The sequence below is a fragment of the Fluoribacter dumoffii NY 23 genome (assembly GCF_000236165.1).
Lineage (GTDB): Bacteria > Pseudomonadota > Gammaproteobacteria > Legionellales > Legionellaceae > Legionella > Legionella dumoffii.
This window is the reverse complement of sequence record NZ_CM001373.1, coordinates 2831397-3000725: the sequence shown is the minus strand read 5'-3', so window position 1 is coordinate 3000725 and position 169329 is coordinate 2831397. Positions and strand designations below refer to the sequence as shown.

Below are 169329 nucleotides of genomic sequence, written 5' to 3'. Positions count from 1 at the left end.
TCATCTGCATGCTCCTATTGCGATGGACGAAGGTTTACGTTTCGCAATTCGGGAAGGTGGCCGTACAGTTGGGGCCGGTGTTGTCGCTAAAATTATCGAGTAATTACAATGAGTAGCAATCAAAACATTAAAATAAGATTAAAATCCTTTGATCATCGGTTGATTGACTTATCAACTCGTGAAATTGTAGAGACAGCAAAACGTACTGGCGCACAAGTTCGTGGGCCAATACCCTTGCCCGTCCGTAAGGAAAAATTTACTGTATTGACTTCACCGCATGTTAATAAAGATGCTCGAGATCAATATGAATTACGTACTCACAAACGCCTGGTCGTTATTGTACATCCAACTGAAAAAACAGTTGATGCACTGATGAAGCTGGATCTGGCTGCTGGGGTTGACGTTCAGATAAGCCTTGATGACTAATATTAGGGTGAAGGATATTAAAGAGGTGTTAGAATGATGATCGGTTTATTAGGCCGTAAAATCGGTATGACGCGGGTCTTCATGGCAGACGGAGTTTCAGTTCCTGTTTCTGTTGTTGAAGTTCACCCTAATAGAGTTTCGCAAGTGAAAACTAAAGAAACTGATGGCTACTCTGCTGTTCAATTAACAGGCGGTGTTAAAAAAGCGAGCAAAGTTAATAAGGCTTTAACTGGCCACTTTGCTAAAGCTGAGATTGAAGCAGGCGATATGCTGGTTGAGTTTTTAGTGGACTCTGAAGATGCATTCAAAGCAGGACAAGTTATATCAGTAGCTGATGTATTTACTGCTGGTCAATTTGTTGATGTTGCTGGAACTACTAAAGGTAAAGGTTTTGCTGGTACAGTAAAACGATACAATTTTAGAACACAAGATGCGACTCATGGTAACTCCAGATCGCACCGTGTACCTGGTTCAATTGGACAAAACCAAACTCCAGGACGCGTGTTCAAAGGTAAGAAAATGGCTGGTCACATGGGTAATGTACGTTGTACTGTTCAAAGCCTTGAACTGGTGCGTGTAGATGCAGAAAGAAATTTACTTCTTATCAAAGGTGCTATACCTGGTGCTCCCGGCTCACGTGTTGAAATTAAGCCTGCAGTTAAAAAGCAAGTACGAGGTGAGTGATGGAAATTACTACTATAGATACAAATGCAAAATTAACACTGAATCAAGAAGTATTTGCATATGGTTATAATGAAGGCTTAATTCATCAAGCTGTAGTAACTTATATGAATAATGCGCGCAGCGGTAACAGTGCACAAAAAACACGTTCTGAAGTAAGTGGCGGTGGAAAAAAGCCTTGGAACCAAAAAGGTACCGGTCGTGCTCGTGCTGGAACCATACGAAGTCCACTATGGAGAAGCGGTGGTGTTACATTTGCTTCTAAAAAAAGAGATTATTCACAAAAGATTAATAAAAAAATGTACAAACGTGCATTACGTAGTATAATCTCCGAACTTTGCCGCACTGGTAACCTCGTAGTTGTTAGTGATTTCCAATGCGAAAGCAAAAAAACCAAAGACTTCGTTAATAAAATGAACCAATTGAACATTAAAAATGCTCTAATTGTAATGAGCGAAGTTGGTGAAAATGAATACTTTGGTTCAAGAAACTTAATTGATTATGACATCTGCGACGTTACAACTATAGATCCTGTTTCTTTACTCAAATTTGAGAAGGTTGTTGTTACAGAAGCTGCAATTAAAAAAATTGAGGAACAGTTACAATGAACGCTGAAAGATTGTTGATGGTTCTCCGTGAACCACATACTTCTGAAAAATCTACTGTCATAGCAGATAAGCTGAAACAGTTCACATTCAAAGTATTGAAAACTGCAACTAAAACTGAAATTAAAATGGCGGTTGAAAGTATATTTAACGTTAAAGTTAAAAATGTATCTGTTGTCAATGTGAAGGGAAAAACAAAACGTTTTAAACAAATGAGTGGAAAGCGTAGTGATTGGAAAAAAGCATTTGTAACTCTTCATGCTGATCAAGATATTGACTTTACAGCTACCGAATAAGGCAGATTAAGATGGCACTATTAAAATCTAAACCTACATCGCCAGGAAAACGGGGCGAATTACGCGTGGTGCACCACCATATTCATAAAGGAAAACCACATGCTGCTTTAGTTGAAAAACTGAAGAAGACCGGTGGACGAAATAACCAAGGTAGGATCACTGTAAGACATATCGGTGGTGGTCAACGTAATCAATATCGACTCATCGATTTTAAACGTAATAAAGACGGAATCGAGGCTCGTGTTGAACGTATCGAATACGATCCAAACCGTACTGCACTTATTGCACTGATTGTTTATAAAGATGGTGAAAGAAGATATATTATTGCACCAAATAACTTAAATGTTGGTGATACTGTGGTTAGTGGTGCTGACTCACCTATCAGTATAGGTAACTGTCTTCCACTAAAAAATATCCCTGTTGGAACCACAATTCATTGCGTTGAAATGAAACCAGGGAAAGGCGCTCAAGTCTTGAGAAGTGCTGGAGCAAGCGGCCAGATTGTTGCAAAAGAAGGTATTTATGCAACATTAAGACTGCGTTCTGGCGAAATGCGTAAAATTCATGTTCTTTGCAGAGCAGTAATTGGTGAAGTAAGCAATAGTGAGCATAGTTTACGTGCATTAGGTAAAGCAGGAGCAAAACGTTGGAGAGGTATTCGACCAACAGTACGCGGGGTAGCAATGAACCCAGTTGACCATCCACATGGTGGTGGTGAAGGTCGTACTTCTGGTGGACGTCATCCAGTGTCGCCATGGGGCGTACCTACTAAAGGTTACAAAACTAGAAGTAATAAGCGTACTGATGATTTTATTGTCAGAAGACGTAAAAAGAAATAATTATTGTGAGGATATCAAGTGGCTCGTTCTATTAGAAAAGGTCCTTTTGTTGACCATCATTTGATTGCTAAAGTGGAAGCTGCAATTGAATCAAAATCTAAAAAACCAATTAAAACCTGGTCAAGACGATCAACAATCGTTCCTGAAATGATTGACTTAACAATTGCTGTTCATAACGGCAAAGATCATATCCCTGTTTACATTACAGATAATATGGTCGGTCATAAATTAGGTGAGTTTGCCATGACTCGAACTTTTAAAGGTCATTCTGGTGACAGAAAGGCTAAAGGCAAATAAGAGGATATGATGGAAGTTACAGCAAAGTTGAAAGGTGCTCCCTTATCCGCTCAAAAGGGCAGATTGGTAGCAGATATGATACGAAATATGAATGTATCTGGTGCACTTGATGTCCTCAAGTTTACACCAAAAAAAGGTGCTCAATTAATGCTTAAATTATTAGAATCAGCTATTGCTAATGCTGAAAATAATAATGGAGCAGATATTGATGATTTAAAAGTAGGTATGGTCTGTGTTGATGAAGCTATGACTTTAAAACGCATTAGTCCCAGAGCTAAAGGGCGTGCAAATAGAATTTGTAAACGTACCTGCCATATCACGATTAAAGTGTCTGACGAGGAATAGCAATGGGACAAAAAGTTAACCCTATAGGCATACGCCTTGGTATTATTAAAGACTGGAATTCTAAATGGTTCGCTGGTAAAAAATATGCTGAATTTTTGATTCAGGATATCAAATTACGTACTGAACTTAAAAAGAAACTAATGGCAGCTGCTGTAAGTAAAATTCTTATCGAGCGTCCTGCCAATAATGCTGTGGTAACAATACAAACTGCAAGACCTGGTGTAATCATCGGTAAAAAAGGTGGCGGTATTGAAACACTGCGTAGTGAAATTTCTAACAAATTAGGTGTACCAGTTCACCTTAACATTGAAGAAATTAAAAAGCCTGAGCTGGATGCAACATTGGTTGCTGAAGGAATTGCGCAACAGTTAGAACAACGTGTCATGTTCCGACGAGCTATGAAGCGTGCTGTAACTGCTGCTCTTAAAGCAGGTGCTAAAGGAATTAAAATTTGTGTAAGTGGAAGACTTGGCGGTGCTGAAATTGCTCGCAGTGAATGGTATAGAGAAGGTCGTGTACCTTTGCATACTTTCCGAGCTGATATTGATTACGGTACAGCTGAATCTAAAACTACCTACGGTATTATTGGTGTTAAAGTCTGGATCTTCAAGGGCGAAATTCTCCCACAAAAGAAAAGATCATCTGACGTTGCCCAGTGAGTGAGGATTAAGAATCATGTTACAACCTAAACGTACAAAATACCGAAAACAGATGAAAGGCCGTAACAGAGGTTTAGCCTTACGCGGCAGCAACATCAGTTTTGGTGAATTTGGTTTGAAAGCTCTTGAGCGCGGTCGTTTAACAGCAAGACAAATCGAAGCAGCTCGTAGAGCGATGACACGTCATATCAAACGTGGTGGTAAAATTTGGATTAGAGTATTCCCAGATAAACCTATTACACAAAAACCCTTGGAAGTAAGACAGGGTAAAGGTAAGGGTAGCGTTGAATATTGGGTTGCTCAAATACAACCTGGTAAGGTTCTATTTGAAATGGAAGGTGTATCCAGAGAGCTTGCAATGGAAGCTTTTGATCTGGCTAAAGCAAAACTTCCTTTCAAAGTTATATTTGAAGAAAGGAAGGTGATGTAATGAAAAAGATTGATGAATTACGCGGTTTATCAGTAGAAGAACTGCAAAACGAATTGCTTTCATTGCGTAAAGAACAATTAAGTTTACGAATGAAAAAAGCAAGTGGCTCACTAGATAAAACACATCTCATCACCATGGTGCGTAAGTCAGTGGCAAGAGTTAAAACAATGTTGACTGAAAAGGCAGGTAAGTGACATGTCTAATAGTGAATCAAACGCCAGAACAATGGTTGGAAAAGTAGTTAGTGACAAAATGGATAAAACCATAGTTGTGATGATTGAACGTTCTGTTAAACATCCCAAGTATGGTAAAATTATGAAGCGTAGAACTAAATTACATGCGCATGATGAAAATCAAGTATGTAAAATTGGTAATATTGTAAAGATCCGTGAGTCAAGACCACTCTCTAAAACAAAAAGCTGGGTATTAGTCGAAGTAATTTCTTAATCAACCCTGTTGATTTACTTTTAAAACCCTAAAAGGCCTGATATAATCAGCAACCTTTTTCTGGTCGAAATCAGAGCTGGAGTAAAAAATGATCCAAATGCAGACAGTGCTCGAAGTGGCTGACAATAGCGGAGCACGTAAGGTTATGTGTATTAAAGTGCTTGGCGGGTCGCACCGTAGATATGCACGTGTAGGTGATGTAATCAAAGTTAGTATTAAAGATGCAATCCCTAGAAGTAAAGTTAAAAAAGGTGCTGTAATGAAAGCTGTCGTTGTACGTACAGCACAAGGTGTTCGTAGAGATGATGGATCTTTGATCCGTTTCGATGGCAATGCTGCAGTACTCTTAAATAACCAAAACGAGCCAATTGGTACTCGTATATTTGGCCCTGTTACTCGCGAGCTACGAGAGAGATTTATGAAAATAATATCTCTGGCTGCAGAAGTTTTGTGAGAAGGATTTAGATATGAAACGTATTCAAAAAGGCGATGATGTAATTATAATTGCCGGTAAAAGTAAAGGTCATAGAGGTAAAGTCCTGCGCGTAACTGATAATGGCGTTGTTGTTGAAGGTGGAAACATAATTAAGAAACACGTTAAACCCAATCCACAAAAGCCAGAAAACAAGGGTGGAATCGTTACCCTTGAAGCACCAGTACACGTTTCAAACGTTGCTCATTATAATCCCAATACCAAAAAAGCAGATAAAGTAGGATTTAAACTCATAGAGAGTAACGGTGTAAGTAAAAAAGTTAGATATTTCAAATCTGACAATGAAATAATTGACCGTGTTTAATTAGGTGATTCAAATGGCAAGACTTAATGAATTTTATAAAAAAGAAATCATCCCCATGATGATGAAACGGTTCAACTATTCCAGCGTTATGGAAGTTCCAAAGTTGCTTAAAATCACCTTAAATATGGGTGTTGGCGAAGCTGTTGGTGATAAAAAGGTAATGAACCATGCCGTTGAAGATATGACTTTGATTGCTGGGCAAAAACCTGTTGTTACTAAAGCAAGAAAATCTATTGCTGGTTTTAAAATTAGGGAAGGATGGCCTATAGGCTGTAAAGTAACACTAAGACGTCAACGTATGTATGAGTTTTTAGACCGATTGATTTCCGTAACTTTACCGCGTGTAAGAGATTTTCGTGGTTTAAATCCTAAATCTTTTGATGGAACTGGTAATTACAGTATGGGAATACATGAGCAAATCGTATTTCCAGAAATCGATTACGATAAAACTGATGGTATTAGAGGCTTAGACATTTGTATTACAACAACTGCTAAAACAAATGAAGAAGCTAAAGCTTTGTTAGAAGCCTTTAATCTTCCATTGAAAGATAGAGATAAAAAATAAGGGTGAAATTGTGGCTAAAAAATCAATGCTTATGAGAGAGTTAAAGCGTAACAAGCTGGTTAATAAATACAGCAAACGCAGAAACGAATTGAAACAATTGATTAAATCATCTGATGATTTTCAGGTAATTATGGATAGTCAATTAAAATTAGCTAAATTACCTGTTAATTCAAATCCTGTTCGTTTTAAAACACGATGTCAACAATGTGGTCGTCCACATGGTGTTTATCGTAAATTTGCTCTTTGCAGAATTTGCTTAAGACAACAACTAATGGTTGGTAATATACCAGGTGGAAGAAAATCTAGCTGGTAATTTTTTAATTGGAGAACGATTGTGAGTATGCATGATCCAGTTGCTGATATGCTGACCCGAATTAGAAATGGTCAACAAGCAAAACATCAGCAGATAACATTAACATCTTCTAAATTGAAAGAAGAGATTGCACGTGTTTTAAAGGAAGAAGGATACATTGAAGACTTCTTTGTAGAATCACTAGATAATAATCTTAAATTGATGACAATTAAGCTGAAATACTATCACGGCCGACCTGTTATCGAACTCATTAAGAGAATTAGCAGACCTGGATTGCGAGTATATAAATCTTATAGAGATTTGAGCTCTATTCCTGGTTTTGGTGTCGCTATATTGTCTACATCACAGGGTATAATGACCCATATATCTGCAAAGATGAAAGGCGTTGGTGGCGAAGTCATTTGTGAAGTGGCTTAATACTTGCGGGGAATAATATGTCTAGAGTAGCAAAAGCCCCAGTAGTTCAACCATCAAATGTTGAGATAACAATAGGTGATGGTGAAATTACTGTAAAAGGGCCTAAAGGAACACTAACCCAAAAAATTAACCGGTTAGTAAAGATAACTAAAAATAAAGATTCTAATCATGTTGAGTTTGCTCCAGCAGCGAATGATCCTAAAGCTTGGGCTCAAGCTGGAACAGCAAGAGCTTTAGTCAATAATATGGTTAAGGGTGTAACTGAAGGTTTTGTTGTTACCTTGGAATTGGTTGGTGTAGGTTATAGAGCACAATCTAAAGATAAATCAATCACCTTATCTTTAGGATATTCTCATCCTATTGAATACCAACTGCCGCAAGGAGTTGTGGTTGAAACACCAAGTAATACAGTGATATTACTTAAAGGCGTTGATAAACAAATTTTGGGTCAAGTAGCTTCTGAAATAAGAGCATTTAGACCACCAGAGCCTTATAAAGGTAAAGGGGTTAAACTTGCTGGTGAGTATATTGCTCGTAAAGAAGCGAAAAAGAAATAAGGTTTAAGTTATGAATAAACAAAACTCACGTAACCGACGCGGATTAAAAGCTAAAGCATTGATTCGTAAATCGGGAAGAGCAAGACTGGTTGTTTATAGAAGTGGTTTGCACATATATTCGCAAATCATCCAGGCTGATAAGCTTGGTGATAAAGTTTTGGTAGCATGTTCAACTAATGACAAAGAAATTAAAGCGAGCTTGACTGGAAAATGTAAAGTAGAGCAAGCTAACCTAGTTGGCAAATTGCTTGGTAAGCGTGCTAGTGAGCGTGGCATTACTCAAGTTGCATTTGATCGTGCTGGTTACAAATATCATGGCCGAGTGAAAGCCCTTGCTGAAGGTGCGCGCGAAGCTGGATTAGATTTTTAAGGAACGATTATGGCATTCGATGAATCATCACCCAAATCAGATGGCTACCAAGAAAAGCTAGTATCAGTAAATCGTACGGCTAAGGTTGTAAAGGGAGGCCGTGTTTTTGGTTTTGCAGTACTTGTTGTTGTTGGTGACGGCAAGGGTAAAGTTGGCTTCGGTAGAGGTAAAGCGCGCGAAGTGCCAATTGCAATTCAAAAAGCTATGGAACAAGCAAAGAAAAATATGGTTTATATTCCACTTTCTGGATCAACTATATTCCACGAAATTACTTGGAACTATGGTGCTTCTAAGGTATTTATGAAACCTGCGAGTGAAGGTACTGGAATTATTGCTGGCGGCGCGATGCGAGCTGTTTTAGAAGTTCTAGGCGTACAAAATATATTAGCTAAGAGTATTGGTTCTACTAATCCAAGTAATATTGTAAGAGCTACAATCGCTGCTTTAACTAATATCGGTACTCCAGATTATGTTGCGGCCAAGCGTGGTAAAACTGTTGAAGAAGTTATGGCGGGCTAATTATGGAAAAGAAAATTAAAATAACTTTGGTAAAAAGTACTATAGGTAGAAAACCAAAGCATATTTCTATCGTGAAGCAATTAGGTCTAGGTAAAACTAATTCAAGTGTATCACATAATGATACTCCAGCAATCCGTGGACTTATTAATATTGTTGATTACTTATTGCTGGTTGAGGAGAGTGTATAATGAATTTAAATTCACTATCACCAGATCCTGGTTCAAGACGTCCTAAAAAACGCTTAGGGCGTGGTATAGGTTCAGGATTAGGTAAAACAAGTGGTAAGGGACATAAAGGTCAAAAAGCAAGAGCTGGTGGTTTCCATAAAATTAACTTTGAGGGCGGTCAAATGCCTATTCAAAGAAGACTGCCAAAAATGGGATTTAAGTCACGTGTTGGTCGATCTGTAGATCAAATATGTCTTAGCGAACTTGCAAAGTTATCCGCTGATGTAATTGATATGAACGTTTTACGTGAAGCGGGTTTAATCAATAGTTCTATTAAAGATGTAAAAGTTATTTTATCCGGTGAATTAACTACTGCCATCAAACTTAAAGGTTTAAGGGTCACTAAAGGAGCTCGTTTAGCCATTGAAGGTTTAGGCGGCAGCATAGAAGAGTGACTATGAAAAACCAAAAACATAATGCAAGCCAATCACGTGGGGGATTGGCTGAACTAAAATCAAGATTATTGTTTGTTGTTCTCGGCATTTTAGTTTATCGATTGGGTGCTCATATTCCTGTTCCAGGTCTGGACCCAGCACGATTAGCTAATTTCTTTAATGAGCAACAGAATACAATATTTGGCTTATTCAATATGTTTTCTGGTGGCGCATTATCGCGTGTTACAGTTTTTGCAATAGGGATTATGCCCTATATTTCTGCGTCAATTATTCTCCAACTATTTACAGTTGTTTCACCTAAACTGGAACAACTAAAAAAGGAAGGAGAGTCCGGACGGAGAAAAATAAACCAATACACCCGATACTTAACTTTAGTGCTTTCTATATTTCAATCATTAGGAATGGCACGCTGGTTAGCTGGACAACAAATTGCACTTCAAGCTGACTTTTCATTTTACTTTACTGCAGTTGTAACTTTGGTTACTGGAACTATGTTCTTGATGTGGCTAGGTGAACAAATTACTGAGAAAGGCGTCGGTAATGGAATCTCCCTAATTATATTTTCGGGAATTGTATCCAGCATGCCTACTGCGATTGCTTCAGTTCTTCAACAAGTTAAAGAAGGACAGATGCAAGCTCTCACTTTGATCATCATTGCAGTGGTTGTGGTAGTAGTTACAGGCTTTGTAGTATTTATGGAGCGTGCGCAGCGGCGTATAAGGGTGAATTATGCCCAAAGGACTCAAGGTAGAAAGGTATATGCTGCCCAAACAAGTCATTTACCTTTAAAGATCAATATGTCTGGTGTAATACCGCCTATCTTTGCATCCAGTATTATATTGTTACCTGCAACCTTGGCACAATTTTTCTCCCATACCAAAGGTTTGGGATGGCTTGCTGATGTAGGGATGGCTTTATCCCCAGGGCAACCTTTATATTTGATTGTGTATGCAGTAGCTATTATATTCTTTGCGTTCTTTTATGCAGCTCTGGTGTTTAATCCCAAAGATACTGCTGATAATTTGAAAAAATCTGGTGCATACATACCCGGAATTAGACCAGGTGAACAAACAACTAAGTATATCGATGGTGTAATGACCCGTTTGACCCTAGTTGGTGCAATCTATTTGGTTCTGGTCTGTCTTTTGCCTCAGATCTTGATGTATACATGGCACGTCCCTTTTTATTTCGGAGGAACATCGTTGCTGATTATCGTTGTTGTTATTATGGATTTTGTAGCACAAGTACAAGCACATTTAATGACGCAGCAATATGATTCTTTAATGAAAAAGGCTAATTTTAAAGGTACAAAATTACCTGGTCTTTTATGATTTTTATCGGAGTTAGGAATGAAAGTAAGAGCATCTGTAAAGCGAATTTGTCGCAATTGCAAGATTATTAAAAGAGGTGGCACTGTACGGGTTATATGTAAAGATGCCAGACATAAACAAAAGCAGGGTTAATCCGCTTGATTTAATTTTATAAAAATAGTATTCTTCTGTCCCTTTCGACAGAACAAAATAACGTTCGGAGAAGTTAATGGCTCGTATTGCAGGAGTAAATATACCTGATCACAAACATGTTGTGATTGCTTTGACAGCAATATATGGTATTGGTAAAACTACATCCTTAAAACTATGTTCTACAGTTGGTATTGAACCTTCCAAAAAGGTTTCAGAATTAACAGATGCTCAACTTGAGTCTTTGAGAACAGAAATAGCAAAAATAACGGTGGAAGGTGATTTGCGTCGTGTTGTGACGATGAACATTAAACGCCTTATGGATCTGGGATGTTATCGTGGTCTAAGACACAGAAGAGGGTTGCCATTGCGCGGACAACGTACGAAAACTAATGCTCGTACACGTAAAGGCCGCAGAAAAGGCACTACCGTTTGATTTTTTATGTAGGAATGTAAGATGGCAATAACTAAGTCAAAACAACAAAAAGTACGCAAAAAAGCGAAGCGTGTCGTGTCTGATGGTATCGTACACGTGCATGCATCTTTTAATAATACCATAGTCACCTTTACTGATAGACAAGGTAATGCACTATGTTGGGCAACATCTGGTGGTTCAGGATTTAGAGGCTCTAGAAAAAGTACACCTTATGCTGCGCAAGTTGCTACCGAGCGTGCTGCTGCTGTTGCAAAAGAATACGGTATGAAATCTGTGGCTGTATTTGTTCACGGTCCCGGCCCTGGCAGAGAATCCACTATTCGTGAATTAATTTCACAGGATTTTAAAATTGTTGAAATTACCGATGTTACTGGTATACCTCATAATGGGTGTAAACCACCTAAAAAACGTCGTGTATAAGACTCAGGAGTAATTAATGGCTAGATATCTTGGTCCAAAATGTAAGTTATCACGTCGTGAAGGTTGTGATTTATTGCTTAAAAGTGGTGTCCGTGATCATAAGTCCAAATGTAAATCAGAAAAATTACCTGGACAACATGGTGATAAAAAACCACGCCTGAATAGTTATGGAATTCAGCTTAGAGAGAAACAAAAAATCAGAAGATTATATGGTATTCTTGAAAAGCAATTCCGTGGTTATTACAAAATGGCTGCTCGCATGAAAGGTGCAACAGGTGAAAATCTGATGTCTCTGCTCGAGCGACGTTTAGACAATGTTGTCTATCGTATGGGTTTTGCAAGTACACGTGCTGAAGCGCGTCAATTAGTAACGCATAAAGCAATACTTGTTAATGATAAAGTAGTTAACGTTCCATCATTCTTAGTTAAGCCAGGTGATGTTATATCTGTTCGCCAAAAAGCAAGAGCTCAAGGTCGTATTCAGGCTGCATTAGCTTTATCTGAACAAAGAGCTGCATGTGATTGGATAACTGTAGATACTTCTTCTTTTAAAGGAACATTCTCTACAGCCCCAACGTTAACTGACTTATCTTCAGACTACAACGTAAACTTAGTTGTAGAACTTTACTCTAAGTAAGCTCGGAGAAATAGCTGAATGTATACTGAAATCAATGAAATGTTGACACCTAATGTTCTTAAGGTCCAGGCAGAATCGCCCTATAAAGCTAGAATAGTTTTAGAGCCTTTGGAGCGTGGCTTTGGTCATACTCTCGGCAATGCTTTGAGACGTATTTTACTATCATCAATGCCTGGAAGTGCGATTACTGAAGTTTCAATTGACGGTGTTCTACATGAATACAGCACAATTGAGGGAGTGCAGGAAGATGTCGTTGACATTTTGCTGAACCTTAAGTTAGTTGCTACTAAAATGTCAGTCGGTGAAGAAGCTATTTTAACACTGAACAAGCAAGGCCCTTGTCAAGTTACAGCTGGAGACATTCAATTAACTCATGGAGTGGAAGTTATCAATCCTGAGTTAGTCATTGCTAATTTGAATGAAAAAGGCAAATTAAATATGACGTTGAAAGTTGAGCGAGGAATTGGTTTCCACAGTACTGATTCATTCATTAGACATTTCGATGATGAAGTAGAAAGAAAATCCGTTGGGAAACTTAAAATTGATAACAGTTTCTCTCCAGTTAAAAAAGTGGCTTATTATGTTGATAGTGCTCGTGTGGAAAACCGAACTGACCTTGATAAGTTAACTATTGAATTAGAAACTAACGGAACTATTGATGCTGAAGAATCAATAAGAATTTCTGCTAGTATTCTTCAAAGACAATTGCATGCTTTTGTGGACATGAAATTTGAAGAATCTCGTTCTGATCATAAAGAGCGCAATGATTTTGATCCTATTCTATTACGTTCTGTCGATGATTTAGAGTTAACCGTTCGATCTGCAAATTGTTTGAAAGCAGAAAATATTCATTATATTGGCGATTTGGTTCAAAGAACTGAAAATGAACTCTTAAAAACTCCTAATTTAGGTAAGAAATCTTTAACCGAAATTAAGGATGTTTTAGCTTCACGTTCATTATCGCTGGGTATGAAACTTGAGAATTGGCCGCCAGCAAATCTTGGCGAATAAAGTTTAGGAGTTTTGGTTATGCGTCACCGTAATTCTGGCCGTAGTTTTGGCCGTACAAGTAGCCACAGAAAGGCTATGTTTGCAAACATGTGTTGTTCTTTAATTGAGCATGAGTTGATAAAAACAACTTTGCCCAAGGCTAAAGACTTACGACGTTACATTGAGCCTTTAATTACTGTTTCCAAAGTTGATTCAGTAGCTACACGTCGTCATGCATTTGATATCTTAAGATCTAAATCTGCTGTTGGTAAGTTATTCAAAGATTTAGGTCCTCGTTTCGTAGAGCGTCCTGGTGGCTACGTACGTATTATCAAGTGTGGCTTCAGAGATGGCGATAATGCACCTATGGCGATTGTGGAACTGTTAGACAGACCTGTTGCCAGTGATGATACTGAAGAGTAATTTGCTCTCGACATTTTCTATTAACCCGCTTTATGCGGGTTTTTTTATACACAAAGTTTCTACATCTTGTTTCATCAGCTGGCTTTGCTGATACCAGGTTTTTCTCTTCTCCCCTATTTATATCCTGATGAGTAGATCTTTACCCTTTTTGAAACGCTTGCTAAAGCCCTCTTTGAGGCCTATTTTTGCTTATAGCTGACATGGTTTGTACGCTCAAACTGCGTATTTTCTCCCAATTCAATGAAAAGGTAATTTATATTGAAGGCACATTACTTATCTCGTCTAGCATTTTATCGAACTTAAATCCTGATGCTTGTCTTCACAGCAACAGATTGTTCTCTGTTGTGCATAAGCAAATGCCATTCATCAAGAAAATTATAATTACTATTTTTTTCAGCAATCATACCCGCGGTTTCACCTTGTTTGTTAGGAGTGTGAAAATCTATATTTCCAAAATGCTCATTGATTGAGTGCAGTAAGTTAATATCCCCTGCTTTAGCACAGTAGTGCACAAGCGGTTCACAGAATATAGCGGCTATATGGTTAAAAATATTATAATTCTCCCGTAAATGGTCAACTACTATATGCCAGACTTTAAAAAGTGCTTGGATATTGATTTCTAATAAACGAGTAGAACATTGGGGTTTATCTAATCGCATCAATTTTTGGCAAAAAAATGCCTCAAAGTCTTTTACCAGATTATCTGCTTCTGTTGGTAGCGCGCATTTAGCCAGCTGAGCGAGCTGATTCATCACCGATTCAAAGTTTTCCTTATTGTTAGGTTGTAAAAAAGGTAGTTTGTCATGGGTGAGCGCTTTTTCAATGGTATTATCCCCAGAGACACCTACAATATCAGTGGCATTTGCAATCAAAATGTCGTAATCCGCATCGTTCAAATTAAAATCGGTTAAAATAGAAACAGTTTTTGGGGGATTGCAAGATGTTTCAGGGTAACAATTGATCCTGCGAACAGTACCATTAATATTAATTTCAATAGCAGAAATATTTGCGTTTACAGCAAGCATGGGGCCAAAGATCAAATTATAATCCATAAATGGCAGAAACTGTTTGTCTTGTTTGTTAAGGATTAAATGGTCTAATTGATGCTCCTTGAGGTACATAATTTTCCCCGCACTGAGCAAACAATAGGGAGTGTTACTAAACAGAGGAGTTTCTCCTCTATATTTAGGATTATTTAAATAGATCACCAAACGCTCCTGCTCTGCTCCTTGGAATCTTTGAAAGCAAAATGACATAAAACGGGTAATACTATCCCAGTCTTGTAGATAAGCAGGGACTAATTGTGTTTTATTCGCCCAGTTTAACATTTCTTCGGAACAAGTTGACCCAGAATCATTAATCCCGGTTAAATGTTTAAAAAAATCTCTATTCTCCAATGCCATTACATTTTCAAGGTAAGTGCGCTTAATCTTTAACCCATATTGATAAGGAACTTTTTGGAGGCCAAGGCAGCGGGTATTGATGTTTTTAGCTTGTAAATCCCTGGGTGTTAGTTGATCTCTTGGATCGATATAACTGATAGGTAAATTTAAGGCAGAAGTACGCAGACCAGAGATTTCGGGAATAATGACCACAGGTATTTCGCATGGAGACAATTTCAAGATAATATCTTTTTGTGCTTTAGCCATTGATGTAGAGATTTGAAAAATACAGCAAGTAGTACTTAATTCTTCACGTAATTCCTTATTGTTGTGAATGAAGTGAGAAAATTGTTCAATTGCATTATCCCCAGAGTTTTCTCCCAGCTCCAGGACATGTGCTTTAACTGTTGGCAATGAGGTTTTTAAGCGTTGCTCAACGAGTTCTTTCCTGTTTCCGGTGCTTACGACAAAAAGAATAAGTTTTACCCGCAATTTTTCAGCTAGAGGGGTGAATTCTCTCGAAAAATCTATTAGATGATTGAAATCACCTATCCCATCATAATGAATGTAATTGAATAAAAGTACATGCTTGGAATTTACGGTGCCGGGAAAGAATCCGTTTTTTGTGAACATAAAATATAAATAGTAGCTCTATAATTTGCTAAATTATATTTGAACAAGCAGATAGTCGATATTCTAATCTTAAATAATTTCCATTATTTTTTCGAGCTTAGAAGAGGTCTGGTTATTTTAGTACTCCTGGGTTTCGCGGCGCTGTACCCAGGCTACCAATATTTAAGACTTCTATGTACATTAGAATGGTACATCATCATCCAATTGATCAAAGGCATCTTGGGGCACTGGGGCTGGTTGCGGGCGCGCAGCGCTTTGATTGCTGGGTGCAAATTGTGTTTGTTGCAGGTCATCGAAGCTGGATGAAGCAGATCCTTTATTGTCTAACATTTGGATGTCATTTGCTACAATCTCGGTAGTATATCTGTCTTGACCTTGTTGATCTTGCCACTTTCTGGTTCTTAAACTGCCTTCAACGTAGAGCTTGGAGCCTTTGCGGACGTATTCGCCAGCTATTTCACCCAGGCGATTAAAACATACTACACGATGCCACTCAGTCCGCTCCTGTTTTTCCCCAGTCGCTTTATCCTTCCATGCCTCACTGGTTGCAATTGAAAGCGTCGTGACCGCATTGCCATTGGGTAAATACCGTACGTCAGGATCAACCCCAACATTCCCAATTAAGATGACTTTATTTATACCACGTGCCATTTTTAATCTCCTATATGCGAAAGTTAGGAGAAGAGTATACCTAATTTATATAGCCCTTGCACGGATGAGTTGAAGTGAACAGCTAATTGCTTTTAGCATCCCTGTATATTCACCCATCTTCATCCAAGCATCACTTCTCTTATGGGGTTTCTTCCCTGTTGCGGCGTAAAGTTTGTGAATATCACTCAATCGAAAAGTGTTTTGTCTGAACTGTAGACCAGTTCATACAGCCGGGTAATTTGTTTTGAGGTGACCCGAGGTGTAGATAGTGGCGGTAAATGAGCTGGATCAAAAAAATCGATTTCAGCGATTTCGAGATTTTCTTGGGCTTCCCCTGACATAATTTCACAATGAAAGAAACACTTATAGGTATGAGGCCACTGTAAGGGGTGCTCATGTTTTTGTTTATCCCATAAAGCAAGAAGCCTGATTACGGAAACATCAAACCCGGTTTCTTCTTTTGCTTCTCTGATTACTGATTCTGCTGCTGACTCATTGGTCTCAGCCCAGCCTCCCGGCAAGGTCCATAGGCCGTCGGCACGCTCTTTAACCAAGAGTAATTTATTATTTTGGAGAATAAAGGCGCGAACATCAATTTTAGGGGTCGCATATCCTTTTTCTATTGAAAATATTTCTTTTATCTCAGCAAGCGAGGAGTCTGAATAGTAAGCCATACATTCTGCCGCTATCTCTCGCAACCTTAGATAACGTTCTTTATCAAATTCATTGGTCGAATAGGTCAGCCCATTTTGGGCAATAGCCTGGATTTCAGTAATATATTTTAACCAACTAAAGTCATTTTTAGACATATTTCTTGTTCCTTAAGTGTTATTTTCCTTGACTCTAACGTTACGTGATAGTTTAAAATCAACTTTCTGGAGAAAAGTTGATGAAATATTACCAAATTAGAGAAATTAGCCAAATGACGTCGTTAACGACTCGCTCATTACACTATTATGATGAATTGGCCTATTAAAACCTACAAAACGCTCAGAGAGTGGATATCGACTTTATTCTGACATGGATTTAGTGCGATTGCAGCAGATTACCAGTCTCAAGTTTTTGGGATTTACTTTGTCCGCAATCAAAAAAATTATGGAACGCCCTGGTTTTGATGTAATGACTTCTATCGGTATACAAGCGCGGGAGTTAACGGAAAAAGCAGCTCAAATAAAGGAAGCTGCATCATTGCTTACTTATATTTCCAGCCAATTAGAAATGAATCAACCCGTAAATTGGAAAAGCACAGCAAAAATAATTGAAATATTGGAGTTAAATACCATGAATGATCAAATTTTACAAAAATACCAATCGGAGGCTGAAAAATCAGAGCTTGGCAAAAAATCTGCTTATGATGAACGTTATAATCCCAATCGTTTATATCCTATCCCCAGGGCAGGTAAACGCCAGGAAATTGGAGTGGATCCAAATCAATTACCATTTCATGGCTTTGATTGCTGGAATCATTATGAAGTTTCCTGGCTTAATGCTAAAGGTAAGCCCATGGTGGCAATCGCGGAATTGTTTTATGATTGCAAATCTCCTTATTTAATTGAATCAAAATCTTTAAAGCTCTATTTTAATTCATTTAATAACACGCGTATTGGAAGCATTAGTGAATTAGAAAATACCATTAAACAGGACTTGCAAGAGCGAGTCGGAGCTGAAGTTTGGGTCGCCATTCATCCTTTAGACTCAGCCAACCCGTTCTCTATTCAAACTTCATGGGAGGGGGATTGTCTTGATCATCTTGATGTGGAGTGCTCGGTTTATCTTGTTGAACCCTCCTTTCTTTCTGTAGGTGAAGAAGAGGTCGAGGAACTGTTACATTCAAACTTGCTGAAATCAAATTGTTTGGTTACAAACCAGCCGGATTGGGGCAGCGTACAAATTGCTTATAAAGGTAAAAAAATCAACCGCGAAGGTTTATTGAAGTATCTTGTATCCTATCGAAATCATAACGAGTTTCATGAGCAATGTATTGAAAGGATTTTTGTTGATATTTTGAACTATTGCAAACCAGAAAAGTTAACGGTATATGGTCGCTATACAAGACGAGGAGGGTTGGATATTAATCCATACCGCTCTACAGAGAAAAGCCCATTCGAGGGTAAAAATTTGCGGTTGATTCGCCAATAACCTCTCTAAAAAGAGGAAATTGCAGGCAACAAGAGTATATGGCAAATCCTGATTGGAGTTGTTGTTTCGCCTGCAATTTCTAAAGAAATTACTCGGTACTACTCGTGTTAATTGATATTTTTTAATATCTTTTCTGCACTACCTTCAAGATAGTTTTGTTTATCAATTCGTAAATAAATAACCCCTTCCTCTTTCGCAAATGCCACTTCGATGATTCCTTTAACTTTTAATAATGCCTGAATAACGGTTTCATCTTTTTGCAATTGAGAATAGGGCAAAATAAGGGTTGCGATGGCGGCATTTGTTTTCATGGAAGAGGAGATCAATAACCATATAACGCCCAAGACTGCATTAGTGATAAAAATACCCTCGCTACTAAACCACTGATATAAAACCCCGGCCAGTGCCCCACCAATGAAGAGTCCCAAAAATTGGCTGGTTGAATAAATCCCCATAGCAGTCCCTTTGCTGTTGGGATTTGCCTGCTTGGATACCAGCGAGGGCAATGCGGCTTCAAGAATATTAAAGGCAATAAAATAAATGAGCATGAGAAAACACAGGCTGTACCAGTTTTGAAAGGTGTAGGCTAATAATAATTGAGCTATGGTCATGACGAGTACAGAGGATACAAAAACAGATTTCATCTGTTTTTTCTTTTCAGCAAGGACAATAAAAGGGATCATGAGAATGAATGAAATGACCATAAGGGGCAGATAAAAATGCCATTGCTGGGATAAATGACCTAGTTCAACCTGTTTTCTCAAGATAAAAGGAATCGCAAAAAAAGTAGCAGTGAGAATAAAATGCTGACAAAAAATCCCTAAATTCAGGCGTTGCAATTGCATGTTTGAAATAACTTGCTTCAGTAAGGCCGGATTGGTTTCACTGTCTATATGAAAACGTTCGTGAACTGGCTTTGGAATAACCCAGTGAAGTAATACAATCCCGGCTATTGCTAACATGGTAGTTAGATAAAAGATACCGGCCAGACCAAAATGATGGGTAAGGATGGGGCTAACAACCATGGCCAGGCTAAAAGAGGTTCCAATGGTCATACCAATCACCGCCATGGCTTTAGTGCGTTGTTCATCAGGAGTTAAATCAGCGAGCAAGGCAATTAAAACACTACCTACGGCACCGGTGCCTTGGAGTAATCTGGCCACGATCATTCCATAAATCGAATGGGTTAGGGCTCCAAGCAAACTACCCAATGCAAAAAGAAGCAAACCTGCAGTGATCATAGGTTTTCTTCCTATTTTATCGGAAAGCATTCCAAAAGGCATTTGCAGCAGGCCTTGAGCAAGTCCATAAATTCCCAAGGCAAAGCCTACTAATGCAGGAGTTGCACTTTGCAAATTTTCTGCATAAATACTAAAAACAGGTATAAGTAAAAACAAGCCTAACATGCGAAAAGAGAAAATCGCTGCTATGGGAAATACAGTTTTAAACCAGGAATGCTTCATTCATTAATATATATTTATCTTTATCGTGTGCGGATAGTACAAAGTTAGCTCTCGGGAAACAAGATATTTAAAAATTTAATGCTTTAAACATTGCTTTATCGCTCAATACAAAAGAAAATGTAGCTTTTGTAACTTTTAGTCCAAAAGTGTATCAATATTTGAGGCGCTGGAGGTTAGAAATTAAGGCCAGTGAAATTGAGTCGATCTGGGTTTTTCCATGATCTATTCTGGTTCGCGTCATGTATCCGGCCTATTTGCTCAACTGGAAAGGTGATTTCTTATTAATTCCAGGTCTACAGCAAAAGTTGCATGTTTTAATAATTGAAGTTGGTGAGGAAAATTTCATGAGTTTGGTTTTTGCAGGTAAGGTTGGATTAATTACTGGCGGTGCCCGGGGCATCGGAAAGGCTACTGCATTAAAGTTAGCTCAGGCAGGAAGTGATATTGCCATAGTTTATTACAACAGTTCTGACGAAGCCCAATCTTTGGTCGAGGAAATCAAGGCTATGGGCCGTAAAGCAATTGCCTTACAAGCGAACGTAGCAGATCATCAGTCTGTAAAAGAAATGTTTGCTCAATTCCGAGAGCATTTTAATCGCCTTGATTTTCTAATTAGTAATGCTGCTAGCGGTGTTTTAAAATCAGCTCTCAAAATGTCAACCAAACACTGGCGCTGGTGTTTGGAAACCAATGCTTTAGCATTAAATCATCTGGCTATTGAAGCACGCTCAATAATGCCTAAAGGAAGCCGAATCATTGCCTTATCAAGTCTTGGTGCGTCTAGAGCAATTCCTAATTATGCCTTTATTGGTGCCTCTAAGGCAGCTCTCGAAGCTTTGGTTCGTTCGTTGAGTCTTGAGTTGGCACCCGACGGAATTACGGTAAATACTGTTTCTGCTGGAGTAGTTGATACTGATGCATTGAAGCATTTCCCTAACAGAGAACAGTTACTTGATGAGTATCAGGCACACTCTTTAACAGACAGACCATTGACCCCACAAGATGTGGCTGATGCCATTTACCTTTTGTGTTTGCCGGAAGCGGCGATGATTAATGCGCATACTTTATTTGTTGATGCAGGGTATAGCCGGGTTGGTTAAACCTTATCTTTCTTAATTTTATACCTTTAAAAAAATCTATGGTATAATTTCCGGCTTTGTAAATTAGCTATCTCTGAGGAAGAAATATGAATGTAGCAGACGTTTATCCTAAAGTTAGGGAAATTGTTGCTGATGTGCTAGTAATTGATGTAGAAGAAGTCTCTCTTAACAGTCGGTTGATAGCAGATCTGGGCGCAGAATCTATAGATTTTCTTGATTTGGTTTTCCAGCTGGAGAAAGAATTCAAAATTAAGATCCCGCGCGGCCAATTGGAAAAAAATGCACGCGGTGCCTTGGCAGAAGATGAATTCGAGAAAGGTGGCGTCATCACCGAAGAAGGTTTGAAAGCATTGCAAAACTATTTAAGCGAAGTTCCTGCTGAGCAATTCAAACCCAATATGAAAGTAAATGAAATACCCATGCTGTTTACTATTGAAACATTTTGCAAGCTGGTTGTTGCAGCAATTCAAGAGCAACAAACTGCTGGATCTGAGGCATAATTAGGGTGTTTCTAATATCAAGATTAATAAGGTTTTATAAAATCTGATGAGATTCTTATTTGTTGATCGTATAGTGGAGTCATCTCCTGGTCAGTTGATCCGGGGAATCAAACATATTACCCCCAATGATCCGTTTCTCACAGTTGATGAGCAGGGACGGCCCTGTTTTATCCCTTCATTAATCGGAGAAACCCTAGGGCAGTTGGCTGCCTGGAATGTAATGTCACTGCAAGAATTTACCTGCAGGCCTGTAGCCGGTATCGTTGCTAGTGCCTCCATGCATCGACCGGCTTATGTCGGGGAGACTTTGTTACTTGAGTCGTTTATTGAGCATCAGGATAATTCAGCAATGCAATACTATAGCGAAGCAAGGGTGGGTAATGAACGTGTCTTCAGCATCGAAGGCGCCCTGGGCCCTATGCTGCCTATGGACAATTTCATTGATTTGAACGAAGTAAAACAGCAATATAATGAAATTAATCGTCCTGGTGATTGGTTAACTGTATGTGCAGAAAGTACGCCAATAGCGAATGACGAACCCATTATCAATTTGCAATTGCCTGTAGTACCGATGACCTTTGACCGAATTCGTTCCTGTCAGCCGGGCGTGAGCTTAACGGCAGAAAAACGTATAACACGCGCAGCTCCTTATTTTGCCGATCATTTTCCTAAAAAACCCGTATTACCTATGACGGTATTGTTGGAATGCAAGTTAAATTTGGCATATGAATTTATTCGGCGCGCAGGGTATCCGGTAGACTATAAAGTGAGCGCATTTCGCAAAATAAAAATGAACGAGTTCGTATATCCTGGTGATATTCTGCAATGTTTGCTAACAGTCAAAAAGCAAACGGAAGAGGAATTGATTCTTTCTTATCGTAGCGAAGTTGCAGGTAAACGCGTTTGTGTTGTAGATGTAGTGCTAATTCCCAGAGGTAAATAAAAGTGAAAAAGAGACGAGTGGCTATTACAGGTTTGGGAGCAGTTTCTCCGTTAGGACTTGATGTTGAGTCTACATGGTCAAATTTATTGGATGGCCGCTCCGGAATTGGAGTAATCAATCAATTTGATGCCAGTGCTTTTCCAACTTATATCGCTGCCGAAGTAAAAAATTTTTCCCTTGATCCTAAATTAACCACAAAACGCAGTCGATTTTCTGTGCCGTTTACCCGCTATGCGCTTGAAGCCGCCCAGCAAGCTTTCGATGATGCAGGCATTTTGCCTACAGAACACACTGCAGCCCAATGGGGCGTAGTTACCGGTAGTGGCATGATGACTGCCGAATTTGACTATTTGTCCCGTTTTCAACAAATAGGTGCTCAAGATGGCGAAGCAGATTGGGGACGCTTGCTGGCCAATACCCAAGAATTTTATAAGCTGTCTGATTTCGGTAAAACCACACCCAATTCAGGACTTTCTTTATTAATTCAGCAATTTGGTATCAGAGGTTATGCTTCCTCGGTTCATACAGCATGTGCATCAGGCGGTCAGGCTTTAGGGCTGGCAATGCAAGTAATTCGCCGGGGGGAAGCGGATTTTATATTGGCTGGAGGATTTGATTCCATGATTAACCCTCTAGGCTTGTCCAGCTTTTGTTTACTGGGTGCTTTATCTACGTATAACAGTACACCCGAAACAGCGAGTAGACCTTTTGATGGAACCCGGAATGGTTTTGTTTTAGGAGAAGGTGCTGCATTTTTAATTTTGGAAGAATGGGAAAAGGCAAAGGCGCGGGGAGCGCGGATTTACGCAGAATTAGCTGGCGAAGGCAATTCGTTAAGCTCTTACCGAATTACTGATTCACATCCAAATGGTGATGGTGCGATACAAGCTATAGAGCGCGCACTTTATGATGCCGGAGTTAAAGCTTCCGATGTGGATTACATTAATGCTCATGGCACCTCAACCAAAATGAATGACTTAAGTGAAACAAATGCGATTAAGGCAGTTTTTGGAGAGTCTGTTGCAAACTTGCCTGTAAGTTCTACTAAAGGCCAAACCGGACATTTGATTGCTGCGGCAGGGGCGCTTGAAGCCGTATTATCCGTTAAATCCATAGAGCAGGCAGTTATACCCAAGACAGCCAATTTAACCACTCCCGATCCGGAATGTGATTTGGATTACGTGGTTGATGGTCCCCGTGAGCGTTCTTTAGGGGTGGTTCTTTCCAATTCTTTTGGGTTTGGTGGCTCTAATAGTTGCCTGTTATTTAAACATCCTGAGTTTGAAGGAGCGGGTTTATGAGTCAAGGCAATAGAGTATTTATAACAGGACGAAGCGCACTTACTGCGGCAGGTGCTACTGCTGATGCAACCTGGGATGCGATTTTGCAAGGGAAAAATGGTATTGCTGAAATAACCCAGTGGGACTTATCGCAATGGTCTCATCGTCTGGGAGGAGAGTTAAAAGAATTTAATCCTGCAAAAATGTTGCCTGATCGCAAATTAATGAAAGTCATTTCACGACAAGATGTAATGGGAATTAATGCCGCAGTACAAGCAATTGAACACAGCGAGATGATCGCTTATCGGGATAGTCTTGCAAACCCTGCTTCGTTTAATGAACAAACTGCTGTTTTTGTCGGCTCCCCGGGAAATAAGTATTTTCAACAATATGATTTTTTGCCTTTGCTTGCCAAGACTCAAGGCAATATGCAGCAATTTGCGCAACATTTATTTGAAACAGTTCATCCCATGTGGTTATTACGTATATTGCCCAATAATGTTCTTGCCTATACTGGAATAACCTATGAATTTAAGGGACCCAATCATAATATAACAAATCATGCCGCCGGCGGCACTCAAGCCCTATTGGAAGCTTATCATGCCATTAGCAGTGGCCAGGCAGAACGCGCTGTTGTTGTTGCCTATGATATGGCTGTTGAACCTCAAGCTTTGTTTTACTATGAGCAATTAGGCGTCTTAAGTAGTCAACATTTAAAACCTTTTGATGAAGCCCATGATGGAACCATTTTAGCTGAAGGTGCTGCTGCTTTGGTTTTAGAAAGTGAAGCCAGTATGCGTTCACGTTCAGCAAAATGTTATGGGGAGATAATTGGCGGATTATCGACCACTGAAGCAGAGGGACTATTTTCTCTGGATACAAGTGGTCTGCAACTTGCCGAGTTGATACAGCGTACCCTCGATGTAGTAGAGTTAAATACCAAGGATATCGGTTGTATTGTTGCGCATGGAAATGGTAATAGTAAATCAGACTATAGTGAATCGCAGGCAATTCAAAATGTGTTTGCCCAGCAGCAGGTCCCCGTAACCGCATTTAAATGGTCTATGGGACATACTATATGCGCGTCTGGATTGATTGACACGGTGATGACAACCTATGCGCTTTCATCCCGATGCGTACCCGGTATAGCGAATTTGCAAAATATTGCACCCAGTTGTACAGGTTTATCTGTAAGTGCGGATCATCAGTCTCTAACGCGAGGTCCTTATGCCTTGACGATCAACCGCGGGTTTGCCAGTATGAATGCGTGTTTGGTGATCAAAGCTTGTGACTGAACTTGAACAAAAAATCAATGACTTGCCTGTGAGCGTTTTTGGGCGATTCGTTTATAAATTTTTGCCTTACAAGCGCCAGGTGATAATGGCGAATATTGATCGTGTTTTCGGGGATCAATTGAATGGCGACCAAAAAAAACGCTTGGCCATTTCATACTATTCGCATTTACTTAAATCGTTTAAAGAAGCGATTCAATTGCGTTTTATGTCGGAAGAGGATTTAAGTAATTTAGTTGAAGTGCGTGGCCATGAAAATATGTTGGCAGTTGTAGCGCAACAAAAAGGAGTATTGGTTCTGACCGGACATTTTGGCAATTGGGAAGTTGCACCAATTGGGGGTGTTCTCAATTTCAAGGAATTTCAAGGACAGTTTCATTTTATTCGCCGAACCCTCTCCATTAAATTTATTGAACGAAGCTTATTTAAGCAATACTACCAAGTCGGGTTGAATGTCATCCCTAAAAAGAATTCTCTGGATAAGGTTTGTGCTGCCTTAGAAAAAAATCATGCAGTAATTTTTGTTCTCGACCAACATGCCTCATTGGTTAACCGCGATGGCATCGCGGTTGAGTTTTTTGGTGTAAAAGCAGGAACCTACCGTAGTCTGGCCACCCTGTCTCGCTATACAGGAGTTCCGGTAATCCCCGCTGCAGGCTATAGACTGCCGAATGGAAAACATGTTTTAGAGTTTTATGAGCCCATTCCCTGGAAGGATTATGATAATGCTCAAGATTCCCTCTATTATAATACCCTGGCGTATAATCAAGCTTTAGAGCGTATTATCTTGGCTCACCCTGAACAATGGAACTGGATGCATAAACGCTGGAAACTTAAATTGTAACGGTTCAATTTTCCCTGATCATTGAATTGAACGAGTCAATGTGTTCTACCTCAAAATCATCCTCCTCTTCATGCACCGGTTTTTTAATTTTGGAAAAAAAACCTTCGGCCCAATGCAATGCACTTTGGGCATATTCAGTTGCTCCGTAAACATAGCCAGAGAGCACTTTAGCGGTACTCTCCACAAAATCTGGTTTTTCTGAGTTGTTTGAAGGCATTGTCCTAGGTTTGATTACCAGTTCTGGCATAAGACTGTTCAACTCTTCCGAAATATACTGTAGATTGTCGGAATCTTCGTTGATTTGCAAAAGTAATAAATTTATTTCATCCCGTGACCTTTCTTTCAGCATTAACTCCAAAAGCCGAAACTGATTGACGATGAACGGATTTTGATTGTCTTTTAGCCAATGATAAAGTTTCCTATTATCTTCTTTATGCTGCAAAATATAGTGAAACAATTGATGAAGATTGAAGCGGGTAATCAGTTCGTTTGTAGGTACCGGCTGGAGCGAATACCAATCTAATGCTTTGATAATGTCCTCGACTTTTTCCTGAGTTAAGGGGAGAGTAATATTGTTTAGCAAAGAGTGAAGATCCTGTGTTTCTGCAGTTGAGGTGGAGTCTTGTATCGATACAGGGAGTTGTTGTGTTTCTTCCGCGGCCCAATTTTCCGATAGGACATAAGTGGGCAAGTTTGGTTTGAAAAAACCAGTCCATCCGTAAGCCCAACAGCGTTGAATCCATTTGATAACACTGGATAAAAATCCCTGGCGATTAGAAAAAATTAATTCCTGGCGTGCTTCTGAGAGTGCTTGTTGAGCAATCTGAATGAGTTCCCCGTTTTTTTCAGAATTAAGGTTTTTTAGAGCGAGCGTACACAAATTGATCACCCGCTGATAATTCTCTTTGCCGCCTTGAAGTCCAAAATAGCGAATAATTCGTTTTGCATCAAATAAAAACAGTTGATAACTCACTTGCTCATCAAACAAGAGAGGGTGATTTAAGAAGGCTGTAAAAAGTGCTTCTTTTACAGTTATATCCAGTTCAGGGCGCTTTAGCATAAACCCCAAGTGGTGTATCGCTTTATTTCGGGATCGCGCATTCTCACATTGCTCATAAAACATCATATAATCATTGAGTAACTTGAAAATGGGATCAAAGTTGCCTTTATAATGAAATAAAAAATATTCAAAGCAATTAATAGATTTATCGTGTTTCAGCAGCGCTTCTATAAAAGAACTTTCTTCAGGAATGCTTGCTGGTCTTTGCTCTGATGAAGCTTCTAAAATATGCGGCTTTAAATGAATATTTTGGAGGGTTCTTTGAATATTGATTTGCCCGCTTTGATAAAACAATGCCACTTTTCCTTCAAATGCATTATTTCGTAAATAACAGTTAGTGTAGTAAGCAGTTTTTTTGGCCAATTCTTTAAATGCAAGTTTATCATTTAAACAAAAAAGTAGTTCTATTGCTTCTAATGAAAACGCATGATTTTTATCAAGTAATTTTAGAGTTAATTGATTTATAAACGCAGCATTAGCTTGATTATAATGACCATTGAGATAAAGACGAATTGCCAAAATCAAATGTGACTCTTTGTTGGCATGCTCGAGGAATTTGTTTGGCAGTTTATGAAAGCAACCTAAATGTTCAATAATGTTAATTACTACAGCCTCTTTTTGATTTGGCTCCATTTTGCTTAGTTCCTGGATAACATTCGGACCCGCAATATTCATGAAGTGAGCCAGGAGGTAATGAGCGTTAGGCATCGAAACAAAATGGTTCATCCAATAACTAAGAACCTTGTGGCGTTCATAAAGAGGGAATCTTTCAATGAGGGCTTGTAATTGAATCCGCGTTAACTGATGAAAATGAGGGACAGAGCAAATAATACTTAGTGCTGCTTCGGGATCCAGTTTCTCAATCATTTGAGGTGAGAGTATTTGTAAATCCAATTGATGAATCAGGGCATTAAGTCGTGAAGGGAGATGGTAGTCCTGAGTCGATAATCTGTTTAACAGGGAGTCACCCTTTAAACAGGACAAATACTCATTTTGGCTTAAAAGGTGAATGATTAATAGAGACTTAACCTGGGGATTTCTGGTGATTTGAATGGACTCAAGCAGTTTCGGGAGAGTCAGCTTTCCCTCTTCAAGGGTCGTTAAAAACTTGGCTTGGCTGACTCCATCCTTGTTAATTTCTGTCAAATACTCGGTGTTTCCCATAGCTGCTTTGAATAAATCAAAACTTTGAATTTTACTTCCTGTCATGGCACTCTCCTTTGAGACAAGCACCAATTTCCAAAATGGACTTTCTCCAAACTTCACTGCAGCTGCAAATTATTTCATCCATGCGGTGCTCGCATCCTCAAGACTCTGATTCTACGCTCCGTTTCTACTTCAACTTTGCTCACTGCATCAAGTATTTTAAGAAGTCTGATATTGAATTTTGGAAAGGCGCAAGTGTGAGGCGTTCTTTCAGGATAACTCTTTGTAAAGAAATTTCAATACTTGTGTTAATTTTGCATAGGAAATATTGGTATTGAATTAAGAGATTAAGAAAAAAAAGAGTAAAAAGCTTAAAACAAAATTCCTTCATAAACAAAAACAGCGGGTCCAGTTAAAATTATCGATTTATCGAACGCTGGCCATTCAATAAATAAATTACCACCGGGTAATTCAACCTCAATTTTCTGGTCTAACTGATAATACAATCTTCCAATAACAGCCGCTGCAACAGCACCGCTTCCACAGGCTAGTGTTTCCCCGCAGCCACGTTCATATACTCTTAATTTAATAGAATGCGGTGTTTCAACTTGCATGAATCCCACATTAACCTGAGCAGGAAAGCGTGGATGTAGGCTGATTTCCTTCCCTAAAGATTCAACCGGGGCTGTATTTATATTTTCCACGACCAAGACTGCATGCGGATTTCCCACGCTTACAGCATGAATGTTTATATTTTTATTTTGGAGGAGAGCTAAAGAATATTCAGCGGACTGCTCATCTGCAATGAATGGGATATCAGCAGGAGACAATAGAGGAATGCCCATATCGACGCTCACGCTCGAATCCTCATTAATATGTAATTTCATTTGGGTAGTGCGGGTAGCTACAGTTAAATGATTTTTATCCGTGAGTCTGTAATATTTTGCAAATAAAGCGAGGCAGCGTGCACCATTACCACATTGACCCACTTCCTGACCATCGGCATTAAAGATGCGATAGTTAAAATCAATACCCTTTTGGCTACTCGCCTCAAGAAGTAAACATTGGTCAAAACCTATGCCCGTATGCCGCTGAGCCAGGGCGGTTATTTGTTGAGGGCTGAGGTTTATATTTTGATTTATTCCATCAATAACGATGAAGTCATTACCCAAGCCATGCATTTTAGTAAATTTAATTTTCATACCGTTGTGTTGGAGCAAATAATGTTAATGTGCGCATTCCTATAACTGTTTTCTGTTTTTGCAAGGAATACGTCCTTTTCTTAGTATAAAAGGTAAATTATTTTTTACCGAATTAGTGTTATTTGCTTGAGGTGTTTTTTTGGGGGGCTGGCAAATAAAGAGGGCCTTTTTGCCCACACCCCACTATAAAGACAACGATGCAAATCGTAAGTAAAAAATAAAGTTTTTTCATTGGAATTACATTTTAAAAGATATAAACCGTAACTATCCATTGATTTGGCGAAAAATTCAAGTAAGAGGCAAGATTTCCCGGCCGGATGGGCAAATCAAACCGGCAGGGATTCATTCAGTTTAGCTTTTAAGGGTTAAGTGCTTCATTATTAATGTCCTCAATGTCAGCATCTTTCCTATGCTGGTTCAGTGAAGACACTGCATTTTGTCCGGAAGTGTGCCAAAATAAAGGCGATTTTACGGAGGTTTTGCCTATTTGAGAATAAATTGCAAGTACAATCAATCCAGGAACGATGCCGCTTAAAAGGATTCCTGCAGCAATGAGTGCATTTCTTCTATAACACACCCAATCAGGATCATGTTCTTGTACTAATGTTTTTTCATGCTTATCCAGTTTAGTGTAAAATAAACGCAAACGATCTTTGGGATGTGGAATACTCACGTTATCAGTCAAAATTTTATGTAATTTGGTTACTTTCGCAATGTCGGCTTTTATTTTTTCATCTTTGGCTTTAATCTCATCGTCGAGTTCGAGCTCTGGAGGCCTATGAGATAATTCTCCTTCCAAAAAAGACAGGTATTCTTCGGTTAAGGGGACAAGTTTTTTATTAATGAGGAGTAAATACTCCGCTTCTTTTTCATCATTCAATGCTGAATGATATTCATTTTTTTTGGCTTTCTCTGCCTCTAAAGAGGCGTTTAGTTCCCGTTCAGCTTGCTCCTTTTCCGCTATTTGGTGTTCCATCAAGTGGATATTGGCACTTAATTGTGCCTTTTGAATTTCCAAGAGTGCCTTTTGTTGTTTAAGCCTATCTACTACTCCATATTTATTAATGGCATGTCGTTCGACTAATTCTTTAAAGCTGCCTTTTTCTGCGGGTTCAGGTAATGCATTCGGTCTGTCATGGTAAAATTTTTGTGCGGCGACATCGATTAAGGCCTGGGCTTCTTTGCGAAGGGTAAGTTCATGCTTATTAAAGACGTTTTCCTGCTTTACAAATCGCTCGCTTAAGGCAGAGATGTCATTAATAAAGACTTCTATTTGAGAATATAATTTTTCAAATTCACTGAAGCTGTCCCCATATTGCTCCTCAAATCGCGCCGCAAGCTGGTCAACCAGGTTTGAATCTTCCTTTTGAGGCAATTGATCTTTTAATTGTTCACACAGGTATTCAATTTTGCTTCTTACTGGGTAATTGGCTAATTCTGAAAATTCAGGACTTTCAAATATGGTGAGAAGGAGCGGATTAATTTCAGATCCTGAATTACTTTCATCATTATTGATTCGCATTAATAAAGTATTAAAAAAGTATTTCAGTTTGGTGTCAGTTGGTGTTTGAAGATGATGCAGTTCTTCTTCGAGATTTTTATGTTGTTGATCTACCGTTTCTATTATTCCCTTCATACTCAAATCAAGGAGCGCTGTCACAAATTCATTGATGGTTGGATTGTCTATTTGCAATAATTCTTCGAATTCAGAAAATACAGTAATTATGGCGCTAAAAAGTTCCTTTTTTTCCTCTTGCTTGCTTTCTGTGCTCCAATCATCAGTCAGATATTGTTGACTCACCCTTTGAATTAATGTACCAAAAGTACTCAAAACATCTTTACGGGCATCTTCACTATCAAGTATTGCTGTTGCAGTAATTGAATGTTCTGTAAGCGAAGATGAAAGATTGGTTATGCGTTTAATGTTTTTGGTTAATACGGTTTGCGCTGACTTTATCAATCCTGTCAGACTTTGCTGTTCACTTGAATGGACTTGCAGTATTTTAAAGAAATATTCTTTCATCAAAAAACTGTGTTCTTCGTTAACATATCCTTTGTTTTTCGGGAAAACTTCGGTTAATAGCCCATATTTATGGTTGGTGCGCAACACTTTTCGTTGAGGGGCAACTCCCATTAAAGTATAGTGGGTTGCATTAAAAGCTTCATAGGCAGCTCTGTTTTCATAAATTCTGTCGTAAAGTTTGCGGAATATGGCAGGGAAATCCAGGTGGGCTACCTCAATACCCGCCTCTCCCAATCCTTCCAGGAACGTAATGTATTTTTTACCCAGACCGGTATGTTCGCGAAAAATCTCCTGGGCATCCTTAAATTCAACCCCATGCTCCGTTAAAAATTTGAGTAATTTAAAAATCATCAATTTTTGGACATGGGTCGATTTGGTTTTTTCGGGAGAAACGACTACATTTTGTTGTGATGCATTAGTACCGGCAGAGCCTGTTCCATGATGTCCCGGTAAGGTATTGCGAATAATTACTTGATTTTCGGGATTAGAAGCTTCGGGATAAATAGGTGTAAAGCCCCAATCTGAATGTTCATTTTCGTAGTAAACAAATTCTGCATATTTGACAATAGGCGGAATAGTAAAGAATCTTGAGTCGTACCATGTTATAGGCCAACACACATCACCAGGGACAGGGTCAATGATAAATAGGTTCATTGACACGTTAGGGATATTGGCTTTTAATGCATTAAACCATTGGTCTCGGGCTTCTTTTCCTTTAGGAAGTTGGGTCAATAAGGGAATAATGATATCAGGCGTGTTATTAACGGCTTGTCCTTTAGGGGGGGCTTTTTGCCGCTCTGTTTGCAGGCTAGTAAGTCTGCCTATTAACTGCTCAAAGTTTTCACAAGAAGCAATTATTTCTTTCACCGAATTGATTTCATGAGCAATCAGGATGGATTCAACCCCGCCTCGGCTATGGGCAATTTCATTGAGTTCGGTCTGCCCGCGAACAAGTGCATTTAAGGCAAGACCAAGTCCAATGCCGATTTTTTCGCCGACATTGCTTCCTTCAGTCCTGGGGCCATTGACAATAGCAACCTCTGAAGATTGATATGGAGCAAGTTGTTTGTGATCAATAACAGGGGCTTCATTTGTTTTAATTAATGTGGAAACTATACTTAGAGTTTCACCCTTGGGGTAATATTCCGTTACTGTAGCTCCTCTGTTTACACGGACTTTTTTCTTGTTTTTTAAGGTTGGGGTATATACAGTATCTGTGCCCAACATTGTAAGGGTATATGATTTTGATTCTATTTTACGAAACATATTTTTGCCGCTTATTAATGCACTGTAGCGCACTATAAAACATGTTGAGTAATAATGGAATAGGATAAGCGATTTTTTTGTGCCATTATTGGTCGAGTTGGCATTTATTTGATTTCTTTTTGGCGGATTTATCATCAAATATAAGGTTGGTATAACTTGCACTGTGCTGGTGCATTAGCGATAATTTCTCTTTTTGTCTGTGTGGGGATTTGTTTTGAATGTATTTATAAATGAGTCACAGGCTCAAGCCCAAGGATGCGTGATTTGGATGCATGGATTAGGCGCAGATTCTTCCGATATGATGGGTTTGGCCGATCAATTAAAGGGGGTTGATGTTGCATTACGCCATGTGTTTATTAATGCTCCTCAACGCCCGGTTACCCTAAATGGCGGGATGATCATGCCTGCCTGGTATGATATTTTCGGTATGAAACTCATTGATCGGGAGGATAAAGAAGGGATTGAACAATCTGAGCGGGTTATACGTAAGGTCATGGACGAACAATTAAATGATGGTTTTACCTACGAACAGATTTTTTTAGCAGGGTTTTCGCAAGGCGGGGCAATGGCGCTCCACACCGCTCTTCATACAACCGCTCGCTTGGGGGGAGTGATTGCTTTGTCCGCTTACCTGCCTTTAGCAGCACATACCAGACCAACACTGGACAAGAGTACTTCTTTTTTTATGGGGTCAGGACAATTTGACTCTCTGGTTTTACCTCAATGGACTGAATCCAGTAAGGATTGGCTCTTGGACAAAGGATATGAAAACATTTCTTATTTTAAGTATCCTATGGAACATTCCGTTTGTTTTGAAGAAATAGAAGATTTGAGTCTGTGGTTTAGAGATAGAATTCGGGGAGAAGCATAATGCCCATAGTGAAGAAGTCACGTACTGTTAATTATACCTGCGAGCAAATGTTTTCATTAGTGAATGAAGTAGAACGTTATGCGGAATTTTTACCGTATTGCACAGAAAGCTTGGTTCATCATCGCGATGAAGATGAAGTGCAGGCAACTCTTGTTATTGGTGCTGCAGGTATGAGTAAATCATTTACTACACGCAACAGATTGCAAATTAATAAAATGATAGAAATTCGCCTTGTTGATGGTCCATTTAGTCATTTAGAAGGTTTCTGGCGCTTTGACGAAGTAGCGGAAGGATGTAAAGTTTCTTTTGATCTGGAATTTGAATTTGCAGGGCGCATGTTTTCCATGCTTCTTGGGCCTGTTTTTGAACAAGTAACAGATAAAATGGTTGATTCATTTTGTGAACGAGCAAAGGCTATTTATGGTTAAGGTGGAGTTGGTTTACATCACTGTCGACAAGAATGTAATACAGAGAACTCTAGATCTTCGATCTGGAGCAACCGTCCTGGATGCACTCAAGTTATCCGGTATTTACACCATGCATCCAGAAACTCGAGATATGGCTGTGGGAATTTTTGCAAAGCAAGTTTCTTTAGATCATGTTTTGCACGAAGGAGACAGGGTGGAAATATATCGGCCTTTGGTCCTGGATCCTAAAGAGAAGCGACGTCTCAAAGCAACTCGTTCCCGTCAAGAGAGATAACTTGATTGTTGTTTAGCCCGGATGGATCCGCTTAATCCGGGAAATGAAACCTGAATTCAGAATCTTTTTTCGCCAGCCTTCATTTGTATTTGAGATGACAGGCGCTTCCATGCGCCTCCTCTGGAATGGTTATTCTTCATTAATATCTGGTTCAGTGAGGCCAACTCCAGGCTTGAATTTATCGCGCTCCATACGGGTTAATCTGTCGTTATGAAAATACAAGCTTATTGAGGAGATGGTCATCGGGCCATGACCTCTACGCCATGTGTATGCATAATCCCAGCGATCGTTGTTAAAAGTAGGGCTTAACAAGCTGGTACCCAATAATATGGCAACGTCATTCTTGCTCATGCCAATTTTAAGTCGGTCAATTCGAGCTTGCGATAATAAGTTTCCTTGCTGTACTACTCGACGAGATAGATCAAAGGATGCACATTGTGTCAGGGTTAGGGTAAATACAATTCCAAGTAGAAAAATTATTATTCTCATTTTTTTGCCTATCGTGAAAAATTTCGCCATAATAACACGTCATTTACTGAAAGACACCTGCAAGAGAATACAAGTTTTTTACAGCGAAAGGGGAGCATTAATGGAAGAAAGCAAGCAGCTTAAGAATGCTGGATTAAAAATTACTTTACCACGTTTAAAAGTATTGCAAATATTGGAGCAATCTCCCAACCATCATTTAAGTGCAGAGGGTGTTTATAAAGCATTGTTGGAAACGGGAGAGGATATTGGACTTGCTACCGTTTACCGGGTATTGACGCAATTTGAAGCTGCCGGATTGGTGACCCGCCATAATTTTGAAGGGGGCCATTCGGTATTTGAATTAAGCCAGGGAGATCATCACGACCATCTCGTTTGTATCAAATGTGGCCGCGTTGAGGAATTTGTTGATGAAGTTATCGAACAAAGACAAAGAGCAATAGCGGAACGGGCTAATTTTCAGATGACAGATCATGCTTTAAACATCTATGGAATATGCTCCCGGTGTCATGCCTAAATAATACTTTGTGATTATTTCTCTTTTTTTCCTAGCAGGAAATAGGTTTTGACCTCGCCAATCCCTTTCATTTTCAGAACGTCTCGTGGCTCCACAATGAACTCATCTGCAAGCATAAAAGCCATTTTTTCAGAGATGTGGATTTTGTTAGGAAGTGAGGTTTCCTCCAATCGACTGGCCAGGTTTACTACATTTCCCCAAATATCATAAACAAATTTTTTATGGCCAATTATTCCAGCAATTACCGTACCGTAAGTGATGCCAATGCGAAACTGGAGATTCATCTGATTTTCTTTATTAAAAGCCATCATTTTATCCAGGACAGCCAAGGCATAGTTAGCAATATTGATTGCATGGCGAGTGGTTTGTTCAGGGACACCGGATACAGCCATGTAATTGTCGCCAATCGTTTTAACTTTCTCTACATGATATTTTTCTGTAAGCTTGTCTAGCTCGGCAAATAACCGATTTAAAATGCCCACCGTTTTTTTTGCGCCTAATTGTTCAGTCAACTGGGTAAAATTAATAATATCCGCAAACATCACACTGGCTTGGGAAAATTCATCCGCAATCTCTTCCTCTCCCATTTTTAGGCGTGAGGCGATGGATTCAGGCAGGATATTCAAGAGTAATAAATCATTCTCCTCATTAACCTTGGATAAGGTGTTTAATGCGTGAATAATAAAAAAGAGCATAAGTATTGTGGACAGAATTGAAAGGGCGAGTGCCAGGGCAATAATTTTTGACATCTCCAAATCAATCTTTTCATTTTTTAAGAAAGTCCGATTGTTTACAAGGGTAAAAAATTCCTGCAAAGGTTTCATCACCTGTAATTTTTTCTTCAAATAATCTTCACCAAAAACCATTTGTTGCGCTAATTGAGGATCTGGTTTGCCGATAATCGAATAATTTCCTGATTTATCTTGATATTTGCCTTCCACAAGATTCATGGCTTGAGTTTCAGTTTCTGCAAGCTTGTTGCTTTGATTTTCGGCTTCATTCAGTAAGGAAAATTCTTTAAGAGTAAACTGGTGCTCTAACATCATCGCTGCTAATGATTTTGCCGGCTTGAATGTATGGGGAGGTTTATTACCCATAACAAAATCCCAGTACAATTCATCGTAATCGGAGGGAAGGGGGGCGCTCCCATTACGTATTGATAAGGTCTCATTGTAATAGTCGCGATACTTTTTCTCCCCTGTTATTACATACAGGCGTGCCAACTCAGTCAAATCATCAGAGCTCTGACGAAGTTTATTTGCTAATACATACAATTGATAACGTTCATTTCCATCAATAACTTCCTGGATGGCGATATGTTTCAATACAAACAAACAAGAGATTAGACTCACAAGAGCAATGGCTAGAAAAAAGAAAAAAAAGTATAAAAGACCTTTGTTTTTAATATTGAGCTTGGTTAACACATTCGACTCATAATTCTTATCGACCCTAAATGAAGAATAGCTCATTTATAATAGTCGAGCTATTTCTAATAACCAATTTTAAATGCTATTCTTAGGAGGAAGATGTTTGTTTTTGTAAGGAATTTTAGGACGAGCCTTAACTTAGTTCAGGGATCAATTAATGAAACTCTTATTTTTAGGAGCAGGTAGCGGGATAGGAACGGATTTTGGAAATTTTCAATCAAATATGCTGCTGTTCACCGATAGTGGTAAGAAGCTATTGATCGATTGCGGTACTGATATTCGTTTTTCATTAACCCGGGCTGGATATCTTCCTCAAGAAATTGATGCGGTCTACATTAGCCACTTGCATGCCGATCACATAGGCGGGATGGAATGGTTCGCTTTTCAACGTAAATTCGTTTCGCAAAATGGCTTATCTACCTTAATTATCCATGAGAATCTGGTTCAGCCACTGTGGGAACATAGCTTAAGTGGAGGCCTGAGAACACTTGAGGAGAAAGAAGCCACCCTAAATGATTATTTTTCGGTTCGAATGATTAAGGAAGGACAAGCTTTTCATTGGGAAGGCTTGCAGTTAAATTTGGTACAAACAGTCCATATTTTTTCAAATGGAGAGTTGATGCCTAGCTATGGTTTGACTATTCGTCATAAAGGAAAATCATTTTTCATCACTACAGACGCCCAATTTACCCCTGATCGTTTTGAGAAACATTATCGGGAAGCCACCTTAATTTTTCATGATTGTGAAACTCTTGAGGTTCCAAGTGGAGTACATACTCACTTTAAGCAGCTGGATACATTGGATCCCAAAATCAAAGCAAAGCTTTGGTTATATCATTACAATGATGGGGAATTACCGAATGCAAAATCTCATGGGTTTGCAGGTTTTGTTCAGTGTGGGCAAGAGTTTGACCTCAGTTAATCATAATCCCGGCAGTGCCTTAACTACTCATTGAAATAACAACCCCAGTTATGGGAATTTACCTTGTCAATTAATATAAAAACTTGCGAGTTCTTAATTTTTAATTGATTTCATTGATATAATGAATACCTTTTCCAAATTGAATACGGATATTTATGTGGATTGTATGGATTGCACTTTCGCGACCTTACACCTTCATTGTAATGGCCCTAATGCTTCTTATAATTGGGCCTTTGGCAATAATGCGTACGCCTACAGATATTTTTCCTGACATCAATATCCCGGTTGTGAGTGTTGTATGGAATTATACTGGCTTGCCTCCCGATGAAATGGGTAATCGTATCACCAGTGTATTCGAACGGGCTGTAACTACTACCGTAAATGATATCGAGCATATTGAATCGGAGTCGCTGATTGGCGTTAGTGTAGTTAAATTATTCTTTCAACATGGAGTAAATGTCGATGTCGCACTCAGTCAGGTCACGGCAATTGCCCAAACCATGTTACGCAATTTACCGCCAGGTACTTTGCCGCCATTAATTTTGAGCTATAAAGCGTCCACGGTACCCGTTTTGCAACTTGTATTATCAAGTGCAACCATTCCCGAACAAAAGCTCAATGACTTGGGAAATAATTTTCTTCGCACTCAACTTGCAACCGTACAAGGAGCGGCTTTACCTTATCCTTATGGAGGTAAAATTAGACAAATACAAGTGGATTTAGATCTTCAAGCCATGCAAACCTATGGGATCTCTGCCCAGGATATCAATAACGCAATTTTAGCCCAAAACTTGATTATCCCTTCGGGAACCCAAAAAATTGGTGAGTATGAGTATATTGTCAAATTAAATGGCAGTCCGCTTTCAGCGGTTGAGTTGAATGATGCACCCGTTAAGTCCACGCCGGGTCGAGTTTTATATATTCGTGACGTTGCACATGTGCGTGATGGATTTGCACCTCAAACGAACATCGTCCGCGTGGATGGACATCGGGCAGTAATGATGTCGATTCAAAAAACCGGAAATGCCTCCACCCTTGATATTGTGAAACGGGTAAAAAACCTATTACCTAAAGTTAAGGACATGCTCCCTGAAGGACTCAACTTATCCAATTTTGCCGATCAATCGATTTTTGTCACTGCGGCAATTCGGGGCGTAATTATTGAGGGAGTTATCGCTGCGGCATTGACAGGGCTTATGATTTTACTCTTTTTAGGAAGTTTGCGTAGTACCCTAATTATTACCTTGTCGATACCTCTATCCATCATAGCCTCAATTACTATTCTCTCTGCATTGGGCGAGACTATCAATATTATGACTTTAGGTGGTTTAGCACTTGCTGTAGGTATTTTAGTAGATGATGCTACGGTAGCGATTGAGAATATTAACTGGAATTTAGAGCAGGGCAAAGAAGTGGAGCAGGCTATTCTTGATGGCGCAAAACAAATTGCTATTCCTGCTCTCGTATCCACCTTATGTATTTGCATTGTCTTTGTCCCCATGTTCTATTTGGGAGGTGTCGCTCAATTTTTATTCGTTCCATTAGCTGAGGCAGTAATTTTTGCGATGCTGATGTCTTATATTTTATCACGCACCCTGGTAGCCACCTTGGCAAAATATTGGCTGCACAAACATGAATTGTTGGCTGAAGATAAAAATAAAGGTCGACTGAGACGGCTTCATGAACTGTTTGAAAGCAGATTTTTCCAATTACGCACCCGCTATTCTGAATCATTATCCTGGGTATTAACCCATGCCAATTTTTTTATTTTATGTTTTACGGGTTTTGTGGGGATCTCGATATTTTTACTTTGGCCTTGGCTCGGCTCAAATTTTTTCCCCAATGTAGATGCAGGGCAAATTAAATTACATATCAGTGCCCCAACTGGGACGCGAGTAGAGGAAACGGCACGCATTGTTGATAATATCGATGGGGTAATCCGCCAGGTAATTCCTCCCCGAGACCTGGATAGCATCGTAGATAATATAGGGCTGCCTATTAGTGGAATTAATTTATCTTACAGTAATTCTGCTACAAATGGGCCGGAAGATGCTGATATTCTGATTTCTTTGAAGAAGGGACATAGGCCCAGCCGGGATTATATTCACCAGTTAAGATCCATTTTAAGAGAACATTTTCCAGAAGTCACATTTGCATTTTTGCCCGCAGATATCGTCAATCAAATTATTAATTTTGGTTTGCCTTCCCCAATTAACATTCAAGTTATAGGCCTGAAAAAGAAGGAAAATGCTGATTATGCCAATATGCTGATGAGGGAGTTAAAACGAATTCCTGGTCTAACTGATGTGCGCATAAGACAGGCCAATAACTATCCTGAATTTTTTGTTGATGTGGATAGGAGTTTGGCGAAAGAACTTGGATTTACTCAATTCAATGTGGCTACTGACTTGTTAATTACCCTATCTGGTAGTTTTCAAACCACACCTACTTTTTGGCTGGATCCCAACAGTGGAGTTTCTTATCCCATTGTGACTCAAGCTCCACAATATATAATGACATCCTTAAATGATTTGCTTAATATCCCAATAGGAAATGTAACTACGCCTAACCCAGCCCAAATTTTAGGTGCTTTCGCCAAATTGAAACGTACTTGGACTTCAGTAGTTGAATCCCATTATAATGTTCAACCGGTGATTGATATTTTTGCTTCGATACAAGACAGAGATTTAGGATCGGTGGCAGAGGATATCAAGAAAATAATACACGATACCAAAAAAGATGTTCCTAAAGGCTCATCTGTGGCTATTCGCGGACAAATTGAAACAAAAGAACATGCCTTTAACGGGTTGTATTGGGGGTTGGCCTTTTCCATTTTACTGGTTTATCTGTTAATTGTGATTAACTTTCAATCCTGGACGGATCCCTTTATCATTATTACCGCCTTACCTGCTGCTCTTGCTGGCATTTCCTGGATGTTATTCATCACGCATACTGCATTAAGTGTTCCTGCTTTAACGGGGGCGATAATGTGCATGGGGGTTGCCACTGCAAACAGTATTCTTATTATCAGTTTTGCACGCGATCATCTGGCGATGGAAAATGACCCAATGAAAGCAGCTCTTGAGGCAGGACAGACACGGCTAAGACCCGTAATGATGACAGCACTAGCCATGATCATTGGGATGTTCCCTATGGCATTAGGCATGGGGGATGGCGGTGAACAGAATGCTCCTTTAGGACGGGCGGTAATTGGCGGTTTATCCTTTGCAACGATAGCCACCCTCTTTTTCGTGCCTTCTGTGTTTTACGTCATTCATGATCGCAAATTGAAGAAGAAGCAAAGGAAGAAACATGCTTAAAACAATTCAGCCGTATTTACATAACCAGCGCCCTAGCCGACTTATTATTTGGGGTGGTGTTTTTTTGTTCCTTCTTCTCATAATAATTGTTTTCCGCGTGTATGCAGCGATCACTTTGCGTAAGGAAACACTTGCCGATGCCATTACTGTGGTACGAGTCATGAAAGCAGAACAAGAGAAGGGCGTCGATAAGATTATTTTACCTGGTAACGTACAGGCCTGGCATGAGTCGCCTGTTTTTGCTCGTACTAATGGTTATGTTAAAAAATGGTATGTTGATATTGGCAGCCGGGTAAAAAAAGGCGATTTGCTTGCTGTTATTGAAACTCCAGAGCTTGATGCGCAGGAGCGCCAGGCAAAGGCAGATTTAAAAACCGCAATTGCGAACAATAAACTGGCGCAGATTACCGCAAAACGGTGGCTCAATTTAGTAAAAACGGAATCGGTTTCCCAGCAGGAAACAGATGAAAAGGTGAGTACCGCTGCTGCTCTTGATGCTGCGGTGCTATCAGCTAAAGCCAATTTGCAACGCTTACAAGAATTAGTGGGATTTGAGCGAGTGATTGCACCTTTTGATGGAGTGATCACAGATCGTGCGACAGATATTGGTGATTTAATTGATGCCGGAAGCAGTACCACTGCGCGACCTTTATTCCGTATTGCCCAAACCCATCCTTTGCGAATATACGTCAAGATTCCTCAATATTATTCTTCGCGTATTAAACCTGCTATGACGGTAAACCTTCATTTTGCGGAGCATCCTAAACAAATTTTTCCGGCTAAATTATTTGAAACTGCGCATGCAATTGATCCTCAAACTCGGACTTTACTCGCCCAGTTTACTTCCGAGAATAAAGAGGGTGAATTATTACCCGGTGGTTACACTGAGGTTTGGTTTACTTTACCTATTCCTCCCAAGACAGTAATTTTGCCTGTGAATACCTTACTTTTTCGTGCCCAGGGCTTACAGGTGGCTGCACTGGATAAAAGCAATAAGGTAACCTTGAAATCAGTAACTATTCGGCGTGACTTTGGTTCAAAGGTGGAGATTGCCACAGGAGTATCACCAGGCGATCGCATCGTAGTAAATCCCCCTGATGCAATTAGGGATGGCGAAGCGGTACGAGTTGTTTTATGAGAAAAGTAATCGCGGCAGGGGTTCTTGTTTTTGCATTGGGAGGATGTTCCCTTGCGCCCCACTATCATCGTCCTGCCATACCTATCCCTGAACATTTCAAGGAGCCTGGGAAATGGGTGGAAATTAAATCATTGCCTCGAATTATTCCTCCAAACGGGTGGTGGATGGCTTTCCATGATCCGGTATTGAACGATTTGGAATACCAGTTGAATGCTGCAAACCAGAATTTGCAGGTAGCGTATGCTCGTTTTCAGGAGGCACTTTCCCTGGTTCAGGTAGCTCGTTCCTATTTTTTCCCCTCCATTCAAGGGTTATTTAATGCGGATCGGCAGCAAAATTCACGAACTGTTGCCAATCCTGTATCCCCCCCAGTATTTAATCAATTTTTGTTAGGTGGTTTTCTTTCTTATGAGCTCGATGTTTGGGGTAGCATCCGTAATTCAGTAATTGCTAATGAAAGTAATGCCAAGGCCAGCGCCGCCGATATAGCTTCGATTCGACTGAGTTTGCAAGCGGCGCTTGCTAATAATTATTTTGCACTCAGGGGAAGCGATGAGGCGCAGCAAATTTTGGATACAACCGTAGTGGCTTATCAAAAAGCCCTTTATTTAACAAAAAAACGCTATCAGGGTGGTGCAGCGCCTATATCGGATGTGGATGAAGCTCAAGCTCAGCTGGAAAATGCCAGAACAATGGCTGCCGACATGCGATTACAAAGGGCCCAACTGGAACATGCTATTGCGGTATTAGTTGGGGAAATACCAAGTAATTTTTCGTTAACTCCTGCCAAATCACCAAGGGTTTTTCTGGCTATATCTCCAAGTCTACCTTCTACTATTTTAGATAGAAGACCGGATATCATCGCTGCCGAAGCGCGGGTTCAGGCGGCTAATGCAACTATTGGGGTAGCGCGGGCAGCGTTTTTTCCTGTGATTGATTTAACTGGAAGTGCCGGTTTTCAAAGTCGGAGTCTTGCTAATCTCATTTCCAAACCTAGCCTTTTTTGGTCACTTGGGCCGCTGAGTTTGTTAACTTTAACCCAACCTCTGGCAGAGGTAACAGTTTTTGATGGGGGGCGCTTGCGGGGTTTATTAAACCAGGCAAAGGCTCAATATTTTGAAACCGTTGCTGCTTATCGACAAGTCGTTTTAACCGCTTTTCAAGAGGTTGAAGACAGTTTGATTGCGATTCACCAGCTTGATAGGGAATACCGCAGTCAAAAAGCGGCGGCTCGTGCAGCAAAACGTGCATGGCAGCAAGAATTGTATCGGTACCAAGGTGGTCTGGTTACATTTTTGCAGGTAGTGGTTGTTGAAAATACAGCATTGCAATCAGAACTCTCATTAGTAAATATCCGCACTCGTCGTCAGATAGCAAGCATTCAATTAATTAAGGCGCTAGGTGGGGGATGGTCTTTGAATATGGGGAAAATGGATAAAGGCAAAAAATAATCCGGTTGCAACAACCTGCAGGAGTCTCCATGCCTTTATCCTATCTCAAGGGTCAGGATCAATCGAGATTGATTGTATAAGAATAGCTACCCATACCATCATAAACTGTATCGATGTAACGAATTCCATTACAAGAAGCGCTAACAGTTGGGTGATTCATCAAGGGACCATCTTTAATGTCCAGAACACACCAGTTTTCGGAATCATAAGCAACGGTAACATGTGCATAACCGCTACGGCATTGGAATGTATCCAGGATTTCAAAACTACGGGGGCCAATAACGTGAAGAAGTACATCAGCATCACTATAACCACTCACTACGTAAATTCCTGGATGGGAAGTATCGCTCAAACGAAAATAATCTTTATAGCCACACCAAGATTTATCTGCATGAGCATTCATCATCATCAAACTGGTTGTCACCAATACTAGCCATTTTTTCATTTCAAAACCCCTATTATTATTATTAGATCCGCGAGCGATTATAGGGAAGTATTGCTTACGAAACAATCACTCTGCTGCAATGCCTCCAGAGGAACGTGCATAGGTAGGTTTGGCTAGCCAAATCATGGCCAATAAGACCATGAATATCCAGGCAGAAAGTTTGAAAATATCGTTAGTAGCAAGCATATAGGACTGATTAATGATGCTTGCATAAATAACCCCAAAACTCTTCAGTCCTGCGATCCCCAAGGAATGTAACTGCTCTAGTGTTTTCTGTACCAAGGGGTTATACACGGTTATTTGTTCTACAAGATGACTTTGATGAAATGCTTCTCTGTCACTCCATAAAGTGACACTGATTGAGGTGCCAAAACTGCCGCCTAAAATTCGGCAAAAATTGGCAAGGCCAAGAGCACTGGCTAACCGTTCAGGAGGCAGGTCTGCCAGAATTAGTGCGATTAATGGGGTAAAGAAGAAAGCAAGGCCAAGTCCCTGAACAAAACGAGGTTTAATAAGTTGCATAAATCCTACCTCGGTATAGAAGTTGGATTGCCACAGGCAGGTGAGGATGAACACAATAAATCCAATACTGACGATGACCCGCAAATCAAATTTCCCCATATAATTGCCCACAATAGGGGTTAAGAAAAAGGGAAGAATTCCAACGGGAGCAACTGCAAGTCCTGCCCATGTTGGTGTGTATCCCATTTGGGTTTGCAACCATAATGGGAAAATAACTACAGTAGCAAAATAAACCATAAAACCAAAAGTAAGACTGATAGTCCCTACCGAAAAATTTCGATCAGCAAATAAATACAGATCAATAATGGGATGAGCCTGGGTCAATAGCCAAACGATTAAAAAACTTAAGGTAACCGTAGAGATGATTGCCAATGCTTGAATGAATCCAGAGTGGAACCAATCAAGATCATGGCCTTTATCCAATAAGACCTGTAGACAGCCAATGCCGATTGATAATAAAGCCAGACCTATATAATCGACGGGTAATTTGGTAATGGGTGTTTCTCTGCCGCTAAGGGTAACTGCAGTGAAAATCACAGAAAAAATTCCGACAGGGACATTGATATAAAAAATCCATGGCCAAGTATAATTATCGGTAATAACCCCACCCATGATTGGACCAAATATTGGGCCCACTACAGCGGTCATTGCCCATATCCCCGTGGCAAGTCCTCGTTTTTCAGGAGGATAATTGGCAAGAAGAATACTTTGCGATAATGGAATCATAGGACCTGAAACAGCGCCTTGAATGATGCGGAAAAAAACCAGCATTTCCAGATTTGCGGACAATCCGCAAAGCACTGAAGCAAGTGTAAATAAAGCAGTTGAGAAAAGAAATAATCGCACTTCGCCAAATCGCTTCGCCAACCATCCTGTAAGAGGCAGCATAATGGCCTGGCTTACAGCAAAAGAGGTAATAACCCAAGTTCCATTATCAGGACTTACACCCAAATCCCCGGCAATAGTAGGAATTGCCACATTAGCAATAGACACATCAAGGACATTCATAAAAATGGCCAATGATAAAGAAATGGTCATTAGAGCCAATCTACCGCCAGTTAGGGGAGGGCGTTCAGCCATTATTATTTTTCCTCGGTAAGTACATATCAGGGGAGTTCGCGTGCAAAATTTTCTCGATAATTGATTCAACTTCCGCGAGCTGCTTCCTATAAACTTTTGTCTGATAGCTAAATTTGGGTTCTGTTTTTTGAGGGATACGGTTCCCTTTCAGGTTATGGATATCGATGGTCACCCGCATTGATAAGCCCAACTGCAACGGTATTTTTTTCAATTCTTCCGGATTTAAACTGATGCGTACTGGAAGTCTTTGGACGATTTTAATCCAGTTCCCCGTAGCATTTTGAGGGGGAAGTAAGGCAAAAGCTGAGCCTGTTCCTGCATTTAAGCCCACAACGCGACCATGATAGGTCATTCCCGGATAAGCATCGGCATATAAGGTAACAGGTTGGCCAATGCGTATATCATTTAGCCCTGACTCTTTGTAATTTGCATCGACCCAGGTGTCACTTAGCGGCACAATCGCCATCATAGCAGAATTCATAGAGACTTGTTGTCCGGGTTGAACACTTCGCTTTGCCACATAACCGGTAATGGGTGCAACAATCGTGGTCCTTTTAAAATTCAAATAAGCCGTTTTTAAATTTGCTTTGGCTGTTTCAACGAGAGGATGAGTATAAAGATGGGAATTTTCAACAAGTGCCAGAGCGGCATCCAATTGATGTTGTGACAGATCATAAGTTGCTTTTGCTGACTCAAATGCTGTTTTGTAATGCTGCATTTCTTCGCGGGATACTGCCCGATTTCCTACCAAACCTTTACGTCGTTGCAAATCGAGTTGGGCTTTAACCAGGTTTGCTTTATTTACAATCACATTTTGCTGGGCCTGCGCGGCATTTTCAAAATACTGGCGAACTTGGCGTACGGTTTGGGCTAAATCGGCCTTGGCTCTTTGTAATGCTACTTTATAATCGGTGGGGTCCAGTTTAATCAAAATTTGACCTTCCATCACGAGTTGGGTGTCATCAGCATTGATGCTAATCACAGTACCTGGGATTTGCGGCATGAGTTGAACCATATTTCCAGTCACATAAGCATCGTCAGTGTAGAGTTCAAAACGTCCCCAAATAAGCCAATAAAGAAACCACAACAGGGCGGCAAATAAAAAAATACCCCCTAAAAGGAACATGGCAATTTTGCGTTTATGCAGGGTTTGAGGTGATACACCCTTTTCTTGAGATTTGGAATCAGTTTCTTTATTTTCTGCCATAATTTTATAGCTCTCCACCTAAGGCTGCCACTAAGGCCACAAAAGCTTGTTTTTGCTGCGTTTGCAAATGGTACAAAATAGCTTTTTGTTGAATTAATAGTTGTTTTATTTCAAGGATTTGCGTGTAATCAATAATTCCCTGATTATATCGTGCGCGAAATAGTCTGTAATTGTATTCTGTATTATTTAATGCTTTATTTTGTGCTGAAATTTGTGCCTCAAGAGCTTTTAAAGCCGATAATTGATCGCCGATTTGCTGTAATGAATTTAAAATGGTCTGATTATATTGATTTACCGAAAGTTCGTATTGGGCGTAATTCACTCCCAGGTTTGCCCTACGTGCACCGGCATCAAAAATCGGTAACTCAAAAGCTGCTGCGGCATTATCATTCTGCAGCCAGATATTAAAAGCTTTACTAAAATACAAGCTTTGCAAGCTTAAGAGGCCTTTTAAATTAATGTTTGGAAAAAAGGCAGTTTTGGCCACATTGACTTGATGGGCGGCTGCTTCCGCCAAAGCCCGAGCCGAAGCTACATCAGGCCTTTGTGCAAGTACATCCGCATGGATGACCTCAGGTAATAACAGCTCTTTTTTGTGATATGCAAAGGCAGCGACATCAATTTGCGTATTCAAGGGATTTTTACCCATTAATACCGCCAGTTGATGCCTTGATTGCATTTCAGCACGTCGGTAATCCTCTACAGCTAAAATAGCAGCTTGGGCATTAGCCAATGCAGTATTTACCGGAATATTCGATTCAATTCCCTGATGTTCGCGATCAACGACGATATCAGCCAATTGCTTTAAGACGCGCGCGTTTTCTCGGGCAAAACCTTGTTGCACTCTGTTATTTTGCACATCGAAATACGCGGTAGCAACTGCGGTGCTTAAAATGAGACGGGTTTGGGCTAAATCCATTTGGGCGGCGAATGCTTCGCTGACTTTGCTTGCCAGGTTTTCCCTGTTTTTACCCCAAAAATCCAGTTCATAATTAAATTTTAAACCTATATTTGCGATAGATGCCTGATTCACCTTAAAGGAGTTGATAGGAGGAGGGACTGTGCCATGGATGGGGAAGTAAGCTTTTTCCAGGTAACCGCTGGAGTCAATGAATGGCCAAAGTGAAGAATAGGCAATTTTTGCAAGTTGTTGGGAGCGGTTAATCCGTGCTTTAGCACTATGTATATCGGGTGCATCTTCAAGGGCAACAGAAATGAGTTGGGTTAATTGCGAATCATTAAAACGGATAAAACTATGGCCAGAGTTAATTTTTTTAGGGCGTTTATAAACGTGTTTTACTGCTAAATCCCTTGCATTAAGAGGTTCGGTATTCGTGTGGACTTCACCAAAAAGCGAGCACCCCGTCACTGTCACCAGAGATAAAACACAAGTTATAACCAATGATCGCAAAATTTATTTCCCTTTTATTGCAAGAAATTAAGTACTGTAGCAATATTTTTTGAGAAAATACATCAAGGATCACTTCCGCTCTAACTGTTATCTATTTTTTTAACTTTATGAGAATTTGGTCTAAAATAATGAATAAGAAAAATTTTAAAAATAAAAAGGGGAATTATTATGAATATACTGAAAAAAATAATTATGGTTAGTGTTTGTTTCACTACATTGGCAGCATTAACTGCTTGTGGAACTGTTCATGGGTTTGGAAAAGATGTTTCCACAGTGGGTAAAGACATTCAAAGAGCCTCCAGATAATTATTGCCACCCCCTTAGTCAATAAATACTAGGGGGGATTCACAACCCATATGTGCAAACGGGTATGAGCCACTATAAATTTACATTACAAGACAAATTTTAGAATTTGCATTTTTATCATTTCCCTCTTTCTCCAATCCGTTTTTGAAGTTAAATAATTTCCAGCGATCTGCAGGGCGTTGGGGAATAAAAGGATTAGTTGAACCATCCCAGGGAATAAATTGCTCCATAGTATGAAAAAAACATAATTCCGGTGGAGATAAAGTAATGGGTTGCTCGTATTTGTGGCAAATGGTGAGTAGTTCACCTATTTTATTTTTGATTTCCTTGAAGCTGTCTTCATCTTCAATTTCGTTATATCCATAAGCCAGGGTAATGTGGAATTCTGCAGGTATTTTATTTTCCAAACCAAACTCGCTTGCAACCCGTTGAATAATCATCCTTTGCTCAGGAGGGATGGTAATCACTAACTGCAATGCCGGAAAAAAATAGATATTTTCAATCGCAATGGTTGGGGTAAATTTCAATTCAGACAGTTTGCGATTAAGTTTTTGGAACAACTGCAAATTTTGCGATATAAAATGAATCCAGTCACCAGCGGTGTCTTCTTTTGTATACAAATCACAGGTAGTCATGTGATAACTTTGATAAGGCAAAGGAGAGAAATAATTACGAAGGGCGGGAGTATTTTGAAGGAAGCGATGAATCTTTTGCCATAGATTAAGGTTTGCTTGTCCTACGTGGGCAACGATGCTAACTCCGGGAAACTCCAGGTAATTTCCTTGATCATCAATTTTATTCAAATTAGGCATAAATTATAAGGATTAAGGGAATCAATATTTTAACTTGATTATTCATTGAACACAACTCAGCTTTTTCCCAATACTATATTACTTTCAATAATAACCTGGGAGTTTATTAATTTATAAACGTTCTGGAGTGCCACGAGTTCAGGTTTATTAGTGGAATAAAAATTTTTGAGTGTTTTTATAGTGTCTTCAATAATGGACTTTGCTTCCTGATCGTTTCCTTTGCTTAGTTCTATGATTGCGTTATTCAGATTTTTATTGAAAACTTCTTGCCTTAGGGCACCTTGTCGGAAAAAGGAAAAATATTCTGCATCAACCCGGATGTCGTTTTTTATCATGAGCTGTTGCAGTTTTTCCACTAGTCTAAAACAATCCGCTGCATGATGTAGGTCTTTTTGTGCAAGTTCCAAAAGATTTGCTTTTACGTCCTTGCTCAGTTGTGAGGCATTAATTAGCCCAGGTATTACTCTTTCATCAGTTGCTGTTTTTAAACTACTTATTTCTTCATTGACTGCCTTCTTTTTAAGAATTTGCTCGTTGTATGCTATGGCTTTATTCAAGGCCTTATCAAATGCTTCTTGATTTGTATTTAAAAATAACTCTTCCAGATCCAAGGTTTCAAAACCTTCAATATCAGAAAATTCTTCTTGAACCTTGGCTAAACCGATCGGGGAAACAAATTCATGTAAACTATGCCCCCCCGCGTTGAACAAGAGAGCAGAAACATAAATTTTTAAAAAAGTACCCAATTTTTCTTTTGATGCCAAAAGGCTTTCGTCTACCCTTCTTTTTACTGCCTCAATTGTTTCTTTCGATATTTTACCTTCTTTCACGAGTTCATCAGCCTGCTCTAGCACCTCACTGGTTACTTTACCGTAACCGGGTTTCATTATATACAGCACCAGATCCCGCTCCATTTGTTTATGGGTTTCATCAATGGGGTGGCTTTGTTCTGCTGATTCGCTCGCCGGTTTTCCCTGTGCCTCCATATAATCTACTAATTTTTTAAGCTCCTTTATTTTGGCCAAAGCACGCAATTGGCAAAGCATGGTACCTGAAATAGAGTTAGAGAACGGATGAACCAGGCGGGAAAAGTTATCCTGTACCCATTGAGCATTGGGGTCATAGGTTGATTGTTCTGAAGGTTTCAAAAAATCTTGGGTTTTGGCCATACGTGCAGGATCATTCAAGGGAACAGGATCGGCGCTTTGTAAAATGCCAAGCGCACTGGTCGTGGTTTTCCGCTGATTTCGTTTAGGTTCTTTCCCTCTGTCCAGGAAAATCCCTTCTCCATAAATATCTAAAGGCAACAAATCCTGGCTTTGAGAAGCAATGATCATTGCTACAAACGCAGAGGAAACTACATCAACAATTTTTTGTCTTTGCTCGTCATTAAATTGGCTGAATATTTCTTTTTCTTTAAGTTTGTTTAAATAATCGGCATATTCATGTTCTGTATCATCTGAAGGAGTGTATTCTCCTTGTAAAACCTCCTCGTAAAGACTTGCATAAGAACTATAAGCTGTCCCTTTAATAGCCTCTAAATGTTGGTGCATTTCCTCAAGGGTAAAATTCTCCAGCTCACTACTTAAGGTTTCATAAGCTAAATGGGTTTCAAAGTAGCGGCGGGAGCTATCACGGTTAATGTCTTTGGGGGCTTTGGAAATTTCGTAGTCTTCCAGGGCAGGATCCTGCAGGTAAGCATCAATTGCTGCACGGGTTTCCTCGTCTTTTGCACCCGCCAAATATAAATGCTTAAGTTGATTGTATTTATCTCCATTATCCCGGTTCTTTGCAAGAAGAATTAATAATGCTTGTCCTACAGATATTTTCATGATGCAGCCAGTAATAAAAAACACGCCTACTGCCTTTAATTAAAGCACATTTTTTAATTTAAAACCAAATTGTATTTGTTTGGAAAAGATATAATTTTACTTGGAAATATCAAGTAGAGTGGATTCTTTTGCATTCCGCACCTTTTACTTTTTTTATAAAAGATTGTCATTCCCACAAAGGTCTATCGAAATTTTGCACCAAGGCGGAGGGACGGAGAGTTGATTGTTAATAGATCCCAGCACTGATAATCGCATCCATGTCTGTTAAGTGACTAGTTGCTTGTGTCATCAGTAGCGCTGTCTTTTTGCACTCATTTCAAGAAAAATGCCCTTTATTACAAGTTGTGAGTATTTGGTGTGCAATTACAGAGCATCAAAATCCTTCTAATAAAAATAAAACCCCCCACGCATAAACTGTTAACCCATCTCAATCCGTGATAAATTAACATTCTAAATAAATGATTCACAAGGAATTGTGGTTAGTGTTTGATTTTAAACAATGTATAAGAGTATTTCTTCTGATTTTGCCGAGCACAATTCTGCAAACCTCTTGTATGGTTGGCCCTAACTTTCATTCACCCACCCCGCCAAAAGTTAAAAGGTTTACCGAAACGCCATTACCTAAAAAAACAGCCAGCGCCCCCAGTTCTGGTGGCCAGTCGCAAACTTTTATTACAGACAAAGACATTCCTTTATTATGGTGGGAACTTTTTCATTCGCCGGAAATTAATCAACTCATCCGGACCGGTTTAACTCATAGTCCCAATTTAGCTGCAGCTTCAGCAGCTTTACGGCAAGCTCAGGAAAATTTGAAAGTGCAAATCGGCAATTCGATGTTTCCTTCAATTGATGTTACCGATATGATGCAAACGCAACGTTATTCAGGAGCGCAGATAGGGAGCCCAAATGAAAGCCTTATCTTTACCCTCTATTATACCTCCTTTAATTTATCTTATACTTTGGATGTTTTTGGAGGCGCCCGGCGTCAAATCGAAGCATTGCGAGCGCAGGTTGATTATCAGCAATTCCAGGTCATTGCGGCTTATTTGACCCTTACTTCCAATATCGTTACCTCAGCCATAGCAGTGGCTTCTTACCAGGCACAAATTGAGGCGACCCAGGAGCTTATTCAAGCCCAGCAAGGTCTCCTGAATGTGTTAAACAACCAGTTCCGCTTGGGGGCTGTTTCCAAAGAAAATGTGTTGACGCAACAAACCTTACTTGAGCAGTCAAAAGCGACCTTACCCCCATTGCAAAAGAGCTTATCCCAGGCAAAACATACCTTAACTACTCTTATAGGTACATATCCTGAAGCCCCTTTACCGGTTATTCGTTTAGACCGTTTAAAATTACCTGGAGCGTTACCTGTTAGTTTACCTTCAAATCTTGTGCGCCAACGCCCTGATGTGCGTGCCTCTGAAGCATTACTTCATCAGGCATGTGCCCAAGTTGGAGTTGCAACAGCAAATTTATTTCCGCAATTTACCATAAATGCCAATGAAGGTTGGCTGGGTACCACCTTTTCTGGGCTTTACACGGCAAAAAATAATGTTTGGTCTGTTTCGAACCAACTAATGCAACCTTTATTTCATGGAGGGGCCTTATGGGCACAACGACGCGCGGCCATAGCAGCCTATCAGCAAACTGCTGCTCAGTACAAACAAACTGTTCTGCAAGCTTTTCAAAATGTGGCGGATGTTTTAAAAGGGATAGAATTTGATGCACGAACGTTGCAAGCGCAGACTCTCGCTGAAAATTCGGCACGTAACTCCTTAAACCTTACGCTAAAACAGTATCGTTTAGGTGGGGTGAGTTATATCAATTTATTAAATGCACAACAACAGTACCAACAGGCTCGAATTAACCGTATCCAGGCACAGGCTGCCCGCTACAGTGATACAGCTGCTTTGTTTCAAGCCCTGGGCGGAGGCTGGTGGCATAAACCTTGGTGTGTCAAGGAGTGTCTATGAAAGAAATATTTTTAAAAAAACAAATGATTATTATGCTGATTGCTGTTGGAGTCCTCTTTGCTCTGATTTTTGGCTGGAAAGCGATTGGTAATTATATGATGCAACAATATTTTCTCAAGATGAAATCGCCTCCGGTAACCGTTTCGACAATGAAAGTAGAAGCTTCATTATGGCAGCCTACTTTAAGAGCGGTGGGCAATATGCGAGCACGCCTTGGTGTGAATGTCACAACCGAACTTGCGGGGATGGTCCAGACAATCTATTTCACGCCCGGTACACCTGTTAAAAAGGGGACTGTTCTCGTGCAATTAAATGCCGATACTGAATTGGGGCAATTACATTCATTACAGGCACAGGTTGAATTGGCAAAAATTACTTATAACCGTGATAAGGCACAATATGCGGTGCGGGCAGTCAGTAAACAAACCGTGGACGCTGATGAGTGGAACCTAAAGAATTTACAGGCTCAAGTGGCACAACAAACTGCCACCGTTGAAAAAAAGACTATTCGCGCTCCTTTTACAGGTCAATTAGGAATTAACAACATTAATCCTGGACAGTATCTTAATGTAGGAGACACAGTCACCACCCTACAAGCATTGGATCCCATTTACGTTGATTTTTATTTGCCCCAGCAAGAGTTGGCCAAATTAGAGTTGGGACAAAATGTAAGGGTGGTTGCTGATACATACCCTGATAAAATATTTCAGGGGAAAATTACTACAATTGAACCTATTGTAGACAGTGCTACCCGTAATGTGGAAGTAGAAGCTACGCTTCCTAATCCCGATTTTAAATTGAAGCCCGGTATGTTTACTCAGGTGGAAGTTGAAACGGGAGCAAAGAAAAATTATCTGACCCTACCGCAATCGGCGATTAGTTTTAATCCTTATGGGGATATTGTTTATTTAGTTAAAGAGAACGGTCAAAAAGACCAAAATAATAAACCCATTCTGGTAGTTAAACAGGTTTTTGTAACGGTTGGAGATACCCGAGGGGATCAAATCGCTGTTTTAAAAGGGTTACACGCCGGTGATATCGTGGTGACCAGTGGACAATTGAAGCTCAAGAATGGCAGTCAGGTTCTGATTAATAATACAATTCAACCCAGTAATGAAGCATCACCCAAAGTGGTGGAAAAATAGGCGATCGCGGAATATGCTGGGAGTCCAGGTAATCAGGCCACAGGTTACATTGCAACGAAACAAGTCGTTTAGATAGATCAAGGATTAGATAATGCGGTTTACTGATATTTTTATTAGAAGACCTGTACTGGCTACAGTAATTAGCTTGATGCTTTTAGCCATGGGCTTACGCTCCATTGGATCTTTACCTGTAATGCAATATCCATTTACAGAAAATGCCATCGTCACTGTAACCACGGCTTATACAGGGGCTGACCCTGATGTCATTGCAGGTTTTATCACTACCCCATTAGAAAATTCAATCGCCCAAGCTAATGGGATTGACTACATGACGTCCATCAGTTCACCTAGTACAAGTACGATTACTGTAAACCTTCTTCTCAATTATGATCCTTTAAAGGCATTGTCCGATATTACCACCAAAGTAAATGCCGTTTTGAACCAGCTTCCCAAAAATTCGCAGCAACCGGTTATCACCGTTTCAGTGGGGCAAACGATTGATTCCATGTATATTGGTTTTTATAGCGATGAATTACCGATTAATAAAATTACAGATTATTTAATTCGGGTCGTACAGCCAAAATTACAAGCGGTCAATGGGGTACAAAATGCACAAATTTTAGGAAATCAAACCTTTGCCCTAAGAGCATGGCTTGATCCGGTTAAACTTGCGGGGTATGGGATTTCTGCAGCAGAAATTGGCGCGGCTCTGGCAAATAATGATTTTATTTCTGCTGTAGGTCGTACTGATGGCCAGATGTTTATTCAGAATCTTACCGCTGGTACGGACTTAACGAATGTTAACCAGTTTAAGAAAATGATCATTAAAGCGCAAAACGGGGCAATAATTCGTTTGGAAGATGTGGCAACTGTGGATTTGGGTGCACAAAATTATAATTCTTCAGTAAGTTTTGATGGACGCACCGCGGTATATATAGGGATAGTTGTCGCACCTTCAGCCAATCTTTTAACTGTAATCGATGAGATTAAAAAAATATTTCCCACCATTCAGGAACAATTACCACAAGGCCTGGAAGGCAAAATTGTATATGATGCCAGTTTATTTGTTGATTCTTCGATTCATGAAGTGGTTGTTTCTTTATTAGAGGCATTTTTAATTGTAACTGTTGTCATTTTTATCTTTCTTGGCTCCATCCGCTCAGTTGTCATTCCAATTATTGCAATCCCCTTGTCTCTGATTGGGGCCTTTTGGATCATGCTCATTTTAGGATATTCCATTAACTTGCTTACTTTATTGGCTTTAGTGCTCGCCATAGGTCTGGTAGTGGATGATGCAATTATTGTGGTTGAAAACGTGCAGCGCCACATCGAGGAGGGGAAAACACGCTTTAAAGCCGCTTTATTGGGGGCGCGTGAATTGGCGAACCCTATTATTGCCATCACTGTAGTTTTGATTGCTGTCTATTTACCTATTGGATTTATGGGCGGCTTAACAGGGGCATTGTTTACCGAGTTTGCCTTTTCCCTTGCCGGTGCAGTAACAGTCTCGGCTGTAATTGCCTTAACTTTGTCCCCTATGATGTGTTCCAAATTCCTTAAATTGGGTGATGGATCTATTAAAGGGCGATTTATGACCTATGTTGATAATTCATTCACAAAACTTGAGAAATCTTATGAACGGATTTTATCCTCAACCTTGAAACATTTGCCGGTTGTAGTTGTTTTTGCCATCATCATTCTCTTAAGTAATTATTTTCTTTTTATTACTTCATCAACAGAATTGGCCCCTCAAGAAGATATGGGGATTGTTATCGCTCAGGTAACTGCACCAGCAAACGCTTCTTTAGCCCAAACACAACTTTATGCTAATGAAGTAAATAAAATATTTAAAAAATTTCCCGAAATGGATCATATTTTCCAGGTCGATGGATCTCAAGGTTTGAATACTTCTATCATTGGAATGGTATTAAAACCTTGGGAGGAACGTACACGAACCTCCAATGATTTAGTGCCCATAATTCAAAAGGAGCTCAATAAAATTGCAGGGGCTAAAGTGGCAGCATTTCAGTTACCTTCATTACCCGGAGGCGGGAGCGGTCTCCCCATCCAATTTGTTATCACTACGACGGAGACTTTTGATAAATTAAATGATGTATTACAACGTATTTTAGATAAAGCTTATGAGTCTGGTATTTTTGCATTTATTGATCCTGATCTCAAAATTGATCAAATACAGACGAAAATTAAGCTGGATCGCGATAAAATATCCCAGTTTGGCTTGACCATGCAGGATTTAGGTAATTTATTTGGATCTGCCTTGAGTGAAGGGTATATCAACTATTTCAATTATGCTGGTCGCTCTTACCAGGTAATCCCTCAAGTGAAGAGGGAGACACGACTGAACCCCGAACAAGTATTAAACTATTACATTAAGACCTCTTCGGGAGCCTCCATACCCCTATCTACTGTAGCCAGTTTACAAAAGCAGATTGTTCCTGAATCATTAAATCATTTTCAACAGCTCAATTCTGCTACGATTTCGGCTGTAGCCTTTCCTGGGGTATCTATGGGAAAAGCATTGGACACTTTTGCTGACATTGCCAAACAGGAGTTACCTCAAGGCTATTACATTGATTACGCCTCTCAATCCCGTCAGTATATTCAAGAAGGCTCCAGTTTAATTGTCACTTTTTTCTTTGCTTTAATTATCATCTTTTTATCATTGGCTGCTTTATTTGAAAGTTTCCGCGACCCTCTCATAGTTTTGATTAGTGTGCCTATGTCCATTTGCGGTGCCATGATTTTTATCAGTTTAGGCATTGGTCATGCTACGCTTAATATTTATAGTGAGGTAGGTCTGGTGACGCTGATTGGCCTTATTAGTAAACACGGTATTTTGATTGTGCAATTTGCTAATGATTTACAGCTTAGTGGCCAAGGAAAATTTGATGCGATAAAAGCCGCTGCCGCAATTCGTTTACGTCCGATTTTAATGACTACTGCGGCAATGGTATTAGGAGTAATACCCCTAATTTTTGCTACAGGGGCGGGTGCTGAAAGCCGTTTTAACATTGGTTTGGTCATCGCCATGGGAATTTCGATTGGTACTTTGTTTACCCTTTTTGTTGTTCCTTCAATGTATCTCTTATTGGCAGCAGATCATACGAAAATTGCTGCAGCAGAACATTTAGAAAGCGAAGAGTCTCTCGGTTAAAAAAATTGGATGAATTTTAATTTTAAATGCAGTTTTCTACTTAAGATTATTAGGGATTAGAATCCAAGACGGGCAGAATAGGGGCCTCATATCTTTTGGTTTCCAGATCATTATCGGGTTTATTGGTGGCAAATAGACCCAAACGTTTGGTTAGCTCACTCATTTTGGGTTGGTTTGTTACAGCAGCATTGATTTGACCAAGAAGTATTTTTCTTGTTGGGGTAAATAAATTCAATGCCTCAAGCAAGGAGAAAAAACATATTTTCAGGTAAGTGAAACTAAATGTATCCATTTGTTTATGGGCCATGATAATTCTTCCGAAATTGGGGTCTTTAATTTTTTTCTCAATTTCCTGCAAACGATCATGAACCTCCATGGATTGATTATTAGCAATGGCTTCTAATTCTTTGATTCGTTCAGATTTCATATCTAAAGTTTTATCGCTTTCAAAGAGGGCTTTATGATTGTGAATAGCAAGTCTGGAAGAGCTGAAATAAATTTTAAATTGTTCCAAGGCTGCACGTACTGTAAAAAGATGATAATAATCTGCGTAGTATTTTTTTTCGAATTTCCTGGTTTCTATTTCTAAAAGTTTTTTAATACTCCGATCAATATTCCGGGAGTTTTTGGATTTAGCAATGATTTCCTTTTGGAGGTTTTGTAGGTATGCATGCAGTTCATCCCTATATTCTTTATCAGTATTATACTGCAAATATTGTAAAGCTTTTGAACTATTGCAGGTTGTTTCCAGATGTTTTTTGAATGAATCGGTAGTATATTGTTCAACAAAAAGCTGTTTTTCTTGTGCCTCTATTGGCTCCAAATCCGTCAGATAGTCCAATTTTTCCTGTACCGTATTCAGACGCATTTGATGAGTTGCTTTTAAGCCGAGATAATAATGATGGCTTGCCACAATCAACGCTTCGATTTCAGTAAAATGCGGATCATAAGATTTAAGCCCAGAATTACATAATTCATCCAGCTTATGATCTTCTGCATACATACTGGGAGGGATTTCAACTTTTTTACTTTGTTTTAGCTGTGCCAGTTTGGGCAATGCTTTCTTGTAAGCTGCACAGAGCTCAGTTTTTGCTTTATCGAGTGGCACTCTTTGGATGGGAACAGAAAAATCCAATACATCAATAGGTGTGGTGACTTCAAGATACCAATGATATAGATGTTCAATATCCTGGAAGTCTTTATCTATTTTTTTTATATATTTTTGGTTTCTGTTGATTTGCTTCCTGGTCAAACTGGTTCTTTTTTCCAGCTGTTTTTTATCATAAATTAACCCTATTCGCGTTTTGGAATCCAAGTCCAGCGGGTGCAATAATCCTTTGAAAAATTCATTGGTAATTTGCCTTAATGGACCTGATAATATCCCAGGAGAGAGTCCTAATCGGTTTTCCCAATGATCTGCTTCAAGAAGCATAGGAGTCAATATTTCCGACTGTATCTTCTCAATATTATCCATGACCGCATCATGGGACGTACTCGTAAATTCGTTAAGTTTGGCTGTGAGTTCCTGGTATAAATAAATCATATTGGGCGTTTGCAGGAACAATTTAAAATAGGAATTAGAGTTATTAATCAATCCCTCGATAAATGATGTTGATTTTTTGGCTTTAAAATGTAATTCATTAAGCTCTGCAGTGGTCAGGTAATTCGTATTTTTAAACGCTCTGATGTGCTTAGGGGTAATATAAAAGGCATTAAGGACATACCAAAGGGCATTGTATTGAACTTGCGCTGGTCCGAAGGAGATTTGCTCGGGCCCAACTTGATATGCATCAGAATGCTCCTGGAAGGTTGCATAAATAGTTTGTGCCTTATCAAGTAAATCTCGGGCCAGGAAGCCCAAATGCGGATCTGCAGCCAAACGTTTTGCAGATTTTATGATTTCATTAAGATGTCCATAAGCTTGTAATAAATAGTATACGTATCGACTTTTGATGCTTTTATTATTTAAATTTTCTAACTCGAGGACAATTCCTTCCAAATGGAACAAACTGTTATAAATATCTTTTAAGGCACAGACTTGCCTGCTTTGCGCCAACCTTTTGTTATTATCCTCCATTTCAGGGAAAGGTGCTTTAGATGGGGGCAATACAGTCTGCCATGCCTGAATAAATAATCCTTCGGCGGAAAGATCTGACCCTGGTACGGGCTGAGTTGACAGGTTAGGAGTTAATTCAGCTTGCATGGACTGATTAAATAGTTTTGTTATCTCAAATAAAGACTGCCTAAACTCATGGATGCACTTGGAATAATTGGTGTGTTGGATTACAAAGTGCTCTCGGCCAGTTGTAGGATCGGGCTTAAGTGCTGTTGAATTGTTTTCGAGAATAAATTTTTCTTGAGCTAAATTAAAAAAACGTTCAGTTCTTCGATTCCATTCCGAATTGAAGCGAATAAAAACATCTTGAAAATAACTTTTCAAATCCAGAAATATTTCAATTGGTGGTGCATCTTCGCTAAAGAATTGTGTAGTAGATAAACTGTCGACTAAAAATTCATCGAAACTTAGGGCGTCTTCCTTATGTTCGGACGGTACTGCATTAATTAAATAAGGCTGGAAAATACTGTATAAATTCCGCAGTTGAGCTTTTATCCCAGGACGAATTTGATTGAGGAGCGATATGTTTTCCTGAATTTCAGGTTTTGCTTTTATTTCTTTATCAAGCAACTTGAGAAATTGAGTATAAGCATTATGGACTACTAAAAATTTGTTATGCTTATTTCGGTACCATTGATAAATTTCGAGAGTTTGATCTGCTGTTAATTGCTCATAATTTTGCAGTAATTTATCACCCTCTACCGTTTTAAAATGCAGTTTTGCATCTTCTTCCCGCTTGACATCCAGCGCCTTTGACTCTTTTTCATCAAGAAATTTACCTTTCGCAAAATCATAATAAGTTTGACTTTTATCCTTCCATTCGGCAAAGAAATCCTGAATAGGTTTATCCAGTTTTAAAAATAGGGAAACAGGCGGCGCCTCAAGTAACTCAACAGGCTTATTAGTAAGAAATGCAGTGAGATACTTTTCAAAATTAAGTGCAGAGGCTTGAAGATCACGTGGAATTGCTAATTTAAAATAGGGTTGGAAGATTTGGAATAACTGATAGCACTTTTGTTTTGTCCCTTCATCAAGACTTGTTAAAACCAGGTTATTTCCATAATGCTGAGGTTGTTCCTCGATCTGTTTCTTTATTATTTGGGAAAATTGACTGTAGGCGTTTAATATTTTTTGAAATTCGTTTTTATCGAACCACTGAAAATTGATGAAATCAAAAAAATTACGGACATTATTATCAAGATTTAAAAAAAACTCTTTAGATGGAGTTTTTAGATTTTCTTTTTCTGCAAATAAACCTACTAAGTAAAGTTCAAAATTTTTTGCTGAATCTTTAAACTCGGGGGCGACAATAGAGTTTAGATAGGGTTGAAATATCTTAAATAATTGGTGGCATTCATTCCTCTCTTTTTCTCCGAGATTATTTAGCGCCAAATTTTTATTATAGAGATCAGGGTTTGCGGCAATTTGTTCTTTTATGATCTGGACAAAGTGCAAATAAGCCATTTGCACCAATTCAAACTCTTTCTTTTTAAGTCTTGATTTTTTATCTTTAACTTGCTCGACATGTAACGGTATTGATTCATCAACTGCATACACACTTGTTTTTTCATTACCTCGGTAGGGAAATAAAACTAAATTTGCTTTTTTGTGTACTGAGTCAATTAAATCTTTGTTAAGGTTAATATGAAAGATCTTACTGTTTTCATCTTTAGTTATTAAATTATTTAGTGCGCTTTCTTTTGCCAATACAAAGCTTATATGGTCTGCAGGCAATTGTTTTTTAACCCAGCGTAGGGGCGTTCCAATATAAGAATACCAATCTTCTTTTGCCGGACCAGTCAATCTCGAGATGATTAGAGAATTTAAATCAATGTCGAGTTGGGCCATGTAAGGTTTGAGAAGCTTATAGTTTTTTACAAGCTCTTCCTTCACCTCGTCAGGAAGCTGATATAAGCGCAGTTTACTGTACTGGGGATCTTTTAAGATGGTAAAAAAACGTCTGCATGCGGCGTTTGCTTTTTGAATTTTATATAATGCTTTATTGGCTTTATCGATCCGTCTGTAGGTCATTTCCAATCTTAATTCGATAAAGTGTGGGTCTTCTATTTCAAGTAAATTTGCACCTTTCTTTTTAAAATCAATGGCTTTTTGGGGAAGATAAAGTATTTTTTCATATAAAACTTTGACTTTTTCCATCAAGGGGACAGACAAAGTACCGGGCTTAAGCATGGCATTATCTTCGATTTTATCCACCAAGCCGAATAAAGTAGGCAGAACAATATACTTAAGCTGCCCCAGTTTATCACGAACCAGGTCCTGAGAAGATTCACTGAGCTCTCCAATTTGCTCCAAAGTACTCATGGATAAGGTGATGATATTGCTAATTATGTGGATATAGTTCAAAAATTTGACGGAAACAAAAACGCTATTTCCTTTAATATTTTCTATATCATTCAATAGATTGAGTGCGGCATTTTGTAATTCAGCCAGCTTTTTTTGATTGAGCTTTGGTTCTGATTCTTTAATCTGTGAAGAAAATTGTTCGATATAGTGGGTTAACTTATCTATATAACTTGGTAAAACAGCACTGAATTGGGTGAGGAAATTAAAATCAACGTCATCATTGGGGCGTAATTGATCTATGGTAATTCCCGCTATTTCTCCAGCTTTATACGCGAGCGGTTTGGGTTCAAGGGCTTGGACAATTCCTTTTTTATTTTCAAAGTGCTTTTGTGCAAAGGATTGGATTTGACCAAATAAAGGCAAAATAAGAGCGAGTTCTTCATCAAACATGTCTTTTAGATCGACATCTAAATGAGTCAACAAATAGCTGGCCTCATAAGCCAAATCAATTGTTTTACCATAGAGTAATCTCAGATCAGTATAGCTGCGTTTAATATTTCTAACATCCACATTCTCCAAATCTAAAAAAGTAAGACGTGCGTAATAAAGTGCATTAATCAGTTTTTTAATTTGGGAAATATTATCGGGATCGAGATCATAATTTTTAAAAGGAGCCCACTGCGTATGGCCTCTTCTCGAGGCGGCGGATAATATCCGTGCTTTAAACGCATCCAATGTAAAAGGAAGAGAATGATTCTTTTTGGATGCAATGTTTGTAATTTCCGGTAAGAAGGGTTCCAGATCTTTAGGTGTAAAATCTGAAGCTAAATTTATGTTTAATTCTTGTTTTTTTATTACATCAGTTATTAATTTGCCTTGAGGGTCGATAACGGTATATTCAAGACCGGTCTCAAGTTTACGTACGTAAAATGTGCCTTTTTTCGGGTTAATACCCTCAGTCGTCAATTTAATTTTGTATTTAAAAGGGGCAGGGGCATCAAGATCTTCTAAAATGACATCCTTAACCGTTTCATTTTGCGGGGTAATTACCGAATAGGCTATTTTTCCGTTGAGTTCCCTAACATATAATTTTCCGGGTTCCAATTGGGTATCATCGGCCATGAAACACAGTTCATAGTGAGGGAAATAGGTTGCAATACGGGGACTGACATGTTTGCTGTAGAGTATATCAAAAATCTTAGTGTCAATTCGTTCCAGAATTTTTGATATCTGGTTTTGCTTGAATGACTCTAATAATTTTATATATTCTTCAAATATCATTACAGATTGCCTAATGTATTCATAATTTTTTTATGGGGCATTATTTATTCGGAATTAATAATACCTCAATCTGGCAATATTTTCGACTGTAATTAGTGATAAATCAATCAAACTTTTATCTGTAGCTCTGGTTAGGAGATTCAATTAGGAGCGTATTTTGACGGATAGGTCCAAAACAAATTCGGCAACCAATTCAGTAAGGCCAGGATAATCAGTATAAGCTCTGATCTGAATGGGTTGAGTCACGCGCTCTCTGGTTTTTTGAGACTCCTCCAGCATCGCTTTGACTTTTGTGCCTTCTTGGCAAATGAAATAAACATCTGCTTCAGGACGGCGTAAAAATTGCGCTTGAAAGGATTTGAATACAAGTGAAAATTTAAGTTGTTTTTGTGCGGCATGATAAAAGCCATGTAATCCCCCTGCTAAATCAGCACCTACACAAAGTGCTCCAAAATACATGGAATTTAAATGATTGCGGCTGCGTCTGGTTAAAGGAAGTTTTACCACAATTTCTGTATCCGTAAGTTTGATTAGCTTTGGTTTTAGATAACCGAGCATAGGGACTTTAAAATGGCTGAATTTCCAAAGAAAAAATTTAAAACGAGTTAGCATATTCATGAGTTTTCCTTTTTTAGCATATTGATGCTTTGAATGAGAAAGTGCCCATATGGGGAGGGATTTGTTTTAATAATCAATAGTGAAAATGCAATTGTGAGATTTAATTCAGGAAGCGACACTACTTCATCAACTCGCCAATAGGTGATTCCCGAAACAATTCCCTGTTCAGAAATCTCAGGGTCTTTAATAAATTTAGGATGAAGCGTTAGGTGCTGTTCTTTGATAACTTCTACATAACTGCCTAAAAAACTGGAGAGAGCATTCCATGCATTCAAACTGTAGTTTTTTTTTAATTCCGCAGCATTTGCAGGTTCATAAGTGTAATCTACAGATAAGGTGGTAGTTAAAATCTGTTTTACCCACTGACACACGTCAGTTTCATCCTGGGCATAAAGAGTTAAAGGAGAGATAAGAAGCATAAACCACAGCAAAGTCCCTTGCCAAAGAGGTTTCATAATAAAATCCTTTTTTTAATGATTAAAAAGAAGAACTTAAATATTTTATTCTAGTATAATCCTTTCCATAAAATATATATCCAGAGGATTTAATTTTTTAGGTCAAAAAATATGCTAAAATAAAAAAATTATTTTGTAGCTAGGGGCAAAGTGAATATACTTGTTTGAGCGATACAGGCCATCATTTTCGTATAATGTTATAGCCACAAATTTATAGACCCTAACTAATTCAGTATTAAACCTATTATCGAACTTTATGCATACTATCTCTATACGTGGTGCAAGAACCCACAACCTTAAAAATCTTGATTTGGATTTACCGCGCGATCAATTAATCGTCATTACAGGCTTATCCGGTTCTGGAAAATCTTCTTTAGCCTTCGATACCTTGTATGCTGAGGGCCAGCGTCGCTATGTTGAATCACTGTCTGCTTATGCGCGGCAATTTCTATCGATGATGGAGAAACCGGATGTTGATTCCATAGAGGGTTTATCACCGGCAATTTCCATTGAGCAGAAAGCTACTTCCCACAACCCGCGCTCAACAGTGGGGACTATTACCGAAATTTATGATTATTTAAGGTTACTCTATGCTCGCGTAGGAGAACCCCGTTGCCCTACGCACCATGTCAATTTGCATGCGCAAACCGTAAGCCAAATGGTGGATCAAGTAATGGCATTGCCTGCTGAAACTAAAGTGATGATTTTGGCTCCGGTTGTGCGTGAACGAAAAGGGGAGCAGGTTCAGCTTTTACAGCAGCTACAAGCTCAGGGTTATGTCCGGGCCCGGATTGATGGAGAACTATACGAGTTGGATTCACCTCCAAAGTTGGGCTTGCGTACCAAGCATACCATAGAAGTAGTGGTGGACAGGTTTAAGGTAAGGCCGGATATTGCTCAACGACTTAGTGAATCGTTTGAAAATGCTTTAAATTTGGCAGAAGGGCTTGCCATAGTGGCTTCTATGGATAATCAATTTGAGGAGCTGGTTTTTTCTTCCAAATTTGCATGTCCTGAATGTGGGTATAGCCTTAGTGAATTAGAGCCCAGGCTGTTTTCATTTAACAATCCAGTGGGGGCTTGTCCTTCTTGCGATGGATTGGGAGTGGATCAGTTTTTCGATCCTGATCGTGTAGTCCATGATCAAACTGCCAGCCTGGCTGAAGGGGCAATTCGGGGTTGGGATAAAAAAACCACCTATTATTTCTCAATGCTGGAATCACTTGCCCAATATTATGGTTTTGATACCCAAACTGCATTTTGTGATTTACCTGAAAAAGTACGTGAAATCGTTTTATACGGAAGTGGACGTGATGTCATAGACTTTCATTACCACAGGCCCAATGGCGGTTACATGGTTAAACGTCACCCTTTTGAAGGAATCATTCCTAATATGCAACGACGCTATCGAGAATCCGATTCAGGAATGATACGCGAGGAACTTGCTAAATATTTATCATCACGCCCTTGTCAAAGTTGTCACGGAACCCGTTTACGTGAAGAAGCACGGCATGTATTTATTGATGATAAAAATTTACCGGAGGTTACAGCCTATTCGATAGAGAAAGCCTATTTATTTTTTAAAAATTTGCGGATGAGTGGGAATAAAGGCGAAATTGCTGCAAAAATTAATAAAGAAATTGTGGAGCGGTTAGGATTTTTGGTTAATGTAGGATTGGATTATCTCTCCTTAACCCGCAGTGCTGAAACTTTATCTGGAGGAGAGGCTCAACGTATTCGTCTGGCAAGTCAAATAGGCTCTGGGCTGGTTGGCGTGATGTACATTCTGGATGAACCCTCCATTGGTTTGCATCAAAGGGATAATGATCGTTTGTTAAAAACATTGATGCACTTAAAAAATCTGGGAAATACAGTCATCGTAGTAGAGCATGATGAAGATGCAATTCGCAGTGCTGACTTTGTTTTGGATATAGGTCCTGGGGCAGGAGTCCATGGAGGGGAAATTGTGGCACGCGGTACCCCAAAGGAAATAATGCAATCGCAAGCTTCCTTGACTGGCCAATATCTGTCAGGAAAACTGTCTATTGCCATTCCAGAGGCTCGTACGCCTGTTAACCCGGAAAAGATGATTCATTTAAAAGGAGTCGTTTGCAATAATTTAGATAATGTTGACGTAAGTATTCCTGTGGGGTTGCTGACTTGCGTTACCGGGGTCTCCGGTTCCGGTAAATCCAGCTTGATTAATGATACTTTATATCCAAGCGCCGCTAATCTGCTCAACAGGGCAAGCTTGTTTACTCCAGGAGCAGTTAAAGAAATTGCCGGCCTGGATTTGTGTGATAAGGTCATTGATATTGACCAGAGTCCCATTGGCAGAACTCCCCGTTCAAATCCAGCTACATATACAGGTATATTCACTCACATCCGGGAATTATTTGCAGCAACCCCCGAATCTCGGGCACGTGGGTACCAGCCGGGGCGTTTTAGCTTTAATGTGCGTGGCGGGCGTTGTGAAGCATGTCAGGGTGATGGGCTTATTAAAGTTGAAATGCATTTTTTGCCCGATATTTATGTCTCCTGTGATGTATGTAAAGGAAAACGCTACAATCGGGAAACTCTTGATATTCAATATAAAGGTAAAAATATTCATGAAGTGTTAGAAATGACTGTTGAAGATGCGAGTCATTTTTTCGCAGCGATTCCTGCCTTGGCGAGAAAATGCCAGACCTTGATGGATGTTGGCCTGTCTTATATCAAGTTAGGACAAAGTGCCACCACCCTTTCAGGAGGAGAGGCCCAGAGAATCAAGTTGTCTCGTGAATTGTCCAAGCGGGATACAGGAAGTACTTTATATATTCTTGATGAACCGACAACAGGATTACATTTCCATGACACTAAACAGTTATTGGATGTATTATTTCGCTTGCGGAAGCAAGGCAATACAGTGGTGATTATTGAACACAACCTGGATGTGATTAAAACCGCAGACTGGATTATTGATATGGGCCCAGAGGGAGGAAGTAAGGGGGGACGTATCGTGGTAACCGGTACTCCAGAGCAAGTTGCTGAATGTGAACATTCATATACAGGCCTATTTTTAAAACCTATTTTAAAAGGGTGATGGCACTTGCTGATATTTAAACGACAGATTTATGCATTTATCCTGTGCGTTTTCTTTAAATAGTTATATACGTAAAAACTAAAGGGTAAGACCAGGGCCCAGGTAATACCCACAGAAAGATAGAATGGGTAGCTTTTTTGAATCACTACTATATTGCAAGCGGCACCAATTTTATAAGCAAAGGGCATCAAGAAGAGGATAAGTAGAAACCAGATGAAATAGTAACGGGTGAATTGTTCATTAAGAATAATAAGATTTAATCCGAAGCTTAACCAAATACAAATCATCCAGGGGGCTGTAAAATAGGAGCTAAAAGGATTTGCCTTAAAATAAATATAGTTCTGATGCAGCCAAAATGTATCGGTAAGGGAACCAACAAAAGCAATAAGAAGAGCAAAAGATAAAGCATTTAGATAAGGCAAACGGTTAACCCATTGCCAGATGATTTGCACTGCTATAAAGACAAAACCAATGATTGTTCCAAGGTATACTTTATCCTGTGCGGCAAAATAGAAACACGCTATCCAGCACAAATAATATGATAAAAAATGGATGGACCATCCTATTTGCCGTTTATTCATAAGCACCACTCTTCTGGTATCTGCACCAAGAAAATCCTCAACTATTTCACTGTTATTTTTATCATTTTCGATCTATAACTAAATTGTAGGAAATTTTGCATAGGAAAAAAAATGGGTACTTTTTTTATAGTTCTTATCATTATTGTAGTACTTTTATTTATATGGGCTATTGGTATATACAATACCTTAATTCACTTAATCGAAGCGATAAATAACGACAAAAAACAAATCGATATTCAACTGGATCGCCGTTTTAAAGTATTTGAGTCATTGATTGAAGCCGTAAAAAAATATATGGATTACGAGCAAACTACATTAAAAGATGTGGTTGCCCTGCGTAATCAGGCGCAAGCAGCTAAAGCCGCAGGAGATGACGAAGGACGTATTGCTGCAGAAAATCAAATATCCCAGATTGCATCCGGACTTAATGTGGTATTTGAACAATATCCCGACTTGAAGGCCAGTCAAAATGTCATGCAATTACAGGAAGAAATCATTAACACTGAAAATAAACTCGCTTATTCCAAACAAGCATATAACGATGATATTGAGCGTTATAATGCCAAAAAGAAATCATTCTTTGAATCTATGGTAGTGTCTTTATTTGCTTCTGCGTTAGATAAAGAGTTTGTTTACTGGGGACTTCCAGAAGAGCAAATCCAGGCGAAAGAAAACTATACCGTAAAATTTTGAGTTTAGTATATGGGACTTGAAGAGTACCATGGCAGCGTAAGTAATTGGCGCGAGCAAATACAGCGAAATAAACGTAAGACTCAGGCAGTCATTGCCTTTTTTATTGCGATTTTTTTTGCTGTAGGCCTGCTTGCTGATCTTTTTATTTTGCATGCAACCTACCCTCAAGTTACCCTGCAGCAAGCTTTTCTTGCTCTGATTCAACTGCAAGTCATACCCTATGCAACAATTCTTATGGTTGGTATTGCCGTAGTGTCCTTACTTACCACCTATGCTTTTTATGACCGGATTATGTTATTAGGCACGGAATATCATGAAATTACCCCTCAAACTGCGCAAAATTTGCAGGAACAACAATTATATAATGTGGTAGAAGAAATGAAGGTTGCTGCCGGTTTGCAGTATATGCCCAAAGTTTTTATTATCGAAGCCGATTATATGAATGCATTTGCAAGTGGCTACAGCGAAAAATCAGCCATGGTTGCTATTACTCGAGGTTTGATAGAAAAACTGGACCGGGCAGAATTGCAGGCGGTTATGGCGCATGAATTAAGCCATATACGCCACTACGATATTAAATTAACTTTAATGGTAGCAGTTTTAAGTAATATTCTCTTAATTGTAATCGATATTTTGTTTTATTCTGCTCTCTACAAGCGTGATGACAAACGAGGAGATAACCGCTTGTTACTGGTTATTATTGTCCTTAGGTATGTTTTGCCTTTAATTACCGTTTTATTAACTTTGTTCTTAAGCCGAACCCGGGAATATATGGCTGATGCCGGGTGCGTGCAATTAATGCGCAACAATGAACCCTTAGCACGTGCCTTACTTAAAATAAGTGACGATCATAACCAGAATGCTGAGCGTTATACACAAGAATATGGAAATACTCCTCATGAGCAGGTCAGGCAAGCATCGTATCTCTTTGACCCTTCTGATATTGATCCGGTAAAATCGTTAAGCAGCGCCTTTGCAACCCATCCTTCAATTGAGGATCGTTTACGTGCCTTAGGGTTCGACCGTAAGTAAAAACACTTGAATTCACTCGCTAAAACACTTTTCTTAATCTCATTCTTTCTCTGTTCTTGTGCAAACTTATATTTTAAGTTTATGATGTTAGCCTTAAAATAATACCTTCTCTAAAAAGGAATTTAGATGTGATGAAAATACAATCCTTAATTTTATCGACTTTTTTGATACTTAATGGATCCGGTCTCAATGCAAATACTTTGGCAAAAGACGACACTGAAACTCCACCCAAAAATGTTTTTTTTAAAAACATAACTCCTGAATTCCTTTATGGGTATACCGATTTTAAATTTGACTCTACTTCGGGGGCAAATTTTAACCGATATAATGGCCATTCCAATCTCTATTCTGCAGGGGCCGATCACATCGCTCTGGGACAAACCACGATGTTAGGAATCTACTATTTTGGAGTGGATACCGAACTTACCTCTCAGTTTTTGCTTAATCCAGGTTTCGTAACCACTTCCGATCAGACGATTCACAATAATACAATTTTTGCTCATGTGTTTCAGATTTTTACCCCCGAAATCTATGGAGACTTGTCAGCAGGTTATGGTTTTAACAAATTCCACACTACAACCGATATCGCTTCCGATCCTACTCCATTAGTTGCTCAAGCAAACAATAACAATGACAACTGGTTTTTCAGCATGAATGCGATTTACAGGAAGGCATGGAAGCAGTTACAGGTAAGGGCTAATGTGGGTGTGTTGTACAGTCAAATTGATACTGGAGAATATAATTATTTTTTTCCCACTACTGATGTATTTCAAGTGGTTGAACCCTTGACGAACAAAGCAACCTTGATTCTGGAAAATATAGAATTGGGTTACTACATTAAACCCAAGGTAATGCCTTTCCTTAGTGCGGGATTAATTCAAGTGGCACAATTTTCAAACAGTAGGCCGCTCCTGGATCCTGCAAGCGTAATCAATGGTTCACTTCCTCAATTGAATATGGATCAAAGCGGCTTTCGGGTAGGTGGGGGTATCGCATTTACCTATAAAAATGCGACCGTCCGTGTCGAAGAAAAATACTATAATGCTGGCGGAGTTTTTCAAAGTTATCAAACTTTAGCTGCGTTAGAATATCAATTTGGTTAGCGCTGCTTGCAAGGTCTGGTTTTTTTGTACTCCGGGATGCATGCTTGACTGCATGCAACGCCGCTCTGGTTCCCGGCGAAGAATAACTCTGCCGTTGTTCGCTTCCAGGGACTTTTGGGAAAAGGGATTTAGGGACGATATTTTGTGAAGAAGGATTACTATTTTTCGCCAAAAACAGTGAAAGCCAAATGGACACAAATCCTTTTAGGTCTATTCTGGGTGGCGGTTATTTTTCTTGCAGACATAATTAATATCCCTCTTCTAAGTTCATTTATAACCCAATTAGACTATCGAACCTATGATCAAATTGTCCAATTAAACTGGCGTCCCCATCAAACAATTCCGCGAGTTATTATTATTGATATTGATAATAAATCCGTTCAGCAGGAAGGACGATGGCCCTGGCCCAGAAGAAAAGTTGCGGATTTAATTAAAAAATTAAAAGAAAACGGTGTGGTTACCATTGCCACAGATATTGTTATGGCTGAGCCTGAAGAAAATTATGCATTTGGTTTAAAAGAAGAATTAACTAAACTGCTTCCCCAATTATCTTCCGAACAACAACAATTGTCTGAATTGCTCGAACAAGTAGCTCCTAAAGTAGATAATGATCGTATTTTGGCACAAGAGCTAATGGATCATAATGTGGTGCTGGGCTATTTATTCCATAATGACACGCAAATCCGGAAAGGAGTGTTGCCGTCACCGTTAACTACTCCAGAAAATAAAATCATAGGTAGGGGTAATCTGCCGCTGCATCAATTTTCCGGTTACAACGGGTGTTTGCCCTTATTCCTGAACGCATCCACCCAGGCTGGTGCGGTAACCAATGTGCCGGATCTGGATGGAACGGTTCGTCATGGTTTGATGCTGGCAAGTTATGGCAACAAGTTATACGCGACACTGGCTTTAGCGACAGCGATGAATTATCTGATGGTCCAGCATGTTTCCCTTAAAACTTATGATAACCATTTATATGGGATTCAAATGGGAAATACATTCATTCCTACCAACTCCCATGGACAAATTCTCATTCCTTTCTGGGGGGAAATTGGAATGCTTAATTATTATTCTGCCACAGATATCATCAACGGAAAAATTAATCCCGAGCAGTTGCAAGGAGCAATTGCTATCATTGGTTCCACCATTATACTTTTGGCGGATCTGCACCAATCTCCGGTTGCGCAATCCTTTCCTGGGGTGGAAATGGTCGGAAATATGGTCCAGGGTATTGTGGGCCAGCAATTGGTATCTGAATTTGACTGGACGACGAATCAAGGAAAATTTTATTTAATAGTAACCGGATTACTTTTTACCCTGGCCATTTCTTTTTTAAGTGTTTCAAGAATGTTGATTCTTGCAGTGGTTAGCATCGTCGGCATTCGAGTTTTATCAATTTATTTATTTGTCTCCAAGAGTTTTTATGTTCCTATAGCTCTGTTGTTAACCCTGGTTTTTCTGACAACGCTTACAAATTATGCTTATTTATTTATCCTTGAAAGAAGACAAAAAAGAAAAATAAATCAGTTATTCGGGCAATATGTGCCCGAAGCGTATGTCAAAGAGCTCATCGAGTCTACTGAGCACTACAGCATGGAAGGTCAGGAGCGCAATATGACCGTTTTGTTCAGTGACATACGAAATTTTACTGGATTGAGTGAAGCTTTGGATGCCTCTCATGTCAAAAGATTATTAAATGCATTTTTTACCCCAATAACCGAGATCATTTTTAGCTTTAGAGGAACGATTGATAAATATGTTGGCGATATGATTGTTGCATTTTGGGGGGCGCCCATAAATGATGAAGAACATGCATTTCATGCCATCAGTTGTTCTTTAACTATCGCCAAGCAATTACCGGAAATTAATGCAAAATTGCAGGAAAAAGATTTGCCTGCAGTTAATATAGGTATTGGATTAGCAACAGGGCTGATGAATGTTGGCGACATGGGTTCAGAGTTCCGTCGTGCCTATACAGTCATAGGGGATACAGTGAACCTTGCTTCCCGGTTACAAGATTTAACTAAATTTTATCAGGTGACTATCCTGGTAAGTGACGGCACCCGGGCAAAACAAGAGCAATTTGTCTGGAGGACTATTGATAAAATTACGGTTAAGGGACGTAAAAGCGGATTGGTTATTTATCAGCCCTTGGGCGCGGTGGGCGAAGTTACAGAGGCGACTCTAGCTGAATTGGCGGCATATCATAAAGCATTAGATGAGTATGCTGCACAGAACTGGTCGTCTGCGGAAAAAAAATTTGCTATGCTAAAAACCAATTTCCCTGACGTTTATTTATATCAGATGTATCATGAACGCATTAAAATATTCATGAAAACCCCTCCTCCTGAAAATTGGGATGGAATTTATATGCACCAGCATAAATAATTGTTTTCAAAGGCTAAGGATGGACTGATGAAAGAATCTGCTAAACCCAAAAGTATAAATACCCGTTGTTTTATATTGCCCTATTTTCAGTACTTATAACTCCTTTTAATTAAAAATTGTATGGGAATCTATATGAAAAAAGTAATAGCTACAGGATTAATAATGTTGGCCAGCCAGGTTTTTGCCCAATCTGCCGCCACTGTTTTATTCACGCAAAAAAAGGTCGTGGCCCAGCATAAGGGGGGCGAGCGTGCCATTACTCGAGGTTCTGCTGTTGAGGTGGGCGAGGAGGTGATTACCGGCGATTCCGCTGCAGCAAACCTGCAATATTCCAATGGAGCATTGGTGAGTATAGGAGAAAATTCGAATTATAAAATTCTTGCCTATGCACCTAAAGAATCGGTACAAATCAAGGCAGAATTGAGTAAGGGCAAGATTGAGATAAAAACGCCGGAAAAAATTAAGGAATCGCTTAAAACGCCCATTTTATCGCTTGCAATACTTGGCACAGATGTTCGAGTGTATGTGGCTTCTCCTAAAATGACTTACGTCCAGGTAATTGAAGGACTTGTTTTGGCAAGAAATGAATTTCTTCGCCCAGGGGCAAGTGTTCGTGTTACGGCAGATAAAATAGTTAATGCTCCATTCCCTAAAGAAGGGGAGGTGGCAACAAGTACCGGGGATGTGGTTTCAATGACTACGGAGGCGGGAAAGACTGTTACGAATGATAGCGGCAGTGGTGTAGACAGTATTACCTATCTTTCCACAGCACAAGTCACCGCAACATCTACTTCTGTTTCAACCCAAGCTGCGCAAGCTGCTACTATAGCTGATATTTCTTTAATTTGTCAGATTTTTGGTACCGTCTAGCATCTGTATCTTATCCTGGGTGAAGCGCAGCCCTCACCCAGGAGTTTTTCTGGTTATTCGCGAAAACCTACACCTTTTTTTAATAAAATCATATTAAGAAGGGTAAGTAAGACCAGCATGAGTACAATGATCCCCATTGCCAACGTGATATTGACTTCACTTTGACCTATCATGGCTTTTCTCAGCGCATTTACCATGTATAAAATAGGATTAAGAGATGATACTTTCTGCCAGAATTCAGGGAGCATATTAATGCTGTAGAATACCCCTCCCAGGTAGGTAAGTGGGGTGAGTACAAAGGTTGGAATAATCATAATATCATCAAAATTCCGCGCAACCATGGCATTTGTGAAGCCTGCCAAGGAAAATACAGCAGATACCAGCAACACAACAAGTAACGTCATCGGCAAATGACTGAGTTCAACCGTCAGAAAAAAACTGGCAATAATATATACCAAAGCAGCTACGATTAAGCCTCTAAATACTCCTCCTAAAACATATCCCAAAAGCAATAGACTGTTATGCATAGGGCTGACAAGCATTTCCTCGATGCTTTTTTGAAAGCGAACGCTATACAGAGAGGAGGATACATTGCCGTAGGAGTTCACTATAACCGACATCATGATTAACCCCGGAGCAATGAACATGGGATAGCTCACTCCTTCAATCGAGCCGATTCGGGGACCTATTAAACTCCCGAAGATGAGAAAATAAAGGGTAGTGGTAATCACTGGAGGTAAAAAGACTTGACTGGCAATGCGAAACATGCGCACCAACTCACGTCGTACCAAAGTATATAAAGCGACTGCTTGTTTTTTAATGGCCATTTTTTATAAGATCCAAAAAGAGTTCTTCCAAGCGATTGGTTTTATTGCGCATACTATGAATTTTTATCCCGTGTTGGGTCAAAAGCGCAAAAGCATCATTTAAGTTTAAATTGTTATCAACCCGTAGTTCTATCGTGGTGCTATCAATCAGAGTCGGCTTAAATGGATGTAAATCGGGCAGAGATTCGATGCGATTTTCTGTATTGAAAATAAAAGTTTGATGGCGCAATGTTTGCAACAAAGCTTTCATCGATGAATTTTTGATAATTTCCCCTTTATCGATAATTGCAATGTTTTTGCACAATTGTTCTGCTTCCTCTAGATAATGGGTGGTGAGAATAATTGTAGTGCCTTCTGCATTGGTGCGGGTAAGAAATTCCCACATGCTATGCCGGATTTCGATATCGACGCCTGCTGTGGGTTCATCAAGGATTAAAACTTTGGGTTGATGAATTAACGCTCTGGCGATCATCAGGCGGCGTTTCATTCCACCTGATAAATGGCGGGCTATGGAGTCTCTTTTTTCCCAAAGACCTAATTGTTGCAAAAGTGATTCAACTCGGGGTTGGGCCTGCTTTCGGGAGATTCCGTAGTATCCTGCCTGATTTAGAAGAATTTGTTCACTCGTTTCAAAAATATTAAGATTAATTTCCTGGGGAACCAGTCCTAAACAGGATTTGGCTTTCTCAGGTTCTTTATCCAAGTCATAGCCGTGAATGCTGATACTGCCAGAGGTCTTATTAAGTAGGGTAGTAATTAAACCGATAGTAGTCGACTTTCCTGCGCCATTCGCACCTAATAAGGCGAAAAAGTCCCCTGTATCTATGGTTAAATCGATACCTTTTAGTGCCTGTACACCATTGGCATAGGTTTTATATAACTGTTTGATGTCTAAGGCATGCATATGGGATGTAATGAATTAAAATTTCATTATACACAATAATTACGGTATTCCGCGAGCAAGTCATGTAGATTCTGTTGCATTACAATTTGCTTGCCTATTTGAGAACTCGCTTCTGTTTAATAAAAAATGTGAATGGGTTTTCATCCACCCGGTAATACTGTATCGAGGCTGATGGGTAACGCAAACTTCATGGGGTAATTCACTATTAAAACAAATGAAACGATTTTCCAGGGGGTGTACCTCCTTGATCAATTTCTCTTCCTTAGTGTAGAGCTTTAATTCCCCTCCATACTCTGGATTCCAGTTCTTATTTAAATAATACACACAAGAAATCTTTCGGGTTTTTTGCGCCGCAAATTGGTCCACATGTTTTTTATAAAAAGTTCCGGGCTGATAGGCAGCGAAATGGGTTTCGAATTCATGCAAACCCAAAAAGAGGGACTCATTCAATATGCGGGCTAATTGCTTTATTTTTTCCAAAAAGATTTGTATCGCGGGATTGGTTTCATTTTCGTTTAGCCAGAATATTTCATCAGAACGAATAATATCATTCTTGTGCGACTCGAGTTTAAGACCGATTTTAGCCCTGCGAAATAACCCCTGTTCATAGGATTTTCGGGCTGTATCAAGCAAAGAGTGACATTCACTGAGATCTAAAAAGTCATCGATAATATAAAAACCCTGGGTACAAAGGTTGTGAATAAGTTGTTCTGATTCAATCACAGCACACGTCCTTCAAGTTGGTATTCAAATTCTCGCCACTGGGGCATAAATTGGCTCATTAACTGATAAAATCTTTTATTATGACTGGGTTCTAGCAAATGGATCAATTCATGGACAAGAACATACTCCAAACACGTCGCGGGTTTTTTTATGAGATTAAGATTCAACCAAATCCTCGCGGCTTTGGTATTACAGGAACCCCAGCGGGTCTTCATTTTTCTTATTCCCCATTCAACTACTTTAACTCCTATAATTCTTTCCCAATGTTCAATCAGATCAGGTAAAAGTATCTGCATTTGATTTTTGTACCAGCGCTCAATAATGGCTTGTATCAGGTGGGGGGAACTATCAGGCGGACTGTAACAGCGCATGATCGCATCATTAATCCTGATTTGTGTTGGCCCATTATGCTCTTCAATGATTAATAAATATTTTTTTCCTAAGAAGGGTACTGTAGAGCCCGTTGCAAATGTGCACTCCTCGCCTGCAGAACGGTTACGAATACGCTCTCTTTGTTGATGAATCCATGTGCTTTTAGAGGCAAGGCTTTGCCTTATAAGCTGCTCACTCAATCTCTGAGGCGCACTTACCTTCACTAATCCATCAGGAGGATAAATGCGTAAGTGCATATTTTTAATTTTTTTTCTTAATATTTCTATGGGAATACCATCGATTTCAATGATCATCTCATTAGTCTTACTTGTATCCTGGTTGCAACGCAGCGGCCCCGGGAAAACTCAACTTCAAAATCCCGGATGCCGCTATGCCGCACCCAGGCTAGGATATTTCCCAAATATATAAATTAATAGGGATAGATTGGCGGTGATTGTACTATCTTTGCGCGCCGATACAAGGACTGTCTATGTATTCACCATTAATATTCAATACCATGTTCACATTGGCTCGTTGATAACGCGCCAATATGTCGTACTCTTGTTTGGTGATGTAGCCATAAGAATTGCCACAATATACAAGTGACGTGGCTCCGGGTTTGGGTTTGACTTGAACGGGCAAATCACACTCCCAACGAAATTGGGTTAAATCACAATTTGCGAACGCCAGATTCAAAGGTAAAAGAGATAAAGCAATAGTTACATACCACTTCCTGTTCATAGTGTGCACCACTTGCATGTTTTTGTTTTTTAAGTATAGGATAAAATTCTAAAAAAGCAGTCAAGGATCGTCATGCTTTCATCCAGTTCTGAATACATCAATGCTCTGCGGGAAGGACATTACCTTCTTTTTTTGCAATGGGTCGATTTTATTACGAAGAAATATGAGACTAAAGGCGCAGACGACTTAGTAAATGTGTTGATTTTTGAATGGTTAAGCCATAGTTATTCTGAGGAAGATGCAAAAAAACTAGCGATCTTGCAGGCTGTATTTGAGATGGAGTCCAAGCCTTTACAAGGAAAATTGGACTATTCGCTTAAAATAATTAGCCAAGCCTTATTTCTATGTATGGTTTTTCAGAAATCTGCAATGGATATACAAAGATTATCACAGAACCAGATTACAGGACGGACAATAGATAAATTAATTGGTGAAAAACTTGCCCAGCTAAATCCATTTACTTATGAAAAGAGATTAGAAGATGCGCAAATGCAGTTTTATGAGTGGGTAGAAAGCGCCGATGAAAAAGAAGTGGTGGATGCATTTGCAAAAATCAATGCGGTTACTGCGCCCAGATATCTTCTTGAAGATTATATTTTGCACCTGGAACGCATCAAAATAAAAGACGATGAACTTTATAGTGCACGATTAAGTATGGCAAAACGTTTTCTTGGCTATTTGTATAAACAAACTGAAATGTCTCCGAAAGTAGCTCATGTAATTACTACATACGTGAACTCACTGCGGGAATTGCATCCCAGCAAGAGCGAATTGGAATGTTTGAATAATATATCTCCTCCTTCTGCCCGGGAATATGCCTGGCGTTGGGCAACAGGAATAGGAATAAGTTTTTTTAGCATCGTGTTACGTGAAAAATCACTAGGGGATTTAATTTCCGGGACAAACTTGTCTTCAAATGACGCAGTAAATTTTGATCTAAAAAAGTAAGGTATTTTCAGAAAAAGAAAACATTATTGCCTCATTCCAACTTTTGCACTTCCATACCTGTATTCTATTTTTATTCTTTACGTACGGATGCCAATTTCAGTGCCACTAATTTTTGGATATAAAACCACCCTAAATCGAATTCATCTTTTCTATGGGAAAAATTGGCGCTTGCAGGATTGGCATGATGATTATTATGTAACTCTTCCCCACATCCAAGGACACCGAGTCTACAAATATTTTTTGAGTTGTCATTCGTATTATAACTCCTATATCCGACAGTATGCGCCATGCCATTAATATAAAAGGTTGTAATAATTGATACTAATATAATTTGTATACTCCAAAGAGGTACCGCCCAAATTCCCAGGGCAAGAACTTCTAAACATAATAAAAGAATTGGACCTTTTTCAGCGTGTTTTTCATACAAATTCTTTTCCAAAAAATCATAATCATGAATTTCAAACGTACGGACGCTATCACTTTTTTTTGCTTCATGAACCACTTCAAGGCCATAAAGCAACATTTTAAAAAGGCCGTTAATCACTGGTGAATGAGGATCTTTTGGTGTATCCGTATACTTGTGATGAAGGTGATGGATTGCAACCCACTCCCTTCGTTTTGCTCCAATAAATAGCCATAGCCAAAATCTAAACAAATGGGTTAGCAAAGGATGAAATTTTACCGCCCTATGGGTTTCAGAACGATGTAAATAAATGGTTTGGAGGGTTAAGGTTATATGAAGGGTAATTAGTAAAAATATTGAAATATACCACCAGTTAACTCCTAAAATTCCTTCTCTAAGGGTTGGGGATAAAAGAGCTATAATCCAGGTACCTAAAATAATGCTGATTCCAGTTAAAACTATACCACTATCAATCCAACTGATTTTCCAAAAAGAGAAATTAAACTTGTTCACCGTAACACCTATAAATCTTTTGGTGAATAAAGGCTCCCGCATTAAAAAAACAGAGTTGTAGATACTATGAACTGACTACGCCTTGTCTTGAAAAAGGTTACCACTTTTACACCAAATTAATTTAAATCCTAATTCAATGTCCTTTTTTCCAAATGAATTGTTCCAGAACGCCCGTGCTTTATTATTTCTATGCAAGGATATACTCAGTATAGAACATTTATAACCCAACAAGAGTAAATAAATAGCAAAAAATATTTGAAGAGTTGGTTAATAAAGAATACGTAATGAGGAACTAATTTTGGCTATAGTTCATCAAGCAGGGGACTTTCGGTTCCACCAGCCGCCTCCCAAAGCCTGAAACAGCATGGCTGTATCGGTGTAACGGGCGGCTTCTGCTTGAATTACATTTAAATGGTTTTTTAAGTATGCTGATTTTGCGTGCAGGACTGCCAAATAATTCACTTTACCCAGGTGATACTGGGTTTTGATTAAATTAAGTTGATGAAGGGAATTTTTTTCTGAATTAGCCTGGGCCTGTAACAATTCCGCGTCATATTCGAGGCTATGGAGGACATTTGCTACGTCCACAAACGCATCAATCATTATTTTTCTATATTGGGCCAGGGCATATTCATATTCGGCAATGGCCATTTTTCGTTGTGCACGTAAAGCGCCGCCTTTTAACAAAGTCTGGGCCACTTGTCCGGCATAACTCCATACATTATTCATAGGATTAAAAAGGGTACTTAATGTTGTTGAAAACCAACCGTAGTTGCCTATGATATTAAATTTTGGGAATAAATTGGCTGTTGCAACACCTATCTCGGCACTGGATTTATGTAATATTGATTCTGCACTTCGTACATCTGGCCGTTGTTTTATTAATTCAGAAGGCAAACTAAGCGGGAGCTCAGATGGCAGGTGTAAATTGCTCAGTTTAAAATGAGGAAGATTGCTTGCATTCGGTGGGGAGCCAATAAGCACTGCGAGAGCATTATATTGTTTTGCCAAACTGTTCCTAATGGGGGGCAAATTAGCTAAAGTTTCTTTTAGACGGTTCTCGCTTTCCAGTACATTAAGACGCGAAACATGTCCTAAGTGATAGTTATTTTTAGTTAGTTTTAATGCGTGCTTTTGACATGCGATCAAGTCCTCCATGGTTTTTAATTGATCGTGCAATGAAGCAATGATGATGCTGGTTGTTACTATGTTTCCGGTTAATGCCAGGTAGGATGCTTCCAGTTCAAAGCGCTCATAATCTATTGCTGCTCGTAACGCTTCTAATTGACGCCGGGTTCCCCCAAATATATCTAAGTTATAAGAAACACTAATTCCGGCGCCATAGAGATCAAATTGATTTCTGAACCTAAATGGAAGCTGTTGTTGTCCTGGAAGCGGAGTAATATTGATTCCAGTTGCAATTAATGTATTTCGTTCCCGGCTCGCCAAAAATTGAGTGCTTGCTACAGGAAACAATTCAGGGCCGACTACAGCAAGTAGATTGGCCTGTGCTTTACGTAACCTGGCTTTACTCATTTCTACGGTTGGATTATGGTGTAAGCCTTGAGCAATGAGTGCATTTAATTCCTTGGAATGAAAAATTTTCCACCAGGAGCTGGAGATATCCTGGTTGTAATTCAAATGCTGGGATGTACCTGCTGAGCTGGGAGCGCTAACTGTTTTATTGGTGTGATTATAACGAATGTTTTTGGGTGTTTCAGGTAAACGGAAATTAGGTCCCACCTTGCAACCGGAAAGAGTCCACAAGGACAAAAACAAAAAAATTATTTGCATTTGCTTCCCCATTTATCTATCCATTCCCATTGAAGTTAATCGTAACTGGTTGCCCGGGGTGTAAATGCCTAAATGCTGTTTTGATGGGTTTTGCTTCAATGCGATAAACGAATTTTGTTCTTGAACTCTCACTAAAGATGTAGGGCGGGGTATATTCTGTTTTTGATGAGATGTAGTTTACTGTTGCAGAATAATTTTTCTCACAGCCATCACAACTGATGGTTATCTTATCTTTCAACTTCAATTTGGGTAACAAAGGTTCGGGAAGATAAAAAATAATCTTAAGGTTTTCGGGGGCCACTAGCGAAAGAACTGGGCGTTCTTTTGCTACAAGCTCACCTACAGTAAAATAGGTATCGTAAATATAACCAGAAATAGAAGAATATATTTTTTTATTTGATTCATTCCATTGTGCCTCGGAAATTTCTGCTTTAAAAGATTCGACTGCTGCCTCTTGAACAACTAAAGCTTCTTTAGCACTGAGATAATGATTCTTTACTTCTTCAAGTTGTTCTCGGCTTACCCCTCCAGAGCGTGCCAGTTTTCGATAGCGTAGGAGCAGATCATAATGATACTGCAATTGTTCTTGTTTAATCTTTGTTTGTGCCAGGGCTTTGTTAAGATTTGCTTTGGCTTTTTGGAGTTGAGCTTTTTGGGGTTCTACGTCTAAAGTAAATAATAAATCTCCTTTTTGAACTTTATTTCCCTTGGCGACATCCAAGCTCATGAGATTACCGGAAAAGTTACTTGATATATAGGTATAATCTGCATCAACATATCCTTGCAATGAATTGTTTTCTTTATTACAAGCAATGCTAGTAATGCATAAAGTAAAAATAAACAACCATTTTGAGGAGGGTTTTCGCATATTTATTATTTTTATGAGAACTAAATCAATCAGGTAAAAATAAAAATTACCACCAATTGATATAGGTTTACAATACTGGATTGAAGCAGCGTGTCATTTCAAGCAAGCAAGTTTTAAGGTGATATAGATTGCCAGTCTCGTAAATCTTAAGATAGGATGTTGCTTTTATTCTTTCAGCTATGCCTTTTCAAAGTCGACTTTCAAGGAAAGAAAATGACAAAAACTGAATTTCTTCGTATTTGGTCTATTGCTAAAAAAGAATTTATTCAGATCAAGCGAGACTTCTTGATTTTTTTGTGGTTAATTTTTATTCCAGTAATACAAATCCTTTTATTTGGCTATATAATAAATACCGATCCCAAACATTTACCTACAGTGGTTATTACTACTGAAAATACTTCTTTTACCCGAAGTTTATTGGAAGGATTAAAGAATACCAATTATTTTTCCATTGAAACGGTAACTCAAAATGAAAAAACAGCGGAACGACTATTACTTAGTGGACGAGTTTTATTTGTAATCAATATCCCACCCAATTTTACACGTGATCTCATTCGAGGAAAGACCCCTCATGTGCTGATAGAGGCTGATGCCTCTGACCCTGTAGCTGTTGCCAATGCATTTCGGGCTGTTTCTGAGTTACCCGCTAAAGTTTTTGAACACCAACTTCAAGGTTCACTAAATTACCTTTCCCCGACACAACCTCCATTTGTTTTTGATATTCATGCAAAATATAACCCTGAGTATATCTCCCAATTCAATACAATACCTGGATTAATTGCTTTATTAATTTTTTCAACCCTTGCTGTTTTAACGGCGGTTTCTATTAATTCCGAGGTCGAGAGGGGAACCTTTGAGACTTTATTAATTACTCCTCTAACACCAGCCAATATAATTTTGGGAAAAGTTATACCTTATTTTATTTTTGGGTATGTACTTTTGTTTATATTATTAGCAATTGCCTACTTTATTTTCTCTATTCCATTTCAAGGCAGCCTTTTTCTTTACCTATTGCTTGTAGCTCCTTATTCTTTATCGAGCCTGGGTACTGGTCTTGCTATTTCCGCGGTTACCAAAACACAATTTGCAGCGTTAGGCTTATTTAATGCCTATTTGATTATTGCAACAATTATCTCTGGATTTTTGTTCCCTTTCAGTGGAATACCTTATTGGGCACAATACATTAGCCAATTACTCCCTTTGACTCACTTTGTGCGCGTAACAAGAAACAGCATGTTAAAAGGAGCAGGGTGGGATATATTATGGCCAGACATGTGGCCTATAATTATTTTTACTCTAATTATTATTTTATTAGGTGTTTTACTTTTCAGAAGAACGTTAGACTAGAGAGAAATAGCATGTTCAAAGAACATTTGGACTTTGAATGTATGGATATTCTGATTATGAATAAAAACTCAGAAAATTATGAGAATCTTATTTTAAAGCATCCTCTCTTTTGTCTTTTGGATTCTCAAAGCGCCCAACAATTGCTTATGTACTGCCAATCCGAATATGTTGATGCAGAGCAAAATATTGTGATTGAAGGGGAAGCAATTGATTGCATTTATTTTATTGTTTCTGGCCTAGCAGAAGTCACCAGAAAAATACATACCTTGGAAAAACACCAGGTCATGCGTATTGCCGAATTAAAAAAAGGGGATATTATCGGTTTAACCTCAGAAGGATTTGCCTCCCAGACAGGCCTACAAACCGCTACGGTAAAAGCAATAAGTCCCACGCACCTTCTTAAAGTCAGTCTTTATGATTTTCTTCAATTTTTAAAACAGCCGCAAGTAAAATATCCCAATTTAAAAAAACTAAGTGAAGAATTTCTTTTAATTCAATATATTCGTTCCCATCATCTCTTTAAGAACTTTACCCATGAAAAAATTCAAGTCATGGTCAGGGCTGCACAAAATATAAAAATTCCTTCAGGGACTTGTTTGTATCAAGAAGGAGACGTTGCCCATGCTTGTTATTATCTGCTTAAAGGTGAAATTGTTCTGTTGAATTACAAGCAAAATTCTTCGACCCTAATCAAAATTAATCAAATGTTTGGTGATGTTGAATTTATGTCAGAGACGAGGAGAATTGACAGTGCTTATGTGCGAAGTGATAGTGAACTATTAATTATAGAAATGGACATGGTCAAAAAATTTATAAGTAGTGAACCTCCCTCGCTATTTCAGAAGATCATTTCTAAGTTGATGAGAAATTAATATGATTAAATAGGTTGCCATTCTTATCTTAAGATAAAATTTATTGGGTATTTTATGGATAAAAGCAATTATATAATTGATGTAAGACACTTAACTAAAACTTTCGAAAAAAAACAGGTAGTTAATAATCTTGAGCTCAAAGTAAAATATGGAGAAATATTTGGCTTTATTGGTCCAAATGGAGCAGGAAAAACTACATCTATAAGGATGTTGTGTGGTCTTATCACCCCTGATTCAGGTACAGGGGAATGTGTGGGTTTTGATATCTTAACCCAATCTCGCCAGATTAAAACACTTGTTGGATACATGTCCCAGAACTTTGGCTTATACAAAGATCTTACTGTCTATGAAAACATGCTTTTTTTTGCTGAAGTATATGGTGTGATTAATAAAATGGAACAGATAGATAAATATTTGCATAAATTTGATCTGGATCAGTACAAACATCAGATTGCAGGCACATTATCTGGGGGGTGGAAACAACGCTTATCTCTTGCTGTTTCTCTCTTGCATGATCCCTTGTTGTTATTATTGGATGAACCCACGGCTAATATTGATCCCAAAGCCAGACGTGAATTTTGGGAGATGATGCATCAACTTTCAAGAGAGGGAATTACCATTTTATTAAGCTCACACAATTTGGATGAGGTCGATAAGTGCGACAAAATTGCCTACATGTATTATGGAAGCACTCTGATGTCTGGAACTATAGAGGAAATATTAAACTCCGTTAATCTTACTACCTGGAGAATCAAAGGAAAAAATATAGCAATGTTGGCACATCAACTGGAGGCAACTGAAGGAGTGGATCAGGTTTTGAGGTTCCATAATGCATTACATGCAAGCGGAAAAGACGCGGAGGAATTATCCAAGGCGATACAACCTTACATTTCAAATGATTTTTTTCAGGGAAAAATAATTGAGACCACATTGGAAGATGTATTTGTTTGGCTCTCTACCTATGGTGAGCAGAGAATCTAATGATAAAAAGTGAATTTTGGCGGGTTCTTACCGTAGCTAAAAAAGAATGGATTCAAATTAAACGTAATATTTCTACTTTTTTATTTTTATTTTTTATCCCAGTCCTCCAAATACTTCTATTTGGATTCGTGATTAATACAAATCCCAAGTTTTTGCCAACCACAGTGCTCTCTGCAGAGGAGACTTCATTCTCTCGTTCCTTGTTGGCAAGTCTAAAACATACAGAATACTTTTTACTCGATTCCAGGGCTCAAACCGAAAAAGAGGCTGAGAATTTATTACTTAGTGGCAAGGGGTTATTTGTTATTAACATTCCTCCTAATTATTCCCGAGATTTATTAAGGGGAAATAATCCGCACATCTTAATTGAAGCAGATGCTTCTGATCCGGTGGCTGTGGCAAATGCTTTTCGAGCGGTTTCAGTTTTATCTGAAAAAGTATTTGAGCATGAGTTGAAGGGCTCACTAAGCTACCTTTCCTCGCAGAAGACACCCTTTGTTTTTGATGTCCAACCCAAATTCAATCCTGAAAGCATTTCCCAGTATTACATGGTTCCAGGGCTAATTTCGGTTTTGATATTTACCACACTTACTCTCCTCACCGCGATGTCAATTACAGCAGAGTATGAATCTGGAACTTTTGAGACATTGCTCACCACACCGCTTAGTGCACTAAATATTATTTTTGGTAAGGTAATTCCACATTTTATAGTGGGATACCTTATCTTATTTATATTATTATTTATTTCCTTTACCGTTTTTGCAGTGCCGTTCTACGGTAGTTTAGCGCTTTATCTTTTAATTATGGCACCATACTCCATAAGCAATTTGTCTATGGGGCTGGCGATTTCTGTATTTGCAAAAACTAAATTGCAAGCAGTCGCCTCAACGAATGCGTATATACTTGTAGCATTTATGATATCGGGGTTTTTATTTCCATATAGCGGCATGCCCGCCTGGGCTCAACACATCGCTCAAATCCTGCCGCTGACGCATTTTCTCAAGATTACTCGGAATATCATGTTAAAGGGTGCGGATTTTAGCATTCTTTGGCCTGATATCTGGCCAATTTTATTGTTTATGACGCTTATCGTTATTTTGAGTGCGTTGTTATTTAGGAAAACACTGGATTAGAAATGAGAGAAACTTGTAACTAAAACTCAGCTCCTCCTGAAAAGTTGCCATGTTTGCGGTATTTATTTCAGGAGAGCGGAGTTCATTGTTGATCGATTATTTAATCTTTTTTCCCTGCCAACTTTTCTTTGATGCGTGCAGCACGACCAGCCAGATTTCGGAGATAATATAGCTTGGCGCGACGTACATCACCACGTCTTTTTACGGTAATGCTATCAACAATCGGACTAAAAGTCTGGAATACACGCTCAACGCCAACACCGTGAGAAATTTTACGGACAGTGAATGCAGAATTCAAACCACGATTACGTTTGGCTATGACAATACCTTCAAAAGCTTGTAAACGTTCACGGTTACCTTCAATTACTTTCACTTGAACCAAAACAGTATCACCTGGGTTGAACTCAGGGATTTCTTTCCCTTGCATTTGTTCCGCATTTAATTGGTCAATAATATTAGTCATGGACTACTCCTCAAATTGGTTCATCCTTTAGGAATCACCGTGTTCATACTTAAACCTAGCAAGCAATTGCTTGTCTGTTTCACTTAACTGTATTTTTTCAAGTAAATCTGGACGTTTAAGCCAGGTTTTACCCAGAGATTGCTTTCTTCGCCACAGTTCTATTTCTCTGTGATTGCCACCTAGTAAAACCGGAGGCACCTCTAGCCCGTCAACGGTTGCTGGTCGAGTATAATGAGGGCAATCCAGTAAACCATTCATGAATGAATCTTGTTCTGCCGAACCAAGATGCCCCAAACTTCCCGGTATTAAACGAATAATTGCATCGATAAATACCATGGCGGCCAGCTCACCACCACTTAAAACAAAATCACCAAGAGACCATTCCTCATCCACATACTGGTGAAGAATACGCTCGTCAATTCCTTCATATCGCCCGGCAATAAAAAGCAGGGGTTGTTTATCTTGTGCCACCTGGTTTAAATCATTTTGTCGAATTACCTTACCTTGGGGGCTTAGGTAAATCGTTTTACAGTGACTCGGCATTTGCCTGCGCGCCTGCAAAATCGCCCCTTTTAAGGGCTCATACATCATAACCATTCCCGGACCGCCACCATAAGGCTTATCATCAACTTGCCTGTAGGGCCTGGAAGACCAATCTCTTGGATTCCAGAAATCAATCTTGACTAATTCCTGCTCAATTGCTCTGCCCGTAATACCAAAATTCAGGGAATTAAGTATTTCGGGTATTAAGCTAATTACTCCGAGATGAAGCACCACTTAAAAATCCACATCCCAATCAACGGTAATTATTTGTCGATTGCTATCAATATCCAATATAAATTGGCCGGGTAAATAAGGTATTAAATGTCTTTTATTACCTTCTATAACCAACACATCATTTGCACCTGTAGGGATTATCTCTGTGACATTTCCAAAAAGTTCGCCTTGTTGGTTTATCACTTTCATCCCTATAAGTTGATGCCAGTAATATTCACCAGGTTTCAGTGTTTCCAGTTGTTCCTGTTGAACTGCAATTTCTATATTAGTAAGACAAGCTACTGATTCGCGTTCAGGGTAACCTTCAACTTGGACTATAATGGATTTATTTTGTACTTCAGCATGGGTTAATTTTATTGGCTGCCATTTATTATTAATAAAGGCATGCCAATTTGCATACTTCAGGACATTATCACGAGGCTCTGTGAAGGAGTGAACCGTAACAAAACCTTTAATACCATGTGGTCGCCCAAAACGGGCAATTACTATCCAGTTCGCCTGACTATTCACTTTATTAAGCAGCTTCGCCTTTTTCTTTCTTATTAAATTCTTTGACCAAAGCACTTACGCGATCAGACAATTGTGCACCCACTTTTTGCCAGTGGCTTAATTTTTCTGCATCAATGTGGAGGCGTACTTCTTGTCCACGAGCTACAGGGTTAAAATAACCGATACGCTCGATGTAGCTGCCATCGCGACGCTTGCGGCTATCAGTAACGACCATATGATAAAACGGACGCTTTTTAGCGCCACCTCTTGATAAACGTATAACGACCATTGTTTTCCTCTACTTTAGAGTGGTTACGTAAAAATGCCGTGTATTGTACGAAAATTAATTCAGCATGTGAAGTAATTCTTGCGAATTATTTAAAATCATCGGGTAATATACCTTTTAAACCCGCCATTCCACCAATTCCACGCATCATTTTTTGCATTCCACCAGGTTTGGTAAATTTTTTCATCATTTTTTGCATTTGTTCAAATTGCTTTAATAACTTATTCACATCCTGTATCTGTGTTCCTGAGCCCAAAGCAATGCGTTTTTTCCTTGAACCTACGATAAGCTTGGGTATCCGGCGTTCTTTAGGGGTCATCGAATTAATAATGGCGATAGTTTGTGCCATAGCTTTGTCGCTGACTTGTTTCATAGCTTGCTGAGGCATCATCTGATTTATCCCGGGCAATTTGCTCATCATGCCGGCCAGGCCACCCATATTATTCATTTGCAGAAGCTGCTGTTTAAAATCCTCCAAATCAAAGCTTTTGCCTTTTTTTAGTTTTTTAGCGAGTTTCTCACTGGCTTGCTTGTCCGCTTTGCGCTCAACTTCTTCAATAAGTGTGAGAATGTCTCCCATACCCAGAATTCTTGAGGCAATTCGTTCAGGATGAAAGGGCTCCAAAGCATCTACTTTTTCCCCGCTTCCAATAAATTTGATGGGTTGTCCAGTTATTTGTTTTACCGAAAGAGCGGCACCACCTCGAGCATCCCCATCTGTTTTAGTGAGTATAACCCCGGTCAATGGCAGGGCTTCATGAAAAGCTTTCGCAGTATTCGCCGCATCTTGTCCGGTCATACCGTCAACAACGAACAGAGTTTCGATAGGATGAATTTCTTTGTGTAAGGCTTTTATTTCATCCATCATATCAGAATCGATATGCAATCGGCCTGCAGTATCAATCAGCAATACATCCATATATTGTTTTTTGGCGGTGTCAACTGCTTTTTTTGCAATGGCCAGAGGTTGTTCATTTGCTTCTGATGGGAAGAATGCTACACCAATTTGATCTGCTAATACTTTAAGCTGCTGTATTGCCGCGGGTCGGTACACGTCGACGCTCGTTACCATAACCTTTTTATTCTCAGTTTCTTTTAAGTAACGCGCCAGCTTTGCAGTACTGGTTGTTTTACCAGACCCCTGAAGTCCCGCCATTAAAAATATTGCGGGAGGCTGGGTTTTAAAATTAAGTTCAACACGTTCATTGCCCATAATATGAATCAATTCATCATGGACGATTTTAACAAAAGCTTGATCAGGATTGAGTTCAGTTAACACTTCCTGTCCCAGAGCTTTTTGCTTTACTTGTTCAACAAATTCTTTAATAACAGGTAAGGCAACATCTGCTTCTAGCAGTGAAAGCCTGACCTCACGCAAAGCGTGTTGTACATTCTCTTCAGTTAATCGACCTTGCCCCCTTAAATTTTTAAAGGTGCGGGTCAAACGTTCGGTTAAGGTTTCAAACATAATGTGTTGCCCGAAAAAAAATAGAAACTATAGCACAGAGAGCCCATGATATGAAACTCCAGGCTCTCGTAATCCAGGAAGCTGCATTCATCACTCAGATCCCTGAACATTATTATAGTGAAAATTAGCAAAAGAGTTGCTGCAAATAATCTGCAAAATGATTGGTTTCGCTGTTTTGCTCTTGGGGTTTTTCTCTTAGAGGGAGTGCAAATTTATTCTTTTATCAAAACAAATACGAGATTGCCTAGCCCTCTTGCATGGGCGAGTGATTTTGAGCAAAAAGACAGGAAAAAAGGCAGAGATTTTCTAACTAAATCATGCTATTTTACAGTGCATGCTAAAAACCTAGGGTTGTCAAACAAAATTAAGGAACATTTTGTTTAATTATTGCCCGATTATTAAGGGTTTCTTAAGCTAATGTCTATATAATATAGCTTCTGCAAGCCCCAAAACTGCACTGAAGGAATGCGATGATCGATAAAAAACATTCACTGACAATTTTCAGTTTGACTATGATAACTGTTGGTTCTGTAGACAGTATACGCAATTTACCTGCTACAGCTCTATTTGGTAGTCAATTAATTTTTTATTTTATTTTAGGTGCCTTATTCTTCTTAATCCCCACAGCATTGGTCTCAGCAGAATTAGCTTCAGGATGGGCACGCCAGGGGGGGATTTACATATGGGTAAAACAGGCTTTTGGGAAAAAAATGGGTTTTTTAGCCATATGGCTGCAATGGATTGAAAACGTAATTTGGTACCCCACCATTTTATCTTTTGTTGCAGGAACCATTGGCTATTTAATTAATCCTGCACTTACTAGCAATCCCTATTTCCTGTGGGCGGTAATCGTCAGTTCATTTTGGGGGGCTACACTATTAAACTTGCGGGGAATGAAGTCATCTGCCGCATTCAGTAACCTCTGTTCTCTTGCTGGTCTGTTGCTGCCCATGTCCCTCATTATTGGCCTTGGGGCAGTGTGGGTTACTCAAGGAAATCCCTTGCAAATTCAATTTGATATTCCGAGTATTGTGCCGCATGTATCGGATAAATCCATGTGGGTATCCCTAACGGCAATTATCATGTCTTTTTGTGGTATAGAAATCGCAACGGTTCATGCTAATGATGTAAACAACCCGCAGCATGCTTTTCCAAAAGTTCTAATCTATTCCGTTGGCATTATTCTAAGTACTCTAATTCTTGGCTCTTTAGCCATCGCGATTGTCTTACCTGGGAAAGATATCAATTTAGTAGCGGGCATTATGCAAGCTTTTGAGGCGTTTTTCTCCAGCTATCATTTGTACTGGATGATGCCTGTTGTTGCGGTAATGCTGGTTCTTGGCGGACTTGGCGGAGTGAGTAACTGGATAATTGCTCCCACAAAAGGGTTATTGGTTGCTGCAGAAGATGGGAATTTACCCGATTTTTTTCAACGGACGAATAAAAAAGGGGCTCCAGTGGTAATGCTTTATACGCAGGCGAGTATCGTCACTGTCTTATCTGGTTTATTTTTGTTTATGCCCAGTGTTAATGGATCTTATTGGTTGCTGACTGCGTTAGCCGCTCAATTGTATATGTTGATGTATTTCATCATGTTTGCCGCAGCAATTAAATTGCGGTTTACAGAACCTCACCACCCTCGACCTTTTGCAATCCCTGGCGGCATCATGGGAATGCTGTTTGTTGCCGGTATTGGAATGATTGGTGTTTGTGCTACTTTGGCCGTAAGTTTTATTCCTCCAGAGGGAATCAATGTAGGGAGCATGGCCCGTTATGAGTTAACCCTGATTATCGGTCTAATTTTAATGTGTTTACCACCATTTATAAGTACTTCTCAGGAAAAAACAGCAGTGCTGGAAAATGCTGTTCCCGAGTAAGACATCTGCCTAGCCTCCTTATTTATGTGTAAGAAGGATAAAAGCATGACCGATTTATTTGTAGAATCGACTGAATTACTAAGCCAGTTAATGGCAAGATTACCCGAGCTGGAATGGAAAATAAGCGAGCTCGGGTCTTTTTTTTCGGGTCAGCGCTTACCAAGAGGTTTATTTCATATTGAAGGGGAGGTAAGTGGTGCTGCATGTATTGCAGAAATCAAAGCTGATATTCGCACTTTGTCCAACCAACAAAACGAACGATGTGCATTTTATTTGGCAGAGCGGATCAGACAAAAAATTAATGTTCTGGTTGTTTTATGCCAAATGCATCAGGGAAAGAATAAGCCCGAGGCAAAACTTTCTTTTGGCATTAAGATGCTAAGTACACGCCAGCAATGGATAAATAGTCTTGAGTTGGAAATTCAAACCTTGGAAGAACAACAAAAAGCAATGGCCAGGGCTTTGCATCATTTACGGCATAATGATAATTCCAGTGCCATTTTGCAAGTAAAATCAGAATTGGGCGAAGTGGAACGACGCTTAACCCTGGCGAAAGAAAGACTAAATCGCGCTATTTCTTGATCAATTTTCTTTTTCTAAATAAAGTAATGCGGTGCCAACTTGGCATAATTAACTTGAAAATAATTACTCAAACCTTTCCCTTAACCTAGGATTCATAGTAGGGGGAGAGCATGAGTAGTTACAAAAGGAGCTTTCTAAATGTCAGAAAAATTTTCTCAGATTACTAAAGACATCAGCACTCAATTAGCTAAAATGCGTAAGGAAATGCCTGAAGTAATGTCCGGATTTTCAACCCTTGCCCAAGCAGCAACCAAAGAGGGTGCACTCGATAAAAAAACTAAAGAATTAATTGCTATGGCTTTGGCTGTTGCAAAACAATGCCCAGGATGTATCGGGTTTCATTCCCAGGCTTTAATTAAATTGGAAACAACTCGTGAAGAGCTTTTGGAAGTTTTAGGCATGGCTGTATACATGGGAGGTGGCCCCTCTTTAATGTATGCTGCTGAAGCTCTGGAAGCATTTGAGGAATTTTCTCAATAAGTGAAGCGGGTTGCGGACAAACGCTGACACCATCACACTGAGGCTTGGGTGAGAACATAACCGTCACCCAGGCAACTGCAGGAGCGGTTCATAATTCCTGCATCCAAATTTAAAAAACAGGATGCCCTTCTTGAGGTTGCAGATTTAAGGTTTTACTGCTGAGGGTTGCCCTAACGCTGCCGAAACATGAACCATCTCATTTTTAGCAGCAGTATTTTGTTGACAGGGATAGCGTTTACTTGCCCCTAACCAGGCTACTTGTGAGACGGTCATGGAATCCTTGTCACTTTGCTGGCTCGAAATTTCCTTGTAAGTCTGCTGAATCAGTTCGCAAAGAGTAAATGCATTCAGTTGTACATTAGGGGGGAGGCAAAAAACAGGGGTACCTTGATTTTTTGCGATTTCATTCGCCTGGATCATGGTTTCGGCAATACTTTCGCAAGTTATTGTTAACACATGACGGGCCGAGCGAGCCCAGGCTTGTGCTTGCGGATCTGCTTTAATTTCCATCTGGGGAATATTATCAGCAATATTCATATAGTTCTTTATAGTGTCAGCATGGAGGCAATGACATAAAAATAGACAACTAAGTAACAAGATACGCATCATAGTCTATCCCTTAGATTAAATGCCATGGGGCTTAATTAAACCCAGTTTAAAAGCAATTAATAAAAATATAAATAAACTTACTGAAATACTTATTCTTATTGTCAGGGCTTTAATGGTCCGTTTGGAGTTCCCTGAATCCCGGATAAGAAAAATAAGTCCGCTTGCTAAAGAGCCTGCAATGATAATCATGGCAAAGATGATGATAATTTTGGTGATCATTTGTTATACTCCTGCAATTGCCGTCTGATTATGACTAACATTTGAACAATTAGATAATGATGCCTAGTTTAACCTGTTTTAAATTTCGTTTCACCCCAAGCTGGCCGATGATGCTTCTTGCTCTTTTATTTTTTTCGTTGTTTGTACGCCTTGGTTTTTGGCAAATTTCTCGAGCAGATGAAAAAACAAAAATGATTCTTGCACAAAAGACGCAAGAAAAGCAAAGCCCCGTCCGCTGGACTTCAAAGGAAAAATTGCCCTTACAATATGAACGCATTGTTTTAAAAGGAAAATATTTATCCCAAATTTTTTTATTAGACAATCAGCATCATAAACATCAGTTTGGTTACGATATATTATCTCCGTTGGAGTTGGATGACGGTACAATTATTATAGTGGACAGGGGCTGGGTTCCTGGAGAGTTAACCCGTCGAGTTCTTCCCAATATTCAAATTCCCAAAGGGACTGTAGAATTACAGGGCTCAGCGTACTTTCCAAGCAAAAATCAATGGGTTTTAGGACCGGCTTTGGAAGAGAAAGGGAATAAAATGATCATTTTGGAACGCGTGGATGATCAATTGATGAGTCAAATTTTGCAAAAATCAGTCTCTCCGTTTATTATTCGCCTCGACAAGCAAGACACACATGGATTTGTGCGGGAATGGGAGACAGTATCCATGCCTCCGCAGCGGCATTTAGCTTATGCTTTGCAGTGGTTTGCGATGGCCTTGGTAATACTAATTATATTTGTAGCATTAAATCTGAAGAAAGAAAAATGAGAAAGCAAACCAGTAAATATTATATTTTATTGTTGTTGATCGTAGTATTTGTCGCACCCGGGGTAGCTGCTTATCTGTTTTATCAGCATCCTTCCTGGTTGGGATCGTCACGGATCAATAAAGGAACTTTGTTAAATCCGCCGGTACTCTTGAATACTCTTGAAGGAAAATCCAAATGGCGGATTATTTTTTGGAGTCCTGAGGCTTGTGAGCAGCAATGCATGAAACAGCTTGATGTTTTGGCTCGAATCCGCCTGGCGCTTGGACGTAAATTATATCAGGTCGACCAGTGGCTTATTCTGGGTAATAAGGCGCCTTCTTTATCGCAAGAACAACAAGCCTTTTTAAAGGATATCGATTTTAAAGTGGCAACATTATCTGAGACTGAACTGATAGGGGAAAATCCTTTGTTTTCAGAAAATAAAGTATTTTTAGCTGATCCAGGGAATTATCTGATTCTTAGTTATGCATCTCAAGTCAATCCCAATGATGTATATAAAGATTTGAAGGTGTTGCTGAATGCAACAGAAAACAAGAGTGAATAATCTGATGCAGAATAAATTATTACGATATGTAGTATCATGTGCTGTACTTTTATCTTTATTTGTAGTGATGCTCGGCGCCTATACCCGCTTGACGGATGCGGGCCTGGGTTGTCCTGACTGGCCTGGGTGTTATGGACAGATTGTCCTTCCAAGCGCCAAGGAAAAATTGCAGGCTGCCCAGACTCAATATCCCACCATTCCTATTGAATCAAGAAAGGCATGGACTGAAATGGCTCATCGCTATGTTGCAGGGACTTTGGCTTTATTGATCTTTTTCATCAGTTTTTATGCATTACGAAAACGTTTAAAAGGTGATTCTGCAATGCCCTGGCATTTGCCTGCTGCTTTATTTATTCTGGTTTTATTTCAAGCGGCCTTGGGGATGTGGACTGTAACCTTGAAGTTACTGCCTGTGGTCGTCATGGGGCATCTTTTGGGTGGAATGCTGATCGTGGCGTGTTTAAGCCGTTTTCGATTGCAAATCAGTTCCCTTAAAGGGCAGGATTTTCCCCTCTGGCGTCCCTGGTTGCGTGTAGGTGTACTCATCGTTTTCCTGCAAGTAGCTTTGGGTGGGTGGGTCAGTTCGAATTATGCAGGAATCTCTTGCATCGGATTTCCTCAGTGTAATGGGGTATGGCTGCCCGATTTGCATTTCGCCCAAGGTTTTAATTTATTTTCGCCAGTAGGAGCTAATTATCAGGGTGGTTTATTGGATCATGATGTGCGGGTGACGATCCAGTTTATTCATCGAATAGGGGCTGTAATTACCGCAGCGTACATCCTCATTCTTTCTTTATTGATTTGGTGCCGCAGTAATTCCAATTATTTGAAAGGAGCGGCTGCAGTGATGTTCCTGCTTATCCTGGTTCAATTTACATTAGGCATTTTGAATGTAATTTATCTGCTGCCAATTAGTGTGGCTGTAGCTCATAATGGGGTTGCTGCTGTTTTATTGGCAACGGTTTTCAGTACACTTCATTTTACGCGTAAGGGGCTAAATAATGCACATTGATCATGTTCGCCCCTCCTCAACTGCCTGGCGGGATTATCTCGAACTCTGCAAGCCTCGGGTAGTATTGCTCATGTTGTTGACAGTAGTTGTTGGCATGTATTTAGCCACACCTGGCTGGGTTAATTTATCATTATTAATTTATTCTTTATTAGGCATTGGATTATGTGCAGGAAGTGCTGCTGCAATTAATCATTTGGTAGATAAAAGAATCGATGCCATCATGGCCAGAACTAAAAAAAGACCTGTTGCCAGTGGCCAGGTTTCGGTGCGTCAGGCTCTAACTTTCGCATTAACCATGGGAAGTATTGGTCTTACTATTCTTGTGATTTTCGTTAATCCATTAACCGCATTGCTAACTTTTGCAACATTGATTGGGTATGCAGGTATTTATACAGGTTATTTAAAAAGGGCAACACCACAAAACATCGTAATAGGTGGGTTAGCCGGAGCTGCTCCTCCTTTACTTGGCTGGACTGCTGTAACAAATCAGCTGGATCCTCAAGCTTTATTGTTGGTGTTAATTATCTTTATCTGGACCCCTCCTCATTTTTGGGCGTTGGCAATCTATCGCTATGAAGAGTACCAGCATGCACAAATCCCTATGCTACCGGTAACTCATGGAATTGAATTTACTAAATTAAATGTTTATTTATATACCATTTTGTTACTCGTAGTGAGCATCCTGCCTTTTGTTGTCGGTATGAGCGGCCTCTTTTATTTACTGGGTGCCTTAGTGCTTGGAGGACGATTTTTATTTTGGTCCCACAAGCTGTATCGTACAGATAAACCGGTAGTTGCCATGCAAACGTTTAGATTCTCAATAGTCTATTTGATGTTATTGTTTGTTTTTTTATTGTTAGATCATTATTTATAGCGAATGTGTACGAAATAAGTCCCCTACCATTTCTTAAGTATTTTTTTGAGAAACGGGTTGTGAGACTTATTTCCTGTACGTTCCTCTAAGGGGGTAATATGAGTTTAAAGGCGAGAAGTGTTACTTTTACCGTAGTTGTAGTCTTGGCACTTGCCGGATTGTTTTCTGGAATTTTTGTAGGCCAACATTTTCATTTTAAGAAAAAAATCGATGTAACAACCTTCCATGGAACATACCTTGAGAATCCACGGCCGGTGAATCGGTTCAGTTTAACCGGAACCGATGAGAAATCATTTGATAATAAAAGCTTGAAAGACAAATGGACGTTAATGTTTTTTGGCTTTACGAATTGTGGTTATGTTTGTCCAACTACCATGGCAGAATTGTCCAAGATGTATCGTATCCTTGAAGAAAAAGGGGTAAAAAATCTACCTCATATCGTCATGGTTTCCATTGATCCGGAACGTGACAGCCCTGAAAAATTGCGTAGTTATGTCACTTCATTCCATCCTGATTTTTATGGGGCTCGTGGAGATGAAAACTCCATTAAAGCGATGACTCGGGAAATGGGTATTGCTTATGCGAAGATCATTGAAAAGGGTAGTGATGACTCAAAAAATTATGATATTCAGCATAGCGGTGCTTTAATGCTGTTCAATCCTCAGGGGGAACTTAATGCATTTTTTACTACCCCGCATCATGCAGATTTATTGGCAAAAGATTATTTATTACTGGTTTCCTAATGGAGGGTATTTTTGTAAATTTATTTTTTAACGTCGCGTGATTTTATAATTTTTTAGACTAGGCTTTATTTATAAGAGCCTGTTGTAACATATTTTTAAATATGAATTTTTTTATAATAAAAATAAAAAGTTGAGGAAAGCGTTTTTCATGAAAATTGCAATATTGGCCACTAATCCCCATTTGTACTCTCACAAGCGTCTTAAAGCAGAGGGAGAAGCTGCTGGTCATGAAATTAGTATTATTAATCCCTTATATTGTTACATGAATGTCGCTGCTTCTTGTCCTAAAGTTCATTATAGAGGCGGCTCGCCGTTGCCTCATTTTGACGCAGTCATTCCCAGAATTGGTGCATCGAATACATATTATGGGACCGCAGTGTTACGTCATATGGAAACGATGGGCATGTATACTTTAAATGAATCTTTAGCTATTTCACGATCTCGTGATAAGTTCCGCTCATTACAATTACTGGCGCGTAAAGGTATTCCTATGCCCTTAACCAGTTTTGCCCAATCACCTGATGACACTGAGGATTTAGTGCGCATGGTTGGTGGCGCCCCTTTAGTTATTAAATTATTAGAGGGAACCCAGGGCAAAGGAGTAATCCTTGCCGATAGCCATCAATCGGCGGTGAGTATTATCAATGCTTTTAAAGAAATGCATGCCAATATTTTGGTGCAGGAGTTTATTGAGGAATCCCGCGGGGTTGATATTCGTTGCTTTGTGGTAGGTGAGAAGGTCGTTGCTGCTGTGAAGCGGCAAGCAAAGGATGGCGAGTTTCGTGCGAATGTTCATCAGGGTGGAAAAGCTGTAAAGGTAAAATTGTCCCCGCAAGAACGATCTATTGCCGTGAGTGCAGCTAAAACAATGGGTTTAAAAGTTGCAGGTGTTGATTTAATTCGTTCGAACCATGGGCCTTTAGTTTTAGAAATTAATTCTTCCCCAGGCCTTGAGGGTGTGGAAATAGCTACAGGTATCAATATTGCCGGAAAAATAATTGAATATATTGAAAAACATGCCAAACCAATCAGTGCAAACGATCGGTTTCACGGTTAATTTTATCTCAGTGCAGCATGGATGCACCTTAAACTATTCACGTTAACCCTTTAGCTTTTTGCACTGTCTAGTGCATTTATTTTCATTTTGTTTCCTGCCTTTCTGCTTCGACAAATAACTGTGAATGCGATAAGAGAAGAGATAAGCAAAAATGTCATCACTCCGGTAAACCCCTTCATAAAAATTGTGTTAAAGAGTTGATGGGTTGAACTGTGCTCTGATAGTTGTAATGAATGAACAGGGTTTGCTATGAAATCTTTTAAACTGGAAATCTGTGATTCATCGATTCCATTTGCATTGGAAACGGTAAGGGAATAGAGATAATGATGAGTTACAAAATTATAAATAACAATAGCAAGGGTTAAACCTATAGACCCACCGATATTAAATAAAGTGACCAAAGATCCTGTGGCAACGCTTGCACGCTCAGGGCCTACAGCTTTTTGTGCGGCAATCATTGAGGCCGTATTACCCATCGCCCACATGCATCCAAGACAAATAAATGCAAAAATGATGTAGATTATGGAGGTGCCTCCTGCAAAAAATACTTGTAACAGGATAGAGAAACAAGCCAAAAACAAGCCTACCATGATTGTATGCAACAAGCCCACGCATTGAATCAGTTTTCCTACAAAAAATGCCATTAAGAAAACGGAGACTGGAATGGCAAACAAAATGAATCCTGATAATTTTGCTGACTGACTTTTTATAATTTGTAAATATTGGGGGTCAAAAAATAAAGTGACAGCACTCAATATGCCGGCTAAAAGACAAAGAATAGCTCCCGCTAAGAAAAGCAGATTGGAGTAATCTTTAAAATCAATGAGAGGGTTAGAATGTTTATTCTCAGTTTTAACCAAAAAAATACCTGTAACCACAGCTACCGCAAAGCAGGTCAAGGTAATTGGTGCGGCCCATCCATAATTTTGGGTATAAATCAAACCGAGTACAAGTCCGGCCATACTGAAAGCAAGAAGGAACATTCCCTTTATATCTAAAGAAACTTTTTGGCTATTTTTAGGCGATTCTGAAACGGATTTGAAACAAAATGCATATCCGAGCAGACATATAGGAATGTTGATGAAGAAGATCCATTTCCATCCAAAATAAGTAACAATAAGCCCACCTAAAAGCGGACCCAACGCCAAACCTATTCCCCCTATGCTGCCAAACCAAGCTAAGGCTTTTCCCTGTTCTTCCTCAGGAAAAAATTGGGGTAATAAGGAAAGGCCTAAAGGAAATATAATTGCAGCCCCTACTCCTTGAAATAAGCGTCCTAAAATTAACCAATGGATTTGGGTGGCCATGCCGGCAATAATAGAGGCAATTATGAAAATTCCACCACCCAGATACAAACATCGACGCCTTCCATATAAATCACCAAGTCCTCCCATTACTGTAGCCAACACACATAAAGCCAGAAAATAAATATTCATTACCCATTGAATTGAAACCAGGCTTGCATGTAATTCTTCTTGTATGGTGGGTAACGCCACATTCACGACTGTATAATCAAGATAGCAACCGAAAGAGAGCAAAGCGATTCCAATAAAGGCATTCCATTTATTTTGGTAATTATCGACTTGGGTTATAGACACGCGGTATTCCCATGATTTTGTTTAAAAAATGGCTGCAAAATATAGTTTTTAGCCAAACTATGAGGAAAAATTGTAAATTATTATCTATTTTAAAACAAATAAAATTTTCGATGAAGGTAAAACAACCTCCTTGTTGTATTAATCTACACTACCAGAAAAAAGGGCATGGAGGACTGTTTAAGAGGGGGTAAAGGGGCTGGTTTGCTCTTCCCCATGTTCATCCAGATTTTCGAATTTATTTAAAGCTTCATTATATTTTTTCTTAAAAAACATTGTATATTCACGATCATCATAGAAAGTGGGGCTGTTTTGGAGTTCTTTGTTTGCCTTATCCAGTGTTTCTAAAAATTCATTGACGGCGTTCATTGTTTTTCTGCTGAGAATTTTTTTCGCATTATGATCCCTGCTTAAGGTAAGAAGTTGATCTTCAATTTGTATTTTTATATTCCTGATATCATGCCAATTATCTAAATTATGCAAAGAAAAGCTTGCAAGACCTTCCAGGAAAGCTTGTCTTGTTTTAAGACACCTAACTTTTTCTTCATTAGCGGGATTTTTGGCTGTTAATTTAGTAATTTTCTCTTTGCACGCCTCAACTCGATGTTCCACATGTTTTTGAGCTATGAGGAAATCTATTTGCGGAGATGTGGTAATTAAGGTTTTGGAGTTTGCATTGCAATAAGCAATAAGCTCGGGCCTATCATTATCAGGTAATGCCTTCCACTGTTTATAGGGCCCTGCGGAGATTAAACGGGCGCCTTCATCATTTCTTTTTCCAGGAATCCAATTGCCAGGTTGCGCAGGATCAGGTTTTACAATAATGAGGTCATTAGTAATGCGCATATAGAGTTTATTTTTATCTTTTTCTCTAAATTCTTTTTCTGCCCTTTCTGAAAAAAGTTTTCCCCAAAAAAATCCATTTTTACCGTATGCTTTTGATTCGCATAAGCCAGTTTTATTTAAATCTAAAGGTTCTGGATTAAAGTCTTTTGTTTTCCAAGCCCTTCTTGAACCCATAAAAGCCACAACTTTTTGAAAAATGGTATCGTTTTGGCCGACTACCCGTGTAAAGATATTCTTGGTATCGGGTAATTCGCCAATTCGTTTCAGCAGACTTTTTCCTTTTGTAAAGGTTTCTGGAATTACAACCCCGATTCCAGGGGTTAAAAATGCGGCTTCGCGGACATGGTCTTTTATCACATCCATAATCTTGTTTGATTCGCCATGTAAATTCTTAATACCTGTATATCCTTGATTATTAGCTAATTGAATAACGAGTTTACGCATTTGGGATACTTCACGGACAATCCCGCCATCTGCCGCAACAACATTATTTCCGCTCATATCGCTATAATCTGCTGCCAAAAATTCCTTAGCCTTTTCTACTGCAGCTTGAGCTGCATAGGATTTTCCTGAGGCTGAAGGGCCTCCAACGATCACCACAGGGCGTTCCAACCATCTTGCTCCATCAAAATGTGTGGTCGATTTGATTACTACCGCATCTCTAAATTCTCTACTGTTCATTTCTTCGGCGAGAGCGCGCTTATATAAATAGGCGCCTTGTTCATCAAGAAGGTCTTCCATATTAATGGTCGCTTGCTCGGGATTGGTTTTGCGTTTTTCGGGATCGCCGGCATATACAGGAAAAGAATGATTCTGGATGTATTCTAAAAATTGTTTTCTAAAAAATTGAGGGTCGGAAGAGTCCTGGGGATCAATATGCAAATGAAATTTATCTATATAGGTTTTAGCTAAGTCAAAGCGAGTTTGTTCATATTCCTCAATGTCTCGGTATAATTCTTGTTCACCTTCAGGACTAATACAAAACTCACCCTTATTTTGATAGTGACCGATTTGTTGCTTTAGAGAAGGTATAATTGATGCATCTATACGTGTTCGCATAATACAGATATCCCACAACTTTAACTATTTTGTTTTAATTATAGCCAATATATATATTATGCGAGTAGAAAATAAAAAAAAATTAATGAGATGAGTCACTTTTACCCACCAGCCAATCAGCACTTACTTCAAATTCTTGTGCTAAAGCATTAAGTATTTTTTCATCTGGGTTTGTGGCGCCGTTCAGTAATGCTTCGGCTTTAAATTTTGGAATCTTAACCAGCTTTGATAATACTTCAATACGTTCTGCACTGGACTCGGGAGCACCAATATTATCAAGTTCTTTATTTAGTCTTTCTGAAAATCTCTTATTAAGCATCTGCTTCTCCTAATAATGATTTAGGTTAAGGTAAATACTCCAACTACTCATCTAAGTCATCGCTCCAAAGCTAAGCCATAGGATGTCCGGCAGAAGCGAACAGCTACCTTATTTATTTCATATAGCATAAAAATGAGCTTTTGCAATAATTTACCCAGAAAACAGCACCTTAACCCGTTTTATTCAAAAGGCAACTGCTTTTCAGGAGAATTTTGATTTAGGTTGATTTGGGGAATCTTTCAATTTAGTATTGAACCTCCAAAAAGAACCTGTTTAGGACAAACATGATCGGAGAAGTAGCTGCTAAGTATCCTTGTGATTTAATAATATTAGGTGCCTTGGGGGATCTGTCTTGTCGTAAGTTATTTCCCGCATTGTATCAACTAGAACGCGCTAATTTGCTTCATGCTGATACACGCATTATAGGTTGTGCACGCGATTCATTCACTTTAAACGATTTCATTGGTTTAATGAAAACCAAAATCCAGACTTTTTTAGGTGAAGCGCTTGATGAAAAGATTTGGTCCTGTCTTGTTGACAGATTGGCCTATTGTCAAATCGATTTAACGCAAACTGAAGATTTTGCAAAAATAACGGACTATGTAAGCCCTGAAAAACGAATCCCTATTTCCTATTTTGCCATCCCTCCATCGCTTTATGCGCAAACATGCAAGGGTCTCTCCAGTATTGGTTTGACAAAGCAGCCCTCGCGGGTAGTTTTAGAAAAACCCATTGGCCATGATTTGCCTTCATCTATTGCCATTAATAATGAAGTGGCTCACTTTTTTGCGGAAAGCCAGATATACCGGATCGATCATTATTTAGGTAAAGAAACGGTGCTAAACCTTCTGGTACTCCGTTTTGCTAATGCCATTTTTTCCTCAAACTGGGATCACCAGGCCATTGATAAAGTGGAAATTACCGTGGCTGAAGAGGTGGGGGTTGAAGGCCGGTGGGCTTACTATGATAAATCAGGCCAAGTACGGGATATGCTGCAAAACCATTTATTACAGATACTGTCACTTTTGGCAATGGAACCGCCAATGAGCCTTGACGCTGAATGTATCCGCAGCGAAAAATTAAAAGTATTAAAGTCATTACGTCCTATTTCCGACGCGCAGGTGCATGGACATACAGTGCGGGCCCAATATGTGGGCAACGTCCGTAAAGGGCAACAAATTCCCGGTTATCTCGATGAAGAAGGGGCACGTAAAGATTCAAACACTGAGACCTTTGTCGCAATTAAGGCATATATTGATAACTGGCGCTGGTCGGGAGTTCCTTTTTATTTGTTAACCGGTAAACGATTGTCAAAAAAACAAAGTGAAGTGGTGATTTACTTTAAGCCGCAACCCTATAATATTTTCAAACGATTCAAGCAGGATCTTTCTGCGAATCAACTGATTATTCGCCTACAACCTGATGAGGGTGTGGAATTGCGTATGATGAACAAAATTCCTGGACTAAGTGAATGCATGCAATTAAGAGACAGCAAGTTGGACTTAAATTTCAACCATCTTTTTAACTCGCAAAGAATTGCTGATGCCTATGAGCGCTTGTTATTGGAAGTGATGTTAGGTAATCAATATCTGTTTGTCAGCCGGGAAGAGGTCGAGCAAGCCTGGCAATGGATTGATGAAATCAAGCAAGCCTGGGAAAGACAAGATACTCCCCTTTATACTTATCCATCAGGAACTTGGGGGCCTTTGGAGGTAATACGTTTATACAATGGCAAAGCACATGTATGGGGTGAGCAAAATGCAGTTACATAGTTTTAGTGAAGCATCGTTATTAACTGAAGATTTGATTGAGCAGCTGAAAAATGTTCTTTGTGATGCAATCAACAAGCGTGGCCATGCATATTTGGTTCTCTCGGGGGGAAAAACTCCTATTAATTTATTCAAGGGTTTGGCAAATACAGATCTTCCCTGGGATAAAGTGACAATCACTTTAGCCGATGAGCGTTGTGTCGCAATTGATGACTCTGAGCGAAATGAACATTTAGTCCGCCAGTTTTTACTTCAAAATCATGCATCCAGGGCTCACTTTGTCAGTTTATTGAATGAAGAATGTTCTATCGAACAAACAGAACGCATTATTGCTTCTTTGCCTACTTTTGATGCTGTTGTTTTGGGTATGGGGGAAGATGGACATACAGCTTCTTTATTCCCTTGCTCTGATGAGCTTCTTCAGGGTCTTGATGATAATGCGGGGGCAGTACTTCGCGTCAGCCCTAAAAAAGCCCCTTATCAACGAATAAGCTTGTCCAAAAAAAGATTATTAAACAGTCGGGTAATTTTTTTCCATTTGGTGGGTCCCAAAAAATTGTCTGTATTGCATCAAGCAATGGCAGAGCACGATCCTACGATAATGCCGGTAAGTGCCTTTTTAAATAATAGAGATGCCAATGTTCAGGTGTTGTATGCACCTTAAGGAAAGAAAAATGCACCCTGTGGTCGCGGAAGTTACTGATCGTATTCGTGAACGAAGTACACACAGCAGAGATTTATATCTAGAAAATATAGAAAAATCCCGTATTAAAGGTCCTCAACGCGGTGTGCTCCATTGTGGTAATCTGGCCCATGGCTTTGCTGCCTGCGCGAAGCAGGATAAGCTCAATCTAAGCGGCATGACTAAAGCAAATATTGCCATAATATCTGCCTATAACGATATGCTTTCAGCACATCAACCTTATCTGCATTATCCTTCTTTAATTAAAGAAGCGATTTCTGCTGCAGGAGGTATAGCCCAATTTGCGGCAGGTGTTCCCGCAATGTGTGATGGGATAACCCAAGGCCAGCCAGGAATGGAGCTCAGTTTATTAAGCCGGGATGTAATCGCCATGTCAACAGCTATCGGTTTGTCACACAATATGTTTGACGGCGGGCTTTTGTTGGGAATTTGCGATAAAATTGTTCCCGGTTTATTAATGGCTGCATTGAGTTTTGGTCATTTACCTTTCATATTTATTCCAGCAGGACCTATGCCTTCTGGAATATCAAATCAGGAAAAAGCACGTATCCGTCAATTGTATGCCGAGGGAAAGGCTGACCGCAGTGCCTTGCTTAAGGCAGAAGCCGCTTCTTATCATTCTCCCGGTACCTGTACTTTTTATGGCACGGCGAATTCCAATCAACTTGTTATTGAGACTATGGGATTGCAGCTTCCAGGCTCCTCGTTCATCAACCCGAACACTCCATTACGTGATGCATTAACTCGTTATGCGGCACAACAGGTTCTGGCCTTGACCGATTTGAGCGAAGGCTATATGCCCATAGGGCAGCTGCTTGATGTAAAAAATCTGGTTAATGGTATTGTGGCGTTATTAGCATCCGGCGGTTCAACCAATCACACCATGCATCTCGTTGCGATTGCAACCCTAGCAGGGTATTCAATCAACTGGGATGATTTTGCTCAATTATCGGCAGTCACTCCCCTAATTGCCAAAATTTATCCCAACGGCGATGCCGACATTAATCATTTCCAGCAGGCAGGGGGGATGGCTTATTTCATTAATACTCTACTGGAGGCCCGTTTATTACATGAAGATGTAGATACAGTAATGGGGCACGGTCTACAACGCTATACCCAACAGCCCCTATTGGATAATGAACAACTGGTATGGGTTTCTGGGCCCTCCAATTCCACTAATGAGCGGGTATTAACTTCTGCTAAAGCTCCTTTTAAAACTCAGGGAGGATTGCAAGTAGTGAGTGGAAATATAGGGAGGGCTGTGATTAAAACTTCCGGATTACCCGCAGGAAGGAGCAAGATTAAGGCTCCCGCCATTGTTTGTTCCAGTCAGGAAGAGTTCGAGCAGATGTTCCAAAAGGGGATGTTGGATAAAGATTGTATTGTGGTGGTGCGCTTTCAAGGTCCTAAAGCCTGTGGGATGCCCGAATTGCATCAATTAACTCCCAAGCTTGGGGTGCTAATGGATAAAGGTTACCAAGTTGCATTGGTAACTGACGGACGTATGTCCGGAGCCTCTGGTAAAGTGCCAGCGGCAATTCATGTTACTCCTGAAGCGCTCGATAATGAAGTCCTTTCGCGCATTGAAAACGGGGATATGATTTTGATTGATGCGGAAGAAGGCCTATTGCAATTATTTGTCGCTGAAGAAGAGTTGAAGTTAAGAGCAAAAGCTGCTTTGCCTGCAACAGGATTCCATTTCGGTACAGGCCGGGAATTGTTTACCAGTTTAAGAGTGCAGTTTACCGGGGCTGAGCAAGGGGCGTGCAGTTTGTTTCAGGGAAAAGAGTCCTGTTATGAGTAATGAGGGTTTAAAATCGTATGCAATCGTTGCTGACATTGGCGGGACTTTTGCACGCTTTAGCCGAGTCAATTTAGAAAATTTGGTGATGGATAAAATTGAAATTTATTCATGCGCCGCCTATAACACCCTGGAATCGGTATTATTAGCTTATAAAGAGCAACACAAATTGGAAGAAATCAGGCAAGTTGCGCTCGCAATTGCTTGTCCAATTCTTGGTGATGTGGTCTGTATGACCAATGCCCATTGGCGTTTTTCCATCAGCGAATTAAAACACAGGCTGGGTCTGACAAAGCTGCAGATTTTGAATGATTTTAATGCCATTGCAATGAGCCTCCCCGTTTTATCGGAACAGCAAGTGGTACACATTGGAAGAGGATATGCCGACCCTAATGGGACAAGAGTGGTTTTAGGCGCTGGAACAGGGTTAGGAGTTGCATTTCTTTTCGCCAATCACAAAGAATACTCAGCTCATGCCGGAGAAGGGGGACACATCAGTTGGGGAGCAAAAACAGAGCAGGAATGGTTTATTTATTGTTATTTGAAAAAAAAATATGCTCATGTATCCTATGAACGCTTGTTATCAGGTCATGGTCTGGAAAATTTATATCAAGCCCTGGCAGCTTTACATGAACAAGAAAAGCCTCCCATTCCCGCCTCAGAAATTATTACCTTGGCTTTATCACAGCAATGCACTATTGCGAAAGCAGCGGTGGCACAATTTTTTGCTATTTTAGGTTCTTATGCCGGGGATTTGGCATTAATGGTAGCGGCTTTTGGAGGTGTTTATATTGCCGGTGGTATTGTGCCACGATTAATGTCATTGTTACCTGAAAGTGAGTTCCGATCTCGTTTTGAAGATAAAGGTCGTTTTAGTGATTTTAATGCAGAAATTCCGACCTATGTCATCACTGCCGAACAACCAGGTATGTTGGGCGCTGCGGTTTATTTAAAACAATCCTGGACTGAGTAAATAGATAGGTTAAATAGGGGAGCTCTTTTCTTTGTGGATTAAAGAGTTCTCTAAAATGAAAGTTACTTTGGGTGCATTGTCTTTTGATCCCAAGTTAACTGTTGCTTTATTATAGACTAAAGTCGACTAAGGAGAGGCTCATGTCGTTTCCAAATTGGAAGGTGCAACCGGAGATAATATTCTGTACATCACCAGTAATCCCGGTGGTTGTAATTAAAGAAATAGATCATGCTGTGCCTTTAGCTACAGCTTTATTTGCGGGCGGTATTCATATCATTGAAGTTGCATTGCGAACACCAGTCGCTTTAGATGCGATTAAGTTACTTGCAGATACCTTCCCTGAAGCTTTAATTGGTGCTGGTACAGTAATCACACCCCAACAATTAAAACAGGTAGAGAGTTTGGGTGCAAAATTCGCGCTAAGCCCTGGAAAAACCCAGGACTTATTACTTGCCGGATGCGATTCCAGTATTCCACTGATCCCGGGCATATCAAGTATTTCCGAATTAATGGATGGATTGGTTTTGGGATACACCCATTTTAAGTTTTTCCCCGCCACAGTTGCTGGAGGGAGTAATATGTTGCGGGCGATTTATGGTCCATTCCCACAAGCAAGGTTTTGTCCTACAGGTGGAATTAATGAGGGAAATTTTGGAGAATACCTGGCACTGCCTAACGTGTCATGCGTTGGCGGTTCCTGGATAGTTCCTGAAGAAGCAACTAAAAAAGGCAATTGGTCCTTAATCACTGATTTATCTTTTGCTGCACGCCAAAGCGTTAGAGGATGGGATTAGCCTGTTTCGAATAAGAAAGTTCGTTTTGGCCGAATTTGAGCGTCATCAATTCAAGGAGTGAAATATGACATGGGTTGTTGCAATTATTGGTTCGGTTGCGGGATTTTTGTTTGGTTATGATGAGGGAATCATCGCCGGCTCATTAGAGTTGGTTAAAAATCATTTTGGATTAAACGCAACGCATATTGGTGTTATGGCTTCGGCCCTACCCTTTGGTGCCTTATTTGGTTCTATGCTGATTGGTGCAATTACGGCATCAAAAGGGGTTAAACGTTTTGGTCGCCGTACCTTGTTATCTTTTGCCGGTTTGTTGTTCTTTTGGGGTGCATTGGGGGCAGGATTTGCGGACTCTATTTCCGTTCTTATTATCTCACGATTAATTTTGGGTTTGGCAATCGGAATGGCTTCTGTAATGGCGCCTTTATACCTGGCTGAAACAGCAACTTATGAGACAAGAGGGGCAGTAGTCGCCATTTATCAACTAGCGATGACTGTAGGCATTGTTTGTTCCTATTCAGTCAATTACCTGTTTCTTGAAAATCATGACTGGCGTGCCATGTTTGCATCCAGTGCCTTTCCAGCCTTGGTGTTGTGCATCGGAATTTTACTTATGCCCGAATCTCCGAGATGGTTATGCAGTGTGGGGCGCCGTGATGCAGCAGCCAACGCCTTGAAAAAATTGCGTAAAAATTCCTCTATTGAGCATGAGTTAACAGCTATCGAAATGACATTAGCCAATGAGCCTCAAAAGGGAAGTTGGTTGTTGTTATTTAAAAGTCCACTACTGCCTGTTTTGTTGTTAGGGACCATGCTTTTTTGTTTACAGCAATTGAGCGGAATTAACGTGGTAATCTATTTTGCGCCTGAAATTTTTAAAAATTTGGGTATGAATAGCATAACCGGTCAAATATTGGCGACCATTGGGATTGGTTTGGTTAATTTACTGGTTACCATCATTGCGATGCTTACCGTTGATAAAATAGGTCGCCGCAAACTGCTGTTATTTGGTTTTACAGGCATGTGTGTCAGTTTGCTCGCTTTATGCTTCTTTTCCGTCAATCAGGTTATTTGGCTGCCTTTTTTGTCAGTTGCCTGCCTTATTCTTTATATTATTTCCTTTGCAGTGAGTGTAGGGCCAATACCTCATATTGCGATGGCAGAAATATTCCCTTTACATGTGCGCGGCGCGGGTATGGGTTTTTCTGCCATGAGTAATTGGACTTTTAATACCCTGGTCATTTTTAGTTTTCCTCTTTTGGAAAAAATGATGGGGATTGAATATACCTTTGTATTGTATGCAGGGATTTGTATTTTAGGGCTAATTTATACCTACTTTTATATGCCTGAAACCAAAAATATCAGTTTGGAACAAATTGAAAACTATATCGTTTCAGGTAAGCCCTTACGCTTGCTAGGACGTAAAGTGATAGCTTCCCCAGAAGAGATTGGGAAAAAAGAACCCTCTTATCTCCCTTCTGCCTAAACGGGTTTTTTAAGGTGAATTGATTCGCGGGAAAAGCTTTTTTAAAGAGCTAGCCAGAAGTAAACTACAAGCTGGCTAGCGCTCATGGATTATCAAGCGGCTACTTCCAGCTGTTGGAATTTGCTTGTTAGTTTTTCTCTTAACTCAATAGCGCGTAAAACAGCTACATAACTCCAGGTAAGTGATGGAGCTCCTTGTTGAATGCCGGTATTTAAATTAATTTGTTCACTTAGTTTCATGTTAGGAGCATATTTTTTTATAAGCTTCAGGTAATTATCTCCACTTTGTATGTGTTTGGCGATTTCTGTGTGTTTTGCCCAAGGCAAATTATCGGCAAGCGTATAATAATATTCAGCCATTGTGGCGGTTAAAATAAACCAGGGGTTTCCTATGCTGTTCGTTTGATGGCCATCGTAAGTGTCCCCGGGATATCGCCCAAATAAAATTTCACCAACATGGTTCTTATTAATGGGAAACATTGAATTGAATTGCTCATATAAAGCCTGGACAGTGTTTTTGACATAAAAGCTGCTTGGGGAGAAATCGCCATCTGCTTGTAAGTTCAATAAAACACCCAAAATAATGGATGAATCAAGTTCTAAAGTTTTCCGGGGTCCAGGATGGGGTAAAAGGGTTGCCTGAATTGTTTTATGAGCGGAATCCAAATGCTGGTTTAGTCGGGTTTTGATTAACTTGGCTTGCTGTTCATAATATATGGCAGCTTCGTTGTCATTAAGTCTGCGGGCAAGGGCTGCACCCTCCTGGAGCGCTTTTTGTTGTACCATGGCAGTGAAGAAGTGATGCCCGAGTACCTCCTCCCAAAGATCATAGTTTTTATCAGACCAGTGATGGGCGGTGTATTCCAAATCCATTTTAATCACACCCATTGAATCCGGATCCAGATTTTTATCATAGAGATTAGAGCGCACATACTCCACTTCATTTTCATCCAATAACAGTTGTGCAAAACGAATCAATACCGATGCCCTTAAAGCAGGACCGTCATTTTGAGGTCTACCCCAAGGCCCCTCAAAAGGATAGCCATCAATATAAAACTTCGGCTCTCCTAAAATATCTTGTCCGGGTATGGAATCATATTGATGTTGAAGCTTTCGAGTCCAAGAAACGTAAGTCAATAATCGTTCTTTGTAGGTAAATGCATGGGAGTGTTCGTACCAGCTCTCAATTAACCCCATCGCAATTGCCGAGTCACGAATCCAATCATAATAATAATCTGGATTTTGTTTGGAGGGAGCAGCAACTATGGCTCCATTGGTGTGAATGTTGGCAAAAAAATTCTGTCTCAGTTTTTGGACGTCTTCGGTGCTAAACACAGAACCTGTAGCTTGAGAAACCAAAAAAATCATTAAAAAACATATCCTTTTCAACATAATCTCCTTTAAAAAGCCGAACGGTTTTCATAGTACATTAAATTAACCGAGCAAGTATAGGGAAATTCAAGAGCCCATTAATCGGTTAACAGGTGCGGCTGTTGCGGTGTGAGGTTATGCCCTGATTTGCAGGCAAGAGGAGCTATTTGGATTAATGGCCAGTCTTTTTTACTAGTTTGGAGATCAGGAAATAAACAGTCGGAAGTACAAATAAAGTAAATAAGGTACCGATGCACAAGCCGCCGATAAGTACTGTCCCTATGGCTTGTCGAGCCTCGGCCCCAGCATCATGGGAGAGGACTAAGGGGATAGCGCCAAAAACCATAGCTCCTGTAGTCATTAAGATAGGACGTAGTCTTAACGAGCATGATTTTTTGATCGCGTCTATTAAAGGGAAGCCTTCTTTTTGCAGTTGATTGGCGAACTCTACAATTAAGATGCCGTGTTTACTAATCAACCCTACTAAAGTGACCAGTCCTATTTGAGTAAATATGTTTAGAGATTGCCCCGATAAATAGGCCAACGCTAAAGCACCAAAACACGCTAGAGGCACGGTGAACAAAATAATGAATGGATAAATAAAATCCTCAAATTGTGCAGCAAGAATGGCGTAAATAAAGAGTATGGATAAAGCAAATAGCAAAATCATGGTGTGGGACGATTCATTATAGGCTTTGGCGGCTCCTGACCATGTTAATTTATATTGAGGAGGCAGGTTGTTTTTCGCCAATTCCATCAGTTTATCCATCCCTTTTTTAAAGGAGAGCTGTTCAGGTAATTGAGCATATAAAGTAGTCGAACGCATTTGATTGACATGTTCTAATGCCGTAGGTTGAGCACGTCTTTTCATTTGAGCTACTGCACCTAAAGAAACGCGTTTACCAGAAGGGGTGGTAAGATAAAGCTCATCTAAAGTCCAGGGTTTTGACGAACCTTCCAGTGTCAGATTATAGGTCACACCATCTTTTTGAAAGGACATGGATTTATCCCCACTAAAAAAAACCTCTACAGTTTTGGCCAGTTGTGCAGGGCTCAAGCCGAGCTCAGCCAAGGCATTTTTATCAATATTTACCGAATATCCCATAGAGTCGAGGCGTAAGTCATAACGAGTGGAGGCAAATTGCTTCGATTGATCCAACACTTTTTTTAGATGCTCAATAGCATCAAATAACTGTCTAAAATTTTCAGTAGTCGATAGAACCAGTTCTAATTCCGAGTTGTTACGGGCATCTTCTACCCCAGGTAAACCGGAATCCCAGCTCCAGACTGAAGCATCAACTGAGGGTAATTGGGAGGTTTTAGGTTTTAACGAGTTCACAATCTGCTCTGCGGAACGATTTCTTTGTTGGTGGGGTTTTAATGGCATGACAATGCTGCTTCCCCAATTTCCTAGAAATACTAATGTATTTTTCGCCTCAGGAATTTTACCTACCGCTTTTTGTATGCCTTTAGTAGTGACCTCTAAAGTATCCAGATTTTCGCCGGATAGGGGAGGGGTATAAATACCAATCAAGCTGCGATCTTCTTTGGGAGCTGTTTCCCCCGGCATTATTTTATAAAAAACTATACTTGACCCCAGGGATACAAGAACGATTAAAAGCACCGTTTTTTTTCGATAAATGATAAGGCTCAATAATTGATAATAGGATTGGGCAAGTCCGCTTAAGAACCTGTCTATAAAAGGCCATAAATGATGCGTGTTTTTGTGCAGGAACATTGCACACATTAAAGGGGAAAGGGTGAGGGCGACTACTCCCGAGATGATTACACTTCCTGCCAGGGCAATGGCAAATTCGATGAACAACTGCCCAATCATTCCTTCAATCAACGCAATAGGAGCATAAACGCTTGTTAGGGTGAGGGTCATGGCGACAATAGCAAAACCAATCTGCCGCGATCCTTTTAAAGCTGCCTCCATGGGGGATAAACCTTCTTCGATATGCCGCCATATATTTTCAAGGACAATAATGGCGTCATCAACAACCAATCCAACAGCCAATACCATCGCAAGCAACGTCATTTGGTTGACGGTGAAACCTGCAATTTTCAAAAAGAGTAAGGAACCAAAAAGTGAAATCGGGATTGCAATCAAGGGGATTATGGTGGCCCGCACGTTGCGCAAAAAAATAAAAATAATGACTAATACCAGGAAAATAGATTCAAGAATAGACGATTGGATGTTTTTTAATGAGGCCTTAATGAATTCGGACTGATCAATGATAATTCGCGTCTTAAGATCATCGGGCATACTTTTTTTCAATGCAGCCAATTCTTTGCGGACGCTTTGCGATACGTCAATCGGATTCGCATCCGAGGTACGATTTATGGAAAGGACTAAACCTGAATGACCGTTGACTTTGACTCGAAACTGGTTGTTATCTGTGGTTAATTGAATATTAGCTAATGATTTAAGAAAAACAGGATGCGAATTTTGAGTTTTAATGATTAAATTTTCGTAATCCTCTCGGGTTTTTAATTCAAAATCGAGAGTTGTAGGAATTTTGTTTTGATAATTACCTGCAGGAAGAGATAAGCGATTATTGGCTATTGCTTGCGCAACTTCGTCGACATTAATACCAAAGGCGTACAGTTTTTTTTGATCCAGACGAATGGAGAAAGTATAAGGTTGTCCCCATACTTCGACAGAGGAAACGCCTTTTAGGCTACGGAAAACATTTTTCAGGTTCAAATTGGCATAATGCGTCAATTCTCCAAAATCCAGGGAAGAGGACTCCAAAGCGATTCCTATAAAAGGGAGGCCGTCTGCTTGTCTTTGGCGTTCAATTACGGGAGCTTTTACTGCTGCAGGGAGTTGGGCAAGTCGTGCTGCCTCATGTGCGGCATTCAAAGCTTTTTCCATGGATGTTCCTGGACGAAAGCGTAAGGTAATGGATGAGCTTCCCGTATTCGACCGTGAAGTCATGAGTTCCAACCCTTCCACACCAGCAAGTTGATCTTCCAAAACATTAGTTACTACGGACTCCACCAATTCGGGGCTGGCATTGGGGTAATGGGTATTTACTGTAATAGTAGGAAAACTGATGTCCGGATACTCCCTCAAAGGTAGAGAGTGGAAACACAAAATTCCCAAAAAAAGAATCATGCAATTTAATATAATTGCAATTACCGGATGTTTTAAAAAATAGCTTGTAAATTTCATAACTGGATGACTAATCCTTAAAAATTGAGACTTCCAGCCCAGGATATAATCGTTCAGGGTTTTTACTTACTATTTGGTCCCCGGATTTTAATCCTGAAGTTATTTCTACGTTATCTTTTTCCTGTATTCCTGTTTTGACTTTAACCAGTTCTATTTTTTTATCAATTACTTTATAAACATGGGTTTTACCTTGTTTGAGGAATAAAGCCTGGGTGGGAATGACCAGCGTCCCTGTTTTCTTATTTATGACAAGCTGACTGGATATGCTGGCACCTATGAGGCAATGAGGACATTGAATATCAACATCCGCAGGGCACATATGCGTTTCATCATCTATCATTTTCTGAACATGATTCAGATGATAAACCCGGTCAAAAATATAGATGGGTTGATGTTCTTTGATCGAGTGATTATTTGTACAAGGTATATCGATTTCTACGGTTAATGAATTCGGATCGTAAATAGTAACAACAGGAACACCTTCTGTAACTTGTGCTCCTTCTTTAATTTTAAAGGCCCCAATGACGCCATCGAAAGGAGCATAAAAACGCATATTTTTCAGCTCTATTTTAGTTCTGGCTTTCTCTTTTTGAGAATCGATCCAGATTCTTTTTTTCTCTTCTACTTCCCTTGCACTGACAAAGCCTGTTTTTTGCAAACTTTGGAGGCGTTTGTATTGAGTATTTTCCAGTTCTTCTGTTTCTTTGGAAAGCTTATAACTTCGCTCAATGTCTGGATTGGTTATTTTCGCAATTAAATCCCCTTTTTTAACGGGTTCCCCTGAGCTCATGAGGATATCAAGCATCCCAGACCCTTTTGCAACAAGAACTGTGGCATGTTTTGGACGTACGGTACCTATAAGGCGTATGGTTTTTTCAATAGTGGAAGGTTTTAGCACCACTACTTCAACTATTTTGGCAGGCGAAGGGGGGGCGTTTTTTACCGGTGAATAAAATAGAAAATAAATACTGAACGCTGTAAGGATGAGGGCAAATAATCCAATAATCTTGTATTTGGAAAACAACTTATCGCAGATTTTTTGGATGATTAATTGCAAATTCACAAGCTGCTCCCATGCGGGATGTCCGGCTGGATCCCTGTGATGGCGAGTATGGCTTTTATCCATGCGGGGTCGGTGTTCATGCTGGGAACGACAGTTAATTCTTTCCCACCTAATGCTATCCATTGTTGGTGAAGGCGAACTCCTATTTCTTCCAGAGTTTCCAGACAATCAGCAACAAATGAAGGACAAACTATAATAAGATGCTCAATTTTCTTGGCATGCACTTCATTGAGAATTTGATCGGTGTAAGGTTTTATCCAGGGTGTTTTGCCTAATCTTGATTGAAAGGCTGTAGTGTAATCTGAAGCAGATAAACCAAGCTCCCTTGCCAATAAACGACTGGTTTCATAACATTGGGCGCGATAGCATCCCCGTAGTTTATCGGTTAAAGCTGGGCAAGCTTCGCTGCAAATCGATTTACAACTGTTTTTGGTGATTTGACGTTCCGGGATCCCATGATAGCTAAAGAGTACATGTGTTTTTTCTTGAAGATAAGGTTTAATAACCTCGGATTGGGCCTTCACATAAGCCTGGTTTTGAAAAAAATCACTAATGATCTGAATAGATGGAATTAAATTCCAGGTACTGATGATGCGCATGACTTTTTCAATAGATGATCCGTTCGCCGCAGAGGAATATTGCGGGTATAAGGGTAATACAGTAATGGATTCGCAGTTTTTTAATTGGTCCAAAGCGGACTCAATGGAAGGTTTTCCATAGCGCATTCCAAGGGCGATTTTATATTTCGGTCCAATCTTTTCCTGGATTTGCTTCGCTAAACTCTGACTATGAAAAAGTAAAGGTGACCCTAGTTCCGTCCATATGGATTGATAAGCATGAGCAGAACGCTTGGTGCGGAATGGTAAAATAATCCCATAGACTAACGCATAACGAATAAAAGCAGGTAGATCGATAACGCGCTTATCGGTAAGAAATTCGCGTAAATAACTCCTTACAGAAGAGAAATCTGTATTGTTAGGAGTGCCAAGATTTATAAGTAGTAAACCATGCTTCATCAGTAATTCAGCGACCTGAAATAGAATAGGGCCATCATACATGAAGACAGTTTTTAATTCAGTATTTGTGCGAAATTTAATCTTGATTGACTTAGGGACGCAGCACCACCTTGATACTGCGTTAACTCATTAAGCCATTTCCGTTTCAACATTTTCGTTGAGCACAATCACATTAGCGGCATGCAAGCCTTTATCGCCATTCTCCACGTCATAATTGACTATTTGTCCAGGAGCCAGGGTCTTATAGCCTGTGCCATGAATTGACGAGAAATGAACAAAAATATCATCTCCACCGTTTTCTGGAATAATAAAGCCCCAACCTTTGGCATTATTAAACCACTTAACTTCACCTTTAGCCATGTTTCCTCCTTTTCTAGAGCTTTATTGTTGGGCTCTATTGGTTCTTAATTGCCCTGACTTTTTAGGTCAAAAAGGCAATTGCATTCATCCATAAATGACAATTGAACCTATTTTTCTAATAGGTTGTTTTAACATAACGTAAAACAGACTCACTACTCAATAGTATTTTTTATAAAAATGTAATTGTTGTTAATAATTCCTTAAGTTGTTTATGCTACCTTAATAGTTATAGGTGTCATAGGAGGAGTTTAGATGAGTCAATTCAGTACTTCTAAAATGTTAGGAAGACTTGCTGCCGGACAAATCAAACCTCGGGTTGAGGAAGTTTCGCAGGAAAATGAGGAAGTTGAAAAAGAAATTGCTGTACCTCAATTAACACCCTCTGCAAAGCCATCTGAGGATTTAGAAATGAAAAATATATTAGGTGCTATCTTAGGACCATCATTTTCTAAAGGAAATTCCCCAATGGATAAAAAATAATTGTTAATACCCAGTCTTCCGTATAAAAAAAGCAATCATCCGTAAAAGCAATCATCCGTAAAATACAGCCCTCTCCATCCGAGAGGGTTTTATTTTAAAGATAAAGATCGTAAATATTCATTTAATATATTTATTAAAATTTTAAATTGTAATACAAATAATAGCATCTATCGTTTGTGATCGGTTTAGCCGGGGTGCTAAAAGGAATAATTAGGTATATACTTTTTAAAAGAGTTTTTTTATTGAGGCATAAATATGGCAGGATTTGCTGAAACAGCGCATTGGAGAGATTCTGCTCGTAGTGCTCGATTTTTTATAGTTGATGCTCGAGCTGCTTTTCCAATTTTTCTTTTTCTCATGCACATTAGAATTTGGACTGGAATTATCGTTTTAGTCTCTGCAGTATTTTTTGGAATCATTGAACATTACGGTTTTACCGTGCCCGTTTTTTTAAGATGGGTAAGAAGCACTCTAGCGGGATCCCTTAAGTCCTCCAAACCATGGTGGCGATGACATGGAAAGAGATATTAGTAAATGCATGTCAGTTATTGCGGCAAGTTTAAACGCAAAATTTTATCTTAATGACAGGTTTGTAAGCTACGAGGAAGTTTTTGCTGATACAGGTTTATTACCTGCAATCGCCAAGCGGGCGGATCAATTGTGTTCTTTATGTCTTGGATATGGGTTAGGTGCTACTTTCGATGAAGCAGAAGGTGCTTTATTAGGATTGAGGGTGATTTTCGATGAAGTGACACCTAATGTTTTGCGTTTGTTATGTATGACGGATGTATTAAATGAACTAATTCAAGGTGGACCAAGTCGGGATTATACCCCTTTAGATGAGTTGATGTACGACTAGGTGTATTTTATTAAAATATATTGTAAAGAAAACGTAAGTAGTGTTAGTTTTAAATGCATTTGTTATTTATTTTGATAAAATAAGTTCTATTATATAGATATATGTTTTTAGGGGTAAAGTTATGGGATTTTTTCAAAGCGATCGTTTTGCTCAAGCTGAACAAGGAGAACCGGCTGCAGAAGTAGATACCCAAATTGAAGGACTAAATCAAACTGTTGGAAAGATGATGGCTGTGGTCTCAGCAAAATCTGATGCTGAAGGACTGGATTGGCTTAAAGATGCAACAAGCAAATTAGATACTGTAAAAAAAGTAATTATTGAAGGTCCTAATGCCCTACCGCAGGAAGCTCAAGAAAAGACCCAATTCAAGGAAGAAATACAAAAAATCAAGGCTACCACTGAGATAGGTCAAGAAGAACCTGTTAATGAAAATACCTCAAGCTTGGGACTGGGCTAATCACCTGATTAAATTGAATTACTTTTATAGAATTCACAAGGGGCTTCTGATCCCTGCGTGAATTTTATCTTTTTTATATAATTCAAATTTACTGTTATACTCCTTAATACTGCATTGATTTTTGCGGAACGTTTCATTCTATAAGGTTACAACTGATTTTATGAAAAAAGATTCTTTCAGTGAAGAGCATAATGAAGCGATTCTTAAAGCATTGGATTATGCGATTCACAATGGACCTTGGGACAAGTCGAATTTTCTGCGGTCAATTGGTAATCGCTTAATTGGGATTCGTGATAATTATGCCAAAAAAATTAACCTGCGCAGCAGGGAGCAAATTCAGTCTGATGCCTATTTGGCAAACCGTCTTGCCTTAAGAGGAAATCAGCAAGAAGTTTTTGTTTCTTTATATTCTTCAGATGGATCGAATATTCAGTCTTGGGAAAGAATCATCATTAATTTGCCACGCCAAATGATTTCCCGTCCAATCTATGAAAATGAAGAGCAGGTTAAGGCACTAATAAAGACAAAAGAAAATAAGCAGAACGAGGCCTATGTAGCTATCTACATTAATAAAACGGATATTATTCCTCTTTCTCCTGACAAAACTCTGTATGATAAGCTGGGGAGCACGTTATTAACCTTAAAGGACCGATCTCTGGATTTGGAAAACGTTACCCGTTTTGTTCATATTAGTGGCGTTTATAAATATTCGCGTGGCCGTTTGATTAAGGAATAATGAGTTGTAACCAAGGCACTTTGTAGTTATCTAAGTAGGGATATGCTTGCGATCTCTCGCAAAAATATCCTAGAGCAGTATATACTTAAAAGAAACAAACTATTTTGAAGTACTACTAATGGCACAACAACCGCAACAACAAGGTACAGATAGTGGAATGGGCCCGATATGGGTCATGGTGCTATTGTTTATTACCGTCTTTCTGATTTGGAAAATGGGACATCAGTATATTGTGATGTTTGTTTTTCAAATAAATATATGGCAGGCAAAACTTGTTAACCTTTTTGTGCATAGTGATCAGCTTGCAAGCTTGATTCAAATCATGCAAACGATAGATCCCAATGCAGTAAATTGGGAGCAGTTAGTCGAAACGACCCGGGCTGTGGGCGATTTTATGCGCTATCCGGTAGTTCTTGTTCTCCTTGTTTTGGCAGTTCTCTTATATCAATCTAATATTACTTTAAAGTTTCGTAAAATTTATGATATGAAAAAATTGCGGGAGCAAGAGCAATTTAACTGGCCTGCGATTATGCCTATAGTCAAAGAAGATCTAGTGGGTCAGGATATAAATAAAGGGCCTTGGGCCATGGCTTTAACCCCCATGGAATTTGCCCGCAAATACAATTTGTTAAAAAAAGAAGATGTTCTCTTGGACAATCCTGTACCGGGTCAAGAGATGACAGCAGGTATACGCAGAGGGGATGCAAAACGGGTGTTCACTTTGCAATTAGGTCCGTATTGGGATGGTTTTGAACATTGCTCGCCTCAAGCCTATGCCTTGGCTGCAGTTTTTATGGCGCGCATTAATCGGGATAGAGATGCCGCAAACCATATTTTATCAACCTTGGATAAAACTTATGTTGCCGGCAAACCGGAATATTCAGTGGCCAGGCCCACAATAGAAAAATATAAAAATTCAGAAATTGTGCAGGAAATTGTCGCAAAACACGCCTATACTTTAAGTGTAATGGCGTCATTACTTGAAAGGGCTCGGGATGATGGGGTTGTACCGAGTTCTGAGTTTTTATGGTTAAGACCAGTTGATAGGCGTTTATGGTATATGCTCAATTGTGTTGGTAGACAAACTCCTTTTTCAGAAGTTGCAGGCCCTTTTTCTCATTGGAAAGCAGAGAAGGAAATGGGACGTCGCTCTTTAGTACCTATGGTGGATGAGGCGATTAAAGCTCTGGAAATTGCCATTAAAGAAGTGAAGTTATCACCCCGACAAATGCAGGAGTTAGAGCCATGATGCGCGGTATAGAATCACGTCATGAATTAGATCCCACCCTCCTACTCAGGGATACACGAACTCTTACCCAAAGACTGGCGGATTTTTTTGCCGACCCGACAAATATCTCCATTGTACTTTTTACCTTGTCGGCCATGTCTTACTACTTCTCAGAAGTAGCCACCTTATTAATGCTTTTAGGGGGTGCTTGTTTTCTGTACAGTTATACACGAAAACAAAAATTACCTTTCCGGCTCCCCCTAATTTCTCGAGTAAAAGATTATAACGATATGAAGCCTGGTATGAACAAGCCTAATATGGCCCGTGGAATTGCCTTTTTTGGTAATGATCGTAAAACGGGACATGAATTATGGTTTGCTAATGATGATATGCGTACCCATGCTTTAATTTTCGGCTCTACCGGTAGTGGTAAAACGGAGTGTTTGGTATCACTTGCTTTTAATGCTTTAGTACAAGGAAGCGGTTTTATTTATGTCGATGGAAAAGGGGATAACTCCCTTTATGCTAAAGTATTCTCCATGGTCCGAAGCATGGGACGAGAAGATGATTTACTCCTGATTAACTTTATGACCGGTGCTCGCGATATTATCGGCCCTCAGGAACGAAGACTGTCTAATACCTTTAACCCCTTCTCTCAAGGGTCTTCCAGTATGTTAACCCAGCTTGTTGTCAGTTTGATGGGGGATTCAAAAGGAGGCGGTGACGGAGATATGTGGAAAGGCCGTGCTATTGCCTTCGTAGAAGCCTTAATGCGTCTTTTGGTTTATATGCGTGACGAAGGTGCGATCCTTTTGGATGCTGATACGATCCGAAACTACTTTGATTTAACTCGATTGGAAACCATCGTGGTGGATAAAATCTTCCCACGAGATAATCAGGAGAGTGTTAACATTGAACAAATTCCAAAATTAGTTACTGACCCTCTTCGTAACTACTTGGGTACTTTGCCAGGTTATAATAAAGAGAAAAAAGGAAAGCAAGTATCGCAGGTTTTGGAACAACATGGTTTTATTACCATGCAGTTGGTAAGGGCGTTTTCATCCCTGGCAGATACCTATGGTCATATTGTCCGTACCAATCTTGCAGAAGTAGATTTCAAGGATGTGGTTTTGAATCGGAGGATTCTCGTTGTCCTATTGCCCGCGCTGGAAAAATCTCCGGATGAGTTGTCTAACTTGGGTAAAATTATTGTTTCTTCTTTAAAAGCGATGATGGCGGCAGGTTTAGGAGAGGACGTTGAAGGGGATTATCGCGATGTTATCTTGAGAAAACCGACAAATGCACCAACTCCTTACATGTGTATCCTGGATGAGTATGGATATTATGCAGTTCAAGGTTTTGCAGTAGTACCTGCACAAGCACGTTCCTTGGGCTTCTCCGCAATCTTTGCCGGACAAGATTTACCTGCATTCCAGAAAGCGTCAAAAGAAGAAGCTGCATCTATCGGTGCAAATACAAACATCAAAATATGTATGAAATTGGAAGACCCCACTGAAACATGGGATTTCTTTACCAAAACCGCAGGTGAAGCGTATGTAACGAAAGTGGATTCATTCCAAGCCAAAGATACCAGCATGGCCAATACCTATATGGACAGTAAAAGTTCATCATTTGAAAAGAGAGCCCGCGTTGATCTCCTGGATTTAAAAGAGCAAACAGAGGGTGAGGCACATATTTTCTTCAAGTCAAAAATTGTTCGTGCCCGCATGTTTTATGCGAATCCCAAGCCCGTCAAGCAATTAAAATTAAATCAATTTTTAAAAGTCGAGGCGCCGCCTGATGATTATTTGATGAGATTACAAAAGCAACTGGTTTCATTCCAGAGCATCCTGGATAGTGGCGATCTGTCCATAAACAAGACGGTGGAAAATGAGGAAATTACCCTTATTTCCAAGTTATTACGCGAGTCTCCTATCGAAGAACCCATCGAGCGGGGAGTATCTGCTTTAATTGCGTTTCATGGTCATAATGAACCTGAACCTGTTGAGGATTTGATTGAGGAAGAGGTCGAAGGTGCTTTGACCATTTTCAGTAATCTTCGGGTAAGTCCTAATGATCCTCCGATTTTAGTGAGTGATAAGGCTACATTCTCAGAGGCTTTGCTTCCTATAAATGAGACCCGTAACCATATGATGAATATTGAACGATTGGCTGGAGCAAAGGATAAATATGCTGGCACCGTTGCAAACGAGCTGATTAAAGACTTCCAGTTGGCAACCAGTTATCCTCCAGAGGAAAGAGATTTTATTGCTCCAGAAGAGTTAACTGATATAGTAAAAATTTTATCCGAGAAAATTGCCAGTGAACGTGAAAATGCAAATAAAAAAGCTGAAGAGTAATTCAGTAACGCTGACCAGATAGCGGGATTGCAATTTTCGTTGAGACGATCTGCCGTTGTAAAATCAAGCCATATAGGCATCTAACCTTATGGCTTTTTTTATCCTCGAATTTTCTGAATTTAATTTCAATACGTTGCAGCTTAGTCCAAAGTGAAATTTATCGTTGCGAAAAAATAGGCCTGAGCGTTTTGTTTTTTTTCAAAAATATGTAAAGAAATAAATAAATTTTTAAAAAAATAGCTATTTTTTTTAATTCATTGTAACGTAATGATTTGTATGTTTTTCTTATATAGAACACACAACAGAACTACAGTCAGAATCATTTTAAAATAAATATTTTGAAATATGAGGATAGTGAGTGAGATCAGTACGTGTTAATCTAATTCGGGCTGTTGGGTTGATTGCCTTATTCATGTTGACTGGCTGCCATCGTGACTATTGGGCCCTGGATAGAGAAGAGCCTAAATACCCATGCAAGGTCCTTGGTGCCTGTGATGCCACCATTATGAAACTCGCTAAAAAGTTAAATAAAAAAGGGGTTAAAGTAATTACCATAGGCCAGGATTATATGATTAGCATTCCGGCCAGCTATTTGTTTGAACCAGAAACACCCCATTTGAAATGGAAGTCGTATCCTCTACTCAATGAAATCGCTGTGTTCTTGAAACAATTTCGAAAGATAGCAATTAATATTGCCAGTTACAGTAACAAGTATGTGTCACCACAAAGAGAACATGCATTAACTTTAGCAAGATCGAGGGTCGTAAGTGATTATCTTTGGTCCCAGGGTGTAGATAGCCGCTTTATCTTTACACAGGGACTTGGTAGTGATAAACCTATTATTTCATTCACTCAAGGTGGTGATAACTCAGTAAATGCCAGGGTGGAAATTACATTCCGACGGGCCGTGGCGTAGGGGATATTATGAGTCGCGAAACATGGGAATTGATAAAAAGCAGTAAAAATTTCTACGTTAACTCATACCGGCGTGGATTAATCGCGTTAATTATTTCTTTGCTGTTGAATTGCATTTTGGGATTTTTTATCGTTTACGTACATTTAACAGAGCCTGAGCGTGATTTTTATGCCACAAGTGGAATAGCCCCGCCTATTCAATTGCAACCGCTTTCGGCTCCGAATTATTCATCAAATGCATTACTCCCTCCTGATCCGCCCGCGGAGAGTGAGGATAAATTGATACCACAATAAGTAATAAATAGAGGATATTATGGCTGAAGATGCCTTGACAGTTGTCGCACTGAGAAACAAATTTTATAAAGACAGCCAACGTAAAATAATACTTGCGTTGCTAGTAGCCCTAGTTGTCAATATTATTTTAGCTGCGCTGCTGGTGTACATGATCACTCATCCGCCAGCCCCCAAATATTTTGCTACCAGCATTAATGGGCGCATTACGCCTCTTTTCCCATTAAATGAACCTAACCAGTCTGACCCAGCTGTATTGCAATGGGCGAATCAGGCCGCTATTGCAGCATTTTCTTACAACTTTGTGAATTACCGAGATGAATTACAAGCTGCTTCCGGATTCTTTACCCCAGAAGGTTGGGATCAATTTTTAAATGCATTGCAGCAATCAAATAATCTGGATGCAGTAAAGGCCAAAAAACTGATTGTTTCTGCCGTAGCAACACGAGCCCCTATTATTTTGCAAAAAGGTGTATTGAATGGAAACTTTTCCTGGCGGGTACAAATGCCTATATTGGTTACATACCAAAGTGCCAGCGAGTTTACCCAACAAAATAACGTAGTAACTATGTTAATTACACGTATATCTACTTTAAATTCGCCTAGAGGAATTGGTATATCGCAATTTGTTGTAGGACCTGCCACAGGTGGAGTGTCTTAATGAAAAAGTTGAACTGGGTTTTAAAGTTTTGTTTGTTATACGGAATAGTTTATTCGGTACCTGATCCTGCCCTTGCGCAGGATCAGCAAGATAGTGCTCAGCAGGCCTTGCAACAGTTACGGCTATTGCAACAACGTTTATCACAAAATCAGCCTGCAGCGCAAAATCAACCAGGACAACCCCAACCGGCAGGTCAACCTCAACCTGTTGGACAAGCTCCAGCCCCCAATCAATCTGCAGGCCCCAATATTCCAATTCCTCTTGCCGGAAATATTTACAGCGGTCCTCAAAGACCTGAGCCTCCTGCTGCTAATGTATCCAATCCCAATGCACCGCAGATTATATCTAAAAGTGATGAAGATGTTATTGAGAAAAAAGCCTTTAAAGATATGACCCGCAGTCTATATCCTATGAGTACGGAGCAAATTGTCCAATTAAAACAATTAAATGAAACCATGGAATATGCTAAGGTTTCACCTGTAGGTACTCCTCCTAAACCCACAGCGACGTCTCAATTTGTGAATTTGTCTCCTGGCTCCACTCCGCCTGTTATTCGTTTAGCACAAGGATTTGTATCTTCACTGGTTTTTCTGGACTCATCTGGCGCTCCATGGCCAATTGCTGCATATGATTTAGGTGATCCGAATTCTTTTAACATTCAATGGGATAAAACAAGCAATACCATCATGATTCAAGCGCTGAAATTATATAATTATGGTAATTTGGCTGTGCGCTTGAGAGGTTTAAATACCCCCGTAATGCTTACCCTGATTCCAGGACAAAAGGCAGTGGATTACCGAGTTGATTTACGAGTTCAAGGTTATGGCCCAAATGCCAAAAGAATGCCTTTAGAAACAGGGATTCCACCTTCAGCGAGTGAATTACTTCTTCACGTTTTAGATGGCGTACCGCCTCCTGGAAGTAAACGTTTGCATATCACAGGAGGGGATGCACGTGCTTGGTTTGCCAATGACAGAATGTATGTTAGAACAAATCTTACTATATTGTCGCCGGGTTGGTTAGCAAGTATGACCAGCGCAGATGGAACGCATGCTTATGAAATGCACAAATCTCCGGTATTACTAGTTTCCTGGCATGGGAAGGTCATGCAGCTCAAGGTAGAAGGGTTATAAATGGCTGGCAGAAAAGAAAATATCAAATCGCTTTTTTCAAATACTCGTACCCGAGTCATTATTATTTTTACAATAGCATTATTGCTGATTGCAGTGGTGATAGGGTATTTAAAATTAAGATCAATAGGTACTGGTCCAACCGCGGTAGCGACCGTTGGCCATACTCCTGGAACCATCCAGTCTATCCCTGGGGTACTTAATCCTACTGCTCAATATGCCAAATTACAGGAAGAGCAAAATATTACCCAGGCCCAAAAAGCAGTGCAAACCGGGGGTAGCGCTATTCCAACAATTATTCGAACTCAGGCTTTAGGAGAAGGCGTGGGTGTTATTGGCTCCCAAAACGGGCAAACCGGGGTAGGATTCTCTACCTTAGCCCGTGAAAATGAAGAGGGTGCCCAAAAAAGCCTTTGGTTGCAAACATTACAAAATGCCGGGTGTTCGAAAACGGCCGTGAATCAGGTTATTAGCCAAGGGGCGCAATTAACGGATCTAAGGCAAGCATGTAGCTGTGCACAATTAAAAGATAATGGGTATACCTTAAAAGAATTGAATCAGGTTTGTCCCTGTAAAGAACTAAAAGCTGCAGGATATAACGCAAGGCAACTTAAGGATGCAGGATATACTGCTTCAAGATTACGTGATTGCGGCTTTAATGCCTGTGAGTTGCGCAATGCCGGATTTACTGCTCAAGAACTTAAAGATGCGGGTTTTTCCGATGATGAGTTGAAAGGGGCAGGTTACTCTCCGGAAGAGATAGCTAAAGCAAGTGGCTTACCCGATGGCATAACGGCCGCTGATGTGTTAAAAGCTGGATGTAGTGTCGAGGCATTGACCAAATTACGTAAAGCCGGAGTTTCAGCTTCCGCCATTCGACGAATAAGCGGGTGCAGTGCAGAACAACTAAAAGCGGCAGGTTTTACTGCTAAAGAATTACGGGATGCAGGATTTAGTGCCGCGGATCTGCGGCGAGCAGGCTTTACCCCGGAAGAACTAAAGGCTGCAGGATTTACTGCTCGGGATCTTTTAAATGCCGGATTTACGCCAGATGATTTGGCCAAGGCAGGTTTTTCTGCCGCCGATATAAAGGCCGCTGAGGCTGAGCTTCCCCCGGGAATTACACCTGATGACATAAAAAAAGCAGGCTGTGACGTCGATGCACTAAAAAGAGAAAAAGCTGCAGGTGTTAGTGCAACATTAATTAAACAATATGCAGGGTGCAGTGCCCAAGCATTAAAGGCTGCAGGTTTCACAGACGCAGAGTTAGCGAACGCAGGTTTCACCCCGGCACAAATTAGTGCAGCAACTCCATTAACAGATGCACAAATTAAAGCAGCGGGCTGTAATCCAGACAATCTGAAAAAGCTCTTCGCAGCAGGTGTTTCTGCCAAGCGCATCAAAGAATTAAATGGATGCAGTGCGGAAGCATTAAAAAATGCAGGTTATGATGCCAAATCCTTACTTGATGCAGGATTTACTCCGGCACAACTTCTTGCGGCGGGATTTACGCCTCAGGACTTGCAAAATGCAGGATTGACGCCAGCTGATATAATCGCTAACGGTCGTGTCGCTGATTGCAGTGTCGAATCATTAAAGAAAGCGCGGGCAGCAGGGGTTAGTGCCTTGACGATCAAGAGAACATTAGGTTGTTCTGCTAAAGCACTAAAGGATGCTGGATATACAGCTAAAGAGTTGAAAGATGCTGGTTTTACAGCAGCTGAACTAAAAGCTGCAGGCTTTAGTGCCAAAGATTTAAAAGCTGCAGGCTTTAGTGCCAAAGAATTAAAAGATGCAGGCTTTAGTGCTAAAGACTTAAAGGATGCAGGCTTTAGTGCCAAAGAATTAAAAGATGCAGGCTTTAGTGCTAAAGACTTAAAGGATGCAGGCTTTAGTGCCAAAGAATTAAAAGATGCAGGCTTTAGTGCTAAAGACTTAAAGGATGCAGGCTTTAGTGCCAAAGAATTAAAAGATGCAGGCTTTAGTGCAAAGGATTTAAAAGATGCAGGCTTTACCGCAGCACAATTGAAGGCAGCGGGTTTTAGCGCGAAAGAGCTAAAAGATGCCGGCTTTAGTGCCAAAGATCTTAAAGATGCAGGCTTTAGTGCTAAGGAGTTAAAGGATGCAGGCTTTAGCGCTAAGGATCTGAAAGACGCAGGCTTTAATGCACAGGAACTAAAGGATGCAGGCTTTAATGCTAAAGATTTAAAAGATGCGGGATTTACTGCTGCAGAAATGAAGGCAGCTGGTTTTAACGCTAAGGATTTGGCTGATGCGGGATATAATGCAACCGATTTGAAGAATGCTGGATTCAGCCCAGCGGAATTGCAAAACCTGGCAGTTGCTCCTGAAGGATCACAAGTGGCAGGTTTGGGTGCTCCGTCTTTACAACAAGGGGCCTTTAACATTGGGGGAGTCCCTACTGTAGGTCAAGGACCTGGCGCAGCAGGAGCAGTACCGTTGCCTGGTGCAGCCAATAACCAACAGCTGCAGGAAATTATCAGCAGACAAAATCAGATAGCTGCAGAACAAAAATACCAGCAAAAAATCCAGCAAAAAAGTTCGGATATGCTCTCCGCTGCAAATCAATTGATTGCAGAGTGGAAAAATGTTCCCACCCAAACCTATACTTCAGGGAAGGAGGAGGAAAAAGGAGCAGCAGCTGCGGTGGCAGCAGGAGTCGGAACTGGAGGTGCAACAGTTACACAAACCACGACTACTGTATCTACGAATCAAGCCAGTGTGATTAAAACCGGTGATGTACTTTTCGCTGTAATTGATACCTCTGTCAATAGTGATGAGCCGGGACCTATTCTTGCAAGCATTGTTTCAGGAAGACTCAAAGGTGCCAAATTAATCGGTAGTTTTAACTTACCTTCGAATGCTAACAAAATGGTAATTACATTTAATACCATGTCTATCCCGGGTGCTCCGAAAACAATTCCGATTTCTGCATATGCAATTGATCCAAATACTGCACGAACTGCACTTTCCAGTAAAACAAACCATCATTATTTACTGCGATATGGTTCTCTATTTGCATCCTCATTTTTAGAGGGATTTGGTAATGCATTCCAGTCCGCCAATACCACAGTCACCATTGGTGGAACAGGTGGAGGCAATAACGTGACCGTGGCTAACGGTGTTGGACGTTCTACTCTGGAAAATGCTGTAATTGGTTTGGCAACTGTGGGTAAAACTTGGGGACAGCAAGCACAAGTATTGTTTAATACACCTATAACTGTTGAGGTCTATTCCGGAACTCCCGTTGGAGTTTTATTTACTCAGGATGTGAAATCTTTTTAATTTGATGGCAGGTAAAAATGGCAGATAATGATCAAAATGATGAATATAAATTCGCTGAGTTAGATTCTCTGGAGAATGAACCTCTGGAGACCTCAGAGTATGATACAGGAAGGTCTACTCCTGTAGAACCAAGAGGAGTGGATTCAAGGAAGAACATTAAGCGTAATGCCCTCATTGCTGTGGGTATAATCGTTTTTGTGATGTTGATGTATAAGTTTATCGGCGGAATGCTATCCAAATCTAGCGCGCCAAAAGAGAGTATACCTCCTGCTCCCATGGCGGAAGTTACTCCTACCCCCCAACCTCAGGCTCAACCGCAATCCCAGCCGGCACCTACTGAAGTGCCCCCTGAGCCTGTTCAACCACAACCCATAGTGCAACAGCAACCTCCAGCGGTACAAGAGAATGATACCGCTTTACAGCAAAAAGTTGCATCTATTGAAGCCAGCCAGCAAACGGTTCAATCTGAAGTGAGTTCCATGAGTCAGCAGGTAGGTAATGTCAATAATAATGTGAACGCATTAAATGCCCAGATTACAAAACTTAATCAGATGATAACTGATTTAAATACCCAAGTTGTAAAGCAATCGGAAGTGATTAACGTATTAATGGAGCGCACAAAACCGAAGCCCGTTAAGCGAGTTGTTCGTGTGCGTACCGTAGCCCCACAAATAATTTATTATATAAATGCAGTAATTCCCGGTCGGGCTTGGCTAATTGGCACAAATGGTTCTACACTTACAGTAAGAGAAGGAACAAAAATCGCAGGGTATGGAACAGTTAAGCTCATAGATTCAATGCAAGGCCGAGTTTTAACGAGTTCAGGGCGGGTAATTAGGTTTAGTCAAGAAGATAGTTGAGGTTTGTATGGCTGATACATGTACAGGCGGATCAGTAGCGTGCTGGATATCGGGTCAGGTAAATATTTTAACTAATGTCGCCAATTCTTTGATTCCTGTAGAGCGTTTAATTACAGGGGGTGCATACTTAATTGGTTGTGCTTTTTTGTTCAAAGCCATCTATAGTTTAAAAGTATATGGTGAGGCGCGGACCATGATGTCGAGTAATACAAGCATCAAAGAACCAATCATGTATTTGATAGTTGGCGCAATATTTATTTATTTTCCATCGGGTTTTTCATCATTGATGGTAACTACTTTTGGTTATTCAAATGTTCTTCAATATGCACCGGTGAGCAGCAGTAATCCGACACTCGATACCTTATTTGGTACTGGAAGTGTTGTTGGAAGGCCCTTAACAATTATTATTCAGGTTATTGGTTTAGTAGCCTTTGTAAGGGGATGGGTTTTGATTGCACGTTCTGCTTCACAAGGACAACCACCAGGAGGGACTGGTAAAGGTTTAATTCATGTTTTTGGAGGTATATTAGCAATCAATATCGTAGGTACACTTGAGATGATTAATGTTACTTTGTATGGATCATCCTAGACGAACGAGAATAGATTTTTTTCTGATTTAATTGATTTACAGTAAATTTTAAATTTGAGGAGAAAAAGGTGAAGAGTAAATCTAGTTATAAATATTGGATAAGCAGTTTTATTTGCTTAAGTTTATTGGCTTTAGTTAGTGCAGATGCCGCTGCCGGAGGAACTGGTATTTCTGTGGGGCAAATGGCATCAAACATTACTGGATCCTTTACTAACTTGACTAAACTGATAACTGCAGGATCTTATCTGGCAGGATTGGGATTTTCAATTGGTGCGATTATGAAGTTTAAACAGCACAAAGATAACCCAACCCAAATACCAATAGGTACACCAATCGCTTTGGTATTTATCGCTGCAGCCTTATTGTTCCTACCTTCAATTTTAGGGGTAACCGGGGCAACAATGTTCGGTGGTAGTGGTGGTACAACTGCTGGACCTACTGGTACAATTTATTAATACAAAAGCAGTGGCTATAAAATTTAGCAATTGCTTCATGGTAAAATTCATTAGTGATCCTCTCCCTGAAAAGGGAAGAGGATCTTTTAATGGGTGTAAAACGAATAATTGCCAATAAGTTTATTATTCAATGTGAGCCGAGGATATGGCAGTTAATCAAGAACAAAGCAAATTAAAATTAATGGCAACGCCGGGTTCATGGCGATTATATTCTGCCAGAAAAGTTGATGAACGATTTAAAGCATTTGAACAAAAAGTGTTTCAAAGAGATCGCTATACCTGTAGGTTTTGTGGATTTCAAGCGCGTTTATTCCAGGAAGTAGTTAATCTTGATAATAATTATGCGAACAACAAGTTAGACAATTTAGTGACCTCTTGTTGTTTTTGTGCCCAATGTTTTTTTGTTGAATCAGTTGGTGTTGGTGGTTATGGCGGGGGGACTTTAATTTATCTACCCGAGCTCACCCAAGCTGAATTAAATAGTATATGTCATGTATTATTTTGCGCAATTACAAATGATACCGGATATAAATCCAGTGCGCAGAATATTTACCGAGCTTTCAAATTTCGTTCACAACTCGTGGAGGAAAAATTTGGCGAGGGAACCAGTGATCCTGCAATTTTTGGTCAATTGATGATCGATGCAGGTGTGAATGATGAAGAGAGAAGATCTCAATTATTTAAAAATATACTTCTATTGCCTTCAAGAGCTAAATTCCGCAAACAAATTGAAAAATGGGCTGCGAGTGCACTAGAAGAAATTTCAAGTTAAATGTGAGGTAAGGAATGGCACATTGGTCAGAATCTTTTTTTGAAGGAATAGATACCTTCTTTGCCTGGCTAAGCACTTCGCTCAAGCAAACAACAGAATCTTATATTGATTTGGAAACAGCAGACAGTCCAACTGTCTTGGTTAATCACGATGGTTCTTTATTATCGATTTTGCGAGTCGAAGGGGTATCTGCACTTGTAGGGGCAGCTGAGTTTGAAAATCTGGTTGCAGGGTTAACCAACTCTTTTCAAGGTGCAATGGGACGTCCAGGCCACGCCTTACAGGTTTATTTTAGTCATGATAAGCAAAACATAAGAAAATTAATTCAAGATACTTATGAGCCTGCTACCGCCAGTGCGAAACGGCTTGAATTGAATTTGACAGACTTGTTCGAAGAGCGAGTGAATTACATGGCGCAATATTGCGCCGAAGAGCGCGTCTATTTTGTTTTGATTACACGCCCTTTCAATTTACCCTCAGAACAATTAAAGGCTGCAACCAAATCCAAGTTCAAAATGATCAAAGATATGAAGGCCCCTCCTTTTAAAAACAGCCAGACTGTCTATGCAGCCATCCCGGAGTTGCGTGATACTCACGATGCTTATGTCCGTTCGGTGATGAATGATCTCGACTCACTGCATATTTTTGCCAAATTAATGGAAGTTCATGATGCAATTCATGCCATCCGTATGACCGCAGATCCGGACTATACTGCCGATGATTGGCGGGCAAGTTTGCCTGGAGACAAAGTTACGGTTAGAGAAATAAATTCCTTTGAAGGAGACGCTTCGGATTTATTATGGCCTTCATTAGCCAAACAAGTATTTCCCCGTGATGCGGAAGTACAGGATTTGCGTACAGTGAGGGTAGGGGACAAAATCTACTCATCAACCTATATTGATCTGTTTCCCAAAGATCTAAGACCATTTATCCAGTTATTTACCCGTATATTGCCTGCACATATTCCCTGGAGAATCTCATTTTTAATCGAAAGTGAAGGACTTGCCACGATTAAACTGAAAGGTTTATTGGCTTCGATTTTAACTTTTAGTTCTGCGCAGAACCGGTTAATCAGTGACTCAGTAAATTTATTAAAATACATTCAATTAAATACGGATGAGTCTATAGTACGTTTGCGGGTTGTTGCTACAACTTGGGCGCCTGAAGACAGGTTGGCACTATTACGCCAACGCAGTTCCGAGTTAGTCAAAGCAATTGAGGGATGGGGATCAACAGACGTTTCTGAAATTTGCGGGGATCCTTTCGGCGGATTTGTTTCGGGCATGCTAGCTGCGACACTGAACAGTACTGCTGTCCCTACCGTTGCTCCCTTAAGCTCGGTAATTTCTATATTGCCCATTACTCGTCCTGCGTCTCCCTGGACAAAGGGGGCTCTACTTTTTAGAACACCCGATGGTAAACCCTGGCCGTTCCAACCTGGATCTACGGAACAAACCACCTGGATTGACTTGGTTTATGCGCGTCCAGGTTCTGGTAAATCAGTTTTATCCAACGCAATTAACCTGGCGTTATGTTTATCCGGTGGACTATTGCGCTTGCCGCGCATTGCAATTATTGATATTGGACCTTCAAGTAGTGGACTTATCTCTTTGCTGAAGGAGGCACTTCCTGCATCAAAACGACACTTGGTTGCCTATCATCGCTTAAGGATGACGCCAGATTATTCAATTAATCCTTTTGATACCCAATTGGGATGCCGGTATCCCACGGCATTGGAACGAGCTTTCCTGGTTAATTTCATTACCTTGCTTACCACGCCTTTGGGAGCGGAAAAACCTTACGATGGTATTCCCGATCTTGCAGGGATGGTAGTGGATGAATTGTATAAAAGCTTGGCTGATGAGTATAACCCATCCCCGTATTCTCCTGGAGTAGAGGAGTTTATCGACAGTATTTTGGAAGAAATTGGCTTTGTCCGGGATTCAAAATCAACCTGGTGGGAGGTAACTGATTCACTGTATTCCGCAGGTTTTGTGCATGAAGCCATGTTAGCCCAACGCTATGCGATGCCTTTATTGGCTGATGCGGCATCAATTTGTCGTACTCCCTCGATTGAGGACCTTTATGAACGAATAACAGCACCGACCGGCGAATCCCTGATTAACGCTTTTTCGCGAATGATATCCGCTGCAGTTCGTGAATATCCTATTTTATCCCGCGTAACAAGCTTTGATATCGGTGATGCGCGCGTAGTTTCTCTTGACCTGGATGAGGTAGCAAAAAGTGGGGGGGATGCTGCGGACAGACAAACCGCTGTAATGTATATGTTAGCGCGCTATGTATTGGCAAGACACTATTATTTAACTGAAGAAAGTCTCAATAATATTCCAGAACAATACAAGGAATACCATAAAGAAAGAGTCCAAGAAATCAGAGAAGACCACAAACGCATCGTTTATGACGAGTTCCACCGAACTTCAAAATCTGCTGCAGTGCGCGAACAGGTTATTATTGATATGCGTGAGGGGCGAAAATGGAAAGTACAAATCGCCTTATTATCTCAGGCAGTCGATGACTTCGATCCCGTAATGATTGATTTTGCTACAGCAATATACATCATGGATGCAGGGCCTTCGCAGGCGATCGAAAAAACTACCTCGATATTTGGATTGTCTGATACTGCAAAAGCAGCTTTACGCACGCGGGTCCATGGTCCTAGACAAGGGGGTGGAACGTTCCTTGCCCAATACGCTACTAAAACGGGTGTGAATGTGCAGTTACTTACCTTAACTTTAGGTCCTGTTGAACTATGGGCTTTCAGTACGACAGCTGAGGATGCTACTGTAAGGAACCATTTGTATCGTCATCTTGGCCCTGCAGAAGCCAGACGGCTTTTGGCTGCATTATTTCCAAATGGTTCAGTGGCCAAAGAATTAGAAACTCGATTAAATAATATGAAAGAAAAAGTGGGTCTAATCGAAGATGAAATGAAAGAAAGTATCATAGAGCAATTAATAAATGAAATTCTTGATGCTTATTCAAAAAATCCTGATGTGAAGAGTTTGCCTGCTAAATTAACCTGAGTGGACGCAAAAAGTATAAAATAATTTAATTTTATACTTTTTGTATCCAGGCGCGTGCTCTATGTCTAAAAATGCCGCATCTTATTATAATAACCCATAATGTACCCCTCAATTCGATGCAGGAAACTCAATTACTGTTTCCTGTATCAAATTTGCGTTAATACTCCCTTAAGAGTACATCAATATAATCGGCCTTGTGCTTCTGCCTGAACGAGTTTGAATGCATTCAAATTTATTCTACAAGAACAATTATGGAATAATTAATAATTAGAATGAGGTCCTTATGAAAAATGCTTTTGCCATTTTGTTTTCACTGTTACTAGGTATCAATACAAGTTTTGCCCTCTCCAATACAGAAATCCCCGATGAAATGTACATCAAAGAGCACTGGATCAGTTTAACCACAAGTTATGATATAGAAACAAAAACACGAAAATTAGGGACCTTATATCGAAAGTTTTTCAGTCTTTTATTGACCTATGAATTTTTCGATTCCTTCGATAATAAATTAGCCTATGCGCGCTCAAAATTCTTTTCTTTAACAGCCCATTTTGATGTTTACGATAATTATGAAAATTTCATTGGGTCGGCAGACGAAAAGTTGTTTGCCTTTTTTCCAACCTTTGATATCTATGGGGCAGATGGCTATACCAAGCTGGCAAAAGCAAGTATGAACTTTTGGGGGACAACTTTTACAATTTATGACCCTGTAACGGATAGAGAAATGGCAACGTTATATAGACCATTCTTCAGACTGAAAAATGATTGGACTTTTAATATCACAAACAGAGCTTTGTTCAATAAGAAAGGAATCGATTCTCGCGTCCTGATGACTGTGATTGCCTTTCAAGGTGACAGGGAGTATTGGGAAAATAATAATCAAAATAATTTAAGGGCAATTGCAAAAAAATCCACCCGAGCTCATGAGGTGACATCAGAACAAGTGCAGCAAATTTTAGAAAAAATCGCCGTGATGAGTAAACAAGAAGGTTTGGATAATACAAAAAATCCAGATCCCAAAATGATGGATGTAGTTGCGCATGAACTGGAAGAGGGCTACAACACAATGCATGCAGCTAGTGAATCACAAACAAGTCAGGAGAAGCTCACATCCTTCAGTGAATATTGTTTGAATTTAGTACAAGAAAATGCAATTTCCAGTGAGAAGAAGAAAACCATTCTTTTCTTGCTAAAATCTCGTCTCGAAGGTTCTGTCAATTTAATCTGATTTGCGACTCTCCTGGATTAAAAACCAGGAGTTCGTTCTCGTGAGGAGTGACTCTTTTTGGTTCACTCCTGCCTCATTTTTATTTATTTGTATTTAAAATTATGCCTCAGCTTTGCAATAGGAACTACCCTTAATTTTTTTAGCAGCATACATTGCCCTATCTGCCTTAATCATTAAATCAGTTACACCGTGAACATCTATGGGATAAGTCGCAAAGCCTATGCTGACAGGACAGTTCAACTCAATCTCCCCAAACTTAATTTCTCTATCAAATTCCTGGATAATCCGTTGCGCAATTAATTGGGGAATTTGATCATCAATAGTATGTAATACGATTGCAGTAAATTCATCTCCTCCTACACGGGCTATAAAATCTCCTTCACGAAAACTTATTTTTAGGCGTCTTGATGCCTCCAGAAGTAGATGATCCCCGATATTATGGCCATAACAATCATTTACATATTTAAAATTATCGAGATCGATAAAAAAAAGCGTAGCACAATAGTTGGATGACAAAGAGCTAATCACTTCCTGAAGGTATTGGTTAAAATATCTGCGATTGGGCAAATTAGTCAATTGGTCAACACGTGCCAAGTAATGGTATTTGTCTTTTTCGGATTGTAATAAATAATTTAAATCGGTTAATTTTCGTTCATATTTGTCATGCTCATATAACAAATTGACTAAGGTTGTGACTACAATTAAATAGGCAAGTAAATGATTTCCCCATTCAATTATCTCCAGTTTATGGTATGGAAGATTATAAAAAGGAGGCAGCGAAAAGGTACTAAATCCCAAAATCATAAAAAATGACAGGATTGAATAAATAATTAGGCCACTGCGTCCCACAAGTGCTGCTGCAAGTAAGGGAATGATATAAAACCATTGATTATGCAGGGTTCCTATCCCCCAAATCATGTAGTTTACCAGACATATAATTATAAAGGCGATTAGGGTGATTAAATGGCCGCAGAAAAAGGTATTTGCCGTACGGGAAAGAACCCATAAATTAATGAGCGCAATACAAATCCCGCTACTAAAAAGAACAACCATATGCCACAACTGCATCAGGGAGTAGAGGAATATTAGGATGAGGCAAATAGCAATTAACTCAAGGCTGATATACCAAATGAGACGATATTGGCGTGCATACCGATCCATTGGGTCGGCATATCCTATGCGGTTGAGCAGATTTTTAAGGGAACGCATGTTACTCCTTGAACTCTTTCAGCTGATTGCAATTTACTTTTCAAATCTATATAGAGTGAGTTTAGTTAAATTATTGGCATTTAGCTTGCAGGCTAACCGATCGAAAGAAATTAAGAATGTCTGATTGGGAGGGTAACGAGTACTTTCAAACCGCCTTGCAAATTATTAGTTAAAGTAATATCTCCTTGATGCATTTGAATAATTTCCCTGGCTATGGTTAATCCAAGGCCTGTCCCTCCGGTACTGCGTGAACGTGAATTTTCCCCTCGATAAAAGGGCAAAAAAACTTGTTCAAGATCCGCCTCTGCTAGTCCTGGACCTTGGTCTGTAATCGTTATTTCGATTTTGTGTTGCAAACAACTCAGGTGAATTATTGCCTGGAAACCGTAATGCACCGCATTATTAATCAGATTATTAAAGGCTCGCTTAAGTAAATTTACTGTACCATAATAAACCAGTTTGCTATTGTCACTGGTAAAGCTCACATTATAATTTGACTCCTCTGCATCTTCTTTCAATGATGAAAGCAATGCCACCAAATCAAAGAGCTGGGGTTTTTCTTCAACATTTACATCTCTGAAATAATCCAAAGTTTCCCGAATCATGAGTTCCATTTCGTTAATATCAGCCATAATCTTATTGTAATTGGGATCATCAGCTAAGTATTCCGCACGTAATTTCAGCCGAGTTAAAGGGGTTCGCAGATCATGGGATATTGCAGTAACTACTCGCGTACGATTGGCTAGAAGTTTATTCACCTTCTCCTGCAAGTCATTGATTTTTTTAAAAATAGTTTTTTGATCCTGATTTCCAGTTATCGGGATAGGTAACCAATTGTCCTGGTGTTCACTGTAATGCAGGCTTTGAATTAAAGTGTGGATTGGCTGATTTAAAGTCCTAACCGCCCAGTAATTAATAAAAAGCAAAGCACCAATTAAGATTAGAAATACGCTAACTACGGAGTTTGCCTGCCTTGGAAAGAGAGAAATTACTTTAATATTTAACCAGGTATTTTCCCTTATAAAGACCGAAAATTCCAAATTTTTATTTTGTTTGATTAAATTATGAACTATGGGTGCTTTTAAAGTTAATAATGCATTTTTGGTATATAAAGGTTGAGGAGATAAAGTGATTTCCGCCCAGGAAATACTTTGATTACGTAATATCAGGGGCCAGATGGATTGAGGGTTTTTTTGTAACAACGCAACAAGATGCGTCAATGAGCGAACCGCTTGGGGTGGAAGGGGGGAGCGGATATTCTCATAATAATATTTTCCTAATTGCATGAGGGAAAAAATTATCAATAGATTACCTAATATTAATCCAACCAAGGTTTTTTTTGCGGTTTTGGTTAATTGACTCATACCAGATCAACCTTGGTTTTAAATTGATAGCCGCCACCGCGAATAGTGAGTAATAACCGAGGATTACGAGGGTCAAGCTCTATTTTTTTTCGTAAACGCCCAATAAGGACATCAATGGTTCTGTCTTGTGAATCACAGTCTTTGTCATACAGTAAATCCATTAATTGATCACGGCTTAAAATACGTCCGGGATGCTCTAAAAAAACAACCAACAGCTCGTATTCTCGCTGACTTAAAGGGATAGCAACCGATTCCTTGTCTATCAATGAATGGGTGTTGCGGTCGAGAATCCAATTATCAAAATGAATTTGTTGCAACGGGGTGAGCTTTTTACGATCGTGTTCCAACTCCCCTTGAGTGCGCCGCAACTGAGCCTTGATTCGGGCCAGCAATTCACGTGAACTAAAAGGCTTGGAAATATAATCATCAGCACCAAGTTCTAACCCCGCAACCCGATCGGCTATGCTGTTGGCAGCACTAAGCATAATAATGGGCATACTGTGCGATTGGCGAATCGTTTGGCATAAATTTAATCCATCAATTCCCGGAAGCATGATATCCAAAATAATTAAATCAAAATTATGTTCTCTTAATAGCTGTTTAATGTTCAAGCCATTCAATGTCCAGGTTGTGCGAAAACCATTTTTGATTAAGTAGTCATTAATCAATTGGGTAATTTCCTGATCATCATCAATAATCAATATGTGATTTTTTCTTGTGCTCATGCAACACCTGCAAGAGTAATGAGGTTAGACATAATGGAGCTTATAAGTTAGTTACAGGCTCCATTATATCAAGAAACCACTTTATGTTTAGCATTGTAACAGTGTTGTTACAATAAACAGCTTATTTGTCATATTCCTATTACATTGCCTTATTACACTTACAATGTAACTTAATAGGAGAAATAAAATGAATATTAAACGGTTCTTGCTAATTAATAGCCTGGCTCTGGGACTGTTGAGTACTTCGGTTTCAATAGCCCAACCCACTGCTGCAGTAGCCTCTATCCAGCAAACAGGACAGTATCACTCTAATGTGGGTAAACTTTTATCTCCGGAACAACGTTTCGAGCTGGCAAAAATCAGGAAAGCTTTACGGATACAAATGGCTCCACTGATTAAGGAAAAGCGGGCGCTCACCATGCAAATAAAAGGAAAGATGGCTTCTCCGCATGCAAAATGGAGTGATATAGCGCCTCTGGTGGAAAAGCGAAATGCAGTTAATGCAAAAATACATACTTTATGGGCGCAAACCCAATTCCAAACCTATCAAAAAGTAGGTGTTTTATTGCCCGTTCACCATGCCCATCATTGTCGTTTTCAAAGTAAGAATCTTGAAAAGAAATCATAAGGAATTTTTTAACGGTTTCGTAAAATGCGAAACCGTTTTATTTGTTCAACTCCATGACGATGACGCGGATAGGATTGTTACCTATATTTTCATCAGTATGCAATTCTCCCGGCATGTCTTTGGTGAGGAAATAAGCTTTATCTTTTTCCAGTTTCAAGAAGTGTTCCTTTCCTTTATTATTGACCACTTTGAGTATCCCACTATCTAAAGCGACAACCACTCGATTATGTTCATGTCGATGCATTTTTAAAATTTGTTCTTTATGAGGATAGATTACCGTTTGCCACACAGATACCTCTGTATTGGAAAATTGAGGTATACGCACTGTTTCTTTAACCTCTGCGTAAGAATTTACGGATGCCGATAATGAAAAAAAGCATAAAAATGAAAGGGTGTGTTTGCGCATAATGTTCTCCGTGATTTTTTGATAATCGTCCATGCCCCCCATGGGATGTTGGTATTGCACCCAATGCTTTGAATCATCATTGAATTAGGACATGAATTTTGCAGCATTATCATGCAAGCGACGGTCAAATCCAACTGCTTCCAAGATATTTTCACTCTCCATCGGTGCACTTTTTAATAAGAATCTGTTGAATTAATTCGGATAATAAAATATAGCTTTGTGCTTTATGGGAAGTAGTACGCCAGGCTACACCAATTTCTCTATAAGCATGGTCTGATTTTAAAGGCACTGCGGCTAAATCCGTACCTGCAAGTATGCCGCTGTTAATTGCAAGATTGGGCAGAAAGGTAATTCCAGGCTGATGACTCACCATTTGGATTAAAGTATGGAGACTGGTGGCAAAAAAGTGGTTGATTTTTTTACTTTCTTTTAATTGACAGGCTTGTAGGGCATGCCCTGTCAGGCAATGTTCTTTTTCAAGGAGAAAAATACTGTTTTCAGGCAACATACTGATCTCTTTATCGAATCCCCTATGCAACCACCCTTTGGGTAATACCATTTTAAAATAATCTTTACAAAGGATCCGGGTTTGAAAGTCTTGGGTGGGGTAGGGGAGTGCCAAAATCACGAGGTCGAGTTTGCCTTCTCCTAAATAATGCAAAACGTTATCTGTTGTATCTTCTCTAATAAATAAGGTCAGTTCAGGATAGGTTTTCTGACACAAATTCTGTAATTCACTGATAATAAAAGGAGCAATAGTAGGAATTACGCCGAGATAAATCTTTCCTTGCATTAATTTACCCTGAGTGCGTGCATAATCAACCAAATCGTTACTTTGTTCAATAATCAAGCGGCTGCGCCGAACGATTTCCTCACCTAAAGGGGTAAATAGAAATGTTTTATGATCGCGCTCAAGCAATTGCGCTTCGAGACTTTCTTCAAGGTTCGTAATTGCTGCACTCAAGGTCGATTGACTTATAAAACAGGCTGCAGCTGCCCGGCCAAAATGCTGATGATCATACAGGGTAACCAAATAGTACAACTGCTTTAAACTTATCAACCTGCTGTTCATCGCTTTTTCCGATTAAAGTTATCTGTTTAATTCATTTTAAATAATTATACACCAAAACTATACTTTGATTGAAAGAAATCAATTGAGGAGAAATTTATGTTAACTGTGGGTCAAAAAATTCCGGAATTCTCTGTGGTTGCGGCCAAGCCAGGTTTTAATAATCATGAGGAACAGGGTGAAAGTGCTTTTGAAGTAGTTACTGAAAAAAGTTTTCCAGGAAAATGGAAAGTAATTTTTTTCTATCCTAAGGATTTTACTTTCGTATGCCCAACAGAAATTGTCGAATTTGCAAAGTTAAATGGCGAGTTTAGCGATAGAGACGCAGTGGTATTGGGAGGAAGTACTGATAATGAATTTGTCAAATTAGCATGGAGGAGGGAGCATAAAGATTTGCACAAGTTAAACCAATACAGCTTTGCCGATGTTCATGGAAAGCTAACTGACGGATTTGGCATTCGTGAAGAAGAAAGTGGGTGTGCTTTAAGGGCAACTTTTATCGTCGACCCCAATAATGTTATCCAGCATGTAAGCGTCAATTCTTTAAATGTGGGGCGTAATCCTCAGGAAATATTACGCATCCTTGATGCCTTGCAAACGGATGAATTATGCCCTTGTAACCGACCCATTGGCGGCGAAACGCTCTAGTACAGCCAAATAAAAAGCTCCTGTGGTTATGGGAGCTTTTGCAAGGAGAATCCTATGTCTATAGAACAATTGAAACAAGAGATACCTGATTTTGCTAAAGACATCCGTCTTAATGTCAGTAATTTATTTGGCAATATTTCCCAATCAGGACTAACAGAAACCCAATTTTACGGGGTGGCATTAGCAGTTGCGTACACGGTGAGAAGTCAACCCATGATAGATGCCATTAAGACAGAGGGAGCAAACTACATCACTGCTGATCTGGAAAATGCTGTAAAAACAGCAGCTGTTTTAATGGCAATGAATAATATTTATTATCGGGCAATTCATTTGGCAGAAAATAAAGAGCTTGCGTCACTCCCTGCCAATTTGCGCATGAACGGGATGTTGAATCCTGGAGTACCTAAAGCCGACTTTGAGCTATTTGCTTTGGCTGTATCAGCAATTAACGGGTGTGGAATGTGCATCCATTCCCATGTAAGGCAATTGCTGGAACATGAGCTGGATAAAGTTGCAGTTCAATCTGTATTAAGAATCGCAGCAACTCTCAATGCCTTAGCATTTGCCCTGGCTCAGAAGGAGGTATAAACAAGCAGCTCCGGGTAGCTTAAACTACCCGGAGTTATGACTATTTTTTATGCCTTTACGCATCTTGCCAGTCTTCAGGCTCCAAAGGAATAAGAAGCCACAACAGGACGTAGGCGATAAATGCCGCGCCTCCAAGCAGGAAAAAAATGACAAAAATGATTCTTACCCATACTGGATCTACGCCGAAATAAACTCCTAATCCCCCACATACCCCGGCAATTCTGCGGTCTTTACGCGAACGCCATAATTTTTTATAAGGTCGATTCATAGTTACCTTCCCAATAAGCCGCGTCTCGCTAAGTAAGCGACAATCACGCGCGTATTAATTGTTGTTTTCCTTCCAAAAGACGTGCAATCATCATACTGCTTACAGTATTGCATGTTACATTAAGCATAGTAGCTAGGGGATCAATAATAATACTAATTGCAGCAATTATTATTAATACCGAAGGAGGGAACCCATAAGCACTTAGTATGAGTAACTCCCCAAGCATTCCTCCACTGGGAATTGCACCCATTACGGTACCCACTAATAAAGAAATTCCCAGTGCAGTAAGTAGTACACTGGGGCTTGAAAAATTCAAGTGAAAAATTCCAAACAAAAATGCAATTTTAAATACACCACCGATGACGGAACCATCTTTATGGATAATGGTTCCTAAAGGAATTACAGTCTCATAGACTTCAGGAGCAATTTCCATTTTTTTTGCTGCCATTAAATTGGCAGGGATACTGGCAGCACTACTGCAGGTGGCAATTGAGGTCACTACAGGAAGAAAAATGTTGCTCCAAAATCGTTTTATACCTTCAGTTTTTCCAGCAAAATAGGCAAATAAGGTGTAAACCACAATAAAATAAATGGTGCCGAAAATATAATAAAGAACGCCAATTCGCAGATAATTGGTCATTAATTGGGGACCTAATTCGTTAACCAAAACAGCAAAATAGGCAAAAAAACCAAAGGGTGCATAGTACATAATCAAAGCAAAAACACGCATGAAAATTTCTTCCCCCGCCTGTAAAAAAGCGATAAAAGTTTTTCCTTTTTCATTGGAGTTTGCCGTCGAAAGCCCCACCAGAATAGAAAACAGGATGAGTGCGAGGATATGTTTATGGGAAAGAAGCTGGCTAAATTCGGGAACTGTAAAAATTTCTGCAATTTGATTAAAGACATTCAAGGCGGAAGTTTTTTCTGGGCCATGAAGCGGTAAAATAACCCCTTGGGCAGGAGGAAAGAGTCTGACAATAAAAAGAGCGTAAACTGCGGCGACGACTCCAGTAAACAGAAAAATAATGGCCATATAGAAAGCAATTTTACCAAATTTACCCAAGGAACCTACTCGTGCTACAGCAGAAGTAATACTAAAAAAAATCAAGGGAACAATCGCAGTAAAAATCAGGTTGAGAAAAATCTCCCCAAAAGGTCTTAAATAGGGGGTAATTGGTCCCAAAAAGACTCCAGTAAAACCTCCCAATAAAATGGATGTAATTAAAATAACCGGAAAAAAATAGGACTTCAACGCGCTTTCGGTACTCATGACCCCTGTACTCAAAACTTAGAACTGCTTCATTGTATCTCTTTGCCTTGGGGGCATCTATAGTTTATTTAGTCTTCTTTGCATTGCATCATTAATCCATACTCTATACTCTAGTCAGACAGGTTGGATTTTTGATATTTGGCAAAACTCCTATTCTTTTACTTATCCAGGGAAATGAAAATGAGGCAAAAGAATTTCTTTAAACAGAAGGTTTCCTCTACAAAAAATCAGGAATGCTGTATTCAAATTCCCTCCCCTAAAGATATAGCCCAAATGCATGGAATGCCGGCAGGCGCTGATGAAGACCAGTATAAACGGTTAACCCATATGACGCAGGTAATTGGTGATGTGCACGCAACAAATTCTTCATTGCTTGTTTTTAATACAGACTCTGTGCAATTGCCAAAATGCTGGAAACAACTGTTTGCTGAGATGGAAAAAGGTGATGCAGAGGGAACATTGATTCTATTCGATCGCATCCCTGAAAAAGATGTAATTCTGCAGGCATTACTGGCAGTACATACAAAAGAATACTTGCAAAAAATTATTATTTACTGCATGCAAGCAGGACAAAGGGGGTGGAAGCAAATAGCGCCGGATGTTCTTGTTACTCCAGGTACATTCGAAGTATTAATTAAAGATATCTCCATGACGCTATTTCACTCAGGCAGGATACATTTTTCTTTTGGTTTGCCTTCGCATCATGCATTTAGTGGCGGTGGGAGTGGGTTTTGCATTTTAAACAAGACAGCTATTTTAATAAAATACCAGGAAGATTCAGCCGATAAACCCATGAAACATATCATTGTGGGGACGGATGTCAACCGAGACAATGGCTTATGCGATGTTTTAATCAATTCAGCTGCTGATATTGATGTATGTCATTTAGATGTTTTTGATTCAAGAGTTTATCCCTGGCAAGGCACTGCCTTTATTAACAGAGAATTTAAAAAAGAGGGAAAAGATATTGGGCAAAAAATTCAATCATGGGAGCTCAACAAATTAGAGTACTTTGCAGTCGATCTGAGTCTGCTGACCCGTAAACGAGGTTTGGTTCACCCGGCCTTGGTTTTTATAATCGAAAAAATCGAACAGGCAATTGAAGCGGCAAAAATCCATAATCAGCCAATAGCGTTATATTTACCTACGGGATGGGATTCTCACGAAGAGGAAACTGCATATTGTGGTAAATACGTTGATGGGGAATTTATGGGGGCGGCTGAAGCGCGAAAAACACGCTTTAATGCAAGTGATTTGACCTATTTCTATGAAAGCTTATTCAGATTGTATGAAGAAAATAAAAGTGTGATTAAAAAAGTATATTGGGGGCTTGAAGGAGGGTATGAGCGCAAAATGTATGAACCACAAATTCGTTTGCTGATGTCGCTTATTTTAGAGGGCCTGGTCCTTCAGGAAACATATGAAAATGCCCCTAATGGACCATAACAAGCTTAAGGTAGATAATAAAAGGGGTTGGGTAGTTTAAATACTTTTTGAGCATATCCTCCTTTGAGATCACTGTATTGATCTCCTATCGAGGCTACAATGGTATAGCCTTTTTCCGTAATTGCTTTTCGGGTGTTAGATTTAAACGGAATAATCGATTTGGAGGAGTAATTAATTGGGCGCAAGTAGAGGCCTGACCAGCCACTATATCCGGCTTGATGTAAATTTTTTTCTGTTGCCTTGCGTTCCGATTCATTTCTTCCAGTGACAAAAAAAACTTTAACTCCATGCTGACGGGCATCTCGATATAAGTTAAGCATGGGTTTAATTGGTGGAGCATCGGCCGCCATAATGTCTTTATGAAATTGCTTGTGGTTTCCACCAAAATCCCTTGCGATCATGTACTTGTAATTCGATAAACTGGTTTCATCAATATCCAGAACCACAGCCAGCTTTTTGTGTGTTTTTTCTTTTTTATTTAATTCGGCCTGTTGATCAATATATTTCTGTGCCTTGGTAATTATTTGGGCTAACTCTTTTTGGTAAAGGCCAGAGTCATGGTAATTTTTAAGTTCATTTTTTATTAAAGTGAGGTTGGGTGGAGCAGAAAAGATTGGATTTGCAAAGAGGAATGCAAAACTGAATGTAATTACGCTGAGCGACTTATTAAATAAAAGCTTCATTATCCATCCATTTTCAATTAGACCGGGGAATTATATCCTTGTTCATTTGTTTGTCAAACCAGTTGGCCGCGAGCAGAGGACGTTAGATTGGAAAAGGGTCTGTAGATAGCCTGCTCATCCTCAGTTATAATGCGTGCTTATTTTGTTTAAAATTGCCCTATTATGCATTTGAAGCAATTAAAATTAGCCGGTTTTAAATCTTTTGTGGATCCGACCATAGTTCATTTTCCAAGCCAGTTGGTGGCAGTTGTGGGCCCTAATGGTTGTGGGAAATCGAACATTATCGATGCCGTTCGTTGGGTTATGGGGGAAAGTTCTGCAAGGAATTTGCGTGGTGAATCCATGACCGATGTTATTTTTAATGGGTCTTCCAATCGTAAATCTGTAGGACAGGCTTCCGTGGAGTTGGTTTTTGATAACAGTTTGGGACGTCTCACGGGACCTTTCGCCAGTTATGGGGAAATCGCCGTCAAGAGGGTAGTTACCCGGGATGGGGATTCCTCTTATTATTTGAATGGCAGCCGTTGTCGACGTAAAGATATCACTGATATTTTTCTGGGCACTGGTGCAGGTGCTCGTGGTTATTCAATTATTGGTCAAGGGACTATTTCTCAACTGATTGAAGCAAGACCTGAAGATCTAAGGGTTTATCTTGAAGAAGCAGCAGGGGTTTCCAAATACAAAGAACGACGCCGTGAAACCTTACAACGCATCGATCATACCCGTGAAAACCTAACCCGGGTTGCTGACATTCGGGATGAGCTGGACAAACAATTACAACGTTTAGAACGTCAAGCGAAGGCGGCTGAACGCTATCTGATTCTCAAAGAAGAAGAACAATTATGTCGAGCAGAAATTTTGGCCCTTAAATGGCAAGATTTTGTTGTTCAACAGGAAGTAAAACAACAGCAAATACAAGAACTTGCTGTTAATTATGAACAACAACAAAGTGCCCTGGCTAAAGCAAATAAAGAACGCATCGAATTAAATGAAACCCTGCATGATGTAGAGGAACAAACTCAGCAAATTCAGGCAAATTTCTATCAATTAGGCACCGAAATTGCGCGTTTGGAAGAAACAATCCAGCAACAGACCCGTGAAAAGAAACGTTTGGAACATGATCAGCAGCAGATGCAAGAGGATTGGCAGATTGCAGAAGAACGACTTAAAAGCGATAAAGAAGAGTTGCTCCATTGTCAGCAGAATACAAAGGATTTAGAAGAAAAACTCGCGCAATTGAGGAATGAATTCAAAGAACTGGAAGCCGATTGGCAAGATACTCAAAAACAGCAAACAGAATGGGATCTTCGCTGGCAAGAGGTGCAAACTCAAACGAATAACCTGCAAAGAGAGTTTCAGGTCACCCAGGTTAATGCTCAGCATTTGGAAGAAAAATATCAACAGACCCTTTTAAGATTGGAAAAGCTGCAATTAGAGCAAGAAACTCTATCCATTGCCGATTTACAACAAAATCAAAAAAAACTGGAAGAGCAGCGAGTCAAATTAATCGCCGATCAAGAGTTCGATGCCTTGCAACTTAAACAGTGTCAGGACAACACAGAGCAATTGCGCCTAAGGTTACAAAATATTGAGGCACAGTTACATGGGTTACAAGATGATTTTCACTCCGCCAACAGTGAGTACGCAGCGTTGGCAGCAGCACAGCGCGCAGCCCGCCAAGGGATGCAAAGCAGTAAAAATGCCATAAAGGAATGGTCAGAGAAACCTCGGTTGATGGATATTTTACAGGTTGAGGCCCAATGGCAATTTGCTTGTGAACGGGTGCTTAATGAAGCATTGCATGCCTATGTTTTGGAAACCTTCGAGGAGTTATGGCCACAACGCCCTATTTGTGAACGACAAGGCGAGAGTGTCGTTACCCTCAGAAAAGTTGAATTTAAACCTGCTTCCTACCCACGCCTTATTGATAAAATAAAAGGAGATATTCCGGCAAATGCTTATCCATTAGAAAATATCTATACCGCAGAACATTTTGATGAAGCATTAAGTTGGTTGCCCGGTTTGGCTGAGCATGAGTCGATTATCACGCCCGATGGATTTTGGTTAGGTAAAGGATGGGTGAAATTTGTTACTCTTGAAACCCAGGATGAACTGGGATTATTGGCGCGGCAACAAAAAATTATCGAACTTGCGGTTGTTGTTCAGGAGTTACAACAGAAAATTGATGACCTGAGGGGTAAACGCGACCACACGCACCAGCAGTTGCAAAAAGGCTTGAAAGATATTGAATTACAGCAGTTGAATGTAAATGCCAGTAATGAAGCCTTAAGAACAAATAGTATGGCTTTAAGTGCTAATGAACAAGCTATTGCGCAGACCGAACATAAAGCAAGTGCATTGGCAATGGAATGTGATGAATTAAAACTGGTTCTGGAAGAAACCGTTGCGGAACAGTGTACCTTAAAAGAAAGATTGCTTACTTTGGAAGGGCAATGCCAAGACCATGAACAACAACTTGAGCATTGTCTGCTGGAAAAACAAAACGCATTAGCCAATTTGGCTGCAAAAAATAATCACAAGGAAGAAGCCCGCGTAGTATTGCACCATGCTGAACTCGAATACGATAGAGAAAAAAACAAGATACAGCAACTCAATGAACGAATTCAGCGGGATGAGGAACATTTAAATGTTTTACAGGATCGTCTGGAACATCTGGCAATGCTTTGCTTGCAAACAGAAGAGCCTGGAGAAGGGCTCAAAGAGCAACTGGTGCTCCAATTACAAAAACATGCTGAGGTAGAATCACAGCTCACTTTAAGCAGGGAACAATTGTCCCAACTAAAAATGGAGCTTGAAGAGTGCGAGAAAAATATTTTAAACTGTGATTTTGAAGTAAGACGTATCCAGGAACAAATTAGCAAGACACGAATGGAAGAACAGGCTTTAGCAGTCCGAGCCAGTTCGGTACAAGAGTCTCTTGACGAGTTGGGCTTACAAGCAAAGACATTACTAGAACAAATACCCCCAGGTGTTACTCAGGCAATACGTGAAGATGAATTAATCTCTCTTTCTGAAAAAATCAAACGTTTGGGTGCTATAAACCTTGCTGCGATTGAAGAATTTACCACAGAGCAACAACGAAAGATTTATTTGGATGAGCAATATAATGACCTATGTCAAGCATTGACTACTCTGGAAACTGCCATTGAAAAAATGGATAAGGAAACTCGTTCACGCCTGGAAAATACTTTTAACGAGGTTAATTCGTCCTTTAAGTCACTTTTCCCCCGCCTCTTTGGAGGTGGGAGAGCGCAGCTCGAATTGACTTGTGATAATCTGCTGGAAGCTGGTATTGTAGTAATGGCACAACCTCCTGGAAAACGCAATAGTACCATTCATTTGTTGTCTGGGGGTGAGAAGGCAATGACTGCAGTAGCATTGGTTTTTGCAATTTTTCAGTTAAACCCTTCGCCATTTTGTATGCTGGATGAAGTGGATGCACCTTTAGATGATGTAAATGTGGGGCGCTTTTGCGCTTTGGTGAAAGAGATGTCACAATTCGTACAATTTCTCTTTATTACACATAATAAAGTTACAATGGAATTGGCAGATCATTTAATTGGGGTAACTATGCGTGAACCTGGAGTATCTCGCCTGGTTGCAGTTGATGTAACACAAGCTTTGGCTATGGAGTAAATGATGCAGGCAAATTGGAGCTTAATTCTTAATGTCCTGTTGTTAATAGGCGTTATTGCAGCAATTGGGCGCTTAATGAAAGCTCGACGGCAGAGCTTAAATCCGGAGCGTTATCAACCCAGTCTGGGAACCTCAGATAGGAGTGCTGATAACACACAAAATTATAATGATGACATTATTGCTGTACGTAAAATTAATATCCGCGAGTCCAAAATAGAAGCGGATGAAGAGCTGCAGGTTAAAAAGACTACGGCAAAGACTGCGCCGCCTCGGCTTATGCCCTTAGATGAGGAAGAACAAATAAAGTTAAAGATAGAAGTTGAACCGAAACCTGTTCCCAAAATAGAAGCTGAGGTTTCACCAAAAGCGGACACTCCGTCTACTTTAATGATGTTTTTACTTGCAAAAGAGAACAGACAATTTGCAGGTTATGAATTATTACAAACGGTTCTGGCGGCTGGTTTACGTTTTGGTGAGGGGCATTTATTTCATCGCCATCAATTTCCCAACGGCCAAGGACCAGTGTTGTGTAGCCTGGCAGCTGCTACAGCTACCGGGGTCTTTGATTTACAAAACATCGGAGCTTTTAGTGTACGTGGCCTTTGTTTGTACATGCATTCTTCAAAAAATCCCGGGATTGATGTAGAACGCTTTGCTGTAATGTTGGAAACAGCGCGACAATTAAGTGAGGGCCTGGATGCGCATTTGCTTGATGATCAGCGAAAACCATTAACTGAAGAACGTATTGCACGTTATCACCGCCTGTTGCAAATAAATCAGTCTCATCTAGAATCTGCTGCTGTTTCAGTTTAAAGGTTTCAATCAGGCTGGTGCACCAGCGGGCTTGGATAGATGAATTTCCCTGCTCAGCTGAGCTGCACCGGGTGAAAATTTTACTGCGACCCCCCCCTTGAACTCTATACTCAAGTGTTAGTACACTAGACTTTTAGCCAAGTCTTAATACTATGAACCTAAATACTGTTGCTGCATTACTTGCCCAACCTTGTCACCTCAATACTGAACTCACCGGTGTTTGTACCGATAGCCGTGAACTGGAACCGGGAAATTTATTTGTTGCCATCCGGGGTGAGCGCTTTGACGGGCATGAGTTTATTAAGGAAGCGGAAACAAGGGGCGCAATAGCCGCGGTAGTAAATCATACAATAGAAGGAGTAAGCATACCTCAGTTTGTTGTTCCGGATCCCATCCAGGCCTTGGCTAAGATTGCAGCTGCACACCGGCAGGATATTCATTGTCCTGTTATTGCGCTGACTGGATCCAATGGAAAAACTACAACCAAGGAAATGATAGCTTCTATTTTACCTTCCCCCTCCCATGCTACTCGAGGCAACCTGAATAATCATATTGGCGCGCCACTAAGTGTTTTACAGCTGAACAATCAACATCGTTATGCAGTTTTTGAGCTTGGCGCAAACCATCCCGGTGAAATCGCACATACCGTCGCAATTGTTCATCCGGATGTCACCTTAATTAATAACATTGCCCCAGCTCACGTGGAAGGTTTTGGTTCTATTGATGGGGTTGCTCGTGCCAAGGGAGAAATCCACCAAGGCCTGTCACTTGCGGGCGTTGCCGTGGTAAATGATGATGATGCTTATGCCCATTTTTGGGACGAGTTACTTATTAACAAAAAAGTTCTTCGTTTTTCTCTGGACCACATGGCTGATATATATGCACAGGATGTGCAATTGGACGAATTAGGTTGCGGACAGTTTTCTTTAATCGTTCCTAAGGGACAAGCGGATATTCACTTACAAGTTCCCGGTCTGCACAATGTTCGTAATGCCCTGGCTGCTGCAGCCTGTTGCCACGCAGTAGGAATTTCCATAAAAGATATCCAACAGGGATTAAACCGATTTGGCGGTGTAAAAGGACGCTTGACTGTTCTTAAAGGAAAAAATCAATCCATCATAATCGATGATACTTATAATGCAAATTTGCGCTCTGTTTTAGCTGCCCTGGAAGTATTGTCAGAGCGGCCAGGAGAAAAGATTTTTGTTTTCGGGGATATGGGCGAGTTGGGTACCTGGGCAACGCAACACCATCAGGAAGTCGGGTTGGCGGCACGTCGGCTGGGTATAAACCGGTTACTCAGCTGTGGCTCTAACAGCAAATTGGCTGCTGAATCATTTGGTGTTGGCGGTGAGCATTTTGGTAACCAGGACCAACTGATAAAAAGTCTGGTAGACAAGTTGTCGCCCAACACCGTGGTGTTGGTAAAAGGCTCCCGTTCCAGTGCAATGGAAAAAGTTGTGCATCAACTGATATAGGGTTAAAAGGGAACGAATGATCCTGGCCTGCGCGATAATAAATATTTGCATTTAAGAACCCAATAATTTTTTTTATATGATGCTGTATGGTATTTAGGTTTATGGTATGCTTGGCCACTTTTTGGCCCATTATCCTGTGGGCGTTACTTAACACAAACCCATGATTGGGGTTAACAAGAGGAACAATTATGCTCTACTGGCTAACGCAGCTATTCCAAGGACAGTATCATGCGTTAAGAGTTTTTCAATACCTGACTTTTAGATCCATTCTGGCTGCCTTGACCGCTCTTATCGTTGGATTAGTTTGTGGTCCCCTGATGATTCGCTGGTTACGTGGTTTGCAGATAGGTCAGATGGTAAGGGATGACGGTCCTCAAACCCATTTATCTAAAGCAGGGACTCCAACTATGGGAGGAGTCTTAATCTTGTTAGCAATTACCGTAAGTTGCTTACTTTGGGGTGATTTACAACAGTCCAGTTTGTGGCTCGTCCTGCTGGTAACCCTTGCAAACGGAGTAGTAGGTTGGGTAGACGATTATCGCAAACTGGTTTTAAAAAACAGTAAAGGGCTCCCAGCCCGCTGGAAGTATTTTTGGCAATCAATCATTGCCCTTATTGCTGTGATTTATTTATACATGCATGCCACTTTACCGGTTCATACCCAGTTGACCGTACCTTTTTTTAAATCGCTCACTATAGGACTAGGTATTCTTTTTCCCATTTTAGGGTATTTTGTTATTGTAGGAAGTTCTAACGCAGTAAATTTGACTGACGGTCTGGATGGCCTGGCTATTATGCCTATAGTTATGGTTGCTGGAGCCCTGGGAATTTTTACTTACGCCTCCGGTAATGCCGTCTATGCACCTTACTTGGGTATCCCCTATGTTCCCAATACAGGTGAGTTAACGATTTTTTGCTCCTCAATTGTGGGCGCAGGACTGGGCTTTCTTTGGTACAATACCTATCCCGCACAAGTATTTATGGGTGATGTAGGTTCTTTAGCCTTAGGGGCTGCTTTGGGAATTGTTGCCGTAGTTATCCGAGAGGAATTGGTTTTATTAATGATGGGTGGTTTATTTGTTATTGAAACAATTTCTGTTATTTTACAAGTAGGTTACTTTAAATACACCCATGGAAAACGCTTATTCAGAATGGCTCCATTGCATCACCATTTTGAATTAAAGGGCTGGTCGGAGCCTAAAATAATTGTCAGATTTTGGATTATTACCGTTGTGTTTGTATTATGCGGATTAGCTACTTTAAAACTTCGATAAAAAGGGTACAGCCATGAATCCTCCTTTGTATTTAGTTGCAGGTTTGGGTAAAACGGGAGTATCGATAGCGCGATATTTACGCAGGAACAATAAACCCTTTATTGCTTTTGATACCCGTGCCCAAGCCCCAGGCATTACTGAATTTACCAAAGAATTCCCGGGGGTATCTGTTTATACACAGCATATCCCTGAAGAGGTATTGGCCAAGCTTTCGGATATTATTGCAAGCCCGGGATTGCCCCTGGATACCCCTTTCTTGCTAAAAGCCAAGCAAATGGGCATCGACATATACGGTGATATCGAGTGCCTGGCCCGAGAAATTCATGCCCCGGTAATTGCAATTACGGGAACCAACGGAAAATCAACCGTTACTACTTTAGTCGGGGAAATGGCGAAGGCTGCGGGATTTAAGGTTGCTGTAGCCGGAAATATAGGAACACCCGTTCTCGATATGCTCTATGATGGACATCAGTATGACCTATGGGTATTGGAGCTATCCAGCTTTCAATTGGATTTAACTTACTCGTTGGCTCCAATCGCTGCGACTATCCTGAATGTATCTCCAGACCATTTGGACAGGCACCATACAATGGAGGCTTATATCCAAGCCAAACAACGCATATACCATCAAGCACAAGTGGCCCTGTTTAACCGTGAGGATGCGGATACAATTCCAACTACAGAGGTTGATTCTATTTCTTTTGGCGCTGATGTCCCTGCAGGAAACAATTGGGGATTAATCACCCAGGAAGATAAAATCTATTTGGCAAAGGGCGACGCTTGCATTTTGCCCGTTGATTCTGTATTGATCAAAGGAGTTCATAATTGGTTAAACGCGCTTGCTGCTTCTGCATTAGTGGATGCGGCAGGGATTTCACATCAACACATTAAGAATGTATTGACTTCATTTACTGGATTGCCGCATCGTTGTCAATGGGTGCGAACTCTTGATGGAGTTGATTGGATTAATGATTCGAAAGGAACGAATATTGGTGCAACCATTTCTGCTATTAATGGAATAGGAGGTTCTATGCAAGGAAAGATTGTACTTATTGCCGGCGGACAAGGAAAAGGTGCCGATTTTAGCGAACTGTCCCAACCAATCGCTGAGTATGTAAGATCAATTATTTTAATTGGCGAAGATGCAGACAAGATAGAGACTGCTCTATCTAACGTAGTACCTATAACACGTGCGTCCTCTTTGGATAGTGCGGTTTCTATCGCCAAATCGCAGGCAAAACCCGGAGATGTGGTATTACTGTCTCCCGCATGCGCCAGCCTGGATATGTTTCGCGATTTTAATCATCGCGGTGAATCGTTTGCTTCTTTAGTGAGCGGGTTGTAACCAATGCGGCCTAGACATGTGAATCAAAGGGGAAAACCTGTAAGCAGGCCTATTTCACTTTATGATAAATGGCTGATTAGCGTGGTCATTGCTTTGTTAATAATTGGTCTGATGATGGTGGCCTCTAGTTCGGTCATGATATCTACCAAATATTTTCATCAGCCATTTCATTTTTTAATTCGCCAGGCCTGTTATTTATTTGCGGGTTTAATGATTGCCCTTGTCGTGATTAGAACCGATAGCAGTGTTTGGGAACGTATTAGTATGCCCATGCTGTTAATTTGTTTGTTCATGTTACTTATTGTACTGATTCCGGGAATAGGACGCTCAGTCAATGGCAGTCGGCGATGGTTATCCTTTGGGCCCATAGGGATTCAAGTATCCGAACTTGCCAAGCTCACGATGATTTTTTATCTCTCAGGATATTTGGTCCGTCAACAAAAAGCAGTGAGCAACAGCATCCTGGGCTTTATTAAACCGATGGTTATTTTGGCAGTAGTTTCCTTTTTATTATTACTGGAGCCAGACTTTGGGGCAACCGTTGTGATTTCGGGTACAGTGATGGCCATGTTATTTTTAGCGGGTGTGAAATTACGCTATTATATCGGCTTGATGTTCGGAGTCATGGCAGCTTTGGCTTTTTTGGCGGTTTCTTCTCCATACCGCGTAGCCCGTTTAACTGCCTTTTTAGATCCCTGGGCAGATCAGTATAATAGTGGTTATCAACTGACACAGTCCTTAATTGCATTTGGCCGAGGAGGATGGTTTGGTGCTGGTTTGGGAGAAAGTATTCAAAAATTATTGTATTTACCCGAAGCACATACTGATTTTTTATTTGCGGTTTTAGCAGAAGAGTTGGGCTTGGTAGGTATTTTAATGGTCATGTTGTTATACAGTATCCTGGTAATCAGGGGGTTGACTATTGCCTATAATGCTCATACCCAGGAACGATTATTTGCTTCGTATACTGCTTATGGTTTAACTTTTTGGTTAGGGCTGCAAGCCGCCATTAATATGGGAGTTAACTCGGGATTGTTACCGACAAAAGGACTCACTCTCCCATTAATGAGTTATGGCGGTGCAAGTATGGTTATCAATTGTGTGGTAATTGCGCTATTATTGCGCATTGATCATGAAAATCGTTGGCAAGCTTTGGGGTTAGGGCCATTGTCAGCATAAGGGGGGGGTGTGGCTAATTCAGGACAATTTATATCTTCAAGGATGGGGTGTGTAGAACAAATACATTTTGTTGGCATAGGTGGAGTGGGGATGTGTGGTATCGCCGAGGTACTGCATTACCAAGGATATCGCATTACAGGTTCTGATCTGGGTGAAGGCAGTACGGTACAAAGATTAAAATCTTTAGGCATTCCGGTTTATATGGGGCATAAAGCAGAACATATAAAAGGTGCTGATGTGGTAGTTCGTTCCTCTGCTGTGGGCATGAATAATCCGGAAATCGTAGCTGCGCGCGAACAAATGATTCCGGTAATCCCACGAGCTGCGATGCTTGCGGAACTGATGCGTTTTCGACATGGGATTGCCGTAGCCGGTACTCACGGTAAAACGACAACCACAAGTCTTGTAAGCAGTCTCCTGGCTGAAGGGGGTCTAGACCCAAGTTTTGTAATCGGTGGAAAATTAAATAGCCTGGGAGTCAATGCTCAACTTGGTCAATCTCCTTATTTTGTTGTTGAGGCTGATGAAAGTGATGCTTCATTTTTATTTTTAAAACCCATGATGGCCATAGTAACCAATATTGATGCAGATCATATGGATAACTATGAGAATAATTTTGAAAAATTAAGAACCACATTTCTTGAGTTTTTACATCATTTGCCTTTTTACGGATTGGCAGTGGTATGTATTGATGATTCAGAAGTACGAAAAATTCTCCCAGCTCTTGAACGGCCGACGCTGACTTATGGATTTGCCGAAGAAGCTCATTACCGTGCAATTAACTGGACTCAAAATGAATTGCTAAGTGAATTTACTGTAGTACGCCCGGTACCTTACACGGCATTAAAAATCCAATTCCAATATCCGGGCCGCCATAATGTATTAAATGCTTTGGCTGCTATTGCGATTGCTACCCAATTGGGAGTCGATGATGCTTCCATTATACGTGCTTTAGCAAAATTCCAAGGAGTTGGCCGTCGTTTCCAAATGTTAGGCGAGAAGAGATTTGAACATGGTTCCGCTCTTATCGTTGACGATTATGGCCATCATCCCCAGGAAATTTTATCCACTATAGATGCATTTCGACATGTCTGGCCAAATAAACGGCTCGTACATGTGTTCCAACCCCATCGCTATACAAGAACTCAATCTTTGCAGGAACAATTTGTCGATGTATTAAGCCTTGCTGACGAATTATTCTTATTTGATATCTACTCGGCGGGGGAACCGGAAATTCCAGGGATAACAAGCGAGAGTTTGGCTCAAAAAATTAGAGGCAAAGATAAAAAAGTAACTCTTGTGAATGAACAATCGCTTAAATCAATGCTCAACCAGCTGATTAAAGATGGCGATGTGATTTTGATGCAAGGTGCTGGAAGTATTGGTCAAATTGCTGTGAACTTGATGAAAGAATAGTGAGAGCAACATGAGTCCAACTGAGAATGATTACAGCCTTGATAATAAATTTCAGGGCACTTTGCTTTATAATGAACCCTTGGCTGAATATACCACCTGGCGTGTTGGAGGGCCTGCAGCCAAGCTTTATAAGCCGAAAAATACTGCTGATTTGGCTTCATTTCTTCATAAACTTCCTGAAACAGAGCCTTTATTGTGGCTCGGATTAGGTTCTAACTCTTTAATCCGTGACGGTGGATTTTCAGGTACAGTGATCCTTACCCAAGGATGTTTGAAAGAAATTTCTCTTTTAGATGCGCAGACTGTGAAAGTTGAAGCTGGGGTATCTTGTGCGAGCATGGCGCGTTTTTGTGCGCGCAATGATTTAGCCGGAGGAGAGTTTTGGGCTGGAATTCCTGGCACTATGGGCGGGGCTTTGCGAATGAATGCCGGCTGTCACGGGGGTGAAACCTGGCAATTCGTAAGCGAAGTGCAAACCATGAACCGCAAGGGCGAGATAACAACTCGCAAGCCTGAAGAATATGAAGTGGCTTATCGCCATGTTTCAGGCCCTCCTGATGAATGGTTTATTTCTGCCACATTCAGGCTAAATCCTGGAAAGAAGGAAACTTCATTGCAGGTTATAAAGGAATTGCTGGAGCACCGGGCCAATACCCAACCAACTAATGAGTACAATTGCGGGTCAGTGTTTCGAAATCCCTTGGGTAATTTTGCAGCTCGGCTTATTGAATCCTGCGGATTAAAAGGGTTCAATATTGGTGGCGCCATGGTTTCTCAAAAACATGCAAATTTTATTATCAATCATCAAGGCTCAGCAACTGCAGCTGACATTGAGGCATTGATACATTTGGTACAAACTAAAGTTCGTGAGCAGACAACGATTGAGTTGATGCGCGAAGTTCATATAATCGGAGACCTTTAATGTCCAAACTACTCAATCTGGTTCTTCTTTATGGTGGAAAATCTGGCGAGCACGAAATCTCATTGATCTCAGCTGCATCTGTACTTGCCCATTTAGATGCTGGAAAATACAATATTATTCCTGTAGCGATGGATAAAGAAGGATTATTTCATCTTCATGAGTATCAGGATTTACTTGCTTGTAAAGAGAGACTGCCCGTTGTAACTGAACGCTCAAAGCCATTAGCTGGTTTATTTATTAACGGTCGTTTATCTGTTGATGCCGATATTGTTTTTCCTGTAGTACACGGACCGTTATATGAGGATGGTTGCTTGCAAGGCATGCTTGAACTATCTGGTGTAGCCTATGTTGGCTGTGATGTACTGTCTTCATCCATTGGCATGGATAAAGATATGGCAAGACGCATAGTCTGTATCAATGGGTTAAAATCAGCAAATTACAAACTTTTGTCCTGGCACAGCTCAGCTTCTGAGAGGCAACACTTTTGCCAGCAGGTTGCAGAAGAGTTTGGCTGGCCTGTATTTGTCAAACCCTGTGCAATGGGCTCCAGTGTAGGCATACATAAAGCAAAAAATATGGCGGAATTGATAGTCGCTGTAGATGATGCCTTACGTTACGATGAAGAAATTTTAGTTGAATCATTTATTTCTGGCCGGGAAATTGAATTGTCAGTTCTGGAAGCTCTTATCCCCTCAGGAGAGCCAAGAGTCAGTATCGCTGGGGAAATACGAGTTAATCATCCGGATGGTTTTTATTCTTATTCAGCGAAATATTTGGAGAGCGGGCAAACGGATTTAATTATACCTGCTGCTCTGAGTCAGTCGTTGTATGAGCAATTAAAGAAGGCGGCTGCGGATATCTTTATCCGGTTAAAATGTAAGGGTATGGCGCGTGTAGATTTTTTTGTAAATGACAAAACTGAAACTATATATTTTAACGAGATAAACACCTTACCTGGTTTTACCTCGATTAGCATGTATCCCAAACTATGGGAGGCAAGCGGTCTGCCTTATCCCGAATTATTAGATGAATTAATTCGGATTGCCATGGTGCATCAGCATTGTCGCCAACACTTAGTAACCAACTATCTGTGAAAGCCATGAATAAAAATAGGGATATTGACTCAGGAAATTTTCGATATATCTGTTGGTTATTGGTATTAAGTTTAAGTGCTATATTCTTGACATGCCGATTAGGCTATTATTATGTATCAGATCCGCAGCGGTTTCCAATTACTACAATCAAGGTCGCTGCGAATTACGAACATGTAACACATAAAGAATTGGAAGGAGTATTGGCAAAATATTTAAGTGACAGCTTTTTTACTTTATCAGTTAGGGGACTACAAAAAGATTTAAGTGAAATGAACTGGATTGATACAGCAACTGTCGAGCGTGTTTGGCCTGATACTTTGAAAATAAGGCTTGTTGAAAAAAAACCTGCTGCAGTCTGGAATAATGCATTAATGACAGAGGATGGGAGACTATTTAATGAAGGTGGCATACCTGAGGGTTTAAATCTACCCCGATTAAAAGGACCCGCATCTCAACAAGCAGAAGTCTTACAAGTTTACGAAAAATTGAGTAAGATATCATCAATGTATGGCGTAAACGCCACTGGACTGCATTTAAGGGCAAACCAATCCTGGGTATTGCTTTTAGGTAATGATATAAAAATATATTTAGGAAAGAAAGAGTTAGAGGATCGATTGCTGCGTTTTTGTAAAGCATATCCTGCAGTGTTTGCCGAAAAAATTGAGCAATTGTCAAGCGTGGACCTGCGTTATCCACGTGGTATGGCGGTACAGTGGAAACAACAAACGGAACGATAATGGCAAAAAAAATAGAAAAAGATATTATCACTGGCTTGGATATTGGAACTTCAAAAGTTATCGCATTAATTGGAGAAGTGACAGCAGATGGTGCAATAGAAATCATCGGTATAGGTCGTCATCCCTCTCGTGGTCTGAAACGTGGTGTTGTGGTTGATATAGAAGCTACTGTAAATTCTATCCAGCGTGCAGTTCAAGAAGCAGAACTTATGGCTGGGTGTGAGGTGAGGACTGTTTATGCAGGAATTGCCGGTAGCCATATCCGTAGTTTAAATTCCCATGGAATTGTTGCCATCCGTGATAAAGAAGTATCCCAAGCGGACGTAGAGCGTGTAATCGATGCAGCCAAAGCAGTAGCAATACCTGCAGATCAAAAAATTCTTCATGTTTTGCCCCAGGAATTTATTATTGACCACCAGGGCAGTATTCGCGAACCTATAGGTATGGCAGGCGTAAGACTGGAATCTCGTGTGCATATCGTTACGGGATCAGTAAGCGCTGCCCAAAATATAGTGAAATGCGTACGTCGTTGCGGTCTGGAAGTAAATGATATTATTCTAGAACAATTGGCTTCAAGCCATGCTGTTTTGACTGAAGATGAAAAAGATCTTGGGGTTTGCTTGATCGATATTGGTGGAGGTACTACCGATATTGCAATCTTTTGCGAGGGAGCGATTCAACACACAGCGGTAATTCCTATTGCAGGGGATCAAGTAACCAACGATATCGCCATGGCATTGCGTACGCCTACAAAAGCAGCAGAATCTATCAAACTGAATCATGCATGTGCATTGACTGAATTGGCGGACTCAGATTTGATGCTGGAAGTGGCAAGCGTCAATGACAGGCCCGGCAGGAAAATATCAGCCAAAGCCTTATCTGATGTGGTTGCAGCACGTTATGAAGAGTTATTTACTTTAGTACGCAACGAATTACGACGTAGCGGTTTTGAAGACCGAATGGCTGCCGGCATTGTTTTAACTGGCGGAGCTGCCAATGTCCGGGGAGGTATTGAACTTGCCGAGCTTTGTTTTGAAATGCCGGTAAGGAAAGGGTGTGCTCATTATGTTTCCGGATTGGCTGAAGCAACTGAAAATCCGTCATTTGCTACGGGCGTAGGTTTGTTGTTGCAAGGTTACCAACAACAATATGAATCAAACTACAATGTTCCTAAAATGAATGATACCACCCAGGGTTTGTGGGCACGTATGAAAGAATGGTTTCAGGGTAATTTTTAGGTTACAAATAACAATTAAATAAAAAACTGGCTACAAGTTCTCTTATTTTTACTGCCAGTTTTAAAAGAATAAACATGTGAGGGGAGCGGTTATGTTTGAATTAATGGAAGGCCAACACCATAGTAATAATGCAGTGATTAAAGTAGTTGGTGTCGGTGGTGGCGGCGGTAATGCGGTCGAGCATATGGTTGCTGAGAATATTGACGGAGTTGAGTTCATTTGTGCTAATACCGATGCTCAAGCATTGAGAGGCTCAAATGCAAAAATACATATTCAACTGGGTGATGAACTGACTAAAGGTTTAGGTGCCGGCGCAAACCCACAAATAGGTCGTGAAGCAGCAGAAGAAGATAGAGATCATATTCGCGAAATTTTAACTGGTGCAGACATGGTATTCATTACGGCAGGAATGGGTGGCGGAACCGGAACTGGGGCCGCCCCCGTTTTTGCAGAAATCGCTAAGGAATTAGGCATCCTGACAGTAGCTGTTGTAACAAAACCTTTCTCGTTTGAAGGCAAACAACGAGCATTGGCTGCTGAGGAAGGAATCCGTCGTTTAGCCGAACATGTTGATTCATTAATCACTATTCCGAACAATAAATTATTGAGTGTCCTGGGCAAGAATATTAGTCTTCTCAATGCATTCAAAGCTGCGAACAACGTATTATTGGGTGCTGTAAAGGGGATATCCGATTTAATTACCCGCCCAGGCTTGATTAACGTGGACTTTGCGGATGTGCGTACAGTAATGTCAGAAATGGGTATGGCGATGATGGGTACCGGAAGTGCTGTTGGAGAACAAAGAGCACGTCAGGCCGCTGAAGCAGCAATTGCTTCTCCTTTACTTGAAGATGTGAATTTTTCAGGGGCTCGCGGAATATTGGTCAATATTACAGCGGGACTTGACATGTCTATTGGTGAATTTGAGGAAGTAGGAGACGTAGTCAAAGAGTTTATTTCTGATGATGCAACTGTCGTTGTTGGCACAGTAATCGATCCGGAAATGACGGATGAAATGCGCGTCACCGTTATTGTGACTGGTTTGGGAGATGCTAGACAGCGTCATCAACAAATGCAACCTCAACATGGTCACCGTGCACGTCTGATGGAAACTACCCGCAGTGATGGTTCTTTGGATTATCAGCAATTAGAAAGACCAGCGCTAGTACGGAAACAAGCTCAATCAGGTATGTCTTCTGCCGGGAAACAAAATAATGAGAGTATTCCCGATGTAGATTATCTTGATATTCCAGCTTTTTTACGCCGGCAAGAAGAAGCATAAGTGATTTTTCCCCTTCGTTCGCTGCTCTATGAATGGAGGGAAATTTAAGTCTTTTGTTAAAAAAATAATTAGACTAAATAATAAAATATTGATACGATCACGAAGTTTTGCGCGCAAAATAAAAAATATAGAAAAAATGATACTATGAGGAACAAGGTGAGCACTGAATGACAAAACAAAGAACTCCTAAAAAGGTGATCCAGGCAACTGGTGTAGGATTGCATTCCGGTGAAAAAGTGCTGTTAACCTTGAGACCTGCTCCTGTTAATACAGGCATAGTTTTTAGAAGAGTAGATCTTTCACCTGTAGTAGAAATACCCGCATCATACGGTAATGTTGGCGATACCATGTTGTGTACTACCTTACACAATGGACCAGTCAAAATAGCTACTGTAGAACATTTACTATCTGCTTTGGCAGGCCTGGGTATTGATAATGCCTATATCGATGTAAATGCGCCTGAGCTGCCGATTATGGATGGTAGCGCTGCGCCTTTTGTTTTCCTGATCCAATCAGCGGGTATTCGCGAGCAAAATGCACCCAAAAAATACATCCGTATTCTTAAGCCTATCCGGGTGGAAGATAATGGGAAATTTGTTCAATTTTATCCATATAATGGATATAAAATTTCCTTTACCATTGATTTTGACCATCCTGCGTTTAATGATAAGCCACAAACTGTCAGTTTTGACTTTTCTACTACCTCCTATGTAAAAGAGGTATGCAGAGCACGCACCTTTGGATTCCTTTCGGATTATGAAAAATTAAGAGAATGCGATTTAGCCAAAGGCGGAAGTTTGGATAACGCCATAGTTGTTGATGATTATCGAGTTCTAAATGATGATGGACTTCGTTTTGAGTCCGAATTTGTTTCTCATAAAGTATTGGATGCAATCGGTGATCTTTACCTGTTAGGTTCCAGTCTGATCGGAGCATTTGAAGGATACAAATCAGGCCATGAACTAAATAACAGACTATTACGCGAATTAATGGTAAGACAAGACGCCTGGGAATATACTTATTTTGACACTGAAGAATATCTCCCTCATATGCACACAGAATTTTATCCTGTCGAAGTGTAAAAATGTAGCCTGGGTGAAGATTAAAGTCGAAACCCGGGAAAACTAAACCTCATGTGTTCCTGGTTGGGTTTTTCCCTGCACCTGGCTACTTTTATTCAGATTCTTAGTGAATTAACAATAAATGATTGCAAAGGAGCATTGCGGTATGAAACTTAATATTAGTCTTTTTACTTTTGCATTCTTGTGCAGTTCCTCAATATATTCTGTAAGTACTGAACTACCAAAGAGTCCTGCTGAACAAGCACTTCACCTGAACTGGCTCGATACTAAGGTTGCACCAAGCGAGAATTTTTACGCTTATGCTGATGGTAACTGGCAAAAGAATAATCCTATTCCTCCTGATTATTCAAGTTGGGGAAGCTTTAATATTATCAACGACAAGGTCCAAGATATCATTCACCAAATGTTAATCGATGCATCCCAAAATACTCATGCCAAACCGGGAAGCATCGAGCAAAAAGTGGGTGATTTTTATTATAGCGGGATGGATGAAAAGAGTATCAATCAATTAGGTATTAAGCCTCTACAGGCTGAATTTGATCGCATTGAACGCCTAAAAAATATGAAGGATTTGCAAAGGGAAATTGCGCATTTACATCAGATCGGAGTCGATGTTTTTTTTAGTTTTGGAAGCATGCAAGATTTTAAAAACAGCGAAGAGATGATTGGTGCAGCCATGCAAGGTGGATTAGGATTGCCTGATCGAGATTATTATTTGAAAGAAGATAGGAAGTTTAAACAAATTCGTGATGCTTACGTCAATCATGTGGCCAAGATGTTTGAGTTATTGGGTGATTCCCCGGATAAAGCAGCAGCGGAAGCCAATACGGTGATGAAATTGGAAACCCAAATGGCAAAAGTTTCTATGTCCCAGATAGACCAACGTGATCCGCATGCGATTTATCATATTATGAATCAAGCTAAACTCATGACAGTCACCCCTGATTTTTCCTGGCCTGACTATTTTTCCGCAATAGGGCAAGCGCAAATTAAAAGCATCAATTTAGCTATGCCTGATTTTTTTAAGGATATGGATAAACAATTAAAAAGTGTTTCCCTGCAGGATTGGAAAACCTATATGCGCTGGCATTTAATCGATGCTTTTGCTTCGTTCTTGTCACAACCTTTTGTTGATCAAAACTTTAAAATGGCAGCCGTTCTGACCGGTACGGAAAAAATATTGCCACGATGGAAAAGGGTTGTACGTACGGAAAACAGTGCCTTAGGCTTTGCTATTGGCAAGATGTATGTGGAACGCTATTTTTCCTCTGAAGACAAAAAACAAGCATTGGAAATCCTTAAAAATATTCGTGCGGTTCTGCGTGAAGACATTCAAACTTTATCCTGGATGACGCCAGCCACTCGTAAGGCTGCGCTGAAAAAACTGGATATGATGGAAGACCGGGTTGGATATCCTTCGAAATGGTGGGACTATTCAAAACTGAAGATTGACCGCGGACCTTATGTTTTGAATGTAATCAGGGCTAATGAGTTTTTAATTAATCGGGATCTTAATAAAATTGGTAAGCCAATAGACAGATCTGAGTGGGTAATGACACCACAAACTATTAATGCCTATTATGATCCTTCCATGAACAATTTAAATATTCCAGCAGGCATTCTTCAATCGCCGTTTTTTGATTCTAATGCTCCAGCAGCAGTAAACTATGGTGCAATTGGGTTTGTCATGGGACATGAAATGACCCATGGATTTGATGATCAAGGGGCCCAATTCGATGGCCATGGTAATTTAAAGAACTGGTGGACTCCCAGTGATTTGGAAAAATTCAAAAAAGCAACCCAATGCATTGTCAATCAATATTCCCAGTATGTTGTCGATGGTGATTTACATGTACAAGGAAAATTGGTTGTAGGGGAAGCTACTGCCGATTTAGGGGGGATTACCCTTGCCTATAGAGCTTTTAAGCGTTCAAAGGAATACAAAAATGCGCCTACAATTGCGGGCTTGACTCCTGAACAACAATTTTTTCTGTCAACAGCACATGTATGGGCTTTAAATATTCGTCCACAACAGCTACGTAATCAAGTAACTACGGATCCTCATCCGCCCGCTGAATACAGGGTAAATGGCAGTTTGGCAAATATTCCTCAATTTCAAGAAGCGTTCAATATTTCAAATGACAGCCCCATGGTAAATAAAAACCGCTGTGTCATTTGGTAATTAAAGATTCATCCTGAATTTTCAGGATGAGTCATCTTCACTAATTGGTTTTTAAAAATTCTATAGGAATAAAATAATTTAAATTGCTTCTATTGTGAACATTGGTTAGACTTTCTACACTAGTTATTTATATTGGAGAAGATGATGACCCAAGAAGAAATGATCTGCCGTATCGTACGTTACATCACCCAAAAACCGAGCAGCAAAAAAGCGTGTTGCGGATGAGTCATCCCGAATTATCTGCTCTGCTGGATTATAAAAATAAGACAGTGGTTGATTATTTTTGCACACATCATCCTGAATTTTCTCAGAAGGAAGGTGAATCCCTATTTGCAGACTTATTGGCGTGGATGTGGTTAAATAAGCAAAGGGCAAAACAAGGTAAGAAAACCTATCTTTTTGGCCCCTTGCTTATTCTGGATGAGCTATGGCATGCGTTTATTCTCCACACCCGAGATTATGTTGATTTCTCAACACGCTATTTTAATACCTATTTTCATCATGATATTGAAGCCATTGGTCAAGAACATGAAATGGCAGAGGATGAGTTGAGTGAATATCTCCAGGATTGTTTTACTTATCTTGGTTCTCAATGGGTAGCTCGTCGCTTTGCATCGGCACTGTAGCACCAGAGCAAGTGTATATTACTCCCTCTTTTGATCAAACCAAGGATAACGGGTTAAACTATTAATTATTAGAGTTGCCTGGCTTAATCATCGCCATCAGCTAAACGTAATAATGCCTTTTGTAAAGGTTCATAGTTACACTGCTGACTTTCGCTTATAATTATTTCTTTAGCTTTTTCTGATAATACATGTTTTGAGGTGGCGGCTGATTTTTCGTAGCGGACTGTGGGTTCTGTAACCACTATTTTAATGGAAGTGAGTTGATACATACCCCCTTCTTTGCGTAATTTATCACGCAATTCAGGGATCATATAACGTAATTGCGATGCCCAGGCAGCATCCGTAGTGGTTAACAACAAACATCCCTTATTAAAACTCCCAACATGACAAGTATTGGCTAAAGTTTCTGGGAGCATCCGCCTGACTTTATTGGAAAGCTCTTCTAATTGGACTGATCGTTGACAAATATCGGCAAGTTGTTTGTTGAGGCACTGGCTAATAGAACGCATTTTCTAATTTAATGAAAAGTATATGATAAAGTGAGTATAATACCTCGAATAAGATATAGAATAGTAAATTTTACTTAAATACAATATTATAATTTTCAATATAAATTCAGGATAGGTGAATCAATGTTCGAGAAACCATATGACGAGAATGTTATTTTTTTTACTCGCATGCATTGGATAATATTTTTTTGGCCCGTTGTAAGTTTATGTGCGGCTTTGGCAATTGTCTCCTACGTTGAGGTGGACTTCATTAATAAAGTTGGATATGGCTTGGCTGCTTTAGCTCTACTATGGATTGGCATGACCTGGATGACCTATTATTTTTCTTCCCTTACTATCAAAAAAAACCATGTGATTATTCGCACGGGTGTGGTTGTAAGACAAACAATTGATATTCCAATAAGCAAGATTGAGGCAATTGACATCCGTCAATCGATTTTAGGCAGTATGTTAAGCTATGGAACGATGAGTATTACAGGGACTGGCGGCACACGACGCATCATTAATTTTTTACACAATCCTTTAACTTGCAGACGCTACATAGAACAATTACTGGGTGAGATTCGCAGTGATTAGCCTTGGTGGCGAGGGCCTCACAAAAATTGTGAGAGGGATTGGGCATTAAGAACTCTTTTTTTTAATGAAGTTATCAATATCCATAATCGAAAAGATCTTTGCCCTTTGGATGTGGTTTCTATGCACAGTGAAAAGTATAAAAGCCTAATTAGAAATAGCGCCGATATAATTTTAAATAAGTATCATCATTTTCTAATTCAAGAAGATATTTGTTAATTGTCTCAATGAGCGCTTCATTATTTTTATTAGCCATAATTCCATAACCGCTTCCCATGGGGTCCCCAACCGACCTCAATAGATCGCTGTTATTAGCAGTCCAATATTGAACGATGCCGCTATCAAGCAACACCGCATCGACTTTATTTTCATTGAGAGCTTGTAACACGTCCGCTAAAGTACCATACTCCTTGACTTGGACGGTATTACCAAATTGGGATTCAATCCAGGCTTTAAAAATAGTTCCTTTTTCTATTCCTACACTTCTTCCCTTAATATCACTAATCGCTTTAATTGAACTTGATACCTTGGTGGCATATTGCCCCCCGCCTATGAGATAAGGAAGACTGAAAAGAAACTCTTTTTCCCTATCCGGGGTAATCATGATTGCCCCTATGGCTAAGTCTACGTGATTGTTTCTTACTTCATCAAACAAATCATTGAAGTTAAAACTTTTGAAGCTACAGTCCAATTGCGCACGTTGGCAAATTTCTCTCATCAGATCAATTTCAAAGCCATAAAAATGAGGTTTATCTTTAGCCGGAATCTGAAAGGGTGGGCCTGAGTCTGTTGTACCAATAAGGATGGATTGCGCGAATAAATAAGAAGAGCATAACGAGTAAACTAGAAACAATAGCACACGCATAAGATTTCCTTATCCATTTTATTATTTATTCTAGACTATTTTTATTGCTTAATTACTTCACGGAGTATTTATCTTATTTGATATCTTATTAGGCTGGATATTAAATTTTAATACTATGAGAACCTGGTGCAGTTTTGACCGCTACCAGGCTTTCTTGAAGAATAGAATTAAATTTTTGCTAAAAGCTCTGTCCTGGTATGCTCATCAACAAAAGCAGCTTCAATAGCCATTCGCGTTATCGCATTCATAATCTTATCACTATAGCCGTAAGAAGTTTGCACCCGTTGATACTCCTGACCCAGGGTCGTGCTCATAAAAGGCGGATCATCTGAATTAATGCTGATCTTTATACCTGCTTCATAAAATTTGGGAAAAGGATGTTCTTCCATGTTCTTAAACAATCCGAGGAAGATATTGCTGGTAGGACAAATTTCCAAAGTAATATTTTTGTCTTGCAGCATCATCATAGTTTCCGGTGAGTAAATTGAATTTACTCCATGGCCTATGCGTTGAATAGGGAGGTTTTCCATTGCTTCGACCATTCCGCTTGCAGGCGCAAATTCGCCTGCATGCACAGTACATTGCAAACCGGCCTCGGCTGCAATTTGGTAGGCCCTGGTGAATAGT

General features: G+C 39.9%; 166 protein-coding genes (1 of these 166 cut by a window edge). 112 read left to right on the top strand and 54 right to left on the bottom strand.

Features of this window, described 5'->3' with window-relative positions; all coding sequences use genetic code 11:
- From KYQ_RS18940 to rplQ, 29 genes are all read left to right on the top strand, one after another.
- A partial coding sequence (locus tag KYQ_RS18940; protein WP_196796947.1) for an EF-Tu C-terminal domain-related protein occupies window positions 1–103 on the top strand: 103 nt, incomplete at its 5' end.
- A 5-nt stretch (window positions 104–108) separates the two neighbouring features.
- Window positions 109–426 carry a 30S ribosomal protein S10 gene (gene rpsJ, locus KYQ_RS13695; protein WP_010654833.1) on the top strand — a complete coding sequence of 106 codons (318 nt, stop codon included), beginning with the start codon at window positions 109–111 and terminating at the stop codon, window positions 424–426.
- A gap of 33 nt (window positions 427–459) precedes the next feature.
- Complete coding sequence (gene rplC, locus KYQ_RS13690) at window positions 460–1110, top strand: 50S ribosomal protein L3 (protein ID WP_010654832.1); 651 nt, start codon at window positions 460–462, stop codon at window positions 1108–1110.
- Window positions 1110–1715, top strand: a complete 606-nt coding sequence (gene rplD, locus KYQ_RS13685) for a 50S ribosomal protein L4 (protein ID WP_010654831.1) — start codon at window positions 1110–1112, stop codon at window positions 1713–1715. Before rplC ends, rplD begins: the two co-directional genes overlap by 1 nt.
- A complete protein-coding gene (rplW, locus tag KYQ_RS13680) occupies window positions 1712–2008 on the top strand; it encodes a 50S ribosomal protein L23 (RefSeq protein ID WP_010654830.1) in 297 nt (98 codons plus the stop codon). Before rplD ends, rplW begins: the two co-directional genes overlap by 4 nt.
- 11 nt (window positions 2009–2019) lie before the next feature.
- The gene (gene rplB / locus KYQ_RS13675; RefSeq protein WP_010654829.1) at window positions 2020–2847 is read left to right on the top strand and encodes a 50S ribosomal protein L2; all 828 of its coding nucleotides are present in this window, start codon (window positions 2020–2022) and stop codon (window positions 2845–2847) included.
- Window positions 2848–2865: 18 nt separating this feature from the next.
- On the top strand, window positions 2866–3144 hold the full coding sequence (gene rpsS / locus KYQ_RS13670; protein WP_010654828.1) for a 30S ribosomal protein S19: 279 nt from the start codon (window positions 2866–2868) through the stop codon (window positions 3142–3144).
- Window positions 3145–3153: 9 nt separating this feature from the next.
- The gene (rplV, locus tag KYQ_RS13665; protein ID WP_010654827.1) at window positions 3154–3489 is read left to right on the top strand and encodes a 50S ribosomal protein L22; all 336 of its coding nucleotides are present in this window, start codon (window positions 3154–3156) and stop codon (window positions 3487–3489) included.
- A 2-nt stretch (window positions 3490–3491) separates the two neighbouring features.
- A complete protein-coding gene (rpsC, locus tag KYQ_RS13660; RefSeq protein ID WP_010654826.1) occupies window positions 3492–4148 on the top strand; it encodes a 30S ribosomal protein S3 in 657 nt (218 codons plus the stop codon).
- A 16-nt stretch (window positions 4149–4164) separates the two neighbouring features.
- The gene (gene rplP / locus KYQ_RS13655) at window positions 4165–4578 is read left to right on the top strand and encodes a 50S ribosomal protein L16 (RefSeq protein WP_003633085.1); all 414 of its coding nucleotides are present in this window, start codon (window positions 4165–4167) and stop codon (window positions 4576–4578) included.
- The gene (rpmC, locus tag KYQ_RS13650; RefSeq protein ID WP_010654825.1) at window positions 4578–4772 is read left to right on the top strand and encodes a 50S ribosomal protein L29; all 195 of its coding nucleotides are present in this window, start codon (window positions 4578–4580) and stop codon (window positions 4770–4772) included. Before rplP ends, rpmC begins: the two co-directional genes overlap by 1 nt.
- 1 nt (window position 4773) lies before the next feature.
- Window positions 4774–5025 (top strand): 30S ribosomal protein S17, encoded by a 252-nt coding sequence (gene rpsQ / locus KYQ_RS13645; protein WP_010654824.1) that lies wholly within the window; start codon window positions 4774–4776, stop codon window positions 5023–5025.
- Window positions 5026–5113: 88 nt separating this feature from the next.
- Window positions 5114–5479: a 50S ribosomal protein L14 gene (gene rplN, locus KYQ_RS13640; protein ID WP_006872243.1), complete on the top strand. Its 366-nt coding sequence runs from the start codon at window positions 5114–5116 to the stop codon at window positions 5477–5479.
- Between the two features lie 13 nt (window positions 5480–5492).
- A complete protein-coding gene (rplX, locus tag KYQ_RS13635; RefSeq protein ID WP_010654823.1) occupies window positions 5493–5822 on the top strand; it encodes a 50S ribosomal protein L24 in 330 nt (109 codons plus the stop codon).
- 13 nt (window positions 5823–5835) lie between these two features.
- Complete coding sequence (gene rplE, locus KYQ_RS13630) at window positions 5836–6387, top strand: 50S ribosomal protein L5 (protein WP_010654822.1); 552 nt, start codon at window positions 5836–5838, stop codon at window positions 6385–6387.
- Between the two features lie 10 nt (window positions 6388–6397).
- Complete coding sequence (rpsN, locus tag KYQ_RS13625; RefSeq protein WP_010654821.1) at window positions 6398–6700, top strand: 30S ribosomal protein S14; 303 nt, start codon at window positions 6398–6400, stop codon at window positions 6698–6700.
- Window positions 6701–6727: 27 nt separating this feature from the next.
- Window positions 6728–7117 (top strand): 30S ribosomal protein S8, encoded by a 390-nt coding sequence (rpsH, locus tag KYQ_RS13620; protein WP_196795568.1) that lies wholly within the window; start codon window positions 6728–6730, stop codon window positions 7115–7117.
- A gap of 17 nt (window positions 7118–7134) precedes the next feature.
- Window positions 7135–7674 carry a 50S ribosomal protein L6 gene (gene rplF / locus KYQ_RS13615; RefSeq protein ID WP_010654819.1) on the top strand — a complete coding sequence of 180 codons (540 nt, stop codon included), beginning with the start codon at window positions 7135–7137 and terminating at the stop codon, window positions 7672–7674.
- A 10-nt stretch (window positions 7675–7684) separates the two neighbouring features.
- The gene (gene rplR / locus KYQ_RS13610) at window positions 7685–8044 is read left to right on the top strand and encodes a 50S ribosomal protein L18 (protein ID WP_010654818.1); all 360 of its coding nucleotides are present in this window, start codon (window positions 7685–7687) and stop codon (window positions 8042–8044) included.
- A 9-nt stretch (window positions 8045–8053) separates the two neighbouring features.
- On the top strand, window positions 8054–8563 hold the full coding sequence (rpsE, locus tag KYQ_RS13605; protein WP_010654817.1) for a 30S ribosomal protein S5: 510 nt from the start codon (window positions 8054–8056) through the stop codon (window positions 8561–8563).
- Window positions 8564–8565: 2 nt separating this feature from the next.
- On the top strand, window positions 8566–8751 hold the full coding sequence (gene rpmD / locus KYQ_RS13600; protein WP_010654816.1) for a 50S ribosomal protein L30: 186 nt from the start codon (window positions 8566–8568) through the stop codon (window positions 8749–8751).
- Window positions 8751–9185: a 50S ribosomal protein L15 gene (rplO, locus tag KYQ_RS13595; protein ID WP_010654815.1), complete on the top strand. Its 435-nt coding sequence runs from the start codon at window positions 8751–8753 to the stop codon at window positions 9183–9185. The genes rpmD and rplO overlap by 1 nt, the downstream gene beginning before the upstream one ends.
- 2 nt (window positions 9186–9187) lie before the next feature.
- Entirely contained in the window at window positions 9188–10516 is a 1329-nt protein-coding gene (gene secY, locus KYQ_RS13590; RefSeq protein ID WP_010654814.1) for a preprotein translocase subunit SecY, read from the top strand.
- A gap of 18 nt (window positions 10517–10534) precedes the next feature.
- The gene (gene rpmJ / locus KYQ_RS18935; protein ID WP_010654813.1) at window positions 10535–10648 is read left to right on the top strand and encodes a 50S ribosomal protein L36; all 114 of its coding nucleotides are present in this window, start codon (window positions 10535–10537) and stop codon (window positions 10646–10648) included.
- Between the two features lie 76 nt (window positions 10649–10724).
- Window positions 10725–11081, top strand: coding sequence for a 30S ribosomal protein S13 (gene rpsM, locus KYQ_RS13585; protein WP_010654812.1), 357 nt, complete (start codon window positions 10725–10727; stop codon window positions 11079–11081).
- Between the two features lie 21 nt (window positions 11082–11102).
- Window positions 11103–11501, top strand: a complete 399-nt coding sequence (gene rpsK / locus KYQ_RS13580; protein ID WP_003633055.1) for a 30S ribosomal protein S11 — start codon at window positions 11103–11105, stop codon at window positions 11499–11501.
- Window positions 11502–11517: 16 nt separating this feature from the next.
- Window positions 11518–12138: a 30S ribosomal protein S4 gene (gene rpsD / locus KYQ_RS13575; RefSeq protein ID WP_010654811.1), complete on the top strand. Its 621-nt coding sequence runs from the start codon at window positions 11518–11520 to the stop codon at window positions 12136–12138.
- Window positions 12139–12156: 18 nt separating this feature from the next.
- Window positions 12157–13149, top strand: coding sequence for a DNA-directed RNA polymerase subunit alpha (locus KYQ_RS13570; protein WP_010654810.1), 993 nt, complete (start codon window positions 12157–12159; stop codon window positions 13147–13149).
- 18 nt (window positions 13150–13167) lie between these two features.
- Window positions 13168–13551 carry a 50S ribosomal protein L17 gene (rplQ, locus tag KYQ_RS13565; protein WP_010654809.1) on the top strand — a complete coding sequence of 128 codons (384 nt, stop codon included), beginning with the start codon at window positions 13168–13170 and terminating at the stop codon, window positions 13549–13551.
- Between the two features lie 299 nt (window positions 13552–13850).
- On the opposite strand, the gene KYQ_RS13560 is transcribed toward rplQ, so the two are convergent.
- The 3 genes from KYQ_RS13560 to KYQ_RS13550 form a co-directional block, all read right to left on the bottom strand.
- Window positions 13851–15566, bottom strand: a complete 1716-nt coding sequence (locus tag KYQ_RS13560) for a hypothetical protein (RefSeq protein WP_010654808.1) — start codon at window positions 15564–15566, stop codon at window positions 13851–13853.
- A 180-nt stretch (window positions 15567–15746) separates the two neighbouring features.
- Complete coding sequence (gene ssb / locus KYQ_RS13555; protein ID WP_010654807.1) at window positions 15747–16217, bottom strand: single-stranded DNA-binding protein; 471 nt, start codon at window positions 16215–16217, stop codon at window positions 15747–15749.
- Between the two features lie 185 nt (window positions 16218–16402).
- The gene (locus tag KYQ_RS13550; protein WP_010654806.1) at window positions 16403–17026 is read right to left on the bottom strand and encodes an NUDIX hydrolase; all 624 of its coding nucleotides are present in this window, start codon (window positions 17024–17026) and stop codon (window positions 16403–16405) included.
- A gap of 472 nt (window positions 17027–17498) precedes the next feature.
- Between KYQ_RS13550 and queF the strand changes: the two genes are divergently transcribed.
- Entirely contained in the window at window positions 17499–18356 is an 858-nt protein-coding gene (gene queF / locus KYQ_RS13545; RefSeq protein WP_029489062.1) for an NADPH-dependent 7-cyano-7-deazaguanine reductase QueF, read from the top strand.
- A 107-nt stretch (window positions 18357–18463) separates the two neighbouring features.
- Here the strand turns inward: queF and KYQ_RS13540 are convergent, their stop codons facing one another.
- Complete coding sequence (locus KYQ_RS13540) at window positions 18464–19819, bottom strand: MFS transporter (protein WP_010654804.1); 1356 nt, start codon at window positions 19817–19819, stop codon at window positions 18464–18466.
- 344 nt (window positions 19820–20163) lie between these two features.
- On the opposite strand from KYQ_RS13540, the gene fabL reads away from it, so the two are divergent.
- The 6 genes from fabL to KYQ_RS13510 all read left to right on the top strand — a co-directional run bounded on the left by fabL (window position 20164) and on the right by KYQ_RS13510 (window position 25778).
- Window positions 20164–20919, top strand: coding sequence for an enoyl-[acyl-carrier-protein] reductase FabL (gene fabL, locus KYQ_RS13535; RefSeq protein ID WP_029489061.1), 756 nt, complete (start codon window positions 20164–20166; stop codon window positions 20917–20919).
- 86 nt (window positions 20920–21005) lie between these two features.
- On the top strand, window positions 21006–21419 hold the full coding sequence (locus KYQ_RS13530; RefSeq protein ID WP_010654802.1) for an acyl carrier protein: 414 nt from the start codon (window positions 21006–21008) through the stop codon (window positions 21417–21419).
- 46 nt (window positions 21420–21465) lie between these two features.
- A complete protein-coding gene (locus KYQ_RS13525; RefSeq protein WP_010654801.1) occupies window positions 21466–22362 on the top strand; it encodes a 3-hydroxyacyl-ACP dehydratase FabZ family protein in 897 nt (298 codons plus the stop codon).
- Between the two features lie 2 nt (window positions 22363–22364).
- Complete coding sequence (locus tag KYQ_RS13520; protein WP_010654800.1) at window positions 22365–23663, top strand: beta-ketoacyl-[acyl-carrier-protein] synthase family protein; 1299 nt, start codon at window positions 22365–22367, stop codon at window positions 23661–23663.
- Window positions 23660–24937: a beta-ketoacyl-[acyl-carrier-protein] synthase family protein gene (locus tag KYQ_RS13515; RefSeq protein ID WP_010654799.1), complete on the top strand. Its 1278-nt coding sequence runs from the start codon at window positions 23660–23662 to the stop codon at window positions 24935–24937. The genes KYQ_RS13520 and KYQ_RS13515 overlap by 4 nt, the downstream gene beginning before the upstream one ends.
- Window positions 24930–25778: a lysophospholipid acyltransferase family protein gene (locus KYQ_RS13510; protein ID WP_010654798.1), complete on the top strand. Its 849-nt coding sequence runs from the start codon at window positions 24930–24932 to the stop codon at window positions 25776–25778. Before KYQ_RS13515 ends, KYQ_RS13510 begins: the two co-directional genes overlap by 8 nt.
- Before the next feature lie 4 nt (window positions 25779–25782).
- Here KYQ_RS13510 and KYQ_RS13505 read toward each other — a convergent pair whose 3' ends face one another.
- The 4 genes from KYQ_RS13505 to KYQ_RS13495 form a co-directional block, all read right to left on the bottom strand.
- Window positions 25783–28047: a hypothetical protein gene (locus KYQ_RS13505; protein WP_010654797.1), complete on the bottom strand. Its 2265-nt coding sequence runs from the start codon at window positions 28045–28047 to the stop codon at window positions 25783–25785.
- A 308-nt stretch (window positions 28048–28355) separates the two neighbouring features.
- On the bottom strand, window positions 28356–29186 hold the full coding sequence (gene dapF / locus KYQ_RS13500; protein ID WP_010654796.1) for a diaminopimelate epimerase: 831 nt from the start codon (window positions 29184–29186) through the stop codon (window positions 28356–28358).
- A gap of 118 nt (window positions 29187–29304) precedes the next feature.
- On the bottom strand, window positions 29305–29418 hold the full coding sequence (lptM, locus tag KYQ_RS18930) for an LPS translocon maturation chaperone LptM (RefSeq protein ID WP_081465865.1): 114 nt from the start codon (window positions 29416–29418) through the stop codon (window positions 29305–29307).
- A 126-nt stretch (window positions 29419–29544) separates the two neighbouring features.
- Window positions 29545–32475: a coiled-coil domain-containing protein gene (locus KYQ_RS13495; RefSeq protein WP_010654795.1), complete on the bottom strand. Its 2931-nt coding sequence runs from the start codon at window positions 32473–32475 to the stop codon at window positions 29545–29547.
- A 214-nt stretch (window positions 32476–32689) separates the two neighbouring features.
- Here KYQ_RS13495 and KYQ_RS13490 point away from each other — a divergent pair, with 214 nt between their 5' ends.
- From KYQ_RS13490 to KYQ_RS13480, 3 genes are read left to right on the top strand one after another with little or no spacing between them, the layout of a single operon-like run.
- Window positions 32690–33346 (top strand): alpha/beta hydrolase, encoded by a 657-nt coding sequence (locus tag KYQ_RS13490; RefSeq protein ID WP_029489060.1) that lies wholly within the window; start codon window positions 32690–32692, stop codon window positions 33344–33346.
- Window positions 33346–33774 carry a type II toxin-antitoxin system RatA family toxin gene (locus KYQ_RS13485; RefSeq protein ID WP_010654793.1) on the top strand — a complete coding sequence of 143 codons (429 nt, stop codon included), beginning with the start codon at window positions 33346–33348 and terminating at the stop codon, window positions 33772–33774. The genes KYQ_RS13490 and KYQ_RS13485 overlap by 1 nt, the downstream gene beginning before the upstream one ends.
- On the top strand, window positions 33767–34048 hold the full coding sequence (locus tag KYQ_RS13480; RefSeq protein WP_010654792.1) for an RnfH family protein: 282 nt from the start codon (window positions 33767–33769) through the stop codon (window positions 34046–34048). Before KYQ_RS13485 ends, KYQ_RS13480 begins: the two co-directional genes overlap by 8 nt.
- A 129-nt stretch (window positions 34049–34177) precedes the next feature.
- On the opposite strand, the gene KYQ_RS13470 is transcribed toward KYQ_RS13480, so the two are convergent.
- The gene (locus KYQ_RS13470; RefSeq protein ID WP_010654791.1) at window positions 34178–34567 is read right to left on the bottom strand and encodes an outer membrane protein assembly factor BamE; all 390 of its coding nucleotides are present in this window, start codon (window positions 34565–34567) and stop codon (window positions 34178–34180) included.
- A 70-nt stretch (window positions 34568–34637) separates the two neighbouring features.
- Between KYQ_RS13470 and fur the strand changes: the two genes are divergently transcribed.
- On the top strand, window positions 34638–35051 hold the full coding sequence (fur, locus tag KYQ_RS13465; protein ID WP_010654790.1) for a ferric iron uptake transcriptional regulator: 414 nt from the start codon (window positions 34638–34640) through the stop codon (window positions 35049–35051).
- Window positions 35052–35065: 14 nt separating this feature from the next.
- Here fur and KYQ_RS13460 read toward each other — a convergent pair whose 3' ends face one another.
- Complete coding sequence (locus tag KYQ_RS13460; RefSeq protein WP_231294560.1) at window positions 35066–36520, bottom strand: adenylate/guanylate cyclase domain-containing protein; 1455 nt, start codon at window positions 36518–36520, stop codon at window positions 35066–35068.
- A 115-nt stretch (window positions 36521–36635) separates the two neighbouring features.
- On the opposite strand from KYQ_RS13460, the gene KYQ_RS13455 reads away from it, so the two are divergent.
- From KYQ_RS13455 to KYQ_RS13440, 4 genes are all read left to right on the top strand, one after another.
- Window positions 36636–37400: an MBL fold metallo-hydrolase gene (locus KYQ_RS13455; RefSeq protein ID WP_010654788.1), complete on the top strand. Its 765-nt coding sequence runs from the start codon at window positions 36636–36638 to the stop codon at window positions 37398–37400.
- A gap of 155 nt (window positions 37401–37555) precedes the next feature.
- Window positions 37556–40720, top strand: a complete 3165-nt coding sequence (locus KYQ_RS13450) for an efflux RND transporter permease subunit (protein WP_010654787.1) — start codon at window positions 37556–37558, stop codon at window positions 40718–40720.
- Complete coding sequence (locus KYQ_RS13445) at window positions 40713–41858, top strand: efflux RND transporter periplasmic adaptor subunit (RefSeq protein ID WP_019350177.1); 1146 nt, start codon at window positions 40713–40715, stop codon at window positions 41856–41858. Before KYQ_RS13450 ends, KYQ_RS13445 begins: the two co-directional genes overlap by 8 nt.
- Window positions 41855–43309: an efflux transporter outer membrane subunit gene (locus tag KYQ_RS13440; RefSeq protein WP_010654785.1), complete on the top strand. Its 1455-nt coding sequence runs from the start codon at window positions 41855–41857 to the stop codon at window positions 43307–43309. Before KYQ_RS13445 ends, KYQ_RS13440 begins: the two co-directional genes overlap by 4 nt.
- Window positions 43310–43367: 58 nt before the next feature.
- Here KYQ_RS13440 and KYQ_RS13435 read toward each other — a convergent pair whose 3' ends face one another.
- From KYQ_RS13435 to KYQ_RS13420, 4 genes are all read right to left on the bottom strand, one after another.
- On the bottom strand, window positions 43368–43754 hold the full coding sequence (locus KYQ_RS13435) for a hypothetical protein (RefSeq protein ID WP_010654784.1): 387 nt from the start codon (window positions 43752–43754) through the stop codon (window positions 43368–43370).
- A 66-nt stretch (window positions 43755–43820) separates the two neighbouring features.
- On the bottom strand, window positions 43821–45356 hold the full coding sequence (locus tag KYQ_RS13430) for a DHA2 family efflux MFS transporter permease subunit (RefSeq protein ID WP_010654783.1): 1536 nt from the start codon (window positions 45354–45356) through the stop codon (window positions 43821–43823).
- Window positions 45349–46563 (bottom strand): HlyD/EmrA/EmrK family protein, encoded by a 1215-nt coding sequence (locus KYQ_RS13425; RefSeq protein ID WP_010654782.1) that lies wholly within the window; start codon window positions 46561–46563, stop codon window positions 45349–45351. Before KYQ_RS13425 ends, KYQ_RS13430 begins: the two co-directional genes overlap by 8 nt.
- Before the next feature lie 4 nt (window positions 46564–46567).
- The gene (locus KYQ_RS13420; protein WP_010654781.1) at window positions 46568–47974 is read right to left on the bottom strand and encodes an efflux transporter outer membrane subunit; all 1407 of its coding nucleotides are present in this window, start codon (window positions 47972–47974) and stop codon (window positions 46568–46570) included.
- Window positions 47975–48142: 168 nt separating this feature from the next.
- On the opposite strand from KYQ_RS13420, the gene KYQ_RS13415 reads away from it, so the two are divergent.
- Window positions 48143–48280, top strand: coding sequence for an entericidin A/B family lipoprotein (locus tag KYQ_RS13415; RefSeq protein ID WP_010654780.1), 138 nt, complete (start codon window positions 48143–48145; stop codon window positions 48278–48280).
- An 80-nt stretch (window positions 48281–48360) separates the two neighbouring features.
- Here KYQ_RS13415 and KYQ_RS13410 read toward each other — a convergent pair whose 3' ends face one another.
- The gene (locus tag KYQ_RS13410) at window positions 48361–49092 is read right to left on the bottom strand and encodes a DUF1868 domain-containing protein (protein WP_010654779.1); all 732 of its coding nucleotides are present in this window, start codon (window positions 49090–49092) and stop codon (window positions 48361–48363) included.
- Between the two features lie 56 nt (window positions 49093–49148).
- Entirely contained in the window at window positions 49149–50924 is a 1776-nt protein-coding gene (locus KYQ_RS13405; RefSeq protein ID WP_231294559.1) for a hypothetical protein, read from the bottom strand.
- Between the two features lie 482 nt (window positions 50925–51406).
- Between KYQ_RS13405 and KYQ_RS13400 the strand changes: the two genes are divergently transcribed.
- The 3 genes from KYQ_RS13400 to KYQ_RS13390 all read left to right on the top strand — a co-directional run bounded on the left by KYQ_RS13400 (window position 51407) and on the right by KYQ_RS13390 (window position 57214).
- Window positions 51407–52894 carry an efflux transporter outer membrane subunit gene (locus KYQ_RS13400; RefSeq protein WP_010654777.1) on the top strand — a complete coding sequence of 496 codons (1488 nt, stop codon included), beginning with the start codon at window positions 51407–51409 and terminating at the stop codon, window positions 52892–52894.
- Window positions 52891–54039, top strand: a complete 1149-nt coding sequence (locus KYQ_RS13395; RefSeq protein ID WP_010654776.1) for an efflux RND transporter periplasmic adaptor subunit — start codon at window positions 52891–52893, stop codon at window positions 54037–54039. The genes KYQ_RS13400 and KYQ_RS13395 overlap by 4 nt, the downstream gene beginning before the upstream one ends.
- A 91-nt stretch (window positions 54040–54130) precedes the next feature.
- Window positions 54131–57214 carry an efflux RND transporter permease subunit gene (locus KYQ_RS13390; protein ID WP_010654775.1) on the top strand — a complete coding sequence of 1028 codons (3084 nt, stop codon included), beginning with the start codon at window positions 54131–54133 and terminating at the stop codon, window positions 57212–57214.
- 49 nt (window positions 57215–57263) lie between these two features.
- On the opposite strand, the gene KYQ_RS13385 is transcribed toward KYQ_RS13390, so the two are convergent.
- The 3 genes from KYQ_RS13385 to KYQ_RS13375 all read right to left on the bottom strand — a co-directional run bounded on the left by KYQ_RS13385 (window position 57264) and on the right by KYQ_RS13375 (window position 63988).
- The gene (locus tag KYQ_RS13385) at window positions 57264–62915 is read right to left on the bottom strand and encodes a hypothetical protein (RefSeq protein ID WP_010654774.1); all 5652 of its coding nucleotides are present in this window, start codon (window positions 62913–62915) and stop codon (window positions 57264–57266) included.
- Between the two features lie 144 nt (window positions 62916–63059).
- Entirely contained in the window at window positions 63060–63533 is a 474-nt protein-coding gene (locus KYQ_RS13380) for a PaaI family thioesterase (RefSeq protein WP_010654773.1), read from the bottom strand.
- Entirely contained in the window at window positions 63530–63988 is a 459-nt protein-coding gene (locus KYQ_RS13375) for a hypothetical protein (protein ID WP_010654772.1), read from the bottom strand. The genes KYQ_RS13380 and KYQ_RS13375 overlap by 4 nt, the downstream gene beginning before the upstream one ends.
- A 256-nt stretch (window positions 63989–64244) precedes the next feature.
- Here KYQ_RS13375 and uvrA point away from each other — a divergent pair, with 256 nt between their 5' ends.
- The gene (gene uvrA / locus KYQ_RS13370; RefSeq protein WP_010654771.1) at window positions 64245–67070 is read left to right on the top strand and encodes an excinuclease ABC subunit UvrA; all 2826 of its coding nucleotides are present in this window, start codon (window positions 64245–64247) and stop codon (window positions 67068–67070) included.
- A gap of 29 nt (window positions 67071–67099) precedes the next feature.
- Here the strand turns inward: uvrA and KYQ_RS13365 are convergent, their stop codons facing one another.
- Entirely contained in the window at window positions 67100–67651 is a 552-nt protein-coding gene (locus KYQ_RS13365; protein WP_010654770.1) for a DUF2878 family protein, read from the bottom strand.
- 111 nt (window positions 67652–67762) lie between these two features.
- Between KYQ_RS13365 and KYQ_RS13360 the strand changes: the two genes are divergently transcribed.
- The 5 genes from KYQ_RS13360 (at window position 67763) to KYQ_RS13340 (ending at window position 73737) form a co-directional block, all read left to right on the top strand.
- Complete coding sequence (locus tag KYQ_RS13360) at window positions 67763–68344, top strand: LemA family protein (protein WP_010654769.1); 582 nt, start codon at window positions 67763–67765, stop codon at window positions 68342–68344.
- Between the two features lie 9 nt (window positions 68345–68353).
- Entirely contained in the window at window positions 68354–69376 is a 1023-nt protein-coding gene (gene htpX, locus KYQ_RS13355; protein ID WP_010654768.1) for a zinc metalloprotease HtpX, read from the top strand.
- 131 nt (window positions 69377–69507) lie between these two features.
- Window positions 69508–70479 (top strand): autotransporter domain-containing protein, encoded by a 972-nt coding sequence (locus KYQ_RS13350; RefSeq protein WP_010654767.1) that lies wholly within the window; start codon window positions 69508–69510, stop codon window positions 70477–70479.
- 144 nt (window positions 70480–70623) lie between these two features.
- On the top strand, window positions 70624–72867 hold the full coding sequence (locus tag KYQ_RS13345) for a CHASE2 domain-containing protein (protein ID WP_231294558.1): 2244 nt from the start codon (window positions 70624–70626) through the stop codon (window positions 72865–72867).
- Between the two features lie 132 nt (window positions 72868–72999).
- Complete coding sequence (locus KYQ_RS13340) at window positions 73000–73737, top strand: FecR family protein (protein ID WP_010654765.1); 738 nt, start codon at window positions 73000–73002, stop codon at window positions 73735–73737.
- A 53-nt stretch (window positions 73738–73790) separates the two neighbouring features.
- Here the strand turns inward: KYQ_RS13340 and KYQ_RS13335 are convergent, their stop codons facing one another.
- The 5 genes from KYQ_RS13335 to KYQ_RS13315 all read right to left on the bottom strand — a co-directional run bounded on the left by KYQ_RS13335 (window position 73791) and on the right by KYQ_RS13315 (window position 77304).
- A complete protein-coding gene (locus KYQ_RS13335; RefSeq protein WP_010654764.1) occupies window positions 73791–74564 on the bottom strand; it encodes an ABC transporter permease in 774 nt (257 codons plus the stop codon).
- Window positions 74554–75468 (bottom strand): ABC transporter ATP-binding protein, encoded by a 915-nt coding sequence (locus KYQ_RS13330; protein ID WP_010654763.1) that lies wholly within the window; start codon window positions 75466–75468, stop codon window positions 74554–74556. Before KYQ_RS13330 ends, KYQ_RS13335 begins: the two co-directional genes overlap by 11 nt.
- 60 nt (window positions 75469–75528) lie before the next feature.
- Window positions 75529–76191: a 2OG-Fe(II) oxygenase gene (locus tag KYQ_RS13325; protein ID WP_010654762.1), complete on the bottom strand. Its 663-nt coding sequence runs from the start codon at window positions 76189–76191 to the stop codon at window positions 75529–75531.
- Complete coding sequence (locus tag KYQ_RS13320; protein ID WP_010654761.1) at window positions 76188–76877, bottom strand: M48 family metallopeptidase; 690 nt, start codon at window positions 76875–76877, stop codon at window positions 76188–76190. Before KYQ_RS13320 ends, KYQ_RS13325 begins: the two co-directional genes overlap by 4 nt.
- Window positions 76878–77022: 145 nt before the next feature.
- Window positions 77023–77304, bottom strand: coding sequence for a hypothetical protein (locus KYQ_RS13315; protein ID WP_010654760.1), 282 nt, complete (start codon window positions 77302–77304; stop codon window positions 77023–77025).
- Window positions 77305–77376: 72 nt separating this feature from the next.
- Between KYQ_RS13315 and KYQ_RS13310 the strand changes: the two genes are divergently transcribed.
- Window positions 77377–78252, top strand: a complete 876-nt coding sequence (locus KYQ_RS13310; protein ID WP_010654759.1) for a helical bundle domain-containing protein — start codon at window positions 77377–77379, stop codon at window positions 78250–78252.
- Between the two features lie 70 nt (window positions 78253–78322).
- Here KYQ_RS13310 and KYQ_RS13305 read toward each other — a convergent pair whose 3' ends face one another.
- The 3 genes from KYQ_RS13305 to KYQ_RS13295 all read right to left on the bottom strand — a co-directional run bounded on the left by KYQ_RS13305 (window position 78323) and on the right by KYQ_RS13295 (window position 81830).
- Complete coding sequence (locus KYQ_RS13305) at window positions 78323–79168, bottom strand: acyl-CoA desaturase (protein ID WP_010654758.1); 846 nt, start codon at window positions 79166–79168, stop codon at window positions 78323–78325.
- A 312-nt stretch (window positions 79169–79480) separates the two neighbouring features.
- Window positions 79481–80962, bottom strand: a complete 1482-nt coding sequence (locus tag KYQ_RS13300; protein WP_231294557.1) for an efflux transporter outer membrane subunit — start codon at window positions 80960–80962, stop codon at window positions 79481–79483.
- A 16-nt stretch (window positions 80963–80978) separates the two neighbouring features.
- Window positions 80979–81830 carry an HlyD family secretion protein gene (locus KYQ_RS13295; protein WP_010654756.1) on the bottom strand — a complete coding sequence of 284 codons (852 nt, stop codon included), beginning with the start codon at window positions 81828–81830 and terminating at the stop codon, window positions 80979–80981.
- A 213-nt stretch (window positions 81831–82043) separates the two neighbouring features.
- Here KYQ_RS13295 and KYQ_RS13290 point away from each other — a divergent pair, with 213 nt between their 5' ends.
- Genes KYQ_RS13290 through KYQ_RS13275 form a run of 4 tightly spaced genes read left to right on the top strand, consistent with a single transcriptional unit; the run spans window position 82044 to window position 86163 of the window.
- Window positions 82044–83177, top strand: coding sequence for an ABC transporter permease (locus KYQ_RS13290; RefSeq protein ID WP_010654755.1), 1134 nt, complete (start codon window positions 82044–82046; stop codon window positions 83175–83177).
- Between the two features lie 11 nt (window positions 83178–83188).
- A complete protein-coding gene (locus KYQ_RS13285; RefSeq protein ID WP_010654754.1) occupies window positions 83189–84049 on the top strand; it encodes a cyclic nucleotide-binding domain-containing protein in 861 nt (286 codons plus the stop codon).
- A gap of 54 nt (window positions 84050–84103) precedes the next feature.
- Window positions 84104–85030, top strand: a complete 927-nt coding sequence (locus tag KYQ_RS13280) for an ABC transporter ATP-binding protein (RefSeq protein ID WP_010654753.1) — start codon at window positions 84104–84106, stop codon at window positions 85028–85030.
- Window positions 85030–86163, top strand: a complete 1134-nt coding sequence (locus KYQ_RS13275; protein ID WP_010654752.1) for an ABC transporter permease — start codon at window positions 85030–85032, stop codon at window positions 86161–86163. The genes KYQ_RS13280 and KYQ_RS13275 overlap by 1 nt, the downstream gene beginning before the upstream one ends.
- Before the next feature lie 100 nt (window positions 86164–86263).
- On the opposite strand, the gene rplS is transcribed toward KYQ_RS13275, so the two are convergent.
- From rplS to ffh, 5 genes are all read right to left on the bottom strand, one after another.
- A complete protein-coding gene (gene rplS / locus KYQ_RS13270; RefSeq protein ID WP_010654751.1) occupies window positions 86264–86626 on the bottom strand; it encodes a 50S ribosomal protein L19 in 363 nt (120 codons plus the stop codon).
- A 27-nt stretch (window positions 86627–86653) separates the two neighbouring features.
- Complete coding sequence (gene trmD / locus KYQ_RS13265; protein WP_019350175.1) at window positions 86654–87403, bottom strand: tRNA (guanosine(37)-N1)-methyltransferase TrmD; 750 nt, start codon at window positions 87401–87403, stop codon at window positions 86654–86656.
- Window positions 87404–87913 carry a ribosome maturation factor RimM gene (gene rimM / locus KYQ_RS13260; protein ID WP_010654749.1) on the bottom strand — a complete coding sequence of 170 codons (510 nt, stop codon included), beginning with the start codon at window positions 87911–87913 and terminating at the stop codon, window positions 87404–87406.
- Window positions 87914–87917: 4 nt separating this feature from the next.
- Entirely contained in the window at window positions 87918–88181 is a 264-nt protein-coding gene (rpsP, locus tag KYQ_RS13255; RefSeq protein WP_010654748.1) for a 30S ribosomal protein S16, read from the bottom strand.
- Window positions 88182–88266: 85 nt separating this feature from the next.
- On the bottom strand, window positions 88267–89646 hold the full coding sequence (gene ffh, locus KYQ_RS13250; RefSeq protein WP_019350174.1) for a signal recognition particle protein: 1380 nt from the start codon (window positions 89644–89646) through the stop codon (window positions 88267–88269).
- A gap of 470 nt (window positions 89647–90116) precedes the next feature.
- Here ffh and KYQ_RS13240 point away from each other — a divergent pair, with 470 nt between their 5' ends.
- From KYQ_RS13240 to KYQ_RS13230, 3 genes are all read left to right on the top strand, one after another.
- Entirely contained in the window at window positions 90117–91523 is a 1407-nt protein-coding gene (locus KYQ_RS13240) for an amino acid permease (protein WP_010654746.1), read from the top strand.
- 45 nt (window positions 91524–91568) lie between these two features.
- Window positions 91569–92105, top strand: coding sequence for a hypothetical protein (locus KYQ_RS13235; RefSeq protein WP_010654745.1), 537 nt, complete (start codon window positions 91569–91571; stop codon window positions 92103–92105).
- Between the two features lie 138 nt (window positions 92106–92243).
- Window positions 92244–92585, top strand: coding sequence for a carboxymuconolactone decarboxylase family protein (locus KYQ_RS13230; RefSeq protein ID WP_010654744.1), 342 nt, complete (start codon window positions 92244–92246; stop codon window positions 92583–92585).
- A 144-nt stretch (window positions 92586–92729) separates the two neighbouring features.
- On the opposite strand, the gene KYQ_RS13225 is transcribed toward KYQ_RS13230, so the two are convergent.
- Together KYQ_RS13225 and KYQ_RS13220 are read right to left on the bottom strand one after the other, a co-directional pair.
- On the bottom strand, window positions 92730–93191 hold the full coding sequence (locus KYQ_RS13225; protein WP_029489058.1) for a hypothetical protein: 462 nt from the start codon (window positions 93189–93191) through the stop codon (window positions 92730–92732).
- 18 nt (window positions 93192–93209) lie between these two features.
- The gene (locus tag KYQ_RS13220) at window positions 93210–93413 is read right to left on the bottom strand and encodes a twin transmembrane helix small protein (RefSeq protein ID WP_010654742.1); all 204 of its coding nucleotides are present in this window, start codon (window positions 93411–93413) and stop codon (window positions 93210–93212) included.
- Window positions 93414–93469: 56 nt separating this feature from the next.
- Here KYQ_RS13220 and KYQ_RS13215 point away from each other — a divergent pair, with 56 nt between their 5' ends.
- The 6 genes from KYQ_RS13215 to rimK all read left to right on the top strand — a co-directional run bounded on the left by KYQ_RS13215 (window position 93470) and on the right by rimK (window position 98423).
- On the top strand, window positions 93470–94192 hold the full coding sequence (locus KYQ_RS13215) for an SURF1 family protein (protein WP_010654741.1): 723 nt from the start codon (window positions 93470–93472) through the stop codon (window positions 94190–94192).
- Window positions 94189–94737, top strand: a complete 549-nt coding sequence (locus tag KYQ_RS13210) for a hypothetical protein (RefSeq protein ID WP_010654740.1) — start codon at window positions 94189–94191, stop codon at window positions 94735–94737. The genes KYQ_RS13215 and KYQ_RS13210 overlap by 4 nt, the downstream gene beginning before the upstream one ends.
- Before the next feature lie 4 nt (window positions 94738–94741).
- Window positions 94742–95749, top strand: coding sequence for a COX15/CtaA family protein (locus KYQ_RS13205; RefSeq protein ID WP_029489056.1), 1008 nt, complete (start codon window positions 94742–94744; stop codon window positions 95747–95749).
- A complete protein-coding gene (gene cyoE / locus KYQ_RS13200; RefSeq protein ID WP_010654738.1) occupies window positions 95739–96623 on the top strand; it encodes a heme o synthase in 885 nt (294 codons plus the stop codon). The genes KYQ_RS13205 and cyoE overlap by 11 nt, the downstream gene beginning before the upstream one ends.
- A gap of 98 nt (window positions 96624–96721) precedes the next feature.
- Window positions 96722–97366, top strand: a complete 645-nt coding sequence (locus KYQ_RS13195; protein ID WP_010654737.1) for an SCO family protein — start codon at window positions 96722–96724, stop codon at window positions 97364–97366.
- 148 nt (window positions 97367–97514) lie between these two features.
- The gene (gene rimK, locus KYQ_RS13190; RefSeq protein WP_010654736.1) at window positions 97515–98423 is read left to right on the top strand and encodes a 30S ribosomal protein S6--L-glutamate ligase; all 909 of its coding nucleotides are present in this window, start codon (window positions 97515–97517) and stop codon (window positions 98421–98423) included.
- 50 nt (window positions 98424–98473) lie between these two features.
- Here rimK and KYQ_RS13185 read toward each other — a convergent pair whose 3' ends face one another.
- From KYQ_RS13185 to KYQ_RS13175, 3 genes are all read right to left on the bottom strand, one after another.
- A complete protein-coding gene (locus KYQ_RS13185) occupies window positions 98474–100021 on the bottom strand; it encodes an MFS transporter (protein WP_010654735.1) in 1548 nt (515 codons plus the stop codon).
- Window positions 100022–100198: 177 nt separating this feature from the next.
- The gene (locus tag KYQ_RS13180) at window positions 100199–101923 is read right to left on the bottom strand and encodes a hypothetical protein (protein WP_010654734.1); all 1725 of its coding nucleotides are present in this window, start codon (window positions 101921–101923) and stop codon (window positions 100199–100201) included.
- An 82-nt stretch (window positions 101924–102005) separates the two neighbouring features.
- A complete protein-coding gene (locus KYQ_RS13175) occupies window positions 102006–102242 on the bottom strand; it encodes a hypothetical protein (RefSeq protein ID WP_010654733.1) in 237 nt (78 codons plus the stop codon).
- Between the two features lie 284 nt (window positions 102243–102526).
- Between KYQ_RS13175 and zwf the strand changes: the two genes are divergently transcribed.
- The 6 genes from zwf (at window position 102527) to KYQ_RS13145 (ending at window position 109765) form a co-directional block, all read left to right on the top strand.
- Entirely contained in the window at window positions 102527–104014 is a 1488-nt protein-coding gene (zwf, locus tag KYQ_RS13170; RefSeq protein WP_010654732.1) for a glucose-6-phosphate dehydrogenase, read from the top strand.
- The gene (pgl, locus tag KYQ_RS13165) at window positions 104001–104675 is read left to right on the top strand and encodes a 6-phosphogluconolactonase (protein ID WP_010654731.1); all 675 of its coding nucleotides are present in this window, start codon (window positions 104001–104003) and stop codon (window positions 104673–104675) included. The genes zwf and pgl overlap by 14 nt, the downstream gene beginning before the upstream one ends.
- 10 nt (window positions 104676–104685) lie before the next feature.
- On the top strand, window positions 104686–106518 hold the full coding sequence (gene edd / locus KYQ_RS13160; RefSeq protein ID WP_010654730.1) for a phosphogluconate dehydratase: 1833 nt from the start codon (window positions 104686–104688) through the stop codon (window positions 106516–106518).
- Window positions 106511–107488 carry a glucokinase gene (gene glk, locus KYQ_RS13155; RefSeq protein ID WP_010654729.1) on the top strand — a complete coding sequence of 326 codons (978 nt, stop codon included), beginning with the start codon at window positions 106511–106513 and terminating at the stop codon, window positions 107486–107488. Before edd ends, glk begins: the two co-directional genes overlap by 8 nt.
- A 140-nt stretch (window positions 107489–107628) precedes the next feature.
- On the top strand, window positions 107629–108282 hold the full coding sequence (locus KYQ_RS13150) for a bifunctional 4-hydroxy-2-oxoglutarate aldolase/2-dehydro-3-deoxy-phosphogluconate aldolase (protein WP_010654728.1): 654 nt from the start codon (window positions 107629–107631) through the stop codon (window positions 108280–108282).
- 64 nt (window positions 108283–108346) lie between these two features.
- Window positions 108347–109765: a sugar porter family MFS transporter gene (locus KYQ_RS13145; RefSeq protein ID WP_010654727.1), complete on the top strand. Its 1419-nt coding sequence runs from the start codon at window positions 108347–108349 to the stop codon at window positions 109763–109765.
- 92 nt (window positions 109766–109857) lie between these two features.
- Here KYQ_RS13145 and KYQ_RS13140 read toward each other — a convergent pair whose 3' ends face one another.
- The 5 genes from KYQ_RS13140 to KYQ_RS13120 all read right to left on the bottom strand — a co-directional run bounded on the left by KYQ_RS13140 (window position 109858) and on the right by KYQ_RS13120 (window position 116755).
- Entirely contained in the window at window positions 109858–111132 is a 1275-nt protein-coding gene (locus tag KYQ_RS13140; RefSeq protein ID WP_010654726.1) for a glycoside hydrolase family 15 protein, read from the bottom strand.
- A 175-nt stretch (window positions 111133–111307) separates the two neighbouring features.
- Window positions 111308–114316 carry an efflux RND transporter permease subunit gene (locus tag KYQ_RS13135; RefSeq protein WP_010654725.1) on the bottom strand — a complete coding sequence of 1003 codons (3009 nt, stop codon included), beginning with the start codon at window positions 114314–114316 and terminating at the stop codon, window positions 111308–111310.
- Between the two features lie 10 nt (window positions 114317–114326).
- Window positions 114327–115379, bottom strand: a complete 1053-nt coding sequence (locus KYQ_RS13130; RefSeq protein ID WP_010654724.1) for an efflux RND transporter periplasmic adaptor subunit — start codon at window positions 115377–115379, stop codon at window positions 114327–114329.
- On the bottom strand, window positions 115376–116395 hold the full coding sequence (gene hemH / locus KYQ_RS18385) for a ferrochelatase (RefSeq protein ID WP_172461331.1): 1020 nt from the start codon (window positions 116393–116395) through the stop codon (window positions 115376–115378). Before hemH ends, KYQ_RS13130 begins: the two co-directional genes overlap by 4 nt.
- A gap of 129 nt (window positions 116396–116524) precedes the next feature.
- Complete coding sequence (locus KYQ_RS13120) at window positions 116525–116755, bottom strand: cold-shock protein (protein ID WP_010654722.1); 231 nt, start codon at window positions 116753–116755, stop codon at window positions 116525–116527.
- A gap of 252 nt (window positions 116756–117007) precedes the next feature.
- Here KYQ_RS13120 and KYQ_RS13115 point away from each other — a divergent pair, with 252 nt between their 5' ends.
- The 18 genes from KYQ_RS13115 (at window position 117008) to KYQ_RS13030 (ending at window position 136126) form a co-directional block, all read left to right on the top strand.
- Window positions 117008–117235, top strand: a complete 228-nt coding sequence (locus tag KYQ_RS13115; RefSeq protein WP_010654721.1) for a hypothetical protein — start codon at window positions 117008–117010, stop codon at window positions 117233–117235.
- Window positions 117236–117490: 255 nt separating this feature from the next.
- Window positions 117491–117748, top strand: a complete 258-nt coding sequence (icmT, locus tag KYQ_RS19550) for an IcmT/TraK family protein (RefSeq protein ID WP_019350170.1) — start codon at window positions 117491–117493, stop codon at window positions 117746–117748.
- A 1-nt stretch (window position 117749) separates the two neighbouring features.
- Window positions 117750–118094, top strand: coding sequence for a type IV secretion IcmS family protein (locus tag KYQ_RS13105; RefSeq protein WP_010654720.1), 345 nt, complete (start codon window positions 117750–117752; stop codon window positions 118092–118094).
- Window positions 118095–118215: 121 nt separating this feature from the next.
- The gene (locus tag KYQ_RS13100; protein WP_010654719.1) at window positions 118216–118551 is read left to right on the top strand and encodes a hypothetical protein; all 336 of its coding nucleotides are present in this window, start codon (window positions 118216–118218) and stop codon (window positions 118549–118551) included.
- Window positions 118552–118711: 160 nt separating this feature from the next.
- A complete protein-coding gene (gene icmQ / locus KYQ_RS13095; protein WP_010654718.1) occupies window positions 118712–119287 on the top strand; it encodes a Dot/Icm secretion system protein IcmQ in 576 nt (191 codons plus the stop codon).
- Between the two features lie 118 nt (window positions 119288–119405).
- Window positions 119406–120536 carry a type IVB secretion system coupling complex protein DotM/IcmP gene (icmP, locus tag KYQ_RS13090; protein WP_010654717.1) on the top strand — a complete coding sequence of 377 codons (1131 nt, stop codon included), beginning with the start codon at window positions 119406–119408 and terminating at the stop codon, window positions 120534–120536.
- A complete protein-coding gene (locus KYQ_RS13085; RefSeq protein WP_010654716.1) occupies window positions 120533–122875 on the top strand; it encodes a TraM recognition domain-containing protein in 2343 nt (780 codons plus the stop codon). Before icmP ends, KYQ_RS13085 begins: the two co-directional genes overlap by 4 nt.
- Before the next feature lie 358 nt (window positions 122876–123233).
- Window positions 123234–123791 (top strand): type IVB secretion system protein IcmN/DotK, encoded by a 558-nt coding sequence (gene icmN / locus KYQ_RS13080; RefSeq protein WP_010654715.1) that lies wholly within the window; start codon window positions 123234–123236, stop codon window positions 123789–123791.
- 8 nt (window positions 123792–123799) lie between these two features.
- Window positions 123800–124084: a type IVB secretion system protein IcmM/DotJ gene (icmM, locus tag KYQ_RS13075; protein ID WP_010654714.1), complete on the top strand. Its 285-nt coding sequence runs from the start codon at window positions 123800–123802 to the stop codon at window positions 124082–124084.
- Window positions 124085–124103: 19 nt separating this feature from the next.
- The gene (locus tag KYQ_RS13070) at window positions 124104–124742 is read left to right on the top strand and encodes a type IVB secretion system apparatus protein IcmL/DotI (RefSeq protein ID WP_010654713.1); all 639 of its coding nucleotides are present in this window, start codon (window positions 124104–124106) and stop codon (window positions 124740–124742) included.
- The gene (locus KYQ_RS13065) at window positions 124742–125875 is read left to right on the top strand and encodes a DotH/IcmK family type IV secretion protein (protein ID WP_010654712.1); all 1134 of its coding nucleotides are present in this window, start codon (window positions 124742–124744) and stop codon (window positions 125873–125875) included. Before KYQ_RS13070 ends, KYQ_RS13065 begins: the two co-directional genes overlap by 1 nt.
- The gene (gene dotG, locus KYQ_RS13060; protein ID WP_019350168.1) at window positions 125876–129178 is read left to right on the top strand and encodes a type IVB secretion system protein DotG/IcmE; all 3303 of its coding nucleotides are present in this window, start codon (window positions 125876–125878) and stop codon (window positions 129176–129178) included. It abuts the gene before it with no gap.
- A 17-nt stretch (window positions 129179–129195) separates the two neighbouring features.
- Window positions 129196–130038, top strand: coding sequence for a type IVB secretion system protein IcmG/DotF (gene icmG, locus KYQ_RS13055; protein ID WP_010654709.1), 843 nt, complete (start codon window positions 129196–129198; stop codon window positions 130036–130038).
- 7 nt (window positions 130039–130045) lie between these two features.
- Complete coding sequence (locus KYQ_RS13050) at window positions 130046–130627, top strand: hypothetical protein (protein ID WP_010654708.1); 582 nt, start codon at window positions 130046–130048, stop codon at window positions 130625–130627.
- Window positions 130628–130695: 68 nt separating this feature from the next.
- Window positions 130696–131082, top strand: a complete 387-nt coding sequence (locus tag KYQ_RS13045; RefSeq protein WP_010654707.1) for a hypothetical protein — start codon at window positions 130696–130698, stop codon at window positions 131080–131082.
- Window positions 131083–131227: 145 nt separating this feature from the next.
- Window positions 131228–131854, top strand: a complete 627-nt coding sequence (gene icmJ, locus KYQ_RS13040; protein ID WP_010654706.1) for a type IVB secretion system protein IcmJDotN — start codon at window positions 131228–131230, stop codon at window positions 131852–131854.
- 14 nt (window positions 131855–131868) lie between these two features.
- Complete coding sequence (locus tag KYQ_RS13035; protein WP_010654705.1) at window positions 131869–134898, top strand: hypothetical protein; 3030 nt, start codon at window positions 131869–131871, stop codon at window positions 134896–134898.
- A 283-nt stretch (window positions 134899–135181) separates the two neighbouring features.
- Window positions 135182–136126: an LURP-one-related/scramblase family protein gene (locus KYQ_RS13030; protein WP_010654704.1), complete on the top strand. Its 945-nt coding sequence runs from the start codon at window positions 135182–135184 to the stop codon at window positions 136124–136126.
- A gap of 99 nt (window positions 136127–136225) precedes the next feature.
- Here the strand turns inward: KYQ_RS13030 and KYQ_RS13025 are convergent, their stop codons facing one another.
- From KYQ_RS13025 to KYQ_RS13010, 3 genes are all read right to left on the bottom strand, one after another.
- Window positions 136226–137335, bottom strand: coding sequence for a GGDEF domain-containing protein (locus tag KYQ_RS13025; RefSeq protein WP_010654703.1), 1110 nt, complete (start codon window positions 137333–137335; stop codon window positions 136226–136228).
- A gap of 110 nt (window positions 137336–137445) precedes the next feature.
- Window positions 137446–138699, bottom strand: coding sequence for a sensor histidine kinase (locus tag KYQ_RS13015; RefSeq protein WP_010654702.1), 1254 nt, complete (start codon window positions 138697–138699; stop codon window positions 137446–137448).
- Window positions 138696–139424, bottom strand: coding sequence for a response regulator transcription factor (locus KYQ_RS13010; protein WP_010654701.1), 729 nt, complete (start codon window positions 139422–139424; stop codon window positions 138696–138698). The genes KYQ_RS13015 and KYQ_RS13010 overlap by 4 nt, the downstream gene beginning before the upstream one ends.
- Before the next feature lie 187 nt (window positions 139425–139611).
- On the opposite strand from KYQ_RS13010, the gene KYQ_RS13005 reads away from it, so the two are divergent.
- A complete protein-coding gene (locus tag KYQ_RS13005) occupies window positions 139612–140052 on the top strand; it encodes a hypothetical protein (protein WP_010654700.1) in 441 nt (146 codons plus the stop codon).
- Between the two features lie 37 nt (window positions 140053–140089).
- On the opposite strand, the gene KYQ_RS13000 is transcribed toward KYQ_RS13005, so the two are convergent.
- Window positions 140090–140458, bottom strand: coding sequence for a cupin domain-containing protein (locus KYQ_RS13000; protein WP_010654699.1), 369 nt, complete (start codon window positions 140456–140458; stop codon window positions 140090–140092).
- 151 nt (window positions 140459–140609) lie between these two features.
- Window positions 140610–141530 carry a hydrogen peroxide-inducible genes activator gene (locus tag KYQ_RS12995; RefSeq protein ID WP_010654698.1) on the bottom strand — a complete coding sequence of 307 codons (921 nt, stop codon included), beginning with the start codon at window positions 141528–141530 and terminating at the stop codon, window positions 140610–140612.
- Window positions 141531–141626: 96 nt separating this feature from the next.
- Between KYQ_RS12995 and KYQ_RS12990 the strand changes: the two genes are divergently transcribed.
- Window positions 141627–142175 (top strand): peroxiredoxin, encoded by a 549-nt coding sequence (locus KYQ_RS12990; protein WP_010654697.1) that lies wholly within the window; start codon window positions 141627–141629, stop codon window positions 142173–142175.
- 54 nt (window positions 142176–142229) lie between these two features.
- Window positions 142230–142763, top strand: coding sequence for a carboxymuconolactone decarboxylase family protein (locus tag KYQ_RS12985; RefSeq protein ID WP_010654696.1), 534 nt, complete (start codon window positions 142230–142232; stop codon window positions 142761–142763).
- 55 nt (window positions 142764–142818) lie between these two features.
- On the opposite strand, the gene KYQ_RS12980 is transcribed toward KYQ_RS12985, so the two are convergent.
- Together KYQ_RS12980 and KYQ_RS12975 are read right to left on the bottom strand one after the other, a co-directional pair.
- On the bottom strand, window positions 142819–143031 hold the full coding sequence (locus tag KYQ_RS12980) for a PspC domain-containing protein (protein WP_010654695.1): 213 nt from the start codon (window positions 143029–143031) through the stop codon (window positions 142819–142821).
- Window positions 143032–143074: 43 nt separating this feature from the next.
- Entirely contained in the window at window positions 143075–144301 is a 1227-nt protein-coding gene (locus tag KYQ_RS12975; RefSeq protein WP_010654694.1) for a dicarboxylate/amino acid:cation symporter, read from the bottom strand.
- A gap of 180 nt (window positions 144302–144481) precedes the next feature.
- On the opposite strand from KYQ_RS12975, the gene KYQ_RS12970 reads away from it, so the two are divergent.
- Window positions 144482–145747, top strand: coding sequence for an acetylpolyamine amidohydrolase (locus tag KYQ_RS12970; RefSeq protein ID WP_010654693.1), 1266 nt, complete (start codon window positions 144482–144484; stop codon window positions 145745–145747).
- Window positions 145748–145752: 5 nt separating this feature from the next.
- Here KYQ_RS12970 and KYQ_RS12965 read toward each other — a convergent pair whose 3' ends face one another.
- A complete protein-coding gene (locus KYQ_RS12965) occupies window positions 145753–146430 on the bottom strand; it encodes an HAD family acid phosphatase (protein ID WP_010654692.1) in 678 nt (225 codons plus the stop codon).
- 162 nt (window positions 146431–146592) lie between these two features.
- Here KYQ_RS12965 and smc point away from each other — a divergent pair, with 162 nt between their 5' ends.
- From smc to KYQ_RS12890, 15 genes are all read left to right on the top strand, one after another.
- Entirely contained in the window at window positions 146593–150087 is a 3495-nt protein-coding gene (smc, locus tag KYQ_RS12960) for a chromosome segregation protein SMC (protein WP_019350165.1), read from the top strand.
- A gap of 3 nt (window positions 150088–150090) precedes the next feature.
- On the top strand, window positions 150091–150900 hold the full coding sequence (locus tag KYQ_RS12955) for a cell division protein ZipA C-terminal FtsZ-binding domain-containing protein (RefSeq protein ID WP_029489053.1): 810 nt from the start codon (window positions 150091–150093) through the stop codon (window positions 150898–150900).
- Between the two features lie 152 nt (window positions 150901–151052).
- A complete protein-coding gene (locus tag KYQ_RS12950; RefSeq protein ID WP_010654689.1) occupies window positions 151053–152378 on the top strand; it encodes a UDP-N-acetylmuramoyl-tripeptide--D-alanyl-D-alanine ligase in 1326 nt (441 codons plus the stop codon).
- A gap of 188 nt (window positions 152379–152566) precedes the next feature.
- A complete protein-coding gene (gene mraY / locus KYQ_RS12945; RefSeq protein ID WP_010654688.1) occupies window positions 152567–153652 on the top strand; it encodes a phospho-N-acetylmuramoyl-pentapeptide-transferase in 1086 nt (361 codons plus the stop codon).
- A gap of 13 nt (window positions 153653–153665) precedes the next feature.
- Entirely contained in the window at window positions 153666–154997 is a 1332-nt protein-coding gene (murD, locus tag KYQ_RS12940; RefSeq protein ID WP_010654687.1) for a UDP-N-acetylmuramoyl-L-alanine--D-glutamate ligase, read from the top strand.
- A gap of 3 nt (window positions 154998–155000) precedes the next feature.
- Window positions 155001–156176 (top strand): putative lipid II flippase FtsW, encoded by a 1176-nt coding sequence (gene ftsW, locus KYQ_RS12935; RefSeq protein WP_010654686.1) that lies wholly within the window; start codon window positions 155001–155003, stop codon window positions 156174–156176.
- A 9-nt stretch (window positions 156177–156185) separates the two neighbouring features.
- On the top strand, window positions 156186–157592 hold the full coding sequence (murC, locus tag KYQ_RS12930; RefSeq protein WP_010654685.1) for a UDP-N-acetylmuramate--L-alanine ligase: 1407 nt from the start codon (window positions 156186–156188) through the stop codon (window positions 157590–157592).
- Window positions 157593–157602: 10 nt separating this feature from the next.
- Complete coding sequence (gene murB / locus KYQ_RS12925) at window positions 157603–158514, top strand: UDP-N-acetylmuramate dehydrogenase (RefSeq protein ID WP_010654684.1); 912 nt, start codon at window positions 157603–157605, stop codon at window positions 158512–158514.
- Window positions 158514–159608, top strand: coding sequence for a D-alanine--D-alanine ligase family protein (locus KYQ_RS12920; RefSeq protein WP_010654683.1), 1095 nt, complete (start codon window positions 158514–158516; stop codon window positions 159606–159608). The genes murB and KYQ_RS12920 overlap by 1 nt, the downstream gene beginning before the upstream one ends.
- 5 nt (window positions 159609–159613) lie before the next feature.
- Window positions 159614–160345, top strand: coding sequence for a cell division protein FtsQ/DivIB (locus KYQ_RS12915; RefSeq protein WP_019350162.1), 732 nt, complete (start codon window positions 159614–159616; stop codon window positions 160343–160345).
- Window positions 160345–161583: a cell division protein FtsA gene (ftsA, locus tag KYQ_RS12910; RefSeq protein ID WP_019350161.1), complete on the top strand. Its 1239-nt coding sequence runs from the start codon at window positions 160345–160347 to the stop codon at window positions 161581–161583. The genes KYQ_RS12915 and ftsA overlap by 1 nt, the downstream gene beginning before the upstream one ends.
- Window positions 161584–161674: 91 nt before the next feature.
- A complete protein-coding gene (ftsZ, locus tag KYQ_RS12905) occupies window positions 161675–162865 on the top strand; it encodes a cell division protein FtsZ (RefSeq protein WP_010654680.1) in 1191 nt (396 codons plus the stop codon).
- 167 nt (window positions 162866–163032) lie between these two features.
- A complete protein-coding gene (gene lpxC, locus KYQ_RS12900) occupies window positions 163033–163947 on the top strand; it encodes a UDP-3-O-acyl-N-acetylglucosamine deacetylase (protein ID WP_010654679.1) in 915 nt (304 codons plus the stop codon).
- 145 nt (window positions 163948–164092) lie between these two features.
- Window positions 164093–166129: a M13 family metallopeptidase gene (locus KYQ_RS12895; protein ID WP_010654678.1), complete on the top strand. Its 2037-nt coding sequence runs from the start codon at window positions 164093–164095 to the stop codon at window positions 166127–166129.
- A gap of 221 nt (window positions 166130–166350) precedes the next feature.
- Window positions 166351–166755 (top strand): glycine-rich domain-containing protein, encoded by a 405-nt coding sequence (locus tag KYQ_RS12890; RefSeq protein WP_010654677.1) that lies wholly within the window; start codon window positions 166351–166353, stop codon window positions 166753–166755.
- Window positions 166756–166838: 83 nt separating this feature from the next.
- Here KYQ_RS12890 and KYQ_RS12885 read toward each other — a convergent pair whose 3' ends face one another.
- Complete coding sequence (locus KYQ_RS12885; RefSeq protein ID WP_010654676.1) at window positions 166839–167264, bottom strand: DciA family protein; 426 nt, start codon at window positions 167262–167264, stop codon at window positions 166839–166841.
- A 123-nt stretch (window positions 167265–167387) separates the two neighbouring features.
- On the opposite strand from KYQ_RS12885, the gene KYQ_RS12880 reads away from it, so the two are divergent.
- Complete coding sequence (locus KYQ_RS12880) at window positions 167388–167840, top strand: PH domain-containing protein (RefSeq protein ID WP_010654675.1); 453 nt, start codon at window positions 167388–167390, stop codon at window positions 167838–167840.
- 148 nt (window positions 167841–167988) lie between these two features.
- Here the strand turns inward: KYQ_RS12880 and KYQ_RS12875 are convergent, their stop codons facing one another.
- A complete protein-coding gene (locus KYQ_RS12875; protein WP_010654674.1) occupies window positions 167989–168702 on the bottom strand; it encodes a transporter substrate-binding domain-containing protein in 714 nt (237 codons plus the stop codon).
- Window positions 168703–168869: 167 nt separating this feature from the next.
- Window positions 168870–169329, bottom strand: the final stretch of a protein-coding gene (locus KYQ_RS12870; protein WP_010654673.1) for an adenosine deaminase. Its footprint extends 515 nt past the window's final position; 460 of the gene's 975 nt are visible here — the last part of the coding sequence; its start codon lies beyond the right edge, outside the window — the gene reads right to left on this strand; the stop codon is at window positions 168870–168872.

Bases quoted from the DNA above. Each gene is read 5' to 3' on its own strand.
- rpsJ (WP_010654833.1), top strand. From the start codon at position 109: ATGAGTAGCAATCAAAACATTAAAATAAGATTAAAATCCTTTGATCAT.
- rplC (WP_010654832.1), top strand. From the start codon at position 460: ATGATGATCGGTTTATTAGGCCGTAAAATCGGTATGACGCGGGTCTTC.
- rplD (WP_010654831.1), top strand. From the start codon at position 1,110: ATGGAAATTACTACTATAGATACAAATGCAAAATTAACACTGAATCAA.
- rplW (WP_010654830.1), top strand. From the start codon at position 1,712: ATGAACGCTGAAAGATTGTTGATGGTTCTCCGTGAACCACATACTTCT.
- rplB (WP_010654829.1), top strand. From the start codon at position 2,020: ATGGCACTATTAAAATCTAAACCTACATCGCCAGGAAAACGGGGCGAA.
- rplV (WP_010654827.1), top strand. From the start codon at position 3,154: ATGGAAGTTACAGCAAAGTTGAAAGGTGCTCCCTTATCCGCTCAAAAG.
- rpsC (WP_010654826.1), top strand. From the start codon at position 3,492: ATGGGACAAAAAGTTAACCCTATAGGCATACGCCTTGGTATTATTAAA.
- rplP (WP_003633085.1), top strand. From the start codon at position 4,165: ATGTTACAACCTAAACGTACAAAATACCGAAAACAGATGAAAGGCCGT.
- rpmC (WP_010654825.1), top strand. From the start codon at position 4,578: ATGAAAAAGATTGATGAATTACGCGGTTTATCAGTAGAAGAACTGCAA.
- rpsQ (WP_010654824.1), top strand. From the start codon at position 4,774: ATGTCTAATAGTGAATCAAACGCCAGAACAATGGTTGGAAAAGTAGTT.
- rplN (WP_006872243.1), top strand. From the start codon at position 5,114: ATGATCCAAATGCAGACAGTGCTCGAAGTGGCTGACAATAGCGGAGCA.
- rplX (WP_010654823.1), top strand. From the start codon at position 5,493: ATGAAACGTATTCAAAAAGGCGATGATGTAATTATAATTGCCGGTAAA.
- rplE (WP_010654822.1), top strand. From the start codon at position 5,836: ATGGCAAGACTTAATGAATTTTATAAAAAAGAAATCATCCCCATGATG.
- rpsH (WP_196795568.1), top strand. From the start codon at position 6,728: ATGCATGATCCAGTTGCTGATATGCTGACCCGAATTAGAAATGGTCAA.
- rplF (WP_010654819.1), top strand. From the start codon at position 7,135: ATGTCTAGAGTAGCAAAAGCCCCAGTAGTTCAACCATCAAATGTTGAG.
- rplR (WP_010654818.1), top strand. From the start codon at position 7,685: ATGAATAAACAAAACTCACGTAACCGACGCGGATTAAAAGCTAAAGCA.
- rpsE (WP_010654817.1), top strand. From the start codon at position 8,054: ATGGCATTCGATGAATCATCACCCAAATCAGATGGCTACCAAGAAAAG.
- rpmD (WP_010654816.1), top strand. From the start codon at position 8,566: ATGGAAAAGAAAATTAAAATAACTTTGGTAAAAAGTACTATAGGTAGA.
- rplO (WP_010654815.1), top strand. From the start codon at position 8,751: ATGAATTTAAATTCACTATCACCAGATCCTGGTTCAAGACGTCCTAAA.
- secY (WP_010654814.1), top strand. From the start codon at position 9,188: ATGAAAAACCAAAAACATAATGCAAGCCAATCACGTGGGGGATTGGCT.
- rpmJ (WP_010654813.1), top strand. From the start codon at position 10,535: ATGAAAGTAAGAGCATCTGTAAAGCGAATTTGTCGCAATTGCAAGATT.
- rpsM (WP_010654812.1), top strand. From the start codon at position 10,725: ATGGCTCGTATTGCAGGAGTAAATATACCTGATCACAAACATGTTGTG.
- rpsK (WP_003633055.1), top strand. From the start codon at position 11,103: ATGGCAATAACTAAGTCAAAACAACAAAAAGTACGCAAAAAAGCGAAG.
- rpsD (WP_010654811.1), top strand. From the start codon at position 11,518: ATGGCTAGATATCTTGGTCCAAAATGTAAGTTATCACGTCGTGAAGGT.
- KYQ_RS13570 (WP_010654810.1), top strand. From the start codon at position 12,157: ATGTATACTGAAATCAATGAAATGTTGACACCTAATGTTCTTAAGGTC.
- rplQ (WP_010654809.1), top strand. From the start codon at position 13,168: ATGCGTCACCGTAATTCTGGCCGTAGTTTTGGCCGTACAAGTAGCCAC.
- KYQ_RS13560 (WP_010654808.1), bottom strand. From the start codon at position 15,566: ATGTTCACAAAAAACGGATTCTTTCCCGGCACCGTAAATTCCAAGCAT.
- ssb (WP_010654807.1), bottom strand. From the start codon at position 16,217: ATGGCACGTGGTATAAATAAAGTCATCTTAATTGGGAATGTTGGGGTT.
- KYQ_RS13550 (WP_010654806.1), bottom strand. From the start codon at position 17,026: ATGTCTAAAAATGACTTTAGTTGGTTAAAATATATTACTGAAATCCAG.
- queF (WP_029489062.1), top strand. From the start codon at position 17,499: ATGAATGATCAAATTTTACAAAAATACCAATCGGAGGCTGAAAAATCA.
- KYQ_RS13540 (WP_010654804.1), bottom strand. From the start codon at position 19,819: ATGAAGCATTCCTGGTTTAAAACTGTATTTCCCATAGCAGCGATTTTC.
- fabL (WP_029489061.1), top strand. From the start codon at position 20,164: ATGAGTTTGGTTTTTGCAGGTAAGGTTGGATTAATTACTGGCGGTGCC.
- KYQ_RS13530 (WP_010654802.1), top strand. From the start codon at position 21,006: ATGAATGTAGCAGACGTTTATCCTAAAGTTAGGGAAATTGTTGCTGAT.
- KYQ_RS13525 (WP_010654801.1), top strand. From the start codon at position 21,466: ATGAGATTCTTATTTGTTGATCGTATAGTGGAGTCATCTCCTGGTCAG.
- KYQ_RS13515 (WP_010654799.1), top strand. From the start codon at position 23,660: ATGAGTCAAGGCAATAGAGTATTTATAACAGGACGAAGCGCACTTACT.
- KYQ_RS13505 (WP_010654797.1), bottom strand. From the start codon at position 28,047: ATGACAGGAAGTAAAATTCAAAGTTTTGATTTATTCAAAGCAGCTATG.
- dapF (WP_010654796.1), bottom strand. From the start codon at position 29,186: ATGAAAATTAAATTTACTAAAATGCATGGCTTGGGTAATGACTTCATC.
- lptM (WP_081465865.1), bottom strand. From the start codon at position 29,418: ATGAAAAAACTTTATTTTTTACTTACGATTTGCATCGTTGTCTTTATA.
- KYQ_RS13495 (WP_010654795.1), bottom strand. From the start codon at position 32,475: ATGTTTCGTAAAATAGAATCAAAATCATATACCCTTACAATGTTGGGC.
- KYQ_RS13485 (WP_010654793.1), top strand. From the start codon at position 33,346: ATGCCCATAGTGAAGAAGTCACGTACTGTTAATTATACCTGCGAGCAA.
- KYQ_RS13480 (WP_010654792.1), top strand. From the start codon at position 33,767: ATGGTTAAGGTGGAGTTGGTTTACATCACTGTCGACAAGAATGTAATA.
- KYQ_RS13470 (WP_010654791.1), bottom strand. From the start codon at position 34,567: ATGGCGAAATTTTTCACGATAGGCAAAAAAATGAGAATAATAATTTTT.
- fur (WP_010654790.1), top strand. From the start codon at position 34,638: ATGGAAGAAAGCAAGCAGCTTAAGAATGCTGGATTAAAAATTACTTTA.
- KYQ_RS13460 (WP_231294560.1), bottom strand. From the start codon at position 36,520: ATGAGCTATTCTTCATTTAGGGTCGATAAGAATTATGAGTCGAATGTG.
- KYQ_RS13455 (WP_010654788.1), top strand. From the start codon at position 36,636: ATGAAACTCTTATTTTTAGGAGCAGGTAGCGGGATAGGAACGGATTTT.
- KYQ_RS13450 (WP_010654787.1), top strand. From the start codon at position 37,556: ATGTGGATTGTATGGATTGCACTTTCGCGACCTTACACCTTCATTGTA.
- KYQ_RS13445 (WP_019350177.1), top strand. From the start codon at position 40,713: ATGCTTAAAACAATTCAGCCGTATTTACATAACCAGCGCCCTAGCCGA.
- KYQ_RS13440 (WP_010654785.1), top strand. From the start codon at position 41,855: ATGAGAAAAGTAATCGCGGCAGGGGTTCTTGTTTTTGCATTGGGAGGA.
- KYQ_RS13435 (WP_010654784.1), bottom strand. From the start codon at position 43,754: ATGAAAAAATGGCTAGTATTGGTGACAACCAGTTTGATGATGATGAAT.
- KYQ_RS13430 (WP_010654783.1), bottom strand. From the start codon at position 45,356: ATGGCTGAACGCCCTCCCCTAACTGGCGGTAGATTGGCTCTAATGACC.
- KYQ_RS13425 (WP_010654782.1), bottom strand. From the start codon at position 46,563: ATGGCAGAAAATAAAGAAACTGATTCCAAATCTCAAGAAAAGGGTGTA.
- KYQ_RS13415 (WP_010654780.1), top strand. From the start codon at position 48,143: ATGAATATACTGAAAAAAATAATTATGGTTAGTGTTTGTTTCACTACA.
- KYQ_RS13410 (WP_010654779.1), bottom strand. From the start codon at position 49,092: ATGCCTAATTTGAATAAAATTGATGATCAAGGAAATTACCTGGAGTTT.
- KYQ_RS13405 (WP_231294559.1), bottom strand. From the start codon at position 50,924: ATGAAAATATCTGTAGGACAAGCATTATTAATTCTTCTTGCAAAGAAC.
- KYQ_RS13395 (WP_010654776.1), top strand. From the start codon at position 52,891: ATGAAAGAAATATTTTTAAAAAAACAAATGATTATTATGCTGATTGCT.
- KYQ_RS13390 (WP_010654775.1), top strand. From the start codon at position 54,131: ATGCGGTTTACTGATATTTTTATTAGAAGACCTGTACTGGCTACAGTA.
- KYQ_RS13385 (WP_010654774.1), bottom strand. From the start codon at position 62,915: ATGATATTTGAAGAATATATAAAATTATTAGAGTCATTCAAGCAAAAC.
- KYQ_RS13380 (WP_010654773.1), bottom strand. From the start codon at position 63,533: ATGAATATGCTAACTCGTTTTAAATTTTTTCTTTGGAAATTCAGCCAT.
- KYQ_RS13375 (WP_010654772.1), bottom strand. From the start codon at position 63,988: ATGAAACCTCTTTGGCAAGGGACTTTGCTGTGGTTTATGCTTCTTATC.
- uvrA (WP_010654771.1), top strand. From the start codon at position 64,245: ATGCATACTATCTCTATACGTGGTGCAAGAACCCACAACCTTAAAAAT.
- KYQ_RS13365 (WP_010654770.1), bottom strand. From the start codon at position 67,651: ATGAATAAACGGCAAATAGGATGGTCCATCCATTTTTTATCATATTAT.
- KYQ_RS13360 (WP_010654769.1), top strand. From the start codon at position 67,763: ATGGGTACTTTTTTTATAGTTCTTATCATTATTGTAGTACTTTTATTT.
- htpX (WP_010654768.1), top strand. From the start codon at position 68,354: ATGGGACTTGAAGAGTACCATGGCAGCGTAAGTAATTGGCGCGAGCAA.
- KYQ_RS13350 (WP_010654767.1), top strand. From the start codon at position 69,508: ATGAAAATACAATCCTTAATTTTATCGACTTTTTTGATACTTAATGGA.
- KYQ_RS13340 (WP_010654765.1), top strand. From the start codon at position 73,000: ATGAAAAAAGTAATAGCTACAGGATTAATAATGTTGGCCAGCCAGGTT.
- KYQ_RS13335 (WP_010654764.1), bottom strand. From the start codon at position 74,564: ATGGCCATTAAAAAACAAGCAGTCGCTTTATATACTTTGGTACGACGT.
- KYQ_RS13330 (WP_010654763.1), bottom strand. From the start codon at position 75,468: ATGCATGCCTTAGACATCAAACAGTTATATAAAACCTATGCCAATGGT.
- KYQ_RS13320 (WP_010654761.1), bottom strand. From the start codon at position 76,877: ATGATCATTGAAATCGATGGTATTCCCATAGAAATATTAAGAAAAAAA.
- KYQ_RS13315 (WP_010654760.1), bottom strand. From the start codon at position 77,304: ATGAACAGGAAGTGGTATGTAACTATTGCTTTATCTCTTTTACCTTTG.
- KYQ_RS13310 (WP_010654759.1), top strand. From the start codon at position 77,377: ATGCTTTCATCCAGTTCTGAATACATCAATGCTCTGCGGGAAGGACAT.
- KYQ_RS13300 (WP_231294557.1), bottom strand. From the start codon at position 80,962: ATGCAAATAATTTTTTTGTTTTTGTCCTTGTGGACTCTTTCCGGTTGC.
- KYQ_RS13295 (WP_010654756.1), bottom strand. From the start codon at position 81,830: ATGCGAAAACCCTCCTCAAAATGGTTGTTTATTTTTACTTTATGCATT.
- KYQ_RS13290 (WP_010654755.1), top strand. From the start codon at position 82,044: ATGACAAAAACTGAATTTCTTCGTATTTGGTCTATTGCTAAAAAAGAA.
- KYQ_RS13285 (WP_010654754.1), top strand. From the start codon at position 83,189: ATGTTCAAAGAACATTTGGACTTTGAATGTATGGATATTCTGATTATG.
- KYQ_RS13280 (WP_010654753.1), top strand. From the start codon at position 84,104: ATGGATAAAAGCAATTATATAATTGATGTAAGACACTTAACTAAAACT.
- KYQ_RS13275 (WP_010654752.1), top strand. From the start codon at position 85,030: ATGATAAAAAGTGAATTTTGGCGGGTTCTTACCGTAGCTAAAAAAGAA.
- rplS (WP_010654751.1), bottom strand. From the start codon at position 86,626: ATGACTAATATTATTGACCAATTAAATGCGGAACAAATGCAAGGGAAA.
- rpsP (WP_010654748.1), bottom strand. From the start codon at position 88,181: ATGGTCGTTATACGTTTATCAAGAGGTGGCGCTAAAAAGCGTCCGTTT.
- ffh (WP_019350174.1), bottom strand. From the start codon at position 89,646: ATGTTTGAAACCTTAACCGAACGTTTGACCCGCACCTTTAAAAATTTA.
- KYQ_RS13240 (WP_010654746.1), top strand. From the start codon at position 90,117: ATGATCGATAAAAAACATTCACTGACAATTTTCAGTTTGACTATGATA.
- KYQ_RS13235 (WP_010654745.1), top strand. From the start codon at position 91,569: ATGACCGATTTATTTGTAGAATCGACTGAATTACTAAGCCAGTTAATG.
- KYQ_RS13230 (WP_010654744.1), top strand. From the start codon at position 92,244: ATGTCAGAAAAATTTTCTCAGATTACTAAAGACATCAGCACTCAATTA.
- KYQ_RS13225 (WP_029489058.1), bottom strand. From the start codon at position 93,191: ATGCGTATCTTGTTACTTAGTTGTCTATTTTTATGTCATTGCCTCCAT.
- KYQ_RS13220 (WP_010654742.1), bottom strand. From the start codon at position 93,413: ATGATCACCAAAATTATCATCATCTTTGCCATGATTATCATTGCAGGC.
- KYQ_RS13215 (WP_010654741.1), top strand. From the start codon at position 93,470: ATGATGCCTAGTTTAACCTGTTTTAAATTTCGTTTCACCCCAAGCTGG.
- KYQ_RS13210 (WP_010654740.1), top strand. From the start codon at position 94,189: ATGAGAAAGCAAACCAGTAAATATTATATTTTATTGTTGTTGATCGTA.
- KYQ_RS13205 (WP_029489056.1), top strand. From the start codon at position 94,742: ATGCAGAATAAATTATTACGATATGTAGTATCATGTGCTGTACTTTTA.
- cyoE (WP_010654738.1), top strand. From the start codon at position 95,739: ATGCACATTGATCATGTTCGCCCCTCCTCAACTGCCTGGCGGGATTAT.
- KYQ_RS13195 (WP_010654737.1), top strand. From the start codon at position 96,722: ATGAGTTTAAAGGCGAGAAGTGTTACTTTTACCGTAGTTGTAGTCTTG.
- rimK (WP_010654736.1), top strand. From the start codon at position 97,515: ATGAAAATTGCAATATTGGCCACTAATCCCCATTTGTACTCTCACAAG.
- KYQ_RS13180 (WP_010654734.1), bottom strand. From the start codon at position 101,923: ATGCGAACACGTATAGATGCATCAATTATACCTTCTCTAAAGCAACAA.
- KYQ_RS13175 (WP_010654733.1), bottom strand. From the start codon at position 102,242: ATGCTTAATAAGAGATTTTCAGAAAGACTAAATAAAGAACTTGATAAT.
- zwf (WP_010654732.1), top strand. From the start codon at position 102,527: ATGATCGGAGAAGTAGCTGCTAAGTATCCTTGTGATTTAATAATATTA.
- pgl (WP_010654731.1), top strand. From the start codon at position 104,001: ATGCAGTTACATAGTTTTAGTGAAGCATCGTTATTAACTGAAGATTTG.
- edd (WP_010654730.1), top strand. From the start codon at position 104,686: ATGCACCCTGTGGTCGCGGAAGTTACTGATCGTATTCGTGAACGAAGT.
- glk (WP_010654729.1), top strand. From the start codon at position 106,511: ATGAGTAATGAGGGTTTAAAATCGTATGCAATCGTTGCTGACATTGGC.
- KYQ_RS13150 (WP_010654728.1), top strand. From the start codon at position 107,629: ATGTCGTTTCCAAATTGGAAGGTGCAACCGGAGATAATATTCTGTACA.
- KYQ_RS13145 (WP_010654727.1), top strand. From the start codon at position 108,347: ATGACATGGGTTGTTGCAATTATTGGTTCGGTTGCGGGATTTTTGTTT.
- KYQ_RS13140 (WP_010654726.1), bottom strand. From the start codon at position 111,132: ATGATTTTTTTGGTTTCTCAAGCTACAGGTTCTGTGTTTAGCACCGAA.
- KYQ_RS13135 (WP_010654725.1), bottom strand. From the start codon at position 114,316: ATGAAATTTACAAGCTATTTTTTAAAACATCCGGTAATTGCAATTATA.
- hemH (WP_172461331.1), bottom strand. From the start codon at position 116,395: ATGAAGCATGGTTTACTACTTATAAATCTTGGCACTCCTAACAATACA.
- KYQ_RS13120 (WP_010654722.1), bottom strand. From the start codon at position 116,755: ATGGCTAAAGGTGAAGTTAAGTGGTTTAATAATGCCAAAGGTTGGGGC.
- KYQ_RS13115 (WP_010654721.1), top strand. From the start codon at position 117,008: ATGAGTCAATTCAGTACTTCTAAAATGTTAGGAAGACTTGCTGCCGGA.
- icmT (WP_019350170.1), top strand. From the start codon at position 117,491: ATGGCAGGATTTGCTGAAACAGCGCATTGGAGAGATTCTGCTCGTAGT.
- KYQ_RS13105 (WP_010654720.1), top strand. From the start codon at position 117,750: ATGGAAAGAGATATTAGTAAATGCATGTCAGTTATTGCGGCAAGTTTA.
- KYQ_RS13100 (WP_010654719.1), top strand. From the start codon at position 118,216: ATGGGATTTTTTCAAAGCGATCGTTTTGCTCAAGCTGAACAAGGAGAA.
- icmQ (WP_010654718.1), top strand. From the start codon at position 118,712: ATGAAAAAAGATTCTTTCAGTGAAGAGCATAATGAAGCGATTCTTAAA.
- icmP (WP_010654717.1), top strand. From the start codon at position 119,406: ATGGCACAACAACCGCAACAACAAGGTACAGATAGTGGAATGGGCCCG.
- KYQ_RS13085 (WP_010654716.1), top strand. From the start codon at position 120,533: ATGATGCGCGGTATAGAATCACGTCATGAATTAGATCCCACCCTCCTA.
- icmM (WP_010654714.1), top strand. From the start codon at position 123,800: ATGAGTCGCGAAACATGGGAATTGATAAAAAGCAGTAAAAATTTCTAC.
- KYQ_RS13070 (WP_010654713.1), top strand. From the start codon at position 124,104: ATGGCTGAAGATGCCTTGACAGTTGTCGCACTGAGAAACAAATTTTAT.
- KYQ_RS13065 (WP_010654712.1), top strand. From the start codon at position 124,742: ATGAAAAAGTTGAACTGGGTTTTAAAGTTTTGTTTGTTATACGGAATA.
- dotG (WP_019350168.1), top strand. From the start codon at position 125,876: ATGGCTGGCAGAAAAGAAAATATCAAATCGCTTTTTTCAAATACTCGT.
- icmG (WP_010654709.1), top strand. From the start codon at position 129,196: ATGGCAGATAATGATCAAAATGATGAATATAAATTCGCTGAGTTAGAT.
- KYQ_RS13050 (WP_010654708.1), top strand. From the start codon at position 130,046: ATGGCTGATACATGTACAGGCGGATCAGTAGCGTGCTGGATATCGGGT.
- icmJ (WP_010654706.1), top strand. From the start codon at position 131,228: ATGGCAGTTAATCAAGAACAAAGCAAATTAAAATTAATGGCAACGCCG.
- KYQ_RS13035 (WP_010654705.1), top strand. From the start codon at position 131,869: ATGGCACATTGGTCAGAATCTTTTTTTGAAGGAATAGATACCTTCTTT.
- KYQ_RS13030 (WP_010654704.1), top strand. From the start codon at position 135,182: ATGAAAAATGCTTTTGCCATTTTGTTTTCACTGTTACTAGGTATCAAT.
- KYQ_RS13025 (WP_010654703.1), bottom strand. From the start codon at position 137,335: ATGCGTTCCCTTAAAAATCTGCTCAACCGCATAGGATATGCCGACCCA.
- KYQ_RS13015 (WP_010654702.1), bottom strand. From the start codon at position 138,699: ATGAGTCAATTAACCAAAACCGCAAAAAAAACCTTGGTTGGATTAATA.
- KYQ_RS13010 (WP_010654701.1), bottom strand. From the start codon at position 139,424: ATGAGCACAAGAAAAAATCACATATTGATTATTGATGATGATCAGGAA.
- KYQ_RS13005 (WP_010654700.1), top strand. From the start codon at position 139,612: ATGAATATTAAACGGTTCTTGCTAATTAATAGCCTGGCTCTGGGACTG.
- KYQ_RS13000 (WP_010654699.1), bottom strand. From the start codon at position 140,458: ATGCGCAAACACACCCTTTCATTTTTATGCTTTTTTTCATTATCGGCA.
- KYQ_RS12995 (WP_010654698.1), bottom strand. From the start codon at position 141,530: ATGAACAGCAGGTTGATAAGTTTAAAGCAGTTGTACTATTTGGTTACC.
- KYQ_RS12990 (WP_010654697.1), top strand. From the start codon at position 141,627: ATGTTAACTGTGGGTCAAAAAATTCCGGAATTCTCTGTGGTTGCGGCC.
- KYQ_RS12985 (WP_010654696.1), top strand. From the start codon at position 142,230: ATGTCTATAGAACAATTGAAACAAGAGATACCTGATTTTGCTAAAGAC.
- KYQ_RS12980 (WP_010654695.1), bottom strand. From the start codon at position 143,031: ATGAATCGACCTTATAAAAAATTATGGCGTTCGCGTAAAGACCGCAGA.
- KYQ_RS12975 (WP_010654694.1), bottom strand. From the start codon at position 144,301: ATGAGTACCGAAAGCGCGTTGAAGTCCTATTTTTTTCCGGTTATTTTA.
- KYQ_RS12970 (WP_010654693.1), top strand. From the start codon at position 144,482: ATGAGGCAAAAGAATTTCTTTAAACAGAAGGTTTCCTCTACAAAAAAT.
- KYQ_RS12965 (WP_010654692.1), bottom strand. From the start codon at position 146,430: ATGAAGCTTTTATTTAATAAGTCGCTCAGCGTAATTACATTCAGTTTT.
- smc (WP_019350165.1), top strand. From the start codon at position 146,593: ATGCATTTGAAGCAATTAAAATTAGCCGGTTTTAAATCTTTTGTGGAT.
- KYQ_RS12955 (WP_029489053.1), top strand. From the start codon at position 150,091: ATGCAGGCAAATTGGAGCTTAATTCTTAATGTCCTGTTGTTAATAGGC.
- KYQ_RS12950 (WP_010654689.1), top strand. From the start codon at position 151,053: ATGAACCTAAATACTGTTGCTGCATTACTTGCCCAACCTTGTCACCTC.
- mraY (WP_010654688.1), top strand. From the start codon at position 152,567: ATGCTCTACTGGCTAACGCAGCTATTCCAAGGACAGTATCATGCGTTA.
- murD (WP_010654687.1), top strand. From the start codon at position 153,666: ATGAATCCTCCTTTGTATTTAGTTGCAGGTTTGGGTAAAACGGGAGTA.
- ftsW (WP_010654686.1), top strand. From the start codon at position 155,001: ATGCGGCCTAGACATGTGAATCAAAGGGGAAAACCTGTAAGCAGGCCT.
- murB (WP_010654684.1), top strand. From the start codon at position 157,603: ATGAGTCCAACTGAGAATGATTACAGCCTTGATAATAAATTTCAGGGC.
- KYQ_RS12920 (WP_010654683.1), top strand. From the start codon at position 158,514: ATGTCCAAACTACTCAATCTGGTTCTTCTTTATGGTGGAAAATCTGGC.
- KYQ_RS12915 (WP_019350162.1), top strand. From the start codon at position 159,614: ATGAATAAAAATAGGGATATTGACTCAGGAAATTTTCGATATATCTGT.
- ftsA (WP_019350161.1), top strand. From the start codon at position 160,345: ATGGCAAAAAAAATAGAAAAAGATATTATCACTGGCTTGGATATTGGA.
- ftsZ (WP_010654680.1), top strand. From the start codon at position 161,675: ATGTTTGAATTAATGGAAGGCCAACACCATAGTAATAATGCAGTGATT.
- lpxC (WP_010654679.1), top strand. From the start codon at position 163,033: ATGACAAAACAAAGAACTCCTAAAAAGGTGATCCAGGCAACTGGTGTA.
- KYQ_RS12895 (WP_010654678.1), top strand. From the start codon at position 164,093: ATGAAACTTAATATTAGTCTTTTTACTTTTGCATTCTTGTGCAGTTCC.
- KYQ_RS12890 (WP_010654677.1), top strand. From the start codon at position 166,351: ATGAGTCATCCCGAATTATCTGCTCTGCTGGATTATAAAAATAAGACA.
- KYQ_RS12885 (WP_010654676.1), bottom strand. From the start codon at position 167,264: ATGCGTTCTATTAGCCAGTGCCTCAACAAACAACTTGCCGATATTTGT.
- KYQ_RS12880 (WP_010654675.1), top strand. From the start codon at position 167,388: ATGTTCGAGAAACCATATGACGAGAATGTTATTTTTTTTACTCGCATG.
- KYQ_RS12875 (WP_010654674.1), bottom strand. From the start codon at position 168,702: ATGCGTGTGCTATTGTTTCTAGTTTACTCGTTATGCTCTTCTTATTTA.